At 51.8% G+C, this 172,329-nt stretch carries 140 protein-coding genes and 2 riboswitches (2 of these 142 running past the window's edge); of the genes, 125 read left to right on the top strand and 15 right to left on the bottom strand.

The annotated features are described in order from the left end of the window. On the bottom strand, positions 1–79 hold the 5' portion of the coding sequence (locus SBI19_RS06055) for a hypothetical protein (RefSeq protein ID WP_174812874.1). Its footprint begins 65 nt before the window's first position; only the first 79 of its 144 coding nucleotides appear in the window; its start codon is at positions 77–79; its stop codon lies beyond the left edge, outside the window. Positions 80–176: 97 nt separating this feature from the next. Here SBI19_RS06055 and SBI19_RS06060 point away from each other — a divergent pair, with 97 nt between their 5' ends. The 26 genes from SBI19_RS06060 to SBI19_RS06185 all read left to right on the top strand — a co-directional run bounded on the left by SBI19_RS06060 (position 177) and on the right by SBI19_RS06185 (position 24,872). Then, a complete protein-coding gene (locus tag SBI19_RS06060; RefSeq protein ID WP_317965984.1) occupies positions 177–1,085 on the top strand; it encodes a DUF6612 family protein in 909 nt (302 codons plus the stop codon). Positions 1,086–1,184: 99 nt separating this feature from the next. Beyond that, entirely contained in the window at positions 1,185–2,285 is a 1,101-nt protein-coding gene (gene ychF / locus SBI19_RS06065; protein WP_317965986.1) for a redox-regulated ATPase YchF, read from the top strand. A gap of 213 nt (positions 2,286–2,498) precedes the next feature. After that, entirely contained in the window at positions 2,499–4,232 is a 1,734-nt protein-coding gene (locus SBI19_RS06070) for a methyl-accepting chemotaxis protein (protein ID WP_317965988.1), read from the top strand. Positions 4,233–4,376: 144 nt separating this feature from the next. Continuing rightward, on the top strand, positions 4,377–5,450 hold the full coding sequence (prfA, locus tag SBI19_RS06075) for a peptide chain release factor 1 (RefSeq protein ID WP_317965990.1): 1,074 nt from the start codon (positions 4,377–4,379) through the stop codon (positions 5,448–5,450). 49 nt (positions 5,451–5,499) lie between these two features. Then, a complete protein-coding gene (locus SBI19_RS06080) occupies positions 5,500–6,549 on the top strand; it encodes a N5-glutamine methyltransferase family protein (protein WP_317965992.1) in 1,050 nt (349 codons plus the stop codon). Between the two features lie 322 nt (positions 6,550–6,871). Continuing rightward, positions 6,872–7,738: a stage II sporulation protein R gene (spoIIR, locus tag SBI19_RS06085; RefSeq protein WP_317965994.1), complete on the top strand. Its 867-nt coding sequence runs from the start codon at positions 6,872–6,874 to the stop codon at positions 7,736–7,738. Positions 7,739–7,858: 120 nt separating this feature from the next. Beyond that, positions 7,859–8,977, top strand: coding sequence for an L-threonylcarbamoyladenylate synthase (locus SBI19_RS06090; protein ID WP_317965996.1), 1,119 nt, complete (start codon positions 7,859–7,861; stop codon positions 8,975–8,977). A gap of 96 nt (positions 8,978–9,073) precedes the next feature. Then, entirely contained in the window at positions 9,074–9,649 is a 576-nt protein-coding gene (locus SBI19_RS06095; RefSeq protein WP_483312250.1) for a manganese efflux pump MntP, read from the top strand. A gap of 22 nt (positions 9,650–9,671) precedes the next feature. After that, positions 9,672–10,256, top strand: coding sequence for a low molecular weight protein arginine phosphatase (locus SBI19_RS06100; RefSeq protein ID WP_317965998.1), 585 nt, complete (start codon positions 9,672–9,674; stop codon positions 10,254–10,256). 99 nt (positions 10,257–10,355) lie between these two features. Next, a riboswitch (ZMP/ZTP riboswitch) is annotated at positions 10,356–10,435 on the top strand. Positions 10,436–10,698: 263 nt separating this feature from the next. After that, on the top strand, positions 10,699–11,157 hold the full coding sequence (rpiB, locus tag SBI19_RS06105) for a ribose 5-phosphate isomerase B (protein WP_317966000.1): 459 nt from the start codon (positions 10,699–10,701) through the stop codon (positions 11,155–11,157). A 27-nt stretch (positions 11,158–11,184) separates the two neighbouring features. Further along, positions 11,185–11,802, top strand: coding sequence for a TIGR01440 family protein (locus tag SBI19_RS06110; protein WP_317966002.1), 618 nt, complete (start codon positions 11,185–11,187; stop codon positions 11,800–11,802). A gap of 108 nt (positions 11,803–11,910) precedes the next feature. Then, on the top strand, positions 11,911–13,158 hold the full coding sequence (locus SBI19_RS06115) for a serine hydroxymethyltransferase (protein WP_317966004.1): 1,248 nt from the start codon (positions 11,911–11,913) through the stop codon (positions 13,156–13,158). Positions 13,159–13,280: 122 nt separating this feature from the next. After that, positions 13,281–14,375 (top strand): glycine-rich domain-containing protein, encoded by a 1,095-nt coding sequence (locus SBI19_RS06120; protein ID WP_317966006.1) that lies wholly within the window; start codon positions 13,281–13,283, stop codon positions 14,373–14,375. A gap of 133 nt (positions 14,376–14,508) precedes the next feature. Beyond that, positions 14,509–15,138 (top strand): uracil phosphoribosyltransferase, encoded by a 630-nt coding sequence (upp, locus tag SBI19_RS06125; RefSeq protein WP_317966008.1) that lies wholly within the window; start codon positions 14,509–14,511, stop codon positions 15,136–15,138. A 113-nt stretch (positions 15,139–15,251) separates the two neighbouring features. Further along, positions 15,252–16,400, top strand: a complete 1,149-nt coding sequence (gene wecB / locus SBI19_RS06130) for a non-hydrolyzing UDP-N-acetylglucosamine 2-epimerase (RefSeq protein WP_317966010.1) — start codon at positions 15,252–15,254, stop codon at positions 16,398–16,400. A gap of 186 nt (positions 16,401–16,586) precedes the next feature. Next, positions 16,587–16,862 (top strand): AtpZ/AtpI family protein, encoded by a 276-nt coding sequence (locus tag SBI19_RS06135; RefSeq protein ID WP_317966012.1) that lies wholly within the window; start codon positions 16,587–16,589, stop codon positions 16,860–16,862. Between the two features lie 38 nt (positions 16,863–16,900). After that, entirely contained in the window at positions 16,901–17,278 is a 378-nt protein-coding gene (locus tag SBI19_RS06140) for an ATP synthase subunit I (RefSeq protein ID WP_317966258.1), read from the top strand. After that, positions 17,278–18,036, top strand: a complete 759-nt coding sequence (gene atpB / locus SBI19_RS06145; protein WP_317966014.1) for a F0F1 ATP synthase subunit A — start codon at positions 17,278–17,280, stop codon at positions 18,034–18,036. Before SBI19_RS06140 ends, atpB begins: the two co-directional genes overlap by 1 nt. 109 nt (positions 18,037–18,145) lie before the next feature. Next, the gene (gene atpE / locus SBI19_RS06150; RefSeq protein ID WP_317966016.1) at positions 18,146–18,370 is read left to right on the top strand and encodes a F0F1 ATP synthase subunit C; all 225 of its coding nucleotides are present in this window, start codon (positions 18,146–18,148) and stop codon (positions 18,368–18,370) included. 162 nt (positions 18,371–18,532) lie between these two features. After that, positions 18,533–19,015, top strand: a complete 483-nt coding sequence (gene atpF / locus SBI19_RS06155; RefSeq protein WP_317966018.1) for a F0F1 ATP synthase subunit B — start codon at positions 18,533–18,535, stop codon at positions 19,013–19,015. After that, on the top strand, positions 19,012–19,560 hold the full coding sequence (locus tag SBI19_RS06160) for a F0F1 ATP synthase subunit delta (RefSeq protein ID WP_317966020.1): 549 nt from the start codon (positions 19,012–19,014) through the stop codon (positions 19,558–19,560). The genes atpF and SBI19_RS06160 overlap by 4 nt, the downstream gene beginning before the upstream one ends. Before the next feature lie 15 nt (positions 19,561–19,575). Continuing rightward, positions 19,576–21,090, top strand: coding sequence for a F0F1 ATP synthase subunit alpha (gene atpA / locus SBI19_RS06165; RefSeq protein ID WP_317966022.1), 1,515 nt, complete (start codon positions 19,576–19,578; stop codon positions 21,088–21,090). An 88-nt stretch (positions 21,091–21,178) separates the two neighbouring features. Further along, positions 21,179–22,054 (top strand): ATP synthase F1 subunit gamma, encoded by an 876-nt coding sequence (gene atpG / locus SBI19_RS06170; RefSeq protein ID WP_317966024.1) that lies wholly within the window; start codon positions 21,179–21,181, stop codon positions 22,052–22,054. Positions 22,055–22,146: 92 nt separating this feature from the next. After that, the gene (gene atpD, locus SBI19_RS06175; protein WP_317966026.1) at positions 22,147–23,553 is read left to right on the top strand and encodes a F0F1 ATP synthase subunit beta; all 1,407 of its coding nucleotides are present in this window, start codon (positions 22,147–22,149) and stop codon (positions 23,551–23,553) included. A gap of 23 nt (positions 23,554–23,576) precedes the next feature. Then, positions 23,577–23,975, top strand: coding sequence for a F0F1 ATP synthase subunit epsilon (locus tag SBI19_RS06180; RefSeq protein WP_317966028.1), 399 nt, complete (start codon positions 23,577–23,579; stop codon positions 23,973–23,975). A 99-nt stretch (positions 23,976–24,074) separates the two neighbouring features. Beyond that, a complete protein-coding gene (locus SBI19_RS06185; protein WP_317966030.1) occupies positions 24,075–24,872 on the top strand; it encodes a tyrosine-protein phosphatase in 798 nt (265 codons plus the stop codon). A 59-nt stretch (positions 24,873–24,931) separates the two neighbouring features. On the opposite strand, the gene SBI19_RS06190 is transcribed toward SBI19_RS06185, so the two are convergent. From SBI19_RS06190 to SBI19_RS06220, 7 genes are read right to left on the bottom strand one after another with little or no spacing between them, the layout of a single operon-like run. Then, the gene (locus SBI19_RS06190; protein ID WP_317966032.1) at positions 24,932–26,023 is read right to left on the bottom strand and encodes a GerAB/ArcD/ProY family transporter; all 1,092 of its coding nucleotides are present in this window, start codon (positions 26,021–26,023) and stop codon (positions 24,932–24,934) included. A 12-nt stretch (positions 26,024–26,035) separates the two neighbouring features. Continuing rightward, positions 26,036–27,130 (bottom strand): GerAB/ArcD/ProY family transporter, encoded by a 1,095-nt coding sequence (locus SBI19_RS06195; protein WP_317966034.1) that lies wholly within the window; start codon positions 27,128–27,130, stop codon positions 26,036–26,038. Positions 27,131–27,168: 38 nt separating this feature from the next. Beyond that, on the bottom strand, positions 27,169–27,399 hold the full coding sequence (locus SBI19_RS06200; protein ID WP_317966036.1) for a hypothetical protein: 231 nt from the start codon (positions 27,397–27,399) through the stop codon (positions 27,169–27,171). Further along, entirely contained in the window at positions 27,396–28,511 is a 1,116-nt protein-coding gene (locus tag SBI19_RS06205; RefSeq protein WP_317966038.1) for a GerAB/ArcD/ProY family transporter, read from the bottom strand. Before SBI19_RS06205 ends, SBI19_RS06200 begins: the two co-directional genes overlap by 4 nt. A 33-nt stretch (positions 28,512–28,544) precedes the next feature. After that, positions 28,545–28,772 carry a hypothetical protein gene (locus tag SBI19_RS06210; protein ID WP_317966040.1) on the bottom strand — a complete coding sequence of 76 codons (228 nt, stop codon included), beginning with the start codon at positions 28,770–28,772 and terminating at the stop codon, positions 28,545–28,547. Then, positions 28,769–29,926, bottom strand: a complete 1,158-nt coding sequence (locus SBI19_RS06215; RefSeq protein ID WP_317966042.1) for a Ger(x)C family spore germination protein — start codon at positions 29,924–29,926, stop codon at positions 28,769–28,771. Before SBI19_RS06215 ends, SBI19_RS06210 begins: the two co-directional genes overlap by 4 nt. A gap of 1 nt (position 29,927) precedes the next feature. Further along, positions 29,928–31,688 (bottom strand): spore germination protein, encoded by a 1,761-nt coding sequence (locus SBI19_RS06220; RefSeq protein WP_317966044.1) that lies wholly within the window; start codon positions 31,686–31,688, stop codon positions 29,928–29,930. 167 nt (positions 31,689–31,855) lie between these two features. On the opposite strand from SBI19_RS06220, the gene SBI19_RS06225 reads away from it, so the two are divergent. Beyond that, the gene (locus tag SBI19_RS06225; protein ID WP_317966046.1) at positions 31,856–32,290 is read left to right on the top strand and encodes a Dps family protein; all 435 of its coding nucleotides are present in this window, start codon (positions 31,856–31,858) and stop codon (positions 32,288–32,290) included. Between the two features lie 56 nt (positions 32,291–32,346). Here the strand turns inward: SBI19_RS06225 and SBI19_RS06230 are convergent, their stop codons facing one another. Continuing rightward, positions 32,347–32,778: a DUF7832 domain-containing protein gene (locus tag SBI19_RS06230; RefSeq protein WP_317966048.1), complete on the bottom strand. Its 432-nt coding sequence runs from the start codon at positions 32,776–32,778 to the stop codon at positions 32,347–32,349. Between the two features lie 411 nt (positions 32,779–33,189). Here SBI19_RS06230 and SBI19_RS06235 point away from each other — a divergent pair, with 411 nt between their 5' ends. From SBI19_RS06235 to murA, 14 genes are all read left to right on the top strand, one after another. Beyond that, positions 33,190–33,555 (top strand): NADH-quinone oxidoreductase subunit A, encoded by a 366-nt coding sequence (locus SBI19_RS06235; protein ID WP_317966262.1) that lies wholly within the window; start codon positions 33,190–33,192, stop codon positions 33,553–33,555. Next, positions 33,540–34,052 (top strand): NuoB/complex I 20 kDa subunit family protein, encoded by a 513-nt coding sequence (locus SBI19_RS06240; RefSeq protein WP_317966050.1) that lies wholly within the window; start codon positions 33,540–33,542, stop codon positions 34,050–34,052. The genes SBI19_RS06235 and SBI19_RS06240 overlap by 16 nt, the downstream gene beginning before the upstream one ends. A 127-nt stretch (positions 34,053–34,179) precedes the next feature. Continuing rightward, positions 34,180–34,737, top strand: coding sequence for an NADH-quinone oxidoreductase subunit C (locus SBI19_RS06245; protein ID WP_317966052.1), 558 nt, complete (start codon positions 34,180–34,182; stop codon positions 34,735–34,737). A gap of 1 nt (position 34,738) precedes the next feature. After that, complete coding sequence (locus SBI19_RS06250; protein WP_317966054.1) at positions 34,739–35,845, top strand: NADH-quinone oxidoreductase subunit D; 1,107 nt, start codon at positions 34,739–34,741, stop codon at positions 35,843–35,845. Further along, positions 35,845–36,858: an NADH-quinone oxidoreductase subunit NuoH gene (gene nuoH / locus SBI19_RS06255; RefSeq protein ID WP_317966056.1), complete on the top strand. Its 1,014-nt coding sequence runs from the start codon at positions 35,845–35,847 to the stop codon at positions 36,856–36,858. The genes SBI19_RS06250 and nuoH overlap by 1 nt, the downstream gene beginning before the upstream one ends. A gap of 25 nt (positions 36,859–36,883) precedes the next feature. Next, positions 36,884–37,333 carry an NADH-quinone oxidoreductase subunit NuoI gene (gene nuoI, locus SBI19_RS06260; protein ID WP_317966058.1) on the top strand — a complete coding sequence of 150 codons (450 nt, stop codon included), beginning with the start codon at positions 36,884–36,886 and terminating at the stop codon, positions 37,331–37,333. Next, positions 37,334–37,861: an NADH-quinone oxidoreductase subunit J gene (locus SBI19_RS06265; RefSeq protein ID WP_317966060.1), complete on the top strand. Its 528-nt coding sequence runs from the start codon at positions 37,334–37,336 to the stop codon at positions 37,859–37,861. A 1-nt stretch (position 37,862) separates the two neighbouring features. After that, the gene (gene nuoK / locus SBI19_RS06270; RefSeq protein WP_317966062.1) at positions 37,863–38,165 is read left to right on the top strand and encodes an NADH-quinone oxidoreductase subunit NuoK; all 303 of its coding nucleotides are present in this window, start codon (positions 37,863–37,865) and stop codon (positions 38,163–38,165) included. Positions 38,166–38,172: 7 nt separating this feature from the next. Further along, positions 38,173–40,035, top strand: coding sequence for an NADH-quinone oxidoreductase subunit L (nuoL, locus tag SBI19_RS06275; RefSeq protein ID WP_317966064.1), 1,863 nt, complete (start codon positions 38,173–38,175; stop codon positions 40,033–40,035). After that, on the top strand, positions 40,032–41,651 hold the full coding sequence (locus SBI19_RS06280) for a complex I subunit 4 family protein (RefSeq protein WP_317966066.1): 1,620 nt from the start codon (positions 40,032–40,034) through the stop codon (positions 41,649–41,651). Before nuoL ends, SBI19_RS06280 begins: the two co-directional genes overlap by 4 nt. Before the next feature lie 3 nt (positions 41,652–41,654). Then, on the top strand, positions 41,655–43,274 hold the full coding sequence (locus tag SBI19_RS06285; protein WP_317966068.1) for an NADH-quinone oxidoreductase subunit N: 1,620 nt from the start codon (positions 41,655–41,657) through the stop codon (positions 43,272–43,274). Between the two features lie 556 nt (positions 43,275–43,830). Next, on the top strand, positions 43,831–46,770 hold the full coding sequence (locus SBI19_RS06290) for a S8 family serine peptidase (protein ID WP_317966070.1): 2,940 nt from the start codon (positions 43,831–43,833) through the stop codon (positions 46,768–46,770). Between the two features lie 21 nt (positions 46,771–46,791). Further along, positions 46,792–47,043, top strand: coding sequence for a DUF1146 family protein (locus tag SBI19_RS06295; protein ID WP_317966072.1), 252 nt, complete (start codon positions 46,792–46,794; stop codon positions 47,041–47,043). Between the two features lie 442 nt (positions 47,044–47,485). Continuing rightward, positions 47,486–48,856: a UDP-N-acetylglucosamine 1-carboxyvinyltransferase gene (gene murA / locus SBI19_RS06300; RefSeq protein ID WP_317966074.1), complete on the top strand. Its 1,371-nt coding sequence runs from the start codon at positions 47,486–47,488 to the stop codon at positions 48,854–48,856. Between the two features lie 381 nt (positions 48,857–49,237). Here murA and SBI19_RS06305 read toward each other — a convergent pair whose 3' ends face one another. Beyond that, positions 49,238–49,972 (bottom strand): hypothetical protein, encoded by a 735-nt coding sequence (locus SBI19_RS06305; RefSeq protein WP_317966076.1) that lies wholly within the window; start codon positions 49,970–49,972, stop codon positions 49,238–49,240. 159 nt (positions 49,973–50,131) lie between these two features. Between SBI19_RS06305 and SBI19_RS06310 the strand changes: the two genes are divergently transcribed. From SBI19_RS06310 to SBI19_RS06355, 10 genes are all read left to right on the top strand, one after another. After that, positions 50,132–51,667 carry an efflux RND transporter periplasmic adaptor subunit gene (locus tag SBI19_RS06310; protein WP_317966078.1) on the top strand — a complete coding sequence of 512 codons (1,536 nt, stop codon included), beginning with the start codon at positions 50,132–50,134 and terminating at the stop codon, positions 51,665–51,667. After that, a complete protein-coding gene (locus SBI19_RS06315; protein ID WP_317966080.1) occupies positions 51,664–52,407 on the top strand; it encodes an ABC transporter ATP-binding protein in 744 nt (247 codons plus the stop codon). Before SBI19_RS06310 ends, SBI19_RS06315 begins: the two co-directional genes overlap by 4 nt. Further along, the gene (locus tag SBI19_RS06320) at positions 52,373–53,548 is read left to right on the top strand and encodes an ABC transporter permease (protein ID WP_317966082.1); all 1,176 of its coding nucleotides are present in this window, start codon (positions 52,373–52,375) and stop codon (positions 53,546–53,548) included. The genes SBI19_RS06315 and SBI19_RS06320 overlap by 35 nt, the downstream gene beginning before the upstream one ends. Positions 53,549–53,683: 135 nt before the next feature. After that, entirely contained in the window at positions 53,684–54,886 is a 1,203-nt protein-coding gene (gene spoIID, locus SBI19_RS06325) for a stage II sporulation protein D (RefSeq protein ID WP_317966084.1), read from the top strand. A 110-nt stretch (positions 54,887–54,996) separates the two neighbouring features. Beyond that, positions 54,997–55,713, top strand: coding sequence for a M23 family metallopeptidase (locus SBI19_RS06330; RefSeq protein ID WP_317966086.1), 717 nt, complete (start codon positions 54,997–54,999; stop codon positions 55,711–55,713). A gap of 215 nt (positions 55,714–55,928) precedes the next feature. Continuing rightward, positions 55,929–56,213, top strand: a complete 285-nt coding sequence (gene spoIIID / locus SBI19_RS06335) for a sporulation transcriptional regulator SpoIIID (RefSeq protein ID WP_110041929.1) — start codon at positions 55,929–55,931, stop codon at positions 56,211–56,213. Positions 56,214–56,347: 134 nt separating this feature from the next. After that, entirely contained in the window at positions 56,348–57,355 is a 1,008-nt protein-coding gene (gene mreB, locus SBI19_RS06340; RefSeq protein WP_317966090.1) for a rod shape-determining protein, read from the top strand. Positions 57,356–57,559: 204 nt separating this feature from the next. After that, positions 57,560–58,426, top strand: coding sequence for a flagellar hook-basal body protein (locus SBI19_RS06345; protein ID WP_317966092.1), 867 nt, complete (start codon positions 57,560–57,562; stop codon positions 58,424–58,426). A gap of 29 nt (positions 58,427–58,455) precedes the next feature. Further along, positions 58,456–59,268: a flagellar hook-basal body protein gene (locus SBI19_RS06350; protein WP_317966094.1), complete on the top strand. Its 813-nt coding sequence runs from the start codon at positions 58,456–58,458 to the stop codon at positions 59,266–59,268. Between the two features lie 20 nt (positions 59,269–59,288). Next, positions 59,289–59,648: a DNA-directed RNA polymerase subunit beta gene (locus SBI19_RS06355; RefSeq protein WP_317966096.1), complete on the top strand. Its 360-nt coding sequence runs from the start codon at positions 59,289–59,291 to the stop codon at positions 59,646–59,648. Between the two features lie 332 nt (positions 59,649–59,980). Here SBI19_RS06355 and SBI19_RS06360 read toward each other — a convergent pair whose 3' ends face one another. Beyond that, positions 59,981–62,176: an Ig-like domain-containing protein gene (locus SBI19_RS06360; RefSeq protein WP_317966098.1), complete on the bottom strand. Its 2,196-nt coding sequence runs from the start codon at positions 62,174–62,176 to the stop codon at positions 59,981–59,983. Positions 62,177–62,519: 343 nt separating this feature from the next. Here SBI19_RS06360 and SBI19_RS06365 point away from each other — a divergent pair, with 343 nt between their 5' ends. From SBI19_RS06365 to SBI19_RS06540, 36 genes are all read left to right on the top strand, one after another. Further along, positions 62,520–63,107, top strand: coding sequence for a CDP-alcohol phosphatidyltransferase family protein (locus SBI19_RS06365; RefSeq protein WP_317966100.1), 588 nt, complete (start codon positions 62,520–62,522; stop codon positions 63,105–63,107). Positions 63,108–63,360: 253 nt separating this feature from the next. After that, positions 63,361–63,792 (top strand): 3-hydroxyacyl-ACP dehydratase FabZ, encoded by a 432-nt coding sequence (fabZ, locus tag SBI19_RS06370; protein ID WP_317966102.1) that lies wholly within the window; start codon positions 63,361–63,363, stop codon positions 63,790–63,792. Between the two features lie 139 nt (positions 63,793–63,931). Beyond that, a complete protein-coding gene (locus tag SBI19_RS06375) occupies positions 63,932–65,644 on the top strand; it encodes a phospho-sugar mutase (protein ID WP_317966264.1) in 1,713 nt (570 codons plus the stop codon). Between the two features lie 13 nt (positions 65,645–65,657). Next, positions 65,658–67,805, top strand: a complete 2,148-nt coding sequence (locus SBI19_RS06380; RefSeq protein ID WP_317966104.1) for a DUF5693 family protein — start codon at positions 65,658–65,660, stop codon at positions 67,803–67,805. After that, positions 67,769–68,920, top strand: a complete 1,152-nt coding sequence (gene csaB / locus SBI19_RS06385) for a polysaccharide pyruvyl transferase CsaB (RefSeq protein WP_317966106.1) — start codon at positions 67,769–67,771, stop codon at positions 68,918–68,920. Before SBI19_RS06380 ends, csaB begins: the two co-directional genes overlap by 37 nt. An 8-nt stretch (positions 68,921–68,928) precedes the next feature. After that, positions 68,929–69,723 (top strand): WecB/TagA/CpsF family glycosyltransferase, encoded by a 795-nt coding sequence (locus SBI19_RS06390; protein WP_317966108.1) that lies wholly within the window; start codon positions 68,929–68,931, stop codon positions 69,721–69,723. A gap of 111 nt (positions 69,724–69,834) precedes the next feature. Further along, complete coding sequence (locus SBI19_RS06395) at positions 69,835–70,965, top strand: glycosyltransferase family 4 protein (RefSeq protein WP_317966110.1); 1,131 nt, start codon at positions 69,835–69,837, stop codon at positions 70,963–70,965. A gap of 185 nt (positions 70,966–71,150) precedes the next feature. Continuing rightward, positions 71,151–75,296 carry an S-layer homology domain-containing protein gene (locus tag SBI19_RS06400; protein ID WP_317966112.1) on the top strand — a complete coding sequence of 1,382 codons (4,146 nt, stop codon included), beginning with the start codon at positions 71,151–71,153 and terminating at the stop codon, positions 75,294–75,296. 566 nt (positions 75,297–75,862) lie between these two features. Further along, positions 75,863–78,649 carry an S-layer homology domain-containing protein gene (locus SBI19_RS06405; RefSeq protein ID WP_317966114.1) on the top strand — a complete coding sequence of 929 codons (2,787 nt, stop codon included), beginning with the start codon at positions 75,863–75,865 and terminating at the stop codon, positions 78,647–78,649. 224 nt (positions 78,650–78,873) lie between these two features. Continuing rightward, positions 78,874–81,375 carry a hypothetical protein gene (locus SBI19_RS06410; RefSeq protein WP_317966116.1) on the top strand — a complete coding sequence of 834 codons (2,502 nt, stop codon included), beginning with the start codon at positions 78,874–78,876 and terminating at the stop codon, positions 81,373–81,375. A 68-nt stretch (positions 81,376–81,443) separates the two neighbouring features. Continuing rightward, positions 81,444–81,998 carry a hypothetical protein gene (locus SBI19_RS06415; protein WP_317966118.1) on the top strand — a complete coding sequence of 185 codons (555 nt, stop codon included), beginning with the start codon at positions 81,444–81,446 and terminating at the stop codon, positions 81,996–81,998. A 196-nt stretch (positions 81,999–82,194) separates the two neighbouring features. After that, complete coding sequence (locus SBI19_RS06420; protein WP_317966120.1) at positions 82,195–82,476, top strand: alpha/beta-type small acid-soluble spore protein; 282 nt, start codon at positions 82,195–82,197, stop codon at positions 82,474–82,476. Between the two features lie 142 nt (positions 82,477–82,618). Beyond that, positions 82,619–83,821 carry a methionine adenosyltransferase gene (gene metK / locus SBI19_RS06425; RefSeq protein ID WP_317966122.1) on the top strand — a complete coding sequence of 401 codons (1,203 nt, stop codon included), beginning with the start codon at positions 82,619–82,621 and terminating at the stop codon, positions 83,819–83,821. 125 nt (positions 83,822–83,946) lie between these two features. Then, positions 83,947–88,299, top strand: a complete 4,353-nt coding sequence (locus SBI19_RS06430; RefSeq protein ID WP_317966124.1) for an Ig-like domain-containing protein — start codon at positions 83,947–83,949, stop codon at positions 88,297–88,299. A 190-nt stretch (positions 88,300–88,489) separates the two neighbouring features. Continuing rightward, complete coding sequence (locus tag SBI19_RS06435) at positions 88,490–91,228, top strand: stalk domain-containing protein (RefSeq protein WP_317966126.1); 2,739 nt, start codon at positions 88,490–88,492, stop codon at positions 91,226–91,228. Between the two features lie 125 nt (positions 91,229–91,353). Further along, a complete protein-coding gene (locus SBI19_RS06440) occupies positions 91,354–92,514 on the top strand; it encodes a sensor histidine kinase (RefSeq protein ID WP_317966128.1) in 1,161 nt (386 codons plus the stop codon). 7 nt (positions 92,515–92,521) lie between these two features. Continuing rightward, a complete protein-coding gene (locus tag SBI19_RS06445) occupies positions 92,522–93,250 on the top strand; it encodes a response regulator (RefSeq protein ID WP_191205078.1) in 729 nt (242 codons plus the stop codon). Positions 93,251–93,568: 318 nt separating this feature from the next. Then, positions 93,569–94,018, top strand: a complete 450-nt coding sequence (locus SBI19_RS06450; protein WP_317966132.1) for a glycosyltransferase family protein — start codon at positions 93,569–93,571, stop codon at positions 94,016–94,018. A gap of 356 nt (positions 94,019–94,374) precedes the next feature. Further along, positions 94,375–95,463, top strand: coding sequence for a hypothetical protein (locus SBI19_RS06455; RefSeq protein ID WP_317966134.1), 1,089 nt, complete (start codon positions 94,375–94,377; stop codon positions 95,461–95,463). Beyond that, positions 95,405–96,541 (top strand): helicase-related protein, encoded by a 1,137-nt coding sequence (locus tag SBI19_RS06460; protein ID WP_317966266.1) that lies wholly within the window; start codon positions 95,405–95,407, stop codon positions 96,539–96,541. The genes SBI19_RS06455 and SBI19_RS06460 overlap by 59 nt, the downstream gene beginning before the upstream one ends. 10 nt (positions 96,542–96,551) lie before the next feature. Beyond that, the gene (locus tag SBI19_RS06465; protein ID WP_317966136.1) at positions 96,552–97,430 is read left to right on the top strand and encodes a ComFC family protein; all 879 of its coding nucleotides are present in this window, start codon (positions 96,552–96,554) and stop codon (positions 97,428–97,430) included. A gap of 116 nt (positions 97,431–97,546) precedes the next feature. Next, positions 97,547–97,948, top strand: a complete 402-nt coding sequence (locus SBI19_RS06470; protein WP_317966138.1) for a TIGR03826 family flagellar region protein — start codon at positions 97,547–97,549, stop codon at positions 97,946–97,948. Between the two features lie 123 nt (positions 97,949–98,071). Then, the gene (flgM, locus tag SBI19_RS06475) at positions 98,072–98,356 is read left to right on the top strand and encodes a flagellar biosynthesis anti-sigma factor FlgM (RefSeq protein ID WP_317966140.1); all 285 of its coding nucleotides are present in this window, start codon (positions 98,072–98,074) and stop codon (positions 98,354–98,356) included. Positions 98,357–98,374: 18 nt separating this feature from the next. After that, positions 98,375–98,872 carry a flagellar protein FlgN gene (locus SBI19_RS06480; RefSeq protein ID WP_317966142.1) on the top strand — a complete coding sequence of 166 codons (498 nt, stop codon included), beginning with the start codon at positions 98,375–98,377 and terminating at the stop codon, positions 98,870–98,872. 71 nt (positions 98,873–98,943) lie between these two features. Further along, positions 98,944–100,479, top strand: a complete 1,536-nt coding sequence (flgK, locus tag SBI19_RS06485) for a flagellar hook-associated protein FlgK (protein ID WP_317966144.1) — start codon at positions 98,944–98,946, stop codon at positions 100,477–100,479. A gap of 94 nt (positions 100,480–100,573) precedes the next feature. Beyond that, positions 100,574–101,482 (top strand): flagellar hook-associated protein FlgL, encoded by a 909-nt coding sequence (gene flgL, locus SBI19_RS06490; protein ID WP_317966146.1) that lies wholly within the window; start codon positions 100,574–100,576, stop codon positions 101,480–101,482. Positions 101,483–101,496: 14 nt separating this feature from the next. Beyond that, positions 101,497–102,066, top strand: a complete 570-nt coding sequence (locus SBI19_RS06495) for a DUF6470 family protein (RefSeq protein ID WP_317966148.1) — start codon at positions 101,497–101,499, stop codon at positions 102,064–102,066. Positions 102,067–102,144: 78 nt separating this feature from the next. Continuing rightward, positions 102,145–102,558, top strand: coding sequence for a flagellar assembly protein FliW (gene fliW, locus SBI19_RS06500; protein ID WP_317966150.1), 414 nt, complete (start codon positions 102,145–102,147; stop codon positions 102,556–102,558). A gap of 3 nt (positions 102,559–102,561) precedes the next feature. Continuing rightward, positions 102,562–102,798, top strand: coding sequence for a carbon storage regulator (locus SBI19_RS06505; protein ID WP_317966152.1), 237 nt, complete (start codon positions 102,562–102,564; stop codon positions 102,796–102,798). Between the two features lie 124 nt (positions 102,799–102,922). Further along, entirely contained in the window at positions 102,923–103,741 is an 819-nt protein-coding gene (locus tag SBI19_RS06510) for a flagellin N-terminal helical domain-containing protein (RefSeq protein ID WP_317966154.1), read from the top strand. A 69-nt stretch (positions 103,742–103,810) separates the two neighbouring features. Beyond that, positions 103,811–104,860: a glycosyltransferase gene (locus SBI19_RS06515; RefSeq protein WP_317966156.1), complete on the top strand. Its 1,050-nt coding sequence runs from the start codon at positions 103,811–103,813 to the stop codon at positions 104,858–104,860. 67 nt (positions 104,861–104,927) lie between these two features. Then, positions 104,928–106,742 carry a flagellar filament capping protein FliD gene (gene fliD / locus SBI19_RS06520; protein WP_317966158.1) on the top strand — a complete coding sequence of 605 codons (1,815 nt, stop codon included), beginning with the start codon at positions 104,928–104,930 and terminating at the stop codon, positions 106,740–106,742. 22 nt (positions 106,743–106,764) lie between these two features. Beyond that, a complete protein-coding gene (locus SBI19_RS06525) occupies positions 106,765–107,118 on the top strand; it encodes a flagellar protein FlaG (protein WP_317966160.1) in 354 nt (117 codons plus the stop codon). Positions 107,119–107,127: 9 nt separating this feature from the next. Further along, positions 107,128–107,520 (top strand): flagellar export chaperone FliS, encoded by a 393-nt coding sequence (gene fliS / locus SBI19_RS06530; protein ID WP_317966162.1) that lies wholly within the window; start codon positions 107,128–107,130, stop codon positions 107,518–107,520. After that, the gene (locus tag SBI19_RS06535) at positions 107,517–107,888 is read left to right on the top strand and encodes a hypothetical protein (RefSeq protein WP_317966164.1); all 372 of its coding nucleotides are present in this window, start codon (positions 107,517–107,519) and stop codon (positions 107,886–107,888) included. The genes fliS and SBI19_RS06535 overlap by 4 nt, the downstream gene beginning before the upstream one ends. A 75-nt stretch (positions 107,889–107,963) precedes the next feature. After that, positions 107,964–108,043: riboswitch (cyclic di-GMP riboswitch) on the top strand. Between the two features lie 63 nt (positions 108,044–108,106). Then, positions 108,107–111,001: an IPT/TIG domain-containing protein gene (locus SBI19_RS06540; protein WP_317966166.1), complete on the top strand. Its 2,895-nt coding sequence runs from the start codon at positions 108,107–108,109 to the stop codon at positions 110,999–111,001. A 220-nt stretch (positions 111,002–111,221) separates the two neighbouring features. Here SBI19_RS06540 and SBI19_RS06545 read toward each other — a convergent pair whose 3' ends face one another. Further along, a complete protein-coding gene (locus SBI19_RS06545; RefSeq protein ID WP_317966168.1) occupies positions 111,222–113,117 on the bottom strand; it encodes a glycosyltransferase in 1,896 nt (631 codons plus the stop codon). A 247-nt stretch (positions 113,118–113,364) separates the two neighbouring features. Between SBI19_RS06545 and SBI19_RS06550 the strand changes: the two genes are divergently transcribed. The 5 genes from SBI19_RS06550 (at position 113,365) to prfB (ending at position 119,695) form a co-directional block, all read left to right on the top strand. Next, positions 113,365–114,378: a class I SAM-dependent methyltransferase gene (locus SBI19_RS06550; protein ID WP_317966170.1), complete on the top strand. Its 1,014-nt coding sequence runs from the start codon at positions 113,365–113,367 to the stop codon at positions 114,376–114,378. A gap of 131 nt (positions 114,379–114,509) precedes the next feature. Further along, positions 114,510–114,707, top strand: coding sequence for a cold shock domain-containing protein (locus SBI19_RS06555; protein WP_110041885.1), 198 nt, complete (start codon positions 114,510–114,512; stop codon positions 114,705–114,707). 297 nt (positions 114,708–115,004) lie between these two features. Continuing rightward, positions 115,005–115,550 carry a ribosome hibernation-promoting factor, HPF/YfiA family gene (gene hpf / locus SBI19_RS06560; RefSeq protein WP_317966173.1) on the top strand — a complete coding sequence of 182 codons (546 nt, stop codon included), beginning with the start codon at positions 115,005–115,007 and terminating at the stop codon, positions 115,548–115,550. A gap of 272 nt (positions 115,551–115,822) precedes the next feature. Next, positions 115,823–118,336 carry a preprotein translocase subunit SecA gene (gene secA, locus SBI19_RS06565; protein WP_317966268.1) on the top strand — a complete coding sequence of 838 codons (2,514 nt, stop codon included), beginning with the start codon at positions 115,823–115,825 and terminating at the stop codon, positions 118,334–118,336. 239 nt (positions 118,337–118,575) lie between these two features. Continuing rightward, positions 118,576–119,695, top strand: a protein-coding gene (gene prfB, locus SBI19_RS06570) for a peptide chain release factor 2 (protein WP_317966175.1) whose coding sequence is annotated in 2 segments (ribosomal slippage) — positions 118,576–118,647 and positions 118,649–119,695 — 1,119 coding nt in all. Because the reading frame shifts where the segments join, the coding sequence is not laid out codon by codon here. Positions 119,696–119,882: 187 nt separating this feature from the next. On the opposite strand, the gene SBI19_RS06575 is transcribed toward prfB, so the two are convergent. Continuing rightward, entirely contained in the window at positions 119,883–119,975 is a 93-nt protein-coding gene (locus tag SBI19_RS06575) for a putative holin-like toxin (RefSeq protein ID WP_317966177.1), read from the bottom strand. Between the two features lie 206 nt (positions 119,976–120,181). On the opposite strand from SBI19_RS06575, the gene SBI19_RS06580 reads away from it, so the two are divergent. From SBI19_RS06580 to abc-f, 10 genes are all read left to right on the top strand, one after another. After that, a complete protein-coding gene (locus tag SBI19_RS06580) occupies positions 120,182–121,081 on the top strand; it encodes a YitT family protein (protein ID WP_317966179.1) in 900 nt (299 codons plus the stop codon). A 330-nt stretch (positions 121,082–121,411) separates the two neighbouring features. Further along, positions 121,412–122,464 (top strand): N-acetyl-gamma-glutamyl-phosphate reductase, encoded by a 1,053-nt coding sequence (gene argC / locus SBI19_RS06585; protein ID WP_317966181.1) that lies wholly within the window; start codon positions 121,412–121,414, stop codon positions 122,462–122,464. 424 nt (positions 122,465–122,888) lie between these two features. Next, complete coding sequence (gene argJ, locus SBI19_RS06590; RefSeq protein WP_317966183.1) at positions 122,889–124,121, top strand: bifunctional ornithine acetyltransferase/N-acetylglutamate synthase; 1,233 nt, start codon at positions 122,889–122,891, stop codon at positions 124,119–124,121. A 27-nt stretch (positions 124,122–124,148) separates the two neighbouring features. Next, complete coding sequence (gene argB / locus SBI19_RS06595; RefSeq protein ID WP_317966185.1) at positions 124,149–124,934, top strand: acetylglutamate kinase; 786 nt, start codon at positions 124,149–124,151, stop codon at positions 124,932–124,934. A gap of 35 nt (positions 124,935–124,969) precedes the next feature. After that, entirely contained in the window at positions 124,970–126,193 is a 1,224-nt protein-coding gene (locus SBI19_RS06600; protein WP_317966187.1) for an acetylornithine transaminase, read from the top strand. A gap of 54 nt (positions 126,194–126,247) precedes the next feature. Next, positions 126,248–127,204 carry an ornithine carbamoyltransferase gene (argF, locus tag SBI19_RS06605; protein WP_317966189.1) on the top strand — a complete coding sequence of 319 codons (957 nt, stop codon included), beginning with the start codon at positions 126,248–126,250 and terminating at the stop codon, positions 127,202–127,204. Between the two features lie 93 nt (positions 127,205–127,297). Beyond that, on the top strand, positions 127,298–128,533 hold the full coding sequence (locus SBI19_RS06610) for an argininosuccinate synthase (protein WP_191205105.1): 1,236 nt from the start codon (positions 127,298–127,300) through the stop codon (positions 128,531–128,533). A gap of 83 nt (positions 128,534–128,616) precedes the next feature. Then, entirely contained in the window at positions 128,617–130,032 is a 1,416-nt protein-coding gene (gene argH, locus SBI19_RS06615; protein WP_317966193.1) for an argininosuccinate lyase, read from the top strand. A gap of 106 nt (positions 130,033–130,138) precedes the next feature. Further along, positions 130,139–130,345, top strand: coding sequence for a putative holin-like toxin (locus SBI19_RS06620; protein ID WP_317966195.1), 207 nt, complete (start codon positions 130,139–130,141; stop codon positions 130,343–130,345). 862 nt (positions 130,346–131,207) lie between these two features. Beyond that, positions 131,208–133,040: a ribosomal protection-like ABC-F family protein gene (abc-f, locus tag SBI19_RS06625; RefSeq protein ID WP_317966197.1), complete on the top strand. Its 1,833-nt coding sequence runs from the start codon at positions 131,208–131,210 to the stop codon at positions 133,038–133,040. Between the two features lie 354 nt (positions 133,041–133,394). On the opposite strand, the gene SBI19_RS06630 is transcribed toward abc-f, so the two are convergent. After that, positions 133,395–134,882, bottom strand: a complete 1,488-nt coding sequence (locus tag SBI19_RS06630) for a VanW family protein (RefSeq protein WP_317966199.1) — start codon at positions 134,880–134,882, stop codon at positions 133,395–133,397. 454 nt (positions 134,883–135,336) lie between these two features. On the opposite strand from SBI19_RS06630, the gene ftsE reads away from it, so the two are divergent. From ftsE to SBI19_RS06690, 12 genes are all read left to right on the top strand, one after another. Beyond that, positions 135,337–136,023, top strand: coding sequence for a cell division ATP-binding protein FtsE (gene ftsE / locus SBI19_RS06635; RefSeq protein WP_110041852.1), 687 nt, complete (start codon positions 135,337–135,339; stop codon positions 136,021–136,023). Further along, positions 136,013–136,930 (top strand): permease-like cell division protein FtsX, encoded by a 918-nt coding sequence (gene ftsX, locus SBI19_RS06640; RefSeq protein WP_317966202.1) that lies wholly within the window; start codon positions 136,013–136,015, stop codon positions 136,928–136,930. Before ftsE ends, ftsX begins: the two co-directional genes overlap by 11 nt. Before the next feature lie 10 nt (positions 136,931–136,940). Beyond that, complete coding sequence (locus tag SBI19_RS06645) at positions 136,941–138,155, top strand: murein hydrolase activator EnvC family protein (protein WP_317966204.1); 1,215 nt, start codon at positions 136,941–136,943, stop codon at positions 138,153–138,155. A 168-nt stretch (positions 138,156–138,323) separates the two neighbouring features. Then, a complete protein-coding gene (locus tag SBI19_RS06650; protein ID WP_317966206.1) occupies positions 138,324–139,787 on the top strand; it encodes a S41 family peptidase in 1,464 nt (487 codons plus the stop codon). A gap of 263 nt (positions 139,788–140,050) precedes the next feature. Next, positions 140,051–141,514, top strand: coding sequence for a PDZ domain-containing protein (locus tag SBI19_RS06655; protein WP_317966208.1), 1,464 nt, complete (start codon positions 140,051–140,053; stop codon positions 141,512–141,514). Between the two features lie 471 nt (positions 141,515–141,985). After that, positions 141,986–144,175: an alpha-galactosidase gene (locus SBI19_RS06660; protein WP_317966210.1), complete on the top strand. Its 2,190-nt coding sequence runs from the start codon at positions 141,986–141,988 to the stop codon at positions 144,173–144,175. A 227-nt stretch (positions 144,176–144,402) separates the two neighbouring features. Then, positions 144,403–144,876 (top strand): MarR family winged helix-turn-helix transcriptional regulator, encoded by a 474-nt coding sequence (locus SBI19_RS06665; protein WP_317966212.1) that lies wholly within the window; start codon positions 144,403–144,405, stop codon positions 144,874–144,876. A gap of 21 nt (positions 144,877–144,897) precedes the next feature. Beyond that, a complete protein-coding gene (locus SBI19_RS06670; protein WP_317966214.1) occupies positions 144,898–148,131 on the top strand; it encodes an MMPL family transporter in 3,234 nt (1,077 codons plus the stop codon). A gap of 281 nt (positions 148,132–148,412) precedes the next feature. Beyond that, positions 148,413–150,416 carry an excinuclease ABC subunit UvrB gene (gene uvrB, locus SBI19_RS06675; RefSeq protein WP_317966216.1) on the top strand — a complete coding sequence of 668 codons (2,004 nt, stop codon included), beginning with the start codon at positions 148,413–148,415 and terminating at the stop codon, positions 150,414–150,416. Positions 150,417–150,459: 43 nt separating this feature from the next. Continuing rightward, positions 150,460–153,348 carry an excinuclease ABC subunit UvrA gene (gene uvrA, locus SBI19_RS06680; RefSeq protein WP_317966218.1) on the top strand — a complete coding sequence of 963 codons (2,889 nt, stop codon included), beginning with the start codon at positions 150,460–150,462 and terminating at the stop codon, positions 153,346–153,348. 328 nt (positions 153,349–153,676) lie between these two features. Further along, positions 153,677–153,955, top strand: coding sequence for a spore coat protein GerQ (locus SBI19_RS06685; protein ID WP_317966220.1), 279 nt, complete (start codon positions 153,677–153,679; stop codon positions 153,953–153,955). 231 nt (positions 153,956–154,186) lie between these two features. Further along, the gene (locus tag SBI19_RS06690; protein ID WP_317966222.1) at positions 154,187–154,411 is read left to right on the top strand and encodes a PH domain-containing protein; all 225 of its coding nucleotides are present in this window, start codon (positions 154,187–154,189) and stop codon (positions 154,409–154,411) included. Positions 154,412–154,892: 481 nt separating this feature from the next. Here SBI19_RS06690 and SBI19_RS06695 read toward each other — a convergent pair whose 3' ends face one another. Further along, entirely contained in the window at positions 154,893–155,861 is a 969-nt protein-coding gene (locus SBI19_RS06695; RefSeq protein WP_317966224.1) for a sugar phosphate isomerase/epimerase family protein, read from the bottom strand. 326 nt (positions 155,862–156,187) lie between these two features. Between SBI19_RS06695 and SBI19_RS06700 the strand changes: the two genes are divergently transcribed. The 11 genes from SBI19_RS06700 to ligA all read left to right on the top strand — a co-directional run. Beyond that, positions 156,188–157,309 carry a S1C family serine protease gene (locus SBI19_RS06700; protein ID WP_317966226.1) on the top strand — a complete coding sequence of 374 codons (1,122 nt, stop codon included), beginning with the start codon at positions 156,188–156,190 and terminating at the stop codon, positions 157,307–157,309. A gap of 27 nt (positions 157,310–157,336) precedes the next feature. Beyond that, positions 157,337–159,232 (top strand): stalk domain-containing protein, encoded by a 1,896-nt coding sequence (locus SBI19_RS06705; RefSeq protein ID WP_317966228.1) that lies wholly within the window; start codon positions 157,337–157,339, stop codon positions 159,230–159,232. Positions 159,233–159,356: 124 nt separating this feature from the next. Further along, a complete protein-coding gene (locus SBI19_RS06710; RefSeq protein ID WP_317966230.1) occupies positions 159,357–161,873 on the top strand; it encodes a U32 family peptidase in 2,517 nt (838 codons plus the stop codon). Positions 161,874–162,012: 139 nt separating this feature from the next. Continuing rightward, on the top strand, positions 162,013–163,182 hold the full coding sequence (locus SBI19_RS06715; RefSeq protein ID WP_317966232.1) for a GerAB/ArcD/ProY family transporter: 1,170 nt from the start codon (positions 162,013–162,015) through the stop codon (positions 163,180–163,182). Continuing rightward, entirely contained in the window at positions 163,145–164,728 is a 1,584-nt protein-coding gene (locus SBI19_RS06720) for a spore germination protein (protein ID WP_483312251.1), read from the top strand. Before SBI19_RS06715 ends, SBI19_RS06720 begins: the two co-directional genes overlap by 38 nt. Before the next feature lie 3 nt (positions 164,729–164,731). Next, positions 164,732–165,835: a GerAB/ArcD/ProY family transporter gene (locus SBI19_RS06725; RefSeq protein WP_317966236.1), complete on the top strand. Its 1,104-nt coding sequence runs from the start codon at positions 164,732–164,734 to the stop codon at positions 165,833–165,835. Continuing rightward, positions 165,832–167,064: a Ger(x)C family spore germination protein gene (locus SBI19_RS06730; protein WP_317966238.1), complete on the top strand. Its 1,233-nt coding sequence runs from the start codon at positions 165,832–165,834 to the stop codon at positions 167,062–167,064. Before SBI19_RS06725 ends, SBI19_RS06730 begins: the two co-directional genes overlap by 4 nt. A 5-nt stretch (positions 167,065–167,069) precedes the next feature. Beyond that, entirely contained in the window at positions 167,070–167,327 is a 258-nt protein-coding gene (locus tag SBI19_RS06735) for a hypothetical protein (protein WP_317966240.1), read from the top strand. A 113-nt stretch (positions 167,328–167,440) separates the two neighbouring features. Next, complete coding sequence (gene pcrB, locus SBI19_RS06740; RefSeq protein ID WP_317966242.1) at positions 167,441–168,151, top strand: heptaprenylglyceryl phosphate synthase; 711 nt, start codon at positions 167,441–167,443, stop codon at positions 168,149–168,151. 317 nt (positions 168,152–168,468) lie between these two features. Further along, positions 168,469–170,871, top strand: a complete 2,403-nt coding sequence (pcrA, locus tag SBI19_RS06745) for a DNA helicase PcrA (RefSeq protein ID WP_317966244.1) — start codon at positions 168,469–168,471, stop codon at positions 170,869–170,871. A 94-nt stretch (positions 170,872–170,965) separates the two neighbouring features. Beyond that, positions 170,966–172,329, top strand: partial view of an NAD-dependent DNA ligase LigA gene (ligA, locus tag SBI19_RS06750; protein ID WP_317966246.1) — the 5' portion only. Its footprint extends 682 nt past the window's final position; the window shows 1,364 of its 2,046 coding nt (coding positions 1–1,364); it begins with the start codon at positions 170,966–170,968; the stop codon falls past the right edge of the window.

The following is a 172,329-nucleotide window of genomic DNA, read 5'->3' on the forward strand; positions in this document are numbered from 1 at the left end:
TGACGAACGCCATATCCTGGTTTTTCGCCTTCATGTTAGTCGTTCCTTTGTAATTGCCTTTATGCGATTGGTTTTCCATTGGTTTGTCGCACCTCCCTTGCGGGTAGTATCCCCTATGGCCTCTGGGACATTCTAAGAGTGATGGCGAGGATCGAGAAGGGGAGGAGTACGAACGAATGAGAATACCGATTAGAGCCGGCATACGGCTCATGCTGCAATGTACGGTTGGCATTACACTAATGATGACGGTGGCTTGTTCTTCCGACAAGGCGGAGGAGACAACGTCGTCCGGGGATGCGTCTAAGCTTCAACAGCAGCTTGAGCAGTCGGCTGAGGCGGCAGCGAAATCCAAAACTTGGACAATCGAGATGAAGCTGGGGCAGAAGATGGACGAGGAAGCGATGGACATGACGACAACAGGTGTCGTTGTTCGTGAGCCGCTCCAGATGAAGCAGTCGATCGATTCCGAGTACGCAGGCGAGAAGTCGAAGATGGAGACGATTCTGACGCCGGATGCCTATTACATGCATGATATGGCGACGGATGATTGGACGCGAATGACCGCTTCCGTTATTCCGGAAGTGAAGGAGACGTTGTCCGATTACCAGGTGAAGCCGTCAGAACCCGTGAAACGGCTGGAAGCATCTTCAAGCAAGCTGAGGGGGAGCACCAATGAAGCGGGTCAGCTTCAGTACGATTATATCGGGGACGGCACGGATGCAGGAGCTACAGCAATCATAGACGATGTGCTGCGCGGGACGTTCGGCGGCGGTACGATGACGAAGGAAATTGCGGATACGATTCAGGTGAATAGCTTCACCTATCAGTTGACGACGGACCAGGCAACGAAGCTGCCGGTCGATGTGAAGATGGCGATGGAACTGACGATCGAATTCGAGAAAGGTCAGCCTTCTACGCTTCATCAGACGCTGGATATTAAGTATAGCGATTGGGATGGCGGTCAGACGGTTACGGTGCCGGAGGCAGCCAAGAAGGCCGAAGAGATTACGCCTCCGACGCAGGATCTTATTGACGAACTGGAGCGGCTGCAAGACGAAATGGGGCAGCAAGCGCCAGCATCCTAACCTGCTGTATGCGAGCTGCCGACGCATGAAGCTTTCCATGTGCGGCAGGCTGCGGTATAATGTCCAATATTGATAAGAGATTAGGAGTTGTTGTGCGTCATGGCGCTTTCATGTGGAATAGTCGGACTGCCGAATGTCGGCAAGTCGACGCTGTTTAACGCAATTACGCAGGCCGGAGCGGAATCGGCCAACTATCCATTCTGTACGATCGACCCGAACGTCGGCGTCGTAGAAGTGCCGGATGAGCGTCTCGTCAAACTGACGGAGCTCGTCGTGCCGAACCGTACGGTTCCTACAGCATTTGAGTTCGTTGACATCGCTGGCCTCGTAGCTGGTGCAAGCAAAGGCGAGGGACTCGGCAACAAGTTCCTCGCCAACATCCGTGAAGTAGACGCGATCGTACACGTTGTCCGCTGCTTCGTAGATGAGAACATCACGCACGTTGCCGGTAAAGTCGATCCGCTGGGCGACATCCAGACGATCAACCTGGAGCTCATTCTTGCGGATATCGATTCGGTTGACCGCCGCATCGAGCGCTCCCGCAAGAACATGAAGGGCGGCAACAAGCAGTACGCGCAGGAAGTCGAAGTGCTTGAGAAGCTGAAGGAAGCTCTGTACAACGACCAACCAGCGCGCAGCGTTGAACTGAGCGACGAAGAGCGTCTCGTTGTCCGTGATCTTCACCTGCTGACGATGAAGCCAGTGCTGTACGCAGCGAACGTGAACGAGACGGAAGCGGCGAACTCGGATGATAATCCATACGTCAAAATCGTACGTGAATTCGCAGCGGAAGAAGGCGCAGTCGTTGTGCCGATCAGCGCGAAGGTCGAGTCGGAGATTGCAGAGCTTGAAGGCGAAGATAAGGCGATGTTCCTCGAGGAACTCGGTCTTGAGCAATCCGGCTTGGATCGTCTGATCAATGCAGCTTACAAGCTGCTTGGCCTGTATACGTACTTTACGGCTGGCGTGCAAGAGGTTCGCGCATGGACGATTCGCAAAGGGATGAAGGCGCCGCAAGCGGCAGGCGTCATTCATACCGACTTCGAGCGCGGCTTCATTCGTGCAGAGGTTGTCTCCTATGACGATCTGGTAGCCGCTGGCTCCATGAACGCAGCGAAGGAGAAGGGTCAGCTTCGCCTCGAAGGCAAGGAATATGTCGTGCAGGACGGCGACGTTATGCACTTCCGTTTCAACGTATAAGCGATTGTTTTGCACGATATTAAGCAATAAGAATGCCATAACAGCGCGGTTTGCTGGGATGGCGTTCTTTTTTTGTATACATAAGTTTTGAGTTTTGTATTCATTGTAGATTGATTTGTATTTATCGAAGAAAGCACTAATTAAAACGGATTTCACCGCCGTTATCAAGAGTTAGGGTAGTACTATTTTCCTACAACAGGAGGCGGTTACAGCATGAAGTGGTTTCGCAACATGGGGCTTGTGCTGAAGAGTTCGTTGGTCATGGCAGGGTTCATCATCATTGTCGTTAGTATCATGGTGGCAGAGAATAGCGCACGGGATAAAAGCACGTATTTCGATCATCTGCATGATTCCGGCCGGTTAATGGAGCAGCAGTTCATTCCGGAAGAGGCAGGGCTCACATCTGTCATAGAGAAAATGAAGAAGGATCAGCCGTTCACATTGGACCGCTCTTATCAGAAGCTGTATGAAATTGCCGAGCTGTTGTCCAAGGAAGTCAATGTCAACCATGTTTATGTGTTGGTGCCGAATGATAATAACGAATCGATGACATATATGCTCTCCACTGAAACGGAAAGTCAAGGGCCGAAGGCGGGCGATCCGTTCACGGCATCGGACGAATTCAAGCAGAACTGGGATATCGCTCAGGCGGACGGAGCTGCCGTATTTGAGTCCGAGCTTGAGAATGGCGAGAATTGGCTCACTTATTTGCAGCCGATGAAGAACAGCAAGGGAGACACGATTGCATTGTTCCAGCTCGACTTTGATCCATCTCACATGGAAGAGCAGCTGAATACAATGTTGAAGCGAGAGGCTGTCATTGCAGTCAGTACCGAAGTGGTCGGCATTATTCTTATCGTGTTGTTCCTTCGCAGAATGCTCGCTCCCCTCAAACGCATAGCGCGATTGTCGGAGCAGGCAGCAAGCGGCGATCTGACGGTATCTGCACCTGTGCGATCGGGCGATGAGATAGGCAGACTATCCGCTGCATTCAATGACATGATTGCGAATTTGAATGGCCTTATCCAGAGTGTTCAGCGTTCAACGCAATCGGTGAACAGCAGCGCGGATTCGGTGCATGATCACGCAGCAGACTCTTCTACGCAAACGCGTATCGTGGCGGAGGCTGTAAGAGAGGTCGCTGCGGGTTCGGCTATGCAGCTGCAGAGCTCACAGGAAAGCCAGCGGGCGATGACCGAGATTACGATCGGCATTCAGCGCATTGCGGAGTCGGCATCGCAAGTAGCGGATCTCGCGCAGGAGACGTCGGAGAAGGCGACGACAGGCGGGGGAACGATCGACAGCACGGTCGCCCAGATGAATGCCATCGAAGAGCGGCTCGTTCAAGCGGCTGCGGAAGTAGAAGCGCTGCAAGCAGGGAATCGTAATATTCGGGAAGCTATGGATCTCATTAGCGATATTGCGGCACAGACGCATTTGCTCGCGTTGAATGCGTCGATCGAAGCGGCGCGCGCAGGAGAGCAAGGACGCGGGTTCGCCGTCGTTGCACAAGAAATTCGCAAGCTGGCGGAGCGGGCGGGCGAGTCGTCCCAGCAGGTGAGCGATATGCTTGGCAGTATCGTGCTTCGTACGAATGCGATGGCGCATTCGGTTACGCGTTCCCTGCAGGAAGCGCAAGAAGGAATGGCGATCGCCGCACAAGCGGGCGAATCGTTCCGTCATATCGAGGAAGGCATTTATACGCTCGTTAGTCAGATGCAAGAGGTATCGGCTTCAACGGAAGAGATGTCGGCAGGCAGCGAGCAGATTGCGGCTTCGCTTGATGAACTGGAACGCATTGCGGAGCGCTCTGCAGTCCAGGCTTCCTCGGCATCTTCAGCGGCGGAGCGTCAGCTTGATTTGATGAAAGCAGTCGAAGGTACTTCCGATACGATGAAGACAGCTGCGGACGGGCTTGCGGCTGCGGTTCAGTCTTTCAAAGTGTAGTAAATTGTAGTCAGGCTGACCGTTTGGGTGCGGCTGCCGTCTCTTTCCACTGCAAAACAGTTTATGAAGAAGCGGTGTTGTGCTATAATTGTCGGATGAATACAAAGCTTCGGTTGAGCCGAGCTTTATAGGGGTGAATGTACGGTGATAGACCGGTTATCTGTACTAGCCGACCGTTATGAGAAATTGAGCGAATTGCTCTGCGACCCGGATGTTGCGGGAGATCCTAAGCGTCTGCGCGAATATTCCAAGGAGCAATCGGGCCTGCAGGAAGCGTATGAGGCATTTACTGAATACAAGAATGTCAGCGAACAGCTCGACGATGCCAAGGCAATGCTCGGCGAGAAGCTTGATGACGAGATGCGCGAGATGGTGAAGCTCGAGGTGGAAGAGCTGTCGGAGCGCAAGGCCGAACTGGATGAGCGTATCCGTATCGTCCTGCTGCCGAAGGACCCGAACGACGAGAAGAACGTTATCGTTGAGATCCGCGGAGCGGCAGGCGGCGACGAAGCGGCATTGTTCGCTTCCGACCTGTATCGGATGTATACCCGTTATGCGGATTCGCAGGGCTGGAGAACGGAAATCATGGATATGAACGAGAGCGATCTCGGCGGCTTCAAGGAAGTTGTGTTCATGATTATCGGCAAAGGCGCTTACAGCAAGCTGAAGTTCGAGAGCGGCGCACACCGCGTGCAGCGCATTCCTGCTACGGAATCGGGCGGACGTATTCATACGTCGACGTCGACGGTGGCGGTGATGCCTGAAGTGGAAGAAGTCGAGATCGAAATTCATGACAAAGACATTCGTGTCGATACGTTCTGCTCGAGCGGCGCTGGCGGTCAGTCCGTCAACACGACCAAATCGGCAGTTCGCGTTACGGACGTACCGACGGGCATCGTCGCAACTTGCCAAGACGGCAAATCGCAGAACGAGAACAAAGCGAAGGCTCTGCAAGTGCTTCGCTCCCGTATTTATGAGATTCATCGTCAAGAAGAAGAAGCGAAATACGCTGGCGAGCGTAAGAGCAAAGTGGGTACGGGCGACCGCAGCGAGCGGATTCGGACGTACAACTATCCGCAGAGCCGTGTAACGGATCACCGGATCGGCCTCACGCTGCACCGCCTCGATTCGATCATGAACGGTGACATCGAAGAGATCGTGCAGACGCTCACGCTGACGGAACAAGCGGAGCTGCTGGAGCAAGAGAACAATCAATAATAAGGCCGCGGGTCCTGAAGACCTGCAGCTTAAGGGGCGAATTTGACCGATGGTGCAATCGGAGGTTACGTTTCGGCCCGGCATGACAATCGGAGAAGCCTGCTTGCAGGCTTCTTCTTTGCTTGCGGGGCTCGGAATCGGCGAACCGCGATCGAACGCTAACTTGCTGATCTGTCACGTGCTCGGCTTCACGAAGGCAGAGCTGCTGCGTGACTGGCATGAGCCGATGCCGGAGCAGCTGTTCGAAACTTGGGCAACGTTAATCGCGCGTAAGGCGGCTGGCGAGCCAGTCCAGTATTTGATCGGCGAAGGATGGTTCTATGGGCGGCCGTTCACGGTAACGCCTGCCGTCCTCATCCCTCGGCCGGAGACGGAGCTGCTCGTTGAGGCGGTGCTGGAGGAGGCGGACAAGCTGTGGCCGCAGACGGGAGAGAAGGCGAAGGTGCCGACCGTCGTTGATGTAGGCGTGGGCAGCGGGGCTATTGCCGTGACGCTGTCGGCTGAACGCCCGGGCTGGCGGTTATTCGCGTCCGACCTGTCGCCGGACGCCCTTGCAGTCGCGAGAGGCAATGCCGCGAGGCTTGAAGCGGCGGAGCGCATTACGTTCGTGCAGGGCGACCTGCTGCTGCCGTTCGCTGTTGGGGGTAATTCGGGAGAGGATCAGAGTGGCTTCGCATCTGAGCAGGATACAGTTGAAGGAGCGGGCGACGCGGTTGGAGTGAGTAACGTTATAAGCAGCTCCAATGCTGAGCGTGCTGCCGAATCCGTGGCAGGACTGCACATCGACGTGCTCGTCTCCAATCCGCCGTACATACCGGCGGCGGACATCCCCGGCCTTCAGCCGGAGGTGCGCGACTATGAGCCGCGCCTCGCGCTCGTCGGCGGCGGCGACGATGGCCTTGAGCCGTATCGGCGCATGGCCGTTCAGCTGCCGCAGCTCGCGCAGCTGCCTCGCATCGTCGGCTTCGAGCTCGGCATCGGCCAAGCGCAGGACGTAGCCGATCTGCTCCGCGCGATCGGCCACTGGGACGATATTCGCATCATCACCGACTACGGAGGCATCGATCGGCATGTGCTGGCGATCCGCAGCGGGGAGTAAGCTTGTTATTGGAGGATAGAGGTGAGTATTCGCCTCTATCCTTTTGCTATGATAGAAGCCCAATATTAAAGTTCTGCACTCCCCTTCACCCCTTATGGAGCACTCCTAAAAACCTCAAGCACCGTATCCATCCCGGCAATTTACTCAACCAATCAACCAACTGCTACCCCATCTAGCCCACTCCTTAAAATGAAAACGCAGGCTTTCTATTTTCATTTCTCTGCTAGGTTTATAGAGTCCCTCTCTCGGACATAATGTCGGATAGATACGTTCCGGAACGCAAGCTGAAGCGCCGACGGGTGCCTGAGAGGGGCTTGTGCATATGATCCGCCATCATTCCTATTATTCGGTTGATAGTAACGACAATTCCGTTTCTTCTTCTTCTTCTAAAATCGCACAACCGCGGCGCCGCCGCTTTGCATATCGTCCGATGTACGGTTACTTGATTCTTGCCGTGTTCGTCATTCTTATGAGCTGGGAGCAGGTGCGCACAGACGCTTCTGCCATTGACGGAGCGATTCCCGAGCAGTCGATTCGGCTTCGCATTCTGGCGAACTCCGATGCGCCGGCTGACCAAGCCGTGAAACGCCACGTACGTGATGCGGTTGTAGCCGCGATGAACAATTGGGCAGGCGGTCCTGCAACGATTGAACAAGCACGCGAGACGATCCGCACCCATATGGGCGAGATCGAGGCAATCATCGCTCATGAGCTGGAGATCCGTGGTTTCGACTATGGCTACAAGGCAGAGCTTGCAGTCGTCCCATTCCCGACGAAGATGTACGGCAGCCGCGTATACCCAGCCGGCGACTACGAAGCGCTACGCATTACGCTTGGCAATGGCGCAGGTCAGAACTGGTGGTGCGTCCTGTTCCCGCCGCTCTGTTTCGTGGATGCGGCTTCCGGCGAAGCTGAGCCAGCACAAGCAGAGCCGAGCGTCGAGCAGGCAGACAGCAAAACAACGAAGGCTGAAGGAAAGTCCGACGTTCAAGAAAAGGCAGATGCGAAACCAGCGAAAGCCGACGCGAAAGAAGTTCATGTGAAGAACGCGAAAACAGACGACAAGCAAGCGAAGCAAGCATCTAGCGACAATGACAACCAACCATCCGGTGAAGCGCCGGAAGCGAAGTTTTTCCTGATCGAACTGATTGAAGCCATCATTCAATTTTTTAAGAATTTATTCTCGTAATATCCGAACGTTCAGCAATCCCGTCAACCAACCCCGGCCGGTCTGCCTAAGCAGCCGGCTTTCATTGTGCTATAATACAACTACAACATTAGTCGATTATTCGAGATACGAGGAATCAGAATGATTACGAAAACATCTACATGGCAGGTGCTCCCGGGTGCGGACGACCGTGCTTCGCAAGAGGCGATTGCCGAGGCTGCGCAGCTGCTGAGCGGCGGCGGCGTAGTCGCTTTTCCGACGGAGACGGTATACGGCCTTGGTGCGGATGCCCGCCAGACGAGTGCGGTAGAACAGGTTTTTGCGGCAAAAGGGCGTCCCTCCGACAATCCGCTCATCGTCCACATCGCGGACGAATCGCAGCTGGAGGGGCTGGTGCAGCCGGTAGGCGATACGGAGCGCGCGTTGATGCGACGTTTCTGGCCGGGGCCGCTTACGATCGTTATGCCAGCTGTTCCAGGCGCGGTATCCCCGCGCGTCACAGCTGGACTCGACACCGTCGCGGTGCGCATGCCGCAGCATGATATCGCGCTGCGGTTGATCGCGGCAGCGAACTGTCCAGTCGCTGCGCCCAGCGCGAACCGGTCGGGCCGACCGAGCCCGACGCTCGCGGACCATGTCCGCGAGGATCTGGACGGCCGGATCGACGGGCTCGTCGATGGCGGCCCGACGGGCGTAGGCCTGGAGTCGACCGTCGTCATGACGGAGGCTCCTGGCGTCGTACGCATTTTGCGCCCAGGCGGCATTACAGCAGAGCAGCTGCAAGAGGTTGTGCCGACCGTGCTGTTGGATGAGACACTGGCGGGACTAGGCAACGTCCAAGCTGTCGAAGCTGTTGCCCAAGCTGCAGCGCCTGATCAATCCCAATCAGCGCCGCGCTCGCCTGGCATGAAGTACGCGCACTACGCGCCGCGCGGCACTATGCTGCTGGTCAGCGGCGAGGCGGATGCGGTACTCGATTATATTCAGCGCGAGGTAGATGCAGCGTCCGCGAGAGGTGAAGTCACGGGCGTACTTACGTACGAGGAGCACCAGAACTCTTTTGCAGCGGATGAGGTTGTCGTCTGCGGCAGTCTTGAGAAGCTGGAGACGGCTGCTCAAGGGTTGTATGCAGCGCTGCGCGAATTTGACGTAAGGGGCGTGGAACGCATCTGGGCAGAAGCGTGCCCAAGCGATGGCATCGGGCTTGCGCTTATGAATCGAATGGCCAAAGCGGCTGCAAACCAGATCGTTTACGTTTGACAACTTTAACCGAATAATGATTAATGATCACGCAATGTGAACATGAACACCCGCTCGTCCGCATAAAGTGTACAAGAATGCGGCTTGCGGGGAGAGATGAATGTGCATTTGGAAGCGGGTATGGGTGCTGGCCAGCTGTTAACGCTGCTTATTATGGCGATTGCGCTGGGAATGGACGCTTTTTCGCTTGGCGTCGGCATCGGGATGAGAGGAATACGGCTGCGTCGCATTGCCGTACTAAGCACCATTATTGCGTTGTTTCATATGCTGATGCCATTGCTGGGAATGTTCGCGGGACAGTATGTAAGCGGGCTGCTCGGCGATGTGGCGACGCATGCGGCAGGTGTTCTTCTTCTGCTGCTAGGCGGGCATATGGTGTACAACTCATTCAAGGGCGGGAGCGGCAGTGCGTCGTCAATCAACCACAGCTCGTTCTGGGGAATGTTGATATTCGCCTTCAGCGTCAGCATTGACTCGTTCTCGGTAGGCGTCTCGCTTGGCATGTTCGCGCTGGATGTTATGCTTACGGTGCTCATGTTCGGCCTTGCAGGCGGCATCATGTCGGTGCTCGGTCTGCTGCTAGGACGCAGCGCCAGCCGGACGCTTGGCGATTATGGCGAGGCATGCGGCGGCGTCATCCTGCTCACATTCGGTCTATTGTTCGTGTTCTAAATGGAAGGGAGCATGACTTGCCTTGAAACGGATATTGTTCGTATGCACCGGCAACACTTGCCGGTCGCCGATGGCGGAAGCTATTATGCGCGACAGAGCGGCGCGGCGCTCGCTGGACATTGAGGTCCGCTCGGCAGGCGTCTCGACCGTGGATGGGATGGCTGTGTCAGCGAATGCGGCTGAGACGCTCAGGCGCAAGCAGATTGCCCATAACGGCACTAGCCGGGCTATCGCTGAGTCTGCGGTGCAGTGGGCGGACTTGATTCTTACGATGACCGCCTCGCACAAACGCAGCTTGATCGGACGTTTCCCTAGCGCGATGGAGAAGACGCATACGCTGCTCGAATACGCAGTGCTGGACGAGCAGATGGCGTCGGATTTGGCTGAGCTGGAACGATTATATACGGAATGGCAGATGAAGCAGGCGCTTGGGCAGACAGGGACGGATGAGGACCGGGCTCGAATGCTGGAGCTGGAGCGCAGAATACCGAGCTTCGACATCGAGGATCCGTTTGGAGGGCCGCTGCATGTCTATGAGAGCGCCGCGGCACAGATCGAGGCTGCAGTGGAGAAGCTGCTCGATAAGTTTACGGCGGACGGTCGATGATAACGCTGCCGCCCGAGAAGATGCGCAGTTGTGCTGATTAATGGGCGGTAGAGGATTGATTTTGACCGCTGAATCGGGTATGATGAAATCAAATTTAACGGTTTCCGATGTAACTGGCGACGAAGTGGGATACCACGGTGGAGCATCGGAATATACGGCCGGTCGCCTGGGCAAAGAGCATCGCGTGATGAGCGCGTTATGCTCTTTTTTGCTTTTTAGCAGCGTAATTGGAATGTCGATAGGTGTCGTGTAATGCAGGCAAATTAGGTATAATAAATGCGGACTGGTTTTCTGTAAATAGACTTATGAACGCGTATATCCCGCCGGATGACGGCGAGGCTATCGCAAAACCAAAGCGTATGCTTTCGAAGCAGCATTTGCTGCACATTCCGCCGAATGGCGGCGGAGGCTATCGCAAAACCTTAAGGAGGATTCCACCACCATGAAAATTTCGATTGGGGCCGACCACGGCGGTTACCGCTTGAAAGACATTTTGGTTCCGTTCATCGAATCGCTCGGCCACGAAGTAACGGACGTCGGCTGCAGCTGCGACCAATCGGTCGACTACCCGGACTATGCGCTTCCAGTATGCGAAGCGGTAGCAAGCGGCCAAGCCGACCGCGGCATTCTCATCTGCGGCACTGGCATCGGCATGTCGATCGCAGCGAACAAGGTTCGCGGCATCCGCTGCGCGCTCGTGCACGATATGTTCTCGGCGCAAGCGACGCGCGATCACAACGATACGAACGTGCTGGCAATGGGCGAGCGCGTAGTCGGTCCTGGCGTAGCGCAGGAGATTATCCGCATCTGGCTCGAAACGCCGTTCTCCAATGGCGAGCGCCATGTTGGCCGCATCAGTAAAGTGAATGAGATCGAAGCAAAATACGCAGCGAAAGCTTAAAACAGCATTCGCACGGGAGGCATAACGATGAGCGAAGTCGATGGTGTATTTGACAGCCGGCAGGCATCTGTCGTTGAGCAGGCGGTGCAGACCATTGTCAGCGAGCTGGTGACAGCAGGCGGCATCAAGCATGGCCAGCTTGTCGTCATCGGGTGCAGCACGAGCGAAGTGCTGGGCAAGCGCATCGGCACGTCGGGCACGACCGACGCTGCGGCAGCGATATTCGCTGGCGTGGAGGCGGTCCGTCGGCAGGTCGGATTTTATCCCGTGTATCAATGCTGTGAACATCTGAACCGCGCGCTCGTCTTGGATCGTGCTGCGGCGGAGCGCTTCGGGTTGGATGAAGTCGCTGCTGTGCCGGTGCCGAAGGCGGGCGGTTCGATGGCGGCTTATGCGTATCGTCATTTGAACGATGCCGTATTAGTGGAGTCGGTTCGTGCCCATGCGGGCGTCGATATCGGCGACACGTTCATCGGGATGCATCTGCGTCCGGTGGCAGTTCCGGTTAGACCGACGATTCGCTCGATCGGACAGGCGAATGTGACAATGGCCTACAGCCGGCCGAAGCTGATTGGCGGTGCGCGGGCTGTTTATGCGTTGGATGATCAGGCCGAGCCGGAGCGTCCGGGCGGCACCTGCGAGTAACCTTGCACAATGCGAGCAACTCCTGCAACTCCAACAATTGCGTTCAACCATGCGGGCAACCGCTTGTGAATATAGCAGTACCAATATGCTGAAGGAGGATTTTATCCTATGGAAAATTTGCGTAAACAAGATCCAGAAATCGTGAAAGCACTTGGCCTCGAGCTGCAGCGTCAACGTGACAACATCGAGCTGATCGCATCGGAGAACATCGTAAGTGAGGCAGTACTCGAAGCAATGGGTACGGTTCTGACGAACAAATATGCAGAAGGCTACCCAGGCAAACGCTACTATGGCGGCTGTGAGCATGTTGATATCGCTGAGGATATCGCGCGTAATCGCGCGAAAGAACTGTTCGGTGCAGAGCACGCGAACGTTCAGCCTCACTCCGGCGCACAAGCGAACATGGCTGTTTACCTTGCATGCCTCAACCCAGGCGATACGGTTCTTGGTATGAACCTGGCGCATGGCGGCCACTTGACGCACGGCAGCCCGGTTAACGCATCCGGTCTCCTATATAACTTCGTACCTTACGGCGTACAAGAAGACTCCTTCACGATCGACTATGAAGAAGTTCGCAAGCTTGCTTTCAAACACCGTCCTCGTCTGATCGTTGCTGGCGCAAGTGCATACCCGCGCATTATCGATTTCGAGAAGCTTGGCCAAATCGCTCAAGACGTAGGCGCGCTGTTCATGGTTGACATGGCTCACATCGCGGGCCTCGTTGCAGCAGGTTTGCACCCAAGCCCAGTACCGCACGCGCACTTCGTAACGACGACGACGCACAAAACGCTTCGCGGTCCTCGCGGCGGCATGATCCTCTGCCGTAAGCCATGGGCTGCAGCGATCGATAAAGCGGTATTCCCAGGCTCCCAAGGCGGCCCGCTCATGCACATCATCGCTGCTAAGGCGGTTGCATTCGGCGAAGCGCTCCAGCCTTCGTTCAAAGAATACGGCAAGAACGTTGTCGATAACGCTCGCGTTCTCGCTGACGCGCTTGTTGGCCACGGTCTGAACCTCGTATCCGGCGGTACGGACAACCACCTGATGCTGATTGACCTTCGCAACCTCGGCATTACGGGTAAAGAAGCAGAGCACGTACTCGACTCCGTTCAAATTACGTGTAACAAGAACGCGATTCCGTTCGACCCTACGAGCCCATTCGTAACGAGCGGTATTCGTATCGGTACGCCAGCAGCTACGGCTCGCGGCATGAACACGGAAGCCATGAAAGTTATTGCTGACGTTATCGCCATGACGTTGAAGAATCCGAAGGACGAAGCGGTTCTGGCAGAAGCGCGCGCGAAAGTTCAAGCGCTGACGGCACAATATCCGCTGTACCCAGGCATGGCTTACTAATTGACTGTAAAGCATCAAGAAGCCTCACTCCGACAGCGAGTGAGGCTTTTTTTGTGGCCGCATGAACCGATACCGCTCCCATGCTATACTAATTGCAATGAAGGATAAAGAGGTGTTCGGGAATGGAGCTCGTTCTTGTCGTGATTGGTCTGATCACATTCATCATCGTGCTTAAAGCAATCGGGAATCAGAAACCGCGAATGCACAATCGAACAATGTCTGGCCGTTCTCGTGTAAGCAGGCCCTATACGGCTCCATGGCCGAGTGAGCAGCCTCCGGGTGCACTTGGCATCGCGGCGGGACATCCGGCCCGCAGCGCAGCCGAGAGGCTGGAAGACGCGCTGTCGTCCGATTACGAGGCTCGCGTTCAATATCGTGTCCAATCGGCGAAACCGGGCATGACGCAAAGCGAATGGGCGTGGACTTGGTTCGAGCTGAAACGTTACTTTCTTATGTGCGCCTTGCTGCGGAACGTTCCGATGTACAGCACGAAGGCCGATGAAGTATGGCATGAGATGCTGATGTTTACTCGTGAGTATGAAAGCTTCTGCCAGCAATTTTGCGGAGCTTACATTCACCATGCTCCACATGGGAAAGATGACAATAAGCCAGAGGACGGCAGCAGGGCGTGGTTTGACTGGCTGTATGCGGAGCTGTTCGAGATGTCGCCTGTAAGCGGCAAAGTGTGGGGATCATTCTTCCGAGAGCCGCTATCGCGCAGCAGGTTGTCTGAGCTGGAGTCGATGAGCGAACAGACTATTCGAAGCGAGTGGTTCCGCAGCGATACAGCGGCCCGATATGAGGATCTGGACCGTACGGCTGCCTGGCTTGCCGCTTCTGCGAAGCGTCAGCTGGAAACGGCAAGGAGAGGCTCGCGAGGGCAAGGAGTGCCGGATTACACCAAACAGAGTCAGTCTTCGTACGATGGCTCGGGAATGATGTCAGCCAGTTGGCTGCTGCTTTATTTCTCTGCTGTAGAGCCGAACAATCTGGAACATCGAATGAATGAACATATACAACGTGACAATGATCGGTATGGAGGATCTTCGGCATGCAGCTCGTACAGCGGGGACGATTCTACCCGCCATGGCGGCTCTACTCATCATGGTCATTCCCATCACGGGCATGACCACAACGATGGCGGCTCGTCTTCCTGTGGAGGTGGAGGAGACTCCTCGTGCGGAGGCGGCGGAGGCTGCGGTGGAGGAGGGGACTGATTCCTCTCTGATCCCGCATGTGAATGATCTTCCTGTCCCAGATGCAACGACTGTTTTACAATGCTATAATAAACGGGATCATTGACGATTACTTACAACAGCTAACAGCTAGCAAATCAGGAGGCAGTTCCCCATGAGCAAATTGGTAGTATGCGATCATCCATTAATTCAGCATAAGCTGACGTTTATTCGCAACAAGGACACGAATACGAAAGATTTTCGCGAGCTCGTTGACGAAGTCGCCATGCTGATGGCATACGAAATTACGCGAGACGTCCCGCTGCAATCGATCGAAGTGGAGACGCCCGTGCAGAAGACGGAGGCGAAAGTCGTTTCCGGCCGTATGCTTGGACTTATCCCGATTCTGAGAGCGGGCCTAGGCATGGTGGACGGTATGCTGAAGATGATTCCTGCTGCCAAAATCGGCCATATCGGTTTATTCCGCGACCCGCAGACGCTTCAACCCGTAGAGTACTATATCAACCTGCCGACGGATGCTACGAATCGGCTGCTCATCGTGATCGATCCGATGCTTGCGACTGGCGGATCGGCGATTGCCGCTATCAACTCGCTCAAGAGCCGCGGTTGCGAGCAGATCAAGATGATGTGCCTGATCGCCGCGCCTGAAGGCGTAGAAGCGCTGCAGAAGGCGCATCCGGATGTCGAGATCTATACGGCAGCGCTTGATGAGAAGCTTAATGACCACGGGTACATCGTGCCAGGTCTGGGCGATGCCGGCGACCGGATGTTCGGTACGCATTAAATACCTTATTCATCTGTGCGTGACGACGCTGATCCAAAGCCCATCAGGGAGGATCCAGCGCGTTATGCCATGCCATTATGCAACTTTACTGTGAAGTTAGGAGCTGACTTGTTGTGTCCAAATTGAAAGTCATGACGATTTTCGGCGTTCGGCCCGAAGCGATCAAGATGGCGCCGCTCATTCTCGAGCTGCAGCGTCATCCCGAACAAATTGAGTCGATCGTCTGCGTCACCGCGCAGCATCGCCAAATGCTTGATCAAGTGCTGGAGGTATTCAACATCCAGCCGGACTATGACCTCGACGTCATGAAGGCGAACCAGACGCTCAATGAAATCTCCATCCGCGTCCTTCAAGGCTTGGAGCCGGTTCTGCGCGAAGCGAAGCCTGACATCGTGCTTGTGCATGGCGATACGCTGACGACCTTCCTTGCAAGTTATGCGTCGTTCTTGCAGCAAATCCAAGTCGGACACGTTGAGGCTGGTCTGCGTACATGGAACAAGCTGTCGCCTTATCCGGAAGAGATGAACCGTCAACTGACGGGCGTTCTCGCCGATGTTCACTTTGCACCGACAGACTGGTCGGCAGGCAATCTGCGCAAGGAGAACAAGGCGGAGGAACGTATCTATGTAACGGGCAATACGGTTACGGACGTGTTCCAATACACGGTTAAGCAAGATTTCACGCACCCTGTGCTTGATTGGGCAGAAGGCAAGCGTCTTGTGCTCATGACGGCTCACCGCCGCGAGTCGCAGGGCGAGCCGCATCGCAACATTTTCCGCGCGGTGCGCCGCATTGCAGACGAATTCGAGGATATCGCAATCGTCTACCCGGTACACTTGAGCCCAGCGGTCAAAGGACCTGCTGAGGAACTGCTCGGCGGCCATCCGCGCATCAAGCTGATCGACCCGCTCGACGTTGTCGATCTGCACAACTTCTATCCGCATACGCATCTGATTCTGACGGATTCGGGCGGCCTGCAGGAAGAAGCGCCATCGTATGGCGTGCCGGTTCTCGTGCTTCGCGACACGACCGAGCGTCCAGAGGGTATTGAGGCAGGTACATTGGAATTGGTTGGCACGGACGAAGCGGACGTTTACGAGCGTACGCGCGCCCTGTTGTCCGACCAAGATTTGTATAATCAGATGAGTCGAGCGGCCAATCCTTATGGCGATGGACAAGCATCCGTTCGGATCGTTCAAGCACTTCTGCACCATTTTGGCAAAACGGACAATCGTCCGGTTCCGTTCACACAACGTTCATAGTTTACATGAGATAAATAGCAATCCCAACGAGGGTACAGCATACAGTTGTACTGTACGGTTTGGAAGTCTGAAAATCCTTGCTGCATAAGGGTTTTCGGACTCCCGTTCACTAAATGTTTGAATTTATATGAATTGACAGAATGGATACGGCTTGGATAAAATAAATGAGAGTTTTGGAGTGATTCTATGAATCCGTCCAATGAAAAACCATCTACGGAAGATAATCGGAACGCGCGGGACAGTGGCCTTGGGGACAATCCCTGGCGCGCAATGGGTTTGGTCGGCACCGTAGGGGCTGACCTTGCCGTATGTTTAGGGGCAGGTTTTTGGCTAGGTTCCAAGGCGGACGCCTCTTATGGCACGCATTATTGGTATCTTGTCGGACTGCTTGCAGGCCTTGCGGTCGGCGTCGTGACGATTTATTTTCTAATCCGAGCGTTTACGGGGGGCAAAGGAATTTGATTGACAACTTGTCGGCCCACCTACGAACCGTTACACGTTTGACGTTCTTTTTTTTGTCCGTTTGCTTTATCTGCTGGGCAGTATTTCCGGCGCAGCAGGCTTGGTGGGGGGGACTTGTTGTAGGTACAGTAGCTGGCTTGGTGAATGCGCTTCACCTTGGGTGGAAGGTTAGTCAGATTGGGGCGAATGCTGCTGCACGCAGTAATAGGCGCTCCACGCTGGGATACGTGACTCGGGCCTGCATAGGCTTGCTTGCAGCTGTTATTGCAACAAGGACGTTTGATTTCAGGATAGAAGCGGTTGCCGCGGGATTATTTGTCGCCCAATTGGTAACACTCTTACTGGGATTTTGGACCATGCGCAAGCGGGGACGTACGCAATCGCAATCCCTCGATGAAAGGGGTGAAAACAACTAATGGATCATATTTTGCCTATTGTACACAAATGGGGAATTGAATTTGACCTTGCGGCCATTTCAATGATTCTTCTCACCAGTATCATCGTGCTCGTGCTGGCGCTCGTGTCTGTACGCGGTATCTCGGTTGACAAACCGACCAAGATGCAGAACTTCCTGGAATGGGTTATCGAATTCGTAATCAATATTATTGGTACGACGATGGATCTGAAGAAGGGCAAGCCGTACTTGACATTAGGCCTGGCGCTAATCATGTACATCTTCGTGGGCAATATGCTCGGCCTGCCACTCGGTATCGTAACGGAAGCGCATCACGGCGCGACGATTTTCGGTATGGAGCTGGACCTGGGCGGCGAAGAAGAGGCACATATCGCTTGGTGGAAATCGCCTACGGCAGACGTAGCGGTTACGGCGGCACTGACGGTTATCGTTATCCTGCTGACGCACATCGAAGGTATGCGCCGCAATACGAAGCATTACTTCAAACACTACTTCGAGCCATACGTTCCTTTCCTGCCATTGAACTTGATCAAAGAAGTATCCAAGCCACTGTCGCTTGCGCTTCGTCTCTACGGTAACATCTTTGCCGGCGAGGTTATGATCGGTGTTATTATCGGTGGATTGAGCTGGGTCGGCATTATCCCGCTCATCATATGGCAAGGATTCAGCGTGTTCGTCGGCGCGATCCAAGCCTTCGTCTTCGTTATGTTGACGATGGTATACATGTCGCAGTCGATCGTTCACGAAGAGAAACACTAATCCGTGTTAACGGATGAAGACAGCAGGGTTTATTCCCGAAGCACAGGAACAACGGCCTGTCTTGCGGGCCTCAATACATTTCAAACATATTTAAGGGAGGATTTTTCTAATGGGAGCACTAGCATTGGTTGCAGCAGCAATCGTATTCGGTTTGGGCGCGCTTGGCGCAGGTATTGGTAACGGTCTGATCGTAGGTCGTACGGTTGAGGGTATCTCCCGTCAACCAGAACTCCGCGGTACACTGCAAACGACGATGTTCATCGGTGTCGCACTCGTCGAAGCACTTCCAGTTATCACGCTCGTATTGGCGTTCATGTTCTACGGCCAAGCTTAATTTAATTTAACAAGATTGGCGGGGAGTGCCTTAGCCTCCGCGCCTTCCTTTTGTTCGAGAGAAAGTCCGGTTCGCCGCAGGGCGGACAACGGACTTTCCTTTCAACGAATGATCCGTGTTCGCACGTGTAATACCGATTGCTAAAGAAGGGAGTGACGCCCAGTGCATATCACTTGGTCCACGTTTTTCATCCAATTAGCGGCGTTTCTGATTCTCTTTTTCCTGCTGAAGCGTTATGCGTTCGGTCCTCTGCTCGGCATTATGGAGCAACGTAGAGAGTTGGTTCAAAGCCAGCTCGACAACGCAGAGAACAGCCGTAAACAGGCTTCGCAGCATCTGGAAGAGCAGAAACAAGCGCTTCAACAAGCGCGCAAAGAAGCGCATGATATCATCGAGCAAGCTAGATCGACCAGCGTCAAGCAAGCAGACGACATTATTGTTGCTGCTAAGACGGAAGCTACTCGCCTCAAAGATGACGCGGTTCGCGACATCGAGAGCGAGAAGAATAAAGCGATCGCATCGCTTCGCAGCGAAGTCGGCGGTATGTCCGTTGCCATCGCATCGAAGATTATCGAGAAACAAATCGACGAGAAGTCGCAAGAGCAGCTTGTTGACCAATACCTGAAAGAGGTAGGAAGCAAATGAGCCGCAATGTCGTAGTAGCGAAGCGCTACGCCAAAGCCTTGTTTGACATTGCTCAGCAGCAGCAGATCGTTGCTGAAGTCGAAGATCAGCTGAAGCTGATCGTGCAGGCAATCGAGAGCGAAGTGGACGTTCAGAAGTTTCTGGCGCTTCCATCGGTTGATGCTAGTCGTAAGATTGAACTGCTCCGCGGCGTGTTCGCGGATCGCGTTTCATACATTGTGCTGAATACGCTGGAGCTGCTCCTGACGAACGGCCGTCAAGACGTTATTGCTGACGTCTACGGCGCTTACGTGAAGATCGCAGGCGAGTCTCTCGGTCAAGCGCGTGCGACGGTTTATACGGCGCAATCGCTGAGTGCTGATGAACTCGAGAAGGTAGCTGCGCAGTTCAGCCAAATCACGGGCAAGAAAATTACGGCAGAGCAAGTCGTTGAACCGGCGCTGCTCGGCGGTATTCAAGTTCGCATCGGCGACCGTCTGTACGATGGCAGCCTGGCGGGCAAGTTGAATCGTTTGAACAAATCGTTAAACAAACGAGCACTGTAGATAGGGGTGAGCGAATTGAGTATCAGACCTGATGAAATCAGCACATTGCTGAAACAGCAGATCGAACAATATAAATCCGAAATTCAAGTGGTTGACGTTGGTACGGTAATTTCCGTCGGTGACGGTATCGCCCGCGTTCACGGCCTCGAGAACGCGATGCAAGGTGAGCTCCTGGAGTTCTCCAACGGCGTTATCGGCATGGCACTCAACCTCGAAGAAAGCAACGTCGGTGTCGTTATCATGGGTCCTTACAAAGGCATTCGCGAAGGCGACCAAGTTAAACGTACCGGCCGCATCATGGAAGTACCAGTAGGCGAAGCGCTTCTCGGTCGCGTTGTTAACGCACTGGGTGAGCCAGTTGACGGCAACGGCCCAGTCAACACGACAGCTACGCGTCCAGTCGAATCCCCAGCTCCGGGCGTAATGGCTCGTAAGTCGGTATTCGAGCCTATGCAGACGGGTATCAAAGCAATCGATGCGATGATTCCAATCGGCCGCGGCCAACGGGAATTGATCATCGGCGACCGTCAAACGGGTAAAACGCAAATCGCGATCGACACGATCGTGAACCAAAAAGGCAACGGCGTTATTTGTATCTACGTTGCAATCGGTCAGAAGCAATCGACGGTTCGTACCGTTGTTGAATCGCTCCGTAAGCAAGGCGCGCTGGATTACACGATCGTCGTAACGGCGAGCGCATCCGAGCCGTCCCCAATGCTGTACATCGCGCCTTACACGGGCTGCGCAATGGGCGAGTACTTCATGTACCAAGGCAAGCACGTTCTTATCGTATACGATGACCTGTCGAAGCAAGCAGCTGCATACCGCGAGCTCTCGCTCTTGCTCCGCCGCCCGCCGGGCCGCGAAGCATACCCAGGTGACGTATTCTACCTGCACTCCCGTCTCCTCGAGCGCGCAGCTAAGCTGAACGACGAGCTTGGCGGCGGTTCCCTGACGGCACTGCCGTTCATCGAAACGCAAGCAGGCGATATCTCTGCATATATCCCAACGAACGTAATCTCGATTACGGACGGTCAAATCTTCCTCGAGTCCGACCTGTTCTACTCCGGTCAGCGTCCAGCGGTTAACGTTGGTAACTCTGTATCCCGTGTAGGTAGCGCGGCTCAAATCAAAGCAATCAAAAAGGTTGCAGGTACGCTGAAAACCGACCTCGCGCAATACCGCGAACTCGCAGCATTCGCAGCGTTCGGTTCCGACCTCGACCGTGTTACGCAGTCCCGTCTGGACCGTGGTGAGCGCACGCTCGAAATTCTGAAGCAAGGCATCAACGCTCCTATGCCGGTAGAACGCCAAGTTGTTGCACTCTACTGTGTCACGAAGGGCCATGTGGATGAAATCCCAGTTCAAGACGTGCGTCGTTTCGAAGGCGATTTCCTTGCATACGTGGATGCAAACAAACCAGAAATTTTCGCTTCCATCCGCGATACGAAAGATTTGACTTCCGACAACGAGAAAGTGCTTGTTGAAGCGATCAACGCGTTCAAGAAGAGCTTTGCACCGTCGGTATAAACCATTTCTTCACATAAATGCGGAATAGAACTGGGTAATGGGGGAGCCTCGGCTCCTCCCTAAGCCAGTAATAAGGTGGTGACAACGAATGGCTAAAGGTATGCGCGAAATTAAGCGCTCGATCAAGAGTACGCAGAATACGAAGCAGATTACGAAGGCGATGGAGATGGTTGCGTCCGCTAAGCTCAGAAGAGCTCAAGACGCGGCAGTAGCATCCCGTCCATACACCGACAAAATCCGTGACGTAGTGGCAAGCATTGCGTCGGGCGGCGGTACGATCAAGCATCCGATGCTGCAGTCCCGCGAGATCAAACGTACGGCTTACTTGGTCGTTACTTCTGACCGCGGTCTGGCTGGTGGCTACAACTCTAACGTACTTCGTAAAGTTTGGACGGAGATTCAGGAGAAGCACAAGTCTGCTGCAGAATACGAAGTGTTCGTTATCGGACGCAAAGGACGCGACTACTTCAAACGCCGCGGCGTAACGCTGACGGAGGAAGTTGTAGGACTGTCCGATTCACCGACGTTTGCTGACATCAAGGCATTGGCTGCATCCGCAGTTAAAGGCTTCGAAGAAGGCAAATTCGATCAACTGAACTTGGTGTATAACCAATTCGTTAACGCAATCTCGCAAATTCCGGTAATCAAGCAGCTTCTGCCGCTTGATGCATCGAAATTGGCTGGCGGCTCTGACGCAGCTAAAGCGAGCTATGAATATGAGCCTTCACCTGAGAAGGTGCTCGACGTTCTTCTTCCGAAATACGCTGAGACGGTAATCTACAGCGCAGTTCTGGAAGGCAAGGCGTCCGAGTTCGGCGCACGTATGACCGCAATGGGCAACGCAACGAAGAACGCGACGAAGATGATTGCAAGCTTGACGTTGACGTACAACCGTGCACGTCAGGCAGCGATCACGCAAGAAATCGCGGAAATCGTCGGCGGAGCGAATGCGCAGCAGCAATAATGTTTCGTTCAATGCGACCTCTGACAGGCCGCACTGCTTGACCGTGGTGCGGTAAAGAGGCCTGCGAATGACAACCATAAGGAGGTACAGGAATGAGCAAGGGACGCGTAGTTCAGGTAATGGGTCCGGTTGTTGACATTGCATTCGACAATGGCCAACTGCCTGATATCCTGAATGCAATCAAGATTGAGAAGAAAGCTCAAAACCCAGGCGAAGTCGATATCAACCTGACGGTTGAAGTCGCTACTCACCTTGGTGACAATATGGTTCGTGCCGTAGCAATGTCGTCCACGGACGGTCTGGTTCGCGGTACGGAAGCTGTCGATACGGGTGCTGCTATTACGGTACCAGTAGGTCCTGCAACGCTGGGCCGCGTATTCAACGTACTTGGTGATCCAATCGATAACAGCGGTGCAGTAGACCGTTCGATTGCAAGCCCAATTCACCGCGAAGCGCCAACGTTTGAAGAACTTTCGACGCAGCAAGAGATGCTCGTTACGGGTATTAAAGTTATCGACCTCATGGCTCCATACGCGAAGGGCGGCAAAATCGGTCTCTTCGGCGGTGCAGGCGTAGGTAAAACGGTAACGCTGCAAGAACTGATCCACAACATCGCACAAGAGCTCGGCGGTATCTCCGTATTCGCCGGCGTCGGCGAACGTACTCGTGAAGGTAATGACCTTTACCACGAGATGAGCGATTCCGGCGTTATCAACAAAACAGCGATGGTATTCGGTCAGATGAACGAGCCTCCAGGTGCACGTCTTCGCGTAGCCCTGACGGGTCTGACGATGGCTGAATATTTCCGTGACCAAGAAGGCCGTGACGTACTTCTTCTGATCGATAACATCTTCCGTTTCACGCAAGCAGGTTCCGAAGTATCCGCATTGCTCGGCCGTATGCCGTCGGCAGTAGGTTACCAACCAACGCTCGCTACGGAGATGGGTCAGCTGCAAGAGCGTATCACGTCGACGAAGAAAGGTTCCGTTACTTCCATCCAAGCAATCTACGTTCCTGCCGATGACTATACGGACCCGGCTCCAGCAACGGCGTTTGCTCACTTGGACGCAACGACTAACCTTGAGCGCAGCATCGCGGCAATGGGTATCTTCCCGGCCGTTGACCCGCTTGCATCGTCGTCCCGTATCCTGACGCCAGAAATTCTTGGCGAAGAGCACTACCAAGTAGCGCAAGGCGTTAAGAAAATTCTGCAGCGTTACAAAGAGCTTCTTGATATCATCGCAATCCTCGGTATGGATGAGCTGTCTGAAGAAGACAAGCTGATCGTACTCCGTGCGCGTCGTATCCAGAACTTCCTGTCCCAACCGCTGCACGTTGCAGAGCCGTTCAACGGTATCCCAGGTGTATATGTGCCAATCAAGGATACGGTTCGCAGCTTCAAAGAAATTCTCGAAGGCAAGCATGACAGCCTTCCAGAATCCGCGTTCCATAACGTTGGTACGATCGAAGACGCAGTGGCGAAAGCTAAAACGCTGTAAGGCGTTAGGCGGGAGGAAGCCAAATGAGTACCCTTTTACTAGAAATCGTTACGCCTGAGCGTAAAGTTTACGCGCAGGAAGTCAACATGGTGAGCGTAAAGGGCGCAGACGGTGAGCTCGGCATTCTGCCGAATCACATTCCGCTCGTTACTCCGCTTCGCATCGCACCAGTCATCGTGAAGAAAGACGGCGCAACGGAAACTTTCGCTGTATCCGGCGGTTTCATCGAAATCCGCAAGGATAAAGTCGTCATTCTGGCAGAGAGCGCTGAGCTCGCTGCCGAGATCGATGTTGCTCGTGCTGAGGCTGCGAAGAAACGTGCTGAAGAGCGTATGAACGCGAAGGCCGATAACGTTGACTTCAAGCGTGCAGAACTTTCTCTGCAGCGTGCGATCAACCGTATCAATGTAAACGGCAAATAATCATTTGCCTCTTGTATAGAAACACCGCCGAGCTTAAGCTCGGCGGTGTTTTTGTGTTATCATAGAGTAGTTAAAGAATGCAGATCGGAGCGAACAGCTATGATTGATATACATAATCATATTCTCCCTGGTATTGACGATGGCCCAAGGAACTGGGAAGAAGCACTGGAACTTGCACGGAACGCAGTGGCGAATGGAATTACGACCGTCATTGCTACGCCGCATCATGCTCATGAGCAGTATCATAACCCGGCTGAAGGCATTCTATCACTGGTGGAACAAATGAATGAACGATTGATATTAGCGGCTATTCCACTGCAGGTTCATTCGGGTCAAGAGATTCGAATTCATCAAGAGCTGCTAGACAGCTGGGAGCAGGGAAAGCGCGGAGGACTTTTGACGCTAAGCGGTACGAAATATATGTTAATAGAGCTTCCGTCTGGACGAGTGCCAGAGGGAACAGAGGAACTGGTCTATGAACTTACGCTTAAGGGCATTACGCCCATTATTGCCCATCCAGAACGTAACCGTGAGCTTGCAGCGGATATCGGCCTGTTGAAGCGGCTTATTGATTGCGGTGCATTTGCACAAGTAACTGCTCATTCGCTGATCGGTATATTTGGCCGAGGGGTAGAGAAGACAGCTTGGACGATGTGCAGACAAGGGCTCATTCATTTCGTAGCATCCGATGCGCACCATGTAACGAAGAGATATTTCTGTCTGCGAGAAGCTTATCAAGCCATTCAAGAGAAGATGGGTGCACAGACGGTTAATTATTATAAAAGAAATGCACAATTGCTGCTTGATAATGCGCCCATTCAGACAGCCCCAGTCTCCTCTGCCGCACCGGATGGAGCATGGGGCAGGGTTAAGCAATTGTTCGGACGAGGCAGGTAATAGGTAGCAGATAGGACGGGGTTAAGACTGCAGACGCGATTAGCGGCTGCGGTCTTTTTTTAGTTCGTTGATTGAGCTGCAAAGCCTCTAAGCTTCGCAACAGTAAGCAGGATAAGCGGATAGACAAAGTTAAAGAGATTGTAGCTGACCGCGACCAATGGCGCAGAGCTGGCAAAAACAATGGTATTCGGCGTAGACCAATAAGTAAAGATGATGGCCAGAACACCAATAGGAAGGATCAGAGAGGTGTGATCCTTCAGGCCGAATAAGTGTGCGAAGCCGACGACCACGCAGTAATAGGTCATGCATGCGCGAAGAAACACGTCGAGTACCCAGAATAGCATGACAAGCGAATCCAGATGGGCAAGAAACTCGAAGGCTTGCGTATAACGGCTGATGACCATGAAGGGATAGGTGAACGCATCAAGCGCACTGCCCATAATGCCGATTGTATAGATGAAAGTAAACAGCAAGCAGAGGGCGGCAGCTGTCGAAGAAATCCATCCCCAACGCTGCATGTCAGCATTCGATTTAACATGCGGGAGGAAAAACGTTAAGTAGACATACATGGAGAACCATAGGTTGAGCGCTACGGCACCTCGACCGACTGGGACGAATCCATGCTCCATTAATGGCAAGAGATTCTCTAGATCTATCGAATAGGTGAGCGGCAGAATGATGGTCAGAATGATGAATATGATAATGGGCGTGAGAAGTCCGGCAATTCGGGCGATGATCTCGACGCCGCTACGAATGGCAAGTCCCGCAATAAGGATTAGGCTTATTACAAATACGATGCTTGGCGTTCGGGTGAAATAGCTCATCGACACAAAATCAATGAATTGTCTCGATTGATTGCCGTTGAGCACTAACGCATTGAAGAGGAATAGGAATCCGAGCGCTTTGCCCACCGGGGCACCAAGAATCGTGACGCTGTATTGAATAAGATTGCGTCCGGGAAACAGTCGGTGCAGCGCGACTACAGTAGAGATGAGAATATAGCTGAAAAAGGGCACGATGACGGCCGACAGCCACATATCTCTTCCGGCTTGTACGAAAGTGGCGTTTGGGGCGGACAGCATGGAGGTTGACAGCACGCCCATGAACAGCAGGGCGGCAATCTGAATAGGCGAGACGATTGTTTTGGGCATATGGCAACCTCCTTATGAATGGCTCTCGCGCTTATTGCCTCTCAAGACTGCGACTATAAACAACACAATCGGGAGGCAGAGGTGGGCATAAATGTAGTAGAAAAGAATAACGTGACCTATGCTTTCGTTATAGGTTGTAGCATCGGGAATGGACCAGAAGGCGAGCAATACAATCGCTAATCCGACGGGTAACGTGAGCGGCTTGTACGATCGCAGCTTGAACCATTGTGCTATGCCGCTGGTTGCGGCGTAATACATGACGATCGTTCGAATGAAAACATCGATCACCCATACGAGCATAATAAGGGAATCGAGATGCGTCATGAAGGTTCCGATCGATACGAACCGACTAAGCAGCAGAAACGGGTAGTCGAAGAAGCTGGTAGCTGAACCTAATGCCATCAATACATAGAAGAACGTTAAGATGAACGTGACGACCGACCAGCCGACTGCCCAGTATAGTCGGCCTTTGTTATTATCCTTATTCGATACGTATGGCAAGAACATCGATATATAGGTATATATAGGGAACCATAGCTGCAATGAAATGGCTCCTCGAATAACGGGTGCTATTCCTTTATCCATGAAAGGGAGTATTTGATCCGGTTCCATCTCTCGGACAAGAGGGAGGATGAGCACCACGACGATGACAACGATAAGAGGCGTGAAAGTAAGCGCTAATCGTCCAATCACCTCAATGCCGAGTCGGACGGCGATTGAACTGACCAACACCATCGTGGTCGCAAACACAACGATAGGAGTATTCGCCATGAAGGCCATACTCATAAGCTCGGCAAACTGTCGAAGCTGATTGGCATTCATCATTAGGCATACGATCAAGAACGTGAGACTTATAAACTTGCCGATGACAGGTCCCAGAATAAGCTCACAATATTGGACAAAAGTGAGGCCTGGATACCGACGATGAAGCGAAAGCGCGATATAGATGGTCGCAAATCCGGTAATGCAGCCGACCACAGGCGTCATCCACATGTCGGTGCGCGCCACGTCGTATGCAAGCGAAGGAGATGACAACGTAGCCGTTGCCAGCAGCGACAGATACAGCATGCAGGCAAGCTGAGCTGAAGATATTTTACCGGCTTCCATATCGCAATTCTCCTTAGTCGTCGAGTGGTCCTTAGTCGTTACGATTTGAATAATAACTTCGCCAATGGCGCAAACAGCGGCCGCATCCATTGAACCGGGCCAGGAAGACTGGGGTTGATCACCAGCAGAATGGCCAGCGTGAACCCTGGTATATAGAGGATGAAATAGGCTGTTTTCGTCCGAACATCCTTGAGTCCCCGCCAATCAAACAGCAGCATGAGAGCGGCAACTACTACAATAACGACGATGTGGGTCTTCGAGAGATTCATACGGCATATTCACCCTTCTTTTCTTGGTCGTTCTGTTGTTTACCGAATCGCTGTTTAATCTGCGATAACAGGTAGAGAAGAGCGGGCAGCAGCAATCCGAACACCAGGTAATAGATCACGATCTCGGGAGAGAATACGAATTCCGCATTCCCTATACCCCAGTAGCTAAACAATATCATGATCATACTCACGGGCATGACAAGCGGACGGTATTGCGGCAGTCCTAAGCACTGTGCAAGCCCGATGGAGGCACTGAATAAACCGAATGTAATGCGAACGACAATCTCGATGACCCAAACCATCATCACAAGCGATTCAAGGTGCTCGAAGAATTCAGTCAGACTAATGAACCGCGCCAGCACCATGAAGGGATAGACGTAGATAGGGGTTGCAGCGCCAATGATCGCATACACGATAATGAAGGTGACGAAGATGATTATTGTAAAAATAGTAACGGACCCGAAAGCCCACCAAAGCATATGCCGCTTATTCGATACGAATGGAAGGTAGAAATTCATAAAGGTAAACACGGGCACCCATGACATGAGCCGAAATGCACCATTCATTGGAGGTCCGAGTCCTTCGCTCAGCACAGGCTCGAAATTATGGTAGTCAATGTCCATAATGCTTGGCATATAGACCATGAGAATAAGCGTAAGGACTACCGGAAGCATAAGCATGGCAAATCGTGCTACCGTTTCGACGCCGCCCCGTACGATTAGCGCACATACAAGCAGCATACTGGCTGCAATCACGAATGCAGGGGTCGTTAATAAGAATGTCAGCTTCAGAAAATCGGTAAACTGACGCAATACGTTCGCCGTCGTATGAATGATGAACAACAGATACAGCAGCCCGACAGCGATGCCTAACGGCCGGCCAAGGAGCTTCTTCATATATTGAATCAGAGTCTGCTCCGGATAAGCCTGATTCAGTTTGACTAAAAGCCATACGATTAGAAACCCGACAGAGGAGGCCAATAATGGCGAGAGCCACATATCCTGCTTGGCGACGGCAGACGCGACTGTAGGTGCTGTTAAAAGCGATGTTGCCGAAGTAGCCATGAACGATAGAATGGCAACCTGTGCTGCAGATATGCGCCCTTGTTCCATTTGGGTCCTCCCCTCTTGACTGCGTAATGTAAGTTACCGCCGCATCCACGGCAAGGTGAGCGGCTTGAAGAGCATACGCACGCCTTGCAGCGGGCCAGGCGTATCAGGCCATATTGTAATGACGAACGTCAGGATGAATACGGCGATGACGATCGTCAGATAGACGGATTTTATGGCTGTATCGTTCAGTGAAGGCCACTCGAACCAGGTGACTACGGCGATGATAATCGCGACACAGGTTAGAAACAGCACATGCATCATTGTGATTCACTTTGTTGCAGCGTTCTGTTATCACCTGTCAGACCGTTGCGGGCGATAATTAATCGAATGTCGTAGTCGACGACAACCCTAGGGAAAAGTTCATCCCAATTGTTTTTCGCTTTGCGCCATTGTTTCGGGTAATGCCGATAATATTGTTCTGCGAAACCAAGGTAATCGACACGGCTTTGTTGAGCGATCTTGACCGCTTCCTCGATACGTTTCCGGAGCGTTTGTTTGAATGCTTGCTGCAGCTTGACCACATTGGCTTCCTTGGTTGTGTCCAATTTAGTCGTGTTCTCATTCAAGTTGCCGGTTGCATCGATGATGAGACGCATATGCCATTCCCCATTCTTAATGGACGGGACAAGCTTAGAATTGGCGTGAAAAAGATAGACAGAAGCAATTCCGCCGTCCGTCGATGACGTGATCGTAGCCGATTTGATTTCATTGCGAAGCCAGAGCAGCCCTCTCGTCGTCGACGTGTCAAGTTTCTCGGTCATGCGCAGATTTTTGATTGTCGCTGAACCGCTGACGAAAGGGGTAGACTCGCCGTCCCTATGCAGAATGCGTACGACGGGCAGTACGGCGGTGTGTGCCTCTTCGGACAACTCTTCGATCGCTTGCAGAATCGAAATGTTTAATCCAGTCTGAAGTACGGCCATTTCTCGCAGCGTCTCCGCACTGTTGCGCTCAATCGGTGTATTCCATTTGAGTACATTCTCTGCTGGTCCCTCACTAATGAACAGATTGGCGCGTTCTCTAGGGTGGGGATGGCGTGTAAGGAAGTCGAGCGGCTCTTTAATGCCCCTTCTTGCAAGCTTCTCGCCGAAGACGAACACATCGGCTTGTCCCCAGAATACCTTTCTCGAGAGTCGCTCCTGCAGTCGTGCGGTTGCGTCGGCCATGTCTAAACCAATTGCATCTCTAACAACGGTTTTATTGCTGCCGCTGGCAGGGCTGGTTGCAGACTGCTCGGAGGATGGCGGGTTCGGTACGAACAGCTGGACGGACAGCTTGATACGGTTATTGTCGGTTAAGTCGATTCCGGCAGCCGTAATGATCGCGAGATCATTGATTTCCATCCGGTCCCAGCAGCCGGATAACACAATTCCGCTCAGCAGCACTATCAACAATGTGCGACAGGCGTGCTGCATGCTAAGAGTTCCTCCTTGCCTTATATCGCTCCGTGCGTAACCGAATGCGATTAAAGAATGACCCCGTCAGATGAGGTCTTGTCGTCGCATACGGACTAGACGTACGGATTAGCGTATCTTTGAGCTGACTTGTCTGAACGGGTGAAAGCGGCGACAAGTAAGGTACGCCGAACGAGCGCAGCGTCATCAGATGGATCAGAATGACGAGTGCGGCTAAGACGATGCCATAAAGACCCAGTGCTCCTGCGCACAGCATGATCGGAAATCGGATAAATCGGATGGCGATGCCCAGCGAGTAGTTCGGAATAAGAAACGACGACACCGCCGTGATCGCAACGACCATGACCATCGGCGAAGATACAATGCCTGCTGAGATTGCCGCTTGTCCGATGACCAATGCGCCTACGATACTTACCGCAGAGCCCACTTGTCTTGGAAGCCGAATACCTGCTTCCCGGAGCGCCTCGAACGTGACTTCCATAAGCAGCGCTTCAACGAGCGCAGGGAAAGGAATATTTTCTCTCGATTGCGCGATAGTAAGCAGCAGAGAAGTCGGAAGCATCTCCTGATGATACGACAATACAGCGACATAGAAGGATGGTCCGAAGATCGTAATTAGCGAGAACAGCATACGCAGCCACCTTATCGCCGTAGCAACGATCGACCGCTGATAGAAGTCTTCGGGCGATTGCATCATGCTCATGAAAGATGCAGGAGCAATGAGTGCAACGGGCGACCCATCTGCGATCAGTGCAATCTTCCCTTCAAGCAGATGGGCAGTGACAACATCCGGCCGCTCCGTAGACATGAGCTGCGGGAATGGCGAGAAGGGGTTGTCCTCAATCCATTCCTCAATTAACGATGTATCGGTCATGCCGTCCACATCGATCGCGGACAGTCTTCCTTCCATCTCTTTGACCAGATTAGGATCAGCGATTCCTTCGATATAGGCAATAACAGTGGCCGTCTTCGTATAGCGGCCGATGAAGACCGACTTCATCTTCAGCGCTGGCGTATGCAAACGTCGCCGAAGCATGGTCGAATTCGTACGAATCGACTCCACAAATCCTTCCCGCGGGCCCCGGACGACCGTTTCTGCCTCCGGCTCTTCAATCGAACGAATAATCGGATTGATCACATCGTACACGAGGGATGACGCTATTCCATCAATGAATAAGACAGCGTGCCCATAACCGATTTTGTCAGCGACGTTGTCGAAATCCATAGCCTCGAGCATAGCGGAGATGGTTATGCATTTGACAACATTGTCTTTCGTACGCGACCCGGCAGTCCCGATTTGCTGAAGAGGGGTTAAGATATGCAGGTCGATTAGGCGCATGTCGCTTAATCCGTCTAAATACACAAGTGTTGCAGCGGGGCCGTTCAGAATATCAAACTCATGAATGATAATGTCATTGCAGTCCTTATAGAGCTCGCGCAGCGTGTTAATGCTGTCCTGCAGCTTGTCTGTTACAGGCATGTTGAGCAGCTGACGCTGATAAGTCAGTACTTCCTCGACAGAAGGAGTTGGCTCCATCTGAATGCCAGGATTAGAGTTGGCAGTGGACGAGCTTGTGTTAGATGACTGCTCTTGTAGTTCTTGATTTGGGGCTGCCTGTTGCTGTGACGTTTGCTGAGCCTGATTTGTTGTATCGCTGCTGGAACCGTTCGTTGACTGATTTCCGTTATCGGGCATGGCGTCAGAAGACGGAGCGGCGCCGATATCCGGTTGCGTGCTTCGTTCGTCTTTTGGATGTGTCATCGGCTTCTCCTCCCGTTCCTGATTTGTCGTTATTTTGATCATTTTTCCAGCTGAATAATACATGGAATTGTTATTAATGCTAATTTTGTTCAAGTGACTGCGTGTCGCGTGCAGCAAAACGCACGTGGTGAGGACAATCGGAAGGGTTCGAAAGGAGACATGAGAGAATGACGAATGTAATTGCGGTGCTTAACGGTCAGTTGGCAGATTGGAGCGTGCTTTACGTTAAGCTGCACGATTATCATTGGAACGTGAAAGGATCGAATTTCTATACGCTGCATGTCAAATTCGAGGAGCTGTATAACGAAGCGTCGTTATTCGTCGATGCAGTGGCGGAACGGATTCTGGCGCTTGGCGGCAAGCCAGTGTCCACGATGAAGGCTTTTCTAGAGCAGTCTAAAGTAACAGAGGCTTCAGGCAATGAAGACGCAACGGCGATGGTACGCTCGCTTGCCGATGACTTTGCAGGCATTGCGGACAGGCTGGGCGAGGGGGCGGCACTTGCCGACGAAGCAGGCGATCCTCCGACAGCGGACTTGTTGATTACGCGGAGAGAAGAAGTGCAGAAGCATCTGTGGATGCTGCGCGCTTTTCTGGGATAAACATAGCGGTCGAATAGGGGAAAAGAAAGAGCGTTCCTTGGCAGGAACGCTCTTCTCTATTTGTTGATCCATTCCGAATATCTACGGTCGATGACTTCCTTCAGTTTGTCGTAGTTGTCCCAAGTATCCTCGACATGAAAGACTGATTTCAGGTCAGTGAAAACCTCATCACAATAATCGTTCAAGTAGGACCCGTTGTCAAAGTCGAAGTAGGCCATTGCAAAAGCATGGCCTTCGCTGCTTAGCATGTCCGAATCGAAGACGCCGTCATACAGCTCGTAGATTTGGGAACCGGTTAACTCGCGTTTATGGAATTTAATAATTTCATCTGCGCCATCTCGTTCGAATGATTTGCTGTATAACTGATGATCGATAATCCAGCCCAGGAACATCCCGGTATGGACATGAGCCTGAAAGGGTGAGAGTTCCTCTGGAAAGTGCTCGTTAATATGATACTTGGCTTTATCGTGAATGAACGGTTTGGCCAACTGAATCTCCTCCTATTAGAAATAATATCTATAATATCTTAGTACTGGCATTGACATTGTCAAGAACGATTGTCAATATCGAAAGCTATTAATATCAGGCAGGCAGTGTTGTTTTTAATGAGCATAAGGACTAGTTAACGATGGAATTCCATGAAAGAACGGACAGCTTGCAGGCATAAGGCGCCCCGCTGGCGAATAGGGATATCAGACGAGTAGTCGTTCAGTTGACCCATGTTCGAGAGCAAGAAGGATTGTCGCGACAAGGGCTGTACTGGCAAGGGATGGCATTTATGAGGGCGGATCTCATAGACGCTACTAACAGGTTTTGCTATAATTGTGAGGTAATTTTTACCTTGGTGTCGAGTTCAGACGTTGTAGCTAGCTATGACTAATGGAGGTGATCGGGTGAATATGTACATGAATCAGTACATCATCGTTGCGATTTTCATCTTGTTAGGAATTCTGCTGCCTGTAGCTGCTCTTACGATCGGACGTTTGCTTCGTCCCTCGAAGCCTACCGAACCGAAGCAAGCGACTTACGAGAGCGGCAATGAGCCTGTAGGGGAAGGACAAGTTCGGTTTAACGTGCGCTATTATCACTATGCGCTAATGTTTGTCATCTTCGATGTGGAAACCGTTTTCTTATATCCATGGGCCGTTGCTTATAACAAGCTCGGCCTTTTTGCGATGGTGGAGATGCTGCTGTTCGCCGCAATGCTTGTGCTTGGTCTTGCCTACGCCTGGAAGAAGAAGGTGCTGACATGGAATTCAATTTAGATTGGATTACGCAGGAAGAGCGTGCGGAACTGGAGCGCAATGTGTTCCTAGGAACGCTGGAGCAGGTCAAGGCATGGGCGCGAAGCAACTCCTTATGGCCGCTGACATTCGGTCTTGCATGCTGTGCGATTGAGATGATGGGAACAGGCGCGTCGCATTATGACCTTGACCGGTTCGGGGTCATGTTCCGCACTTCGCCGCGTCAAGCGGACGTGATGATCGTATCGGGAACCGTTACGAAGAAAATGGGGCCGCTGCTGCGTCGTCTGTACGATCAGATGCCGGAGCCGAAGTGGGTCATCGCGATGGGGTCATGCGCGACAGCGGGCGGACCTTATGTGAAGTCTTATGCGGTTATTAAGGGCGTCGATCAGATCGTTCCTGTCGACGTCTATATTCCAGGCTGTCCGCCGAGTCCTGCGGCGCTCATTTATGGCATCAACAAGCTGCAGCACAAGATTCGCTATGAAGCGAAGACCGGGAAGCAGGTGACTTAAGGCATGAGCGAGCATCAGGATGATGCGATAGATGTAAAGCCAGGGAAGCCAAGCGAAGCGGAAGATACGACGGAGGAAAAGGCTGAGAGCGAGAGCTCGGCAGGGGAAGGAAACGTAGAGAGCAAGGGTGAGTCTGAGAGCGCGGTTCGGGAAGAAAGCGTCGATACAAAGGCAGCCGCGGAAGCGGGAGGCGCCGAAGGAGCCGTCGCCGCTGCAGCCGCAGCTGGATGCGGCTGCGGCGCTCGTCCGCGAGCTCGTGGATGCGGACGCGGTCGAGGAGGCCTATGTGAACGAGCTGGGCTCGCACATGCCGACGCTTATCATCCGTCCGCCATACCTTCGGCGGACAGCCGAGCTGTTCCGTGATCATGGTGCGCTGGGCTGCAACTATCTGCGCAACGTATCCGGCGTTGATTATGAGACGCATATGGAAGTCGTCCATTACTTGGTCAATATGACGAGCGGGCAGCGTTATGCGCTCAAGGCGCGTGCTGATCGCAGCGATCCTGTGCTTGATTCCGTGACACCTGTGTGGGAGACAGCCAACTGGAACGAGCGCGAAATTTACGATCTGCTAGGCATCGAATTCAAAGGCCATCCCGATCTGCGGCGCATTATGATGCCGGACGACTGGATCGGCCATCCGCTGCGCAAAGATTACGAGCCGCTTGATCCGGAGGTGTAACGTGGGCGCGATACGAACAGAAGAACTGCTGCTGAACGTCGGTCCGCAGCATCCGAGCACGCATGGCGTGTTTCGCATTATCGTAAAGCTGGACGGCGAGATTATCACCGAAGCGACGCCTGTCATGGGCTACCTGCACCGAGGAACGGAAAAGCTCGCGGAGAACTTGAATTTTACGCAAATTATCCCGTATACCGACCGAATGGACTACGTGTCCGCTATGACGAACAACTACGTGTTATGCCATGCGGTGGAGAAAATGATGGGACTCGAAGTGCCCGAACGGGCCGAGTTTCTCCGTCTGATCGTGATGGAGATGCAGCGCGTGGCGAGCCATCTCGTCTGGTGGGGCACCTATCTGCTTGATATCGGCGCGATGAGCCCGTTCCTGTTCGCTTTCCGCGACCGGGAAACGATCGTTCAGCTGTTCAATGAGCTGTCCGGCGCTCGTCTAACCTACAACTACATGCGAGTCGGCGGCGTGAAGTGGGATGCTCCTCCTGGCTGGCTCGATAAAGTCCGCGAGTTCGTCCCTTATATGGAGAAGAAGGTCGAGGAATACGACAGGCTCGTTACAGGCAACGAGATTTTCCTCTCCCGCATCCAAGGCGTTGGCCGTTATGACGCGGAGACGGCAATCCGTTACGGCTTGTCCGGTGCCAATCTGCGCTGCACGGGGGTCCAATGGGATCTGCGCCGCAGCGAGCCGTACAGCCTATACGACCGGTTCGAGTTCGATGTGCCGGTCGGCAAGAACGGCGATTGCTTCGATCGTTACCTGCTCCGTCTTGAAGAAATTCGCCAAAGCCTCCGCATCCTCAGACAAGCGCTGGCTCAAATGCCCGAAGGCGGCGAGACGATGGGCAAGGTGCCGCGTGCGATTCGTCCGCCGGCGGGCGAAGCGTATGTGGCGATCGAATCGCCGCGCGGCGAGATCGGCTGTCATATCGTCTCCAAGGGCAAAGCAGAGCCGTATCGGCTGAAGTTCCGAAGGCCGTCTTTTGTAAACCTGCAAATTCTTCCGAAGCTGCTCGTCGGCGAGACGATGACCAACCTCATTACGATTCTGGGCGGCATCGATATTGTCGTCGGGGAGGTTGATGCCTGATGGATTGGCTGTCGGCTTCACCTGTAACGTGGTACGATGCGCTGGTCGTGTTCCTCTGGGGTGTCGTGCTGATGCTTATCGTACTCGGCTTCGTCACCTATGCCATCTACTTCGAGCGCAAAGTCATTGGCTGGATGCAGTTTCGCCAGGGACCGAACCGCGTTGGTCCACTTGGATTGCTGCAGTCGGTTGCCGATATTCTGAAGCTGCTCATCAAGGAAGACACCATTCCGCGTAAGGCAGATCGGCTGCTGTTTGTATTCGCCCCTGTGCTGGCTTTCATTCCGAGCTTTGCCGTGCTTGCCGTTATCCCTTATACGCAAAAGCTGTATTTTGCCGACCTGAACGTCGGCTTGCTCTATTATGTTGCACTGTCTGGCATCTCCACGCTAGCCATCGTGCTTGGCGGCTGGGCGTCCAACAACAAATACGCGCTGCTCGGCGGCATGCGCTCCGCAGCGCAGATGATCAGCTACGAGGTGCCGCTTGTCATCTCCGTCACCGGCGTCATTCTCATGAGCGGGACGCTTAATCTGCGCGGCATCGTCGATGCGCAGTCGGGCGGCTGGTTCTGGGATTGGAACTTCCTGCCGCAGATTATCGGGTTCGCCGTCTTCATCGTTGCCGCGATATCCGAACTCAACCGGACGCCGTTCGACCTGCCGGAGGCGGAGTCCGAGCTGGTCGCAGGGTACCATGTCGAGTACAGCGGCTTCCGCTTCGCCTTCTTCATGCTGACGGAGTATGTGTACGTCTATGCGATCGCAGGTCTTGCAACGACGCTGTTCCTCGGCGGCTGGCATGCGCCTGCGCCGTTCCTTGATTTTATACCGGGCATGATCTGGTTCGCGCTGAAATTCGCCTTCATCGTCTTCTTCCTGTTCTGGCTGCGTGCAACGCTGCCGCGCATTCGCATCGATCAGCTGATGGGCCTCGGCTGGAAGCTGCTGCTTCCGCTGTCGCTCGCGAACATTTTCTTAACGGCGCTCTTCTACGAGCTGTTCCAGCGTTAGATCTAACCATTAGGAGGCTTACGGTATGAAAGGGATGTTGAAAGGAATGGGCGTCACGCTGAAGGCGCTGACGGCTCCGAAAGTGACGACCTCGTACCCCGATGCGCCTTACTTGATGCCGGAGCGGTATAGAGGCATTCAGCATTTTATACCGGAGCTGTGCATCGTCTGCAACCAATGCGCGCGCATCTGTCCGACGGAATGCATTACGCTGACCGGCAAGCCGAACCCTGATCCGGAGAAGAAAGGCAAAGTGATCGACACGTTCGATCTCAATTTTGAAATTTGTATCTTGTGCGACCTATGTACAGAGGTTTGTCCAACCGAGGCGATTGTCATGACCGGCAACTTCGAGCTGGCCGCCTACAGCCGCGACGAGCTGTATAAGGACCGGGAGTGGCTGACGGATAACAACACGCGCGTTCGCGAGGACAACAACAACATTGGAGCGCCGCAGAAGGGAGGCGCCAAATGAATGAGCGGCTTTACATTTAATTTCGACGGCGGATACGCAGCGTTCTTCGTCTTCGCCGTCCTTATCATTGCTGGCGCGGTATTGATGATCAGCACCTCGAAAGTGGTGCATATGGTCATGTCGATGGCGGCCGTATTTCTTGGCGTCGGCGGCATGTACATTTTGCTCGATGCGGAGTTTCTCGCACTCGTCCAAGTGCTGATCTATGCAGGGGCGATCTCGATTCTGATGATCTTCGGCATCATGATGACGAATCACCGGGACGCGGCGGCCGAGGCGGTGAAGCCGCTGAAGGAGACGCTCGCGGCTGTTGGCGCGCTTGCGCTGTTCGGACTGTTGTTCTATGCGATTCGCGATGCTGATTTCACAGGGATGGACGGCGGCAGGATGGTGCCGGAGGAAGATAATACGGCTGCGATTGGCGTCATGCTGTTCCACAATCAAGTGCTGCCGTTCGAGATCTTATCGGTGCTGCTGACCGTTGCGTTTATCGGCGCTATCGTCTTGGCGAAGAAGGAGGCGGAATAGCATGCTTGCATCTTACTTAACGATGGCGGCGATTCTGTTCTGCATCGGCCTGTATGGCGCATTCGTCAAGCGGAACGCCGTCGTCGTGCTGCTGTCGATTGAGCTGATGCTTAACGCAGTCAACTTGAACCTGGTCGCCTTCTCCAAATACGGAGCAGTCCCATCGCTGACCGGCCAGGTGTTTGCGCTGTTCACGATCGCGGTCGCTGCCGCAGAAGCCGCTGTCGGCGTTGCGGTACTGATTGCGCTGTTCCGTGCAAGAGGCACGGTTAAGGCCGATGAATTCGACGAGTTAAGGAGGTGAGCGTACAATGGCATATTCAGAGGCGGCGTGGCTGGTCCCTCTCTTTCCGCTTGCAGCGTTTCTAGTGCTGCTGTCCTTCGGACGCGGAATGAGAAGCTGGGCACCGATCATCGGGGCCGCGGGCACGCTCTGTTCGCTTGTCTTGTCAATTCTCGTGCTGCTCGAAGGGATTGAATTTCAGGATCGGATCGATTGGATCAAAATGGGCAGTTTAACGCTCTCGCTCGGCTATGAAATTACGCATCTGACATCGCTGATGCTCGTGATCGTATCGCTCGTCAGCTTTCTCGTATGCGTCTATTCGGCCGGATATATGAAAACGGATGAGCGGATTACCGTCTTCTACAGCTACATATCGCTGTTCGTTTTCTCGATGCTCGGGCTTGTCATTGCCGATAACATCCTGCTGCTGTATATCTGCTGGGAACTTGTCGGCGTTTGCTCGTTTCTGCTCGTCGGCTTCTGGTATCAGAAGCCGGAAGCGAAGGCGGCAGCTAAGAAAGCGTTCATCGTTACACGAATCGGTGATGCGGGACTGCTGCTCGCTGTTATTCTGCTGTTCTGGTATATGCCGAGCCATGCGCTCGACTTCGCAGGGATCCAGAACGTATTTGCCGGTCAATCCGGCGTAGTCGATGACGGCATTGTTACGCTGATCGCATTGCTCATCTTCATAGGCGCAATGGGCAAATCGGGTCAATTCCCGCTGCATGTGTGGCTGCCTGATGCGATGGTAGGTCCGACGCCGATCAGTGCCCTCATCCACGCGGCGACGATGGTAGCGGCCGGCGTATTCTTGATTGTTCGAACGTTCGTGTTGTTCCAAGCCTCTTCGGCGGCGATGGATATTGTGGCCTACGTCGGAGCATTCACGGCTTTGTTCGCCGCAACGATTGCGCTGGCACAGCATGATGTGAAACGAATCCTTGCTTATTCGACCATCAGCCAGTTGGGTTACATGATGCTTGCACTCGGTCTTGGCTCCATGACAGGGGCTATGTTCCACCTGATGACGCATGCCTTCTTCAAGGCGCTGTTGTTCCTGGCTGCGGGCAGCATCATCCATGCCACGTCGAAGCAGGACATTCGAGAGCTCGGCGGGCTTGGACAGCCGATGCGGATTACGGCGATATTGTTCGGCGTCGGGGCGCTGGCGTTGTCGGGCGTTCCGCCATTCTCCGGCTTCTGGTCGAAGGACGTTATTTTATCGGCAGCTATGGATCACAACCCGTTCCTGTTCGGGGTAGGGATCGTTGGTGCGCTTCTGACCGCTCTCTATATGTCGCGGCTCTTCTTCCGCGTATTTGCAGGCAAGCCTTCAACGGCTGCGGATCACGTGCATGAATCTCCGCTAGTGATGGTGCTTCCGATGGCGCTGCTCGCTGTGCTGGCGATCGGAGCGGGCTTCGTCGATACGCCGTGGAATGAATGGTTCAGCGGCTGGCTTGCCGGGAATGGGAATGACACAGCAGCGGAGAGCAGCAGTCCGATCGTGATGATTATTAGCGCGGCCGTTTCACTGCTCGGCATCTACATGGGATGGCTTGCGTATGTCAAACGGACGATTCGCCCAAGAGCGATTGCAGAATCGATGCCGCGCGCGACCGGATTGCTGGAACAGGGCTATCGCATGGACGATCTCTATGAGGTCGTTATCGTGCGGCCTTATCGATTGCTCAGCCACGGCATAAGGCTGTTTGACCGCTATGTGGTAGACGGTGTTGTTAGACTGACGGCAGCTGCTGCATCCGGACTTGGCCGAACGACCGCCTCGCTGCAGAACGGCCAAGTGCAAACGTACGGTCTTGCGGCAATTATCGGTCTTATTATCATCGTTGTTGCATTCGCTGGAAGGAGGTTCTGGTCATGACGATCGATTGGCCGATTCTTTCCTTTCTCGTCTTCTCGCCGCTGGCAGGCGCGGCTGTCCTGCTTGCCATGCCTTCGCAGCGCATGCGGCTGCTGCGTTGGACAGCGATCATAGCTACGCTGCTGCCGCTCGCGCTCGCCATTGTGCTCTATATCGATTACGATCCGATCAAGCCGGGCACGGCTTATGATGAGCAGGCATCGTGGGTCAATATCCCGCTGGATAAGGCGGCAATCGGGGGCGGCGCGGCGTTTGATCTGCATTTCGACTATTCGCTAAGTCTTGATGGGTTGTCGCTGCCGCTTGTGCTGCTAACGACGATAGTAGCGTCTATGGCGGCGCTTGCCTCGACCTCGATCCGCAAACGATGGAAGTCGTATTATTTCTGGTTGTTAGTGCTGGAATGCGGCATGCTTGGCGTGTTCCTGGCAAGGGACTTATTGCTGTTCTTTATTTTCTTCGAGATTACACTCATTCCAATGCTGTTCCTGGTCGGCATCTGGGGACTATTCGACCGGGAACGGGCGGCGATTCGGTTTCTGCTGTATAACGGGCTTGGCTCGGCCATTATGCTCGTCGTCTTCGTCATCCTCGTTGTAACGGCAGGGTTTTCGATCGAGCAGACCGCGGATGGCGCGGCGCATTTCATGTACAGCGGCAGCTATGACGTTATCGCGGCCAACTTGTCCGACCCGCAGGCGTATGCGAATCAGTTGGCGCAGGCGGGCGAGAATCCGTTCTACCTGTCGAGTACGATGCAGATGGTGCTGTTCGTGCTGCTGCTGATCGCCTTCGGCATTAAGCTGCCGATCGTACCGTTCCATACGTGGATGCTGGACGTTCACAAGGAAGCGCCGGCGCCAGTCGTTATGATCCATTCGGGCATTTTGCTCAAAATGGGCGCCTACGGCCTCATCCGCTTCGGCTTCTTCTTGTTCCCGGAACAAGCGGACCGATGCGCGACGCTGCTAGCGATACTCGGTCTAATTAATCTGCTGTATGGAGCGGTCATTGCCTTCCGGCAGACGGAGCTTCGGCTTGTACTTGCCTACTCTTCGCTCAGCCATATGGGCATCGTCCTGCTCGGCCTGGCGGCGCTGAATGAGATCGGCTTGCAGGGCGCCGTGTTCCAGCTGATCTCGCATGGCCTTATCTCTGCGCTGCTGTTCCTCCTTCTCGGCGCCTTCTATGAACGAACCGGCACGACGAAGCTCGATGAGCTGGGCGGCTTGGCCCGATCGATGCCGTTTATGTCAGGCGCGCTGCTAGCCGCAGGGCTTGCATCGCTCGGCCTGCCGGGCTTGTCTGGATTCGTAGGCGAGCTGTTGTCTCTGCTCGGGGTGTTCGATTCGCACAAAGTCATCGCATCGATTGCGGTAATCGGCATTATTCTGACGGCCGTTTATGTCCTTCGTGCCGTGATGGCGGTCAGCTTCGGTGTTATGCAGCCGCGATTCGAGAGTTTGAAGGATGCGCGGTTCATTGAGGCGCTGCCGATTGTCATCCTGCTGGCGCTCGTCGTGCTGCTCGGGATTTTCCCGGCATTCGTGACGGAGCAGCTGCATCACAGCTTTGATTCGATGCTGCAGCAATTGAACTTGAGGGTAGGGGGGTAACGCATGGCTTACGAACGAACGTTTCCGACGATGACATGGGCCGATGCGGGACATATGGCCCCCGAGCTCATTCTAATTGCCATGATGGCGCTGCTCATCGTAGTGGACCTTCTGCTCCCGCGGAGAATCGACCGCTCGATCATAGGCTGGTTGTCGCTTGCCTCGCTGATCGGCTCTTTCGTAAGCGTCGTCTGGCGCATTCAGGATCAAGCGGATCAGTCGCAGGCAGCTGCAGCGCTTGGTATATTGCGCGATAATTATCGTATCGACGATTTCGGTGCCATGTTCAAGCTGCTGCTTCTGACAGCCGCCGCACTGATTGTGCTGTGGAGTCTAGGGGCGATGAAGCGAGAAGGTATAGGCCAGCTGGCGCACCAAGGGGAATATTACTACTTGCTGCTGCCGGCAACGGCAGGTGCAATGATGATGACGTCGACTGGCGACCTCATCACGCTCTACACCGGACTTGAGCTGCTCAGCATCTCGACCTATGTGCTCGTCGGGCTCCGAACGAAGCGGGAAGTCGCCGTGCAGGCGTCCTCCTCGGATGAGAAGGTATCAGCGAAGCCTGCGGAAGCGGCGTTCAAATACGTCGTGACCGGCGGTATCTCCTCGGCGTTTATCTTATTCGGTATGTCCTATCTGTACGGATTGACCGGCTCCACTCATGTTGGAGAAATCGGCAGTACGCTGCCGCAAGTTGTTGATTCATTCCGTGGACTTATCTATCTAGCATTCTTCTTCATGGTTGCAGGTTTTGGTATCAAAATCGCGGCGGCACCATTCCACGCATGGGCGCCGGATGTGTATGAGGGAGCGCCTACACCAATGAGTGCCTTCCTAGCCGTCATTTCCAAATCAGCAGCGGCGGTCGCATTGTTCCGGCTGTTCTATAACCTCGTCTTTCCGGAGAGTCTCTCGAATGGGAACTCGATCGGACATGACTTATTCCGGGCCGTGCTCGCGGTAGCGGCCTGCGCGATGCTCGTCGGTACGCTGAGCGCGCTGCGGCAGCATAACATGAAGCGGCTGCTTGCGCTGTCGGGCGTTGCGAATGCCGGCTATTTGATCGTACCGATCGGCTTATCGTTCTATGGCGTTCACTCGAGCAATGCGGCGGAGCTGTTCTTCTATGCGGCAGCTTACCTGTTCATGAACATCGGGGCGTTCGCTGTGTTATCGATCGTCGCCGGGTCAAGGCGCGGCACAGATTCGGATAGCAGCGTGCAGCTGCGGACGTTCGAAGGGCTGTATCACCGCGCGCCATGGACGGCGGGGGCGATGATCATCTTTATCCTGTCATTAGCAGGATTGCCGATCTCGGGCGGTTTCTTCGGTAAGCTGTTCATCATGATGGGCGCTGCGAGCACGCATGCCTATTGGCTTGTTGCCATCATGGCCGGTACGAGCGTTATATCCTATTACGTGTACTTCGGCATCGTGCGCCAAATGTTCATGCGATCGTCAGGCGATGAGCCGGTTCATGTCCCTGCTGCATCCGGTACAGTCGTCTGGTTGTGCGCGGCGGCGACGCTCGTTCTTGGTGTCTATCCGAACGGGCCGATGAATTGGTTCGAGCACGTTTTCTCGGTCGTCAACGATCTGCTTATTGTGCCGCAGTAGTTGCTATTCAAGAGAGCCCAGTCCAAGAGCGGTACATTGCTCTTAGATTGGGCTTTACTTGATTTTAAGACAAGCCAACATCTATTGAGCATATAGTTAAGTAGGAAGCAGTTATTGCGAGGCAGGGCGGTTGCACCAATTGTTGGATCGCCTCAGCGCGCGGTACTTATCTTCAACGATCTAGATTAGAATTTTCTCATAGGGACACCAATATCGCCATATGGATTAGTAAGGCTGCAAAACCACGTGGAGCATAGAGGGGGAATAGTCGTCCGGGAGCGGCAGATAGATGAACACGGACTATGAGGCGCCCGGAAGTCGGAAAGACCGTAAACCGGCTAACAGAGGTCGTTCAAAAAGAAAAGGGTGATAGCCGTACTTTTTGAATACGCACTAAATGTAGTCGAATGCGGAAGCGGGCGAAAATATTTCGCCGTCAGCAAGGAAAATGACCGTTTTGGATCGAAACTATTGGGATGCAATCGGCGTTTGAATAAGCAGAAGAAGCAGCAAGGATCGGGCTACGACCGGGGACTTTGCGTAAGGACGAGGTCAAATGAGCTATTATATACGAAATTCCAATAATCGATCACAACACAATAGAGAGAAGGCGCGTCACCGCACGCTTCGTTGTGCTGCCCTGCTTATGCTGGCAGGACTGCTGCTGTGGGTCGATGCTGCCGATTCGTTCGCGATGAGCGGACAGTCCAGTGGATCGGCATCGATGGAACAGGCAGCAGCTGCAGCAGAGGATCCAGACGCATGCGAGGCGGGACCAGCAGACGAGACCAAGGCGGACAGCTGGCTGCTGAAGTGGCGGGATACCCCGCCGGACGTTGTTCCTGCTGGAACGCGGATTATTAACCGGCAGGCGGAGCTGGCGACGGATATCGTCGTTCCAGAAGGAGGCAGAGACAACGTCGCGCAATGGCTGGCGGATCTTCGCGCGAACGACAATGTGGCGTATGTGCAGCCGAACGAGCGGGTGCACGTTTTATCATCGGCACAATCGAATGTCAAAGCGAACGATCCTTATCTGTCGCGTCAATCCTACTTGGATTTGATCGGCGCGAAGAAAGCATGGAATACGGTGCATGATCAGACCGACATCACGATCGCGCTGGTCGATACCGGCGTTGATTTCAACCATCCGGATCTGAAGAGCAGTCTGTTGGGGGGCGTCAACCTGCTTGACCCTGCACTGCCGCCGCAGGACGATAACGGGCATGGAACGAACGTAGCGGGCGTACTTGCCGCTTCAGGCAACAATGGGGCAGGCATTGCGGGCATTCTATGGCGTTCGCGCATTATGCCGATTAAGGCGCTGGATGAGGACGGAGCCGGCGACGAGAGCAAGCTCGGCGAAGGGATTCTGTATGCGGTCCGCAAAGGGGCGACGATCGTCGTTCTGTCGGTAGGTCTCTATCGGTATTCGACCTATATGCGCGATATTGTCCAGTATGCGGAGAGCAAAGGCGTCCTGCTCGTCGCAGCTTCAGGCAATGACGGGATGCAGCTGGGCAGCCGTGTCGCCGTCGAGTATCCGGCTGCTTACCCGACGGTGCTCGCCGTTGGTGGCGTGAAGCCGAATGGACAGCCAGAGCCGCGTTCCAATTCAGGCCCGGAGATTGATATTGCGGCGCCTTGGAATGTGTTCACGACCGCACTGGGCGGTGGATACAGGGAGGAAGAGGGTACGTCGATGGCAGCTCCGCAAGCGGCTGCCGCGGCTGCACTCGTCCTGATGAGGCATCCGCATTTTAAGCCATACGAGGTAAGAGAGTTATTGCGTCAGACTGCGAAGGACATCGGCAACCCGGGAATCGATGAGGCAACGGGTTACGGCCTGCTGCAGGTGGATAAGGCGGTTACGGCCGAGCTGCGTCCGGATGCGTATGAGTCGAATGACTCGAGAGACCGCGCCGCGGAATGGCCGCTGCAGACCCGAATTACGGCCCGCCTGACGGGAGGGCTTGACCAAGACTGGTATCGGGTAGATGTGCCATACGATGGTCTGCTGACGATTCAACTTCAAGGATTGAACGCAGCGGGGACAGCTATGCCGCCCGTGCGGATGATGTTGTACTCGGGCAACCAAGCGGCGAATGCACAGGATGCGAAGCTCGGCAACACATCCGTTGAATGGCCGGTTAAGAAGGGGACGAATTGGATCAAGCTGCAGCTGTACGATCAGTCACGTACAGATAAGCTGCCTTATTTGTTGACCTCTGATTTTCATATGAATCCGGATGCGTACGAGAGCAATGACAAGTCGTATGCAGCTTCAACGCTGCAGCCGCGTTCGCAGGTCATCACAGGGACGTTCGATAAGCAGGGCGACCGCGACTGGTATGTAGTGAACTTCAAGCGGAGCGGAACGCTCAAGCTGCTGCTGCAGACGGATACGGTGCGCATCGATCCGAGTCTGGCCGTGCAGCGGGAAGGGCAGAAGCTCGTCTCGTACGACGATAATGGGGACGGCGAGCAGGAGCAGTCGCCGCTCATTACGGTGACGCCGGGCAAGTATTTCATTCGGGTTTACAATGCAGCCGCAGCGGATGCGAGTCCGGTTACGGGGCTGTATACGCTGAAGCTCGACATCGTGACCAAGTATGATGATCCGAACGAGCCGAATGACAAATCGTATACCGCGACAGCCCTTAGACAAGGAACCGAGTACTTGGGTGTTATCGACAACGCCTCGGACGAGGACTGGTACCAGCTTCGCCTGACGGAGGAGAGCTATGCTTCCCTCGACCTGAGCGGTATCCCTGCCGACCGGAAGATGACGATTGCCGTGTATGATAAGCGTCAGAAGGTCATCGAGACGATTCGCTCTGTCTCCGGCAGGCAGCGCGTTTATGGCGGAATGCCGTTGGAAGCGGGACTCTACTATTTCAAAATAACGGCGAATGCCGCATTCAATGAGCAGTATTACCACTTCACCGTTCGAACGGAATCGCTCAAATCGGGCTATCGCGATATTAATGGACATTGGGCAGCGGCTGCAATAACCGCGCTGTCCAAGGAAGGGATCGTATCGGGTTATGCGGATTATAAGTTCGAACCCGAACGCTCCATTACTCGTGCGGAAGGCGCAGCGCTGCTCGTTCGCGCCTTCCCGCCGGAATCAGAGCCGGAGCGGCTGAACTATCGTGATTTGACGTCGAAGCACTGGGCCTATGGGGTCATCGCCACAGCTGTGTCGGCAGGCTATATGACGGGATATCCCGACCGAACATTCGGACCGGATCGCCCGATGACCCGTGCAGAGATGGCCGTCATGCTTGGACACGCGGCCGGCGTGCAACCGAACTACGGCAAGGGATCGCCATTCTCGGATGTATCCGTTGGCAATTGGGCGGCGCCGATGCTCGCTGCTCTCAGTGCGAAAGGGTGGATAGCCGGTTATGCGGGCAATCGATTCTTGCCCGGACAGTTTGCCAGCCGTGCTGAATTCACATCGATGTTATTCCGAATCCGCAACAGCATCTAATGACTGAAGGGACATTTACCGATGAATATGGAAGACGTACAAATTTCCTATGGCATGAATGGACTTTTCTCCATTGTGGTCGTGCTGCTTAGCATAATTTTGTGTTGGTTTGTGCTTCAAGAACTAAAACTGGAGTCCTTCATGCGTCACCCGAGAGGGCCGAAAGCACGTCTGCTGCTAGTTATTTTAGCCGTCGTTCTCGGCCATTCGCTGGCCTCATTCGTCCTCGATTACTACAATTGGACGAGGATGCTCACCGCATTTGTCGAATAACAAAATCGATTCCTGTCAACAATGGGTAGTATATGACGGAACGAAAAACGAAAAGGGCCTCGAATGGTATGAAAACGGTTGTCAAAATAACCTGTTTTCAGTCGTTTCGAAGCCGCTGTTTCGAACTGAAAAAGCCGCGCAGCACAGGCAATTTTTACATCTTGTTAAAGCCGCTCGAATGAAGGCGTTTTATGAAAATTACGCTTGTCGATTCGTGCGGCAGAGTGGTAAGATGAGGTTTGGAGCAAATGACTATCGGTAGACAGAGTTGGAATATTATACAAATTTTGACCGGCATGTTATGAACGCTTGTCCCAACGTGCATAGGGAAGCGGACCTGCCGTCATGAACGTCCTAATCGAAGTCCAATACGCAGCCATATACGATGAAATAGTCATAGCGGCAGAGAACAAAATTGCAGCGTGCGGAGGGAATTCATAAGATGAGCAAAATAATCGTCCGCGGAGGCCAGCGGTTATCAGGTACGGTCCGGGTTCACGGTGCCAAGAACGCAGTGCTTCCTATACTTGCGGCGTCCGTACTCGCGAGTGAAGGGGAAAGCGTAATCGTCGACGTTCCTCTCCTTGATGATGTACTGACGATTCGGGAAGTTATTGCATCGCTTGGAGCGGACGTGAAGCATGGGGAAGAAAGCATGACCATTCGCGCACAGCGACTGACGACCTTCGAACCACCTCATGACATGGTTCGCAAGATGCGGGCTTCTATTCTTGTTATGGGGCCATTGCTTGCGCGCATAGGACGGGTGAAGATCGCGCTGCCAGGCGGCTGTGCAATCGGAATGCGGGCGATCGATCAGCATTTGAAGGGCTTTGAAGCGATGGGCGTAGAGATTATGCTCGGTCAAGGCTTTATCGAGGCGAAGGTGGACGGCCGTCTCAAAGGATCCAAGATTTATCTCGACGTTGCCAGCGTAGGCGCAACGGAGAATATTATGATGGCGGCTTCTCTTGCCGAGGGCACAACGATCATCGAGAATGCGGCGAAAGAGCCGGAAATCGTTGATCTTGCGAACTACCTGAACGCAATGGGCGCGCATGTTCGCGGTGCCGGTACGGATACGATTCGAATCGAAGGCGCGGAGATGCTTCGAGGCGTTCGCCATGCGGTCATTCCTGACCGTGTAGAAGCGGGAACCTATATGATTGCAGCAGCGATCACAGGCGGAGATGTGTTCGTCGAAGGCGCGATCGCAGATCATCTCGCACCGGTTATCTCGAAGCTTCAGGAGATGGGCGTTACGATTCACGCAGCGGATAACGGTCTGCATGTTATTGCAGATAAGCCGCTGAAGGCGGTCGACGTTAAGACGCTTCCGTATCCAGGCTTCCCAACGGATATGCAGTCGCAGATGATGTCGCTGCTGCTTGCGTCCGATGGCACGAGCATCGTTACGGAGACGATCTTCGAGAATCGATTCATGCATGTGGAGCAATTCGCGAAGATGAATGCGCAGATCCGCGTGGATGGCCGCTCGGCGATCGTGAACGGCGGAATGCCGCTGACGGGAGCGAAAGTGACGGCAACGGATCTTCGTGCAGGTGCAGCGCTTATTTGCGCGGCATTGATAGCGGAAGGCGTCTCGGAAATCTCCGGCACGCATCATATCGACCGGGGCTATGTAGATATCGCGGGCAAAATGGCTGCGCTCGGCGCTGACATTTCGCGTGTCGATGCAGTGCGTGAGGCTGTAGCAGCAGTTGAGACTGCGCCAGTCGCTGTGCTTGAGACGGTATCGTTCAAGCGCGAGAAAGAAGTTGCCGTGCTGAGCGCACAACCGACTTGGGCTTAATGAATTACGAATAGATGACAAGAAAGGACCTCGAGTTCCACTTCATGTGGAATGCGAGGTCCTTTCTTGGTGTATGCGGAAATTCCGCTGGATTGGGTTACGAACGTCTTGTACCTGGACTCCTGCAACTATACTTTTTTATTAGAGTAAATGTAACAACAGTCAATTAGAACCTGCGATTGTGCAGTTTTAGAGGTCTGATAAGGCTCAACTGAATAGATTCAGCTGAAATGCCTGCACAATCGCAGGTTCGCCTTAGTTCGCGTGCCAGTGCTTCAGTAGAGCCTGCACTTTGGCAGGTTTCCACTATGCGTGCAGGTACCAACCAGCAGAACTACTAGAAACGGAGCACAGCCTTTTGAAATTGTGTTGGATGAGCAGCTAATTGCCTGTTTGTGTATTTGCTTGTGTATTGCCATTCGCTTGGTCGCCGCCATTCTGACGGTTGCCATAGCCTCGCATGCCGCCGCCGCCGAAACCGCCCCCAAAGCCGCCGCTCAGCGAAACGTACTCGGCTTCCTTCGTGCCGCTCTTCAGCCATACGTTAATAATATCGTCGGCTGCCAAGTCGGCAAGCTTCACTTGCTCGTAGTTCATGCTGCCGTCATCGCCGCGTACAAGCTTGTAGATGGACGTGCCGTCCGCGATGGAGATGGTCGATTCTTCGCCGGTGAAGAAGTCCGGCATGCCTTGTCCATTGCCTTGCGGAGCTTGCCCGTCCGCTGGCGGTTGGAAGTCGCCCTGCGGCATCTCGCCATCGGCTGGCGGTTGAAAATTGCCGCCGTCTTGTCCAGTGCCTTGTCCTTGGCCGCCACCGCCTTGGCCCCGCTGCGGCATCGCGCTCATGTCGGCCTGCTTCACGACGACGGAGGTTCCGTCGATCGAGACGACTTTGGCGAATAGATCCGCTTGGCGTTCCGGCTGATTCGGCGCCGTTGCCATCTGGCGGAAGCCGCCTTGTCCGTTCGGTCCTTGCTGCTGTGAAGCGGCTTGTCCGCCGTTAGCTGTCGCGCCTGAGGCGTCATCCTTAGAGCCGCATGCGGACAAGATCGAAGCTGCAAGAAGGAGTGCCGCGCCTGCCTTCATGCTATACGCCCACTTTGATTGCTTTGCCATTGTAATCCTCCATTTCATCCCTGCATCGTTCTGTTCGGACATTCTAACACAGCTCTATGAACGAAATATGAATAAGGGTGTTCATGTTCCGTTCATGAACCTATGCTACGTTTGAATAAAAAATTGGGTTCATCAGACAGGAAAGGTGGCGTAAAGGCAATGAAGAAATGGTTACTGGCATTACTGGCGATTATCGTGGTCGCCTCTGCCGGCGCTTATTATTGGTACAACCAGGATGACACAACAGAGGCGGCGGCCGTACAACAGCCGACAGCGACGGTGACCAGGGGCAATATCAGTGTGCAAATAACCGGCTCTGGCTCCGTCAATACGACGGAGACGATTTCCGTATATGCTGGCGAAGAAGGAACGGTCAGCAAGGTTCATTTTAAAGAAGGCGACAAGGTTAAGAAGGGACAAGTTCTGGTCGAATTCGAGACCGAGGACTACTCGTCTCAGATTGAGAAAGCTCAGATCAATCAGAAGAAGCAAGAGCTGCAGATGGAGAACTACAAGAAACAATATATCGCCGCAGCCGATGACGAGAGCAAACAGAACGATATTAAGGTCCAAATGGACAGCCTGCGCCTCGATATGGAGTCGACAGAGCTGGAGCTGGCCGATCTGCTCGACAATGCGGCGGAGACGCCAAGCATCGTATCTCCGTCCGACGGTACGGTAACGACGGCTAGCGTCGTGATCGGCGATAAAGTGACGGGATCGAAGGTTATCGCTCAGTTGATCGACTACTCGAAGCTGCAATTCACGATGAACGTCGACGAGCTCGATATTCCGAAAGTAAAAGTCGGCCAGAAAACGAACATTACGCTCAATGCACTGCCGGATCAACCGCTGACAGGCAAAGTGTTGGAGATTGCGCAAGAGGGCTCCTCCTCCAATGGCTCCGCTTCCTATGCGGTCAAGGTGTCGTTGGATCAATTGGATAACGTAATTTCCGGGATGTCTGGCGAAGGCGCGATTGTGACGGCTTCTGTAGAGAATGCACTGCTGGCGCCAATCGAAGCCGTACGTACGCTGGGTGGCAGAAGCTTCGTACGCGTCCCTGAAACAAGCGGAACAACAACGCAAGGAACCCAAGGCACGCAGCGTGCACAAGGAACAGAAGAAACGCAAGGCCAAGGCCAGCAAGGCGAAGGGTTCCAGCCGCCGGCAGACGGGAACTTCCAGCCGCCGACTGGCGCAGCAGACGGCGCGGCGGGCGGACAGGCGAACAGTCAAGGAAACGGCACGCAAGGCGCGAATGGCGGTCTAGCTGCAGGCAATGGTCAGAATGCTGGCGCAGGCACCCGCAATGGCGCGGCAGGCGGATACGGCGGCGGTCGCAACGGCGCAGGCTTCGCTGGAAGCGGCACCGGCACTCGCACGGGTGCGAATGGCGCTGCAGGCATGAGAGGCGCGCAAGGCCAAGCGGGTCTTGAAGGTCGTATGGTGGAAGTGACGATCGGTCTGAGCAACGATACGTTCGTTGAGATCAAGTCCGGTCTGAACGAAGGGGACACGGTCTATCTGCCAATCCCAACCGTCAATACAACAACGCCTTCTTCGTCGCAACAGCAGCAAACATTCCAGTTCGGCGGCTTCGCCGGCGGTGCGATGCCTGCGGGCAACTTCGGCGGAGGCGGCAACTTTGGCGGCGGAGGTAACTTCAGCGGTGGCGGAGGCGTACGCCGATGAGCCAAAACGACAACGAAGTATTGATCGAGATCGAGAAGCTGGTCAAGACCTATCGGATGGGACAAGAGACGGTCCAGGTGCTTCGTGACGTTGATTTGATCGTGCGTCGAGGCGAATTTCTGGCGATTGTCGGTCCGTCGGGTTCAGGCAAGTCGACGATGATGAATATTATCGGCTGCCTCGACATTGCAAGCTCGGGCAGCTACAAGCTTGACGGTGTTGAAGTGAAAGGGCTTAGCGACAATAAACTAGCAAATATCCGCAATCACAAAATCGGCTTTATCTTTCAAGGGTTTCAACTGCTGCCTAAGCTGACGGCGATCGAGAATGTGGAGCTGCCGCTCGTTTATCGGGGCATGTCCAACAAGGAGCGCCGCAAGAAGGCGACTGAGGCGCTCCGCAAGGTGGGCCTCGAGGATCGGATGTTTCACCGCCCCAGCGAGCTGTCCGGCGGTCAGCAGCAGCGTGTAGCCATCGCGAGGGCATTGGCGGGCGAACCGCCCATGCTGCTGGCGGACGAACCGACCGGTGCACTCGATACGCGCACAGGCCAAGAGGTGCTTGCTCTCATGGAGCAGCTTCATCAGCAAGGACATACGATCGTCCTCATAACGCATGATATGGAAGTTGCCGCCAGAGCGGAGCGCGTTGTCCGTATGAAAGACGGCGTGCTGACGGAAGAACATGCCGAAAGGAGGGAGACACTTGAAGCTTACGCAGGCATTTCGCATGGCGTTTAAAAGCATTTGGGCGAATAAACTTCGAACAGCGCTATCGATGCTTGGCATGCTGATTGGTGTTGCGACTGTCATTGCGCTCGTCTCGATGAGTGAGGGCTCCTCCCGTCAAGTGCAAGCGCAGGTCGAAAGCCTTGGCGCAGCGAATATGCTGCAGGTGAGCATTACAGGCCGCGGCCTGACGACCTCGCTGTCCAAGGACGAGGCGATGGAATACGCAGACATTGATAACGTGGAAGGCGTCTCGCCGATCGTGAACGGCAGCGCATATGCGAAGTACGGAACGACAAGCGACTCTTATACGGTGGAAGGGATCACGCCGGAGTATGCGGATGTGCGGGACGTTAGTTTTGTAAAGGGTCGTTACATCGTTGATCTTGACCTAATCAATTACAGTAAAGTCGCATTGATCGGCGCTAACGTTGCAAGCGACTTGTTCGACACCGAGGACCCGGTGGGCAAGACCATGCTGCTCAACGGCAATCGGTACAAGGTTGTCGGCCTGCTGGAGACGAAGGGCGATTCGCTTAACGGCTCGGCGGATGACAAAATATTAATCCCGCTCACAACGGCCGAGCGGCTGCTTCAGTCGATTGGCGTTAAGTCTCTCTATCTGAAAATTACGGATACGGACAAATCCGAGGCGACGCAGGCGCTCATAACGGCGAAGCTGGCTGCCAAGTTCCCGAACTCGACGAACGCTTATCGCGTCGTTGACCAGCAGGAAGCGATGGAGACGCTCGGTTCGATTACGCAGACGATGACGTCCATGATGGCCGGCATCGCAGCAATCTCGCTCGTCGTCGGCGGTATCGGCATTATGAACATCATGCTCGTATCCGTCACGGAGCGTACGCGCGAGATCGGCATACGCAAATCGCTTGGCGCGAAGCGGCGCGATATTCTTACGCAATTCCTGATCGAGGCGGTTGCCATCAGCGGTCTCGGCGGCGCGATCGGCATCGCGATCGGCTACGTGGCATCGAATGTTATCGGGGTCGTCATGGACACGGAGACCGCCGTCTCGCTGACGATGGTCGGCGAAGCTTTCGCTTTCTCCGCTGGCGTCGGCGTCATCTTCGGTATATTCCCTGCGAACAAAGCAGCAAGGCTGCGTCCAGTCGATGCGCTTCGCCACGATTAAGAGGATTAAAGTGTTCTCATCCATTCTATCCTATCGTTCCCGCTCATATAGTAGAGCAGAGGGACACAAGACAAAGTCCGCGCCCAAGCGCGGACTTTCGTGTCTCTAAGACGATCAGGAAGGGGCGATGCTGCTTTGATCAACAGCATTCGAGCATGGGGAATGCCGTTTGCAGCAGGAATGGGGCTGGGCGTGATCCTCTTTATTCTATTACACGGCGGTGTTCTCGCTGATCAAGATAAGACGGCTGGTAGGGTTCAGACGGTCAGCGAACGATCGGAAGGAGCTGCCGTTCAAGCAGCAGGAGAGAGGCAGGAAGAGCAGGGAAGCTCTAACCCTAGTGCGGCGCCGCCAATTAACAGCCAGTCAGACAGTAAGTCTGTAACGCCCCGTACATCCGTGAAGGAACAGCCTGCTGCAAACGTGGATCCGCCGAGCAACGTACAGAAGGCCGTCAAGCCGAGCAACAGCAATTTGGACAAGCTGATGGTGCGTGTCTACATAACGAAACAGAAGCGAATAGAGACGGTACCGTTGGAGACTTATGTTCGCGGCGTATTAGCAGGCGAGATGCCGATTGATTTCGAGCTGGAGGCGCTTAAGGCGCAGGCGGTGGCGGCGCGTACCTATATTGTACGGCGGCTTGCGATGCAGGACCGCAGCGGCGTGCCTGGCAAGAAGGCAGATGTTACGGATACGATCGATCACCAAGTGTATGTGCCGCTGAAGGCGCTCGCCGAACTGTGGCCTGCGGGCGAAGAGCGGAAGGCGTCCTTGCAGAAGCTGACGCAGGCTGTGGAGGAGACGAAGGGCGAAGTGCTCACGTATGAAGGCGAACTGATTGAAGCGGCCTTTTTCTCAACTAGCAATGGGTATACCGAGAACGTGGAAGATTACTGGCAGCTGTCGCTGCCTTATCTGAAGAGTGTTGCCAGTCCATGGGATGAGGAGATTTCGCCGCGCTATAAACAGACGATAGAGATGAAAGAGAAGGAGCTGTATCGGCGTCTAGGCGCTAAGAACGACGGCAAACCTCCGCGCATACTAGAGACGACAGAAGGGCATCGGGTGAAAACGGTCGTCATCGGCGGCAAAACGTTCACGGGGCGCGAGGTGCGCGAGAAGCTGGATCTTCCCTCCTCTCAATTCGAATGGACGATCAGCAAGGGGAAAGCTATCATTACGACCTATGGGCTCGGACACGGAATAGGGCTCAGCCAGTGGGGAGCGAACGGGATGGCGAAGGAAGGGGCGTCGGCGTCCGAAATCTTGCTTCACTATTACACCGGCGTCAAGCTGGAACAAGCTTATAAGCTACCGGAATTATCGACAGGGTAAACAGCTCGCCGCGCCGCATGGTTAAGCGAATCTCAAAATTTAAGAAAATAGCGACACCTCACGTATAAACCTACTAGTTCTGGTAACAATGGCTGATGAGGTGATCGACAATGAATGATCAAAACAACAAGCCAAAAGAATCTCCCAAATCGATTCCGGGAGGTGCGGCTGCTAGACCAAGCGGCCTGCGTAGAGTGTTAGCCAAAAAATGGGTTACACCGGCAGCTTTCATGGCAGCAGCGGCAATTATCGTAACCTTAATGTGGCTCTATCGGGGAGAGCAGACAGATCAAACGACAACAACGCCTGATACAGAAGTCAGTCAAGGTGACGAAACACAAACGAAGCCTGCAGATGACACGATTGCGGTCGTGACAGGCGATGAAGACTTGCAATGGCCGGTTCTGAACTACGACGATCTCGAAGTTGCTCTTCACTACTATGATGAGAAGGGCACCAACGAAGAGAAGCAGGCAGCGCTCGTATCCACGAGCGATAACAAGTTCCTCGCCCACACGGGCGTGGACTTGACGAAGCCGGACAACTCGACGTTCGATGTAGTAGCTGCGCTGAGCGGTAAAGTATCGCTCGTAACGAATCATCCGACGAATGGACAAACGGTTGAGATTACGCACGACAACGGGCTCGTAACGGTGTATCAAAGCTTGAGCGATGTAACGGTCAAACAAGGCGACGAAGTGAAGCAAGGCACTCAATTCGCCAAAGCGGGCCGCAACGATCTGGAGAGCGAAGAAGGCATTCACCTTCACTTCGAGATTCGCCAAGACGGCAAAGTGCTCAACCCGAACGACTACATTAAGCGCTAATACGTTGGTGCTTGATGCAGGACGCCTGCCCTCTATATAGAGGGCAGGCGTTTTTGTATGCGATCCAAGAACTCGGATTAGACCATAAGTCCTACTTCGTAACCGAAAGATTGAAAATAATTGGCTATTGCGGCTTGTCAAGCTTGGCCTTAAAGAATATATACCCGCACCCCTCATATAATGTACCAAACTATCTCGAGTAGGGAGGCGGGAACGTGCACGATTACATCAAAGAGCGAACCATTAAAATAGGCCGATGCATCGTGGAAACGAAGCATACGGTTCGGACAATCGCCAAAGAGTTCGGGGTTTCCAAAAGCACGGTACACAAGGATTTGACCGAGCGTCTGCCCGAGATCAATCCCGACCTGGCGGATCAGGTGAAGCACATCCTGGAGTATCATAAGTCGATCCGGCACCTGAGGGGAGGAGAGGCGACCAAAATTAAGTACAAGAAGAGCAGCAAGAAGCGTGAAGTGTTCGCCGCCTCAAAGAGCTGATAGCAATAAATTTTTCTACAAAAATAGAGGGATTTCGAGAAATTCAGCGAATAATATTCGTAGGAAGTCCCTGCTATTTGCGGGGCTTACGCGAACGTGCACTTTATTTTTATTCGTTGGAGGACTCACGCCTAATGTTCAGCAAGGATATCGGAATTGACCTGGGGACGGCTAATGTATCGATTCATGTAAAAGGAAAAGGTGTTGTGCTTGATGAGCCGTCTGTTGTTGCCATTGAGAGCGACTCCAAACGTGTTCTAGCAGTTGGTGAAGAGGCGCACCGGATGGTCGGGCGTACACCCGGCAATATTATCGCGATCCGTCCGCTGCGGGACGGCGTCATCGCGGACTTCGAGATTACGGAATTAATGTTGAAAGCGTTCATCGATCGAGTAGGCGGCCGCAACTGGTATGGCCGGCCGCGCATTCTGATCTGTGCGCCTACGAACATTACGTCCGTAGAACAGAAGGCTATTCGCGAGGCGGCGGAACGCAGCGGAGCACGCGAAGTGTTTTTGGAAGAAGAGCCGAAGGCAGCAGCGATCGGAGCGGGAATGGATATCTACCAGCCGAGCGGCAACATGGTTGTCGATATTGGCGGGGGAACGACGGACATCGCGGTATTGTCGATGGGCGACATTGTTACTGCATCTTCGATTAAGGTTGCAGGCAACAAGTTCGACGACGCGATCATGAAGTACATTAAGAGCAAGTACAAGCTGCTCATCGGAGAGCGGACAAGCGAAGATATTAAGATTAAGATCGGTACGGTGAACGTGGAAGGTCGCAGCGGCGAGATCGATATTCGCGGCCGTGATATGGTATCGGGCTTGCCGCAGACGATTACGATCCGCTCGGCGGAGGTGCGTGAAGCGCTCTGGGATTCGGTCATGTCGATCGTATCTGCAGCGAAGTCGGTATTGGAACGGACACCGCCAGAGCTATCGGCGGATATCATCGACCGCGGCGTTATTCTGACGGGCGGCGGCGCGCTGTTGGACGGATTGGACACGCTGTTGTCGGAAGAATTGATGGTCCCGGTGCTTGTAGCGGAGGATCCAATGCATTGCGTCGTGAAAGGTACAGGCATTATGCTGGACAACCTGGACCGACTCACTCGCAAGAACAAATCGGTGAAATAAAGAAGATGGAAGTCCGGCGGGTAGGGCGTTCTGGGGGGACGCGCCGAGGCCGGCTTCCGTTATTTTTGGATCATACATAATGTGAGCCATAAGGCTTATTAAAGCTGTGCCCCGAATTGCCGATATAGAGAAATAGAAGACTATCGAACTAGCTCGCTCTATTATATTTCCGGTTCGGACCGGACAAGCCGGGAGGTTTACCAGATGCTAAGAGGACTCTATACCGCGGCTGCCGGATTGACGACGCAGCAGCGCCGTCATGATACGGTGACGAACAATATTGCCAACCTCAATACGCCGGGCTACAAGCAGGCGAACGAGGTTACGCGTTCTTTTCCAGATATGCTGCTTGCTTTGACAGGGACAAGCGATAATTCCGATCGGAAGATCGGCCGTGTCTCGACAGGCGTATTCGCAGAGGAGAGCCTATCATTGCAGCTGCAGGGCGATTTGATGGAATCGGGGCGTTCTTCGGATTTCGGATTGTCGTCCGACATCGAAGTGCCTGGCATCCAATTCGATGCATCGGGCAAGGCGTTTGATGCCAACGGAGAGCCGATCTATCAGCCGCAAGCTTTCTTCACGGTGGAAGGAACGGACGGTCAGCCGCGTTATACGCGTGATGGTCGTTTCGATCTGAATGCGCAAGGGTATCTCACTACATCGGAAGGTACGCGAGTGCTCGGCACGAACGGACAACCGATTCAATTCCAGCAAGGCGTGAGCATTGATGACCTTGTGTTAACATCGGACTATCGATTCGTTGATGCGCTCACGGGCAATGACACGGGCAATGCGCTTCAACTGACGCGCATTAACAACCCGAATATGCTTGTGCGCGAGGGTAACGGCAAATTCCGTCTCGAGGGCGATGCGAGTGAAGCTGTGCCTGTAACGGCAGCTGACGGCGTCGAGATTCGTCAAGGCTACTACGAACGTTCTAACGTTGACGCGGCACAGTCGACGGTCGATTTGATGTCCGCTATGCGCGCCTATGAGGCGAACCAGAAGGTCGTGCAATTTTACGATAAGAGCTTGGACAAGGCTGTCAATGAGGTCGGACGGGTATAGAATAGCGTAGAGTCTAGGAGGGTTACCGAATGAACGGATCGATGATCAGTGCAATGGTGTCGATGAGCGGATTGCAGCAGAAGCTCGACATTATGTCCGATAACATTGCGAACATGAATACGGTCGGCTACAAACGTAAGGAAGCTTCGTTCGCGGATTTGCTGACGAATGCGAAGGAGCAGCCGGATGCCTTCAAGGAACCGGGTCGCTTGTCGCCGATGAACTATACGCAGGGCTGGGGCTCCAGACTGCTAGGTATTCGTCCTGACTTGACGCAGGGGCCGCTGCAGCAGACAGGCAACCAATTCGATATCGCAATTGAAGGCGATGCGCTGTATCAGGTGCAAACGCTGGAAGGCGTCGCTTATACGCGTAATGGCGCCTTCCAATTGTCGCTGCAAAGCGACGGTTCTGCGCTTCTGACGACGAGTGACGGACATCCGGTCGTAGGTGAGAATGATCAGCCAATCGTCATTCCTCCGAACCGTTCGATTCGCGTCAACTCGGATGGATCGATCGACGCGATCGCGCAGGATGGTACGGCAGAGCCGATCGGAAGCCTTAAGTTGGTGCAAGTTACACGTCCTTCGCTCCTGACAAGTGTAGCGGATAACTTGTATGCGGTGGCAGATAGTGTTAATGTAGAAGATGTGTTGAGGACCGTGACAGCTGGTGAAGGCAGCGATATTTCCTTGCGCCAAGGCTATCTCGAGCAATCGAACGTAGACTTAACGACCGAGATGACGGAACTCATAAACGTGCAGCGCGCCTATCAGCTGACTTCTCGAGCGCTTAGCTCCAGCGACACGCTGATGGGAATGGCCAACGGCTTGCGCGCATAAACGGAGTTGAATAAATCGATATGAGTAATGATTGGCAATCAACGACAGTCCAAGGCAGCAGAAGCAGCAACGCACGGACAACGTCAGCTCAGACGGATGCGGCTCGTCGTATGCCGGTACAGGAGCGCTCTGCGTCCGAGGAGAAGAGCCCTGAACGTCCTCAATCTGCCAAGTCGTCCGGCAAGCCTGCGAAGCGTAAGAAGAAGCGGAATCCGTGGCTTCGAGTGCTGCGCTTGCTAGTCGTGCCGATTTTGTTGTTCTGGGCAATTGTCGCAGGCTTATACGTCGGCTACAGCGTCCTTGGTCATCAACCGAAGGGCGAAGTGTTCGAGCTGCAGACGTGGAAGCATATGTACGACCTTATGTTCTCAAATGATTAACAGAAGCATATTGTTATCGACAAAGAAGAGGCGGTCCCAAGGACCGCCTCTTCTTTACGTTGTTTAATTTTTACATAACGGTCTTGGATCCCGAAGGGAGTGAAATGCAGGAGCGCCTTAAGTAAAAGCGTGTCCCATAGGGACGACAAGCGCTTCTCACACGTACTGACTCAGGTGCACCGAATCGTATGCGAACATTCGAGCGTATCTAGGTTACAGTAGAATAATCACAGATTATCTTAAAGTATCTAGAACAGTCCTGCGGGATTCCAAAGGGCTGCCGCCCTTTGGGGCCCTCCCCTCTCAAGGGAGGGTTTGGGTGGGTGCAATCATTACTTAACAGTAACACGCAGGGTAACTGTCTTTCCTTCAACCTTAGCTTTGATCGATGCGGAGCCTTTGGCCTTCGTCACGATAATGCCGCCGACGACGGTGGCAACGCTCGTGTTCGAGCTGGTCCATTCGGCATTATCCGTCTGATCGATGAATGTGCCATCGTCGTAGAATGCTTTGAGCTTCAGCAATTTCGTTTCGCCGATCGCAAGCTTGAGCGATTTCTCGGACAGGACGAGCGTTTTCAGCTTAGGTACGACAGAGAGCGAAATGGTGACCGATTTGCCTTGATACGTACCTGTAATGACAGCTGTTCCTTTGCTGAGCGCTTTAACGGTGTTTTTACTGGAGAATTCAGCTACCGCGTCATCGGAGACGCTCCAGTCCATCTTCGTGCTTACAATGACGCTCTTGCCGCTCTTATAGAACGCTTTGACCTTCAGCGACTTTGTCTTCTTCGGATTGAGAATCAGACTTGTCGGATCGGCAACAAGCTTGACGACCTCTTCTTCGATCGTTACGCTAATTTTGACAGTTTTGTTTAAGAATGTTCCTGTCAGCGTTGCATTGGCAGAAGCGAGGCCTTTCAAGCCGGACTTTTGAACGAGCAGATTGGTCGAGGACGATTTCCAGCTCATTTTTTCCGTAACATCTTCCTCAGTGCCATTCTCGTATACGACCGTTACTTTCGGGAACGCATACTCCTTGCCAATGATCAAGCTCAGATCCGATTGAGCGGCCAGCAGCGTCAGCGGCTTGTCGTTAACCGTGATCGTGACCGTTGCGGCATACCCGTTGACCGAAGCGGTCAGGACAGCCGTGCCGGTTGATGCGGCTTTCCATTTGCCATTATCGATGGATACGACCGTGCTGTCGCTCGACGTCCATGTAATAAGCGGCGTTACCGTGACGGAGTCACCGCCGAATGTCGTCGCCGTAACTTGCGGCAGCGCACCGGTCTGATCCGGGAACGTCTCGACCTTCTGATCCGTATCTTTAATCGTGAGTTCGTTGACTGTCGGGTAAACCGTTACTTTGATCGATCGGCTTGCGCCCTTGTACGATGCTTTAATTGTTGTTGTACCAACGGCTTTCGGCGTTACAACGCCGTTCGTTACGGTAGCAACCATAATGTCCGAAGACGACCATTCCGCCGCGTTGGAAACATTGGCGGTATTGTTGTCGAGCTCCAGCGCAAGCGCGGCGATTGTAACCGGCGAATCCTGCAATTGCAGCGACAGGTCTGTACCAGGCACAAGCTTCAGCTCTTGCGTGCCTTGTCTTACCGCTACCGTTACTTTGTCAGAGGCGCCAAGATGCGAGACCGTAATGGTCGCCGTACCTGTGCTTAGCGGTGTGATCGTGCCATTCTCGACCGTTGCAACCGCTGTGTTCGTGCTTGTCCAATCTGCGTCATTCGTAATGTCTTCCGTCGATCCGTTCTGAAGCAGCGCTTCCGCCTTCAGATTGACGCTGGAATCGCCGACTGTGAATTCGAGCAGATCCGCACCGGAGAGCGTGATCGATTTATAAGGAGAAGCGACGGTCAGCTTGATTTTATCCGTCTTACCTTTGTAGCTTGCTGTGATCGTTGCTGTGCCGGCGCCTAGAAGCGTCAGTTCTCCGTTCTCGACGGTGACGACTGACGTATTGGAGCTTGACCAGCTCGCTGTGTTGGACAAATCCCCGCTGATCGTTGAGCCTGCCTTAATGCCTGACAGGTTATAGTCGATGTCTTGTCCCAGCTGGACAGTAGCTTCATCAGGCGCTGCTGTATTACCCGACATGATCTGGATGGAGTCAACCAAGTCATCTACATTGACCGTAATCGATTTGGTGTAACCGCCATAAGTAGCGCTGATCTTGGCTGTGCCCTTGGCAACGCCGGTAATCGTGCCCTGCGTGACTTTGGCGATAGCTGTATTCGAAGATTTCCAGGTCGCAACATCAGTAACATCAATCTGTTGCAGGGATGTTCCTGATAGGGTCGCATATAGGTTTAAGTAGTAGGGATCGTCAGCGGCGTATACGTTAATGGCAGATGCCGTTGTATCGAAGCTTAGATCAGTGACAGTGTCGGCGGCATAGGAACGGCTTGGCAATGTTGCGAATACCATAAGGATGGCAAGCGTCAGAGCCATTAGGGAACGTGCGGTCCATTTGTGATGGTGCATGGATGTTGTCGTGCGCAGCATGGAGTAATCAAAACCTCGCTTTCGTCTTTTTGCTCAATTCGGCCTTCATTTAATAACGGCTTTCAGAGCGGAATAATGAAGAGAAAAGACGAGATTTAACAATTAATCGGCTGACGGGGACGGAGGTGCGGCTGCGCAATAAGGTGCAATCTCTACACCTGACGGGAGCGTAATTCGGCCGTTGCCGAGCCGTTAGATGCATTCATGTACCTTGAATAATGCCGTATGCGGAAGGACCATGCGCGGAGAGGCGAGAACGGTTTTAATTTTCAATAGGTAGAGGTATAATGGTTGGGTAACTTTGAAGCGCTATCCATTTCGTGGTGATAAAGGACGTGAACGCTTGAATCTTCCGAATATGCTCACCATATTGCGGTTTGTTCTCATACCGGTTTATATCGTTGTATTTGCGGGAGGAGAGCGAATGATTCCGGCGTTTGTCGTTATCGTTGCCGCTGGCGTGACAGATGTGCTGGATGGGTATATTGCTCGTAAAAGGGGTCAGATCACAACGGTCGGCGCGATGCTCGATCCGCTTGCGGATAAGCTGATGTTAGGCACGGTCATTCTATCGTTGCTGTTGACCGATCATATCCCGTTGGCGGCTGCCATTCTCATGTTTGTGCGCGACCTCGGCATGATTGCCGGTTCGGCTGTTTTTCATTTCAGCGGCCGCAAGACAGTGCCAGCGAATTGGATGGGTAAGCTGACGACGGTGCTGCTGTACTTCGCTATATTGTTTATTTTCTTTGAAGCTTCGTTCGCCAGAACGTACCTGTGGTGCGTAGTGGTGTTCTCTTTCGTCACTTCGATCATGTACATGATCAAAATATTCGCGATCAACCGCGATCAGGAAGGGAATGGCGTTGTTCCGTTCGACAGCAATCAGGATAAGCAGGCGGGTCCAACAGGCAGTACGCGCGAGTTATAAAAGATGGAACATCATGCGAATTCGCATAGGTATACAAAGAAGCTCGTCTGCTCCGGCGCTTCTGGCCAGGAATAGACGAGCCCCCTTATCTTAACCTTCGCGAACTGCAGTTTCCGCGCAGGATAAGTTTAGGTTGTCTCTTGTTTGTCTAGATTATGCCCCTATAAGTGCATGTTCACAAAGTTGGGTTTTCAAGACGACTTTTTGAACTGCCTCTACAAGGGGGTTCATTTCAAAATTTGGAGGTACATACATGCTCGATATTAATGAAATTCAACAGATTATTCCTCACCGTCAGCCGTTTCTGCTCATAGACCGCGTCCTCGAATTAGAGGAAGGCGTTCGTGCGGTCGGCATCAAGAATGTCACGATGAACGAGCCGTTCTTCGCCGGCCACTTCCCAGGTCATCCGGTGATGCCGGGCGTGCTGATCGTCGAAGCATTGGCGCAAGTCGGTGCGGTTGCCATTCTCAAAATGGAAGCAAACCGCGGCAGACTCGCATTTTTCGCAGGCATAGACGAATTCCGTTTCCGCGGACAAGTGACGCCAGGCGATACGCTGCGCCTTGAAGTGGAGATTACCCGCCTGAAGGGTAAAATCGGTAAAGGACATGCGGTTGCAAAAGTTGACGACAAAGTAGTTGCCGAGGGCGGCATTATGTTTGCTTTGTCCGATCCATCTTAATCTTGGGGTTCGGAGTCAACAAAACAGCAAAAATCTGTTCAGCGGCTGTTAATAATTGTTCTACCACGATTAACTATATAGAGAACGACGCATAGTCGGCGCCATGAGCGAACATTAGGATGAGAGGAATGGTTTGAAGATGTCGGTGAATGCAGCAGCAGTTGCAAAGTATGAGGAATGGCTTAACGATCCTTCGATTGGCGAGGAAACGAAGAATGAGCTTCGCGCCATTGCAGGCAATGAAACGGAAATTGTGGACCGATTCTATCGTGACCTTGAGTTCGGTACAGGCGGACTTCGCGGTGTTATGGGCGCCGGTACGAATCGGATGAATGCTTATACAGTAGGTAAGGCAACGCAAGGACTCGCGGATTGGATTTTGTCGTCGAAGCCAGCAGAGCCGTCTGTTGTCATTGCCCATGATTCCCGTAACAACTCGCCTGAGTTTGCGCTTGATGCTGCACTCGTGCTTGCGGCGAACGGGATTACGACGTATTTGTTCCCATCGCTGCGTCCGACGCCTCAATTGTCGTTCTCGGTACGCGCGCTGAAAGCTACTGCCGGCATTGTTATTACAGCAAGCCACAATCCACCTGAATATAACGGCTACAAAGCGTACAACAAAGATGGCTGCCAGCTAGTGCCGCATGAGGCGGAAGCAGCAATCGGACGCATTCAACAAGTAACGAGCTTCGATCAAGTTCAGACGATTTCGCGTGAAGAAGCGGAAGCGCAAGGGTTGCTGCGTTGGCTTGGCGAAGAGGCGGACGAGCAGTTCATCGAGACGGTTGCAGCGTGCAGCGTCAACCCTGATCTGCTGAAGAACGGTCTTGGCGATCGTGTATCCGTCGTGTTCACACCGTTGCATGGTTCGGGCAATTTGCCAGTGCGCGGCGTGCTTGCTAAGGCAGGCTTCAGCAATGTGCATATCGTTCCGGAGCAAGAGCAGCCAGATGGCTACTTCAGCACGGTCAAATCGCCGAATCCAGAGGAGCGCGAAGCATTCACGAAGGCGATCGCGCTTGCGAAGGAAGTCGACGCGGACATTATTATCGGTACAGACCCAGATGCCGACCGTATGGGTGCAGTTGTCCGGAACACGAATGGCGAGTATGTCGTATTGTCCGGCAACCAGTCCGGTGCCATTATGGTTTACTACCTGCTCAGCCAACTTCGCGATAGAGGCACGCTGCCTTCCAACGGTATCGTCGTGAAGACGATCGTAACGAGCGAGATGGGTGCGGATATTGCGCGTTCGTTCGGCGTCGATGTGACGAATACGCTGACAGGCTTCAAGTATATCGGCGAGAAAATGACGCAGTACCAAGAAACGGGCGAGCGCACGTTCCTGTTCGGTTATGAGGAAAGCTACGGCTATCTGACGGGCACCTATGCACGCGATAAAGATGCGGTAGTCGCTTCCTTATTGATTTGCGAAGCAGCGGCATACTATAAGAGCCAAGGCAAAACGTTGTATGACGTATTGCTTGAGCTGTATGCGCAATACGGCACTTATCTCGAAGGCTTGCAATCGCGTACGCTCAAAGGGCTGGACGGCGTCCAGAAGATCGGCGCTATTATGAACAGCTGGCGCACAAGCCCGCCATCCGAGATTGCTGGCACAAGCGTAGACAGCGTTCTTGATTACAGCCAAGGACTCGACGGCCTTCCGGCTGAGAACGTATTGAAGTTCCTGCTCTCCGACGGCTCTTGGTTCTGCCTGCGTCCTTCCGGAACGGAACCGAAGATCAAGATCTATTTTGCCGTTCGCGGTCAGTCTCCGGATGGGGCAGCAGCGAATCTAGAGCGTCTAACGACCGCTGTCATGGAGCGAGTCGATCAACTAGCATAAGGAGAGAACATCAGTGCTTCAATGGCAGCTTTGGAACCGCAAGTTTAAAGCCGTGTTATGGACGCTTGCCTTAATCGGCGTAGTCGCTGCATTGCCGCTAGGCGTGCTGCGCTGGCAGATGGAAGGCACGTCCAAACAGGTTGAATATGTAATGGACTACAAGGATATCGAGCTGGTTGCATCGTATCAGTACAACCCAGCCGCATTCATCGATAAACAATTGGAACAAATGAAAGCAGCAGGCGTAACGACGATGGCTGTTTTCGAAACGACGCTGGATGATCTGGTCATCGCGAAACGATTGAACGTCTACAATCAATCGCAGTTAGCTTTGCTTCAAGGCAAGGCGCCTAACCTGGGCTTGAACGAGACGTACGTATTATTCGCGGGAACAGAAGAAGAGCGGGTGTTGAAGCCGCTCATCACCTCTGCTTTTGCGCGTGCAGGAATTTCGGTTTCGCCATGGGCGATGGATGGCCGTTCAGGCCTCCTGATCAGCGCGCCGATCGAGACCGCTACGCTTATCTCGATGACGCCGGATCCGATTGCCATGGACCGAATCCATGCTGCAGGATTCCGGATCCTGCCTCGCATTTCCGATCGTATTCGTCCATATGACGAGACTGAAACGCGTGCTATGCTGGAGCAGTTCAAGAGCTACGGCGTTGACCGTATTCTATTCGATGGCGATGCGGTCAAAGGATATAACGATAATGCGGAGCTGCACAGCTTGAACTCGTTCGCTGCGCTTCTGAAAGAAACGGGCATCGGCCTTGCAACAATCGAAGGCCTGAAAGCTCCGCAGCTCGGCTTTAATACGCTGGCCTATTTGACGGACTACAATGTCGTAAGGCTGCACTCGATCGCGGACTCGCTAGCCGCGACGATTTCGCCGGAGACACTTAAGGATCGATTCCTGCTCGCTGCGAAGGATCGTAAGATCCGCATGTTCTACTTGAACGCCGGTGCGAGCCGCAGCTTGGACAAAGGCGGCGTCGTTGACCCGCTGGACAAGCTTACTTCGGCACTGCAAGGTCCGGATGGTACGATCCAGAAGCTTGCTGATTTCGGGTTCTCTCCTGGCCCGGCAGAGCCGTTTGATGTAGATACGCCAAGCTGGGCCAAATATCTGAAGGCTATCGTATGCCTTGGCGCGGTCAGCTTGATTACGTTGTTGGTCGGCGCATTCGCTAACTGGTTCACGATACCAGCCTTCCTTATCGGTTTGATCGGCAGCGGCGGACTGTATGTCCTATCCAAGCCAACGCTGGAACAAGGCCTGGCTTTAGGTGCTGCAATCAGTACGCCGACGCTTGCCCTTATCTGGGTGCTTAACGTTATCCGCAGACGTACGGAAGGAACGCGCCGCAATGTTGGCGGCGAATGGAGCACGAGCCGTCCGCAAGGGAATGTACAAGTCGGCAAATGGGCTTCGCTGCTTGGCGATGTGTTCGCGATCGGCCGCATCAAATGGATTTTCAATGGCGTGTCGGCAGGACAACGATTCGGCAATGCGATTACGTTGTTCGTCTTCGCAAGTTTGATCTCGATGCTGGGCATTCCATTCGTAATCGGTTTGTTGAACAATATTACCTACAGCCTACTGCTGCAGCAATTCCGCGGGGTCAGTCTGCTGCATCTTGCGCCGATCTTCCTTGTAGCGCTGTACCTGTTCCTGTATATGGGCCAGTCGGTGCTTGAGAATCTTCGCAAGCTGTTGTCGATTCAGATTACTGTGTTCTGGATTATTACAGTTGTGGTATTGGGTATTGTAGGTCTGTATTACTTGTCGAGAACGGGTAATGCAGGACAAGCATCTTCTCTCGAGATGCTGACGCGCAATACACTGGAAACGACATTCGGCGTTCGCCCAAGATTTAAGGAGTTCCTGCTTGCGCACCCGTTATTGCTGCTTGGCTTGTTCTTAGCGCTTCGCTACCGCGCAGCATGGGTATTGGTTATTGTAGGCTCCATCGGTCAATTGTCGATAGTAGATACGTTTGCTCATATTCATACACCACTGCAAATTTCATTGATTCGTGATCTTCTCGGCCTCTGCTTAGGTGCAGCTATCGGCTGCGTGCTTATTGCGGTGTGGCAGCTTGGGGAAGGAGTTTGGCGCAAATGGGTAAGACCAGCAATCGTCAAGTCCGCCGCATAATCGTTTCCGGCTACTATGGTTTTAACAACAGCGGCGATGAAGCGGTACTGAAGTCGATCCTCAATGCGCTGCATGCGGAAGGCGAAGCGCAGGGCATTACAATCGAGCCTGTCGTATTATCTGCCGATCCCGCATGGACAACAAGAATGTACGGCTGCGAGGCAGTTCAACGGATGAGCCCATCCGTGCTGCTCCGCGAAATCCGCCGCTGCGACGGGCTTATCAGCGGCGGCGGCAGCTTACTGCAGGATGCGACAGGGTGGAAGACGATTCCGTATTATACGGGCGTCCTTACGCTCGCGCAGATGCTTGGCAAACCGACGTTTATTTATTCGCAGGGCGTAGGCCCTGTGAATCGTGGTTGGCTGTTCGCGCCTATTCGCCGCGTCATGAACAAGAGCCGATACGTCTCCGTTCGTGACGCAGAATCAGCTGCGCTGCTAAGCCGCATAGGCGTCCCTCAGGAGCGGATCGAGGTCGTCCCTGACCCTGTCATGGGCCTGCCGCTTCCTGAAGGGACACAGACTTCGGCTGCGAGCTCTGCTTCGACCGATGCCTTGCCAGTCATCGGCGTATCCTTACGCCATTGGCGCAAGGATGGCGTCGATCTGGAGCGTGCGGCAGCGGCGCTTGCGGCATTGGCTTCGCGCCGTTCGGTTCGTTACCGCTTCCTGCCCTTCCACACGCCTGACGATACCGAAACTTCTCAAGTTGTTATCGACCGGTTGACGGCAATCGGCATCGGCAGCAGCATTGCGGAGTTGGCAGCGCCCGGGGACGATCCGCAGCAGATGCTGCTCGAAGTCAGCCGCTGCGATATGATGTTCGGCATGCGCCTGCATGCGCTCATCTACGCTGCGAATCAGCGAGTGCCGCTGATCGGCTTGTCGTACGATCCGAAGATCGACCAGTTCCTTAATCGATTGGGACTGACAGCGATCGGTACGACCGAACAGCTGGATCCCGCACAATTCGCGGCCAGCGCAGATTCGCTGCTCAGCGATCTGGATGGCTGGCGCTCCCGCCACGGCGAAGTGATTGATCGACTGAAGCGCGAGGCGCAGCGGCCGGCACAGCAGATTGTGGCGCTGCTGAGTCAAACTACGAAAAGGTGAACGACTCAATGACGACGACTGTAACGAACAATATAGCAACAGCACAATCACGCAAACAGATTCCAACCGTATCGATTTATGGTCTGCCTTTCAGCAAGATGAGCATGGACGAGACAATCGCCAAGTTGACCGAAGCGATTGCCAATCGCGAGACGATGCATGTCATTACGGCTAACCCGATCATGGTGATGTCCGCGATCGAAGATCAAGCTTATTACAACATGATGCGTACGGCAGAATTGATCGTGCCGGACGGAACAGGCGTTGTTTGGGCGGCCAACTATGTTGGCGAACCTGTGGCAGAGCGGGTGCCGGGCTTTGATATTTTGCACCGATTGATGGCGCTTGGCGAGTCCAAGGGCTGGAGCGTGTATCTGCTCGGCACCGATCAGCAGACGATCGATCAAGCGGCTGCGAATTTGAAGCAGAAGTATCCTGGCACGCGCATTGCCGGCGTTCGCAACGGTTATTTCGGACCTGATCAGGATGCGGAGGTGGTAGCGGAGATTCGAGCGGCACAGCCGGATATTTTATTCGTTGCACGTTCAGCATCGACGCAAGAGCCTTGGATTGCACGGTATAAAGGCGAGCTTGGCGTGCCTGTTATCATGGGCGTCGGAGGCAGCTTCGATATTATTGCCGGCAAGCTGAAGCGTGCGCCGAAGTTGTTCCAGAAGCTTCGCTTGGAGTGGTTTTACCGCCTTCTGCAAGAGCCTTATCGGTATAAAAGAATGCTCGTTTTGCCTAAATTTGTGATCAAAGTGATTCGAGAGAAAGAAAAGGTGACAAAAGCACGTCCTTAGTCGTCCAAAACTAGTGAAAATCGTTTAATTCGGCAAAAAACGAGGATAGCTAAAGTTTTTCGCGCGGAGTATAATCAATGCGGTAGAAAATAAGAGGAGTTGGATACACCTGTGGGTATTCTCTACGGCATCTCATTTGCAATCGCTTTGATCCTTGCGCTTATAATGACACCGCTAGTCAAGCGTTTTGCGTTTGCTGTTGGTGCAATTGACAAACCGAATTACCGCAAAGTGCATACACGAATAATGCCGCGTCTCGGCGGGCTTGCTATCTATATTGCGTTTGTCGGCGCTGTTCTGATCGCACTGCCTTTCGTACCGGAAGGCACGCTTCGTCACTATGACCTTAATATGATCCGAGCGATTCTGGTCGGCGGATCGATTATCGTCATCGTTGGTGCATTGGATGACCGCTTCGAGCTTTCGGCTAAGGTGAAGCTCGTCGGGCAAATTGCAGCAGCGTGCGTCGTTGTTTTCGGCTTCGGCGTCAAGATCGATCTGCTCAACATTCCGTTCGGCGAGTCCATGCAGCCCGTTGCATCTTGGTTGAGCATTCCGCTGACGATCTTCTGGATCGTCGGGGTTACGAATGCGATTAACCTGATCGACGGCTTGGATGGTCTGGCAGCTGGCGTGTCGGGCATCGCCATTGCAACGATTTTGACGATGGCAGCGATTATGGGCTTCGTGCCTGTTATCCTGCTCAGCACGATCTTGCTCGGCGGCGTTATCGGCTTCCTGGTCTATAACTTCCACCCGGCGAAGATCTTCATGGGGGACTCTGGCGCACTGTTCCTAGGCTTCTGCCTAGCGACATTGTCCATGCTTGGGTTCAAGCAGGTAACAATCGTATCGTTCGTAACTCCGCTTCTGATTATCGGCGTACCGCTGTCGGACACGTTCTTCGCGATCATTCGCCGCTGGCGCAGCAAGAAGCCGATTTTTGCTCCGGACAAAGGCCATCTGCATCACTGTCTGCAAGAGCTTGGCTTCGGTCATCGCAACACGGTACTTATCATTTGGGGCATTGCGGCGTTCTTCGGCGGTTGCGCAATCGTGCAGTCGACGCTAACGCAATCGCATGCTGCGAACTGGATTACTTTCGTCGTAATCTGCATCCTTACGTTCTGTCTGCAGATTGGAGCCGAACTGATCGGCATCGTCGACAAGTCGAAACGTCCGATCTTGGATCTGCTGTTCCGCAATCGTCTGAAGACGCACGCAGAATCGCGCACCAAATAAAATCATTAGCTATCATTCATGCTCCGGTCTCGTTAAGAGACCGGGGCTTTTTTGTGTGGCGGGTATCGTCTTTTGGGAATCGATATGAATGAATTGGTCGTTCAGGCTAAACTTTTCAGCACGCCTCTCCGATACATTTAAGTACATGTATCTAGCGAGACTTAAGGTAATGGAGGAGGCTTATTGTGGCTAAGAAATGTAGTATTTGGTTCGTTGTACTGTCGCTCTTGATCGGCCTGCTGCAGTTGACCGGAAGCGAACGCGCGGTCGCCGCGACTTCGGGCAACTTCGCTTTCCCTAATGAGTTTGAGCAGCCTGATAAAGCAAGAATCACGTCGAACGGCATGGTGACCATCAATGGTACGATCAACGGTGTAAACCCATCGGCTATCACCTATAATGTGTACCAGGTTGTTGACTACGATGTTGCAGACCCATCGGCTGAGAAAATCGGCTCCAAGCGTGAAGGCTTGACGAGTGGTGTCTATGTGAATGGCAATGCTCTTCAAGTTTTCAACGTTCAGTTGTTCTCGGGTCTTAATAAGATTACGTTCCAGGGAACGAAGGGCGGCGGCCTCGTAGAGAACTCGATCTACATCGATTACCATGACGGCCCTACGCTGTACGATTTGGAAGCCTCCTTGTACGGCAATAACTTCCCGATGAATGAGAATAGCACAACGGTTGTTCATTCGACTGCAACCAAAGGCAAATCCTCGACCGACATTTCGATTTCCGGTAAAGCGCCGAACGCACAGAGCGTTACGGTTGAAGTGAACGGCAGCAGCCGCACGTTCAGTGTTAACAGCACGAACGGATATTCATTCGTTGCATCGCCGGTTAACGTGCTGAAAGGCAAGAACTTGGTGAAAATCAAAGTTAGCAACGGCACCCAGACGATTGAAACGACGCGTGAAGTCGCATTCTATAATGGTGCGGTAACGTTCTACGATATGACATTGTCGGACGATGCGAACAACAGTGCATCGCTCGAATATAATCCGAACCTGATTACAAGCAAGTCCGGTTTGGAGATCACAGGTAAGGTCATCGTTCCGAACTACTATGGCAAGAAAGCATCGGAGACGGTGAATACACCTCACCCTGATCCCAAAGTGGCATTGCAGTCGCTAAAGGCTGACATCTATGAAGTTGGCGGAACGACAGCAAAGTTATCCTTTGATTCTACGAAGATTACGTCGGCAGCTGTTCAACCTTATAGTGAAACCGACGCATTCTTTGTTTATGAATTTTCGATACCGGTAGATGGAACAAGCTTGGATTACAGCAAACGATATAATTTGCGTGTTCAGGCGAACAACGAGCTTAACATTGCGAATGGTACGACACCAACGGTTGAAGGCAATAGCGCGTTGTTCTTCACACTGCTGAATTCGAATATGCCATTCATTGAGCAAGTGAATTACCTGCCAGGTTATCAGCCAAACAATTACCTGGGTCTGACCGGCGATCCGCTGGATGGCAAGAGTTTGTACGGTATGCCAATCGGTATCGAAATACTGGTCGGCAATCCATCGAATCTTGATATTTCGAAGAGTACGGGCGATTTAGCGAATACGGGGCTAGGCATTGAAAGCATTACGAATGCGGTCGGCACAGCTGCTAAGGCTGGCTCCTACAAGATTAAAGTATTGAGTCAGGCGGATGAATTATTGTCGATCAACGGCAAGACAGGCACTTATCGCCGCATCATTATGGAAGTGTCCAAGCTGCCGTTCGAAGGCAAGCAGACGATTAAATTCCAAGCGCTAAGCTCGACTAGTGTCCTGACAGATCCTTCCACTTATAATTCCTTCAATGTAACGGTCACCATGCTGTTCGGACCATATGTCAGCTACACCAAGCTGTTCGATTCGATGCTTGTATATAACGATACAACATCAGCGACGGCAGCAAATGATATTATCAACACGGAGCTTGGCAAGTTCGCGGGTACCATACAGAACGTCAATAATACAGATGAAATTCGTTATGAGCCAGAGAAAGTCGCGGGCAAGACCGTAGGGGCCCAGTCGATTTACTTCTATGTCAATAACGTTGCTTTCCCGCTCGTACCGAAAGATTCATCGGACATTCATGATACCGAATTTGTGCTGGATCCAACTGTGAAGCTAAGCGATGTGTTCGCGGTGATGTTCAATGGCGAGAATACGATTCGTTTCGTCTTCCAGGGCACACAAACCTTCTATGAACGATCGGTGAAACTGAACATCGTACCAACGAACCTGCCGATTATTCCGGTAGCAGGTTCGGCAGGGGTATTCCCATTCACGTATACTCCGACGATTAATGACGCAGATATTATTCCAACACCGAACGATCCGAATTTCCCGATGTCGGGTTCGATTTATACGACATCCAAATCCAAAATGAACGTTTATGGTACGTTCGACTTTATCGATCTTGGCAAGAGTGAAATCGATGGCAGCATTTCGGGCAACATGCCGGCAAATCCTGCAGATTACATTTTGAAGATTACGAGCTCTTCTTCGGATAAAGTATATACTTGGGATCTAACGATGCCATTCAGCATCTATAGCAGCGAAGATCCGAATGTAGGCGCGATTTATGATCCGAAACATGCAGGGATCTCAGGCTTGCTCGTGGTTCGATATGATATTGCGACGCAGTCGTTCTCCTTTATACTGAAGGATCAAGATCTGAACAGCGATGGCAGCTCCAGCGTTTACAACTTCTTCGTATATAACAGCGGCTTGTACGGACCGAAAGCAAGCTACCGGATGGAAGTCGACCCGACGGCGCTGCCATACGATATCGTTCGTCCGATTCTGCCGGCAAAGAGCATTGTGAACCAAAACTTCGTTGAAGTCATAATTGATGCGAAGGGTGCACAAACAGTCGAGATCAACAAAGTAAATGCCGTCAAATCGCAATTCGATGCAGACTACGACGGTAAGATCGACTATTACAATGCCTATCGCGCGACGATTACGGACTTGAAGGTCGGCAAGAACACGATCAAGTTCACGATCACGAGCGCGAACGATAAAACAACCGGTTCGATCGACATTACGTACGCTCCGACGAACATTCCAGGGGCGCAGTTCATGAAGACGATGGCTGCATCGCAGAAAGTATTCGATGGCGCATTGTCGCTGACTTTCCCGAAAGGTACAACGCTGATCCGCCGCGACTACAACGTGCCGGAAGAGTTCAAGAACCAAGTGTTCACGAATCATAAGCTGTTGTATTCGATCGCGAACTCCGAAGACGGCGTTGTTGACCGTCACGAATTCGACGGATGGCCAGCTGACTTTGACAAAGTCATTACGTCTAACGGAGAGCAGTTCAAGTTCTCGTTCCCATCGCGCTTCGCTAAAGCTTCGCCAGTATACTGGATCGATGCTGGTATGGCCGATGATACGACGACCAAGTCTACTTACGATCCGCTCACTAATGGTGCTGAACCTTATCAGTTCCCGAACAGCGGCATTCCATCGTACAACGATCGCGCGAGCGACCGCGAATTGATTGCCTCTAAGGCAGGCCAGTTAACGTTGTCGTTCGATGCGAATATGAAAGATGCAATCGGAACGCTCATTACCGTGTACCGCTACGACAATCAGAATAAGTACTGGGAGAATGTCGGCGGGGTCGTAGATACGAAGAAGAACACGATCACGGTGCCGTTCACGAAGTTTGGTTACTATGTAGTTGGTAAGATGGTTTACTCGTTCAGCGACATTACGGGCCATCCATACGCTCGTAACTATATGGAAGCAATCTTCTCTAAAGGTATTTCGAACCCGGTAGGCTACGACGATTTCGGTGCTGATATGTACACGACTCGCGGCGAGTTCGCTCGCATGATCGTCAAAGCGCTGGATCTTCCATTGAACTATGAGATGGGGAACCCATCGTTCGACGATGTACCGGTCATTATGAACCCGGATGCAATCTGGGATTATCGCTACATCGAGACAGCAGCCCGCTCGGGTATTATCCGCGGTACGCAGCCTCGGACGTTCGATCCAAGCGGCAACTTAACTCGCGAGGAAGCTGCAGTAATCTTGGCGAGAGCGCTTGAGCTCAAGCTGGATACGGATCCAACGAAGATCAGCAAGGCGCTGGAGAAGCAGTTCAAGGATCACGGCGATATCAACTACTATGCGAAAGCATCGGTAACTGCTATTGCTAAGAAGGGCTACATTGTAGGTTCCCCAGTTGATCAGGCGGATCCGAAGAAAGGCTACGTATTCGAGCCGCATTCCAACCTGCTGCGTTCCGACGCTGCCATTATCGTAGGCAAGATGCTAGTCGATATGAAGAAGCTGCCTAAGCTGAACTAGGTTAAGGCAGGTGAGAGCGGTGCTTGCTTAATGCGAGCACCGCTTTCTATTTGATGAGAGATGCTAGATTTCGACACGATCCGATTATATGCTTCTTGGTAAAACTTTAGCATCGACGTTATTCGGCTTTACGAGCTATACTTAAGAAGTTCCTGAGAGGGAACGAATGTCTAGAACAAAAAGATTTAGCCAATTGAAGAAAAACTTTTGTTCAAAGCGCAACTTTTCAAATCTTACTGCGTCTAACGGTAAGAACAAAGAAAAACAGAGCATTTAGAAACAATTAATAGAGGTACATATTCTTCTCGACCTCTTTACGCTACAGGTAGTCTACTGTATAATGTTATAGTGGCCTAGCTTCTCTACCAGAATTTTCTTCACGAGGTTACAAGTTTCTGCGACATGTTTTTACATAATGGGTTTAACATGATTGCAGACATCATTTATATCCAATTACTGCTCTACTCTGGAAAGGGGGTGAATCGGCGATGAGGGAAACGAGCAATTCACTATCCACTCAACACTCTCAACAACCGAAGCAATTTAGAGGAGGAGAAAAAAAGGTTATGAAGAAAAGTTTGTCTTTACTCGTAGCTATCACCATGGTGTTCTCGATGTTCGCATCGGTAGCATTCGCGGCTGATAAAGCAGCACCGTCGCAAGACGAGAAATTCGCTGCACTGAAAGAACTCGGTATTTTCACTGGATTCCCAGATGGTTCCGCAGGTCTCAACCTGAACATGACTCGCGCGCAATTCGCGAAAGTTCTCACGGTAGGCACTGGCCTCGAAGAGAACGCAGCAGCTTCCAAGTACAGTGACGTATCCGCTACGCACTGGGCTAAACCATTCATCGGCGCTGTTACAGAAGCAGGCCTGATGCAAGGTGTAGGCAACAACAAGTTCAATCCTAACGGCAACGTTACGATCCAAGAACTTGCTAAAACGCTTGTTCTGTCGCTTGGCCTTGAGCCAGTTGAAGGCGCAGAAGTTAAAGGCGCAAGCGCATGGGCAGCAGGTTATGTTCAAGCAGCTCTGGATGCTAAAATCATCCCTAGCTTCACGAACTACAACGTAGCTGCAACGCGCGGTCAACTTGTTGACGCTATCTACGAAATCGTAGCTGGTGACACGGTAACGGTTAAATCCGTAGAAGCAGTTGATGCTAAAACGGTTAAAGTAACGTTCTCCGATGACCAATCCGTAACAAAAACGCTTGAAACTGCTCTTGAAGTAGGTAAAGCAACGAAAGTTTCCGTTGAGTACAACGGCAAAACTTACGAAGTTGAAGTTACGCTTGAAGGTCTGAAAGTAAACAAAGCATCGCAAACGGGCGCTAAGAAAATTACGCTCGAGTTCAACAAAGCAGTAACGAAAGATCTCGCTGTTGAAGTTAAGTACCTGTCCCAAGCTGTGACAGTTACGAAAACTTTCGCTGACGATCTGAAATCGGTAGTTCTGACGGCTGGTTACCTGCCTGCTGGCGACATCACGGTTAAAGCTGGTGACGCTGAAGTAGTAACGGTTAAAGCTGAAGCAGAGAAAGCAACGAAAGTAAGCATCGGCGCTGACTCCCTGCAAAAAGCAAACGGCCAAAACCTGGTTGCTAAAACTTTCAACCAATTCAATGAAGAAATGCCTTATGAAAACATCAACGTTACGGCTTACAACACGACAAAAGGCACAAACATCGCAGTTAACAAAACGGTTGACGGTTACATCGTCGATCTGGCTGACAAAGTTGTTGGCGGTGTGACGACGGAAATCGCTAAACTTGATGACGTTATCGTAGTTCAAGCAAGCAACACGCTTGGCCTGTATGACTCCAAGTCTTTCAAAGTAACGTCCGCAAGCGCTGCAACGAAAATCGTAATCGACGCTGTACAACCACTGAAAGACAAAACTCGTATTTCCGTTCAAAGCGGTGAAAACACGGGTCTGGTTCTGCCAATCACGTTGACGGACCAATACGGTAAAGCAGTTAAACTTCCTAAAACGGCTAAGATCGACCTGAACGCAGGTGGTACTTGGACGAATAACTTCCAAATCGGCGGCATCCTGTTCTATGTCGGCGGTACGGGTCACATCAACAACATCGTGGTTGACGAGAACGGCAAAGTAACGTTCGATGCTGTTACAGCAGGTAACATTGTTCTGTCGGCAAGCAACCCGCAAGCTGTTGGTGCAAATGCATCGGTAGCATTCGTAATCAACGAAGCAAACGCAGTTAAAGAACTGAAAATCAACAACCCAGTTGCACAAGTAGTTAAAGGTGAAACGGTTACGATTCCTTTCACTGCAATTGACTCCTATGGCGCAGCAATGGCTAACAAAGACGTAGTTGTTGATGGTACGAAAGTACTGCTTCAATCGACGGTAGCATTCGACGGTACGCCATTCGTTAACGCTAAAGGCGAACTCGTTGTTAAGTTCAAAAACGCTGGTAATGCAGTAGTTCAAGCGGTTGTTAACGGTCTGATCACTTCGACGATCTCCTTCGAAGTTAAAGACACGCCAACAACGCAATCGATCCTTGGCTTCAAATCCGACGTTCTGACGACGTTTGAAGTAGGCGCTAAGGCGACTATCGGTAACGACAAAGTTCAATTCGTAGACTCCCTGGGTCGTACGAAAGATACAGGCGCTGGCTACACACTGACGGTAAAAGACGGTTCGTCCGATATCGTTAAAATCGCTGCAGGTTCCAAAGAAATTGAAGCAGTAAAAGAAGGTTCCAAAGTAGTTACGATCAGCTTCGACGGTAAATCGACGGATGTAACGATCACGGTTGTTAAATCCTCGGATATCAAATCGTACGAAGTTCAATCGATCGGTACGGTTTATGGTGAGAAGTCGCAAACAGCTGCTTCCAACTACGCAGTTGAGGTTAAACTCAATGGTAAAACTGAAGGCGGTACAGCAGTAGTTCTGGCTAATGCTGTTGCTGACAACGTAACGAGCAGCGATCTGTCGGTTCTGGGCGTAACGGGCTCGAAAGTATTCGGTCTGAAAGCTGGTAAATCGACGGTTACAGCTTACAAAGGCGACAACAAAGTTGCAGTTGAAGTTACGGTATCCGAAGCTACACCAATCGCAGCTACAGTGAAATTCCTGAAAGACGAGTACACAGTTACTAAAGGTCAAACGGTAGAAATTTCTATCGAGCAAAAAGACCAATATGGTAAAATTGATGCACTTGCTGGTTTCCTGTCGGTGAACAGCGAGTACGCAACGTACACGAAAAAAGACGCTACAACGTTCGTAATCACGGGCGTTAAGCAAGGCGTTGTTACGGCTACGTACACGACGGCTAACGGTGTAACAGCTACGACTTCGATCGTAGTTAACAACTAATCCGTAAGGATTGAGAAAAAGGTAGAAGCTAATGCTTCTACCTTTTTTGTTATGTGAAATTTTGAAGGGTCAAAACCAATCGATTTGACCACAAGATAAAAAAGTTATTCATGCTAAGTTCATATTCTCAATGTATAATCGAGAGAGGAGATTTTTATCTAAAATTAAGAAACAAAGTTAATCTATTCTACGTCAAATAGTAAAACGAAGTAGGAGGAATATCATTGAAGAACAAATGGATCAAGAAAGGTACGGCTAGTATTGCAGTTGCGGCATTAATGTTAGGCACTAATCCTGTATGGACGCAGAGCACAGTGGCAGACGCAGCAACAGTTGCGAAGACGCTTTCATCTCAGTCTGTGAAGCTGAGCGCGAATGCTTCGCTATCGGTAAGCAGTGCGCAATTCTTAATGCAGGATAAAGGAAAGGTTTTGGCGTTCACTGTAAACTATGTTAATAAAGAGTCCAAGTCTATTGATCTTGGGGACTATACGCTTCGTCTTAAGACGAAAGATGGCAAGTCCTTTAAAGTGAATGTCGTTAGTTCAAACAAAGATACGACATCAATTACTGCAAAGACGAGCCAGTACATAACGTACTATGCAACAGTCGATAATGGAACGCAGCTATCCGATCTGCAGTTTGAGATTGTGAAGTGGGACTTCGATGCTCCGAACTTTGAGAGAAAGCTCGGAACGATTAAAGCGGCAAACAACGAGAGCAGTCAAGTTGCTCCATTCGCGGCCAAAACAATGAACGTGAATAACGCGAGCCTCCGATCGGCTATTAAAGGTGCTTTCATTACAAAGGATCAGACTAGTGCATATTTAACGATTAACTATTTGTTTGAAAATAAAGGACTTCAAACGATTGATTTGTCTAAATATAGCTTTTACATTCAAACACCAAGTTATTCTGTATATAAAGTAAGTGCATCGGAGCTTGCGCAGCTTACATTACAGCCTAATGAAAGAAAAATTTCAACGATGACCGTCAAATTGCCGTTAGCAGTAGCAGGCAAGAAATTGTCCCTTGTAGTTGCGACGACGGATGATGCTAACAAGGTCGAGCTTCCAGCAGGCGAGTTCTTGCTTCCAACACTGGCTGCTGCGCCGGTAACCGCTGTAGGTCAAAGCAGAAGCGTGTTTTTGTCCGGCCAGTCTGTTAAAACGACATTAGGAAAAGCCTCATTAGACGACACGGGCTCTACAGAAAAGGGCATATCGATTGACTATAAGTTATTGAACCAAGGTTCGGATTCGATTAATCTGCCGGACATTGAGGTTTATCTGAAGACCAAGCAAAATGTCAACTATCCGCTTACTTTCACGAAGGACGAGAGCAAGTTGCTGCCGGGAATTGAGAAGACTTTGGCGTTAACAGGAAGTATTCCATCTACAGTGAAGGTAGAAGATGCTGAAATCGTAGTCAGAACAGTAGGCACGGATAAAGATCTGGGCTATGTTATTGGCTCATACAAAACAACTTCAACAATTCAACAAGGCAGCCTTGGCAGTACGTTCACGATGGGAGACTATCGTGTATCATTGAACGCTATTCAGAGATCTCCACTTGAAGATACAGACATGCTCGTAGCTGATATTAGCATTACCAATACAACTTCTGTATCGAAGAAAATCCCATCGCTTAGCGGATATTTCCTCGTTAATGGCGTTAAGATTGAGAACGCATCTACGGTGGTGGGGTTGGATGATTCGATTACGATTGCGCCAGGCCAATCCTACAACATGATTATATATACGCAGATCCCTTATACGTCTGTTGTCAGTAACATTGGTTTCGTTGCAACAGAGCCTGTAACAGATAAGACATCGAAAGTACTTTATCAATTTTCAAGTCAAAACCTGAGTACGATTCCGATAATCAGCAAGGATAAGACTTATGAGATTAATAGTGTAGGCAAGAAAGCTTCGATTCAACTTACGCGTAACGCGATCTTCAAAGGAACGACTAACAATCAGTTTTATGCTGAATTCGTTATTCAGAACAAAGAGAGTCGCGTAGCAGCTGTGAGCAACTTGGGAGGATATTTGCTCGATCAGAATGGACAAGTTGTACCAATCACCTTCGCGACGATGAAGAACAAAGTACTTCCAAATGGAAAAGTATTACTGTCTGCATATGCGACACTTCCGAATGGATTTGATGAAGAACACTATGATCTCTATTTAGGTCAAGCAATATCGAAAGCAACTGGGACTGGTGAGACGACTGCACAAAATGCAATTGCCAAGATTGTATCCTATCGCCTGAATGGTGAGAAACCGGCAGCAGTCAAAACCGATTTCCAACATATTAAGATTGCCGGATTTGATATTTCGTTTAACAACATCCGTGCAAGTCTCAGATCAAGCGGTGGATACAATGTTGACGGTATGAACTTAAACATGGATTATACGCTGGCAAGAGAGACTGAATATGATTATACCGCAGGCGATCACAAGCTTGTGATCGAATTTGTAAACAATGATAACCAAAAGATGACGTTCAAAAAATCATACAGCTTTACGGCAACTGAAGGATCACAGAACGAAATTCTGAAGGAAGGCAAGGACCTTGCTTTGTTAACATCCTTCGATGAGAATTCAATTCAAGCCAAAATTACGGACTATAACAACTTCACGATCAACGTATACGACGAATTCCAGGGTAACCAACTACTTATTGCAACGAACCAGTTTGCTTGGTTCCCTACTAAATCATAACATTAGGAGTAGCCTCATTCCTCGTAATCTAGTATCCTAGAGACACGAGAAGGAGGAATGAACTGGATATGAAAAAAGCAGTAAGCAAGCTGGTATTGGCGGCAGTCCTTCTCGGAGGCGGCGCGCTAATCGGGGCACAATTCACGGACAAGGCTAGCGGTGACGGAGAGGTCGTCACACCTGGTTCCGTCGACGATCCAGTCGTTACGAAGAGCTACGTTGACCAGAAGCTAGGAGGCCAGAGCGGCGGTATGACAGCCGAAGCGGTCCAACAACTGCTGGATCAGACGAAGCAGGAATTGACGAAGCAGCTGACACAGCAAATAGCGGAGCAAATCAGTGCCAATAGCAATGAGGTAGTAGTAGTAAGCGTACCGCAAGGTAAGACGCTGATAGCGAAGGATGGGGCGGAATTCGTTGTACGTGCGGGCAAAGCGGTTGCATATAGCGGCGATGCCAACGGGATCTCGGATTTGACGGACGGCAAAGACATCACGAATGGCAAATCCGTGCCGAATAACCATCTGATCTTGTTCCCTCGCGGCGGTCGAGGCGTTATGCCAGATCCATCGCTGAAGTCAGGTCTGACCGTACTTGTACGCGGCCAATATCAACTGCAATAATTGTGTATCCTATAATCTTTAATGATGTACATGAGGCGGTCTCCAGAAATGGGGGCCGTCTCTGTTGTTCAAACCATGCAGTGTCCCCTAATTCTTCCCTTGCTGACAAAAGGTTATACGCTTCAAACAAGCTCGAAGCGAGCACGATAATAGCACGTTCCTAACTATTCATTATAACTTCGGAGGTGCTCTAATTATGGCTCGTTCTAATCAAAAGGTTGTACCGCAAAGCCGTCAGGCACTCAATCAAATGAAATATGAAATTGCAGCTGAGTTCGGACTCATGCAACCAACAGGCTTCGGAGCAGATGCGGATACGGAGTTCGCAGGCGAATTTGGAACGGTAAACTCTGTAGGCGGCAGCGTGCCATGGGCGCAGCTGGCCACTCGTCAAGCGGGCGCTGTAGGCGGAGAAATCACACGCAGACTTGTACAGCAAGCAGAGGCTGTCCTGAATGGAAACGGGCAGTTCCATTGACACACCATATTCGATCGCGTATCATAATATGTTAGAAGTGTTGTACTAACAACCTTTTCCTACCGGAAAAGGTTCATTTTTTGTGTAGGCATAACGCAGTAATTGCGCATAATAAAGTTAAGGTTTTTAGGAGGTTGATGTAATGTCGTTGAAAGGTAAACATCTGTTTACTTCGGAATCCGTAACGGAAGGACATCCGGATAAAATCTGCGACCAGATCTCAGACGCAGTACTTGATGCATTTCTTGAGGCTGATCCGAACGCGCGTGTAGCATGCGAAGTTTCGGTAGCGACAGGGCTCGTGCTTGTAATCGGTGAAATCAGCAGCCGTGCGGATTACATTGATATCCCTGCCATTGTGCGTCGTACGATCAAAGAGATCGGCTATACGCGTGCCAAATTCGGCTTTGATTCCAGCACTTGTGCTGTACTTACATCGTTGAACGAGCAGTCGGCTGATATCGCGCAAGGCGTCAATGCGGCGCTTGAATCGCGCGAAGGCAAAGACGTGCAGCAAGAGAATGAAGATATCGGCGCAGGCGATCAAGGCCTCATGTTCGGTTTTGCAACGAACGAGACGCCTGAGCTTATGCCGCTCCCGATCGCGCTGTCGCACCGTATCGCGCGCCGTCTATCCGAAGTTCGTAAGAGCGGTCAACTCGACTACCTGCGCCCGGATGGCAAAACGCAAGTTACGATCGAGTACCAAGATGGCAAGCCTGTACGTGTCGATACGATTGTCGTATCCACGCAGCATGCAGAAGAAGTATCGCTCGAGCAGATCCAGAAGGATATTCGCGAGCATGTTATTGCACCTGTCGTTCCAACGGAATGGCTGGATGAGCAAACGAAATATTTCATCAACCCTACGGGCCGTTTCGTAATCGGCGGACCACAAGGCGACGCAGGTCTGACAGGCCGCAAAATCATCGTCGACACGTACGGCGGTTATGCTCGTCACGGCGGCGGCGCATTCTCCGGCAAAGATCCAACGAAGGTTGACCGTTCGGCAGCTTATGCAGCTCGTTACGTTGCGAAGAACATCGTAGCGGCTGGTCTTGCTGACAAATGCGAAATTCAATTGGCATACGCAATCGGCGTCGCACAACCGGTATCGATTAACGTTGATACGTACGGAACAGGCAAAGTAAGCGAAGAGAAACTTGTTGAGGTTATCAAAGCAAACTTCGACCTTCGCCCAGCCGGCATTATCAAAATGCTGGATCTTCGCCGTCCGATCTACGGCAAAACAGCAGCATACGGCCACTTCGGTCGTACCGATATCGACCTTCCATGGGAACGTGTCGATAAAGCCGAACTGCTCAAAGCAGGCGCACAAGCTTAATCGCTTCTCCTTTATAGATGAACCGAATCGCAATTCGCGATTCGGTTTTTTCGTGTCCAACCTAAACTTTCCCACGCCGCGAACCGACAAAATAGGTACGACTGTCTTGCTGGGGAGTGGATATTTTGAAACATTATCGGAGAAGCATTAGCTTCATGATTGCTGCATTATTAATGCTGCAACTAGCAATACCCGGCTGGACCAACTTGTCCGGTCAAGCAGAAGCTGCATCGGCAGCACCAGTAATCGTAAGTACATATCCTGCAAATGGCGCCTCTGCCGTTCCAGGCAATGCGAACTTAAAGATTACATTCGATGAACCTGTCCTGAAAGGATCTGCTTCTGCCTATATTCATGTCCGTAGAGTAGATACGAATGAAGAGATCAATACGATTGCTGCCTCTTCTTCTTACGTCTCGCTTAATTCAACCGGATATGTGGCGACAATTGGATTGCCGACTGCGTTGACTGCTGGCGTTGCGTATTATGTACGAATCGACCAAGGCGCATTCGTCAATGTATCGAATGGCGCTAACTACGATGGCTTAAGCGACGCGACCGCATGGCGCTTCGAGGTTGGAGCTGCGGATACGGCAGCGCCTGGCGTGTTAACGTATACACCCGCTCTTAACGCGTCCGATATCGCACCGACGACATCGTTGACGTTGACATTTAATGAAGCTGTCTATGCTTCCAGCGGCTATATTACCATAACAAGAACGGGTGGAGACACGCAGAGCATTGATGTAGGCTCGTCCTCGGTCATTGGCAGCGGAACGAACACAATTACGATCGTGCCGGATCTGCAGCTGCAGTCGTCCAGCGAGTATACGGTGAATGTACCTGCAGGAGCTTTCAAAGACAGCGCCGGCAACGCCTATTCAGGCATTTCGGGATGGAGATTCAATACGGCCCAGCCGCCAATGCGCGTAAACTATTCCCCGGCCAACTATGCAATGGGAACAAGCACAACTAATGATTTAGTGATGACTGTAACGAATGCGACTGCTCCACTAACCAAAGGGACCGGTAAAGTTACGATTAAGCGGATTGGCGATAACTCGCAGTTCCAACAGATTGATGTGAATTCGGGTGCTGTCTCGATTAATCAGAACGTCATTACCATTCGCCATGACGCGTTTGAATCGAACAAAAGCTATTATGTGCTGGTCGATGCAGGTGCATTCCTGTCAGGCAGCATCGTGTATCAAGGAATTAATAACGCATCGGAGTGGACCTTCTCTACAACGTCAGGAATTGATGCAACCGCACCTAAAGTAACAGCGTTAGCGCCTGTTACGAATGGCGTCGTGACCGTGGCATCCTCAAGTCTTGTGATGACATTCGATGAACCCGTGTATCCGAGCGGCGGAAGCATCGTGATCAAGAACAGCAGCACGAACGGTATTTTCCAGACGATTCTGCTTACCTCCTCGAACGTAAAGGGCGGGGGAACGAACACCATTACGATCGACCATAATCCGTTCGTTACGAACACCTCATACTATGTGCAAATTAGTTCGCAGGCGTTCCGCGATCTTGCGGGCAACTATTATAGCGGCATCACGTCCAGCACGGACTGGGCATTCCGTGTTACGACAGATACAGCAGCACCGATCATTTCAGAACTGACGCCGATTAACGGTGCAGACAATGTACCAATCGATTCGAAACTGTCCATTGCGTTTAATGAACCTATTCAAGTGCTGCAAAGCGCAAACAGTGCAGTTATTCGTCGGAGCGGCTTGACTACTGGGGCAATCAATGCAACGTTGTCGCTCGATTCAACCGATCCGAAGAAGTTGATTATCACGCCGCTATCGAATATGACGGCTTCGGCATCCTACTATGTTGAACTGGCAGACGGTGCGGTAGCCGATCTGGCAGGCAACCGATTCGCAGGTATTCAGAATGATGTGCAGTGGAAGTTCAGCACGGTTGGTTCGGACCGTATAGCGCCAACTTTCAGCAATGCGGTAATGTCAGGCTCTTCAACCATTGTGTTGACGTATAATGAAAACCTTGATACTTCGTCGGTCCCATCTACGGGCAACTATTATGTAACGGTCAATGACGAGGCGCGAGGCGTCATACAGGTACAAATTTCAGGCAAGACCGTCACATTGACATTGGCGACCGGTGTGATTTATGGACAAACAGTCAAAGTGACGTATTCCAAAGGGACACGCCCTGTACAGGACTTGTCCGGCAATGCAGCGGCAAGCCTGTCCAACGTGAATGTTACGAATACGGTCAGTACGACACTCCCGAAGCCGGTTAGTGGATCCGTTAACGGCAATGTTGTTATGCTGACTTTCAATCAAGAGTTGGCTACGCTCCAAACTTATGCATATACCCAATTCACCGTAAAATTCAATGGATATCCGGTATCCATCTCAAGCATCGAGAAGGCGGGTGCGATTCTGTTAATCCGCTTAGGATCTTCGATCTCTACTGACACGGCAGTGTCGGTCAGTTATACGCAAGGTTCCTATCCGGTGTATGACAACAACGGAAACGCGCTGCAGTCGTTTGCGGATTTCTATGTCACGAATTCACTCGATACAAACAGCCCTGTTCTCCAATCGATATCGGCTAGCGGTTCGACATTAACGCTTACGTACAACGAGGGGCTGAATTCTTCGTTCGTTCCAGGCAAGTCGTCCTACTCTGTGCTTGGCAATGGAGCCTCGAAAACAATCAGCACCGTTGAGGTTAAGAACAATCAAGTAATACTGACGATGACGAGCTCGCTGGCGAACTTAGGAACCATTCTGGTCACCTATGTACCGAGTACAACCGCGTTGCGAGATTTGAACGGGAATTTAGCTGCTGGATTCAGCGGCACCCAAGCTACTTATATAGGTGAATCAAGTGTTACATCCGCAGTCGTGAACGGTGCGACATTGACGATTCTGTTCAACCAGACACTCCATTCGTCCTATATTCCGAAAACGAATCAGTTCACTGTCAAGACGGCGGGCGTGACTACGCCAGTTGCCAATGTACAGGTATCCGGAAGTGTCGTGACGCTTACGTTGTATACGGCAGTCGTCGCGACTAATGCTGTAACCGTCAGCTACGCATCTGATTCCGGCGGCTTGCGTAATACGTCCGGTGTGCTTGTCCCATCATTCAGCAGCCTGAATGTGGCGAATCAGACATCGACGGGTTCGCCTGGGGGCGGAACAGGAAATGGAGCATTCGATGCAACGCCGGATGGCGCGATTGTGCTGCAGACAGGTCACTATACAACGAGCTCACAGATGTCGCCCGGCGGGCAACTAGCAAGTCAGTACACGGTTCTTGAAGAGAGCATGAACAATGCCTTCAAGGCAGCTCGTTCCCTCAGCGCGACGAATCCGAAGGTTCAACTGAACATAAGTGACACCGAGAAGGCGGGACTTGCTTCGATTCCGCTGCAAGCGCTCGAGAATGCGAAGAATTCAGGCGGCAAGCCAGTGTTCATCGTGAAGTATGGCGATATCACGTATGAAATTCCGTGCAGTGCATTGGATTACACGCAAATAGCGAAGGCGCTGAACGTAGGCGGAACGACGGGATATTTGCAAATTAAAATCGACAAGAACGCAACCAACCTGACGTACGCGCTTACGAGCGCCATTAACCGTGCAGGCGCAATCACTTACGTAAGTCCTGTTCACTTTGAATTGGATGTAACTGCAGGCGGGGTTGTGAAAGAGTGGTCCGATCTTACGCAGTATGTGACGAGAAGCTTCACAACAACGACAGCGCTCAATGGTCGTCAAACGGCAGTCGTATGGTTAGACCCGGCAACGGGCGTCTTGTCTTACTTGCCGACGAAGGTATCGACTGAGGGCAACAGCTACAAAGTGTCCTTCATGAGCAAAGGCAATGACAGCTACGCCGTAGTGAAGGGAAATGTGTCTTTCAGCGATACGGCATCGCATTGGGCGAACACGAACATTCTGCTCATGGCGAATAAGTATATCGTTGAAGGCCGCAGTACGTCGAAGTTTGAGCCAAGCAAGCCAATTACACGTGGAGAATTCGCCATGTTCATCGCTCGCGGACTTGGATTGTCTGGTGATAAAAATGCGGCTGCAGCGTTCTCTGATCTGAAGACGAGCACAGCACTCGCCGCCTATATCGGCGCCGCATCCAAGGCGGGTATCGTACAGGGCAACTCGGACGGTACCTTCAAACCGAATAACTTCATTACAAGGCAGGAAGCTGCTGCGATGCTGAACCGTGCGGCATCGGTCGCAGGCAGCAATGTAACGCTGCCGCAGACGGCAACGGCTTATCTGGAACGCTTCAAAGACAAGAAGAAAATCGGGCTATGGGCGCAGCAGGATGTTGCGAAAGCAGTCTACACCGGCTTTATCACGGGTACGACTTCAACGACATTCGCGCCGCAATCCAATACGACTCGCGCTGAAGCAACGATTATGATTCAACGACTGTTAACATACGTCGGATTCCTCCAAACGTAATAGACAATTAAACGACCTCCTGAGGATCGATAGACGGTCCTTAGGAGGTCGTTTTATTTTTCTCATAAAATGATAGAGGATTTTTCATATGGCAAAGGCGTTAATAGAGTTATTCTATCGACTGTAACTTTTCGCCCGAATCGTAGTCTATAATTAATAGACTTTACGGATGGGAGAGTTGCGTAAAAACATGGTAGTAAACAACAAGACCCTTCAGACGATATCATCGCGAAGCGTATCGAAGCTTGTCATTCTCGCACTAGGAGGCGTACTGCTGTTGCAGCCGCTCCAGCCAGGGGCCGTGATCTACGCGGAAACCGTGCAAGCGCAGACGACAGAAGCAGCGACGACATCGGCAGCTGTTGAAATAAAAACCGCCAATGCCAAACTGACGCAGCAGAAACAAGAAATGATCGCTTCGGGCGTAAAGCGGGTCGACTATGTATGGTCGCCGCTAACGGGGAGCGGAACGGTTAATTTTCATGTCATTGAGATTGATTTGACGAACCCGTATGTACAATTAAATGCCATCAGCGGCAAGAACAACACGGTTGCGAGCTTGAATAACGTTCTGAATATGGCGAAGGAAACGGGCGCAGTCGCAGCGATCAATGCGGATGTGTTCCAGACGAGCAGCGCTTCGGAAGGCTCGCCGATGGGGCCTCAGATTACGAGCGGCACGCTCATGTCGGGACCGATGGCGCTTCAGGGCATGTATGCGTTCAGCGTCTCGAAGGACAAGGTGCCTTCGATTGATCTGTACGGCTTTGACGGCAAAGTAACGGCGGCGGACGGCACGACATTCCCGATTGCGGGCATGAATGAATCTGCTTATACGACAGAGCCGGACAAGCAGCCTAGCCATAAGAACGCCATTTACTTATATACGAATACATGGGCAGCAGCAAGTCATCCGAAGGACAGCAGCACGACGCCGACCGAGGTGCTCGTATCCGGCGGTATCGTGCAGCAAATTTCGGATGGTACGACGCTGACCGTTACGCCGCCGGCGGACGGCTATATTTTGCGTGCGCATGGCACAGCAGCGAAGTTTGTACGTGAGCATCTGACAGTCGGATCGGCTGTAACATCGGACTATAATCTTGTCTCAAAGACGACCGGCGCAAAGGTTGATGCAGCTTCGATGCAGATGATGGTTGGTGGACATACGATCCTGGTCGACCAAGGCAAAACAGCGGCCTTCTCCCGCGATATCGCGGGCGTGAGCGGCGGCAGTAATGTATACCGCTCTGCTGTAGGCTATACAAAAGACGCGAAGAAGGTGCTGCTTCTCACAGCGGAAGGCACATCCACTCGAAACGGCATGTCGCTGAAGGAGCTTCAAGAAGCGATGGTTGGGCTTGGCGTATGGAAAGGCGTCAATCTTGATGGCGGCGGCTCGACGACAATGGTAGAGCGGCCGCTCGGCGAATTTGCGCTGAAGGTCACGCATCCGACGACAGGCGGTACATATTTGCGTCCAGTAGCGAACGGAATCGGCGTGTTCAGTTCGGCGCCGCAAGGCTCGCTCAAAGGGTTAGTGGCCAGCGGACCTAGTACGATGTTTATTGGACAGACGTCCGCCTTCGGACTGAAGGCTTATGACAACTACTACAATCCGGTTGATACGAGCGCGCTGCAGCAGCAGTGGAAAGCAAATGGGTCGATCGGCATGTTCTCAGGCAATACGTTTACAGCACTCAAGAGCGGATCGGGAACTGTCCAAGTGACGTCCGCGGGCATCACGGGTGAATATCCAGTATCGGTTATTGGTTCGGATCAGATCGCATCTATGTCTATTGACGCATCGGCGGCTGGACTCGCGGTCGGGACCAAGATAACGGCAAATGTCAAAATTATGACGAAAGACGGACTTAATTTGACAGTTCCTCCCGAATCGATTAAATGGGAGTTCAAAGGCTTCACCGCTGCAACGAGCGGAAATGTCATTACAATAACCGGCGTTAACGATAGCGCCGCGGCTGGTTATGCGGTCGCACGTTACGATGGTTATCCGGTTATGCTGACACTGACGAAAGGCTCAGCGCCTGTGATGTGGGAGTCGTTCGAGAAGGTTGGATATGGCATTACGTTCCAAGGAACTGAAGGCGCAGCGGGCAAAGTTGCATTAGTGTCCGGCCTTCAAGGCAAGGAATCATCGCTTGCTCTGCAGCTATCCTACGACTTTACGAGCGGTATCGGCAATGGCAAGACGCTGGCTGCATACGCCGTATTGAATGGCAGCGGCAAAGAGGTTAGCGGCTCGCCGACTGGCATGCAGCTCGATGTCTATGGCGATCAAAGCTTCAACTGGCTGCGGATGGAAGTGAAGGATGGAGCGGGCAAGCTGCAGTATGTCGATCTGGCGAAGTCGATTGACTGGACGGGCTGGAAGACGCTGACGGTGGACCTATCCTCTTATGGTTTAACGGCGCCGATTACGATCAAACGGATCTATGTAGCCAACATCGCGCAGGATCAAGACGAGCGTGCTGCCCAGGGATCGATTGCTTTCGACGATGTGAGAATGCTTTATCCGCCGGTTGTGTCCGAACTGACGCGTCCTTCGATTAAGCTGACAATCAACAAGAAGACGGCAACAGTTAACGAAGCAGACGTTAAGCTGGATACGGCACCGATTGTGCTAAGCGGCGTTACTTACCTGCCGCTGCGTTTCATTGCAGACGCGATGGGAGCAGTGGTTGCGTGGGATCAGACGAGCAAGAAAGTAACGGTCATTCGAGGAGACAAGCTGCTGGAGCTTCAGATCGGCAGCGCTGATCTTATCGCAGGCGGCATCAGACAACCTGCTGCTGCTGCGCCATTGATTCGAGATGGCCGTACGCTAGTGCCGCTTCGACTGATCTCTGAACAGCTAGGATTGAAAGTAAACTGGGACGGAGCAGCCAAAACGGTCACCGTGCAGTAGCGGACTACTAATCAAAATGGTTTCCTTGAAAAGCGGCAAGTTTGCTATAATAGAAAAGCTGGATCATTGAAGTGCGAGCAACCTCTTGAAGCAGCTTTTGTCGTAGAAAGGAAACCGATGCAACTATGGATAATCGGATCAATGATATCAATCAGATTATTAGCAATGCGATCAATGTCATGGAAGACAGCAAGGTTCAAATCTTTGAAATATGCGAATCGGCGCGCCAAGAGCTGCTAATGCTGGAGTCTGAGCTGAACACGGTCATTCAGGAAACATCCGACATTATCGACAAAGCGGATGAGCTTGAACGGCAGTATCGGCTGGCGCGCATTCGCTTGACTGAAGTAAGTCGAGATTTTGTGAAATATAATGAGCAGGACATCAAGGCCGCGTACGAACGGGCTACACAAATTCAGATTGAGAAAATCGTGGTGGCCGAGAAAGAACAGCAGTTGAAGGCGCGCCGTGACGAGCTGCAAAAGCGAGTGAAGAACGTCGATCTGTCGATCGAACGGGCTCAGACGATCCATTCGCAGATCAACGTCGTGCTGGAATACTTGTCAGGTGACCTCAATCATGTGACGCGAATTCTCGAGTCCGCTAAGAACCGTCAGTTGATTGGACTCAAAATTATTCTTGCGCAAGAAGAAGAACGGAAGCGGATGGCACGCGATATTCACGATGGGCCTGCGCAGTCGCTTGCCAACCTAGTTCTAAGGATGGAAATTGCAGAAAGAATGATTGTAAAGCAGGAATTTCAAATGGTGCAACACGAATTAATAGACTTGAAAGCACAAGTACGCTCCGGCTTAGAAGAGATTCGAAAAATCATTTTCAATCTGAGACCGATGGCATTGGACGATCTAGGATTAGTCCCTACTTTGCGTAAATATGTGCAGGACTTTGAGGAAAAAACGAGGATTCGAACCACATTCGAAACCGTCGGCCGAGAGATTCGTTTGCCTTCGGCAATGGAGGCCGGCATCTATCGTCTCGTCCAGGAAGCGTTCACGAATGTCATGAAGCATGCTAATGCGACGTATGTGTCCCTCGAGATGACGTATCAAGCCCAGTTGGTTAAGTTTGTTGTATCGGATAACGGTGTTGGCTTTCAAGCTGAGCATCAAGAACCGATATCTACTAATGGGGCCCATTTCGGCTTAATCGGAATGAGAGAACGCGTCGAGCTGCTGGAGGGGAGGATGGATATCGAATCAAATAAAAATCAGGGAACGAAGATTATGATCCAAATTCCCATAAACGCACAGGATAGAAAGGAGTAACATGACGATGGAACAGAAAACCCCAGGCGATAAGAAAAGAATCAAACTGCTGATCGCAGACGACCATCAGCTGTTTCGCGAAGGTCTGAAGCGTATATTGAATATGGAAGACGACATCGAAGTTATCGGAGAATGTTATAACGGTATTCAAGTGCTTGAGTTTTGCAATCATACGCAGCCCGAGATCGTACTCATGGATATCAATATGCCAATCGAGAACGGTGTCGTAGCAACCGAGCGGCTGCGCGATATGTTCCCTGAGATTAAAGTCATTATCCTATCGATTCATGACGACGAAAGCTATGTATTCGAGACGCTTCGCAAAGGAGCGACGGGCTACCTGCTGAAGGATATGGAGGCAGAAGCACTCATTAATGCGATTCGTTCCGTTATGAACGGTTACTCGTATATTCATCCGAAGGTGACGGGCAAGCTGATCAATCAACTTCGACGCATGACGTATCTCGATGAGATGGGTGCGGTGTCGGCTGCTGCAGCCAGCAAGGAGCCAGGCGTGAAGTTCATCGCAAGCGAAGACAATCCGTTGACGCGGCGCGAGGCTGAAGTGCTTCGTCTGATGGCGGAAGGCAAGAGCAATAAGACGATCGGCGAATTCCTGTTTATTAGCGAGAAGACGGTCAAGAACCATGTCAGCAGCATTTTGCAAAAGATGGAAGTCGATGACCGCACGCAGGCTGTTATTCATTCGATCAAATTCGGCTGGGTTACGCTGTAAGTAAATGAACGAAATGAAGAATTGATGAAGAGCCGTTCTCGGGTTGTCCGGGAACGGCTTTTATTGTTTGCAGCGGGTAGAGCGGGTATAAGTAAAAGCATCGTGAAGCGCGAGCGAGCGTGAAGGTGCAAGATCGATACCGAAAATAAAAATGCGCTCAAATGAACGGATTAAGCCGATTGTGGTCATTTTCGCATATTGTTGTCCTTTTCGCCCGTAACCGATGGGCGGTGCGGCGCATATATTGTCGCATAAAGCGTGTGTTCAAAAAGTACGGTTTTCAGCTTTTTGAATGACCTTATAAAGGAGGTGGCCGAGATGATATCATTAATTGCCCTAGTGCTCGGCAGCTACGTGCTTGCGGCGTTGTCGGTGCACCTACTCCAATATTATGGCAGCAGCAGCCATACAAGCAAAAGCCGACATTATGTCATATATGCACGCAATGAAGAGACGCGCATGGAATGGTTTCTCCGCTCTATTCACTGGTTCGCTCATCGTTCAGGTACGGATGTGCGAGTGACCGTTGTTGATTGCGGTTCATCGGATGAAACGTTTGCGATTGTTGGGCATTTTGCCGCCAAGGACGGATGCACGATTGAATCGGTAACGCCAGATAAGCATCGGGTGCTTCGTGCAAGCGGGATCGATCGTGGAGCGGGTGGCGCGCATTTTGCCCAGGCAGGAGAACCTGCCTCGCGTGCCAATCATGCGGTGTTTGTCGATTTGAACCGTCCAGAGGATTTGGCGAAGCTGCCTTTGTTCTGAACGAACGCTACTTGTTAAGGACGAACGCAGAATTCTCATTAGCCAAATGGTAAGCCATAATGCTGTCAGCATTGAATACGCTTGCGTGTAATTGTGGAATTGTTTTACAATGGTGCTGTAGTCATGTTCACAAAGTACGGTTTTCAGCGCCGAGAAGGTTGGATCAAGCGGGGGAATGAGGATCTGGCGTATGCGTTGTGCGACGTGAGAACCGAAAGACTCTATAACGTTGATGGATAAGTCATATATTGTTTCGGGGATGTGAAGCACACTCCTTTCGCTGAATAGGGCGGAGGAGCGTGCTTTTTTGCGTTTCAGGGGAAAGGGTCGAAGATTGATGATAAGGGGGAGCGAGGGTGAAGGTTCAGCTTTATTTGATTCGAGCAGGGGGAAGTTGGTCTGTCAGATGGTCGCTTGCGATGGATGTGGATTTGGCTTTCTGGAGAGAAGGGGGCGCCGTAAGGGACCGGCAGGGCGGCAGTGAGAGCAATGAAGAGGGAAGTGCGAGAGGATTCGGTGGATACAGGGAGCAGGGGTGGAAACAGAGGAGAAATAGTGAAGTTGGAGAGGAAGAACAAAACGAGACGATTATGCATGTATGGCGCACGCCGCTGCCGCTCGGCATCGCTGAGGAGGCAACTGCGCGCTGGATGGTGGAGAACGAAGGACGTGCTGTTGAGGAAAGGTCTGCGGTGCGGGCGTTTAGGAGGGCAGTTCAGGCTGCGGTAGGTTTCGAGATTAAAGGGAAGGGGGAGGAGAACTGGACGGAGCGGGTTGTGGTTGGGGTTGGGGGAGAGCGGGAAGGGCGAAGGCAGTGGCAAGGACCAGGGCGAGACGAAGGAGAAGGGAAAGGTCAAGGGCAAGGGCAAGGGCAAGGGCAAAATCAAAAGCTAAGAGAGATGTTTGATGAGGATTTAGTGCAGGCGATCGTTGAGCGCCTGCATGGACGAGCTGCGCTGCTTGGTGAAGCGCAGGAGCTGCTCGCCGCGGGACCGCCAGCTTGCCGGGCGGTCGTTGCCGGCGGCTGGAGCGCGCTGGCCCCCGCGCTCCAATTGTTCATCCGCGCTTCGCCGCTGCCTGCGATGCGGCAGCGGCGAAGCGCGGATGAACCGCACCGCATGCGCAGCGTGCGGTTCATCCGCTTGCGCGTACTGCGAGGCATGCCTCACCATGGGACGCAGCCGCGAGTGCGGGCTGCTGATCCTTGGTGGAGGCATGGCAGGCCTCGCAGACGCGCAAGGCGCCGCCGTGCCTGGGGCGGCGCCTGCCGTTGCCGCGGCGCGTGCGCACAGCGTGCACGCGCCGGCGGCGGTGGCTGCGCGGTGGGGGCTCAGCCCCGCGCAGCAGGCTGCAGCCGAGGCCGCGCTAATCTACGCGCGGCCGAGGCTGGCTCCTGCCTCCCAGCACTCGCACGAATATGCTCTTGCTTCCAGGCACTCACATGAATACGCTCCTGCCTCCCAGCACTCGCACAAGCCTGCTTCCCAGCAGTCTCTCGCATCCACCCCATCACAATTTCTTATCTGGGCGGTAACAGGCGCCGGGAAGACCGAGATGGTGTTCCCGCTCATAGAGGCGGCGCTTGCTGCTGGCGGACGAGCTCTTATCGCAACGCCTCGTCGGGACGTCGTGCTGGAGCTGGACCCGCGTATTCGGCGCGCTTTTCCAACTGCAAGTGTTGTCACATTATATGGCGGCAGTGAGCAACGTTGGGAGGATGGTCAGATTACGATCGCAACGACGCATCAACTGTTCCGATTTCATGAGCGGTTTAATCTGGCAATCATCGACGAGCTGGATGCATACCCGTACCACGGAGATGAACGACTTCACTATGCGGCCTCCAAATCAAGCTTACCAGGTGGAGCGGTCATCCTCTTGTCGGCTACACCGCCCCTTGCGATGCAACGTGCGGTCCGGCGGGGGAAGCTTGGCTGTGCACGAGTACCGGTGCGCTTTCACCGCCATCCATTGCCCGTTCCGCTCCTAATCCGAATGCCGCGTGTCTCGGAGTTGCTGGTCAAACGCAGGCTGCCGCGTCCATTACTCACTCGTCTTGCTTCGTCTCTAGCTCGCGGCGCGCAATGCTTCGTATTCGTCCAGCAGATCAGGCATTCGGAACCATTGGCCCAATTGCTTCGAACTGCGCTTCCGGGCATCGCGATTGGCGCAACCTCATCGAAGGATGCGGAACGGGCGCAGCGCGTGCAGGCTTTCCGCGACCGCGAGCTTCGTATCCTTGTCACGACAACCATATTAGAGCGTGGTGTTACGGTGCCGTGCAGCGATGTTTTTATCCTGGATGCCGACGGAAGGCTGTTCGACGAGTCGTCGCTTGTCCAAATGGCCGGCCGCGCTGGCCGATCAGCAGATGATCCGAACGGGCGCGTATATTTCTTCGCCTCCGGCAGTAACCAGTCTCAGCGAAGGGCTATCGCCCAGATCCGAGGCATGAACCGTGAGGCCAGACGCAGCGGCTACCTACTTCAGTCGAACCGCACCACGCCTCAGAGAGAGGGCTGAACACATACCAATGCCACTTAACTTAATCACTGGATCTATAAGGCGTATAGCCGGCAGACTAGGCGATCTTCTAAGCGAAGCACATACCCCATGTCCAATCTGCCAGCTGACAGCCCGAAAGTCTGCGCCAGATCCCTTCCTTCGCTCAGCCCTTCCGCGTGATGCGAAGCTCCTTCAGCTCTGCCGAGGTTGCGCATCCGCTATTCCATGGATTACGAACATAGCTTGTGCAGTCTGCGGCCGGCCGGATCCTTGCCCCGATTGCAGGAGAAGGAGCAGTGCCCATTTTATCCTCAACCGCAGTGCTGTTCGCTATGACGATGCAATCCGGGAATGGCTCGCTCTGTTCAAATATCGCGGCGATGAGCGGCTGGTTCGGCCGCTAGCGGATATGCTCGATATCGCCCTCATTCGTCTAGACCATGAACTCCGAAACCGACTGCCTGCCCATCGCTGGGATGCCATCATCCCCGTCCCCGTCAGTCCGGACCGGTTGATGGAACGTGGGTTTAATCAAGCGGAGAAGCTTGCTTCATTGTTATGCGCTAGAAGGGGAGTGCCGCTAGCGGAGCTGCTGATACGGACGAGACATTCGGAGAAGAAGAGTCTGCAGTCACGGTTTGCTAGGCTTCAGAGCGTCGATGGCCTTTTTACCGCGGATCCCGAGGCAGTCTCTTTATTCATCTCCGAATGGCTAAGCCGGGGAACTGCTGCATCCCCAAACCACCCACCCGTCCCGCAGCGTTCTATTCGTCTTCTCATCGTTGACGATATCTATACGACAGGCAGTACAATCGAGGCATGCGCTGCGGCGCTTCATGAGGCATTTGACAGCCAAGCACCACGTCTGCCACTGGATATTTATGCGATAACTTTGGCGCGTTCATGAACTTTCGACAAGCTAATTGTATAATCGACACAAAACCTCTATGAAAATACCATTCATCTGCGTTAAAATAGGGCTAATCAAACGAAGCGGCCGTATGGGCCGAGGGGGATGACGTAATGAACATTGACAACTGTCCTCGCTGCGGAAGACTATACACGAAGAATGTCCGTGATATGTGCCCGGCTTGCATCAAAGAACAAGATCAGAAATATGAGATGTGTGCGAACTATTTGCGCCAAAACCGCGGCGCTACCATCTATGAGCTGTCTGAAGCTACCGAAGTCAGCATCGCGCAGATTACGCGTTTTATACGTGAAGGTCGTATCTCCCTTATGGATGTACCAAACATGGGCTACCCATGCGAGACGTGTACCAATCTCATCCGCGAGGGCAATCTCTGTGAGTCCTGCCGTTCGCGGCTGATGAAAGATATTAACAAGCTCAATATCGATAAAGACAAGTCGTCTTTTGCGAGCAAGAACAGTAACGGGACCTACCAGACCTATGGACGTGAGTAGGACGACCTATCATTTATACACTTTTTGCCTTCTATAAAAAAATCCAATATACTGGCCGATAATACAAGTAGTTGATTATCGGCCAGTTTTATTTTTAGGCCTGAGTGAACGGAGCGATTAATAATGAAGATCAATGAAACCCAGCGGCTTGGAGCCGTCAATCCATACCGTAACAAGAACGACCTGCGCGCTGCCCAGACGAATAACAAGCAGAAGCGCGACAATTTGCAGATTTCCTCTGAAGCGATGGAAATGCTGCAATCGCAGAATGTCGAGAACGCAAAGTCGCCTGAGCGTCAGAAGCAGCTCGACGAGCTGAAGAACCAAGTGTCGACAGGCACTTACCATGTGGAGTCCGGCAAGCTGGCAGAGAAGCTGCTTCCTTACCTGTATCGGAATAAGAACTAGAAGCGGGTGTGACATCGAATGTCAGTACAGGTCATTTTAGATATTTTGCAGAAGCAGACCGAGGTATACGAGCAGTTGCTCGAACTTGCCATTCAGAAGACGCCCGTACTCGTGAGCAATGATGTAATGCAGCTTAATGCAATATTGCAGCAGGAGCGTAAGCTGGTGAAACGGTCAGAGGAACTAGAATTCTCGCGTATGCAGCATACGAACATATTTTTCGCCAATATGAGATCGCACTATCGTCTCGGTAAGCTCAGTGAGTTGATTAAAGCAGTCTCCAATGCGGACGATAAAGTTGCCTTATCCCGCTGTCACCGAACATTGATCGAACTGCTAGATGAGTTGAAAAAGAAGAATGATCAGAATCAACAACTGATTCAACAATCGCTATCGTTTCTCGATTTCTCTATTCAACTGCTTACCGATGATCCTAGCGATGAATACACCTATAAGCATCCACAGTCGCTTGCATACGGGAAGTCGCAGAGCTTCGGACTTGATATCAAAAGGTAAAGCGATACGTGCATGAATTCGGAGCGCCAGTTGTTGGCCGCTACAATAAGAGACAGTAAGGAGTGTAACGGATGAGATCGACATTCCATGGCATAGAAACGGCCAAGCGTGCCCTGTTTACAGAACAGGCGAATATCAGTACAACCGGCCATAATATATCGAATGCGAACACCCCAGGCTTTTCCCGCCAGCGCGTTAATCTGGTAGCTTCACGTCCGATCGAAGCGCCAGGTTACATGAGAAGCAACATCCCTGGCCAGCTTGGCACAGGTGTCGAGTTTACGTCTATTACACGAGTGCGTGAGAAATTCCTTGATGACCAGTTCCGCAACGCTAATCGCAGCCTCGGCGAATGGTCAGTTCAATCGGACTCGCTCAGTAAGCTGGAGACGGTATTCAACGAACCATCCGATTCCGGTGTGCGCACCGTTATGGATAACTTCTGGAAATCATGGACCGACCTCAGCAAAGATCCCGAGAGCATTACCGGTCGCAAAATCGTCCGCGAAAATGCGCTTGCTCTCGTTGACGCTTTCAATGAGACGAACAAGCATTTGACCGACCTAAAGACGGACTTGACAACGAATATTAATACGATGACGACGCAGATTAACTCGATCTCGAATTCCATTGCTGACCTTAACCTTGAAATCAAGCGTCTTAAAGCTTACGGTGACAATCCGAACGACTTAATGGATGAGCGCGACTATCTGGTTGATCAGCTATCCGAGATGGTCAACGTCAATGTGGTAGATACGGAAGATGGATATGACGTATCAGTAGGCGGTACTATGCTCGTCGATGGGCTAAATTCGCCAGGCACCACGGTCGCCGCGCTTGAAGCACAGTTTAACGGTGGCGGTGTCGTCGGTGGTAAGATCGAAGGGTTAATTATATCGCGCGATCAAATCATTACGGACTACCAGAGCCAACTGGACGCGATGGTGGATACGCTAGCGAACGGTGAAATTACGGTTACGCTCCCAGCAGGCTCGACCTATCAAGGAACGATGCTAGCGGCCGACCAATCTGTTACGGTCAAAGGGATTAATGGTCTACACCAGCTTGGCTTCCTGTTCAATACGCCACCGGCTGCGCCGCAGCAAGCAGGCGACATCTTTGTAACAAGTGACGGATCGCCAACGTTCACGGCTGAGAACATTCGCCTAAGCCAAGCCATCATTGACGATCCGATGAACATCGCGACCTCGATGCGTACGGAAGTGCTTAATGGCGCGAGCGAGACGATCAAAGGCAATAATACACTAGCGAATCTGATGGCGGGCTTGAAAGAAACGAAATTCCAGTTCTCGCCTGTCGCGAGCCAGAATGGCATTGCGAACGGCACGATCGACGAGTTTTATGCTTCTATGATTGGACAACTAGGTCTTCAGTCCCAGGAGGCGAATCGCCAAGCGACCAACCAACAGGACATCGTTACACAGGTTGATTCGCGCCGGCAATCGGTAAGCGGCGTTTCGCTCGACGAAGAGATGTCGGAGCTCATTAAGTTCCAGCATGCCTATTCAGCTGCGGCACGCTTCATGACTACAATTGACGAGACGTTGGACAAAGTTATTAACGGCATGGGTGTAGTGGGACGTTAATCACATTTTTAGTGGTTCAATATGGGGCGGGCATCGGTAGCCCGCTCTTGTTCTAAATGAATCAGCCAGCCTATATTCCGAGGGGGAACCGAACATGGCACTTCGCGTAACACCAGGCATGATGCAGAGCCAGCTCATGCGCAACATCAACCATAACCTGACCCGCATGCAAGGACAGCAGAACGAATTGTCGACCGGCCGGAAGCTGAACAAGCCTTCGGATGATCCCGTGGGCATTACTTACTCGCTTCGCTATCGCAGCGAATTGTCGATGAATGAGCAGTATGATAAGAATATAACACAAGCAAAGGCGCAGTTGGAGCACACGGATACAGTGCTTGGACAATTGAATGATATTGTTCAGCGGGTACAAGAACTAACCGTTCAGGCTTTGAATGATACAAATCCGCAAACCGCATTAGATGCAATTGCAACGGAAGTTAGTCAAATATATCAACAAGCTATAATGATAGGGAATGATCAGTTAGGTGGCAAATATATTTTCAACGGACAACTAACAGATAAGGTTCCGTACGATTCGGCAACAGCTTCACTCGCAACGGCGCCTGACACGGATGATCAAAATATTTATGTAAAATTTGCCGCCGGTGTTACGGTTGCTTCAAATGTGACAGGCGGAGAAGTATTTGGTAAGACGGCAGATGCTGATAACTTGTTCAAGGTGCTGAAAGATATACAGAATGCTCTGTCGCCAACGGCTGACAAAGTGGCGCTATCGAATGCTTATACGCAGCTCAATAGTCGTTATGACAAAATTATTAACATTCGCTCGGAAGTTGGTGCTCGCATAAACCGTGTCGATCTGATCGATCAGAGGTTGCAGGATTTGGATTTGAATTTGACCTCGCTTCAGAGTAAGACGGAAGATACAGATATGGCTGAAACGATATTAAAATTTAATCAGGAAGAGGCGGTGTATCAAGCATCGCTATCTACCGGTGCAAAGATTATCTCGCCTACGTTGATTGATTACTTGCGCTAAAAGGAGGGTTGTTGGTGAATGAGTTAAGGTTATCCATTCGGCAGACTTATGCTGCGATTGGCATCGACAGCGAGCCAACTAAACAGCAGATGCACATGCCTCAAGGAGATCAACAAATTCAGCAACCATCCGCTAAGATGGACTTTGAAACTACCCTGCCGCAACTGAGCATCGATTCTTCAGAAGCATGGCATGCATTAGGCCATGGACCTAACTTAGAGTGGAGCAGTGCGATATACAGCCAAATGAAATCGATCTTTCTGCAACAATTGGCAAAGCAAGTTGAGGAAGGGAAACGGTTGGCGGACATAACGAACCCCAGAAGCGCATTTGCGGATCTTGCGCAGGATGCATTGTTTCGGCCTAATCCGGTTAATTATCAGACGGTATCACCTGGATACCTTAATGTACGTGTGGGATATAATTCGGGTTCGGTTCGAACGGATATCGATGCGTCTCCCGTACAACTGGATTATACTCCACATAAAGCAGAGATCGAAGCCCAAAGAGGCAGACTTGATATTTATTTGCGCCAGAAAAATTCTATCGAGATAAGTGTAGTTCAATACGATTTGTATAAATAATGCTATAGCGATATTGCTATAGCATTATTGCTTGTAGGCAATACTACACGCAGCTAGGAAATGGAGGGTGAACGATTCATGAGAAAATGTTTGAATAACTTTCGTTTGGATTTCGGTCAAAGTATAGTTGGATTTGAACAGTATAGGTATTTTCAAATTAACGGATTTGAAGAGGAAAGCAAATTCTGCATTTTACAGAGCGAGGGGGATTCGAATATTGGGTTTGTCCTAGTATCGCCCTTTGAACAATATCCTGAATACGAAGTTCAATTAAGCGAAGAGATTATAGAAACATTGCGTATAACGAGCCCAGAAGACGTGGCAGTTTTTAATATCGTTACGATCAGGCATCCATTCGAATCTTCTACGATTAACCTGTTTGCACCACTTGTTGTCAATGTCCAAACAGGCGAAAGCAGACAAATATTGCTGAGCCATACAGCCTACTCGATTCACTCCCCTATTTTTCCGCAGCGAAGCGAGGTGGGATAGTCGGTGCTGATTCTGAGCAGAAAACGAGGTCAATCGATCGTTATTAATCAAAATATCGAGATATTTATAACTGCAATTGATGGTGATCAAGTTAAGATAGGGATCAGGGCTCCGAAAGAGTATGCAATCATTCGAAAAGAAGTGATAGATGACGTCCGATCATCAAATCATAATGCGTTGTCGAAAACAGTTGACATAGATCAATTGAAAAAATGGGTACAAAGTCGCGGTTTAGAGTGAAAAACTAATAAATAAATCGAGAATGCTATAAAGAAACATTGTGATCCCTCCGATAATAGTAGTGTAGGGCAAAAAGCCCCGTTCCACATGGAAGTGGACAATACATTTCAGGGAGGAAATTCAAATGATTATCAACCACAATCTTAATGCAATGAACTCGCACCGTAACCTGGCTTTTAACAACATCCAACAAGGCAAATCCAGCGAAAAACTTTCGTCCGGCTACCGTATTAACCGTGCTGCTGACGATGCAGCTGGTCTTTCGATTTCGGAGAAAATGCGCTCCCAAATTAAATCGATGAACCAAGGTATGCGCAATGCTCAAGATGGTATCTCGATGGTACAAGCTGCTGAGGGTGCAATGAACGAAGTTTCCGACATGCTGACTCGCATGAAAGAACTGACGGTTCAAGCGAACAACGGTACGTACAACACGACGGACCTTCTGGCTATGGATGATGAGTACCAAAAACTGGCTACTGCAATCGATGACATTGCTAATAAGTTCCAGTTTAACGGCAAAAAACTTCTCGACGCTTCCGGCGGTAACATCACGATCCAAACAGGTGGTGGAGCAGCAGATACGGTTGTTGTTAACTTCACACCAATCGATATCAAGAAAGCAACGCTTGCTATCGCGACGGGTTCGTTGGGAACTGCTGGCGTACCTGCATCGGAACTGACGGCTGTTGACGCGGCTATCGAGAAAGTAAACACGGCTCGTTCGACGCTGGGTGCTTTCCAAAACCAACTGGAACACGTGTACAATAACGTAGGCGTAAACGCAGAGAACCTGCAAGCGGCTGAATCCCGTATCCGTGATACGGACATGGCTGCAGAAATGATGCAGTACACGAAATTCAACATCCTGCAACAAGCTTCTACGGCTATGCTCGCTCAAGCAAATCAAGCTCCACAAGGCGTATTGCAACTTCTTCGTTAATCATTTGCGCAAAAGGAGGCCCTCCATTTTACTGGCGGGCCTCTTTTTCTATCCGAGGACTGGTGATATATGATGATCAGCGTTTGTTTAATAGTTAAGAATGAAGCTCACCAATTAACAAGATCTCTAAAGAGCATACCATCAGAATGCGAAATAATTGTTGTGGATACAGGCTCAACCGATGGAACTGTAGATGTAGCTAAAGAAGCAGGTGCTCGTCTTTTTCACTTTGAATGGAACGATGACTTTTCGGCAGCAAGAAACTATTCGATCTCGAAAGCGACAGGGAAGTATATATTTATTATGGATGCAGACGAGGAGCTTTCGGAAGATTGGTTGAGCAAGGTGGAGGCTCACGTCGAAGAGTATCCACATGAAGCAACGACTGTAGTTATACATAATATCGGTAACAAGGAAACGTCCCGTCATCGAATGGTTCGACTATTCCCTAATGATTTCCGTTATCGATATAAAGGCAGAGTCCATGAGCAAGTGTATTGCAATAACGAGATCGCTTCGGCTGTCCATAGTGATTTAGAGATTATGCACTATGGATATGTAGAGGATGAGTATGAGAATAAAGGAAAGTTTGACAGGTATCTCGCGTTATATATCCGATCGCTTGAAGAGGACCCCAATGACGGGTACATGCTGTACCAACTAGGCAAATTATATTACTCGGCTGGAAAGTATCGGGAAGCATACGAACCGTTGGCAAAATCTGCTGACTTGCAGCAATTCGAGATGTTGTACTATGCGCCAATGGTAGTAATGCTAGGGTATACGCTGAAGGAATTTGGATATAGCAAGGAAGCTTTTGAACTATTAGAGCCTCTTCTGTCCTTGTACCCTAAGTTTCCTGATCTGCCCTTTGCTTTAGGTATGTTGGCAATGGAAGCGGGGTTATTCGATCGAATCGAAGAGTGCTTTAAGTTAGCCCTGTCTATTGGTGATACGGACAAATATACGTCCATCTTAGGCGTAGGTACGTTTCGGTCATCCCATAACCTAGCCGTTTTTTATGAGGTGTGCGGCAAACTGGAGCTAGCGAATCAATATTATTTAAAGGCGGCGTCTAGTGGATTTGAACCTTCAATCTCAAGAATGAGTTTAAAATAAACTAAAAAAAACCATTACATCTTACGATATATATAGTAACAATATATATTTCGGAGGGATATCAATTATGGTGATGCGAATTACTGGTCTTTCGTCAGGGATGGACATTGACAAAATGGTAAGCGATTTAATGAAAGTCGAGAAGGTCCCGCAAGACAAGCTTCGGCAAAAAAAAGAGCTCTTATCGTTTCAAACCATTCTGTATCGTGAAATCAATACAAAGATGGCAGCGTTGAGAGATGCGCTGAACAATGTTCGGTATAGCAGTAATGTGACTGGTTTCAAGGCTGCAGCATCGAGCAATGAAGTGTCGGTTGTTGCCAATTCAGCCACATCGGCCTCCAGCCACACGATTCAAGTCAATGAATTAGCCACCAATTCAAAATTAACAGGATCCGCAGGGGTAACGAATTTTGGACTGGTTGGAACGGCTTATTCAAGCCAAACAATCGATACGACAAACAATAAAATCGTGTTGACTGTTGATAACTCTGCAAAAGTTATTACGTTGACTCCTAAAGCCGGAGGGTATACCGTCGATGAAATGAAGGACGAACTCCAGAAACAAATCGATAGTACGTTCGGTAAAAACATGGTAACGGTCGGGGTGAATGGAGGGGCACTAGAATTATCGCCAGTAGCGAAATCTGGGTTCACTCCTCAGGTAATCGTTAGTGGTACAAATACGTCTGTCCTTGGATTTACAAATGGCCAATCCTATCGCTTTTCAGTAGGGCAGACGATTGGCGATTTGGCTACGTCTAACAAATTAACAGGATCAGGATCATTGGCTACATCAGGTCAGTTTCAGATTACTGGTAGCGGCGGTACAGCGACGATTGATTACGTTCCCACGGATTCGATTCAAACCATTATGAATAAAGTCAATGCCTCTGCTGCCGAGGTTACGATGACGTATGACTCCGTCAACGATCAGTTTGTTATGAAGAGCAAGAAGACTGGCGTTGCTACGGGGATTTCTGTACAGGATGTTACCGGGAATCTTATGTCGACCTTCAAGATGGAAACTGCAACTGCTGCAGTAGGTAAAGATGCGTCATACATTCTTGATAACGGTTCTGTGCAAACGAGCGCAACAAATTCAATCAGTACGGGCGATGGTACGACAATCACGTTCAATAATACAACGACATCGCCAATCACGATTACAGTGGCTAGCGACCCGTCCGCGGTTATTGATAAAATCAAAAAGTTTGTTACGGCTTACAATGATATGATTGACCTTGTTAATACACGGCTTTCCGAACAAAAGGAAAAAGGGTACCAACCGCTTTCAGATGAACAAAAAGATGCGATGAACGATGAGGATATTGCAAACTGGAATAAAAAGGTCCAGCAAGGCTTGTTGAGTAACTCGCCTATACTGAAAAAGATTAAATCGTCGTTACGAGAAGTTTTTAGCGATACGGTAAGCGGGCTGGACCCGGCGTTTAGCACATTGTCTTCGGTCGGTATCACAACGGTGCCATACGTCACAGGCGTACCGCAGAACGCCGGAAAACTACAAATAGATGAAGATAAGCTAAGGGATGCAATTCTCCAAAACCCTGATGCAGTAAATAAATTGTTTACTAACAATCCAGGATACGAGAGTCAGCAGGGTGTTGCGGTAAAACTGTACAACCGGGTGGATTCTTTGCTGGGTAATCTGATCGATCAAGCCGGTAGAACAGGCGGAAAAGATGATGATATTACCACTGTTATCGGAAGTCAGATCAATAAGCTAAATCTAAAAATCACCGATTTTACGGCTCTTCTAAATAAGAAGGAAGATAACTACTATCGTAGATTTACAGCGATGGAGCAAGCAATAGAAAAAGGTAATGCTCAGATGGCGTGGCTATCTCAACAATTAGGATAAACGGAGAGGAGGGGGCTTGACTATGGAAATACAGTCCAAGTCGGTCTCACTGCCGTCGCCGGCCGCAAAGGCAACGGTTGAACCGATTAAGTCGAGTGGCATGTACTACGAACTGAAAGAAAAGAGCAAATTCTCGATTTTGAGCATAAGCGAAAAAGTGTTATATGACTCGATTGTTAAGGCGAATAAAGCGGTACAAGGAACGGAGCATGAGTTCAAATATAAGATTCACGAAGCAACGGGACAGGTCATAGTGCAAATCCTGAATAAAGAAACGCATGATATTATACACGAATTGCCATCAGAAAAGTTCATTGATCTAGTGGAGAAACTAAAAGAACTCACTGTGGGTGCTATCATCGACGAGAAGAGGTGAAGAGTGGTTATGCTTCCCGTACAAAACAATTATTTAAACGCCCAAGTGCAAACCAGCACTCCTGGAGAATTGACGCTACTATTGTATAACGGATGTATAAGGTTTATTAAACTAGCCATTGTTGCAATTGATAAGAAAGATATTATCGAAAAGCATAAAAATTTAATCAGAGCGCAGGACATTATCGATGAGCTGCTCTCTACGTTGAACATGGATTATGAGATTTCGCACAATCTTAAGAGTCTTTACACTTTTCTTCATAGCAAGTTGCTCGAAGCGAATGTGAAAGTAGACCGAGATGCAGCTGAGTGGTGTTTGAAAATGATCACAGAACTGAGAGATACCTGGTTGGAGGCTATTAGAAGCCTAAGAGTAGATGAGAAAGTGAAGACTTCCGTATGACATTATCCAATGCTTATTCCCCAGTAGAATCGCTGCTTAAAGAGTTGCTTGTTGTGACAAATACTATCGCTGAACTGGATCTGAAAGAAGTAGCAAACGATAGTTTGCTACTTTCTTTTCGGATTCGACAGGTGGAATTAAGAGATTCAATTAGTCATGCAATACAAGGAACGATGTTGACGGAGACAGATAAGATAATCGTTGCACAGTGCCTTGAGATTGAATATACCATCATGAACAAAATGCTATCTATACAAGAGGAGAACAGAAGTCATCTCAGAATGCTGAATAATGGAAAGTTAACTAGAAATGCATATCAATACGAACGCGCGTCGAATATGGGTTATTTCATTGATCAGCATCAATAAATAGGAAAATGTACTCATAAATAGATTGGAATTTTTGTTGTTTTAGAATATAATGGTTTTAAATAACTGATTAATTTAATAACTTAGCAAAACTATAGTGATATAGTGACGCAAAGCCATGGGTCTCTGGAACCGGAGATTGCCAGGTTGCATGTTTGAGGTAGAGAACAATAGCAACCGCTATTGTTTTTTATTATAAAAAAATAGGAGGGTTTAGAATGGTGAGAATAAAGCAAACTGTAATTGTGATTCTATCACTTTGCATTGCTTTGTGCGGTTTATTCGTGCCAAAGACAGATGCAGCAGTAAATGACTATGTTTCTGTAACAAAGACTTTAGATAAGACGACGATGACGACAGAAGAAGAGGCTACGGTAACATTGAATATTTCAGGGACGCCCCCCGTTAATGTTGTCATGCCGAGCGACGTTATCTTGATCATCGACAAATCTGGTAGTATGCTCCCTTCTTACAACAATGGCGAAGATAAGATGACTGCTGCAAAGGAAGCAGCAAAAGGCTTTATTGATCTTATGGACATGAACTATCACCGCGTAGGAATCGTAGACTTTTCTTCTTCTAATACAATTGGTACCTTCCCTCTCACGACGGACAAGGATGCGGCAAAAAATTATATAAACGGAATTACCGCAAATGGTAGCACGGCAACTGGCGATGCGATCCAAGTTGCGACTTCCCTATTAGCCAACCAACGTCCCGATGCTCAGCCGGTTATCGTTATCATGACAGATGGTGATGCGACGCAACCTACCAACGATCCATATGGATATGCAAAGCAACAAGCGCAAGCAGCAAAAGATGCAGGAATCGTCTTCTATACGATTGCGCTTTTAAAATCGACGGATGATCCTGATTCAAGCGGACCCAACGTTCTCCTTAAAGAGATGGCTACTACCTCTGCACATCATCATTTCGTGTTAGGCTCCACTGGTCTTAGCGATATTTATGCTGCAATCGTTAAAGAGATTGGTATGGCAAGTGCATATGATGTCAAAGTAACGGATATCGTAGATCCGAATTTTGAAATCGTACCTGGCTCGGCAGACAACAATATACCTAAACCGACCATTACGGGCAACACTTTAACGTGGGATTTTAAAGAATTGAAAAACAGCGTACTTTCTTTTACTTATAAGATACGTCCTGTAGATAAAACGAAAGCAGGTACATTCCCTGTATCGAATGTAACGTCATCAATAACATATAAGGACTACGCAGGCGCTGCTCGCGTGAAGAATATCCCTACCGCGAATATTACGGTTAAGCTTCCTGCTCCTGTCATTACATCGCTTGAACAGGCTTCAGGTCACCCAAGGGGCGGAGAAACTGTTACAATTCACGGTAAAAACTTCGTTAACGGCGCTAAGGTGACATTTGGTACGGCCAGTGCAACGAATGTATCCTTCGTGGACAGCAACACGATTACGGTTACGAGTCCAGCCGGCGTTCAAGGTACGGTAACCGTAACTGTCCAAAATCCAGATTCACAAAAGGCAACCGCACAATATCAATACAAAACAAATCCTACGGTAACCAGCATCACACCGAGCAGTGGTCCGTTTGATGGCGGGAATACTGTGGAAATTATCGGTGCTTACTTTATGCCAACCGCTACTGTGACAATTGGCGGACAAGCAGCAACTGTTACGTACAGACTCAATACAACGAACCTTCGCGTTACGGCTCCCAAGGCATTAGCAGCGGGGCCTGCTGACGTAACAATCACGAATCCGGATGGTACAAGCGTAGTTGTGACAGGCGGATATACATATGATCCGGCACCGATTACGGATCCGATTATCTCGAGTATTTCTCCGAATACAGGGCTAGTAACCGGCGGTGATATTGCCGTCATTGACGGTAAGAACTTTAAATCGGGTATGAAAGTATACATTGACGGTAAAGTTGCAACAACGACATATGTATCCGATACTCGTCTGCGTGTAACGATTCCAGCAGCGAGTCAACCGGGAGTAGTTGATGTGGCGGTAGCAGATCTAGCGGGAAATCTCTTCAAACTTCCAGCGGCATATACGTATACGGCTATTCAATACCCTACACCTACTGTTACCTCCATTAGTCCTAATAAGGGCTTGATTGCGGGCGGAGATATTGCATTCGTTGACGGCACCAATTTTGTTAGTGGAGTTTCTAAAGTTTCGATCGGCGGGAAGGCGTTGACAACAACTTTCGTTAGTTCGACGAGATTGCGCGTAACCATTCCTGCAGGTGATGCGGCTGGGAAAGTCGATGTTGTTGTTACGAACAATGATAAGGTTTCAACCTTGACTGAAGGTTATGAGTACACGCTCCCTGTTATCTTGCCAGTAAGCGTCACGTCGCTCACGCCGAACAACGGATTGATTACCGGTGGTACAGTGTTATACATTGATGGCACGAACTTTGCTTCAGGCGCGAAAGTCTACTTCGGAAGCACGCAGGTTTCAAGCACATACGTCAGCTCGACTCGTCTGCGTGTCACGTCGCCGGCTGCGGCAACACCAGGAAAAGTAGATATTACGGTAACGAACCTGGATGGAGGAACGGGAACGCTGACGCAGGGATTTGAGTATACCGTATTGACGCCTACCATTACCTTATTGACGCCGAACCATGCTAATAAGGTTGGCGGTGATATCATCTTTGTTGATGGTACGAATTTTGACAGCACGGCTAAGGTAACGATTAACGGAATTAATGCAACGACGGCATTTATTAGTGCTACTCGCTTGAGAGTCACAGTACCGGCCAGTGCGGTGGTAGGAACTGTTCCACTGGTCGTAACGTTAGGCAACGGACAGGCGGTAACTACTTCATTTACGTATGATAGCGGACCGGTATTGCCAGCGCCTACGATTACGAGCATGTCGTTATCGAGCGGTGCTGTAGGCACAATTTTCTTTGTAGATGGTACGAATTTTACAGGCAAGGCCACTGTTTATTTTGGCACTACTAAAGTAACAACTACTTATGTGAGCGCATCGCGACTTCGAATTGCTGTACCTTCCGGAGTTGGAACGGGTCCGATAAGTGTGACAGTAGTCAATGACGACGGACAGGCAAGTAACGCAGTAACGTTTACAGTCACTTAGTGAGTGTATTAAACGCCCACTCTGGGCTGTAACTACGGTTGTGGGCAGCAATGAGTTAGTTAATTAGAAATGGCGGTTCAGGGGTCATCCCTAAACCGCCATTTCTATTTTTCTACGCAATCGAAAGACACTGATGAAGCGTCAGCGGTCGCCTTTGCTGCCGCACGAGGTCAGCAATAGATCAGAACCTGGACTAACTAGTAGGGGCGAGCAACCCCTACTACCTACCTAAGCCTGGGAACCCACTCATATGAGGAAATAACCTTAAATATTCGTTGCATAACTCGTTAAAAGATTCAGAAGGTAATCCTTCTTTTAATAGTCCTATCATTTGAACCGATGGTTGTTGTCTAAAAGCTTCAATGAAAAAAGGAGAGGCTCCTTCCGAATCTCCGTTATTTAGATGCCATTGTCCTACGTTGAGCATTCCGTTAGATTCCAGGGCATTGTTTCGTAGTAGTACCTCGAATAATTCTAAAGCATCGGCTAAATTGCCACGTTCATAAAGCCAGTTTGCAATCGTATTTAGTGTACTGGCATTAGCCATACTCTCAATTAATATCAGATAATGTTCATTGAATCCAAATAAATACAGCTGTTGCAACACGGCCGATAACTCGGTTTCGTAGTAGGTGACACTTTCAGGGTCCCAAGAGCGGCCATGAAGCACATCAAGCACAAGCTTAGTTAGTTCGAGATATCTTTCATCTTGAAGGATAGCCGTGCGCAAATCCCCGGTAACAATATTTACGAATGCGGCCAGCTTATCTGGCAAAGCGATGTTTTGATCGATCGATAGGGGTTCTTTCTTTAAAAGGGCGAGCGTAACTAAATCCTGATAATCAATTGGTTGTTTTGCGGAATAAATGTGCTGCGAATAGTGCCATGCTAGCTGTTCGTTGCCTATCGATAAACTGATTTTGAAAAGCATTACGGCATTCATTGATTGTTGAATCGGATAAATCTGCTCTAAGTAGGCGATGACAGTGTCAATCGGTTGACGTGCTGTAACTTGTTCTATTAAGCGACTTAGTACTCTCAGGTTTTTATTTTGATGCTGTAAGAGCTGATGCCAGTGATGAAGGGCTGTATCGATGTCACCAAGTTTAAAAAAGATTTCACCCAATAGTTGATGTGGAACGATGAATCCGTAGGTGGGCTGGACAGCCCAGAAAGGCTCATTCTGATTTTGTTGGCGGTCAGCTACTTGAATGCATGACTCTAAAACATTAACAGATCGTTTTTGAAACCCTAATGTTTCGAGCAGAATGCCCTCCAAACATAAATAATCGGTTTTGTTAGGCATAAGTTGCTGCATATTTTTAATGAGTCCAAAAGCATCGGAGTAATTTCCGAGTGAGATTTCCAGAGAAATATAACGGTCCATAAGGTGTGGAAACCAAGTGTCTGTCGGTTTAGTATGTTGAGAAGCTAGTCGATAAGCATTACGAGCCTCTAACGGTGAACCCTTGTAATATTCATTGCCTAAAATGAAATTGTAGTAAGGGTCCTGACTATTAGAGGCAGTATGCATTTTGCTGAGAATCGCCATGTTCCTGGCCGATTTATTTTTTTTATGCAAAGTCTCGTCGGTATAACCCGTATGATGGATTATGAACGATATGGATTGCAGGGCAACGGGGCCGTGGTCAGAAATAAGTTGCTCGTGAATTGGATTTTGATATCGGATGGTTCGATGATTATTAAACAATCGTGCCCCTGATGACTCCATGATGTTCGTTTCGTCATAGCCGTTACCTATTCTATTGTATATTCTCGTAATAAGTGCAATTGGCGTGTCAGTACGAGAAGCAATCAAGTACTGGCGCAACTCATAATGTCCGTCTGATTGAATGAACTCGTCCGCATCTAGAACTAAAATCCATTCGCCTGTTGCATAACGCAGGGATTCATTACGGGCAGCCGCAAAATCATCATTCCAAATGAAATCATATACATGATTAGTGTATCGTAATGCAATTTCTTTTGTGTTGTCTGTAGAGCCGGTATCTATAATGATGATTTCATCAACCAAGGAAGTAACACTATCGAGGCATCTTTCAAGCGTATCGGCCTCATTTTTTACAATCATACATAAGGATAGTAGAGTTAGCATTATAAGTGCTCCTTAACATCATAGATGATAAGTATATTATACCAGTTAGAGGATTAATGATTATATAAGATTTTAATGCAATTAAAGATTGTGTCTTAAGTTCGAAGAAGGAATAGCCGAAGTAATGGTATAGATGCAATTGTGGAGAAGGTACGATGTTATCAATCTATTTATCCATTTAATGCTGTTCATTGACGGCACTGACGAACAACTCATAATGAACTAGACAAGAAGGTAGGGGTAAATAGTGAATCTGATACAAGAAGCAGAAATACTGCTAGCTACGGACGAACGTGCGGCACTCAAAAAATATATGCAGTCCATTGAATTCGAGCCGGATTTTGCTCCAATGGCTTGTTTTAGAATCGGAGAGATCAGTAATCGAATGGGAGAGGCGCTAAATTCATTTCAGTATCATGAGATGGCTTATAAGCTAAACCCCGGTTTTTCCGAAGTTATCGTTCAACCGGAGCATCCTTCGTATGTATACGTATATAAGGAGCCGGTTGAGCATAAAGTGACCAAATGTCCGCTCTGTGGTTCGGGAGGCGCGCCGTATGCCGCTTTCAACGTAACGACTTCTATTGATTTTCTTCATGGTTTTCATCCTGTTCGTCTTTGGATGGCTTGTGATGATTGTCATCATCTATTCGCTCACAATTACCCTGTGCAACTGAACGACATCCTGTCGAATAGTGCGTTTGAGTTTAATTTGAAGCCGAAACCGCATTTATTCCCGCTGCTCAGCTCCATCGTAATGAATATAACCAATCTGGCGCCCGGCAGGAAACTCCTTGAGGTCGGGGTAGGCGCAGGAGAGTTCTCTGCTGTCGCTAAAGAGTTTCTATTTGATGTGACTGGGTTGGATATTCGGTCGGCGTACGCCAAGGCCGTATCGGAAATGCTTGATATTCCCGTATATACCAGCGACTTTGATGCTTTTGAGTCTGTTGACGGGTATGATGTAATCGTAATGGGCGATGTTATTGAACATATGGCAGACCCGCTACGAGCATTGCGGAAGGCGCATAGCCTACTTAACGATAATGGTGTGCTATGGATCTCAACACCGAATTTTGAAAGTGCCTTCTCAATGGTTTCCAAGGATAAGGATCCTATGTGGCGCATTGTTGAGCACTTGAATTACTTCTCTTATCGTTCACTGGGGCTATGGCTGAACAGAATTGGATTCGAAGTCGTAAATTACAGTGTTTCTTCTCATTACAATGGCTCAATGGAAGTTACTGCGATTAAGCGATAATACAAGAAAAACAAACAATGTATCCGTTTTCAAAAAAATGTTTGACAATTATATGAAGTCGGGTTATATTCGTGTTGTGGGCCTAACATCAAGGCCGGACACAGCATTTGAAGATGAAGGGAATGTTATGCATGCAAGGTAAAGTAAAATGGTTTAACGCAGAAAAAGGCTATGGATTCATCGAGACGGAACAAGGTGGCGACGTATTCGTACACTTCTCCGCTATCCAAGCTGACGGCTTCAAAACGCTGGAAGAAGGCCAAGCTGTAGAATTCGACATCGTCGAAGGCGCACGCGGTCCACAAGCTGCAAACGTAGTTAAACTGTAATTATCGGCTTACTTATAAGCCAACTTCATAGATGGTGTCCACACCAGACATGAGCGACAAAACCCCGGGATCTCCCGGGGTTTTTATTTTACCCTAACATACCGTCCTTGAAAATACTCGATTCGATATATTCCATCAATTAACTAATAAGAGGAATGTAGAATTTAAGCGACTAGACTCGGAATAGAGCAGCTTTTTCGTAATCATTTTTCAGAAAATTCACAAATAACAGAAAATACTTATGTTCGTAGCTCTCATCATATGTTATAATAAGATCAAGTAAAGGAGGAGTGCCCCATGAAATACAACATTCGAGGTCAAAACCTACCAGTGACGGAAGCGCTGCGCGAGTACGTCGAGAAGAAGATCAGCCGCCTGGAAAAGTATTTTGAAGCACCAATCACCTCCGAAACAAATGTTACCCTTTCGGTAACCAAAGGATATCACGCAGTCGAAGTTACGATACCGCTTACAGGTGTCATGCTGCGGGCAGAAGTGAAGAGCGAGGACATGTATGCTTCGATTGACGAAGTGGTGGACAAACTGGAACGTCAAATTCGGAAGCATAAGACGAAGGTTAATCGCAAGATCCGTAGCGAGAGCGGTCTCCGTACGTTCTTCAAGGACTCGGGATCTGCCGCACGCGTATTGGAAGAAGAGGAAGACTTCGAGGTTGTCCGTACGAAGCAAGTTACACTGAAGCCGATGGATGTGGAGGAAGCGATTCTTCAGATGAACATGGTTGGACACAATTTCTTCGTCTTCGCGAATGCGGATACCAAAGAAGTGAATGTCGTTTACAGACGCCATGACGGCAGATACGGGCTTATTGAACAGAGCTAGTATATTAATGAAACGAAAATATATGCAACTCCTATTCGGGTAAACAAAAGCCCCTTTTCCTTACAGGAAGAGGGGTTTTCAACTATAATGAAACAATTGAGACCTAAGGCAATATTGGAAACGCTATTCGGCTCATTGCGACAAGGTTCACAAACTGTTACAATTTATGCATTAAGAGATAGCGTAATGGTCGTCATCTGTTTACTCGGCGGCCGCTGGGACAGAAGATAGACATAAGTTTGACGTTTATAGAAAAGGAAGGGCGGTTGCTGATGCTCGGATTGGTGAAGAAAATATTCGGCGATGCGAATGAGCGCGAAATTAAACGGTTGATGCGCACCGTCGAGGAGATTAACGGAATAGAGTCGCAGTTCACAGGGCTGTCTGACGAACAACTGCGCGGCAAGACGGTGGAGTTCAGAGCGCGCCTGGAGAAGGGCGAGGATCTGAACGACCTGCTGCCTGAAGCATTCGCGACCGTTCGAGAAGCAGCCAAGCGTACGCTCGGCATGCGTCACTTTAACGTGCAGCTGGTCGGCGGTATGGTGCTGCACGAAGGTAAAATCGCGGAGATGAAAACGGGTGAAGGTAAAACGCTCGTCGGTACGCTTCCTGTCTACTTGAACGCACTGCTCGGCAAGGGTGTGCACGTGGTTACGGTCAATGACTACTTGGCACAGCGCGATAGCGCACTCATGGGTCAAGTCTATGAGTTTCTCGGCTTGACGGTAGGCTGTAACCTTCACGGCCTGACGCATGCACAGAAGCAAGAAGCGTATGCTTGCGATATTACGTATGGTACGAACAACGAATTCGGCTTCGACTACTTGCGCGATAATATGGTTCTTTATAAAGAACAAATGGTTCAACGTCCTCTCTACTTTGCAATCATTGACGAAGTGGACTCCATCCTCGTCGATGAAGCAAGAACGCCGCTTATCATCTCTGGTCAGGCAGCGAAGTCGACGGAAATGTATTTTGCAGCCGATCGTTTCGTGTCGCGCCTGAAGCAAGAAGAGGACTTCACGATCGATATCAAGCTTCGTAACGTTACGCTGACGGAAGCGGGCGTCGAGAAGGCAGAGAAAGCATTCGCGATCGAGAATCTGTTCGACCATGCGAACGTACTGCTCAACCACCACATCCAACAAGCGCTCAAAGCGCATAATATTATGAGACGTGACGTTGATTACGTCGTTCAAGACGAAGAAGTTGTCATCGTCGACGAATTCACCGGTCGTCTGATGGCTGGCCGTCGTTATAGCGATGGTCTGCACCAAGCGATCGAAGCGAAGGAACAGATCAAGGTACAGAACGAGAGCATGACGCTCGCGACGATCACGTTCCAGAACTACTTCCGTATGTACCGCAAGCTAGCCGGCATGACCGGTACGGCGAAAACTGAGGAAGAAGAGTTTAAGAAAATTTACGGCCTTGAGGTCGTACAAATCCCAACCAACCGAACGAACATCCGTAAGGATACGCCAGACGTCGTATATAAATCGGAGAATGGCAAGTTCAAAGCGGTTGTCGAAGAAATCGTCAAACGCCATGCGAACAATCAGCCAGTCCTCGTCGGTACCGTATCGATCGAGAACTCCGAGCGCGTATCCGAGATGCTGAAGAAACGCGGCGTTCAGCATAAGGTGCTCAACGCGAAGTACCATGCGGAAGAGGCGGAGATTATCTCGCACGCTGGCCAATGGGGAGCGGTTACGATCGCAACGAACATGGCTGGCCGCGGTACGGATATTTTGCTCGGCGAGGGCGTAAGCGAACTCGGCGGTCTCCACATTATCGGTACGGAGCGCCATGAGAGCCGTCGGATCGATAACCAGCTTCGCGGTCGTGCAGGCCGCCAAGGCGACCCGGGCTCCTCGCAGTTCTATCTGTCGCTCGAAGATGAGCTGATGCGCCGTTTCGGTGCTGAGAACATTATGGGCATGATGGAGCGCCTCGGCTTTGACGAGGATCAGCCAATCGAGAGCCGCATGATCTCGCGTGCGGTTGAATCGGCTCAGAAACGCGTCGAGGGCAACAACTTCGATATGCGTAAAGTGGTCTTGCAATACGACGACGTGATGAACCAACAGCGCGAAATCATTTACAAGCAGCGCCGTGAAGTGCTGGAGTCGGAGAATATCCGTCTGATCATCATTGATATGATCAAGCCGGTTATCGAACGAATCGTATCTGCGCACTGCGAAGGCGACATTCCAGAGGAATGGGATCTGCAGGCAATCGTCGACTATGCTCATGGCAACTTGCTGCAAGAGGGTACACTGACGAAGGATATGCTGTGGGGCAAGGAGCAGGAAGAAATTATCGAGCTGCTCTATGGCAAAGTCGAGAAGCTGTATGACGAGCGCGAAGAGCAAATCGGCACCGAGACGATGCGCGAGTTCGAGAAGGTTGTCGCGCTTCGTGCAGTAGACTCGAAGTGGATGGACCATATCGACGCGATGGATCAACTTCGCCAAGGTATCCACCTTCGTGCATACGGCGGTACCGATCCGCTGCGCGAGTATCAATTCGAAGGCTTCGAGATGTTCCAAGAGATGATCGAGAACATTCAAGAAGAGATTACCAAATATATCATGAAGGCTCATGTCGAGAACAACCTTGAGCGTCAAGAGGTTGCGAAGGGTCAGACGGAATCGGGCGGCAGCGGCGAACCAGCGGCGAAGCGTCCGGCCAAAGCGACTGACGCCGATCGCATCGGTCGGAACGATCCATGTCCATGCGGCAGCGGCAAGAAATATAAGCTGTGCCACGGCAAAGCTTAAGAGCAGCAAAAGTTAACGATCATAACGTTTAATGCTCAATAAAGTTAATGAGCTCAATGCTTAATGCCGACAAAGCTTTAAGCGATGAATCATTAACATGATAGCTGTAAGGAACAGATGGCGGACGCGCATAGCTTCAATCGCGCGCTCCGCCTCTGTTCACATCCGTACGCTGCAGGGCATAGCGTGTAGCATGCATGCACGGCATGGAAACATACGATTTTGAGGTGAAGCGAACCATGATAGACATTAAGGTCAAGCAGGACCTGCGTGAGATGGCGAAGCGACTCCAAGAGCTCAGGGGGTCTCTTTGACTTCGATCTGAAGCAGGAGATGATCGCCAACTTCGAGGAGAAGATGACGGCGCCGGATTTTTGGGACGATAATGATAAAGCGCAATCCATTATCGCAGAATTGAATGCTGTGAAATCGACCGTCGAACGGTTCGAGAAGCTCTCTGCCGACCATGAGGACCTAGCGACGATGCTGGAAATGGTGGAAGAGGAAGCAGACGAATCGCTTGAAGCGGAGCTTACACAAGGCGTGCAATCGCTTGTAGAGCGTATTAGTGAATTCGAGCTTACGCTGCTGCTCAACCAGCCGTATGATAAGTTGAACGCAATTTTGGAGCTTCATCCAGGTGCAGGCGGCACCGAGTCGCAGGATTGGGCGCAAATGTTGTACCGTATGTATACGCGTTGGGCAGAGAAGAGCGGCTTCAAGCTTGAGCTGCTTGATTACTTGGATGGCGATGAAGCAGGAATCAAGAGCGTTACGATTTCGATCAAGGGCTACAATGCATATGGCTACTTGAAAGCTGAGAAAGGCGTTCACCGGCTCGTACGTATTTCGCCGTTCGATGCTTCGGGACGCCGCCACACGTCATTCGTTTCGTGTGACGTTATGCCGGAGATCGACGATGATATCGAAATCGAGATTCGTACCGAGGACCTGAAGGTCGATACGTATCGTGCAAGCGGAGCGGGCGGACAGCATATCAATAAGACGGAATCGGCCATTCGAATTACTCACATTCCGACGGGTATCGTTGTATCCTGCCAGACGCAGCGGTCACAGATCCAGAACCGCGAGCAGGCGATGAAGATGCTGCGCTCCAAGCTGTATGAGCAGAAGATTGAAGAACAGCAGAAGCAACTAGCTGAAATCCGGGGCGAGCAGTCTGACATTGCATGGGGCAGCCAGATTCGTTCTTATGTCTTCCACCCATACAGCATGGTCAAAGACCATCGTACAGGTGTAGAGACTGGTAATGTCGGAGCGGTGATGGATGGCGATATTAATGCATTCATCGATGGATACCTGCGCAGTCAAATTCGGCAAGAGACTTCAGGGGAGTAAGGAATAAGCTGTTCGTGAAATTGCTATCGGTCAGACAATTTATCTTGTGTGTCTAGTTGTAAGATTAGAATAACCAATAAGGATAGCGCGCCAACGCTCTCCATGCACAGAACTTCTTAAGTGGCTCGACCCCCAAGATGATAATTAGAGGTGGAAGTAACCCGTCAGGCGGTCAACCTGTGGCGGGTTACTTTCTTTTCTCGATGTATGTCAGTAGCGCAAGTAGAAAACTGCCGAACGCTAGAAACGACATAATCGTTTGGAAAGTATCCATTGGCATCCCTCCTTTCCGGAGGTCAACCTGCCACGAAGCTGCATCTGTGCATATACATATAATACCGAACTCCGAGTCTGCCGGATAGGGCAGGCTTTTTGTATGCTTTCCGAATGAAGAATCGTTTAATATATCATCTTTTTCTGAAGGATACTATCCATAGTGTGATTTCTTATCTATAAAACGTTACCCGCCTTAGGAGGCACGACACCATGACTCACTCATCGAATTCCACAGCCTCACGGCAACGCCGTCGCCGCGCCGCTGGCCCAGCTAATCCGCGTACGCAAGCGATATGGGCGATTGCCCAGCTGCTCGTTGGCGCTTTTATTATCGCAGCAAGCTTTAACTTGTTTCTTGTACCGAACGGCATCGCTTCCGGCGGAGTCTCGGGCTTATCGATCATCGTCAAGCAGGTGTTAGGCATCCAGCCTGCATATACGCAATGGATCATTAATATCCCGCTGTTCTTTGCTGGACTATGGCTGCTGGGCAAACGATTCGCGCTCAAGTCGCTGCTAGGGTCTTTCACGCTGCCGTTGTTCGTGCTGCTGACCGCGCACTGGCCGCCGCCTACCGATAATCCGCTGCTTGCTGCCGTTTATGGAGGTGTAGGTGTTGGCATCGGATTGGGTCTGGTTTTCCGAGGACGCGGCTCTACGGGCGGTACTGACCTGGCGGCTCAAATCCTTCATAAGTATACGGGTCTGTCACTCGGCATAACTGTCGTCTGCTTCGATGGTCTCGTCATTGCGCTAGCGGGGATTCTTATTTCTCCGGAAAATGCTCTCTACGCGCTCATCGCCCTGTTCGTCACGAGCAAAACGATCGATCTGCTTCAGACCGGACTTGCGCTCTCCAAAGTCGCCTTCATTATAAGCGATCGAACGGAGGAGCTTGCCGACGCTGTGCTCACGCAGCTTGACCGAGGATTGACCGAGCTTGATGCGCATGGCGGTTACACCGGGCAGCGCAGGGTAGTGCTGATGGTGGTCGTCAGCCAGAACGAAGTTCCGAAGCTCAAAGCGATCATTCGCTCTGTTGATCCGGGTGCATTTGTTATCATCAGTCAGACCGCGGAGGTCATTGGCCAAGGGTTCAAAATCGAGTGAATGCATCGTGCATAACGCCTTGCTCGACAAACTATGACAAAGCGCATAGCGGCGCGGAAAAAGCCGCTTTTTTGTCGTTGTATTTATATTAGTCTGGTTGTATAATAATACGAAGTTAGTCACGGAAACGTTCATTTTACTTTAGCTCGGAATCATGTACAATGGGTTATTAGGGAAATAAGTCCAAGCAAGGTGAACCCGCTGTCGCCTTCCTAAAAACGGCGCAGTGCGGTTCATTCCGGCGAAGTATAAGACGATTTATAGAATGCAAAATTATAAATTCTTATATTTCATAAATTTGGCTTCAATAACGATGGGAGAGACGTTGTTATGAGCAATCATACATTGAATGCAGCCATCATTGGCTCCACTGGCTACGGCGGCGTAGAATTGATCCGTTTGCTGGCTAGTCACCCGTACGTCAACGTGACGTCGGTTGTATCATCCTCGAGCGAAGGCACGCCTATCGCTGATGGGTTTCCGCACTTAGTCGAAATCCGCACCGACCTGCTTGATGGCGTTGATGCGAAGGCGATTCGCGCGAAAGCGGATGTCGTATTTTTAGCAACGCCAGCAGGTATTGCAACGAAGCTGACGCCTGAATTGCTGGAAGCGGGTTTGAAGGTTATTGATATTTCCGGCGACCATCGTTTGAAATCGCCTGCTCTGTATGAGCAGTGGTATAAGAAGACCCCGGCAGAGGAAGCTTATCTCGCGCAAGCGGTATATGGACTTGCAGAGGTGTACGGCGACCGCGTTCAAGGCGTAGACCTGATCTCGAACCCAGGCTGCTTCCCGACGGCAACGCTGCTCGGCCTTGTTCCGGCAGTGGCTGCAGGTTGGATTGATCCGGCAACCATCATTATTGATGCCAAATCCGGCGTATCCGGCGCAGGCCGCGGCGCTAGCCTTGGCACGCATTATTCCGAACTGAACGAGAACTTCAGCGCGTACAAAATAAACAAGCACCAGCACATCCCAGAGATCGAGCAAGTGCTGACCGATATCGCAGGCAAACCTGTTGTAACGACGTTCACGACACATCTCGTGCCGATGACACGCGGTATCATGTCCACCATGTATGCGTCCGTCATTGGCGATCGCAGTGACGACGACTTCGTTCAGCTGTACCGCCAATACTACGAGGGCCGCAAATTCGTCCGCGTACGCGACACGGGCAAATGGCCGAAGACGAAGGAAGTATGGGGCTCCAACTACTGCGACATCGGCTTCAGCGTCGATTCCCGCACAGGCCGAGTAACCGTCGTTTCGGTCATCGACAACCTCGTCAAAGGCGCAGCAGGTCAAGCGATCCAAAACCTCAACCTATCCATGGGCTGGGACGAAACGCTGGGCCTCAACTTTGTACCGGTTTATCCTTAAGTAACACAATCTGTTCGCTGCCAGTTGTATGGGTTAAACCACAATTTGCTGCAAACGGCTAACTAACTAATCTTTTAAAAGCTTGCGAAGCCCGCTCGTAGAGCCAGGCGGAGCACCTTACCTATAAAACTTAGGATGTTAGAAGTGCCGCGTACCAGCACGGAGCGAAGCGGGCGAATATGTTCTGTAGAAGCGTCAGCGTTCGCCTTTGTTACTCGGATTGTTACCTTTTCTGAATTCATAAGATCAGAACAATCCGAGAACAACAGCGATCGAAAGAATGTATCGCACGCGGAGCGGTGTCTGCATATAGCACTGTTCTTAGCGCTGATTGCTTTTGAACTTGCACCAAGCACACTTTTTCATCAAAATGTACCACCAACCCAGGCACTTATCACATCCACTAAGGAGACATGATTGAACGATGGCAAGCAACAACCTATTCGACATCGTGGCTGACGGCAGCATCACGACGCCCCGCGGCTTCCAAGCTGGCGGCTTGCACTGCGGATTGAAGAAAACAACGCGCCACGACCTGGGCGCGATTATTTGTGAAGTGCCGGCATCGGCAGCTGGCGTGTATACGACAAACGTATTCCAAGCTGCGCCGATTCTTGTAACGAAACAAAGCATCGGCGAAGAGGGCCTTCTGCGCGGCGTAATCGTCAACAGCGGCAACGCGAATGCTTGCACGGGCAAGCAAGGCGAAGCTGATGCATTCGAGATGCGCGCTAAGTTCGCGGAAGCGATTGGCGTACCGGCTGCCCACATCGCGGTTGCATCAACTGGCGTAATCGGCGAGAACCTGAAGATGGACCGCGTTCGTGACGGTATTGCGAAACTCCCGGCCAAGTTGGCATCGGATGCGCAAGGTTCGGCGGATTTCAACCAAGCCATTCTGACGACGGACCTCGTGGAGAAAACAGCTTGCGTACGCCTTGAGCTGGATGGTCAGGTTGTACATATTGCAGGCGCAGCGAAGGGCTCCGGCATGATCCACCCGAACATGGCGACCATGCTCGGCTTCGTTACGACAGACGCGGCAATCGGCAGCGCGGAGCTGACGCAGCTGCTTCGTCAAGCGACGGACCTGTCGTTCAACATGATCACGGTTGACGGCGATACGAGTACGAACGATATGCTCGTTGCCATGGCAAGCGGCTTGGCAGGCAACACGACGTTGACGCCGGCGCATCCAGGTTGGGATGCATTCGCTGAAGGCCTCCGCCATGTATGCGAAGTGCTTGCGAAAGCAATTGCCCGCGACGGCGAAGGCGCGACGAAGCTCGTTGAAGTGCAAGTGCGCGGCGCAGTAAGCGACGAATCGGCACAAGCAATCGCGAAGACGGTAATCGGCTCCTCGCTCGTGAAGTCCGCCGTATTCGGCGCAGATGCGAACTGGGGACGTATTATTGCTGCTGTAGGACGCGCAGGACAGCCTGTCAACCCTGAGACGGTCGACATTCGCCTCGGCGATATCGTAACGCTGGAGCAGTCCCGTCCAATCGGTTTCGATGAGGATGCGGCGCTCGAGTACTTGAAAGGTGACACGGTAGTCATTCATGTCGACCTTCACAACGGCGAAGGCTCGGCAAAAGCATGGGGCTGCGATCTGACGTATGACTACGTCCGCATCAACGCGGCGTACCGGACGTAAGCGAAGGCGATGGAGGAACGGACAGCGATGGAACAACGTTTTGTTATGAAATGCGGCGGCAGCACGCTCGCTGCGCTGCCGAATGCATTTTTCGCAGAGCTCAAGGAGCTTCAACAATCGGGCGTTCGTCCGGTTATCGTGCACGGCGGCGGCCCTGCGATTAGTGATACACTCGGCAAGCTCGGCATCGAGACCGAGTTTGTGAACGGCTTGCGCAAGACGAATGATGACGTGCTTGATGTCGTCGAGATGGTGCTTGCAGGCAAGATCAATAAGGAGATCGTTCGCAAAATCCAGCAGAACGGCGCGAAGGCGCTTGGGCTGTCCGGTGTGGACGGCAAGCTGATCCAAGCGAAGCCGGTTGCGAATTCGGACGAGATCGGATTCGTCGGCGACGTCACGGACGTGAACGCCGCTGTCATTGAAGGCGTTATGGGCATGGGTTACATTCCGGTCATCGCGCCAATCGGCATCGACGATGCCGCGCAGCGATACAACATTAACGCCGATACGGCGGCTGGCGCAGTTGCATCCCACCTCGGTGTTGAGCGGATGATTGTTGTAACGGATGTTCCGGGCATTTTGAAGACGGTGAATGGGGAGAAGCAGGTGCTTCCGACTGTCACGGTTGAAGAGATCGAAGCAATGATCGCTTCGGGCGAAATTTATGGCGGAATGATTCCGAAAGTGCGCGCAGCGATTCAATGCATCCAAGGACGTGTCAGCGAGGTTGTCATCGTCAAAGGCGACGAGCCGGGCGTTCTCACGCGCGCAGTGCTTGAAGGCGGCGTTGGCACAAGAATCGTGCGATAGATAGAGGTCGTCAAAATAGGAAAGGGGTAATTGAAATGAGCGAAGCAGTGAAACCAACTGCAGCAGGGGCAGCGACGAACGGACAGCCTGGCGCAGGCGAAGCGCTGTTCCCGACGTATGCCAGATATCCAATTTCGCTTGTGAAAGGCGAAGGCAGCTGGCTGTGGGATGATAAAGGAACCAAATATCTCGACTTCGTCAGCGGCATTGCCGTGACGAATTTGGGCCACGCGCCGAAGCGTGTGAAGGAAGCAGTCAAGAAGCAGCTCGACGAGCTGTGGCATGTTTCCAACCTGTATCACATTCCGAACCAGGAAGCTGCGGCGGCACTCCTTACAGCGAACAGCGCAGCTGATGCTGTATTCTTCTGCAACTCCGGTGCAGAAGCGAACGAAGCCGCGATCAAGCTGGCTCGCCGTTATCAGCAGAAGGTGCTGGGCAACGGAAAATATGAAATCGTAACATTCGAGCAGTCGTTCCACGGACGGACGCTTGCGACGCTGACGGCTACAGGCCAAGAGAAGGTCAAAGAAGGTTTTGCGCCTTTGCCGGAAGGCTTCAACTACATTCCGCTGCATGATCTCGCAGCTCTGGAAGCGGCAGTTACGGATAAGACGGCTGCCGTCATGCTCGAGCTCGTCCAAGCAGAGGGCGGCGTATTCCCGGTTGACCCAGCTTACCTGCATCGTCTGGTGAAGCTGTGCCGCGAGCGCGGCGCACTGCTCATCATCGATGAGGTGCAGACGGGTATGGGCCGTACGGGCAAACTGTTTGCTCATGAGCACTACGGTATTGAACCGGACATTTTCACAATGGCCAAAGGTCTCGGAAGCGGCTTCCCGGTTGGCGCAATGGGCGCAAAGGAAGAGCTTCGTGCAGCATTCGGCCCTGGCAGCCACGGCTCGACATTCGGCGGTACGCCGATTGCGACGGCAGCGGTTAAAGCAACGCTCGAGACCATTCTCGAGGAGCACCTCCCAGAGCGCGCGGCTAAGCAAGGCGAGTACCTGATGAGCCAGCTTCGTGCGAAGACGGCGCACAGCTCGTTCGTTAAGGATGTACGCGGTCTCGGTCTGCTCATCGGTATTGAATGCGCGGAGCCGGTTGCTCCGGTTATTACGGAAGCGCAAGCGAAAGGTCTGCTCGTACTGTCGGCAGGACCTAACGTGCTTCGTTTGCTGCCGAATCTGCTCGTCTCGAAGGAAGAGATCGACCAAGCGGTTACGATTTTGGCGCAGCTGCTGAACGCTAAGGGCTAAGTTAATTAACCGAGGTATAGATGAAGTTATTCTACGTTTTTAGGAGGTACATGAATGCAACAGTTGAAGGAAGAACTGGCGGCGTCACTCAAAGGACGCGATTTTCTGGCGCTGGCGGATTACTCGTCGGAAGAGCTCCGTTATTTGATCGACCTTGCCATTGATATTAAGCAAAAGCAAAAGGCCGGCGAGTTGTATCAGCCGCTCAAAGGCAAAACGCTCGGCATGGTGTTCGAGAAATCATCGACGCGTACGCGCGTATCGTTTGAAGTCGGCATCTACCAGCTCGGCGGTCAAGGCTTGTTCCTTAGCCGCAACGACCTGCAGATCGGCCGCGGCGAGCCGATCTGGGATACGGGCCAAGTACTGTCCCGTTACCTCGACGGCATCATGATCCGTACGTTCGCGCACAAGATCGTTATCGACTTGGCGCGCAGCTCCACGGTGCCAGTTATTAACGGCCTGACGGACGCAGCACATCCTTGCCAAGCGCTTTGCGACTACCAGACGGTGCTGGAGCACAAAGGCCGCCTGGAAGGTCTGAAGATCGCTTACATCGGCGACGGCAACAACATGACGCACTCGCTGCTCATGGGCGCGGCGAAGCTTGGCATGAACATGTCCGTGGCTTCACCGGAAGGTTACGAGGCTGATCCGGACATCGTCGCTCAGACGAAGGCTGTTGCAGCTTCCACCGGTTCGGTAATCACGATGTGCCGCGATCCGCGTGAAGCGATCGAGAATGCTGACGTTGTCTACACGGACGTATGGGCAAGCATGGGCTTCGAGGCGGAACAGAAAGAGCGCGAGATCGCATTCGCGAACTACCAAGTGAACGAAGATCTGGCGAAGTACGCCAAGAAGGACTATCTGTTCATGCACTGCCTGCCGGCGCATCGCGGCGAGGAAGTCAGCGAAGGCGTTATCGACGGCAAAAATTCGATTATTTATGACCAAGCCGAGAATCGTCTGCATGCGCAGAAAGCGATTATGGCTGCCGTTATGGCATAGAGTTTCAACCTTCAATCATTCGCTGCAGGCGCCAACCGCGCCTCGCGGCATGACATTATCAATAAGATCGAATATAGAGGAGCGTAAGCAATCATGGCAAAGCAAAAAATCGTACTCGCCTACTCGGGCGGTCTGGACACTTCGGTTATCCTGAAATGGTTGAAAGAAACGTATGATGCAGAAATCATCGCGTTCACGGCTGATATCGGTCAAAAGGACGAGCTCGACGGTCTCGAGGCAAAAGCACTCGCAACAGGCGCATCCAAAGTTTACATCGACGACCTGCGCGACGAGTTCGCGCAAGACTTCATCTACCCAATGTTCCAAGCTGGCGCATTGTATGAAGGTCAATATCTGCTCGGCACGTCGATCGCGCGTCCGCTCATCGCGAAGCGCATGGTTGACATCGCACGCGCAGAAGGCGCTACGGCAATCGCGCACGGCGCTACGGGCAAAGGCAACGACCAAGTCCGTTTCGAGCTGACGGCTGCTGCCCTCGCTCCTGAGATCAGCGTAATCGCACCTTGGCGCAACGAAGAATTCCGCGCGGAATTCCCAGGCCGCGCCGAGATGATCGCATATGCAGAGAAACACGGCATTCCAGTAACGGCATCCGCTGCGAAGCCTTACTCGACAGACCGCAACCTGCTGCACATCAGCTTCGAGAGCGGCATGCTCGAGGATCCTTGGTTCGATCCAAGCGCTGACTCCGTTAAAGATATGTACGTTCTGAGCGTATCGCCTGAAGATGCGCCGGACCAATCCGAATATGTTGAACTGACGTTCGAGCAAGGCAACTGCGTAGCGATCAACGGCGAACAATTGAGTCCGCTTGGCGTTATGGAGAAGCTGAACGAGCTCGGCGGCAAGCACGGCATCGGCCGTGTCGACATGGTTGAGAACCGCTTCGTCGGCATGAAGAGCCGCGGCGTGTACGAGACGCCAGGCGGTACGATCCTGTTCACGGCTCACCGCAAAATGGAATCGCTCACGATGGACCGCGACGTTATGCACCTTCGTGACGGTCTGATCGCGAAGTATGCTACGCTCGTATACAACGGCTTCTGGTTCGCGCCTGAGCGCCTTGCTCTGCAAGCGCTCGTAGCGGAAAGCCAGAAGAACGTAACAGGCGTTGTTCGCCTGAAGCTGTACAAAGGCAACGTAATCGGCGCTGGCGTTCAAAGCCCAGTGAGCCTGTACAACCCGGATATCGCGACGATGGAAGCGGACCCTACGCAAGCCTATGACCAAGGCGACGCTACAGGCTTCATCCGTCTGAACGCGCTTCGTCTGAAAGTATCGTCCGGCGTAGAACAGAACCGTAAATAACTTTTACTTCAAAAATCAGGAATAAGGGTCTCATCAGCAGACTCTTATTTCTGTGTATTAGGACATAGAGGAGTGTTTGACTAGTGAGTAAATTATGGGGCGGCCGATTTACGAAGAAAACCGACCAACTGGTTGAGGAATATACAGCTTCGATTACGTTCGACAAAGAGCTGGCAGAAGAAGACGTACAAGGCAGTCTGGCGCATGTAACGATGCTCGGCAAGCAAGGCATTCTGCCTGCTGACGACGTGGATACGATCAAGGACGGTCTGCATCGCGTGCTGCAGCGCATCAAGCGCGGCGATTGGGAATATGCGATCGCTGACGAAGACATCCATATGAACATCGAGAAAGCGCTCATCGACGATATCGGGCCAGTCGGCGGCAAGCTGCATACGGGCCGCAGCCGTAACGACCAAGTCGCAACGGATATGCACCTGTACCTGCGCAAGCGCGTAGTCGAGTTCGTTGACCTTCTGCAAAAGCTGCAATCGGCGCTCTTGGAGCAAGCGAAAGCGAACCTCGATACCATCGTGCCGGGTTACACGCATCTTCAGCGTGCGCAGCCAATTCTGTTCGCTCATCATCTGATGGCGTACGTATCGATGTTCGGCCGCGACGCGGAGCGTCTGCAGGACAGCTACAAGCGCATCAACACGCTGCCGCTCGGCGCGGGTGCACTCGCAGGAACGACGTTCCCGATCGACCGCCACTTCGTGGCGAAGCAGCTTGGCTTCGATCGCGTATACGAGAACAGCCTTGATGCCGTAAGCGACCGCGACTTCATTCTGGAGTTCCTGTCGCATGCATCGATCATCATGATGCATCTGTCGCGCCTCTCCGAGGAGCTCATCCTCTGGTCGAGCACGGAATTCCGCTTTGTCGAGCTGGACGATGCCTTCTGCACAGGCAGCAGCATCATGCCGCAGAAGAAGAACCCGGACGTACCGGAGCTCGTTCGCGGTAAGACGGGCCGCGTGTACGGCAACCTGATCGGTCTGCTGACGGTTCTGAAGTCGCTGCCGCTAGCGTACAACAAGGACATGCAGGAAGACAAAGAAGGCATGTTCGATACGGTTCGTACGCTGCAAGGCGCACTTCAGCTGTTCGCTCCGATGATTACGACGATGAAGGTGAACAAGGACGTTATGCGTCAAGCGGTCAACCAAGACTTCTCGAACGCAACGGACATCGCCGACTTCCTCGTTAACAAAGGTCTGCCGTTCCGTCAAGCGCACGAAGTCATCGGCAAGACGGTATTGTACTGCATCCAGCAGAACAAATACCTGCTCGATCTGAGCCTCGAAGAATTCAAGCAATTCTCGCCGCTGTTCGACGATCGCATCTACGAAGTGCTGCAGCCAGTGAACGTTGTGAACGCCCGCAACGTATACGGCGGTACGGCTACGCCGCAAGTAACGGATGCGATTACCCGCGCAGAGCGTGAGCTCGATGCAACGGCAGCATGGGTAACCGAGTATGCGGAGAAGAGCCGCTAATTTTAAACGATAGCATCATCCCCGAGCGCCTTGCCCATTCGGCAGGGTGCTTTTTTTGTAAGAATAGTACGAACGTATGTTCTCACAATAGGCGAATGTTGGTATAATGGCAGAACAGACAGCAGAACAGTCCAGAAGGCCCATTGTAGGCAGAGGCCTCCTAGAAGAGGACGTTCAAAAAGTCCGCAAAACCGTTCTTTTTGAACTCGAGCTAGAAGGGGGTGTGAGGATGGAAGTGTATCAGGCGTTGACGCTTATGATCTCGTTCGCGATGCTCGTGGTGACGGTGCTTGCCTTTCATAAGAAGAAGTAGGCCGCTGCCCGTGCTCGCGCATCGGTCTGCCTTTAAGCTGTTGTACAAGCCTGACGAGCGGCTTCGCCCGCCGCTCTTTATACTCGGCTCACCTAATTTTTGGATTTCGTCTCTTGCCGTATTGCCATCAAGACGAGGAAGTGTTAAGATGGAACCACTTTAAGCGAGTGCTTAGAGCTGAGAAGCTAATTATGATTGGTCTATACCAGGGCCTTATTCTTAGGAGGTATCCAACTCGATATCATGTGGAACTAATTCATTGTCGTTTATGAAATTCGAATAAACTACGACAACGAGCTTTGCTTATGGCGGAGCGGATTAGGGATACGTGTGTCTGTTGGAGATTACTCCTTGCCGATATTGCATCAATAATACGGTCTATTTCGTGCTAGGTTAACGCCTCTGTACGAACGACAATCCAAGATTGTATAAGTCTCATCTTATGCTTGGACTTGGATTTCTCAAGAATGAAACGAATGGCGCCGTTCCAAGAACGACGATGGGCGTTTCACCTTGGGGGACAGTATGTTTTTGCGCAGCTTCTGCTGCCTATATTTAGGCAAGAGGCCGGCATCCAACCAAACACCTATATCCGTCTATCCGAGCCGTGAGCGATATGCTTGCGGCTTTTTGATATTCATCAAAGCTCATATCCATCTAAGCATAAGGTTTCACCTTGGTTAGTTGTCAGCATTCGAATGTCATTGCCCTTGTCAGTATTAGAATGGGTGTTCAAAAAGTTCGGTTGTCAGCACCGAGAAGGTTCAAGATTCGACGCCGAGTATGCTTCTTGTCATGCTTCGTGATCACAAGTGGACTTTTTGAACTGCCTCTAAAAATAGAGAACAAAGCGGGGATGCATATGACAACTATTATTAGCGTTCGTAATTTAAAGAAAAGCTTCGGCGACCATACGGTGTTAAGCGGCATTAACTTTGACATAGCTGAAGGAGAACGGATCGGTCTCGTTGGCATGAACGGTGCAGGCAAGACGACGCTTGCGAATCTGCTGTTCGGCGGACTTCAGCCCGACAGCGGGATGATTCGGGCACATCGCTCGAACCTGAATATCGGTTACCTCTTGCAATCGACCTCTTATACGGTCCACACGTTTGCTGGCATGGGCGCGATGAGCGGCGATCAAGATGGGCATAGCGATACAGAACGATTCCTCGAACTGACGAGCCAGCTTGGCTTATCGAAGGTTCGCCATTGGGATGAGAATCGTTTCGACGGTCTAAGCGGCGGCGAGAAGACGAAGTTGGCAATCGCCGATATCTGGGCATCGAAGCCTGATGTGCTGCTGCTCGACGAACCAACGAATCATCTTGATCTGCAAGGCGTGGAATGGCTCATTGACGAGCTCGCGAAATTCGAAGGTACCGTTATCGTAATCTCTCATGATCGGCATTTCCTCGACCGTGCGACGAAGCGCACGATTGAAATCGACGAAGGGGCCTTGACGAACTACCCGGGCAACTACACGTATTACCGCGAGGAGAAGGCTCGTCGTTATGCCAGCCAACTGCATCATTATATCGAGCAGACCAAATATGAGCGGAAGATTCACGAGGAGATCAATCGATTGAAGCAGTGGTCCGACAAGGCGCACCGCGAGGCTGGCAAGGTTGGCAAAATGGCCGAGATGCGAGGCGTCAAAGAGTTCTACCGGACGAAGGCGAAGAAGATGGATCAGCAGATCAAATCGCGGATTCATCGGCTCGAGAAGATCGACCTGGAAGGCGTGAAGAAGCCGAAGGAAGAAGCGGAGGTTCGCTTCGAGTGGGATCAGCCGGCGAAGCGGGGACGGCGCATCATTGAGGCGCTTCAGCTTCGGAAGTCGTTCGGCGAGCGGACGTTGTTCGACGACAGCTCCTTCTTCGTACAGCGCGGAGAGCGTATCGGACTGCTTGGCCCGAACGGCTGCGGCAAGACGACGCTGCTGCGAATGATGACTGGCCAAGAGACGGCGGATGCAGGCCGCATGTGGGTCAGTCCGGCTGCGAGCATTGCTTACTTGACGCAGGATGTATCCGATCTGAAGCCGAATCAGACGGTTGTGGCGATGATTGAGGATGCGTTCCCGAATCGTGAACAGCAGAGCGAGGTGCGTACCATGCTTGCCAACATGGGCCTGGACGAATCCGTACTCCGCCGTTCGATCGGAGACTTGAGCCTCGGCGAGCGGACGCGCGTGAAGCTGGCGCGGCTTATTATGCAGGAGCACGATGTGCTTATTCTCGACGAGCCGACCAACCATCTTGATCTGCCGAGCCGGGAACAGCTGGAGCAAGCGCTCGTTGACTACGACGGTACGCTGCTGGTCGTCTCTCATGACCGCTACTTCGTCGAACGAATCTGCGACAAGCTGCTCGTATTTAACAACGGGACCATCAGCAAGCAGGAGAGCGGGCTCAAGGAGTACACGGAGAAGCTTGCGCAGAACGAGCCGGATGACACGAAGGCTGCACCTTCATCTTCCGCTTCTGCCTCCGCTTCTGCCTCCGCTTCAACAGGATCAACTTCCGCCATGAGCAAGGAAGAGCGCAAGGAGCAGCTCATGCTGCTCGATAACCAAATCGCCTATGTGCTCGGCGAGCTGGCGAAGCATGTCCAAGGCGATAGCCGCTATGCGGAGCTCGACGCAGAGTTTCGCGAGCTGGCGGCGCGCAAGCGTGAATTGCAGCAGAAGTAATTCACCCTGATGGTTAAATAAGTGTGGATCACTCCCGCTTAATCGTAAGCATACACTTAAGCAGGAGATTTAAGCGTACCGAAATCACACTTAGCGTTCCTGCCAAGCTAATTATCAACAGTCAATACCGATTAGGTGGGGATGAGCCTCACTTATCGGATTAGATGCGGGCGGTATAGTTCGATAGGTGTGGTTCAGCCACGCTTAGAAACAGGCACTCACGCAGCTCGGATGAGCGGGTCGCAAACGTGATTCACCATGACCTTAATTCCTTTCGCTATTCACCACAAAGCAGCCGCCCGCACGTAAGTGCCTGGGCGGCTGCTGTTTTGTATATTAAACAAACTTGAATCCTTAAGCGCTAGGAGCCTGAACTCCTAAGCCATCCTCGATAATCGGCGTTTGCTCAGCGTCGTTCGGCGCGCCAGGGCCTAGTTTTTTGCTTGGCTCCGTACCTTTGCCGATGTTGACGAGCGTCGGCTGAGCATTGTATTTATCCTTCGACAGCCTCTCCCGCGATACAACCTCTCCATCACGTACGAGCGTGCGATACGTCTCTACTACATATCCTTGCTTGCCTTGCTGCGTAATAAGGCGTCCGCCCGGCGGCAGCGCGTCACTGACTGTTTCCTTGATCGTCGGTTCAATCGTACTGGTCGTAATCGACTCGATATCATAGCGGACGTTATCCGGCATCGTGCCGAAAAGCTTCACCGTCAGCTTGCGGTCTTCGACGACGGTGCGGATAATAAGATACTTGCCCGTCGTATTCTTGAAGCGGAAGTCGATCGCGCCGCTTGCGAACGTCGCATCCTGACCGATCGGCAGGTACGATACCGGAAGCGAGTGGTTGCGCCGCTCGACGATATCTAGACCAGCGCGGATGACGGCGTTATACAGTGTACTGGACACTTGGCAGATGCCGCCGCCGATCCCTGGAACGAGCTTGCCGTTCTGGATGACAGGCGCTTCGCGGTAGCCATACTCCTTTTCCGTGGCGGCAACGATCTTGCCATAGCTGAACACCTCGTCAGGCGCAAGCTCGACATCGTTCAGTACTTTCGCAGTCGACGTGACATTAAAGGCGCGTCCTTCCGCGCTCGTCGCGAAGTCGGTCGTGAATGACATAATCATTCGGTCAATGCCTTGGGCCTTGAGCTTCTCCAAAGTGAATTCGGGTTCGACGGTCTTGATCGGAAGCGGGAGATGCAGCTCGCGCGTCGGCAATGCATCCAGATCGGCTGCCAGTACGGCCGTGGACGTCTTGGCTTCTTCGATCCACGGATCGACTTGTTCGTGCAGAACATCATAGTCGATGCGATAAGCGTTGCTGGAAGGCGTGTAGACGACCCGGTCGTTGGCTGTAATGACGCGAGTAGCATTGGTCGGCGCGCTGGCGTCGATCCAGCCCCATTCCTTGTGAATGGCATCGTCGAACACCTGCTGATCAGAGGAGTAGTTAACGGTCAGCGTCTTCTCGAAGGAATGGCGATAGCGCGCGCGATCGATGAGGCTGCCCTCCTGAAGCTTCTTCAACGCAGCAATCGCCGCTTCTGCATCTGCATGGTTGCCGAGCTCCTCAAGCGTCCAAGTCTTCGAGTCGGTTGATTCCAATGCTTCATTGGCAAGAACGACGACTTTCTGCTGTTCCCATAGATCCACATATTGCGATAACAGGCTGGCCGCTTCGTCGACCTCCATCCCGCCGAGCGGAATGCCGCCTGCCGTAACATCCTCCGGAACTTTCGAATCGCTCGCATACAGCCATACCGCTCCCCAGCCGGCAGAAGCAACCAGCAGTAAGCCCAGCACAACGATGAACACCACATGGATACGTTTCATTCCTTGTTTGCTCCTCCCACAGTTCCTGAACAAGTGCATCAGCACAGCCAGGTTCTCATTCTTCTTCCACACTCATTTGCACTGCTGACAGACCGGAACGCCTACCTTGCACCCTTCGATTCATGCCGCATTAACCGCTTCGAACGAAGCGATTCGCTCATCCTAACAGCCCCCTAAACATTGGATAAATGTAAGACGCATGGACAAGTTCGGAAGTTACGGTAATTAAGGGCTTCTTCGCCTAAAAATATGGTAAAGTCTTCAAGCTTGTCCCCTTGTTCATGAAATCAATTCAACCCTTACGGAGCCGCGGGATCGACGTTTTCCGCGCTGTACAGATGTCGAACGGGTTTCACATTAGAATTGTTAAAAACTCGGAATGTGACGGGATTTAAGAGGATTTCGCATATTCCTGTCGAAATACTAGCGTCGACAACTTACAGGATGTGATAACGTGATTGAAATGCAGGATATCTGGAAGACGTATGCGGATGGCACTCACGCGCTCCGCGGCGTCTCTGTACGAATAGATCGCAACGATTTCGTTTACCTTGTCGGTCCGTCCGGTGCGGGCAAATCGACGTTTATGAAGCTGATCTATCGTGAGGAAGTGCCTACTAAGGGTCAAATCTCGGTCAATGGCTTCAACATTGGCAAGCTCAAGCCGCGCAAAATTCCATATGTACGCCGGAATATCGGGGTCATTTTCCAAGACTTCCGACTGCTGCAGAAGATGACCGTTTTCGAAAATATCGCTTTCGCCATGGAAGTTATCGAAGCGCCGAAGAAGCTTATTCGCAAGCGCACGATGGAGGTCATCGAGCTTGTCGGCCTCAAGGGCAAGCACAACAGCCTGCCGACGCAGCTGTCGGGCGGCGAGCAGCAGCGCGTCGCAATCGCGCGCGCCATCATTAACAATCCGTCCGTTATCGTAGCGGACGAACCGACAGGCAATCTTGATCCCGAGACGTCATGGGGCATTATGAATTTGCTTGAAGAGATTAATTTCCGCGGTGCAACGATCATTATGGCGACGCATAACCGTGAAATCGTCAACTCGCTCCGTAAACGCGTAATTGCTATCGAGAATGGCGAAATCGTACGCGATGAGGCAAGAGGGGAGTACGGTTATGAAATTTAGAACCATCGTTCGCCATTTGCGGGAAGGGGTCAAGAATGTCGTACGCAACGGCTGGATGTCGTTCGCATCGGCCTCCTCGATCTTTATCTCGCTGTTTATATTAGGCGTATTCCTGCTTCTCTCGCTGAACGTGAACCATTTTGCTCAGCAGATCGAGAGTCAGGTTCAAATTCGCGTCTTCCTGCAGTTGAATGCGGATCAGAAGACGATCGACAAATTGAATAACGATATCGGCAACATGGTCGATGTGAAGAGCGTGGAGTACGTCTCGAAGGACCAAGGACTTGAGGTGCTTCGCAATAGTCTAGGCGAAGACGCTGATTATTTGCTGGAAGGCTTCGATAAGACGAACAATCCGCTGCCGGATTCTTTCACCGTTGAAGTGTTCGAGCCGAAGACGATCGCAGACGTTGCGAATAAGATCAAGGCGATCAACAACGCGGACGAGACGAAGCCGATCATGAACGTGAAATACGGACAAGGCACGGTCGAGAAGCTGTTCAAGGCGACGGATGCGGTGCGTAACGTCGGGCTCATCATTGTAATTGGTTTGGCGGTTACGGCCATGTTCCTCATCTCGAACACGATTAAAGTGACGATTCTGAATCGCCGCCGCGAGATTGGCATCATGAAGCTTGTCGGCGCAACGAATGCGTTCATCCGCTGGCCGTTCTTCATCGAAGGCGCTCTTATCGGGTTTACTGCATCGCTCATTACGGCAGGCGCGCTGCTATATGGCTATGTGAAGTTGATTGCGATGACGAAATTCGATCTAGGTCTCGCGATGATTACGCTAGTTGAATATCGCGACGTTGCATTCCTGCTTACGGTTTCGCTTGTAGGCATCGGTACGTTGATTGGCATTTGGGGCAGTACCATTTCGGTACGCAAGTATTTGAAGGTGTAGGTGATCAAGCGTGAAAAGGTCAGGAACGTGGAAAAAGGCGACGGCTGTCACGACGGCGCTTCTAATAGCGTTAACCGTGTGGCAAACGGGGACAGCGGCTCCCGAGATTGAAGCGGCCTCCAAAATCAGCGAGATCAACAAACAGTTGGAAGCTCTCAAGAAACAGTCGCAAGAGGCGGCTTCAACCCGCAAAACGGCGGAGAAGGAAAGCAAAGACGTGCTTGCGCTCAAGAATCAGGCCGCAAGCTCGGTGAATGAGATTTTGAAACAGCTTGATGAGGTCGGTCAGCAGATCAACGGCGTGCAGAAGCAGATCAACCAGACAGAGGATGACCTGTTGCAGGCGGGTCAAGCGCTGGAAGAGGCACAGGATCGCGTAGTGAAACGGGACAAAATGCTTCAATCCAGACTGCGGCTTATGTACCAGAATGGCGTCGTCTCTTATCTTGATGTATTAATGAGCTCGACGAGCTTCACGGATTTCGTTGATCGCTTCGACGCTCTTCAGGCTATCGTCAACCAAGATAAAGATGTGCTGGAGCAGCACAAGAAGGATAAAGCGCTCGTCGCGCAGAAGAAAGCGGAAATCGAGAATAAGCTGAGCGACGTGAAGGACATGTACGCGAAGCTGAATGATTATCAAGGCGTGCTGGCTCAGAAGGAGAAAGCGAAAGAAAAGCTGATAGCTCAGTACAATCAGAAGATGGAAGAACTCGAGGATATTAGCGAAGAGCAAGAACAGCTTATGGTCGATAACGCGAAGAAGATCGCTGACCTCGAGCGTAAGAAGCGCGAAGAACAGAAGAAGCAGACCGTATTCTACACCGGCGGCAAACTGGCTGTTCCGCTGAAATCTTCTTACCGTGTCAGCTCGGGATTTGGTTATCGCATTCATCCGATTTATCATACGAAGAAGCTTCATGCGGGTATTGACTTGGCCGCGCCTGAAGGCACGAGCATCTATGCGGCAGAGGGCGGCGTTGTCATCACGGCAGGATGGACAAGCGGCTACGGCAACACGGTTATTCTTGACCATGGCAATGGCCTCTGGACGTTGTATGGCCATATTCGCAACGGCGGCATTAAGGTCAAAGTGGGCGAAAGCGTGAAGCGCGGCGAGAAAATTGCAGAAGTCGGCTCTACGGGCAACTCGACCGGTAACCACCTTCACTTCGAAGTACGCGTGAACGGTACGCCGAAGGATCCGAATGGTTATTTGAAATAAAAGCGAAACAGGAGACGGAGCCACGCTGAGTGGCTCCGTTTCCACATGTTTGCCAACATCTAAATAAAACAGAAAAGCTTGTCATATACTACTAGTTGTGCTGAGTGCGGCTGCTGGCATTGCGCGGCGGCCCAGAAGCTGGAGATGGACAGACGAGGTGGTGGAGACATGCATATCAGACTGCGTACGGTAGCCGTATTCGTCGTGCTTACGATGATGATTTCGGTGCTTGGGACGCTTATGGCGACCGATAAGTGGGTTATGAAAAAACTTAGCGGCGTCCCCGCTGCGAGCGAAGCAACCTCGGATGGCGAGGGCTTAAGCGAGAAGGAAGAAGCGAAGCTCGGAGCGGTCATGGATCTGATCGAGGACAAATATTACAAGGACGTCGAACGCGAGAACGTCATTAACGGCGCAATCGCGGGGATGATGGAGTCGCTCGGTGATCCATACTCGGTCTATATGGAGAAGGACACGGCGAAGCATTTTTCCGAGTCGGTGTATGGATCGTTCACGGGTATCGGCGCAGAGGTTACGATTGAGAACGGCAAGGTCGTCGTCATCTCGGCAATCAAGGATTCCCCTGCTGCGCGCGCGGGTGTTATGCCTAAGGATGTGCTCCTCTCCGTGAACGGAGAGAAGCTTGATGGCTTGCAGTTGAATGAAGCGGTGACCAAGATTCGCGGACCGAGAGGGACGAAGGCAAAGCTGGAGATTCAGCGCGTTGGCGTCAACAAGCCGATCCGGCTGGAGCTCGTTCGCGACGATATCGATGTCGAGACGGTGTATGCTTCGATGAAGTCGGATAACGTCGGACTTATCGAGATTCGCCAGTTCTCCAAGAATACGGCGGAGCGCTTCGCGGAAGAACTCAAGAAGCTCGAAGATCAAGGAATGAAAGGGCTCGTTATTGACGTACGCAACGATCCAGGCGGCGTGCTGCCAGTCGTCTTATCGATAGCTGAACCGTTCATCTCCAAGGGTAAGACGATTGTACAGGTAGAGGATCGCGAAGGCTCGAAGGAGTCGACAGATTCGAAAGGTCCTGGACGCAATTACCCGCTTGCCGTCCTGATTAACGAAGGAAGCGCGAGCGCATCCGAAATATTGGCGGGTGCGCTGCAGCAATCGGCAGGCGCCGTGCTCGTCGGTTCGAAGACGTTCGGCAAAGGAACCGTACAGGTGAACTATGATAAGTCGCTTGGTGACGGCAGTCTGGTGAAGATTACGATCGCGAAGTGGCTGACGCCAAACGGCACATGGGTGCATGAGAAAGGGATCGAGCCCGATGTTGCCGTTGCGGCGCCAGAGGTGTACAAGTCGGCGAAGCTGTCGCGTACAGAGCCGCTCAAGCAGGATCAAATCGGCGACGATGTCCGCAGCCTGCAGCAGATGCTTAACGCGCTTGGCTACAAGACGGATCGCTCGGACGGATATTTCAGTAACTCGACGGACCAAGCGGTAAGACAGTTCCAACAGGCAGCAGGGCTTCCGGCGACTGGCGTCGTCGATAACGCGACGGCGGATGCATTGGAGAAAGGCGTAGTGACGTGGATTCGCAACGAGGCGAATGATGCGCAGTTGAACAAGGCGCTCAGTACGGTACGCGAGAAATTAAAGAAGGCTAGCTAATCGATTTCAACAGAAGGACCTCAATCACCGCTTAACAGTGGGATTGGGGTCTTTTTGTGCATAGCTGGGACTGTTTCCGTACTTGAGATTCCGTGAGTATTGTCTCGCCTCAGCTTGGTTAACGATGTTGTCACCCATGAGCGGCAATATACCGTTCGTTTACATGCAGGAAGGAATATCGTTACAGATGTCGAAAATAATTGAGGTCAGCCTTCTGGCTTGGGCGGCATAACGTTAACATTCGAGACTAGGGGGATGATCATGTGGATGCAGCGTTGCAATGGCTGCGATTAATTGGAGACGGAGTGCTGCATGCGCTGGCACAGCCTTATTATTATATAGCCGTTTTTGTCATTGGTTTTCTATATATGCGTGGTACTTGGGTAGAGCGGCGGTTGTTCAGTGTCCGGCTGCATGTGTGGCCGATACTGCTCGCTCGCACAGTAGGGGCAGGACTCGTTGTAGGTATTGTATTGTCGGGCATTTCGGTGCTTATCGGTGCGTCGCTGACAGCGGAAGCAGCAATCTGGCTGTGGGGAACGGCCGGCGTGCTCGCGCTGCTGCGGCTTCGCTATCTATGCTTCGCTTATGCGGCAGGGGTGCTTAGTCTTCTGCAGTGGGTGAACGGTTTCGTTCATCTGGAGAACGGAACGGGCTGGATCGGCGATCGTGCGGCATCGCTTGCAGCCATTGATATGCCGGCAGTGCTGCTGTTGGTCGCACTGCTGCACGGAGCAGAGGCGCTGCTCGTTAAGCGGCAGGGCTCGAAGTTCGCGACTCCGATGTTTATGGAAGGCAAACGCGGCAAGCTGATCGGCGCTTATCAACTGCAGGGCTACTGGGCGGTGCCGCTGCTGCTGCTCGTGCCGACTGGCGCGGACGGAGGCGCGCTTAATTGGACGCCGCTGCTGCCGCTGCTTAGTGGCGAGCATGCATCGTCCGTCGGCTGGTCGTTCACCGCGCTGCCGATGGTCATCGGCTTCACGGAGTGGACCCGTTCGCAGCTGCCGGAGAATAAGGCGCGTCTGGCGTCGAAGTCGCTGCTCTGGTACAGTCTGGCGGTAGCCGTTGCCGCATTGCTGGCGGCTTGGCTGCCATCGCTGCTGCCGCTGGCTGCGCTTGTGGCGCTCGTGCTGCATGAACTGCTCATTTGGTCGAGCGCGAAGCGGGAGTCGGAAGGGACGCCGCTGTTCGTCCATGATCAGCGAGGCCTCATGGTGCTTGGTATTGTACCAGGAACGCCAGCCGCGCAGATGGGATTGCAAAGCGGCGAGATTTTGCACAAGGTGAATGGGGTTCGCGTTCGGACCAAAGAAGAGCTATATGAAGCGCTGCATCGGAATTCGGCGTTCTGTAAACTGGAGGTGCTGAACCGCGAGGGCGAGCAGCGCTTCGTTCAGCGGTCGCGTTATGCTGGCGAGCATCACCAGCTGGGCGTAATTCTTGCGCCGGATGACCGGGCAGACTACTATGTAGAGCCGGCGCCGGGTTCTTTCATTGGCATGCTGTGGCGGAGCCGAGCAACGAAGCACAGAGAAGCCGCCTATGGCGGCGGCAGCCTCGCCGCTCGCGAGCAGGCGGCAGGACTAGCGCTGCCCGCAGCGTCGGAAGCGCCAGCAGAGAGCTTGCCGGAAAGCAGTATGGGTGAAGGTTCCACAACAGATGAGGTGTTGTCCGTATCTGTTGAAGTAGATCCGCCAACACCGCTCCGCCGCTCGAAGCGATAACCCATCGATCACCTTATGAAGATCGACTGCGCTACATTTGTCCATATAAATCCGAGAATTGTCCATACTAAATAAAAGACGAGAATGCCATAATGAACACATTATAGGCATTCTTTTTTTGTATGCAGTTAACTCGAACAAAAGCTGTGCCCATAAGGGCACGCGACTCCGAGCACGCAGCGACAGATCACAGTTAACTCGAACAAAAGTTGTGCCACGTAGTGGCACACGACTCGGAGCACGCAGTAACGTATCCACGCCTCTGTACGTCCCACGTTACCCATACCGGGGTCCCGGGGTTGGAAACCCCGGGGGGTCCTCCCTAGCAGGGCGGATTTAGGTGGGTAGAAAATTTGGTTTTAATGGTGTAATGAACAGTAATCTTGATGATTAATTTGATGATTTAGTTGAGTTAATAATTAACGGGGTCAAAGGGGCAGTCGCCCCTATCCCCTCCGGAGGAGTTATCATATGGCGATTCAATTTGATGCATCCAAGCAGCTGTTCCATCTGCAGACGAATAAGACAAGCTACGCCTTCGAGCTGGTCGAAGGACGTTATCCTTCCCATGTTTATTGGGGCCGCCGCATTCGCGGCAATCAGCTTCACACGTTGGTTGAGCGTCAAGAACGCGCTTCGTTCAGTCCGAACCCGGTGCCAGGACGCAATGAAATCTCGTTCGATACGATGCCGCATGAATATCCAAGCTACGGCAGCTCCGACTTCCGTACGCCGGCTTTCGAAGCGCAGTATGCGAACGGCACAACCGTATCGGATCTGCGATATGAATCGCATGAAATCGTACAAGGCAAGCCAGCGCTTCCAGGTCTGCCTGCTACTTATACGGAATCCGACGACGAGGCTGTGACGCTGCTCGTGAAGCTGCGCGACAGCCTGACGGGTCTGGTTGTAACGTTATCCTACTCCGTCTATGAAGCATTGGATGCGATTACGCGATCTGTTTCCTTCTCTAACGAGAGCGAAGAAACGGTGCAGCTGCGCCGCGCGCTGTCGATGAGCGTGGACTTCCAGCATGACCGCTACGATATGCTGCAGCTGTCCGGATCTTGGTCGCGTGAACGCGACGTGTTCCGCCGTCCGCTTCGTCCAGGCATGCAATCGATCGAAAGCCGCCGCGGCTCCAGCAGCCACATGCAGAATCCGTTCGTTGCCCTGCTCGAGCACGGAGCGACCGAGGATCATGGCGATGTGTACGGCGTAAGCTTCGTCTACAGCGGCAATTTCCTTGCTGGGGTAGAGGTAGATCAATTCCGTACGGCCCGCCTGTTCATGGGCATCAATCCGTTCGACTTCGGCTGGCGGCTTGAAGCGGGCGAGACGTTCCAGACGCCAGAGGTTGTATTGGCTTATTCGCCGGAAGGTCTGGGCGGCATGTCCAGCATCTATCATGAGCTGTATCGTACACGCCTGTGCCGCGGCAACTATCGCGACGAGGTTCGTCCCGTACTCGTAAACAACTGGGAAGGTACGTACTTCAATTTCAATGCGGACAAGCTTGAAGCGATTGCGAAGGTCGGCAGCGAGCTTGGCATGGAGCTGTTCGTTCTCGATGACGGCTGGTTCGGCAAGCGTGACAGTGACAACTCGTCGCTGGGCGACTGGTTCGTAGACAAGCGCAAGCTGCCGGGCGGCTTGGAAGATATCGCTGAACGCATCAATAAGCTTGGCATGCAGTTCGGTTTGTGGTTCGAGCCTGAGATGATCTCGCCGGACAGCGATCTGTATCGTGCGCATCCAGACTGGTGCCTGCACATGCCTGGCCGTCATCGGACGACGGGACGTACACAGCTCATTCTCGATATGAGCCGTCCGGATGTGCAGCAATATTTGATCGATACGATTTCTGGCGTACTCAGCAGCGCGCCGATCGAATATGTGAAGTGGGACATGAACCGCAACATGTCGGAGATCGGTTCTGCTCTGCTGCCGGCGGAGCGTCAACGCGAGACAGCTCACCGTTACATGCTCGGTTTGTACAACGTGCTGGAGCAGATTACATCGAAGTTCCCGCATGTGCTGTTCGAGAGCTGCTCCGGCGGCGGCGGCCGCTTCGATCCAGGCATGCTCTATTACATGCCGCAAACTTGGACGAGCGATAACACCGATGCCATCTCCCGTCTGCGTATCCAATACGGAACGAGCATCGTTTATCCGATCAGCGCGATGGGTGCGCACATCTCCGAGGTGCCGAACCATCAGGTTGGACGTATTACGTCGCTCGAGACGCGCGGCAATGTCGCGATGTCCGGCAACTTCGGCTACGAGCTGGATTTGACGAAGTTCACGGAGGAAGAGAAGACCGTCGTTACCGATCAGATCGCTGTGTACAAAGAACTGCGGTCGCTCGTGCAGCAGGGTGATTTCCACCGCTTGCTCAGTCCGTTCGAGGGCAACGTAACGTCGTGGATGTTCGTTTCCAAGGATAAGCGAGAAGTGATGGCGGTCTACGTACAGGTGCTGAACGAACCGCATCCGCCGCTCGGCCGCTTCAAGCTGAGAGGGCTTGATCCTGCGCTCAATTACAGACTGCTGGGCACAGACCGCGTCTATGGCGGCGATGAGTTGATGTACGCCGGCCTTGCAGCGCCGCGTTTCCACCACGACTTCGGCAGCGCATTGCTCCGCTTCGTGGCAGAATAATATATGACCGAACTAGTCAACAATCGGAACCGCTCTTGTATCGCGTAAGCGATGCAGGGGCGGTTTTTGCTTCTTAATGATGTTCGTCGATTTGTCGCCTTGTATATTATTGACAGCCGCTGGGTTGTTGCGATATAGTTCAATAGTGAAACTATTCGATAATGCAACCATTCGACAGTCGAACAAACTGTCGGGTCGTTCTAACATAACGAAAGGAGAGTGAAAAGATGGACACAGAACAACTATCTAAGCTGATCGATCGCTACCTTGAAGCTTCCTTCACGGTGAACCGCAGACTAAGCGCGCTTACTCGTGACCTGCTGCCGGATGAGCTCACGTTGGATCAGAGCGCCGCGCTGCGCTATTTGCGCGAGAATGGATGCACGACCTCATCGGAGCTGGCAGAAGTTTTTTGTGTGGGCAAAAGTTCGATCACAGCCATCATCACCCGATTGTCCGATAAGAAACTGATCGAACGTGTCCCTGACGAGAAGGATCGACGTGTAACGTACTTGAAGTCGACGCCGGAAGGCGAGCGTCTGACACGGCAGTTCGACAGCAAGCTCGAGGAGCTGCTGTGCCTGTATTTGTCCCATTTTACCGACCAGGAAGCGTTTGGTTTCATTGAGCTATACGAGAAGCTTGCAGCCGCGTTAGTGCAAGCCCGGACGGAGTCGGAACCGGTGGAAACAGATAGATAAAGAGAAAGCGAGGATAGGGGAATGAGAACAGTATTAAGGTTCAAATGGGTGGTGCTCGTACTGTGGGTTGTCGTTGCGGCAGGACTGATGCTGACCGCGCCGAACATGGAGGAGCTTGTCAGGGATAAAGGCCAGATCGATGTACCTGACGGCTACTCCTCTTCAGAGGCCGCCAAGCTGCTTAGCGGCATGGAAGGACAGGAAGGCGAAGGCAAGACGCTATCGACTGTCGTCGTATTCCATCGAGAAGGCGGTCTGACCGCTGACGATCTGTCGCAGGCTCGGCAGGCGCTTCAGAAGCTGATCGATAACGGCGAGCAGTATGGGGTGACAGGGGTTACGACCCATTTTCAGACGAAGGAATTAGAGAGCCAGCTCGTCTCCGAAGATCAGTCGACGGTCATTGCGCTCGTGAAGGTGCTGGAGGAAGGCCGTCTTCCGAAGGAAATGACCGATTCGCTTAACTCGGCGCTCGCAGACGTGAAGGTCGATCACTACTTGACCGGCGGTTGGGTCATCGGGGAGGACGTCGTTCAGAGCTCGCAGGAAGGGCTGAAGAAGACCGAGCTCATTACCGTTGGCTTCATTCTTATTATTCTATTCCTCGTGTTCCGTTCGGCGATTGCGCCGCTCGTACCGCTGCTTGCTGTCGGATTCAGTTATCTGACCTCGCAGTCGGTCGTCGCATACTTAGTGGAATATATGGATTTCCCATTGTCGAACTTCACGCAGATCTTCATGGTCGCGGTATTGTTCGGTATTGGTACGGACTACTGCATTCTCTTGATCAGCCGGTATAAAGAAGAATTGATTCGACTCGGAGATCGAGACGAAGCGATTGTCCAGACGTACCGCACGGCGGGACGGACGGTCCTGTTCTCCGGTCTGGCCGTGTTCGTCGGTTTCGCCTCGATCGGCTTCTCGACGTTCGTGCTGTACCGCTCGGCAGTTGCGGTGGCGGTTGGCGTAGCGGTTATGCTCATTGCATTGTTCACGCTTGTACCGTTCTTCCTTTCCGTATTCGGCAAAGCGTTGTTCTGGCCGGCCCGAGGGTCGCTGGAGCACAAGGAGAGCAAGCTGTGGGGCGCAGTCGGCGCGTTCTCGCTGAAACGTCCATTGTGGGCGCTCGTTATTTTGCTTGTGTTGATCGTGCCCGCGCTTACAGCGTACAAAGGTTCAATTTCGTTCAACTCGCTCGACGAGATTGGCGAGAAGTACGATTCGGTTAAAGCGTTCAATCTGGTTGCAGACGGCTTCGGTCCCGGTGAGACCCTGCCGACAACCGTTGTCATGCAGTCAGATACGCCAATGGGCGACACGAATGGCTTAGCTGTAGTAGAGCAGGTCAGTCGTGAGCTCGGGCAAGTGCCGGGCGTGAAGACCGTTCGAAGCGCGACGCGGCCGACGGGCGAGGCGCCGGATGGATTCCTCGTCTCGGATCAAGTCGGAACGCTGCAGGATGGACTTGGGCAGAGCGGAGACGGTCTGTCGACGATTGGCAATGGATTGTCGGACGCCAGCAAGGCGCTCAGCGATAACGCGCCGAAGCTGAAGGAAGCAGCGGATGGTGCCAGCAAATTGACGGATGGTACGCTGGCGCTTAAGTCAGGCGTTAGCGAACTGTCTGCAGGGCTCGCGCGCATCCAGCAAGGAATGAAGGATGGCTCGGCCGGTGCGAAAGAGCTGAAGGCAGGCCTTGAGCAGGTGCGTCAGAACGCCGAGAAGCTTGCCGATGCAGCGAAGCAGCTGGAAAGCAGTTACAGCAAGCTTGGCGATGGTGTAACGCAGCTTTATGCAGGGTACACGGGAATTGCGACGGAACAAGCGAAGTTGGCCGACGAGTTGGCCGCTGTCGGATCCGACCTAAGTGGTCTGACCGAGCAATACCCTGATCTGGCGGAAGATGCAGCTTACCAGAAAGCGCTCGGCGCTGTCCGCAAGCTGCAGACAGACGCGGATCAACTTAACAGCCGTACGAAAGGGCTTAATGCTCAGTTGGATGGTGTGTCGAAAGGCATGGATGCAGCCAATGCCGGCCTAAAGCAGGCAGCGGACGGTCAGAAGGCGTTGGCACAAGGGCTGCAGTCGCTCATAGCCGGCATTGCGAAGCTGCAGACCGGACTGGACCAGGCTGCACAAGGACAGGGCGTCGTTATTTCTAAATTGCCGGAGATGCAGTCAGGGCTCGATCAATTGGCAGACGGTCAGAAGCAGCTGCAGAGCGGCTTCACAGATCTGAACGGTCAATTAACGGAGCTGACGGACGGACTTGATCAGAGCGTTGACGGTCTGAAGCAGGTAACCGACGGACTTGGTTCGGCTGAAAGTTATTTGAGCGAGCTGTCGTCTTCTCCGAATAAAGGGCTCACAGGTTGGTTCATTCCAGAACAGGCAGCGCAGGATGCGCAGTTTGAACAAGCGATCGACGTCTACATGTCGCCGGATCGCAAAACGGTGAAGTTCGATGTTATATTCGACGGCAATCCGTATGAGCTGGAGACAATGAATCAGATCGAAGAGCTCAAGTCGGCTGTCGCGCGCGGCTTGCAAGGAACGTCGTTCCAGTCGGCTCACTACGAAGTGGGCGGCATTACGAGCAACAACCATGATTTGAACGGCATTTCGGATGCGGACTATTCGAAGACGATGATGTTCATGTTAATCGGCATCGGGATTGTATTGATTCTGCTGTTCCGTTCGATTGTCATGCCGCTCTATATGATCGCTTCTCTCATGGTAACGTTCTACACCGCGATGGCGGTGACGGAAATCATCTACGTACGCTGGCTCGGACATACGGGCGTTAGCTGGGCGGTGCCGTTCTTCGGTTTCGTTATGCTCGTGGCGCTTGGCATCGACTACAGCATCTTCTTAATGGATAGGTTCAAAGAATACCGCCACCTGCCGCCGACCGAGGCGATTCTCGAGGCGATGAAACGAATGGGTACGGTCATCATGTCGGCGGCGGTCATTCTAGGCGGCACGTTCGCGGCGATGCTTCCTTCGGGCGTAATGTCGCTGCTGCAGATCGCGACGATCGTATTGTGCGGACTGTTCATGTACGCGCTCATCATGCTCCCGCTGTTCATTCCGATTATGGTTCGGATGTTCGGCGAAGCGAACTACTGGCCGTTCATGCGCCGATCAGGTGCGGACGCAGGGACGCCGAACCGTCCTGGAACTTCTGCTGATGGCCGTCATGGCGCGCGTCAGGGCGGGCACGGCACAGGTCGAACGCAGGATTCGACGGTGTAACAGCGAAAGTAGATTTATATAGGTTCATGGAGCGCGCGCCGTCGTAAGGCGCGCGCTTTTTCTTGTGCTTAGGAATCGCTTCCATGCGCATATTCAAATTGCAACCGCATATGGAAAACGATATAATAGATGGGAACACACATTCGAGTCCGCGCGCACATCGTGCGATTTCACCATATTTGAATTTATAAGTTTCCGAACGTACAGGAAAGAACAAAATTATAATAGACGATAAATGAAATGAAGAACGTTATGAAATAGCAGGAGGTGACCGTTTACGCATGGAGTTTGCAGAACGATCGAATAAGCCCTTCAAACTGATGTCGGGTTATACGCCGCAGGGCGATCAGCCCGAGGCGATCCGACAGCTGGTAGATGGCGTGACGGACGGCGAGCGGTATCAGACCTTGCTCGGTGCGACCGGTACAGGCAAGACGTTTACGATTGCTAATACGATTGCTAAGTTGAATCGGCCGACGCTCGTCATCGCGCATAACAAGACGCTGGCTGCACAGCTGTGCAGCGAGTTTCAAGAGTTTTTCCCGGAGAATGCGGTATCGTATTTCGTCAGTTACTACGACTACTTCCAACCGGAAGCTTATATTCCGTCGACGGATACGTATATCGAGAAGGATTCGAGCATCAATGACGAGATCGATAAGCTGCGTCACTCAGCCACGAGCTCACTGTTCGAGCGGCGCGATGTTATTATCGTAGCCAGCGTGTCCTGCATCTACGGCCTCGGTTCGCCTTCGGAATACGGCAGTCTGGTGCTGTCGCTGCGCGTTGGCATGGAGAAGTCCCGCGATGCGATCCTTCATAAGCTGGTCGATATCCAGTACCAACGCAACGATATCAACTTCATTCGCGGCACGTTCCGCGTTCGCGGCGATGTCATTGAGATATTCCCGGTCGCCAATAATGAGCGCGCCATTCGGGTCGAGCTGTTCGGCGACGAGATCGAACGGATTACGGAGATCGACGTGCTGACGGGCGAGATCATCGGAACGCGCGACCACATCGCAATCTTCCCGGCTTCTCACTTCGTTACGCAAGAGGAGACGATGAAGCGGGCGCTCGTCAACATCGAGCGGGAGCTGGAAGAGAGGCTGGAGGAGCTGCGATCGCAGAACAAGCTGCTCGAAGCGCAGCGATTGGAGCAGCGAACGCGCTACGATATCGAGATGATGCAGGAGATGGGCTTCTGCTCCGGCATCGAGAACTATTCGGGACCGCTCACCTTCCGCGAACGCGGCGCAACGCCGTATACGCTGATGGATTATTTTCCCGATGATATGTTAATCGTTATTGATGAGTCTCATGTGACGCTGCCGCAGATTCGCGCGATGTATAACGGCGACCGGGCGCGTAAGGAAGTGCTAGTAGAGCACGGCTTCCGTCTGCCATCGGCAATGGATAACCGGCCGCTGAGGTTCGAGGAGTTCGAGGAGAAGGCTGGACAGATGATTTACGTATCCGCAACGCCGGGCCCTTATGAGCTTGAGCATTGTCCGGAGATGGTGCAGCAGATCATTCGGCCGACGGGTCTCATCGATCCCATTATTGAAGTGCGTCCAACGAAGGGACAGATCGACGATCTGCTGGGCGAGATTCGCGATCGCATCGCCAAGGATGAACGCGTGCTCGTAACGACGCTGACGAAGAAGATGGCGGAAGATCTGACCGATTACTTCAAGGAAGTCGGCATTAAAGTGCGCTATATGCACTCGGATATCAAGACGCTGGAACGGATGCAGATTTTGCGCGATTTGCGCCTTGGCGCGTTCCATGTGCTCGTCGGGATCAACCTGCTGCGGGAAGGATTGGACCTGCCGGAAGTTACGCTCGTTGCGATTCTCGATGCAGACAAGGAAGGTTTCCTGCGATCGGAGCGGTCGCTCATTCAGACGATCGGCCGGGCTGCGCGCAACGCGGACGGACGCGTTATTATGTACGGCGATAAGATGACGGACTCCATGGATAAGGCAATCAAGGAGACCGAACGCCGTCGTACCATACAGCTGGCCTACAACGAGAAGCACGGCATAACGCCGCAGACGATACGCAAGAAAATTCACGACGTGATCGAAGCGACGAAGGTCGCCGAGCAGAAGTCGGATTACCTCACTGGCACAGGAGCCGGCGGCAAGTTGTCGAAGAAGGAGCGCCAGTCGGTTATTCAGCGCCTGGAAGCCGAGATGAAGGATGCGGCGAAGAACCTCCAGTTCGAACGTGCGGCAGAGCTGCGCGATGCGTTGTTGGAGCTGCGCGCGGAAGGCGATTGATGATGAACGGTTATCAAGAGTGGAATAGAAGGGTGGAGCAGCAGTGGCAAGCGATCGTATAGTAATCAAGGGGGCGAGAGCCCACAATTTGAAAAATATCGACGTGACGATTCCGCGCGACAAATTCGTCGTGCTTACAGGCCTTAGCGGTTCGGGCAAATCATCGCTCGCGTTCGATACGATCTACGCGGAAGGACAGCGGCGGTACGTCGAGTCGCTGTCTGCTTACGCACGACAGTTTCTCGGACAAATGGAGAAGCCGGACGTCGACTCCATCGAAGGATTGTCGCCTGCGATCTCCATTGACCAGAAGACAACGAGCCGCAATCCGCGTTCGACAGTTGGTACGGTAACGGAGATTTATGACTATTTGCGGCTTTTGTTCGCACGGGTCGGCAAGCCGCATTGCCCGGAGCATGGCATTGAGATAACTTCGCAGACGGTCGAGCAGATGGTGGACCGCATTATGGAGTACCCAGAGCGCACACGTCTGCAGATTCTTGCGCCGATCGTGTCGGGCCGCAAAGGCGAGCATACGAAGCTGCTGCAGGATGTGCAGAAACAAGGCTTCGTCCGCGTGCGGATCGACGGCGAGATTCGCGAGCTTGGCGGCGAAGAGATCGTGCTGGAGAAGAATAAGAAGCACTCGATCGAGGTCGTTGTCGACCGGATCGTAGTGAAGTCCGACGTGCATACGCGATTGGCGGACTCGCTCGAGACGGCGCTCAAGCTGGCTGAAGGCAAAGTCATTGTGGATGTGATGGAGAAGGAAGAACTGATGTTCAGCTCGAATCTGGCTTGCCCGGAATGCGGCTTCAGCATCGATGAGCTCGCACCGCGCATGTTCTCGTTCAACAGTCCATTCGGCGCTTGCCCGGAGTGCGATGGTCTTGGCGCGAAGATGATTGTAGATCCGGACCTGCTCGTGACGGACCCATCGAAGTCGATCGAAGATGGTGCGTTCGAGGCGTGGGCTGGCAGCACATCGAACTATTATCCGCAGTTTCTGGCGGCGGTGTGCCAGCACTACGGCATTTCGCGTACGACGCCAGTAAGCGAATTGACGCCAGAGCAGATGAAGAAGCTGTTGTACGGAACGGGCGGCGAGCTCGTGAAGTTCAAATATGAGAATGATTTCGGCCATCGGAAGGAAGCGCTCGTCGCGTTCGAAGGGATCGTCCATAACCTCGAGCGCCGCTATCGGGATACGGCTTCTGAAGCGATGCGCGAAATCATTGAAGGCTACATGGCTGCGAAGCCGTGCAGCTCCTGCAAGGGCGACCGCCTTCGCAAGGAAAGTCTGGCCGTCACGGTTGATCGTAAGAACATCGCCTATGTGACATCGCTCTCGATCGGTGAAGCGCAGCGCTTCTTCGAAGGGCTGAACTTAAGCGAGAAGGATCTTACGATCGCAAACCTGATTTTGAAGGAAATCAACGGTCGACTTGGATTCCTCGTGAATGTAGGTCTGCAATATCTATCGCTCAGCCGCGCAGCGGGTACGTTGTCCGGCGGCGAAGCGCAGCGCATCCGGCTGGCAACGCAGATTGGATCGAGCCTGATGGGCGTCCTGTATATTTTGGACGAACCGAGCATCGGTCTGCATCAGCGGGACAACGATCGGCTCATTCAGACGCTGGAGCATATGCGGGATCTTGGCAATACGCTGATCGTCGTCGAGCATGACGAAGACACGATGATGGCAGCGGACCACATTATCGATATTGGTCCAGGCGCAGGGATACACGGCGGACAGGTTATGTCGCAAGGTACACCGGCTGAAGTCATGGCTGATGAGAACTCGCTTACTGGCGCCTACTTGAGCGGTCGCAAGTTTATCGAAGTGCCGCTGGAGCGCCGTCCGACGACGGACAAGTGGCTGGAGATTCGGGGAGCGAAGGAGAACAACCTGCGCAATCTGAATGTGAAGGTTCCGCTTGGCGTATTCACGGCAGTAACGGGTGTATCGGGCTCCGGCAAGTCGACGCTCGTGAACGAGATTTTGTACAAGACGCTTGCCCGTGACTTGAACCGCGCGAAAGTGCGGCCAGGCGAGTACAAAGAGATCCGCGGTCTTGAGAATGTCGAGAAGGTTATCGATATCGACCAGTCGCCAATCGGGCGAACGCCGCGTTCGAATCCTGCGACTTACACTGGCGTATTCGATGATATCCGCGATGTATTCGCCAATACGAATGAAGCGAAGGTGCGCGGCTACAAGAAGGGCCGGTTCAGCTTCAATGTGAAGGGCGGCCGCTGCGAAGCTTGTCGCGGCGACGGCATCATCAAGATCGAGATGCACTTCCTGCCGGACGTTTATGTGCCTTGCGAAGTGTGCAAGGGCAAACGATATAACCGCGAGACGCTCGAGGTGAAGTACAAGGGATTGAACATCGCCGAGGTACTGGAGCTCACGATCGAGGATGCGGTCGAGTTCTTCCGCAACATTCCGCGGATTCATCGGAAGATGCAGACGTTGTTCGATGTAGGTCTTGGATATATGCGCCTCGGTCAAGCGGCGACGACGCTGTCGGGCGGCGAAGCGCAGCGCGTGAAGCTGGCTGCTGAACTGTATCGTCGCAGCACGGGCAAGACGATCTACATTCTCGACGAGCCGACAACGGGTCTGCATGTAGATGACATTGACCGTCTGCTGCAAGTGCTGCATCGCTTGGTGGACAGCGGAGAGTCTGTACTCGTTATCGAGCACAATCTCGACGTCATCAAGACGGCTGACTATTTGATCGACCTTGGACCGGAGGGCGGCAATGGCGGCGGTACGATTGTTGGTACCGGCGCGCCAGAAGCTCTCGTTAAGGTGGAGGGCTCTTACACCGGCAAGTATCTGGGGCCGATTCTGGAGCGTGACCGTCAGCGGACGATCAAACGCCGCGAGGCGGAGCAGTCGGTCGCTGCGGGTGCAGCGGACTAAATTCGATTAACAGAATGATAGAGAGCGGACCATCCGGCAGCGGTTTAAGCAACTGCCGAATGGTCCGCTCTCTTTTTACATCACGATCGATGAGGTTCAATGGTTGGAGAGCCTCGAGAACGAACATTATGTACCCAATAAGCCCTACGGCAACCGTAAGCATGCACTACCGTTTAAAGTTAGGGTTGAGGATAGAAGTGATTTATATACTCCTGCTGCATCCGCATGTACCCCCTGTACATCCGTCATCCTCGGATTGTCCATACCGATTATCTGCGATGTTCATATGCTGGCATAGGAGCAATCGGTAGAACAGGAGAGGTGGAGGATGAGAGAAGCGAAGCGAAAGGGAAGCAGCCGCACAGGGCGCTGCCGCAGTAACGTTCGAATGATGGGATATCAACGATGGCTTCGTTCCGTACGGGGCAATTTGGCGACTTTCTATATGACCTATCCGAACAATTCTGAGTGGAATGCCCGCTCGTTCACAGGTGTTATCGTGTCAGCCGGCAAGGATCACGTTGTCATCCAGGACGAAGCAACCGGAAGGACGGAGCTGCTGCTATATCGCAATCTCGATTATGTGACGATCGATTTAATTTTCTAACCACATGACGTCAGGGATCATTCTTCCATGAAACGGTCCCGACATACATAGAACGACCCATATAGGTTAATCCTCTAAATGTACCCCTCATTGGTGATGGTTAACTTCTATTCATTTGAGGTAAAATGTTGACAAAGTTGTTACGAATTCCAGTCGGGGGTTGCATCGCTCGTCCGCAGCCGCTAACATAGGAATATGATAGGTGACGTGTGACGAAAAGGAGGTCATCCCATGTATCTTGCAGAAGAAGCGGCAAAAGCTGCAGCGTCGACAAGCAATATCAATACGTTCGACTGGTTCATGCTTGCATTCACGATTCTGATTGCGATCGGGTTTGTAAGGTTGTTGATGGCAAGACCGAAGAAGAACATCTTTGCACTCGGATTTACATTCGTTTCGCTGGCTATTTTTCTGTTCTCTGACTACGTCATGATTACGGAGAGCTGGATGCAATAAGATCGGCTCGGTCTACATAAGCAACACAACCAAAAGACCTCAATTCACTAATCCGTGAATTGAGGTCTTTTTGGTTGTTTCTATAACACACTATTACGCACAGGGCACACGACTCCACGCACGCAGCCTCTTGCCAGTGTCTAAGGCCTGCCTTCATCTCCTACTCGGCTTCGTGGGCTTCAATCGCAGTAGCATCAATGGGCGGTGACAGGTGAACGTGTGAGAAATAAGTGTGCGGTCGACTGTTCGTACCTAGGTTCAGTAACAAGAAGCTTTGCCGCGGATGCGGCAAGAGCGTGCACACGTTCGAGCGTAAACAAAGCCGCGTCCTTGTGAGGAGTCCAGAGGTCACAAGACCTTTGGGGCCCTTCCTTGCAGGGAGGGTTTGGGTGGGTAGAAATAAATAAAAAAGGATCATAGGGGCCAAGCCCCTACAATCCTTTCTAAAAGGAATTTATATGGAGTCATAGGGGCCTGGCCCCTATACCCACCACATTTCGCCCAGCGGTTCGCGGATGAGTACCTGCTGCAGGTTCTGAACCGCTTTGGAGAAACCTTCATCGATCGACATGAGTCCGTCTTCGTGCTCGATGCTGACAACATAGTCATAGCCGACAAGACGCAGCTCGCTAATGATGTCCGCCCATGTTTTCAGGTCATGGCCGAAACCGACCGTCCGGAACTGCCATGCGCGGTCCAGCATTTGCGTATAAGGCTGCATGTCCGTAATGCCGTGCGCGTTAACGTTGATCGGATCGATCGACGTATCCTTCGCATGGAAGTGATGGATTGCGCCAGCGCGTCCAAGAATGCGAACGGCTTGTACAGGATCGATACCCTGCCACCACATATGGCTTGGGTCCAAGTTAGCGCCGATCGATTTGCCGGCCGCTTCACGCAGACGCAGCATCGTCGAAGGGCTGTGTACGGAGAAACCGCCGTGCAGCTCAAGACCGATTTTGACATTCGCAGCCTCTGCAATGCCGCCGATCTCTGTCCAGTACGGAATCACTTTCTCTTCCCACTGCCACTTCAGAATATCTTGATAATCGTTCGGCCAAGGCGCAACTGGCCAGTTCGGGTATTTGGCACCCTCATGATCACCTGGGCATCCGGAGAACGTATTCACAACCGGCACTTCCAGTCGGTTAGCAAGTTCGATCGTTTTGCGAATAACCGCATCGTCTGGCTCTGCGAGCGCTTTCTGAGGATGAAGCGGGTTCGCATGACAGCTCAATGCACTGATCATCAGACCGCGGGATTCAATGGCTTGCTTGAACGCGCGAAGTTTACCGGCATCCGCAAGCAAAGCATCAGGATCGCAATGCGCGTTGCCAGGATAGCCGCCTGTTCCAAGCTCTACGGCATCAAGGCCTTTAGAAGCGATATAGTCAAGAGCCTCTTCCAGCGGTTTGCCTCCGAATAATACAGTGAATACACCAAGTTTCATGTGAGCATAGCCTCCCGATTATTTGATTTATGTAGATCCAATATGTCATAAGCTGAACAGCTTGTACCCATTATATCATGCCCAAATGGATGGAATAACCCTAGGAAATGCTGCATTTATGTCCGTTTTAGCCATCAACACAACGAGATGGAGTAGATTTGGTTTGCTTGAGTTTGACAGTTATTCCTAAAATGTATTTCTACTTGAATACAGGAGAGATAACCTTAGAATTTAGAATATATTTAATTGTGCGATAACCCAAATTATAGTAGAGTTAGTAGGTAAAATTTAGTTATACATACGTCGTTTGAGAGGGGCCAATAGAAATGAAGAAAGCGGTGCTGCGAATTGCAATCGCAAGCTTCGCAGCGTTGCTCTGCTTAGTCGGCAGCGCCTGGGCTGCAAGCAGCAATTCCTCGAGAAATGCGATTTCGCTGGATGCGAAGGTAATCAACGGCGAGGTATACGTCAAAGCAAGCGCCATGACGAATGCGCTTGGCGGAACTGGAACATATGACGCGAAGAGCGGTCAATATGCCTATACGCCAGCAAACCAAGTTACGGATGTAGTAAAGAAGGTATCGCCATCTGTCGTAGGCATTATCGGCAAGGTCAAGGGCTATGACAATCGCTATGCGCTCGCTCATGGTACAGGCTTTGTATGGAAAGCCGACGGACAGATTGTGACGAATGCGCACGTAGTGAAGGACTTGACGAATATCGTCGTCGTAACCGCTGACGGTAAGCAGTTTAACGGCAAGACGCTCTATATTGACGAGACAAGCGATATTGCGGTGGTCAAAATCAATGCGACGGGACTCCAGCCTGTTACGTTTGCGACGCTGCCGCTCAGTATTCAAGCAGGGGAACAGGTAGTGGCGATCGGTACGCCGGTATCGTTCTCGCTCCGCAATACAGCGACCAGCGGAATTCTTAGCGGCATGAACCGCTCGGTCTCCTCCTATTACAGATTGCTGCAGACTGATGCAGCGATTAATCCGGGCAACAGCGGAGGACCACTCGTCAATATGAAAGGTCAAGTGATCGGCATCAACTCGATGAAATTCGTCAGCGACGATGTGGACAACCTCGGATTCTCCATACCGGCGGATACGGTGCAGTATGTGCTCAGCCATTTTGTCAAATACGGCAAAGTGAACCGCGCATCGCTAGGCGTTGAGCTCGAGGAAAGCTGGTCTGCTATCGTAGGTCTGCCAACAGATGAGCCGCTTACGATCACGAAGGTTACGAGCGATACGGCGAAGAGTGCAGGGCTGCAGACCGGAGATCAGCTGTATGCGATAGCAGATACGCAAGTCTCCTCGATTGTTGAAGTGAACGAACTGCTGAAATCCTACCTGCCAGATCAGTCGGTAGAGGTAACGCTTCTGGCTGATGGCGACATCGTGACGAAGAAAATCAAGCTTAGCAAATGGACTCAGAACTAATTTATAACGATAGAGGAGATCGAATATATGACGAAACGTTTGCTAGTCATTATGACTGCGCTATGTATGCTTCTTGCATGCTTCCCTCTGGCAGCTAGCGCTGCTGCAGGGGATACGGTTGAAATCAAGCTGTCGATCGGCAGTCCGACAGTCACAATTAATGGCACAGCCTCGAAGATTCAGCCGCCAGTGAAAGAAAACGGGACCACTCTCGTTCCGCTTAGTGTAATTAACAAGGCGTTTGGAGCCAAATTGAACCTGGAGAAGAACAAAATCATTACGCTTACCTATAACAGTACGGTTGTTGTCCTTACGATCGGAAGCAAGGACGTGAAGGTCAACGGCGTAGTTTCCAAACTAACGACAGCGCCGAAGATCGTTAACGGCGTTACATTGGTGCCGGTGCGTGTGATCGCACAAGCATTCGGAGCAACGGTTGTGCCAAGCGGTAATCAGATTACGATTACGGGTAAAGTTGCAGGTCAAACTGCAACAACAGATACAGGCAGTGTAACGGGCATCGATACGGATGCAGGCAAGACGAAGGTAGGCGACAGCTACTATGGCTGGAGCATGAATTATCCAACGGACCTTTCGCTGTCGTTCCAGAGCGATAGCGGTGACTGGACGGTATGGTCGGACGGTTCGGGTGATCCAAGCGTTATCGTTGCTGTGGATGATATCGAAGACACGCTGACCAAGGAAGAGCTTCGCGATCATATCCAAACTTATTTTGATGATAACGAGCTCGTCATGGAGAAGAAAAGTATTTCGGTAAGCGGTGTTTCTTACGAGAAAATGGTTACAAAAAGCCGTGACGGCTGGTTCTTCGAATATCGCGGTACGCAGAAGGATAATCGGATCTTCATTGTAATGTCAGGAGCCAAGGCAGCTACAAGAGATGCGCTTAACAAATATCAGGATTTGCTCGATAGCTTTACGCTGTCATTTAATAAGTCGGATCGTACACTGAAAGACGTAACGAAAGTTGTAAACGGACTTATTACTATTCATGACGAAGATTATGGACTTGAAGTGAAGCTCCCTGTTCAATGGAACCGGGATACCGAATCGCCTACGCCAGTGTTCTACAAAGAGGACGAGGGTCTTATCGATTTCGCTATCGAATCGGTGCAGAATAATGAAACCGCTGAGCAATGGCGAACGGCTGAGCGTAAGAAGCTCGAGAATGAATTCGCAAGCGAATATATCCGCAACTTCGAAGAGTCGAACATTAAACTGAAGAACGGTCAAGGCGCTGTGCTCAAGTACGAGTACTCGTTTAACAAAACAAAATGGTACACGGAATACGATTTGTTCCTTGTAGCTGGCGATCACAAATACAGCATCAACTTCTATTCGATTCAGGAAGTTGCATCGAAGGGGAAAGCGCTGTTCGAATCCATCGTAAGCTCATTGCTGATTGATACGAAGTACGTTGACAGCAACTTCAGCGAGATGGATGACGAGGATCTGGACAACCAAGTCGTTAAGAAAACAAGCAAGAAATATAAATATTCCATCGAGCTTCCTGCTTCGTGGACCGCTCAAGAGAAAGACTTTGAACAAGATAGTGTTTACTATGAATCGGAATATGGCTTCTTCACATTGACGGTTACGGATGAATATACGGCTAGTGAGTTTTCGTCTGCTTTCCAGAACTTCATCAACACGGATAAAGATCAACAGGAAATGGGTGCCAAAGTAACGCAAACAACAACGACGACGATTAACGGAATTTCGGTTACGCGTCTGGATATGACGACACCGAACCTTGATCGCCCATTGACTGCTTCGGTATATATCGTTCCTGTGAACGGTAAACTCTATATTCTTCAATTTACGGTTCAGCAGTCGAATGACACGCAGGCTTATCGTGCACATGTCGATAATGTTCTGAAGTCACTGACATTTACGCTTTAAGCTTATTGCAGCGCCGCCCGGATCATGATCTGGTGCGGCGCTTATTATTTGCCGGTGGAATCAGTATGTCTGCTCTGGTACACTTAGAGGATAGAATGTAAGACAAAGGATGGCGGATCTAGTAATGACGAAACAAATTACGCGAGGAGACATTGAGCTTCTGGCGCCTGCAGGCGATTGGGATTGCATGCGGGCAGCTGTGGCCAATGGTGCCGACGCGATATTTTTTGGTGTAGAGAAGTTTAATGCGCGTGCGCGCGCGAACAATTTTCAGACGGATGAGCTGCCAGAGATTATGGCGTTCTTGCATAGCTACGGCGTGAAGGGCTTCCTCACGTTCAATATTCTTGTGTTCGAGGATGAATTGAACGATGCGAAGAAGCTGATTGAAGCTTGCATTGATGCAGGTGTAGATGCGGTAATCGTACAAGACCTTGGCCTTGTGAAGCTGATTCGCGAGATGTCTCCGGACTTCCCGATTCACGGCTCGACGCAGATGACGATTACATCGCCGGAAGCGGTTGAATTCACGAAGCCGTTCGATATGGAGCGGGTCGTGCTTGGACGCGAGAACAACTTGAAGCAAATTCAGAAGATTGGCGAGCAAGCGAAGCTGCCGATGGAAGTATTCGTGCATGGTGCATTATGCGTATCGTACTCCGGCCAATGTTTGACGAGCGAGATGTGGGGCGGACGTTCGGCCAACCGCGGCGAATGCGCGCAGGCATGCCGACTGCCGTATGACCTGATGGTCGATGGCGAGCAGAAGCCGATGGGCGATGTCGCTTATTTGCTCTCGCCGAAGGATTTGGCTGCTATTGATATTATTCCGGAGCTGATTGAAGCCGGCGTCACTTCCTTCAAGATCGAAGGCCGACTGAAGAGTCCTGAATATGTAGCGAACGTCGTCAGCAAATATCGCAAAGTAATCGACAACTACTTCGACGGCCTGCCTACAGAACCATCGAAGGAAGAGGTTCGCGAGCTGCAGCAAAGCTTCTCGCGCGGCTTCACGCACGGCTTCCTCAAAGGAACGAACAACAAGCAGCTTGTTGACGGAACGTTCCCGAAGAGCCGCGGCGTTTATCTGGGACGCGTCGAGCGCGTGCTTCGCGATGCGGTAGTTTGCCGCATTGATGCGCCGCTTAAGCGCGGAGACGGTATCGTCTTCGACGCAGGCGATCCGACGAAGAAGGAAGAAGGCGGCCGCGTCTACGATCTTCGCCGTCAAGGCGTTAAGATTGAAGGCGAAGCACAGGAAGGCGTTGTGCTCGAGATTGTGCCAGGCCGCAATGACGTTGATCTTCGCCGTGTGAAGGTTGGCGACAAAGTGTGGAAGACGAGTGATCCTGCGCTTGATAAACGTCTTCGTGCTACGTTCGAGACCGACAAGCCTTATCGTGTATTCCCAATGCGTATCACCGTGTCGGGTACGGCAGGTGAGCCGATGGTGACATCGTGGACCGATGTGCAGAAAGGAACAACGGTAGAGGTCATCTCCGAGATCCCGCTGGAGAAAGCGCTGAAGCGTCCGATGGACAAGGCGCTGCTCGAAGATCAGCTTGGACGTCTAGGCGGCACGCTGTATCAGCTGGAGTCGCTGGAAGTGAATCTCGAGGGTGAACTCATTATCCCTGTTCGCGAGCTAAATCGGATTCGCCGCGCAGCGGTTGAGCAGTTGACGGTAGAACGTCCGAAACCACTGGTTTATACGAAATACGAAGTAGATGCATTCGCTGACGCTTCGCCGAAGAAGCCGACTGCCGACAATGATGTGGAACCGCACCTGACTGTGCTGTGCCGTACATTGGAGCAAGTTGAGGCTGCGGTGAAGACGAATGCGACGATGATTTATGCCGATTTCGAATTTATTAAGCAGTTTCCTGCAGCTATTGAAGTGGCGCGCAGCGCCGGCAAGCCGATCGCACTCGCTACACCGCGTATTCATATGCCAGGGGAGAACGGCTATCATGCGAACATCTTGAAGCTGAAGCCGGACGCTGTGCTTGTTCGTAACACAGGTGCGCTTTATTATTACCTGCGTGCACGTGCCAGCTCTGCGCCGGGTGAACCGTTCCCGCAGCTGATTGGCGATTTCTCGCTGAATATCGCGAACCACAAAGCAGCGAATTTGTTCACTGAAGTAGGCTGCGACTTAGTGACGCCATCCTACGACTTGAACATTCAGCAGATGGTTGACCTGCTTCGCAATGCGGACACCTCGCAGCTGGAAGTCGTGCTGCATCAGCACTTGCCGATGTTCCATACGGAGCACTGCGTCTACTGCACATTCATGAGCGAAGGAACCGACTTTACGAACTGCGGCCGCCCTTGCGAAGAGTCGCGGGCATCGCTGCAGGACCGTATCGGCATGTCCCATCCGGTACGCGTTGATGAAGGCTGCCGCAACACGGTCTATAATGCGATCGAGCAATCGGGCGCGGAATACTTGAACCACTTCATCGAGCTGGGCGTTCGCTCGTTCCGTATCGAGTTCCTCGAGGAGTCGGCTGAGAAGGTACAAGAAGTTATGGGATTATATGAGGATGCGCTGAATGGCCGCATTAGCGGTTCGTCTGTATGGCGCAGCTTGAAAGCAATCAACCAGCTTGGCGTAACGCGCGGCCAGTTGGTCAAATAGTATTACAGAAAGACAGGCAGATGTCCATTGGACATCTGCCTGTCTTTTTCTATGCATCATTTTCCATCTGTTTGGGGAAGGTAAGTAACACAAGTCATCCATAATATGGCGTCAAGACGGGGAGGGGACCAGACGAGCCATGATAACGCCTAGACAATTGGCTTCGACCGTCATATTGTTCCTTATCGGCAGTTCTTCCTTATTCCTATTGGGAGGCAATGCTGATCGCGACGCATGGATGTCTGTCGTCATAGGCGTACTGGCGGGGCTGCTGCTGTTAAGCGGCGTTACGCTGCAGATTCAGAGGCTGGAGCCGAATCGCAATTTAATCGAGATCTTCCAGATGTATTTTGGCCGCATCATCGGGTTCATGTTCGGATTTATCTACATCATCTACTACAGCTACAAATGCATTCGCAACGTGCGTGAATTCGCGGACCTATCGATTATGTTCCTGCTGCCGGATACGCCGCTCTCGATGGTCATTCTGATGATTTGCTTCATTGGCGGTTATGCGGTCATCGGAGGACCTGGCGTTTTCTTTCGAATGGTGGAAGTACTGCTTCCGATCCTCGTGATGATCTATGTGGTTCTGTTCATTCTGCTGCTCAGCGCTGGATTGATTGATTTGAATCGTCTGCTGCCGATGCTCGAGAAGGGGTTCAAGCCGGTATGGGATGCAGCCATACCTGAAATCATCTCATTTCCGTTCGGAGAGATGGTGCTCTTCCTTATGTTCTGGCGTTATACGGGGGTAGACGACAAAGGGACTATTATGCGAATGACGATTAAAGGCTACATATTCGCTGGCACTTTCATAACGCTGATGAACATCATCACCATTGCCTCGCTGGGGCAGTTTGCAAGCTGGAGCGTAGTTCCGCTTCTGCAGGCGACGACGTTCGTGGAGCTGGGCAACATTCTTGAGCGTATTGATCCGCTTGTGTCGCTGCTGCTGTTCTCGGCGGTTTACGTCAAGCTCACGGCTTATTACTTAGGTGCGTCCATCGCATTCTCGTATTTGTTCCGTGTGAAGCTGCGAATTGCGGCTATACCGGTCGGCATCGGCATCTATGTCGGATCCTTCTGGTTTAAGAGCTATATGCATCAGGTGAATGTCGGCTTCGAAAGAAACCTAAAGGTACACTTTCCGATTTTTCAAATCGTCATTCCAATCGTGCTTCTGCTTGTCATGTTAATGAGGAAGAAAGTTCGGTCGAAGGACAATCAGGATGACAGTGATTTGACTAAGCGAGGAGAGGAGTCTGATGATGTCCACATCCAACAACAAGCAATCAACAGAGGATGACAAGCGATCGGGCGCTGAGCGCGAACAGCATGCCGAGCAGCTGCTCGTCCCTGAACTGGAAGTAAATATGGAGCGGCTCCAACGGTTTCTCGGTGGAGGCCCGGATATCGTGTGCCGCACGTTGACCCATCGTTCTTTTCCGAATCAGCGTTATTCACTGTTCTATATCGACGGCATTGTGGATGGAGCCGCGATCGGAACGATGCTGCTGGGTTTACTGGAAGATGCCAATAAAACAATAGAGGATACGGATGGCTTATACACGCATCTTATCGATCGGTCCATTGCAGTCGGCAAAATCCGTTCGGCAGCATCGATCGAAGAAGTGGGCTACGCGATGTTCGAAGGAAGCTCCATCATCCTCGTAGAGGGAAGCCTCAAAGCCATCATTATCGACACGACCGGCGGAGATCGCAGGTCGGTGGAAGAACCAACCTCCCAGACTGTGGTACGTGGTCCGAAGGAAGGGTTCACGGAAAATCTGCGTACGAATACGGCGCTCGTTCGACGCATTATTAAATCGCCCAATTTACGGTTCGACTACAAGATCGTCGGGCGAGAGACGCGTACGAACATCGCAGTCATTTACTTGCAAGGGATTGCGCAGGACGATGTTGTCAAAGAGGTTCATCGCCGTATCGATCAGATTAAGATCGATGCAATTCTAGAGAGCGGATATATCGAGGAGTTCATTCAAGATAAAGCGTTCACGCCATTCCCGCTTATTCAGAATACGGAACGCCCGGATACGGCTTGCGCATGCATTCTTGAAGGGCAAGTCGTCATTATGGTGTCGGGCACTCCGTTCGTTCTGATCGCGCCGGTTACGTTCGTTAAGTTTTTTCAATCCAGCGAGGATTATTACCAGCGTTACGACATCTCTACGTTTCTGCGCCTAATTAGAGTTACATCATTCTTTATCTCCATGCTGCTTCCGTCGCTTTATATCGCCATTACAACCTTCCATCAGGAAATGCTCCCAACCCCGCTGCTGATTAGCCTTGCTGCTCAGCGCGAAGGAGTTCCGTTCCCTGCGCTGGTGGAAGCATTTCTAATGGAGATCACATTCGAGATATTGCGTGAAGCTGGGGTTCGAATGCCGCGCATTATCGGACCCGCTATTTCGATCGTAGGCGCACTCGTACTTGGACAAGCGGCCGTACAAGCAGGGCTTGTATCTGCGGCGATGGTCATAGTCGTTTCGTTCACCGCAATCGCAAGCTTTGTCATACCTGCGGTTAATATGGGGATTGCGGCAAGGCTTATACGGTTTGTTCTCATGATTCTTGCAGGATCATTTGGTTTGTTCGGCATTATGTCAGGACTTATGGTGCTGCTCGCGCATATGAGCGGACTTCGTTCATTCGGCAAGCCGTACTTGCTGCCGCTTTCGCCTTTGATCGTGTCCAACCTCAAGGACGTGTTCATTCGTGTTCCTTGGTGGGCGATGCGTAAGCGTCCGATCGGCATGTCTTCTAATCAGGTTCCGAATCAGCATAGAATTGGCGGCGGCAAGAGGCCTGATCCTGATCAGGAAGGGGTTTGAAAAATGAAGCCAGAGATATCTACCTTGCAAACCGTTGCGATTGTGATCAATACGATTACACCGACTGCCGTCTTATCGGTTCCCAGCGTCACCATTGGATTTGCAGCGAATGATGGATGGATATCGGTCGCTATTGCTGCCGCTGCGGGCATCGTCTTAGCCGTTACAGTAGCGATGATCTGCAGAAAGAATACTGGATTGTTGTTTATTGAATGGATCGAGAGTCAATTCGGCAGAACGGTAGGCATATTGCTGGGCTTGCTTTTCGGCATCTATTATTTCAATGCCTTCTGCATGATCGTTAGACAGTTCGCTAACTTCATTTCGGATATGGTGCTGGACGAGACGCCGATCGTTATGCTTATCGCTGTAATGGTTGCGGTAGCGGCATTCTCGATTGCACATGGTATAGAAGCGATCGCGCGTTCCGCGGCTCTTGTTTTACTGTTGGTCATTATTGTGATTCCAATTTCAGTGGGGCTGAACTTTGACGACATTAATTTGAAGAGACTGCTGCCTTTCTTCGATAATGGCGCAGCCCGGATTGAATTAGCAGCAATTACACCGTTCTTATGGCTGTCAGAAGTTTCGGTGCTGCTAATCATTCAGCCTTTCATGAAACACCAGAAGTCGGTAATGAAGGCCAGCGTAATCGGTTCGGTCGGCAGTTCGGTACAACTGCTTATTGTAACGGTCATGTCGGTAAGCATTTTCGGATCGGAAGTCGTCCGAATGATGTCGTATCCGTTATTTAATACGGTCGGCATTGTAGAGGTTGGCAAATTTCTTGAACGAATCGAAATATACACCGTATCGGTGTGGGGGATGACCGTGTATGTGAAAATGGCCGTATTCTTATTCGCATCCGTGCATTGTTTTACACATGCGCTTAGACTGAAGAGCAATTGGCCTGTCATATTCGGACTAAGCATACTGGCGATCGTCACAACGATCGTTACCTGGCCGCGTAACACGGAGCTTGGTCGTTTTGTAATCGTTGACAGCATACCGTTCTTAACGCTGTTTAACATTATTATTCCTGCCTGCATCGGACTTGGTGTGCTTATGAGAAGAGGGAGCGGAGTCAAGGAGGCGCAAACGCCATGATAACGGTACGCAGAGCTGTGATGGCGGCAATGCTGTTGTTTCTGTGCGTCATGACAACAGGCTGCTGGAACCGCATCGAGCTGAATGAGCTGGCTATTACGTCGGCGACCGGGATAGACTGGGATGGCCGTAATTGGATCGTTTCCTATCAAGTTCTTATCCCTGCCGCAATCTCTGCAGGCGTAGGCACGACGGGAGGCGGAACACCTCAGTCTCCTGTTATCGTGTATTCCACCAAAGGGAAATCGATTCGAGAGGCGATGATGCACAGTTACTCCGAGAGCCCGCGTAAGTTGTTCTACGCTCACAATAGGGTCGTCATTCTCAGTGAAGAGGTAGCGCGCCGCGGATTTAATGAGCTACTGGACGTTTATTTTCGCAATTCAGGGCCTCGCGAGACAGTCAGCATGCTCGTAACGCCTGGCAAGGCTCGGCGGATCTTGGAGCAATTCATGCAGCTGCAGATCATCCCTGGAGAAGGGATGAAGGATATTATTATGTCCGAAGCAAGGAATTCATCCATTCTGCCCAACATTCCGGTTTATCAGATGGCGATTAATCTGACCAGTGACGCGAAGAGTGGCGTGCTTCCCGAAATCTTCATCTCGGGAAAGGAAGATACGTCTACGTTGGACTCCTTCACGCATACGACGATTCCATCCAAGCTTAAGCTTGGCAGATTGGCTATTTTACAAAATGACCGCATGATTGGTTGGATGAACCGAAAGCAGTCGCTGGGCGTATCTTTTCTTCGCGGCGAAGTCAAGCAGACAACCATAGTTGTTCCGTGCACGGATGAGGAAGGTCATAGCGGATTCGATACGCTTCTGATTCAACGTGCTTCTACGAAGCTGAAAGCAAAGTTAACGGAGGGGAAGCTTGGCTATACAGCCCAGGTTCATGTGGCGGGTGCGTTATCGGAGTCTGACTGTGCTCAGAATCTGTACAAGCCGGACGTCATTCAGAAGCTGGAGAGTAAGGGAGCGCAGCAAATTCAAACGCTTCTTGAGGGTGCTTGGAAGCAGGGGCAGCAAATGAAGGCTGATGTGTTCGGTGCTGCGGAGAAGGCGCATCGCAAATATCCGAAGGCATGGAAACAGTGGAGCAAGGATTGGAACAGCGTGTTCGCCGAGGCGCCGCTCGAGAAGGACGTACAGTTTAGAATTACGAGAATGGGACTTAGCAACAAGTCGTTTCAATACTTGACGGATAAAGACAAGAAAGGTTGACCGCCATGATGGATACAACCATTCTTATCGTCGTTGCCTTCCTTGTTACGCTGTATGTCTGCGGCAAGAATCTGCTTCGCAAGCGATATTATCGGGACTTTATATGGTTTGCGTGTATGTTGGCATGGACATTTGTTATCATGTTGGCCTACACGCAGAAGTGGCCGATTGCAGAGCGCTTGACGAGCGTGGCGTTTTTCGACCAATGCATGAAGCCTGTTACGCAACAGCTGCGTCCGATTATGAATATAGAATTGGAATGACACTCGTTCAATAACAGAAGCGCTTCATGTATTCGGTTCGGACTGTTTGACATAAAGCCAGCCCTTGTCCTAGACTGATGTCATTATGTTATAGAAGCGGAGAGTGACGTAAGATGAACGGGGCATGGTATACGAGCTGGCGGCATGTATTCAAGCTGGACCCGGATCGCGAAATATCGGATGAGGCGCTTGAAGCCGTTTGTATGTCCGGCACGGATGCCATTATGGTCGGAGGGTCAAGCGGCGTCACCTATGATAATACGGTAGACCTCATGTCCCGAGTTCGCAGATATGCGCTGGATTGCGTGCTGGAGGTAACCAGTCTGGATGCAGCGGTTCCGGGCTTTGACAACTATCTCGTACCGCTCGTACTCAACGCGGAGCGGGCGGAATGGCTGATCGGGAGGCAGACGGCTGCGCTTCAGGAATTCGGTCATTTGATTCCATGGGAGATTACAGCGGGTGAAGGCTATTTGATTATGAACGGGGAAGCAACAGCTGCAACGGTTAGCGGCGCGAATGCAGATTTGAGTGTGGACGAAGCGCTTGCTTATGTTCAAGCTGCCGACCGGCTGCTGCGGCTTCCCATCATTTACATTGAATACAGTGGCAAATTCGGCGATATGTCGCTTGTACGCCGGGCTTCGGAGACGGTATCTCAGGCTCATATCATATACGGCGGCGGCATTGATGGTCCGGACAAAGCGGCTGAGGCGGCACGCGCTGCCCATACAGTCGTTGTAGGCAATATCGTATACGATAACTTGGACGCAGCGCTTGCGACCGTTCAAGCTGTGAAAGCCGTTCAGGTCGGCGTATCTTAATACGATTAACCATTAGTGCGGGTAAATAACGATCAGTTTAGACCCAGGCGGTTTTTTCGGAAGGAAATCAACGGGAAGCGTAAGCTTCTTCCATTCCGGAGAAGCCGTCTTTTTGTTGTCCCGGAACGATAATCCGCACGTCATTCCACTTCTTGCAGAACAATGGAAAATCTGAAATTGACACTTCAGCCGCCGTTGTCTAGACTAGACTTACACAGGCGAACAACGATGCGAACAAGAAGTTCTAGACGATCTTTTTTCCACCGCTACATTGATCGTTCTGGAACGCTAGCTATAGGTGAAGGAGCAACGATTATATGTTTAATTCCGTTAATATCGATGCAGCGGTTCAGAAGCTCAATCCGCAGCAGCGGGAAGCCGTACAGGCGACAGATGGACCACTGCTTATTATGGCAGGAGCGGGCAGCGGTAAGACGCGCGTCCTGACGCATCGTATTGCATATTTAATTGAGAAGAAGCGGGTCGCGCCATGGAGCATTCTCGCGATTACCTTTACGAATAAAGCAGCACGCGAGATGCAGGATCGTGTCGGGAAGCTGGTCGGGCCGTCCGGCAGCGATATTTGGGTCTCGACCTTCCACTCCATGTGTGTGCGGATTCTGCGTCGCGACATAAGCCGGATCGGCTTCACGACCAGCTTCTCGATTCTTGACTCGGCGGATCAGCTGTCCGTCATTCGCAACATTATGAAGGAGAAGAATATCGACACGAAGAAAATCGAGCCGAAGGCCGTTCAAGCGGCGGTCTCCGGCGCGAAGAACGAGCTTCTCACCCCGGAGCGCTTCTCTGCCAAAGTCGGCGACTACTTCGAGACGATTGCCGCGGATGTATATGAGCAGTACCAGAAGCGGCTTCGCGCGAATAACTCGCTCGACTTCGATGACCTGATCATGACGACGATCAAGCTGTTCCAAGAAGAGCCGGACGTGCTTGCGTTCTATCAGAACAAATTCCGCTATCTTCACGTAGACGAGTATCAAGATACGAACCGCGCGCAGTATATGCTGTGCCGGATGCTGGCCGACAAGCATCATAACATTTGCGTAGTCGGCGACAGCGACCAGTCGATCTATCGTTGGCGCGGCGCGGACATTACGAACATTCTTAATTTCGAAGAGGATTATCCGGAGTCGAAGACCATATTGCTCGAACAGAACTATCGCTCGACTTCGAATATTTTGAACGCGGCGAACGCAGTTATCGGCAACAATGCGGGTCGCAAGCCGAAGCGGCTGTGGACGGATCAAGGACCTGGTGAACCGATTACGCTGTACCAAGCGGATTCCGAGCATGACGAAGGTTATTTCGTAACCGGCGAGATCAGCAAGCATGTGAAGGAAGGGCGCAAGTACGCCGATCATGCGATTTTGTATCGTACGAATGCGCAGTCGCGGGTAATCGAGGAAATTTTGATCAAATCCGATATTCCGTATCAGATCGTCGGCGGTATCAAGTTCTACGATCGCAAAGAGATCAAGGACCTGCTTGCGTACCTGCGGCTAATATCCAACCCTGATGACGACATCAGCCTGACTCGGATCGTGAACGTTCCGAAGCGGGGGATCGGCGACACTACCGTTGGCCGCATTGCCGATGAGGCTGCGCGACGCGGGATCTCCATGTACGCCGCGCTTGGCACGCTCGAAGAATTCGGCGGCATCGAAGTAACAGGCAAAGCGCGTACAGCGCTTATCCAGTTCCGGGATATGATTGCGAATTTGACCCGAATGGTCGACTACTTGTCCGTAACTGAATTAACGGAGAAAATTCTCGAGCTGTCCGAATACCGTCTGGAGCTGCAGCGCGAGAATACGCTCGAGTCGAAGGCGCGCGTCGAGAACATCGAGGAGTTCTTGTCTGTTACGCTGGAGTTCGAGAAGAACAATGAAGATAAGTCGCTTGTTGCATTCTTGACAGACCTCGCACTTATTGCAGATATCGATACCGTGAACAAGGACGAAGAGGATAATACGCCGCAGGATTCCGTAATTCTCATGACGATGCACAGCGCGAAGGGCTTGGAGTTCCCAGTTGTCTTCATCATCGGGATGGAGGAGAGCGTCTTCCCGCACAGCCGTGCGTTTACGGATAATGAGGAGCTTGAAGAGGAGAGACGTCTTGCTTACGTAGGCATTACCCGTGCGGAGAAAAGGCTCTACCTGCTCTGCGCTCGCATGCGGACGCTGTTCGGACGCACGAACTCGAACCTGCCTTCACGTTTCCTCCAGGAAATTCCGGAGGACGTGAAGACATTGGCCTCGCCCGGCCGCACCATTGGCGGCGGCGGGCTTGGCTACAGCGGCGGCACGGCGGGCGGATGGTCTGCCGTGCGCCGCGGGGGCGCCGCAGCGCCTAACGCCGGCAGCCCGCAGGGAGGCGGCTTAGGCTACCGAAGCGGCGGCGCCCCTGGCACTGGGCGCGTCATCTCAGGTGACGCGCCAGCGCCAATCAGCAGCGGCGTGCGCGTATCTTCGCCGCTGAGTTCCGCCGCCTCTGCGGCGGGTGGGGCAGGCGCCGCTGCAGACGGCGCGGCGCGGCAGTTCGCGGCGGGGGACAAGGTCGCCCACGCCAAGTTCGGCGAAGGCGTAGTCGTTGCCGTTAAAGGCACCGAGAAGGACACCGAGGTACACATTGCGTTCCCGGCACCGGTCGGCTTGAAGAAGCTGCTGGCTGCGTTTGCGCCTATCACGAAGATTTAAGCGAACGGATCGAACGGAATCATCCATTTCCGCATTGTGCACGCATGGTGTCTGCGCAGTGCGGATCATTATCGGATAGGAAGAGGGATAATCCATGGAGCAACATGCAGGAGCCGCGTCACCTGAGCAGCTGGAACGCATGAAGCAGCTGGCGGACGAAATCGCACGCCACAGCTACAACTATTACACGCTCGACAACCCGACCGTCAGTGACGCTGAGTTTGATAAGCTGTATGATGAGCTGGCTGCCCTTGAACAGGCGACCGGCGTTGTATTGGATCATTCTCCGACCCAGCGGGTTGGCGGCGAGCTGCTCAAAGGGTTTGATCCGCATCGCCATCTGTCCCGTCTATGGAGTCTCGACAAAGCGCAGAACGTTGAGGATCTGCGCGCTTGGAATCAGCGTGTAACGAAGGCGGTCAGCGACTGGAATACGAAGAATCCAGCTCAAACGCCGCTCCCAACGCCTTCTTATGTCATTGAGCTGAAGTATGATGGACTGACGCTAAACCTGACATACGACGAGGGAAGACTGGTTCAGGCATCGACACGGGGGAACGGCGTTGTAGGTGAAGGCATTCTGGCACAGGTGAAGACGATTCGCTCTGTACCGCTCACGATTCCTTTTACAGAGGGACTTATCGAAGTGCAGGGCGAAGGGATTATGAATCTATCCGTGCTTGAAGCCTACAATCGTACGGCTGAGGAACCGCTTAAGAATGCACGCAACGCAGCAGCGGGCGCGCTCCGCAATCAGAATCCTCGCATTACGGCAGAGCGCAAACTGGATGCTTTCTTCTATAATGTCGGTCACGCACAGGGCGTGTCTTTCGAGACGCATCGTCAGCTGCAGCAGTTTCTGATCGACAATCGGTTCAAGGTGAACCCGTACGTTACGTACTGCAATACAATAGAAGAAGTCGAACAAGAGATGTCCCGCATTACGGAGATGCGTCCGACGCTCGACTATCTTATTGACGGCGCTGTTGTGAAGCTGGTGGATATGCGCACGCGGGAGGCGCTGGGCTATACGGATAAATTTCCGCGTTGGGCCGTTGCGTTCAAGTTCGAGGCTGAAGAAACGACGACCGTTCTTGAGTCTGTATCTTGGGAAGTCGGTCGCACGGGCAAAATAACGCCAGTCGCTCGTGTCGAAGCCGTCGAACTCGCAGGTGTTACAGTACAGAACTGTACGCTCAACAATATCGGTGATATCGAGCGGAAGAACCTGAAGCACGCTCTAGGAACTCGCGTCTTTATTCGTCGATCCAATGACGTCATCCCTGAGATTCTCGGCAAGGCGGATGACGAAGAGGGACAAGAGATACCGTTCCCGACCGAATGTCCTTCTTGCGGCACGGAGCTTGAGCAGCGGGGCGCTCATCTATTCTGCAACAATAAGCTGGGCTGCAAGCCGCAGCTGATAGGCCGAATTACGCACTTCGCTTCCCGCGATGC

Source organism: Paenibacillus sp. CCS19 (assembly GCF_033239625.1).
Classification (GTDB): Bacteria; Bacillota; Bacilli; order Paenibacillales; family Paenibacillaceae; genus Paenibacillus_T.

Excerpts from the sequence above, each read along its gene's own strand:
- SBI19_RS06060 (WP_317965984.1), top strand. The coding sequence starts at position 177 with ATGAGAATACCGATTAGAGCCGGCATACGGCTCATGCTGCAATGTACG.
- ychF (WP_317965986.1), top strand. The coding sequence starts at position 1,185 with ATGGCGCTTTCATGTGGAATAGTCGGACTGCCGAATGTCGGCAAGTCG.
- SBI19_RS06070 (WP_317965988.1), top strand. The coding sequence starts at position 2,499 with ATGAAGTGGTTTCGCAACATGGGGCTTGTGCTGAAGAGTTCGTTGGTC.
- SBI19_RS06080 (WP_317965992.1), top strand. The coding sequence starts at position 5,500 with ATGGTGCAATCGGAGGTTACGTTTCGGCCCGGCATGACAATCGGAGAA.
- spoIIR (WP_317965994.1), top strand. The coding sequence starts at position 6,872 with ATGATCCGCCATCATTCCTATTATTCGGTTGATAGTAACGACAATTCC.
- SBI19_RS06090 (WP_317965996.1), top strand. The coding sequence starts at position 7,859 with ATGATTACGAAAACATCTACATGGCAGGTGCTCCCGGGTGCGGACGAC.
- SBI19_RS06095 (WP_483312250.1), top strand. The coding sequence starts at position 9,074 with ATGAATGTGCATTTGGAAGCGGGTATGGGTGCTGGCCAGCTGTTAACG.
- rpiB (WP_317966000.1), top strand. The coding sequence starts at position 10,699 with ATGAAAATTTCGATTGGGGCCGACCACGGCGGTTACCGCTTGAAAGAC.
- SBI19_RS06110 (WP_317966002.1), top strand. The coding sequence starts at position 11,185 with ATGAGCGAAGTCGATGGTGTATTTGACAGCCGGCAGGCATCTGTCGTT.
- SBI19_RS06115 (WP_317966004.1), top strand. The coding sequence starts at position 11,911 with ATGGAAAATTTGCGTAAACAAGATCCAGAAATCGTGAAAGCACTTGGC.
- SBI19_RS06120 (WP_317966006.1), top strand. The coding sequence starts at position 13,281 with ATGGAGCTCGTTCTTGTCGTGATTGGTCTGATCACATTCATCATCGTG.
- upp (WP_317966008.1), top strand. The coding sequence starts at position 14,509 with ATGAGCAAATTGGTAGTATGCGATCATCCATTAATTCAGCATAAGCTG.
- SBI19_RS06135 (WP_317966012.1), top strand. The coding sequence starts at position 16,587 with ATGAATCCGTCCAATGAAAAACCATCTACGGAAGATAATCGGAACGCG.
- atpB (WP_317966014.1), top strand. The coding sequence starts at position 17,278 with ATGGATCATATTTTGCCTATTGTACACAAATGGGGAATTGAATTTGAC.
- atpE (WP_317966016.1), top strand. The coding sequence starts at position 18,146 with ATGGGAGCACTAGCATTGGTTGCAGCAGCAATCGTATTCGGTTTGGGC.
- SBI19_RS06160 (WP_317966020.1), top strand. The coding sequence starts at position 19,012 with ATGAGCCGCAATGTCGTAGTAGCGAAGCGCTACGCCAAAGCCTTGTTT.
- atpG (WP_317966024.1), top strand. The coding sequence starts at position 21,179 with ATGGCTAAAGGTATGCGCGAAATTAAGCGCTCGATCAAGAGTACGCAG.
- atpD (WP_317966026.1), top strand. The coding sequence starts at position 22,147 with ATGAGCAAGGGACGCGTAGTTCAGGTAATGGGTCCGGTTGTTGACATT.
- SBI19_RS06180 (WP_317966028.1), top strand. The coding sequence starts at position 23,577 with ATGAGTACCCTTTTACTAGAAATCGTTACGCCTGAGCGTAAAGTTTAC.
- SBI19_RS06185 (WP_317966030.1), top strand. The coding sequence starts at position 24,075 with ATGATTGATATACATAATCATATTCTCCCTGGTATTGACGATGGCCCA.
- SBI19_RS06190 (WP_317966032.1), bottom strand. The coding sequence starts at position 26,023 with ATGCCCAAAACAATCGTCTCGCCTATTCAGATTGCCGCCCTGCTGTTC.
- SBI19_RS06195 (WP_317966034.1), bottom strand. The coding sequence starts at position 27,130 with ATGGAAGCCGGTAAAATATCTTCAGCTCAGCTTGCCTGCATGCTGTAT.
- SBI19_RS06200 (WP_317966036.1), bottom strand. The coding sequence starts at position 27,399 with ATGAATCTCTCGAAGACCCACATCGTCGTTATTGTAGTAGTTGCCGCT.
- SBI19_RS06205 (WP_317966038.1), bottom strand. The coding sequence starts at position 28,511 with ATGGAACAAGGGCGCATATCTGCAGCACAGGTTGCCATTCTATCGTTC.
- SBI19_RS06210 (WP_317966040.1), bottom strand. The coding sequence starts at position 28,772 with ATGATGCATGTGCTGTTTCTAACCTGTGTCGCGATTATCATCGCCGTA.
- SBI19_RS06215 (WP_317966042.1), bottom strand. The coding sequence starts at position 29,926 with ATGCAGCACGCCTGTCGCACATTGTTGATAGTGCTGCTGAGCGGAATT.
- SBI19_RS06220 (WP_317966044.1), bottom strand. The coding sequence starts at position 31,688 with ATGACACATCCAAAAGACGAACGAAGCACGCAACCGGATATCGGCGCC.
- SBI19_RS06225 (WP_317966046.1), top strand. The coding sequence starts at position 31,856 with ATGACGAATGTAATTGCGGTGCTTAACGGTCAGTTGGCAGATTGGAGC.
- SBI19_RS06235 (WP_317966262.1), top strand. The coding sequence starts at position 33,190 with ATGTACATGAATCAGTACATCATCGTTGCGATTTTCATCTTGTTAGGA.
- SBI19_RS06240 (WP_317966050.1), top strand. The coding sequence starts at position 33,540 with ATGGAATTCAATTTAGATTGGATTACGCAGGAAGAGCGTGCGGAACTG.
- nuoH (WP_317966056.1), top strand. The coding sequence starts at position 35,845 with ATGGATTGGCTGTCGGCTTCACCTGTAACGTGGTACGATGCGCTGGTC.
- nuoI (WP_317966058.1), top strand. The coding sequence starts at position 36,884 with ATGAAAGGGATGTTGAAAGGAATGGGCGTCACGCTGAAGGCGCTGACG.
- SBI19_RS06265 (WP_317966060.1), top strand. The coding sequence starts at position 37,334 with ATGAGCGGCTTTACATTTAATTTCGACGGCGGATACGCAGCGTTCTTC.
- nuoK (WP_317966062.1), top strand. The coding sequence starts at position 37,863 with ATGCTTGCATCTTACTTAACGATGGCGGCGATTCTGTTCTGCATCGGC.
- nuoL (WP_317966064.1), top strand. The coding sequence starts at position 38,173 with ATGGCATATTCAGAGGCGGCGTGGCTGGTCCCTCTCTTTCCGCTTGCA.
- SBI19_RS06280 (WP_317966066.1), top strand. The coding sequence starts at position 40,032 with ATGACGATCGATTGGCCGATTCTTTCCTTTCTCGTCTTCTCGCCGCTG.
- SBI19_RS06285 (WP_317966068.1), top strand. The coding sequence starts at position 41,655 with ATGGCTTACGAACGAACGTTTCCGACGATGACATGGGCCGATGCGGGA.
- SBI19_RS06290 (WP_317966070.1), top strand. The coding sequence starts at position 43,831 with ATGAGCTATTATATACGAAATTCCAATAATCGATCACAACACAATAGA.
- SBI19_RS06295 (WP_317966072.1), top strand. The coding sequence starts at position 46,792 with ATGAATATGGAAGACGTACAAATTTCCTATGGCATGAATGGACTTTTC.
- murA (WP_317966074.1), top strand. The coding sequence starts at position 47,486 with ATGAGCAAAATAATCGTCCGCGGAGGCCAGCGGTTATCAGGTACGGTC.
- SBI19_RS06305 (WP_317966076.1), bottom strand. The coding sequence starts at position 49,972 with ATGGCAAAGCAATCAAAGTGGGCGTATAGCATGAAGGCAGGCGCGGCA.
- SBI19_RS06310 (WP_317966078.1), top strand. The coding sequence starts at position 50,132 with ATGAAGAAATGGTTACTGGCATTACTGGCGATTATCGTGGTCGCCTCT.
- SBI19_RS06315 (WP_317966080.1), top strand. The coding sequence starts at position 51,664 with ATGAGCCAAAACGACAACGAAGTATTGATCGAGATCGAGAAGCTGGTC.
- SBI19_RS06330 (WP_317966086.1), top strand. The coding sequence starts at position 54,997 with ATGAATGATCAAAACAACAAGCCAAAAGAATCTCCCAAATCGATTCCG.
- mreB (WP_317966090.1), top strand. The coding sequence starts at position 56,348 with ATGTTCAGCAAGGATATCGGAATTGACCTGGGGACGGCTAATGTATCG.
- SBI19_RS06345 (WP_317966092.1), top strand. The coding sequence starts at position 57,560 with ATGCTAAGAGGACTCTATACCGCGGCTGCCGGATTGACGACGCAGCAG.
- SBI19_RS06350 (WP_317966094.1), top strand. The coding sequence starts at position 58,456 with ATGAACGGATCGATGATCAGTGCAATGGTGTCGATGAGCGGATTGCAG.
- SBI19_RS06355 (WP_317966096.1), top strand. The coding sequence starts at position 59,289 with ATGAGTAATGATTGGCAATCAACGACAGTCCAAGGCAGCAGAAGCAGC.
- SBI19_RS06360 (WP_317966098.1), bottom strand. The coding sequence starts at position 62,176 with ATGCTGCGCACGACAACATCCATGCACCATCACAAATGGACCGCACGT.
- fabZ (WP_317966102.1), top strand. The coding sequence starts at position 63,361 with ATGCTCGATATTAATGAAATTCAACAGATTATTCCTCACCGTCAGCCG.
- SBI19_RS06375 (WP_317966264.1), top strand. The coding sequence starts at position 63,932 with ATGTCGGTGAATGCAGCAGCAGTTGCAAAGTATGAGGAATGGCTTAAC.
- csaB (WP_317966106.1), top strand. The coding sequence starts at position 67,769 with ATGGGTAAGACCAGCAATCGTCAAGTCCGCCGCATAATCGTTTCCGGC.
- SBI19_RS06390 (WP_317966108.1), top strand. The coding sequence starts at position 68,929 with ATGACGACGACTGTAACGAACAATATAGCAACAGCACAATCACGCAAA.
- SBI19_RS06405 (WP_317966114.1), top strand. The coding sequence starts at position 75,863 with ATGAAGAAAAGTTTGTCTTTACTCGTAGCTATCACCATGGTGTTCTCG.
- SBI19_RS06415 (WP_317966118.1), top strand. The coding sequence starts at position 81,444 with ATGAAAAAAGCAGTAAGCAAGCTGGTATTGGCGGCAGTCCTTCTCGGA.
- SBI19_RS06420 (WP_317966120.1), top strand. The coding sequence starts at position 82,195 with ATGGCTCGTTCTAATCAAAAGGTTGTACCGCAAAGCCGTCAGGCACTC.
- metK (WP_317966122.1), top strand. The coding sequence starts at position 82,619 with ATGTCGTTGAAAGGTAAACATCTGTTTACTTCGGAATCCGTAACGGAA.
- SBI19_RS06435 (WP_317966126.1), top strand. The coding sequence starts at position 88,490 with ATGGTAGTAAACAACAAGACCCTTCAGACGATATCATCGCGAAGCGTA.
- SBI19_RS06440 (WP_317966128.1), top strand. The coding sequence starts at position 91,354 with ATGGATAATCGGATCAATGATATCAATCAGATTATTAGCAATGCGATC.
- SBI19_RS06445 (WP_191205078.1), top strand. The coding sequence starts at position 92,522 with ATGGAACAGAAAACCCCAGGCGATAAGAAAAGAATCAAACTGCTGATC.
- SBI19_RS06450 (WP_317966132.1), top strand. The coding sequence starts at position 93,569 with ATGATATCATTAATTGCCCTAGTGCTCGGCAGCTACGTGCTTGCGGCG.
- SBI19_RS06465 (WP_317966136.1), top strand. The coding sequence starts at position 96,552 with ATGCCACTTAACTTAATCACTGGATCTATAAGGCGTATAGCCGGCAGA.
- SBI19_RS06470 (WP_317966138.1), top strand. The coding sequence starts at position 97,547 with ATGAACATTGACAACTGTCCTCGCTGCGGAAGACTATACACGAAGAAT.
- flgM (WP_317966140.1), top strand. The coding sequence starts at position 98,072 with ATGAAGATCAATGAAACCCAGCGGCTTGGAGCCGTCAATCCATACCGT.
- SBI19_RS06480 (WP_317966142.1), top strand. The coding sequence starts at position 98,375 with ATGTCAGTACAGGTCATTTTAGATATTTTGCAGAAGCAGACCGAGGTA.
- flgK (WP_317966144.1), top strand. The coding sequence starts at position 98,944 with ATGAGATCGACATTCCATGGCATAGAAACGGCCAAGCGTGCCCTGTTT.
- flgL (WP_317966146.1), top strand. The coding sequence starts at position 100,574 with ATGGCACTTCGCGTAACACCAGGCATGATGCAGAGCCAGCTCATGCGC.
- fliW (WP_317966150.1), top strand. The coding sequence starts at position 102,145 with ATGAGAAAATGTTTGAATAACTTTCGTTTGGATTTCGGTCAAAGTATA.
- SBI19_RS06510 (WP_317966154.1), top strand. The coding sequence starts at position 102,923 with ATGATTATCAACCACAATCTTAATGCAATGAACTCGCACCGTAACCTG.
- SBI19_RS06515 (WP_317966156.1), top strand. The coding sequence starts at position 103,811 with ATGATGATCAGCGTTTGTTTAATAGTTAAGAATGAAGCTCACCAATTA.
- fliD (WP_317966158.1), top strand. The coding sequence starts at position 104,928 with ATGGTGATGCGAATTACTGGTCTTTCGTCAGGGATGGACATTGACAAA.
- SBI19_RS06525 (WP_317966160.1), top strand. The coding sequence starts at position 106,765 with ATGGAAATACAGTCCAAGTCGGTCTCACTGCCGTCGCCGGCCGCAAAG.
- fliS (WP_317966162.1), top strand. The coding sequence starts at position 107,128 with ATGCTTCCCGTACAAAACAATTATTTAAACGCCCAAGTGCAAACCAGC.
- SBI19_RS06535 (WP_317966164.1), top strand. The coding sequence starts at position 107,517 with ATGACATTATCCAATGCTTATTCCCCAGTAGAATCGCTGCTTAAAGAG.
- SBI19_RS06540 (WP_317966166.1), top strand. The coding sequence starts at position 108,107 with ATGGTGAGAATAAAGCAAACTGTAATTGTGATTCTATCACTTTGCATT.
- SBI19_RS06545 (WP_317966168.1), bottom strand. The coding sequence starts at position 113,117 with ATGCTAACTCTACTATCCTTATGTATGATTGTAAAAAATGAGGCCGAT.
- SBI19_RS06555 (WP_110041885.1), top strand. The coding sequence starts at position 114,510 with ATGCAAGGTAAAGTAAAATGGTTTAACGCAGAAAAAGGCTATGGATTC.
- hpf (WP_317966173.1), top strand. The coding sequence starts at position 115,005 with ATGAAATACAACATTCGAGGTCAAAACCTACCAGTGACGGAAGCGCTG.
- secA (WP_317966268.1), top strand. The coding sequence starts at position 115,823 with ATGCTCGGATTGGTGAAGAAAATATTCGGCGATGCGAATGAGCGCGAA.
- SBI19_RS06575 (WP_317966177.1), bottom strand. The coding sequence starts at position 119,975 with ATGCCAATGGATACTTTCCAAACGATTATGTCGTTTCTAGCGTTCGGC.
- SBI19_RS06580 (WP_317966179.1), top strand. The coding sequence starts at position 120,182 with ATGACTCACTCATCGAATTCCACAGCCTCACGGCAACGCCGTCGCCGC.
- argC (WP_317966181.1), top strand. The coding sequence starts at position 121,412 with ATGAGCAATCATACATTGAATGCAGCCATCATTGGCTCCACTGGCTAC.
- argJ (WP_317966183.1), top strand. The coding sequence starts at position 122,889 with ATGGCAAGCAACAACCTATTCGACATCGTGGCTGACGGCAGCATCACG.
- argB (WP_317966185.1), top strand. The coding sequence starts at position 124,149 with ATGGAACAACGTTTTGTTATGAAATGCGGCGGCAGCACGCTCGCTGCG.
- SBI19_RS06600 (WP_317966187.1), top strand. The coding sequence starts at position 124,970 with ATGAGCGAAGCAGTGAAACCAACTGCAGCAGGGGCAGCGACGAACGGA.
- argF (WP_317966189.1), top strand. The coding sequence starts at position 126,248 with ATGCAACAGTTGAAGGAAGAACTGGCGGCGTCACTCAAAGGACGCGAT.
- SBI19_RS06610 (WP_191205105.1), top strand. The coding sequence starts at position 127,298 with ATGGCAAAGCAAAAAATCGTACTCGCCTACTCGGGCGGTCTGGACACT.
- SBI19_RS06620 (WP_317966195.1), top strand. The coding sequence starts at position 130,139 with ATGGCAGAACAGACAGCAGAACAGTCCAGAAGGCCCATTGTAGGCAGA.
- abc-f (WP_317966197.1), top strand. The coding sequence starts at position 131,208 with ATGACAACTATTATTAGCGTTCGTAATTTAAAGAAAAGCTTCGGCGAC.
- SBI19_RS06630 (WP_317966199.1), bottom strand. The coding sequence starts at position 134,882 with ATGAAACGTATCCATGTGGTGTTCATCGTTGTGCTGGGCTTACTGCTG.
- ftsX (WP_317966202.1), top strand. The coding sequence starts at position 136,013 with ATGAAATTTAGAACCATCGTTCGCCATTTGCGGGAAGGGGTCAAGAAT.
- SBI19_RS06650 (WP_317966206.1), top strand. The coding sequence starts at position 138,324 with ATGCATATCAGACTGCGTACGGTAGCCGTATTCGTCGTGCTTACGATG.
- SBI19_RS06660 (WP_317966210.1), top strand. The coding sequence starts at position 141,986 with ATGGCGATTCAATTTGATGCATCCAAGCAGCTGTTCCATCTGCAGACG.
- SBI19_RS06665 (WP_317966212.1), top strand. The coding sequence starts at position 144,403 with ATGGACACAGAACAACTATCTAAGCTGATCGATCGCTACCTTGAAGCT.
- SBI19_RS06670 (WP_317966214.1), top strand. The coding sequence starts at position 144,898 with ATGAGAACAGTATTAAGGTTCAAATGGGTGGTGCTCGTACTGTGGGTT.
- uvrB (WP_317966216.1), top strand. The coding sequence starts at position 148,413 with ATGGAGTTTGCAGAACGATCGAATAAGCCCTTCAAACTGATGTCGGGT.
- SBI19_RS06685 (WP_317966220.1), top strand. The coding sequence starts at position 153,677 with ATGAGAGAAGCGAAGCGAAAGGGAAGCAGCCGCACAGGGCGCTGCCGC.
- SBI19_RS06690 (WP_317966222.1), top strand. The coding sequence starts at position 154,187 with ATGTATCTTGCAGAAGAAGCGGCAAAAGCTGCAGCGTCGACAAGCAAT.
- SBI19_RS06695 (WP_317966224.1), bottom strand. The coding sequence starts at position 155,861 with ATGAAACTTGGTGTATTCACTGTATTATTCGGAGGCAAACCGCTGGAA.
- SBI19_RS06700 (WP_317966226.1), top strand. The coding sequence starts at position 156,188 with ATGAAGAAAGCGGTGCTGCGAATTGCAATCGCAAGCTTCGCAGCGTTG.
- SBI19_RS06705 (WP_317966228.1), top strand. The coding sequence starts at position 157,337 with ATGACGAAACGTTTGCTAGTCATTATGACTGCGCTATGTATGCTTCTT.
- SBI19_RS06710 (WP_317966230.1), top strand. The coding sequence starts at position 159,357 with ATGACGAAACAAATTACGCGAGGAGACATTGAGCTTCTGGCGCCTGCA.
- SBI19_RS06715 (WP_317966232.1), top strand. The coding sequence starts at position 162,013 with ATGATAACGCCTAGACAATTGGCTTCGACCGTCATATTGTTCCTTATC.
- SBI19_RS06720 (WP_483312251.1), top strand. The coding sequence starts at position 163,145 with ATGTCCACATCCAACAACAAGCAATCAACAGAGGATGACAAGCGATCG.
- SBI19_RS06725 (WP_317966236.1), top strand. The coding sequence starts at position 164,732 with ATGAAGCCAGAGATATCTACCTTGCAAACCGTTGCGATTGTGATCAAT.
- SBI19_RS06730 (WP_317966238.1), top strand. The coding sequence starts at position 165,832 with ATGATAACGGTACGCAGAGCTGTGATGGCGGCAATGCTGTTGTTTCTG.
- SBI19_RS06735 (WP_317966240.1), top strand. The coding sequence starts at position 167,070 with ATGATGGATACAACCATTCTTATCGTCGTTGCCTTCCTTGTTACGCTG.
- pcrB (WP_317966242.1), top strand. The coding sequence starts at position 167,441 with ATGAACGGGGCATGGTATACGAGCTGGCGGCATGTATTCAAGCTGGAC.
- pcrA (WP_317966244.1), top strand. The coding sequence starts at position 168,469 with ATGTTTAATTCCGTTAATATCGATGCAGCGGTTCAGAAGCTCAATCCG.